Source organism: Burkholderia latens (genome assembly GCF_001718795.1).
GTDB classification, from domain to species: Bacteria; Pseudomonadota; Gammaproteobacteria; order Burkholderiales; family Burkholderiaceae; genus Burkholderia; species Burkholderia latens_A.
Genome location: NZ_CP013438.1, coordinates 230,687 through 461,372, shown reverse-complemented (window position 1 = coordinate 461,372; position 230,686 = coordinate 230,687). Strand labels below are relative to the sequence as shown.

Here is a 230,686-nt window from a genome sequence, read left to right as displayed (position 1 = left end):
CGACGTGGCCCTTCCAGCTCGCCGGATCGTCGCGCGTCAGGATCGCGATGCAGCCGTACACCGGCTGTTCCAGCGGGCGGCCCCAAGCGAGCCACGAGCGCGCGAGCGCGGAACCGGTGCCGCGAATGCCCGCGTGCGTCATGCACCAGTTGACGAACGACGAGCACCACGAAATCTTGTCGTCGTACCCGGCGAGGTTCGTTTGGTTGTTGTATTCGACGATGCGCGGATTGATGCTGCCGGGCGGGAAACGGCGGATGCCCAGTTCGGCCAGCGCGACGGCCATCCACGGCGGGTGGCCGGCTTGCGGGTTGTGGTCGGCGTTCGATCGGGTCATGGCGGCGGCGGGACCGGGCGTCGGAGCGAGGCGTCAATCTTCGCACGAATGATCCGGCATGACACCGCCAGTTTGGCCGGCTGCACGCGCCGCGCGATCGCCGGCCCCCTCTCCCGTCACTCCACCGTCACCGATTTCGCGAGATTTCTTGGCTTGTCGATATCCGCGCCGCGCAGGCACGCGGCGTGATACGCGAGCAGTTGCAGCGGCACGACGTGCAGGATCGGCGACAGCAACCCGTAGTAATCCGGCATCCGCAGCACCGACACGCCTTCGCCATTATCGATTCGCGTATCGGCATCGGCGAAGACGTAAAGCTGCCCGCCGCGCGCCCGCACTTCCTGCATGTTCGACTTCAGCTTTTCGAGCAGCGCGTCGTTCGGCGCGATCGTCGCGACCGGCATCGCGTGCGTGACGAGCGCGAGCGGCCCGTGCTTCAGCTCGCCGGCCGGATACGCTTCCGCGTGGATATACGAAATCTCCTTCAGCTTCAGCGCCCCTTCGAGCGCAATCGGGTAATGCAGACCGCGCCCGAGAAACAGCGCGTTCTCGTGCCGCGAGAATTCCGCCGCCCAGCGCCCGATCTGCGGCTCCAGTGCGAGCACGTCCTCGAGCGCGGCCGGCAGCCGCCGCAACTGCGTCGTGTAGCGCGCGAGCTGCGCGTCGTCGACGTAGCCGCGCAAACGCCCGAGCGTGACCGCCAGTATGAACAACGCGACGAGCTGCGTCGTGAACGCCTTGGTCGACGCGACACCGATTTCCGGGCCGGCGCGCGTGAGAAACCGCAGCCCGGTCTGCCGCATCATCGCGCTGGTCGGCACGTTGCAGATCGCGAGCGTGTCCATGTGGCCGAGCGCCTGTGCGTACTTGAGCGCGGCGAGCGTATCGGCGGTCTCGCCGGATTGCGACACGCTGACCACCAGCGTATTCGGCAGCGCGAGCGCGTCGCTATAGCGGTATTCGCTCGCGATCTCGACCTGCGCGGGCAGCCGCGCGATCGTCTCGAGCCAGCGGCGCGCGGTCAGCCCAGAATAGTGGCTCGTGCCACACGCGAGGATCAGCACGTTGTCGATCTGCCCGAACGCGCGCGCGGCATCCGGGCCGAATGCGGCCGGGTCGAACAGCCCCGCATCGGGAATCGTCGCGGCGACGGCCTGCGGCTGCTCGAAGATTTCCTTCTGCATGAAATGCCGGTACGGTCCGAGCTCGACGACACCTTGCGTCGATGCGACGGTCTGGATCGGGCGCTCGACCGGCGTGCCGTCGCGCGCGAGCACCCGCACGCCGCCCGGCGTCAATTCGACGACGTCCCCTTCCTCGAGAAAGATGAACCGATCGGTAATGCCGGCCAGCGCGAGCGCATCGGACGCGAGAAAGCATTCGTCGTCCTTCAGGCCGACGACCAGCGGCGAGCCGGCGCGCGCGCCGATCAGCCGCTGCGGCTCGCTCTTGCTGAACACCGCGATCGCGTACGCACCGTGCAACTGCGCCGTGGCGTCGCGCACGGCGGCGAGCAGGTCGCCGCGATACTTGCTGTGGATCAGATGCGCGACGACCTCGGTGTCGGTCTGCCCGTCGAACTCGTAGTTCTCTTCCGATAGTTGCCTGCGCAACGTCTCGTGGTTCTCGATGATGCCGTTGTGCACGAGCGCGATCTCGTCGCGCGAGAAGATCGGATGCGCGTTGCAGGTCGCGGGCGCACCATGCGTTGCCCACCGCGTGTGCGCGATGCCGGTGCTCCCCGCGAGGCCGGCGCTGCGTACGTGCGCGTCGAGATCGGCGACGCGCGACACGCTGCGTTCGCGGCGCGCCTGCCCGTCGACGACGGTCGCGACCCCGCATGAGTCGTAGCCGCGATATTCGAGGCGGCGCAAACCTTCGATCAGAACCGGAACGATGTTCCGTTGCGCGACCGCGCCGACGATGCCACACATGACACGTCTCCTTCCCTTTGTCCGTTCATGGACCGTGCGCCGTCGTGTCAGCGCGATCCGGTCACCGTTGCCTCCGCCGTCGTGAACCCGCAGGTGGCGGGTGCGAGCGGATCGGCCATCCGGCTTTCGAATGCCAGGTACAACGCCTCCTCCAGTACGTTCCAGTGCGCGCCGTGACGATAAGGTCCCGAGCGCGCGTACCAGCACGCAACGGTGCTCCAGTCGTTCATCTTGAATGCGACCAGCGCGATCAATCCCCACGGAAAATCGGAGCCGGCGAGCTGCATCCATGTCTTGCCGTACTTGTGCATCCACTGCGCATAGATCGTCTCGTTCGACTGGTCGGGCACACGGATGCCCGACAGGATCGGAAAGATCTGCGCGACCTTCGCCGGATAGAAGCTCGCGTCGCTGATCTTCTGCGTGCTCGCGCGAAAACCGGATTGCGTGCCGCGCCAGAACACTTTCACGATCGCCGCCGCCAGCCGGTCGGCCCGCTGGCTCCAGGGCGCCGCACGTGCGTAGTCGGCGCGGCGCACGTAATACGCGGCGAGCGCCTGAAACGCGCTGTGCACTTCGACGTTGTCCATCAGCAGCGCGACGTGCAGCGTCGACGAAATCTGGTAAACGCCGGTCGCGCTGTCGAGCAGCGTGTCGAGGTGCGCGCCCGCGCGGCTCATGCTCGCTTCCCATGCGGCGGGCATCCCGTCGGGCGGCGCAAAGCGCGCGAGCAGTTCGATCCAGGTCGCCATCATCGCGTCGTCCGCGTCGGCTTCCGCACACGGGCTGACGAGCCCGCTCTTCACGCAATAGCGGTCGAAGCCGCCGTCCGGACGCTGGCGTGGCAATACCCACGCGATCCAGGCGAGCGCGGACTGCCGGGCGTCCATCCGCGTATCGGCCGCAGCCAGCAGCGCCTTCGCCGCGAAGTACGGGTCGATGCCCGCGCCGTTCAGCCGCACGGTGATCGCGCCATCCGGACGTTGGTACAGCCCGTTGAGCTGCAGTTCTGCGGCGTCCGCGTGCGGCATCGAGCAGCACGCGGCGACGCAGCAGGCGATGCGCGCGAAACGCAGCAACCTGGCGATGGCCGCCACGCATGCGCGGGCGGCGGGGAAAAGCGCGGGCCGATTCATGATCTGGGGCTCCTGCGCGGTTATGCTGCGCAATCGGCGCCGGGCGCGGCGTTGGCCGCGCCGCGTCCGGCGCACGCGTCGGCGTTGCGGTTCAGTTCACCTTGGCGCTCGTGAACTTGAGGCTGGTACCGGTGCTCGCGGTGACGAGCCAGTACTTCGAGTCGGTGATGCCGACGGTGCCGATGCCTTGCGTGATGATCGGCGCCGCGAATTTCGCCTTCGGCAGCAGCCACGTCATGTTCGCGAGACTCGTCGGGTGGCTGGCCGAGAATGCCCAGCTGGAGCCCGTATCGGTGGCCGACCACGTGACGTTCAGGCGCGACCGGTCGAACACCGTGATGTCGGTCATCGTGTACCAGCGGAACTGCCCGGTAAGCTTCAGCGAATTGGCTTGCGAGAAGATCGCGGACAGCGTCGACGTATACGACGATGCGCCGAGCGGATGCGCATAGATCAACCGGCTCGTGCGGTTGGCGACGACGAAGTTCATCAGCGCCGCATACCAGTTGTTCACGTCGGTCGTCGGCACCGCATACTGCTGGAACTCCTCGAACGTCGCGTACTTGCCGAACGGCATCACCGGGTAAGCCCACAGGCCGGGGTTCAGCAGCGCGCCGTTGCGATACGCGCGGGTCGGCGCCGAGCCGGTGTGACCGGTGAAGTAGTATCCGTTGAAGCCGTTGCTTTCGAGCCAGTTCACCGACCACGTCGGCGTGTTGCCTTCCGGCGCCGCGTATTCGACATCGGGCAAGCCCGTCGCCGTCTGAATCGCCTGATGGTTCATCACCAGGTACTGCGTGAACGTGCTCGCGTTCGTTTCGCTCGCATTCGCCCCCCAGTAGTCGTGAATCCATCCGCCATGGCTGCCGACGTGTTGGCCCTTGCTGACGAAGTACTTGAGAAGGCTCTGCGCCGTCGGATTGTTGGCGAGATTGATACCGTTGCCGTCACCGAACGTTGCCTCGTCCGGGCCGGCCGTCACCACGATCGAGAACGGCCCGTTGTTCCATACGCCGAGGTTCTTCAGCTGGAGCGCCGGCTGGATCTGGTCGCCCGCGCAGAAGTGCCAGTTGAACACGAGGCCGGCCTGCGCGTTCGGCAGCGGCGACAACGACGGCAGATTCAGCATCTGCGTGCCGAAATAGTGCAGGTAGCCGTGGATCAGCATCCCGTCGGTCTGCCCGTCGAGGTACGCGAGCGGCAGGTTGACGAACAGCACGCCCCCGTTGCCGTACGGGTTGTAGCCGGACACGAGCCCGAAATTCGGCGACGTCAGGATCGTCGTGCCCGAATACGTGCCCTGAGTGACGAAGCTCGGATACGTCAGGAACCCGTACACGTAGCCGGAGATGCCTTCGAGCGTGTCGGTCGTGGTCGCCAGCGTCGACGCGAGCGCGTTGGCGGTCGTACCCGTCGCGGTGCTCAGCAGCGAGCCGGCGCTATACGACGTGGTCTTCTTCAGCTTGCCGGCGACGGCGCCCGTCAATTTCGGCACCGTCTGGTTCAAGAGCCCGCTGCCGGTCGGCGGCGTCGTGTACTGGAACCATGCGCCATGGTTGTAATTGGCGAGGCCGCCCGGGTTCGACGGGCTGGCGGGCAGGAACAGCGCGCTGGTGCCGGATGTCGATGCCGAAGTCTTCGACGTACCGGAGCTGCTCGTCGACGCCAACGACATCGTCGGGCTGGCGGCCGTGGTCGTCGACGTGGTCGTCCATGCCATCGACTTGCCGGGAGGCACCTGCAGCGTGCGCAGCCAGCTGCTCATCCCGGTCACGTTGCCGAGGCCGATCATGTTGCCGCCGTATTGGTCATACAACACGTAATCGACGCCGGCCATGCTGCTGAAGCGCGATTTCGGGCTCACGTAGAAGCCGGCCGAATTCAGCACGCCGAAGTCGTAGACGAGCATCACCTTGCCGCCGTTCAACGCGTAGTTCTGGATCGCGGTCACCAGCGTGTCGGCTGCCGTCGTATGAACCTGGTCCGGCAGGATCAGGCCCGGGTACTGCGACAGCGTCGACCCGGCGGCCAGGAACTGGCTGTCGGTCATCACCTTGATCTGTAGCCCCTCCTCCTGCGCGGTGTCGAGCCAGGCCGATACGCGAGGATCGGGCAGCGTCAGCGTATCGGGCACCAACAGCAGCAGCTGGTTGGTGGCTGCCAGAACGCCGCCCGGACTGAATGCGAATGCGAGCGCGAACAACGCGAACAGAATCCGCAAGAACTTGCCTGACTTTGCCAACATGGTGTGCTCCTCGCTTAAGGAATGGGTTGTGCGCGGCAGCGGTGCGCGTGCCGGGCGATCAACCGACCTTGTCCGGTGGAAGTGTGGGGCTGCCCAATTCGTCGAGCATCGAACGACGCCGGCGCCGGCCGCCGGACTCGCGAACGGGCCCTGGCAAACCGCACCGTCTTCTCCGCTGCAAACGCATCGATGCGACGTGGTGACTCAAGCGAACAACGTGCCATTGGCGCTGGAGGCCCGGTCGTGCTCGCTTCGCGTGCCGCGGTGCCGCACGAACGGGCCGAAAACGCGGCCGAATCGTTTCATCGCTGATACGGCGGTTTTTCCCGGCGATCTCAGCGCGCGTCGCCGGACGGATTCGTCAGCGCGCCTGGCCAGCTCGCGCAGTAGGTGTACAGCGTGACCAGCAGGCCGATCAGCAGCGGGCCGCCTAGCAGGAAGTAGCAGAACGGCAGGAACAGCAGCGAGCCGTGATGGACGACGATCGCATGCAGCAACATCACGAACGGCAGCGCGAACACGAAGTAGCCGACCACGAGCACCGACGCGGCAATTTTCTGCGGCAGCGAGAAATCGAGCGGATAGTAGAGCGCTGCCATCACCAGCGGAATCAGCGTGATCGCCGCGCCGTGCAGCACGAACATGTCGCGCAGGTGCAGCATCGGTACGTACGGAAACGCGCCGGGCGCGAGCCAGAAATACGCGCAAATCAGCAGCTGCGTGAAGCTCGCGATACGTAACAGATATGCAACGGGCAACCAGCTCGCGCGGCGATAGAACGACGCGCCGAAGCCGGCCGCGCAGATCGCCGCGGTGACGGCAAGCTGCGTGCCGCTCGGCATGCGCGCGGCGACGTCGATCGACAGCAGCGGCACGCGCGGCGCATCGGGCGGATAGCCGAGCACGATCACGTGCAGTGCCGGATCGATCTGCCGTGCACCCCAGATCATGACTGCACGCCAGTAGCGCCACGCGAGCGGCAAGCCGGCCCACAGCAACGCGTAAAGGGTCGGCGTCAGCAGCGCGATCGACGTGAGCCAGCGCTGCGGATGCGGGTGGGTCCGCAGCGAACGGTCGACGGCGGAACGGACGGGACGCGTCTGCATGGCCCCCGCCCCCGCTACCAGCGGTAGAACACGCTCAGCTCGCCGCCGATCCGTGAATAGTAGGGGTTGTGGTAGTAGTCGAATTCGAGCTGCGTGCCCCACTTGCGCGTGACCCAGTAGCGCCATTTCGCGATCACTTCGTGGCTGCGGAAGTCGGCGATCTGCGAACCGGAACCGGTCACCTGGTACGCCTCGCGGCCGAACCCGGCGCGCAGCACGATCACGCTCTTGCCGACTTCGCCGTAAGTGACGGCGCCGTAGTATTGCGGCGCCTTCACCGAGCCCGGCGAATCGACCGTATAGTTCGTGCCAGCCTCGAAGATCCACTTCGGCAGCGCATACCAGATCAGGCCGGCGTGATACAGCTGATCCTTGTGACCGCTGCGGTTCCATGCGTAGCCGGCTCCCAGCGACACGATCAGCGACCGGTTGGACAGCAGCTTGCGGTTGATCGACAGGTCGACGCGTGCGCTCGGCAGGATCGTGCCGGACGTCGTGCCGGAAAAGCCGATGCCGCCGAACCAGTCCGGCCCCATGTCCTGCACGTACGTCAATGAGCCGAGCTGCGTGTTTTCGCCGAAGCGGTGCAATTGCGCCAGTTCGCCGAGTATCGTGCGGCCGCCGTCCTGATAGACGCCGCGCACGTGCACGCCGTACCAGTCGCCGTAGCCGTGCGTCAGGTGCGCGCTCGACACGCCGAGCGACATCTCGGCATGCGGTTCGCCCGGCGCCTGCACGTGCGCGATCACCGCATCGGGCAACGGCGGCCGGTTCGTTTCGTCCGGCGAAAACTCCGCAAGCGACGTGCCTTCCGGCACGCCGCCGGGCGACACACGCACGAATGCGGGCCCGTCGAGCGTGCGCGGCACGATCACGGGCGTCGCAGCGTCGGCCGTTTGCGCGGGCGGAGAAGCATCGGTGTCATCCGGTTGCGCCGCGCGCACCGGGAGCGGGCCGGCGGCGACGCCGCACAGCATCGCCAGGGCGGCGACCGGCGCGCGCGAGCGGCGACGGCGGAAACGATCGGACATGGGGCGCTCCTTAACGGGATGCGTGAAACCAGCCGCTGCGGCACGCGACGAGGTCGCCGTGCACGCACGCATGGCCGATCACCGAGACGTCGCGCGCGCACGCGCTGACAGGATGGCCGGCCACGCCGATGCGCGCGCCGGTCACGCGCAGCAGGCCGCCGGCCGACACGACGCCGTCGATGCAGCTGCCGCTCGCGAGCAGCACGTCGTCGCGCGCGAACACGCCGCCATGCAGGAACGCGTGGCGTTCGAGTTCGACGCGATGCGCCTTCACGCTGCCGTGCAGCACGCAACCGTCGCCGAGTACGAGCGTGCCGTCCACCACGAGGTTGCCCTGCACCGCCGTGTGCGCAGGCAGCCGCACGTCGCAAGGCAGCAGGTAACGGCCGTGCACGTAGCGGTGCGGCAGCTTCGCGAAGTGGCGCGTCAGCGACACGGCGCGACGCGGCGGGTCGGGCATGTCGGCCGACGCGGCGTCGGGCGCGGCGCCCGCCGTCTTGCCGAACACGATCGGCTCGCCGTACAGGCATGCGAAGCCGCCGGCGCCGTGCAGGCACACCGTCCCGCCGACCACGGCGCCGCGCAACACTGCGCTGTCGACGTCGATGTGCGGCGCGTGCGCGAGCATGCCGACCGTCGCGCCGGCGTGAATGTCGATGCGCTGCTCTGCGAACGCGTACGCGGCCCGCGCGCCGCCATCGAGCGTGATCGTGCGGCGCGCGTACAGCACGTCGTCGCACTGTTCGTCACGCACGACGCGAATCTCGTCGTCGTCGCACACCAGCAGCCCGAGCGCGTGCCACGGCGGCGCGGCCGGCGAATCGGCCGGGTGCGCGCCGCCGGCGTGCGTGCGCAGCGCATCGCGCCAGCGCGCGGCGAGCAGCGCCTGATCGACGAACGGCCCGTCGCCGATCGGCAGCGCGGCCACGTCGCTGCGCCGGATCAGTTCATGCAGCAACGGCAGGAACGGCAAGGTGAGCACACCGGCCACCGGCACCATCACGTTGAAGGTCGTCATCGTTCATCGTCCCGGTTTCAATTGCCGGCGAAAGCGCTCGGTCTTGTCCCATTTCAGTTCGCGACGGAACGCGGCGTCGAGCGCGAGCCCCCACAAGGCGGACACCACCGCCGCGATCGTCACGCAAAAGCCGACCACGTTGACCGGCACGAGCCGCAGCCGCGTCGCGCGACCGTCGAGGCGTGCGGCGACGACGATCTCGAAGAACACGCCGAAGTTGCCGAAGGTGCTGAACCCGAACAACGCGAGCAGCGACACGAGCAGGCCGAGCGCCGTCGAGTTGACGCCGTTGAGCAGGTACAGCGCGATCGCGGTCGCCCATGCAATCGCGAGCAGCGCCGGCATCAGGAACACGCCGAGCAGCAGCGCGCCATCGAGCCGGCAACGCGGCGAGATCAGCGGATTGCGCAACACCGGGCCCAGATAGCGCAGCAGCGTCTGGTTGTGCCCTTTCGCCCAACGCGTCAATTGCCGCGCGCGCACCGCCCAGCGCTCGGGCACCTCCTCGTAGCATTCGGCGTGATTCAGGTAGACCGTGCGCCAGTCGCTCAGCAACAGGCGGTAGGTCATGTCGGTGTCCTCGGCGAGCGTGTCGTCGCACCAGCCGCCGACCGCATCGAGCGCGCCCTTGCGCACGCCGCCGACGGTTCCGCCGTACTGCGGCACCAGGTTCAGGTTGTTGCGCGCCTGCTGATTGACTTGATAACCGCCCGCGCGCTCGAGATCGAGCAGCCGTGCGAGCAGATTGCTGTCGGCGTTCTGCGGGACGACGCGCCCCATCACCGCGCCCACTTCGGGGTCGAAGAACGGCGCGACGAGTTCCTTCAGCAGGCCGGGACGCGGCAGGTAGTCGGCGTCGAATACCACCATGATGTCGCCGCGGATAAAGCGCAGCGCGTCCTTGAGCGCGGCCGCCTTGCCCGGCTTGCCGCTTTCGCGGTGAAACGGCTTGATCAGGTCGGGGGCCAACGCTTTCACCTCGTCGATCAGCGCGCGCGTGTTGTCGGTCGATCGGTCGTTGACCGGAATGATCGTCAGCCGGTCGTGCGGATAGGTCGTCGCGAGCAGCGCCATCAGGCAATCGACGACAACCGCTTCCTCGTTGTGCGCGGCAACGAACACGGTGAGCCGCGGCCATTCGCCATGGGTAATCGTCTGATAAGGCGCATGCTGCGGCTTGAACAACCGGTCGAGGCTGAACATGTAATGCCGCGCGGCATACACGCACGTCAACAGCGTGAACAGCCACAGATACGCCACGCACGGCATCAGCAATGTTTCCGGATCGAACATGATGCGGGGCGCGTCGGCGAGCGGCGGCTCGAGCAGTGCGGACGTATCGGTCGACGTGAGCACGGCAAGCGGCGCGGGACCGCCGTAGCCGCCGACACGCTCGGCCGCATCGGCGGCCGGCATGCCGACCTGCACCTGCACCGCTGCGGCTGCCGGCCGCGATGCGGTGTCATGCAGCGCCTGTGCACACGCGAGCACGATCAGCAGCAGAATGCCTTCGACACACAGCGACATCGTCCGACGGTTTTTCATGTGCTGCCCCCCGTGCCGGCGACGCCGGCCGATGAACGCTGGGGCACGGCCGTGGATCGCGCGGATGTCAATGGCAAGCGGCACACGTCCGTCGCGCGCGCGGCCATGTTCCGCGCCTGACGAGCGTGCCGTGCCGCTTTCCGGATTCGTTGCTCTGGCGTCCCGGTTCGCCTGCTGCCGGTCGAACGCGTCGGGATGCGCCTTGTCCGGCCAGAACAAGCAAGGGGCGAGCCATCGGCCGCGCGGCCCCGTGCGGCAACGGAGGACACCGTCGCCGCGAGCGCCGGCCGCGCCGCGGCAGCAGCTTTTTGATTCACCGACGAATCAGCGTCGACGCATGCGCAGCGGCCGCGTCTCGCCAGCCGTTTGCATCGGGCGGCGAATCGTCTGCTGATCGGCGCACGCATCGCTTTGCGCGACGCGGCTTCGACGTGAAATCAATCGTGAATCGTCCACGGACGAATCGCGTCCGGCAACCGCGCAGGCGGCCTGCCGCAGCGCGGCGCCGGCGGCCGTCATGCGAATATCGCGTCCGCGCACTGCCCTTACGTTACAGATACGCAACATTTCGCAGCAGTCGGCCCCGGCGACGACGTCGCCACGCACTGCGGCGAAAACCTTCGCGAAAAGGCCGAAGCCGTCAGATCGATGTCGCTCCATTCATTGCGCAGATGAAATTCGCCGGGCAAAGCGATCCAACGCAATTCGTAAATTGCGTGCCCCGCGCGCGGCGGCCGACGCAGCGCACGCACCACCATTCGTCGAACCACGGGACCGGAGCGGCGCTGCGATGCGTCGAACGTTTTTCAGTCACGCGGCATGCGGCCGATACGGTGTCCGTAGCAGTTGTGAAACGTTCCGGAACGAATCGTGCGTGATGCTTGAAGCGGACCCGGCAGCACGAGCGGCTGGTTTGAATATTGCTGTATCGGAATCGGGATCTACGTCGGTCGCGCCGCCGTATGGCAACGCGAACGATATGACGAAGACGTTGCGACCGACATAGCGAGGAACGCTCATGACGTGACGGATCAGGGTCAACGGGACGGCCGTCGTCCGACGATTGCGTGGCACGGACCGCGCGGACAAGAACGGTGCGCCCGCCCCGCCACACCGCAGCATGTCGCGCGGCCCGCATCGGCCGGTGCGATCGCACGCGGGAGCGGTGCGGGTTGCCCGCAACCATGCTTGGCGCCAGGTGCCGGGTCTTCCGGCGCAAAGAAGCTCAACGAGGATAACGATGAAGAAGATCTTGCTTGTGTTCGGGACGCGCCCGGAAGCCATCAAGATGGCGCCGCTCGTCCGCGCGCTGAAGGCGCGCAAGGATGTGGACGCCAGAGTCTGCGTGACCGCGCAGCATCGGGAAATGCTCGACCAGGTGCTCACGCTGTTCGACATCAAGCCCGAGTACGATCTGAACCTGATGCGCCAGAGCCAGACGCTCACCGACGTGACGACCGGCATCCTTCAGGCGATCGGCATCGTCTTCGACGACTTCCATCCGGACGTCGTGCTGGTGCACGGCGATACGACCACGACACTCGCCGTCAGCCTCGCAGCGTTCTACCGCTATCTGCCGGTCGGGCACGTTGAAGCCGGGCTGCGCAGCGGCGACATCTGGTCGCCGTGGCCGGAGGAACTGAACCGCCGCGTAACGGATGCGGTGTCGTCATGGCATTTCGCGCCGACCGGCCAGGCACGCGATAACCTGTTCAGCGAAGGCGTGCCGGTCGGCGCGGTCGTGATGACCGGCAACACCGTGATCGATGCGCTGCATGACGTCAAACGGATGCTCGACCACGATGCCGAGCTCCACGGCAAGGTTGCCGCGCATTTTCCGTTTCTCGAACCGTCACGCCGCGTGGTGCTGATCACGGGCCACCGGCGCGAAAGCTTCGGCGAACCGTTCCGCAATTTTTGCGTGGCGCTGTGCGCGCTCGCGAACCGCTATCCCGATGCGCAGTTCGTGTATCCGCTGCATCTGAATCCGAACGTGCGGGAACCGGCGCGCGCGCTGCTCGGCGGCGTGCCGAACATCTACCTGATCGAGCCGCAGGAATATCTGTCGTTCGTGTTCCTGATGTCGCGCGCGCATTTCATCATCACCGATTCGGGCGGCATCCAGGAGGAAGGGCCGGCGCTCGGCAAGCCCGTGCTCGTCACGCGCGAGACGACCGAGCGGCCCGAAGCGATCCAGGCCGGCACCGCGCGGCTCGTCGGCACGGATCAGGAGCGGATCCTGTGGGAAGCGTCGCGGCTGTTCGACAGCGAGAGCGCCTACGAGGAAATGTCGCGCGCGAGCAATCCGTATGGCGACGGCCATGCGAGCGAGCGGATCGTTCACGCACTGCTGCATATGCCGGGCGCGAGCGCGAATGCGTCGAGCTTCCTGATGGGCGCCGCGGCGATGCCGTTGAACGCGCTCACGCTGGGGCTGATGACATTGCGCTCGCCCTGAAGCCCGGCGTCGGCCCGCGGACGCCTGTGCGGCGGCGCATTGTGCCGCCGCGCGTCAATCGTCCGACTTCGGCATTCGTGCATCGTCATCGATCTTGAACGCCGATACGAGACGTGTCAGCTCGGCCGCCTGCTGCTTCAGGCTCTGCGCGGCCGCCGCGCTCTGCTCGACGAGCGCCGCGTTCTGCTGCGTCATCTGGTCGAGCGACTGCACCGCGCCGCCGATCTGATCGATGCCGGCGCTCTGCTCGATGCTCGCCTCCGCGATCTCGCTCATCATCGCGCTGACGCCCTGAACCTGCGACACGACATCGCGCATGACGTTGCCGGCCTCGCTGACGAGACGCGACCCGGTGTTCACCGTGCCCGCGCTGTGCTCGATCAGCACCTTGATTTCCTTTGCCGCGTGCGCGCTGCGCTGCGCGAGATTGCGCACCTCCGACGCGACGACCGCGAACCCGCGGCCCTGCTCGCCGGCGCGCGCGGCTTCCACCGCCGCATTCAGCGCGAGAATGTTCGTCTGGAACGAAATGCTGTCGATCATCACGATGATCTCCGAGATCCGTCTCGACGCGTCGCTGATCTGCTCCATCGTGGTCACGACTTCGCCGACCACCCGCCCACCGCGCGTCGCGGTATCCGCTGCGCCGGTGATCAGCTGCGCGGCCGTCGTCGCGGTTTCGGTGTTGTTGCGCACGACCGCCGTGATTTCCTCCATCGACGACGCCGTGCGCTCCAGATTGCCGGACTGCGCTTCGGTGCGCTCGCTCAGGTCCGCATTGCCCGACGCGATCTGCGCGGAGCCGGTCGCAATCGACGCGGACGCCGCGCGGATCCGGTGCACAAGCGTCGACAGCGACGACACGAAACGGTTGAACGCATCGGACAGCTGGCCGATCTCGTCGCCGCTCTCGACCGTCATCCGGCGTGTCAGGTCGCCCTGGCCGCTGGCAATCTCCGACAGCAGCGTCGCCGCGCGCCGAATCGGCGCGGCGATCGCGCGTCCCACCAGCCAGATCACGACGAGCGCGACGCCGAGGCCGGCGATTGCGGCAACCAGCGCCGCGCTGCGAATCGCGCGCGTCACCGGGCCAAGCAATTCCGCCTGCGGCACTTCGACGACCACGTACGCATTCAGCTCCGGGATGAACGACGTCGCGATGAATCGCGCGCCGTCTTCGCCGTCGACGCTCAAGTACGCATACGGCTTGCCGGCCAGCAGCGTCGACGATGCGTCGCGCGGCAGGCCCGGTGCGTCCTTCAGGAAATGCTTGCCGTCGATCAGCGACGTATCGCGATGCATCATGATCGCGCCGTCCGGCCGCACGAGATACGCGAACCCGGTGTCGCCGATCCGGTACGCGGCGATGCCCTTCGCGAGCGCATCGACGGACAAGCTCATGCTGGCGACGCCGACCGCCGCGCCGTCCAGCTCCACGCGGCTGTTGATGAACATCATGTAGCCGCCGAGCGTGACTTCGCGATCCATGTTCACGTCGTAGGCGTTGCCCGACGCGAGAAAGCTGGTCAGCCACTGATCCTTGTCGGTGACCTTGCGCTGCAGGCCGGCCTCGTTGTAGTAATTGCCGCTCTTGAGCGACGCCCACTGCACCGACGCGGCCTTCTGCTCGTCCTTCACGTTCTTCGCAAGCTGGATCCAGTTGCGCGTGCCTGCATCGGGCTCGCCGTCGGCTTCCCATTGCAGCAGGAACGCATCGCGCGCGAGGAGGCGCGACGCGGCGATCGGGCCGGCCATCTGCCGCTGCACGTCGGCGCGGATGCCGTTCACGGCAGTCGGCAGTTCCTCGCGGACAACGCGCTCGCGCACCGCGTCGCCGATCAGCCGTATGCTCAGCCCGCTCGAGATTGCAACGAACACGAGCAGGCAGCTCGTCATGCTGAAAATCAGCTTGTTCTGAATGGACAGCTTGCGCCAGAAGTGCATGGAATATCCCCGATAACCGCTCGATTCGAGCCAGCTCGGGTTATCGGCACGCGGCGCGCGAAATCGCATCGCCGCCGTCACATGGTCGACATTCGGGATTCGTTATGCCGGCGGGCCGACCACGCGTCGCGCGACGAACCGCCGCCGCGCGATGCACATCTCAATACGCGACGAAGATGGTCACGCGCCGGTTGCGCGCGCGCGCAGCCGCATCGTCGCCGGCGACGAGCGGCTGCGTATCGGCCCGGCCGATCGCCGCGAGCCGATGCGGCGCGACGCCGCGCTCGGCCAGATAGCGCACGACGCTGCCCGCCCGCGCGGACGACAGCTCCCAGTTCGATTCGTATTTCGCGTTCGCGATCGGCACGCTGTCGGTATGCCCTTCGACGAGGATGTCGCCGCTCGCGTGCTCGCTCAGCGCGCGCGCGATCTGGCTCAGTACCGGTGCGGCGTCCGGCAACAGGTGCGCATCGCCGACGTTGAACAGCACCTTCGCGTCGATGCCGATCTCGATCCCGTGCGGTGCGCGCACGAGCGAAATGCGGCCGTTCTTCTTCAGCGCGTCGAGCGAAGCGAGCCATGCGGGCGCGCGATCCGGCATCGCGGGCGCGGCGGCCGTTGCACTGGCTGCGCCGCTCTCGTGGCGCGCGAGCGTCTGATACCGCGCATCGAGTGCGTTGTATTTCGCGAGCTGCAGCACGTACAGCGCGAGAAACAGCACCATCAGCGTCGTGATGAGGTCCGCATACGAGATCAGCCAGCGCCCCGATTGCGTGCCTTCGGCTTCATCGTCGTCGCGCGCGCGCTCAGGCGCACGCACGCGCGCCGCGTCAGTTCGAGCGGTCATGTCGAAGCTCCTCGCGCATCATGCGAGCGACTCGGCCGCACGTCCGCGCACGTCGCCGGTCAGACGCGTTTCGATCGTGTGCGGTGATTCCTTGCGCGAGATGGCGAGCAGGCCGTCCAGATACAGCTTGCGAAACCGCAGCTCGCTGTCGATCTGCGCACGCAGCTTCCCGTAGAGCGGCAGAAACACCAGGTTCGCGAACGCGAGGCCGTACAGCGTCGCGATGAACGCGACCGCGATGCCCGGCCCGAGCTGCGCCGGTTCGAGGATGTGGCTCGTCACCTGCACGAGCCCGAGCACCGAGCCGAGAATGCCGAACGTCGGCGCATAGCCGCCGGCCTGCTGCCACACGCGGGCGGCGGCGAGCCGGCTGCGCTCGTATGCATCCAGGTCGCGATGCAGCGCGTCCTCGAGCACGGCGGTCGGCACGCCGTTCGCGAGCAGTTCGAGCCCGCGCCGCGCGAACGGATGAATGCCGGTCACGTCCATCGATTCAAATGCAAGCAACCCGTCGAGCTTCGCGCGATCGCCCCATTCCAGCACGTCGGTCAGGTGCTTGCGATCGACTTCCTGCGCGCGCACGAACGCGAGCCGCAGCTGCTTCACCGCGTCGAAGAAGCGCGCCCACGTGTTCTGGATCATCACCGCGCCGAGCGTTCCGCCGAGCACGATCACGAGCGCTTCGAACTGGAACAGCATCGAAAAATGCCCGCCTTCCAGCGCGAAGCCGAACACGATCGCCGCGCCGCCGACTACCACGCCAACCAGGGTCAACAGGTCCATATGCGTCTCCGTCGTGCGTGCGTCATGCGTCGGACGAAGCCAGCGGCGCGACGGCCGCCGGCGCCTTGGCCGCGCGCACGGCGTCCAGCACGCGGCGTTCGATCTCCTCGACCTCGATCGGATCGAGCTTCAACTCGCGGCGCATCACCCACGACACCTCGTTGCGCCGCGCTTCCGTCATCACGGAGAACAGCTTGTCCGCCACCGCGCGGTCGTCGAGGCTCGCGATCAGCTTCGCGAGATCGTACGTGTCGAATGCGCTGATCACGTCGAACAGCGTGCGCTGGTCGACCCACACGATGTCCTCGAGCGAGCGCACGTCGCCGCCGGCGCGCGGGCTGCGCCGCGAGAAATACGCAACGCCCTTCTGCTCGACATAGCCGAGCACTTTCGACTTGCGGAACGCGAACACTTCGTCCGCGATCTCGCCGTGCGACAGCTTGTTGAGCAGCAGCTTCCGGTCGACGCCGATCAGCGCTTCGAGATCGACGAGTTCGATCAGCTCGAGTTCGCAGTTGATCGATACGTCGAGTTCGTGATCGGCGACCTGCTGCGCGCGATCGACCACGCGCGCGGCATCGAACGTGACGACCTGGCGCGCATCCGCCGACGCGCCATGTTCGACCGCACCGCCGGCGTGATCGGCGTGCGCGGCGCCGATCGTGACGAGATTGAGCTTTTCCATGCGGCGCAGCATCGCGAGCACGTGCGGACGCGAATGACCGGCAATCGCGCGGCAGCGGCGAATCACGTCAGCGAGCGGCACCGACGTCTCGGCCGCATGCGCCTGCATCGGCCGCCGCGACCACGCGTCGTCCGAGCCGCGCGTTTCGGCGCCCGCCATCAGCGACAGCACGTGCGCATACGACACCACGCCCGGCATGAAGTCCGCGTGCGTATAGGTCGCGAGCTGGTCGTCCTTGCGCTTCACGCGCCGGATCATCGTGCGCACGATATGACGCAGCAGCGCCGACACGTGCTCGATTTCGTCGTCGAGCGTCGCGGCCGGCACGACCGTGAGCTGGCAGAACGACAGCGCCTTCGCGGTATGCGCGCGCGGTTCGGATCCGAGCAGTGCCGCTTCGCCGAAGAATTCGCCGCGCCCGAGCGTCGCGACGACGACGCGCTTGTCGTCGCAGCGCGTGGACAACTCGACCTTGCCGTCGGCGATCAGAAAGATGACGGGCTCGCCGGCGAAGCCCTCCGAGTAAATGATCTCTCCGGGCGCGGCCGTACGCGTCCACGATTGCTGACGATTCAAGTTGGTTCCCCTGCTGCGCTGGTTGTTGCGGACTGCGCGTCGCATGTCGGATGCGTGCGATCGCGAGTCGTCCCCGTGACCCGTTTACGTCATCGCGCGCAACATCCTTTAGGGAATTCGCACTCGCCAGCGTGCGCAATCGAAGCCAAACGTTTGCGGACTGATGGACCGCCGAGTGGATTCGTTTCGAACCGCGCGCCTGTCGTCAAATTGAAAGCCGGGGTAGCGGCGCAGCGGATCAGAACTCCATGTCGAGTTCGTCGATATCCTCGTGCTCCGCCTGCGCCGCGTCGATCCATTCGGCGACGAACGGATGCGCGAGTATGCGCATGCAGTAGTCGGCGATATCGGGCGGGAGTTTCACGTCGTAGGTCAGGAAGCGCGTGACGACCGGCGCGTACATCGCATCGGCGATACCGATCTGCGCGCCGAACAGCCAGGGGCCGCCGTACGCGGACAGGCATTCGCGCCAAATCGTCATGATGCGTTCGATGTCGTGCTGCGCACGCGACCAGATCCGGAAACCGGGAAAATGCGCACGCAGGTTCATCGGCAGCGCGGAGCGCAATGCGCTGAAACCGGAGTGCATCTCGCCGCAGATCGACCGGCAATGCGCACGCGCATGGCGATCGTCGGGCAGCAGCCGCGCATCGGGCCGGATTTCGTTCAGGTATTCGGCAATCGCCAGCGTGTCCCACACCGTGCTGCCGTCGTGCGTCAGGCATGGCACGAGTATCGACGGCGACAGCAGCAGCAGTTCCGCGCGCGAGGTCGCATCGATCGGCACGCTGACCGTCTCGAACTCGAGCCCGCTCAGCTTCGCGAGCAGCCATCCCCGCATCGACCACGACGAATAATTGCGGCTGCTGATGGTCAATGTCGTTTGTCGGGTCGATTCCATGTCGTTCCCCTGCTGATTGCCGTTCGCGCCCCTGCACCGAAAGCGCCCGCCGCGCCGCACGCGCCGCACCACGCTCGTGCGGCGCATTCGCCGAACTGGCGCAGCGTCGCACCGCGCCGCGGCCGGATCCGCATGCACAACCCGCGCTCGAGGTGCAGCGCGGTCGCGCGTCCGCGCGCACGTGCCGCCTGAACCGCCGCGGATCCCGCGACGCGCAGGAAGCGCTGCAACCCGCGTGCCAGGGCGATACTGGCACACCGCTTGCCTCGCACAATGCAACGTGACGCACCGAGCGACGGACATGAACCTGCTTGCCTATCCGCTTTACCAATGGTCTGCGGAATGCCTGCGTCCCGCGCGCGCATGGGCCGCCGCCACACGCGCGGCGATGTCGCTGTGGCCGCCCGCCACGTCGACCCCGACGGGCCGCATGATCGACGCGCTGTGCGAACTGCTCGAATGCTGCGCGTTCTCGCACCGGCGTCCGCCGTTCGGCATCGCATCGGCCGTCGTCGACGGCCACACGGTGCCCATCGTCGAGGAAGCCGCCGCGGCGTCGCCGTTCGGCACGCTGCTGCATTTCCGAAAGGCGGGAACAGTCGCACGGCAGCCGCGCGTGCTGATCGTCGCGCCGATGTCCGGACATTTCGCGACGCTGTTGCGCGGCACGGTCAGCACGATGCTCGCCGATCACGATGTCTACATCACCGACTGGCATAACCCGCGCGACATCCCGCTGTCGGCCGGGCGCTTCGGTTTCGACGAATACGTCGAACACGTGATCGATTTCATTCGGCAGATCGGGCCGGACGCGCACGTGCTCGCGATCTGCCAGCCGACCGTCGCCGCGCTGTCGGCGGTCGCACTGATGGCCGCCGCCGGCGATCCGGCACAGCCCGCGAGCCTGACGCTGATGGCGGGGCCGATCGACTGCCGCGTGAATCCGACGAAAGTCAACGCGCTCGCGACGAGCCGGCCGATCGAGTGGTTTGCGCGCAATCTGATCAGCGTCGTGCCGCCCGGCTTCGTCGGCGCGCAGCGTCGCGTGTATCCGGGCTTCGTGCAGGTCGGCGCATTCATGTCGATGAATCCGGACCGGCATGCGGCGTCGTTTGCCGATCTGTACTTCGAGCGTGCGAAAGGCGACCCGGCGAAAGCCGACACGCTGCGCAGCTTCTATGACGAATACTTCGCGACCGCCGATCTCACCGCGGAGTTCTATCTGGAGACCGTCGAGAAGGTGTTTCAGCAATACGCGCTCGCGCGCGGCGAACTGATGGTGGGCGACCGGCTGGTCGAGCCCGCCGCGATCCACCGCACCGCTCTGCTGACGATCGAGGGCGAGAAGGACGACATCTGCGCAGTCGGCCAGACCGTGGCCGCGCAGGAGCTGTGTTCGGGGTTGCCGTCGTACCTGAAAACGCATCACGTGCAGACGGGCGCGGGCCACTACGGGGTGTTCAACGGCAGTCGCTGGGAAACGCAGATCTATCCGATCGTGCGGGCGACGATCCACGACAACGAGCCGTACGACCGGACCGCCGATCCCGCTGGCGACGCGAGCGGCGCGCACTACGTGACGCTGCGCGCGTTGCTCGATGCGCGCACGCGCGTCGACGACGCGGCGACATCCGTCGCGCAATGCGCTCAGGCGCGCTGAACGCGCGCCGTCGCGACGAGCGGCGTGGCTACCCCGGCCCTCGCGCGAACTGCCCCGCCGAGTCGGCGGCGGGGCGCGCTACCGTGCGGTGTGCGGGCCGCGCTGGCCCGCGCGTGCCGCCGGCGTTACGAACAGGCCTTCCCGTGCGACGCGTGATAACCCTTCGCTTTCGCATCGGCTTCCGACATGTAACTGCCGTGCTTGGTCTTGCCATAGTATTTGTCGGTCGAGCAGTGGTAGACCTTCGTGCTGTCGTTGACCCATACCTTGCCCGCGCCGCCGCCGGGCGCCGCAGCGGGTGCGCTCTTCGCGGGCGCGGCGCCGGACGCCGCGGAAGCCGAAGCAGCAACCGCAGGCGCTGCAGCCGGCGCGCTGGCCGCGACTGCGGCCGACGCGCCGTACCATGTCTTCACGCCCTTGTGGCCCGCGCACGCGCCCTTCTTCGACGCACCCGAGTAGAACGAGCCGTCCTTGCACAGGCCCGTCGTGCCGGCCGGCGCGCTCGCCGGAACCTGCGCGAACGCACCGATCGACATACCCATGCCGGCGGCGAGCGCGGCGATCAACATCGTCTTTTTCATGATCCTCTCCTGATTTGCCTGGATGCTCGCAGCATCCCCGACGCGGTGCCGGGCATGCGCGTCGCGGGTCAACGTACCCAGCGGCACGTACGGTGATGGTGGTGATCGAAATGGCACACGCGGTGCGAATGGGCTTCGGCAAGCGCCGGCATGAGGACGGCGCCCGCGACAGCCGCCGCGGCCAGAATCTTCGCGATGCGGGTCATGACTTTCTCCTGGGTTGATCAGCCGGTGGCCCGGCTGTTCTCCCTTAACGCCCGTCGCGCAGCTGCCGTGCACCGCACGGCGTCGAATTGACCATCTTTGACACGGTGTAACGGAACGTCACACGAACCCGGCGAGGACTTACGCGCCCGCGTCGCCCCACGGCGTCGGCGCGGGAACGTCGCACGGCCCTTCGACGTCGATCGACTTGAAATCGGCGGGCCCGACGATTTCCAGATACTCCATGTCCGGCGAGTAGTCGAACAGGTAATGGACGATGCCCGGCGCCTGGTGCACGCAGTCGCCGGCATTCACGAGTGTCTCGCGTTCGCCGTACATGAAGCGCGCCCAGCCCTTGAGCATGATCACGATGTGGAAATCCGCCTCGTGACGGTGCCAGCCGGTGCCCGCCGCCGGTGCATGATTCGCCCTGACGAGTTGCGCGACGACCCGGCCGTTCGTCGCGCCCGCGATGCCGAGATCGCGATACAGGAAGAAGTCGCGCAGGCCCTCGCCTCGATACGGCGTGTCCTGCGGCCTCACATGGGAAAACGCGGTAGGTGTCGGCGTGCTCATCGCGGCGCTCCTCGATCGAAAGAGTCGTCCGGGACAAGCATTTAGCGTTCCAGTTTCAGCAGCGCCTGCCTACTTCAGTCGCCCCGACAAAAACTGTCCGAGCCGCTCGCTCTTCGGGTTGACGAGAATCTGTTGCGGGTCGCCCTCTTCCTCGATCTTTCCCTGATGCAGGAAGATCACGTGGTTCGACACGTTGCGCGCGAAACCCATCTCGTGGGTGACGACGACCATCGTGCGGCCTTCCTCGGCGAGCTGCTGCATCACCTTCAGCACTTCGCCGACGAGTTCCGGATCGAGCGCCGACGTCGGCTCGTCGAACAGCATCACCTCCGGCTCCATCGCGAGCGCACGCGCGATCGCGACGCGCTGCTGCTGGCCGCCCGACAAGTGCGACGGATACATCCCTTCGACGCGCGGCGCGAGCCCGACCTTCTCCAGATACTTGCGTGCGCGCGCAACCGCCTCGTCTTTCCCGATTCCGAGCACGGCCATCGGCGCCTCGATCACGTTCTCCAGCACGGTCATGTGCGCCCACAGATTGAAGTGCTGGAACACCATCGACAGCTTCGTGCGCATTCGCTGCAACTGCTTCTGGTCGGCCACGCGCAGCGCCCCGTTGCGGTCGCGCGTGGTCTGGATCGGCTCGGCGCCGATCGTGATCTGCCCCGAGCACGGTTGCTCGAGGAAGTTGATGCAGCGCAGGAAGGTGCTCTTGCCGGAGCCGCTCGAGCCGATGATGCTGATCACGTCGCCGGCCTTCGCCTTCATCGACACACCCTTCAACACCTCGTTGTCGCCGAACTTCTTGTGCAGGTTTTCAACGGTGAGCTTGTACATGCTTGGTCTTTCCTTGCGAATCGTGCGAATGCATTAGTGGCCGCGCGGCGACAGGTACGCGAGCCAGCGCGTCTCGAGCTTGCGGAACGCCCAGATGAGCGTGAATACGACGACGGCGTACAGCACGGCCGCGATGCCGTATGCCTGGAACGACATGTACGTCGCCGAGTTCACGTCGCGCGTGACCTTCAGGATGTCGGGCACGGTCGCGGTAAACGCGAGCGTCGTCGCATGCAGCATCAGGATCACTTCGTTGCTGTAGCTCGGCAGCGAGCGGCGCAGCGCGGACGGCAGGATGATGCGCGTGTAGAGCTTGAAGCGCGACATCCCGTATGCCATTCCGGCCTCAATCTCGCCTGCCGACGTTGCCTTGATCGCGCCCGCGAAGATCTCGGTCGCGTACGCGCACTCGTTCAGCACGAACGCGAGCAGCGTGCAGTTCATCGCGTTGCGGAAGAACGTGTCGAGCAGCACGTGGTTGTGCACGACCTGCAGGCTGTAGATGCCGGTGTAGCACATCAGCAGCTGCACGTAGAGCGGCGTGCCGCGGAACACGTACGTGTAGAGCCACACCGGGCCGGAGATCCAGCGGTTCGACGATGCGCGTGCGATCGCGAGCGGCACGGCCAGTGCGAAGCCGAGCGCGATCGACACGACCAGCAGCCACAGCGTGATCGCGAGGCCGCTGAAGCGGTAGCCGTCGGTGTACAGATAGTTCTGCCAGTACTGACTGATGAGTTCGATCACAGTGCAAGCCTCCGGACGCCGACGGAATAACGCTTCTCGAGGTGGTGCAGCACGACGTTCGACACCGTCGTGATCGCGAGGTAGATCGCGCCGGCCGCAAGCGTGAAGAAGAAGAAATCGAGCGTGCTCTTGCCGGCGTCCTGCGACGCCTTCACCACATCCGCGAGGCCGATGATCGACACGAGCGCGGTCGCCTTCACGAGCACCTGCCAGTTGTTGCCGATCCCGGGCAGCGCGAAGCGCATCATCTGCGGAAACAGGATCCGGTGAAACACGCGCCAGCCGCTCATCCCGTATGCGAAACCGGCTTCGAGCTGGCCGCGCGGCACCGCGAGGAACGCACCGCGAAACGTCTCGGTGAAGTATGCGCCGTAGATGAAGCCGAGCGTCACCACACCGGCGACGAACGGGTCGATGTCGATCTGATCCCAGCCGAGCAGGTCCGTCGCGTTGTTCAGCAGGATTTGTATCCCGTAGAACAGCAGCAGCATCAGCACGAGGTCGGGCACCGCGCGGATCAGCGTCGTATAGAACGTGCCGACCGACTTGAGCACGCGATTGGTCGACAGTTTCGCGGCCGCGCCAGCGAGGCCCAGTACGAGCGACGCGGCGAGCGACAGCACCGCGAGCTTCACGGTCTCGACCGTGCCGGCCCACAGCAGCGGGCCAAATCCTTGGAAAATCATATTAGGGATCCAGAACGATGTGGCTGGATTGTCAATAGCCATTAACCGCGCAGCAAACGAGTTCTGCGCACGACATGATGCGGCGTGCTCATCAAGCCGTGCGCATCAGGCGACGCGAGCGGCATCCGGCAACGGATGCTGTGCGCGCCGTCAGCGACGCACATCGTGGCGGCAGTCAGCCGCCGAGGACGCCGAATCGCCGAGCCCGATCGTCGATCGATCGTTGGCATGGGCACCGGCCGTGATGCAGGCGGCGATACTGAGCGCGAGTTTCTTCATGGCGTTCCTGTCATAGGCGAACTGGGCTCGGGTCCCGTCCGGCGGCGCGGCCACCCGAGCCCTGCCAACCCGGATGCCACTCATCGAGCGGCACTCAAAGTTGTACATACAACTTTGCCTTTTCAGGACCATCACCGGCAATCCGTGTTTCTCTCTAATTGTCTGATTATTTCGCGGATGCGCAGCTCACCCTTATATTTCAGGCATCTTCCCGTTATGTACTGCTGTAACGCGCCTTTCGAGGCGGAGTCCGGACAGCCGTCGACGTGCACGTATTTGTCTATACTTTTATTTTTGACGCGTGCGCTCGACAGGCCGGCCGCGATTCGCGCCCATGCGCCGGGCGAGCGGCATCGGGACGGACCGATGCCGGGATAACCCGGATCACCGCTCACGGGCGGGCCGTCGCGGCGTCGAACCCGGTACACTCCGCCCGGACACCGATACGATGGCCGCGCTGCGGCACGCGGGCCCGTCTCTTGACCAGCAATGCAATGACCACACCGATCTATCAGGAAATCAAGGATTTCATCCTCGCGCGCATTCATGCAGGCGAGTGGGCGGAAGGCGACCAGGTGCCGTCGGAGAACGAACTCGCGCGCGAATTCAACGTCGCGCGGATGACGGTCAACCGCGCGCTGCGCGAGCTTACCGCCGAGCAGGTGCTCACGCGCACGCGCGGCTCCGGCACGTATGTCGCGTCGCCGAAGTACGAATCGACACTCGTCGCGATCCGCAGCATCTCCGACGAAGTGGCCGCGCGCGGCCATGCCTATCGTGCGCAGGTGCTGGAGGTGGGCGCGGCGGTCGCCGACGCGAAGCTCGCCGACGAACTGCAGCTCGATGCAGGCAATCCGATCTTTCATTCGCGCGTGCTGCACTTCGAGAACGACACGCCCGTGCAACTCGAGGAGCGCTGGGTCAATCCGGCCTGCGCGCCCGAATACGCACTGCAGGATTTCACGACGACGACACCGAACCAGTACCTGACGCGCGTCGCGCCGCTGCAGCGCGTCGAATACCGGATCGAGGCTGCGATGCCCGACGCGGGAACGCGCCGCCATCTTGCGATGGACGAACGCGAGCCGTGCCTGCTGCTGCACCGGCGCACGTGGTCGCAGGGGATGGTCGCGTCGGTGGCGAACCTGTGGCACCCGGGCAGCCGCTACCGGTTCACCGGACATTTCTGACGCACGGGCCGCGCGCTCGGCGCGGTCAGCGCGAGCGGCCGCGCACCCAGCGCTCGAGCGCGTCGACTGCCAGCCGCACGCCGTCTTCCCGCGCGATGCGCGCACCCAGTTCGGCGGCACGCGCCCGGGTGTCCGCACGGGCTGCGAACGCGATCGCACGGCCGAGCGCGGCACTGTCCACGCGACGTCCGGCCACCGGCGCGTCCGCGACACCGAGCCGCCGAAGCCGGTCGGCCCAGAAAAACTGATCGCCCACGAACGGCACGACGACCGACGGTATCCCCGCCCGCGCGGCCGAATGCGTGGTGCCCGAGCCGCCGTGATGGATCGCCATCGCGATATGCGGAAACAACTCGTCGTGCGGCGTATCGCCGATCACGTGCACGTGCGCGGGCAGCATCGACGCATCGATTCCGCTCCAGCCCGGATAAAACAGTGCGCGCCGGCCGTCGAGCGCGCGCACCAGCGCGTCGGTCATCGCGGCCCGATCGAATCCGGCCATGCTGCCGAAACCGATATACACGGGCGGCTCGCCCGCTTCGAGAAAGGCCGACAACGCGGGCGGCGGCATCCACGCCGGCGCGTCGACGCGCCACTGACCGCATGCCAGCGCGTTCGGCGGCCAGTCGGCCGCATCGGACAGCAACGCGGGCGACACGCCGTACAACATCGGATGGCCGGTCCACACGCGCCCGCGCGGCGGCAGTCCGCACACGCTTGCGCGCGCAGCATTGGTCGCGCTGCGGAACGCCTGCCACAGCAGCGCATTCACGAACCGGTGGCTCGTGCGATTCAGCCAGCGCGGCACCCTGCCGGGCGGCAGGAACGGCGACGCGAATGCCGCGGTCGGCGTGATCGGAATCATACCGGCGCCGATCGCCGGCACGCCCCGATATTCGGCAACCGACAGACCGACGAACGACGCGAGCCCCGACACGAGGATCGCATCGCAACCGGCCGACGCGTCGGCGACCTCGCGCATCCATGCGGCCGTATTCCCGTTCGCAATCGCGACGAGCGCCTTCGACGTGTCGTTGAAACCGCCGCGCCGGTTCAGCGCGCGGGACAGCGCGCCGTTCGGCGCGATCACCGCGCGGATATCGCCGGACAACGGTGCGCACGGCACGCCGAGTGCGGTAGCGGAGCCGAGCGTCGCGGCATCGGCCAGCAACCGGACTTCATGGCCCGCGTTCATCAATGCGCGGCCGAGCGCCGCGAGCGGACGCGTGTCACCTTCGGTGCCGTAAGTGGCGATGACGAAATTCATGTGGGACTCCTCGTTCCGCGATGCATGCGGGTGGATTCTCAAAAGTGCACGTCGTATACTAATGCAATTCGTACACTTTTCGTAAGACCCGCGCCATGGAGCCACGCCTATGACGACCGACGAACCGGGCCGCCGCGCGCGCAAGCGCAGCCAGATGCTCGCGCACCTCGCCGATACCGGCGCCCGCCTGTTCGACGAACACGGTTACGACGCCGTCACGATGGAGCAGATCGCCGCGCACGCGGATGTCGCGAAGCGGACGCTGTACAACCACTTCGCGACGAAAGAGGCCGTGCTCGCGCACTGGCTGGAAGGTGAACTCGCGCGCGATCTCGCGCATCTGCAGCGCGACGTCGCGCGGCGCAAGACGTTCGCATCACGGCTCGCGTGCGTGCTCGATGCGTCGGCTGCGTGGTGCGAACAGCATCCGGCGTACCTGCTCGCGTATTTGCGGCACCGCTTCCTGAGCATCGGCGCGGAACACGCGGACGGCGGCAAGACGAACGGCGCCGACATCGCGCTCCTGTGGCAGCAACTGATCGGCGCGGGGCAGCAGGCGGGCGAACTGAATGCGGCGCTCGCAGCCGACCAGCTCGCCGCGTGGTTCCATCACCTGTATCTTGCGGCGATGCTGCGCTGGCTGACGGTGCCGGGATTGTCGCTGAAGCGGGAGTTCCGGTCGGTCGCGAAGCTGTTCATCGAAGGCGCGCAAGCGAAGGCGTGAACGACGACCGTCGGCCGGCGTAGCCGCGCGCCACCGGAAATGCCGTGCGATCCTCGGTGATTCAGGGTTTTTGCGACGAACGCGCGTGCGGGATGCGAAATTTCCCGCGCAGCAGTATGCTGATGTCGTACGGCTGCGCACGATGGATCGGGCAATCCGTTGGTCCGCACGTCGCCGCGCCGCCGTCGCGACCGCAATCATGCGTTGCAAGGAGGGCTTCGTGATGGCTACCACGCATCAGCACTTCCACCTCGAACTACGGCACGCGACCGCGCCGACTTACTTCATCAGCTACCTGTTTCCCGCCCTGCTGTTCGTGTACGAACTGCTGCGCGTCGGTCAGTGGATCCGCGATCACGGGATGCAATTCGCCGCGTTCAAGCAGATGGGTTACGAGTATCTGCTGATGCTGCTGTTCGTCGGCTTGCAGATCGTCGTCGAAGCGATCTTCCTGCTCGGCGCGGCGATGCGCCGCGACCATCGCGATTTCGAGCACCGCCTGCCGAACGTGGTGCTCGGCATCGGCTGCTCGATCGCGCTGCTCGCGATCGACCTCGCGATCCAGCTGGCGTTCTGAATTCCGGCGGGCCCGGCCCCGCCGATCGCATCGCGCACGGGCGTTCGCGCGCTCAAGCAGGCGCGTCGCGCAGCAAGGCCGCGACCGCGGCCAGGACGTCGTCGGTACGCTCGCGATGCGGCATGTGTCCGCATCCGTCGAGCATCAGGTACGACGACGGCCCCGCGACGCGCGCGGCGATCCGCTTCGGATGCGCGTCCGATCCGTATTCGTCCTGCGCGCCGTGAATCGCAAGCGTCGCACAGCGGACACGCGGCAGCGCGTCGTCGAGCGTCCAGCCGCGAAACGCAGGCGACAACCACGTGTCGACCCATGCGCGCAGCACCCATTCGGCCTTGTCGCCGTGATAGCGTGCGAGCCGGTCGAGCTGGCCGGGCGCGGCGAACTGCTGCGCTGCTTCGCGAATGCCGTCGCGCGTGCGATCCTCGACGAACGCCTGCGCGGCGACCGTCACCAGCGCGCGGCAGCGTTCGGGATGCGCAGCCGCACAGCAAACCGCCATGCCGCCGCCGACGCTGTGCCCGAACGCGACGAACGACTCGATGCCGCACCATTCGAGCAACGCCGGAAATCCGTCATCGGCCTCGTCGCGCACGAACGTCGTCGCGAGTTGCCCCGGATGGCGATCGGAGCGGCCGAAGCCGAGCCGGTCGTACGCGATCACGTCGCGCCGCGTGGCCTGCGCAAGTTGCGCCGGGAAGTCGCGCCATAGTTCGACGCAGCCAAGCGAATCATGCAGCAGCACGATGGGCGCGGCCGGCATAGGCGCGGCCTGCATAGGCGCGGCCGCCCCAGGCGCGCGCTGCCCGAATGCGGTCGCGTGCGGCGCACGTGCCACGCCCCAGCGTTTCGCGAAGAGACGCCCTTGCGGCGTCTCTACCCAGATCTCCTCGGTCACGATGTCGGTCATGTGTATGTCGTGTGCGTAAAGGCGGTCGCGCGCGCGTGCCGCATCGAATACCGGTGATCGCGGCTCCACGGCGCGCGCCGCGCGGAGCGAGCCGCCATCCGCCGCACGCTCATTCCGGCTGCGGCGGCAGATACTCCATCTGCGCCTCGTCGTAGAGCCGGTAAATCAGCGCCTGCATCGCGCGGATGTCCCCCGATTCGTCGAGCATACGCATGCTCATGATGATCGGCGATACGAGATTCGGGTCGTCGAGCGGCTTGTAGCTGATGTCGTCGCGCTTCAGCCCGTACACGCTGTGCGGCACGACGGACACGCCCTCGCCCATCGCGACGAGGCCGAGCGCGATCTGCAGCTCGCGCGTCTCATAGATGCGCCGCGGCTGCAACGCGCGATCGTGAAACGCCGCGAGCACCTGGTCCGCATAGCTCGGCCGCGGCGCCTTCGGAAAGATGATCAGCGTGTCGTTGACGAGATCGTGCAGCGACAGCACGGGCTTCGCGCCGTCGAGCGGATGGCCGACCGGCAGCGCGACGATCATCCGCTCCTCGCGCAGCACGACGCGCCGCACGCTCGGATCCTCGTGACGGATGCGGCCGAAGCCGACGTCGATGCGCCCTTCCTTCAGCGCCTTGATCTGATCCATCGTCGACATCTCGTGCAGGCTCAGCTCGACGGCCGGATACTCGCTGCGAAAACGGCGGATGATCTTCGGCAGCATCCCGTACAGCGTCGAGCCGACGAACCCGACCGACATGCTGCGCTCGATCTTGCCGACGCGCTTCGTCATCGATTCGAGCTCGGTCGTCTGCGCGAGCAGCTGCACCGCATGCGAATAGAAGAACCGTCCCGCGTCGGTCAGCTTCAGCGGCCGCGCATTGCGCTCGAACAGCGGAACGCCGAGCGACTCCTCGAGCTGCTGGATCTGACGGCTGAGCGGCGGCTGCGCGATGTGCAGGCGCTCGGCCGCACGCGTGAAATTCCGCTCCTCGGCGACGGCGACGAAGTAGCGGAGGTGTCTCAACTCCATGTTCGAATCCTCCCGGACAGGCAACGGGCGCTCATTGGGCACCGCGCCGGCAACGCCAGCGCCGGTCGCTGCCGCCGGCTATCCTCAGCGGCTTCCTCGATCGCCTGCTTCCCGATTCCGTCACGATACCTCAGCCGGCGCCGATCCCTGCGCGAGCCGCACTGCATTCGCGGCGACGCCCGAAGCCGCGCAAAGCAAAACGGGAAGCCGCGAGGGCTTCCCGTTCGTTCGCCGGCGCCACGCCGCGGCATCGTGCCGGCCGCGCGTCACGCCTCGGTCGCGTACAGCGCGTCGCGCTGCGCGTCGCTCAGCGAATCGAGCGGCACGTCCGGCAGCCGATAGCAGATCATCGCGCCGTACAGCTCGGCCAGGCAATTGCTGCCGGCGTCGAGCGCGTAGCCGTCCTCGCCGTCCGGCGCCGGCGGATACACTTCGCGCCACGCATTGATCGCGGCTTCGATTCGCACGATGGAAACGGGTCCGGCCTTCCGCTCGGCGGGTGATGCGCTCATGAATTCCTCTGGGTTGCGCGCTCCGCCGGCCGTGCACGCGCCGCCGGAACGATGAAAACGCCGGGCGCCGCCGGCCGCCGCTCGACGCGCGCGCCGGATGCCCGATCCGCGCCGCGCTCGTCGCGCCGGCCGGGCCGTCGCCCGGTAGGGTCGGGAAATATAACCGGCTTTGACCCCGTGCAGCGGAAAACCGACAAAAAAATGGGGTTGCGCGGTATCCGCGCACACGCCGATGCGGTTCCCCCGGCACGCGGTGCGCGCGCCGCCGCCATGCGCGCCCACGCGCCCGAAAACAAACGGGAAGCCCGCGGGCTTCCCGTCTTCACTGCGTGCTCGCTCCGCGTCGCGCGGCGGCTTGCCGCGTCGGCCTCAGGCCGCCGTTTCGCGGTTCGTCACGCGCTGCGCGTGCGCACCGCGATTCGCGGCGACCCACGGCGCGATCTCCATGTCCTCGTAGCGCACGAAGCGGCTCTTGTTCAGCAGCCGGTAGCCGAGCCACACGACAACGAACAGCGGAATGCCGACGTACGTCGCCGCAACACCGGCCCAGTCGATCCGGTTCGCGAGGAACGCCTGGTAGTCCTGCCCCAGCGCGATCACGAGACACAGCACGAACGCGAACAACGGGCCGAACGGGAACCACTTCGACTGATACGGCAGCTGATCGAGCGCGTAGCCCTGCTTCACGTAGCCCTTGCGGAACCGGTAATGGCTGATCGCGATGCCGAGCCATGCGATGAAGCCGGTCATCCCCGACGTGTTCAGCAGCCACAGGTACACCGTCTTGTCGCCGTACAGCGACGTGAAGAAGCACAGCGCGCCAACCGCAGTCGTCGCATAGAGCGCATTGCGCGGCACGCCGCCGGGCGACAGCTTCGCGAACAGTTTCGGCGCGCGGCCTTCGGTCGCGAGGTTGTACAGCATCCGCGTGGACGCATACATGCCCGAGTTGCCGGCCGACAGCACGGCCGTCAGGATCACCGCGTTCATCACGCCGGCCGCGAACGCCAGCCCCGCGTGTCGGAACACGAGCGTGAACGGGCTCACGCCGATATCGGTCACGTCGCTCTTCAGCAGGTTCGGGTCGGTGTACGGAATCAGCACGCCGATCACGAAGATCGCGAGCACGTAGAACAGCAGGATCCGCCAGAACACCTGACGCACCGCGCGCGGAATCGTGGTGCGCGGGTGCTCCGATTCGCCGGCCGCAACGCCGATCAGCTCGGTGCCCTGAAACGAGAAGCCGGCGATCATCGCGACGCCCATCAGCGCCGGCAGGCCGCCCGCGAACGGCGCGTCGCCGATCGTCAGGTTGCCCCAGCCGTTGCCCGGCGCGCCTTTCAGAATGCCGAAGATCATCAAAAGCCCGACGCCGATGAACGCGACGACGGTGACCACCTTGATCAGCGCGAACCAGTATTCGGCCTCGCCAAAACCGCGCACCGTCAACGCATTGAGCAGGAACATCACGGCGAGGAACGCCGCGCTCCACCACACGCCCGGCACGTCCGGGAACCAGTAGTGCATCACGAGCTGCGCGGCGACGAGCTCGACTGCGATCGTCACCGCCCAGTTGTACCAGTAGTTCCAGCCGAGCGCGAAGCCGAAGCCTTCGTCGACGTATTTCGCGCCGTAGGTCGCGAACGAGCCCGACACCGGCATGAACGCGGCCATTTCACCGAGGCTCGTCATCAGGAAGTAGACCATCAGGCCGATCAGCATGTACGCGACCATCGCGCCACCGGGGCCTGCCTGCGAGATCGACGCGCCGGACGCGACGAACAGGCCCGTGCCGATCGAGCCGCCGATCGCGATCATCGTCAGGTGGCGCGCCTTCAGCGCGCGATGAAGCTTGGGTGGGTTCGCGGACGAACCGGGTTGGTCGGAATTCGGAAGTGCGGACATAAACGAGACGAACGTTGAGCGGGCCGGCATCCGGGGCCGGCACATGCGGGAGCGGGGCGCCGTGCGCCGCCTGCGATGCATTCGATGCGGCCCCGATACGCGTTGCGCGCCGGGCGCCGGCGGCGAAGCGCGGATTCTACCTGATTCGTCATGGGGGCCGCTCGCGCCCGGATGCCCGAGCGTCGCGCGCAGGCGCCGCGGAATCAACAGCCTGGAGGTGCATTCACGTGACCGCCGGCCGCGACGCGCCGTCCGTCCTGCGAATACGCAAATGTCCGATGAATCGGTTACGAACAACGGCCGGCGCAGGTTTTAAAACGCCAATTTGTTTCGCCCACCATGAAATAATCAGACAAAATAGTGCCAGTCGAAATTGATTGAAATCAAATCGCGGCCGAGAATCGCCGTAATGATGCGTAACCGTTTCCAATGATGGTTTCCCATGCATGTTTTGCATCGCACGGCGAGATACGCGAATTCGCGAGATAATGCGGTTTAAATCGAAATAATCAGCGTGCGGAAGCGTCGAAGACGCAAAATGCCCGCCGCTCCGCCCCCGCCGAGGATGAAGTCACCCCCGTTGATCGCCGCGCTGCGCCGCCACACCGCCTTGGCCGTGGCGCGCATTCTGTCGCCCCGCGGCGTCCTCGCGGCCGGTGTCGTTCTGCTGCTGTTCAGTTGGGGACTCTCCGCGTCGCTGTTGATCGAAGCGCGTCACGACGCATACGACCATGCGGTTGAAAACGCGCGCAATCTGATGCTGCTGATCGAGCGCGATATTTCCCGCAATATCGAGCTGTATGATCTGTCGCTGCAAAACGTGGTCGATGGTCTCGCCGATCCGGAATTGGCCACGCTGCCGCCGCATCAGCGGCACCGGCTGCTGTTCGACCGCGCGGCGACCGGCGCGTTTCTCGGCGCCATTTTCGTGATGGATGCACACGGCAATATCGTGATCGATTCTGCGGAGTCGCCGCCGCGGCAAGGCAATTTTGCCGACCGCGAATATTTCGCCGTCCACCGCGACGGGCTCGCAACGGGCCTCTACATCAGCCGGCCCTACCCGTCGCGGCTGCGCGGCGGCGCACTGACGATCGCGCTCAGCCGGCGCATCACGCGCGCCGACGGCACGTTCGGCGGAATCGTCGTCGGCACGCTCAGCATCGACTACTTCCGCGCGCTCCTCGACGGGCTCGCGGTCGGCCGGCACGGCAGCGCGGCGATCGTCGAGGACAACGGCACGCTCGTATCGCGGCTGCCGTACGATGCGCGCGCGGTTGGCGTCGACCTGCACGACTCGCAGCTGTTCATCGACGCGCAGCGCAGCCGCGAAGGCGCACTCGTCGGCACCGGCCCGATCGACGGCGTGCGGCGCATCTATGTTTACAAGCATCTCGCGCATCTGCCGCTGACCGTCGACGTCGCGCCCGCCGAGGTCGACGTCTATGCATCGTGGAACCATCGAGCGATCTGGACCGCCGTGCTGATGGCGCTCTTTACCGCGTTCATCGCGTGGGGCTCGCTCGCGCTGTCGCGTGAACTCAGCCGCCGGCAGATCGCCGAATCGAAGCTGTACCGGCTCGCGCACACCGATTCGCTGACCGGGCTCGACAACCGCGGCACATTCGACGCGGTGCTCGCGAACGAAGCGCAGCGCGCATCGCGCAGCGGCCGCCCGCTGTCCGTGCTGTTCGTCGACGTCGATCATTTCAAGGCATTCAACGACTATTACGGCCACCTCGCCGGCGACGACGTGCTGCGCGACGTCGCGCAAGCGGCGTCGCGCTGCCTGCGCCGCGACAGCGACCACGTCGCGCGCTACGGCGGCGAGGAATTCGTCGTCACGCTGCCCGATACCGATGCGCACGGCGCGGCGACCGTCGCCGAAGCGATCCGGCGCGCGATCGCGGGCCTCGACATCGAGCATCGCCGCAGCCCGTACGGGCACGTGACCGCGAGCATCGGCATCGCGACCGCCGCCGGCCGTGTGAATGCCGCAACGCTGCTGCGCCAGGCCGACGACGCGCTGTACCGCGCAAAGTCCGGCGGCCGCAACCGCGTGTCGGACGCCGAGCACGCGAGTGCGGCCGACGCGTGACACCGGCTCATATCGGCTGATATCGGCTGATATCGGCTGATATCGGCTGATATCGGCTGACGCCTGGCGACGCTGGCTGACGCCACGTGATGCCGCGGCGCGACGACCGGCGCCGCACCGGCGTGGACAGTCCGCGTGCGTTCGGCTAGCGTTACGTCAGCTGCGCGAGCGGCGCGGCGCCGGCCCGCGCAGGCCGCCCGCGCGTGTTCCGGCCATCCCCACTCCGTCATGACCGCCCAGCTCCCTGCCCGACTGCCTCCGTTCCTGCGCCACGCGCTCCGTCCGCTCCTCGATCCGTACCGCCGCTACCGGCACGCAAAGCTGATCCACGCGGCGCGCGTCGCGCTCGCGATCCTCGTGTCGATCGCGCTGTCCACGGGGCTGAACGTGCCGCATGGCGAGTGGTCGACGATCACCGTGCTCATCGTCGTCGGCGGGCTGCAGCACCACGGCAACATCCGCAAGAAGGCGGCCGAGCGAGCGCTCGGCACGTCGATCGGCGCGCTGGCCGGGCTTGCGCTGATCCTGCTGTATTCCTTTTTGCATGCGCCGCTCGCGATCTATCTGCTGATGGCGATCGCGTGCGGCGTGTGCGCGTATCACGCGATCGGCAAGGCCGGCTACATCGCGCTGTTGTCCGCGATCACGATGGTGATCGTCGCCGGACACGGCGACAACGAGATCGTCGACGGCCTCTGGCGCGCAGTGAACGTGCTGACCGGGATCGCGATCGCGCTGGCGTTCTCGTTCGCGCTGCCGCTCTATGCGACCTATTCGTGGCGCTACAAGCTCGCCGACGCGCTGCGCGCGTGCGCGGCCGTGCATGCGCGACTCGCCGGCGACCGCCCCGTGACCGACGACGCGCACCTGAAGGAAATGGCCGCGCTGAGCGCGCTGCTGGTGCAGTTGCGCTCGCTGATGCCGTCGGTGTCGAAGGAATGCGACATCCCGGTCGCGCACCTCGAGGCGATCCAGCGCAGCCTGCGTCTGTGCATTGGCTATCTGGAGATCCTGTCGAGCGCGGTGCCCGCCCGCGACGACCTCGCCGCCCGCGACTACATGCGCACCGCGATGAAAGCCGTGAACCGGCGCATCCGCGACACGCTGGTCGGCGCGAGCCGCGCGCTCAAGTTCGGCACGCCGAGCCGGCTCGCACCGCGCCGCCGGCCGGCCGCGGACGCGCCGCACGACGTGCTGCATGGCGTGCCGCCGCTGCAGTTGTCCGGGTACGTGTCGATTACGGCCAAGCTGGCCGGTGAAGTGGATCAGTTGCGCGAGAAGCTGCTCGAAACCGCGCGCGCGTGGAATATCTGAACGTCGATCCGAACGCCGGGCGTTCCGAGGGCGGGATCGCACAATATTTCATTTTGCTTTCATATGCGGCGCCGGCGGGCGTTGACCACGGCATTCGTACTGGATGCTCTGATCCGTCCCCGGAAAAGGAGCGCGCATACCGCGCGCAGGTCTGCCGGATTCGCCGGATTTTCCGCCGGCCGTCACGCCGCTTCGCGACGGATTCTCGGGCCGGTTCACGGCCCGGCGGGCCCGCCGCGACGGCCGCGGCGACGGATTGCCGCGAAAATCAGGTCTTGCCCCAACTTCCCGGACAGCCGATACTCGCATATTCCGCGAAATACGATCCCACCGGCTTCAATCCACGGTAATTCCTATGAGCACGATTCTCGAAAGCCTCCCGACCGGCCAGAAGGTCGGTATCGCCTTCTCCGGCGGCCTGGACACCAGCGCCGCGCTGCACTGGATGAAACTGAAGGGCGCCGTCCCGTACGCATACACGGCGAACCTCGGCCAGCCCGACGAAGACGATTACGACGCGATCCCGAAACGCGCGATCGAATACGGCGCAGCCGGCGCCCGCCTGATCGACTGCCGCGCGCAGCTGGTCGCCGAAGGCATCGCGGCGCTGCAAAGCGGTGCGTTCCACATCACGACGGCCGGCGTCACGTACTTCAACACGACGCCGATCGGCCGCGCCGTGACGGGCACGATGCTCGTCGCCGCGATGAAGGAAGACGGCGTCAACATCTGGGGCGACGGCAGCACGTACAAGGGCAACGACATCGAGCGCTTCTATCGCTACGGTCTGCTCGTGAATCCGGATCTGAAGATCTACAAGCCGTGGCTCGACCAGACGTTCATCGACGAGCTCGGCGGCCGTGCCGAAATGTCGGCGTTCATGAACCAGGCCGGCTTCGCGTACAAGATGTCGGCGGAGAAGGCGTATTCGACCGACTCGAACCTGCTCGGCGCGACGCATGAAGCGAAGGATCTCGAAAGCCTCGAAAGCGGCATCAAGATCGTGAACCCGATCATGGGCGTCGCGTTCTGGCGCGACGACGTGAAGATCGCCGCCGAAGAAGTGACTGTGCGCTTCGAAGCGGGCCAGCCGGTCGCGCTGAACGGCGTCGAGTTCAAGGACCCGGTCGAGCTGCTGCTCGAGGCGAACCGCATCGGCGGCCGCCACGGCCTCGGCATGAGCGACCAGATCGAGAACCGCATCATCGAGGCGAAGAGCCGCGGCATCTACGAAGCCCCGGGCCTTGCGCTGCTGTACATCGCATACGAGCGTCTCGTCACCGGCATCCACAACGAAGACACGATCGAACAGTACCGCGAGAACGGCCGCCGCCTCGGCCGCCTGCTGTATCAGGGCCGCTGGTTCGATCCGCAGGCGATCATGCTGCGCGAAACGGCCCAGCGCTGGGTCGCGCGCGCGATTACCGGCGAAGTGAAGATCGAGCTGCGCCGCGGCAACGACTATTCGATCCTGAGCACGAAGTCGCCGAACCTCACGTATCAGCCGGAGCGTCTGTCGATGGAGAAGGTTGCGTCGACGTTCTCGCCGCGCGATCGTATCGGCCAGCTGACGATGCGCAACCTCGACATCACCGATACGCGCGACAAGCTGCGCGTGTATTCGCAAGTCGGCCTGCTGACGCCGGGTGAATCGTCGGCGCTGCCGCAGATCAAGGGCGACAGCGGCGAGTAAGCCAGTCGCTTTCACACGCGGCCGGGCGGCATGAAAACCGCCCGGCTGCACGCAGTACTTCCCTCCTCCGCTTTTTCTTCAAGCGCTGCCGGATTCGAAACGCGCGTCGTGACGGTTCTGCACGCGCGTCGCGATCATTTCGATGCGGTGGCCGGCGCAGTGGCCGTCGCGGTCGCGGTGGCCGCAGTCGTCAACGCCGTGGAAGCAGTGGCATTGGCATTGGCCGATGCCGATGTAGGCGCAGATGCCGGCGTGCGCGCCAGATCCTGCCCGATCATGTCCGCGACCGACTTCTCGCACGACTTGATCCCTTCCACCGACTTGTCGAAATTCTTCTCGAGATCGCTGAAGCTGCCATACGTGTAAGCGAAATCGCTGTCGATGTGCACGCTGTTCGCCTTGATGTCGTAGCCGCACGCGAACGTCTTGTAATAGATGTCCTGCTTCGTCTTCGCGTCGAGAATGCGCGCGCGTATGACCACCCACGGAATGTAGTCAGGCTGGTTGGCCGGCGAGATATAGCCGAACGACGTGAACCACAGGTTCATGATCGCGTCCGCGTCGGTCTGGATCGCCGAGTAGTCGTCCGACTTGCCGTCGTCGGCGAGCTTCGCCTTCTGGCCGGCCAGCTTCACGACCTGATAGCCGTTGCCGGTGAGCCGGCCTGCGACGCCGTCTGCGATGTCGGGGGCGAACACGATCTTGTTGGCCGTCACGTGGTCGGTGTAAGTGCTCGTATGGCTCGCGTTGACGGCCACTTGCGCGAGACCGCCGAGCAGGCCGAAGCCGGCTGCCGCGCCGCCGAGATTGATGACCGCGATACGCTTCGGCTCGGTGACGTCGAGCATCGCGATCGAATGCAGCTTCTCGCGCGCTTCGGGCTTCATGTCGGTGTTCGGCAACGTGACGCAGCCGGACAGCAGCGTCACGAGCAGGCCGCAAGCGGACAGGGTGGCTTTGGTGGAGTTCTTCATTGGGTCAGTGGCTTCTTGTTGTTGACGGAAAGTATTCATCGGGCCGTCGCACGCGGCGCGTGAAGACGCGGAGCCGCGTATGACGGTAGTGCGTTTATTGCTTGATGACCTGACCGTATGCGACGAAGCTGTAATCAGCTGCGCGCAGCACGTACAGGATCGACCGCTGGAAGCCGTTGCTGCCGCGGATCGGCACGAACGTGATCGCGGCGCTGCCCGCCAGCGGCACGCCGTCCGGCAGCTTGCAGCCGGACGATGCCGACGCCGTCAGCGTCATGTCGTACATGTTCTGGTTGGAGTTCGGCGTCGACAGCAGCAGCGTGCCGGTCATGTTGCAGCCGCTCAACGTGCCGGTGACCGAGCCGCCCGATGCGATCGTGAACGATGCGTTCGTCGTCGCCCATGCGCCGGTGACGCTGTCTTGCGTGACGCTGAGCGCGTTTTCCGCGTTGTACGTCCACGTGAAGTTCGATGCGGTACCGCCGCGGCTGATCGTGCCGGACAACGTCTGTTTCGCGCTGTACGCGCCGGAGCCCGAGTCGATTTTCGTGACGACGCCCGTCATGCCCGCGAAGTTGAAGCCCGAGCTGAGCGACCACGTCGCGCCGTTGACCGTCAGGGACGTGAAATCGTTGGACATCACGAACGAGCTGAGCAGATTCAGCGTGCTCACGTTGTTGTTCGGGTCGATCAGTGCAATGGTCGAGTAGCCGAGGTTTCCCGACTGCGTCCAGATCCCGGTCGGGCCGCTTGCCGTCGCGGCGGTCGAACCGGCTTGCGGGCTCGTCAGGCTCGGCAGCGCCTCGCCGACCATCACGGGCTGCAGCGATGCGATCGGCGCGCTTGCGGGCACGGCCGCGAGCGGCGTCGATGCGACGGCCGGTGCGCTCGCCGCGTTATTGGCGCCGCCGGTGTTGGCCGGTGCGCCGCTGCTTGCATTCGACGAGCCGTCGCCACCGCCGCATCCTGCGACGACGAATACCGAGATTCCGGCAGCTGCCAGCAAACAAAGAGACTGCTTCTTCAATTCAACCCCCCGATTTTTTGATGCGTTTTTTGGTAGTCAAGATTGGAATCTGCTTGTGTTGCGTTGAGTTGGAATCGCTTGCTGTTTGGGTTTTGGGGCGGCCCCCCTTTAGTGGGCATGGATGGGCTTTTTGATATTTCGGCGATGGGTGATGCGCAGCTCCGCAGGTGGTCGATACGCGGCGCGCAGTGTGGCGGAGATAGGCGTGGATGCGCGGTCGCGCGAGGTGGCGCTCGCGGCCATGACGGCGCAAGGCGACAGAAAAGCCGCTGCGCTGGAGCAAAAGGAAGCGACGCGCTGGCCCCCGCCCGCTCGCCGAGTGGAATCGGTGCGTCTCATGTTCTGATCAAGTACACGGCTTCGCCGGCCGTGCGCCCCTCGTCGGTTGGTCGTGTGGTTGAGTCGTTTTGGTCTTGTTTTTTTGCGGTATTGAGGAAGAGTAACGGCAGGGATTTCGTATTCTTTAGGGCGGAATTGACCTGACCCTGAACCAGAATTAGTCTCGGTCGGAAGTGGAGATTTCCGGCTTGGTTGAGTTGTCAGGCGAGGCGGATTCCCTTGCCCGACGGGCGAATTCTGCGGGTGTCATCCACTGCAATGCGGAGCAGGGGTGTCAGGATTTCCGTGTTCAAGGTAGTTGAGTAATTACACGGAAGGGGGACGGCCGCATCAGTTCAATGACGGACTGGCGCCGGCTGTCGCGGACGAAAAACTTAACGCAGTGTCCGGAATCAGTTGACCACTATAGTTCATCGCGGACGACACCATAGCCCCCACGATCGGCATACCCATCGTGGACAACGCCACGGCAGCTGCCATCGAAAGAAGCTGCTCCGGCCCGAAGCCCCCTTGCTTCACGAACTCCGAATGCAGATGGTCGGTCGGCGTCTCTTGCGTAAGCTCACCGCCGAGCTGCTGCTGCAGCGATGCAAGCATCGCCTGCGTCGACGCCGCGCCAACCGTCCTATCCGCCGCCAGCTTCTGCAACGCCCCACCGATCTGGTTCGGCGTCTGCACGTTCAGGCCCATGTTCGCCGCGCTAATGAACCCGCCCGGATGCACCATCGTGCTCGCCGTCTCAGATACGGCACAAGCAGATTGCCATGTTCACGACTGTCTCGGCGATTTCGGCGCCCGGCCGTGCTTCTGACGTAGTTATCGCAACAAGTCCCACCCTCAATGTAGAAGAATTCTCTTTACTGCTCTTGTATCAAGCTCTATCGCGATGGACGCTTGTCAAATCGCTTGTCCCTTTCCGATTCAGACTTGAACTCCACAAGCAGTCCCACCTCCAGAAGTTTTACCGCTGCCGCGCCGGTCACTCTGAACGGAATGCTCTCCAATGCTCCCACAATGTACTCGTATGCGAGCCCATACTCTCCAGCATGATCAATAAACTCGCCGATCTGAGCCAAATGCTCCGCATAGGTGAGCCCATCCGGCGGGTAGTATTGGGAAACTTCGGGTTGAGCCCTCATCTCATTAAGAATAAAATTTAAATTACCTTCAATCAACGCATCGTCAGAAATTTCATTCATTTCGGATTTCTCGGCAAGTTTGTAGGATAGCCAGTAACAATTCGACCTTTCGCGGGGTCGATAACAACTTTAACGTCAACGCCTTTGATCGTACCAGTGCCAGTTATGTAGCCATTTTTTGGTGCCGGTTTCGACCAAATTGTATTGGGATTCGTCGCGATATCAGAAATAGCGTTAGCTATATCTTGTGCGCTCCAGGTCGCTGGAAATTCAGACTTCCCTGGTTTTCCAATCCCAAACAAATGCCCTCCGGAAGTAGGTCCATCACCATAGAGAACATGGGTCTCCGCTTTAGGATCCAGCAAAGAATAGTTGCCGGCTTCTGGGGTGGATGACGTTCCTTCCTTGTCGCTCGCCGTGCTACCCGATTCGTTGCCGTCATTCCCGCCACTGCCGATAGTCAATATTGGACCAAACTTCGGCAGAGTAAAAGCGGCCGGAGCCGGCATCACGATCGGGATACAGGGCCCTGCTGCCATCGGCATACAGGTCTGTAGTAGAGTCACCCCCGCAACCGTAGAGTTCCCGGCCCGCCGCGCCTGCGATCCGCCACTCAAGTCGTCATCGTTGCCGCCGCCCGACGTATCTGGTAACTGCGGTTGATTATCATGCGAGTCGTTTGATGCCGTGGCCCTAGTCGCCGCTCCGGATCCTGCTATAGCAGACGCCATGAGCGGAGAGGTCAGTAACAGCGCACGACAAAAAGCATTCTGCCCGCAAGCCTGAACGATCTTCTCTACATGGTTTTCGGCGTTATTAGTTGCCTCGTTGCCCGCCCACGTTGCCGCGGCTTGCGCATTAACGCCCGCCAGCCCGGCTGCCAAACCACCACTAAGCATGGACAGCGTCGTCACTTCCGCTAGCTGTGTGGTCGTCAGCGGCGCTCCAGCCGGGTCGAACGCCACGATCGCCAACGGAGCCGCGACGGCGCTGGTCGCTCCGCCGATCGCACCGGCAGCACAGCCAGTTCCCGTTGCAGCGCTCGCTGCGCATCCAAGAAGTCCATTGGCCGCGACGTTCTCTATCGTAAGCGGATCAGTTCCCTGCCCAATCGCATACGCACCAGCCGCGGCCGCATCCCGAATGAAACTATCTCGCAAACTATCGAGGAAACTTCCCCCGCCAATGAGCGTCTGCGTACCGGCCTGAATCGCGGCATTGGCAGACAACGCCAACGCTGCGGTCGGAAGCGACCCCGATACTGCCCCCGCTTGCGGCACCAGCGCATTACCCGTCGTCTGCACACCGGCCAGCGCCGAAAGGGACGGCGCACTTCCTTCGAATGCGGCATTTGCATTGAAGCCGAACGAACCGGTGCTGCTGTCAAACGTGATGCCGTTCGTCAGACCGGCCGTCACCGCTCCGATCAGACCGTTCTTCAAGCTCGCGCCGAAATCGATCTGACCGGTAGCAACGACCTGGCCTAGCGCGCTCGACGCAAAAGAGCTCAACCCGACCGCGATCATCGTGTTGGCCAAGCCGCCAACGGCCAGCGAACCCCCTGCTGCGCTTGCTGCAGCAGTGATGGCAGCCCCCGTCAACCCTTGCTGAGCTGCCATAAACGCTGCCGTGGTCGCCGCTTCAGCGGCCCCCGACATCGACGCAATCGCAGCAGATATCTCCGGTTGCATCATGATCGCTGCAGCAACGGCGACGACCATCGAGAAGATCTGCGTCATCCCGAACGAGCCGCCTTCCTTCACGAAATCCTGATGAAGGTTGTCGCTCAGCGCCGTCTGCGTGAAATTGCCGCCAAGCTGTTGTTGAAGCGCGGCGAGCGCCTGCTGCGTGCCGGCTTGGTCAACCGTCCCATCTGCCGCCAGCTTCTGCAACGCCCCACCGATCTGGTTGAGCGTCTGCACGTTCAGGTCCATGTTCGCCGCGCTCATGAACCCGCCCGGCTGCACGACGGTGCCCGTCGTCTTCAGATACCCGCCATCGACCTTCTGCCAGATCTCGCCGACGTCAACCTGATTCGCCTGATTCGTCAGCGTGTGCGTATCGACGCTCAGCGTCCCCGACGCCGTGATGCTCCCCGTATTCAGAATGCTGCCGCTGCCGTCCTGATTGAACTTCAGCGTGACGTCGTGCCCCGAGATGTTCCCGCCCCCCGACATCGCCTGCGTGTCCACCGGCAGATACACCTGCGGCATCAGCGCGGTGATCGTCGGGCACGTCGCGGTGCCCGTCGCGTGACACGTCGGGTCCGGCACGGTCTGTTCGACGTACCACAGCATCGGCTTGTCGAGCGCGTTGATCTGCTCCTGCGTCAGGGCGGCGCCGAGTTGCAGGTCGTGCGCCTTCGAGTAGTCGATCGCGTTCTGGTACAGGTACATCTTTTCCTGCGCCGTCACCGACAGGTTTTTCTCATTGTCGTACGTCAGCCCATCGACGAAGCTCGACTTGCCGGTCTGCTTCAACGCCGCCTGCTGCAACAGCAGATCCTCTTCCTGCGGGTTGTAGTAGAACAGCGTCGACGACGGCTGCAGCGCAGATGGCAGATTGTTCAGCAAGTCTTGCGGCCCGAGCGAGCCAAGCACGGAACCGCCGAGCGACGCATCGACGTACGACGCGGCGCCCGCTACCGGCGTCGGCAGCTTGCCCGTACCGACTGCACGAGGCACTGACAGGTTCAGCCCCGGCAAGTCCACCGGGCTCAGCGAAATGACCTGCGACGGCGCATTGACACGCGGCGTGTAGGTGTTCGCGGTCGTGATCCCGTTGATCAGCTTCTGGCCCGTCAGCGATACGTACGTGCCGAGCACGTTGCCGACGTTCTGGATCTGTCCGCTCGACGAGATCGACAAGTTCGGCGCCTGGATCGTCGCCGCGATGTTGCCGACCGGCGTCGGCGGATCGATGGTGCCGCCCGTGCTCGTGTATGCGCTTCCGTACAACGCCTTGCACTGTTCGGGCGTGCCGCACGCCCAGATGTCGTGACGCTTGTCGCTGCTGAACATGCCCGTTTCCTGCACCCAATGTGAGTGCCAGTAGGCGTTCAGCACCTGCGCCTCGTTTACCACGGGCCCGGCGACCGCGATCGTCGCGTTGTTGCCGGCCGCGATGAGGCTGCCGATATTCGTCAGGCTGCCTGCGTTGATCTGCAGGTTGTTCCCTGCGCTGATCGCCGACGAGCTGCCCGACTGCTTGTCGACGTAGCCTTCGCAGTAGCTTTCCTTGTAGCCGCCGGCAGTCATGCAGCCCGAGTACTGCTCCTGCTTGCCGTAGTTCTCGTGTACCGGAACGGGCGGGGGCAGGTTGTTCGTGATCGCGCCCGACACGTTCAGCTTGATGTCGTTGCCCGCCACGATGTTGCCCGACGTGTTGTTCAGACTTTGCGCAGGCGTGGTCGAGCTTGCGGTCGAACCGACACCGCCAATGACTATGTCGTGCCCGGCGAGCAAGTTGCCGTATGTGTTGTTGATCTGCCCGGCGGCGATGACGAGATCGTGACCTGCGTAGATCGTCGCGTCGTTCTGGCTGTAGCCGAACGTCGTCGTGGTCGGGTTGTTGCCGCGAGGTTGGCCTGCGTTGCCGCATGCCGAGTTCGGCACGCCGGATGCGCAGCCGACCTGGCTCGAGTAGTTTTGCTGGTTGCCGCCTTGGTTGGTCAACGAGCCGGACGTGATAGCAACGTCGTTGCCGGCGTACAGCAAACCCTCGTTGGTCAGATTGCCGCCACCGATCGTCAGATTGCTGCCCGCCGCGATCATGCCCGTCGGCGTCGTGAAGGTCACCGTGCCAGTGGACGCAGGCGCGCCTGCGCCCTTGTTGATCTGGAACGTGGTCGGCAGGTAAGGCGACCCTACCTGGCAATAGTTACCCCCGTCGCAATTGAACGCGCCGGTCGGGTTGCCTGTGCCCTGAACCCCGATCGTTCCGAGTGCCGCTAGTTGCGCCAGAAAATTCGCGTACTGTGTCTGATCGACATAAGTCGCATTGTTGACCGTCATGGTCGGTGCAACCGCACCGTTGCTCAGCGACTGGACGTTGAGCGCGATGTTGCCTTGCGCCGAGATCTGTCCACCTTTATTCGACAGGGTTCCGGCCGTCAACGTGATCGAACCGCCGGCGGAGATCACGCCTGATGTTCCGGCTTGCTGATTCGTCGTCGTTTGATAGACCGTCGGCAGCGTGAATGTCGCCGATTGGAGCGCGCCGGCAGCAGGCCCCGTTCCGACGAACCAGTAGTTCGAATACTGCGAAACACCGTGGTCATTGACCCCGGTCAAGACACGATACTGATTGAATGTCACCGTGCCCGAGGTCGCGACCGGATCGGAAGCCGTCAACAAGCCGCTGTTTGTAGTCGATCCGGTCGGCGCCAGCAGGCCACCGAGCGTCGCGGACGACGTCACGTAAGCTGCCGATACAGTTTGCTCATGGCCTGAGATCTTTTCGTAGCCGGCCGTCACCGTGCCGATCGACCCTGACATCAGCAGCGCCGGGTCGCTGACCTGTGTGGTCGTCGTGACGGCTCCCTGCGGAGCAGTCTGATCGTTGATCACCTGCGCAGCAGAGATACCAATGTTCCGGCCGGCGAATATCGAGCCGCCCGTATTGACCAGCGAACCACTCAGATTGAAATTCGCGTCGCCGCGCGACTGCGTCGTCGCACCCTGGTTGTCGTAGTTGCCGCCATTGACGGTCAGAACACTACCCGCCTCGACCGTGCCGCGATTCGTGGTATCGCCATTCAGCGTCAGCGCATTGTCCGCATGCATCACCGCGCCGGCCGCATTGTTCAACGTGCCGTTGAACGTCACATCGGCCCCGGTGACCTGCCCGTGATTCTCGAAGCTCCCACCGGCCGTCAGCGTCAACGGCGACGTCCCGGTGATCGTGCCGCTATTCGTGATCCCGTTCAGCCCCGTCAACGAAACGCTCTGCCCGCCGTAATTCCACGTGCCGCCGACATTCACGTACCCGGCGGTGATGGAAAGATTGCCGCCCTGGCTAATCGTCCCCTGCGACGGATCGAACGCCATGTTGACCGCGCTGATCCCCATGTTCCGTTGCGCGAGCAACTGTCCGCCCGCGTTATAGAACGCGCCATTGCCGCCGTTGATCGTCAGCGACACGTCGCCGATCGCGCCGGTCGCGGCCTGCGGGTTCCCTGCAAAAATGATCCCGTTCTGGTTGTTCAGCGTCCCGGTGTTGATGTTGAGCGCATTCACGGCCATCAGCGAGCCGCCGACGTTCGTCAGCCCGCCACCGACCGTGACGTTGGTCGTCGTGCCGTTCACGAGCCCCGCGTTCGCGAAGTTCGACGCGTTGATCGTCGTCGTGCCGATCGATGCGAGCGACGCGCCGGCCGCGTTCGTCAGACTCGACGCCGACACGCCGAGCGATCCGGCCAGCACGTTCGCCGCGTTGTACAACCCGTTCTGCGACGTAAGCGTCGCGGTGCCGACGACGTTCACCGCTTTCCCGCCGGCCAGCGTGAGCTGGTTCGACGCCTGCGCGACCTGCGAACCGCCGACCGTCGCATTGCCGAGCGTCACGTTCGCGCCGTTCACCTGCAGGTTCTGCGATGCGACGAGCGACGCATTGCCGGCATCGACCGTTCCCTGCGCGGAAACGGTCACGCTCTTCGAGCCGGTCGCCGAACCGCTCAGCGTCACGTTGCCGCCGGACACGCCCAACTGCCCCGCGACAACGCTGTTGCCGCTCAACGTAACGGTTTGTCCCGCGTGCAACGCCGTGTCGCCGTTCGACGACACGCCCGCGACGCTCACATTGCCGCTCACGCCGTTGACGTTGACGGAGCCCATCGAAGCCACGCCGCCTGCGAGCGAAACGTTGTTCGCCGCTTGAACGGCGACATTGCCGCCCGACTGCAACGCGCCACCGAACGTCACACTGCCCGCATTCGACCTCGCCGATACATCGCCGACCGCGGTCGTGGCACCGAACGACATGTCGCCGCCCGACACCGCCGTGAACTTGCCGGCGCCCTGAACCGCGCCGAGTACAACGCCGCCGCCGGCATTGACGACGATGTCCTTGCCGTACGTCAGCGCGCCGCCACCGGCGATCGCGCCGCCTGCGTTGATGTCCGCCGCGCCGAGGCCGAACAGTGCGCCGCCGAGCGTCATCGCGCCGCCCGACGTCAGCGTCGTATCGCCGTTCACGAGCCCGCCGGACAGCAGCGCCAATCCGCCGCCTGCACCCGCACGCAAATTCCCCGTCGACACCACCGCCCCACCGACGCCGAGATTGCCCGACGTGGCCGTCAGCGTCGCGTCGCCATTCGAATTGATCGCGCCTGCGATACCGAGGTCGCGTCCGGCGGTCACGCTTAACGCACCGCCGCTCGACGCCCCGCCGCCGACGCCCGCATCGCGCGCCGCCGTGATCGTCGTCGCCTTGCCCGACGCAAGCGTGCCGTTCACCATCGCGTCGCCGGCGCCGTTGCGGCCCTGCGCTTGCAGACCGATCGCGCCGCCCGCCTGCACCGATCCGGCCGAAAGATCGTTGCCTGCCGTCATCGCGAGATCGCCGTTGGTCGCAACGCTGCCCGCAACCGCGATACTGCCGCCCGCATTGACCGTTGCCTGTTGCGCGAACGCGATCGAGCCCGCGCTCACCGAGCCGCCCGCCGTCAACGTGCCGCTTTGCTGCGCACCGATGCCGCCCGCCAGCGTGACGTCGCCGCCGGCATTCATCGACGCGTTGCCGCCCGCCACCGTCTGTCCGGCGACGGCAATGCCTTGCGCCGCGCCGACGTTCAGGTTGCCCTGCGTCGTCAGGCTCGCCGCGCTCGCGCTGCCGCCCGATGCGGTGATGCCGAGATCGCCGGCCGAATTGACGGCCGCAAGTGCGACACCGCGCGTCGCATCGATCGTCGTCGTGCTGCCGGTATTGATTGCGCCCGCAACGGTTACGTCGCGCGCCGCCTGCAGTTGCATTGCGCCGAATGCGGTCGCCGCACCGCCGAACGTCACGTCGCCGCCGCCGGCAGCGCCCTTCGCGGTCACGGCGAGATTGCCGCTGACGGCCTGCACGCTGCCGAGCCCCGCATTGTTCGCGCCGGTCACGTTCACCGTCGCACCTTGCAGCGTGCCGGTCAGCGCCACGTCGTGCGCGGCGTCCACTGTCGCCGCCTGTGCGAATGCGGCCGAGCCCGTCCCGGTGATGTCGCGTCCCGCACTCAGCGTGCCGTCGAGTTGTCCGGCCAGCGCGCCGGTCAACGCGATATCGCGGCCGGCCTGCACGCTGGTTTGTTTCGCTACCGCGATCTGGCCGCCGAGCTGCGTATCGACGCCGGACACGCTGTTGAACGAACCCGCGGTCGTCGTCGTGCCGGTCAGCAGGACGCTCCCGTTCGTTGCGCTCGCGCTCAGATCGCCCTTCGATTCCACGCCGCCGCTAACGGACACGTTGCGCTGCGCAGTCAGCGTCAGCACATCGCCGCTGCCGAGCGTGCCGCCGACCGACACGTCGCGCGCGCCGGTCACGCTCACCGCGCGCTGCGCCGATGCCGCGCCCGTAATGCCCGCGTCGCCTTCGCCGGCGTTGCCGTTCGCGGCCAGCGTCAGCGTGGTCGCCGACGCCGCATCGTGCAGCGACGCATTGTTCCCGCCCGTCACCGTGATCGCGGCCGCCTGCACGCCGCCCGTCAGCGCAACATCGTGCTGCGCCGTGTAGTCCGCGTTCGCCGCAAACGCCTGCTTGCCGCCGCCGTTGATATCGCGACCAGCCGTCACCATGCCGTTCGCCTGACCGACCATCGTGCCGTTCAGCGTGGCGTCGCGGCCGGCCGTCAGCGTCGCATCGCCGATCGCGCTGGTGCTCGCGCCGAGCGACAGGTCGAGACCGGTTGCGATATCGAGCTTGCCGCCGCTATTGATCCCGCCGGTCGCATTCAGGCTGCCTTGTTGCGCGACGAGCGCAGCGTCGCCGACCGACTCGATCGCGCCGCCCACCGCAACGTTCCGCTGCGCGGTGATGCCAACCGTCGAGCCGCTCGCGACCTTGCCGCCGACCGAGACATCGTTCTGCGCGAGCGCGGTGATGGCGCCCGCAGCGGCGACCGAGCCGTCGATGCGCAGGTCGCCCGCGCCGGTCGCGGTATTCGTGCCGTTCGCGCGCAGCGCGATCGTACCGGTCGCTTCGACGTTGTTCACGGCCGCATTGCCGGCCGCCGTCACATTGACCGACTGCCCTTGGATCAGCCCCTGCTGCGCGACATCGCGCGCAGCGTCGAGCGTCGCTTGCTGCGCGAACGTCAACGTCCCTGCGCCGACGATGTCGCGCGCAGCCGTGACGCTGCCTTGCCCTTGCCCGGCCACCGTGCCGCTCACGTTCACGTCGCGACCGGCGATGAGCGTCGTGTCGCGCGATACGGTCGTGCTGCCGCCGAGACGGACGTCGTTGCCGGCCTGCGCGTCGAACGCGCCATTGCTTGCGATTGCGCCCGTCGATTCGATGCTGCCGCCTATCGCCAGCAACGATGTTTTGCCGGCAGACTGCAGCGAACCGCTGACGTCGATATTGCGCGCCGCGGTCAACGCAACGTCTGCGCCGCCCGTCGCCGCACCCGTCACGCTCAGGTCGTTCCCCGCACCGAGCACGAGCGCCGACGCGGCCTGCACGTCATGCAGCGTCGCCGATCCGCCGGCCGCCGTCTGCACGTTGCCGCCGCGCAGCGAACCGGTGAGGTTCGTATCGCCGCCCGAGGTAACGCTGGCCGCGAGCCCGAAAGCAATGGCCGCCGCGCCGCTTATCGCGCCGCCGGCGTTCAGCGTGCCGTTGCCTTGCGCGACGACGGATCCGTTCATCGTCAGGTCGCGCCCTGCGTCCACGCTCAGATTGCCGAGCGACGACGTCGATTGCGCACCGAGATCGACCGATTGCGCGGCGCTCACCGAAAGATTTCCGCCCGACTGGATCGTGCCGGTGCTCGTGAGCGATCCGGCCGCATTCGTCAGTGTGACGTCACCGTTCGACTGAACCGTGCCGCCGATAGACGTATTGCGGCCGCCGCCGATCACGAGGCCGCTCGCGGTTCTCAACGTGCCGTTGACGGTCACGTCGCGCGCCGCGCCGATCGTCCCGCCCGCGAGCGAATTGACGTTGCCGCCGATCGAGATGTCGCCGCCGCGCGTGGCCAGCTGCAGCGCCGCGTTCGCCTGCACGTCGTTCAGCGCGATCGAATCGGCCGCGGCCATCGATACGACTCGTCCTTGAAACGCGCCGGTCACATCGATGTCGCGGCCCGCGTTCAGTGTCGTGTCGCGCACGAAGCCGCTGTTGCCACCGGCAACGATGTCGCGCGCAGCCGTGAGCGTCGCAGCGCCCTGCCCGGCGAATGCGCCGCCGATCGTCAGATCCTGCCCGGCCGTCGCCGCAACGTCGCCCGTCACGGTCGTCGCGCCGGTCAGCGCGACATCCTGCGCGCCCTGCACCGTCAACGCGCCCGCGCCGTTCAACGTGCCGGCTGACGTGACGCTACCGGTCGCCGCCGTCAACGCGAGATCGCCGACGGCCTGCACGGTGCCGCTGCCGTTCACGGTCACGTTGCGTTGCGCTGCAAGGGCGACCTGCGCGCCGCCGGCCAGCGTGCCGTTCACGACGACGTCGCGCGCCGCATGCACGTCGGCCGCGCCGAGCGCCGCCGCGTTGCCGTTGAACGTCACGTCGCCGCCGCCGGCGACGCCATTTGCCGTCACGCCGAACGCGCCGCCCACCTGAACCGTCGCGAGATTTACGCTGTTGCCGGCGTCGACCTGCAAGCCGTTCGCAAGCAGCTTGCCTGCGAGCGCGACGTCGTGCGCGGCGTTCAATGCGCCGGTCTGGCCGAACGCGATCGAACCGCTGCCGGTGATGTCGTTGCGTGCGCTCAACGTTCCGTTGCGCTGAACGATCACGACGCCCGATGCATCGACGTTGCGTCCCGCGTCGAGCCGCGCGTCGGTACCGATCATCAGCGAGCCGCCGACCGCCGCATCGCGTGCGACATCGGCCGTAAACGTCGTGCCGCTCGCGAGCGAGCCGCCGACGCTCAGATCGCGCCCGGTATGCACGCTGACCGCGTTGTGGGCCGTCGCCTGCGATTCGATTGACGTGTCGAGTCCGGACATCAATGCAAGATCACCGCCGCTCTTCACCGCTGCGCGGGTCGTGAGATTGCCCTGCACGGCCGCGAGCGAGAGATCGCCGGACGTTTGCAGCGCCGCGCTGACGGTCGCATTGCGCTGCGCGCTCGCTTGCAGCGTGTCGCTGTTCGTCTGGCCGTTCACGTTGACGTCCCGCGCCGCCTGCACGGTCGTTGCGCCGGTCACGACCGACGTGCCGTTCAGGCTTACGTCGCCCGCGCCGTCCGTGCCGCGCGCGGTGACGGTCAGTGCACCACCGCCCTGCACGTCGCCGAGCGCGACGTTCGTGCCGGCGGCGATTGCCATGTCGCCCTTGGCCTGCGCATTCGCAATGTTCGCGTTGCCGCCGGCCGAAACGGCAAGCTTGCCGCCCGACTGGATCGAGCCCGTCGACGTCACGTCGCCGTTCGCATCGATCGCATAGCCACCGACGCCGATGTGCGCACCGGTCATCGACACGTTGCCCGTGCTGCGGAGCGTCGCCTGCTGCTGTGCGGCGGAGCCGGCCACCGATACGTCGCCGTTCGCCGACATCAGCAGGTCGCCGGCATTCGCGGCAAGCTGCGCATCGGCCCGCACGCCCATCCCGGCCGCGGTGCTGATCACCTGGATCTGGCCGGCCGTCATCGCGCCGAACGCGGTCGCGTCGATCGCGAGTGAACGATTTGCGCCGCCGTTCGCCGCATTGATTGCCGCGGCGGAGTTGTCGGAGCCGTTCGACGCCGTGCCGTACGTGGTGCCGTAGGCGTCCACTGCCGCCGGCGTCACGAACTGGCGGCCGGCGATCGCGTTGATGCGCGTGCCGGCATACAACGGCGCGTTGATGCCGATCGTCTCGCCGATCAGATCGATCGTGCCGACGGTCCCCTCGATCCCCGCACCCGGCCCGTTGACGCCTGCATTGCCCTCGATCTGCAGATGGCCGCCGGTTACGTTGTAGCCGATGGCCTTCGCATTCGCGAAGTCCGTCGCCGTGCCGCCAACGCCGCTCACGAACTGCGGCACGCCGGTCGACAGCGTGACGCCGATCGTGTTGGTGAAGCCGGTGCCGCGCGTCGTGATCCCGTTCGGATTCGCAATGACGACGGCCGCGGGCGCACCGAACACTTCGAGGGGGCCGTTCAGCAGGCTTGCATATGCGTTGCCCGTCGACGTGACCTGGTTGACGATCACGCTTGCGGTGCGGCCGCCCAGGTTCGGGTTCGCCTGCACGTTGCCGCCGGTCAGCGATGTGCCCGACATCAGGCTGTTGTTGAGAATCAGCCCGACCGGATCGATATTGAATTGCTGATACTGGTTCAGCGAAATGCCGGCCGCATTCGGCGCGGTGATATTGACGACCGGCACACCGCCGCCCGCGCCGGTCGATTGCGTGATCGCCGGCTGGAACGAGATCGGCGCCGTCGGGTCGGTGATCGGCGCGGCGGCCGCGACCTGCATCGAGAAGTGCACGCGCAGCGACGCGAGATCGTGCAGCCGCTGCCATCCGTCGTCGTCGATCCGGCGGTCGCCTGCGCCGAGCACGCCGGCCGCGGCACGGCACTGCTCGACCGTCACCGTGATCGGTCCGATGAACATCGTCAGCGCAACGAGCGCGCTGGTCGCGCGTTGCCACCAGCGATACGAGCGCAGGGTTGGCGCAGCCGCGAACAAACGCGGCGCACATGCCGCCAGCCGCGCGCGCGCGCCGATTCGCGCCGCGCCGGCGGCGGCAAGCTGCTGCAGGATCTTACGCTTGGACGTGTTCATCTTCTGTTATTCGCTTCGTTTTTTGTGGCTTGCTCCGTACGCCATCGGCCGGCCGACCGTGGCGCCGTGCGATGCCGGATTTCCCCGCCCGGCACCGCATGCGTGTTCGCCGGTCGTTACCCGGCGCGACTGCCTGCTCTCTGCGATTTACTGCTATCCGCGGCTTACGCTTACCGCTTACCGCTTACCGCTTGCCGCTTGCCGCTTACTGCTGAATGCGCGCGCCGCGAATCAGATCCGCGACCACCTGTGCGGTTGCCTTCTCCATCGCGACCTGCTCGAGCTGCTGTCGCAGCGTGTCTTTTGCCTGATCGAACGTCGGCACCTGCGTCGGGCGCTTGTCGTCGGCGCGCACGATCCAGTACACGTCGCCGACCTGCACCGGCTCGCGCGTCAGGCCGCCCTGCGGCAGCTTCACGAGAGCTTCGGCAAGCGGCTGCGGCCAGTTCTGCGTGTGGCCGGCTTCGATCGGCGTCTTGAACGAGATCCAGTTCAACGCGCCGCCTTGTGCGGCGGCCGGACCCTTGCTGAACTGCTGCGCGAGCTTGCCGAAGTCCTCGCCCTTCCTGAGCCGCGCAATGATTTGCTTCGCGGTGTCCGCGTCGTTCACGGCGATCACGCTCGGCTTGTATTCGTTGTCGCCGAGCGTCGCGACGATCGCGTCGTAACGCGCCTTCACGTCTGCGTCCGTAACCGGCGCCGGCTTCACCTGATCGCGCAGGTATGCCTGCGTCATCGCCAACGCCTTCGCTTGCTCGACCGCGGCCACGACCTGCGGCTTCGTGTCGTAGTGCTGCTTCAGCGCCGCCTGGCGAAACAGCTCGCGCGCAATCAGCTGATTCTTCAGCGCCGCCCGCAGCGCGGGCGTATCGGGCGCTTTCGACGCGCGCACCGCTTCGTCGATCTGCGCTTGCGCGATCGGCACGCCGTTGACGCTCGCGACCGCATCGGCGGGCATGGCGGCGGTTGCGTCCACGGGTTTCTTCGCCGCCTTGTTCAGCGCGTATGCGTGCGTCGCCACGGTGCAGCACAGCGCCGCGGCGAAAAGCGCGGCGCCGAGCTTGCGCAAGCGCGCCGACAGATTCGATTGCATCGCGACCGTGCGGCCGTTCGACAGGCGATTCATGAGGTTCTCCATCAGTCCGACCAGTTGAGAGTTGCCAGCAGCACGGTGGCCTTCTTGCCGAGTGCTGCCGGTTGCGCGAGCGCCTGTCCGACCAGCACTTCGGCCGACACGGTCCCGCTTTTCAGGCGCCATTGCGCGCGCGTGCCGACCCCGGTGCCGACGAGTGTCGGCCAGCCGCCCTGCGCATTCAGATGCGTCTTGCCGCCGTCGAGGAACACGTACGGTTCGATGCGCGCGTCGTGCCATGCGGGCACGTTCTGCCACGCGAATTCGTTGCGAACAAACACGCCGCTGTCGCCCGCGATGCCGCCTTCCGTGAATCCGCGGACCGAGCTCATCCCGCCGAGAAAGATCTGCTCGTTGCCGAACAGCGCGACGCGGCTGTACTGCGCGCGCAGCGTGCCGCGATACGCCCACGCGGATCCGGCGAGCGTGCCGAGCGCGAACTGCAGCGTGCCGGTCGCGTCGAGCTTCGTGAACTGGCTGTGCGCGTCGTCGATGCCGATGTCCGGTGCGTCGTGGCTGGCGGCCAGCCACGGCAGCCCCTGCGATACGCCGACATCCCACGTCGCGGCCGCGCCCTGATCGCGCATCACGAACCGAGACAGCCCGTTCAGCGCGACGCGCAACACCGTCAGGTTCTGCGGAGACAGCGGAATGCCGTTCACGTCGCGCTCGGTGCGCAGTTTGTTGAGCGTCACGTCGACGCTCATGCGCCCGCGCGACGAGCGCACCAGCACGTCGTTCCAGCCGAGCATCTGGCTGAACGTGCGGCCCGCGAGCAGTGCGACGTCGCCGATCGCCTGCTGGTACTCGGACATCGACGCCGTATAGCTGAAGGTCTGATACCCATACGGCACCGCCGCCGAGAACACGATCGCGTTCGTGTCCTTCGTCCCGACGTAGCTGAACGACAACGATTCCTGCAGTCCGATCGCGTTGTCGGCTTCGACGCCGGCGCGATAGCGCGTCGTGCCCGTCTGCGAGCTGCCGTAGTTGTCGATGCCGAAGTCGTAGTGCAGCCGGTCGCCGTAGCGGTTCGAAATCGCGACGATGGAGTCCCCCGGCGCCTCGCCGGGCAGGATCCGGATTTCGGCCTGATTGCGCCGCAGCCGATTGATCTGGTCGACCCCTTGTTCGAGGTCGGGCAGCCGCAGCGGGTCGCCGGGCGCGCTCGCGAATGCCCATGCGGTGCCGGCTTCGGTCAGCAGGCCGCCGCCGCGCGCCTCGTACCACTTTTCGTCTGGATCGCGCGGCCGCAGCGGCTTGCCGTTCAGCGTCAACGCGGCCACGCGGCCCGGCACGACGTTGATCTTCAGCGTGCCGGACGCGAGATTCTGCGGCCCGAGGTATGCACGCGTCGTGATGTAGCCGCGTGCGATGAACGCTTCGGTCAACCGGCGCAGCAGCAGGTTGATCCGGTTGCGCCCGAGCTGTCTGCCGACGAACGGCGCCGCGATGCGGTCCCGTTCCGATTGCGCGAGTATCGTGTCGCCGCTGAATTCGATACGGTCGATCAGGAACGTCGGCGCCGCGTCGGGGAGCGTTTCGATGTCGGCGCCGGGCGGCAGGTCGGGCATCGCCGGTTGCTCGGGCAACGCGATCTGCGCAGGCGGCTGCGCGATTTCATCGCGGCGCTGCCGGTCGCGCTGCTCCTGCAGCAAACGCTGCGCGGGATCCTGTTCCGCACGCGGCACCGCGAGATTGGGCGGCAGCGCGCCGACGCCCGGCACCGGCCCGGCAGGCAGCGCGCCCGCGAGCTGCGCGTACGCGCAACGCGACGTCGCGCCGATCGTCAGCACGAGCGCCGCGGCAATGCGGGGCGGCATACGCAACATCACAGACCGAACCACGAAACGAGACCCATGTGATTGCCGTTGCCGATCGTCACGAGATCGCGATGCGGCGGCCGGATCGTCACGATGCCGCCTGCTGCCAGCACGCCTTCGGGCGCACTGTATGCGCCGCCTTCGATGTCGGCCTCGCCGGTCAAACGCACCTTGCCGGTTCCGCCAGTGAAGAGCCCGCCGGTGTCGGCCGCATAGATGGCTGCCCAGCGATTGCCGAACCATGCCTTCAGGTCGTGATTGCGGTTGATCACCGTGTAGCCGGGCAGGCCCTGCGCGAGCGTCTTCGGCGCGTCGAGCGTCAATGCGCCGAGCGCCAGCACCGTTCCACCGGTGTTCGTGATCTGCTGGCCCGCCTTCAGCGCGATGTCGGCCTTGGCTTCGATCACGCCGCCGAATGCCTGCACGCTCGACGATGCACTCGCGCGGCAGAAGATGAAGCACGATCGCCGGTACGATGCCTGCCCGGTGAAAATGGCTTGCGTGACGATGTTGTTGCGCGCGGCGATGTCGATCGCGCCGCCGTTCGACAGGATCGATCCGCCGATATTCGTCACGTTCGCGGCACGCATGGTCACATTGCCCGCATCGGCCGTGATGTACGCGAGTTTCGATGCGTCGGCCAGTTCGCCATAGTCGACGGTAAAGCCGTCGCTACGATGCTTGAAGAACAGGAAGCGGCCACCCTGCTCGGAGAAGCCGACCACCGCACCGTTCTGCACGCCGGTGCTGTGGTCGACGATGTTCTGCAGATCTCCGCCCGTGTGGATCGATACGCTCCGGTTCGACAGGATGCGTGCATTCCGGTTGACGACATCGGCGCCCGCAGTCAACGACACGTCGCCCTGAACGCCAAACAGGATGCCGATCCGCGTCTGCGGCTGCGACTGGTTCAGGATGCGGCCCGCCGCATTCAGCGTCACCGCGCCCGCCGAATCGGGGTCCGCATCGATTGCGGTCTGCCCTTGCACCAGCGATCCGACATTCACGATGTCCGCCGCACTCTTGAGGACTACGCCGCTCTGCGACGATGCCACGGTCGAACCCTTCATCGCATCGTCTGGATTTAGCGCGATGCCCGCGCCGTTCAGCTTCACACTGCCCGACGCCATCAGGCTGCTGCCTGTCAATGCAATCGCATCGGCGCCTGACACGTTCGCGTGGCCGCCGTTCGCCTTCACTTCGGTGTCGGTCAGCGTAATGCCGCCCTGCACGGCAACGTCGAGGTCTCGCGCGACGTTGACCTTCGCATTGGACATCTCGACGTTGCCGCTCGACGTCAGCGTGAAATCTCCCAGCGACGCATTCATTGCGCCAGCGCTGCGCACACCGGGGCCACGGTCCGTGACGATCAGCTGCACGCGTCCGCTCGTGACGCTGCCTGCGGCCGTGATATCGATCGCATAGGTCGATGCGGTGTCCGGGTCGTTCGTCGCGGTACGCGAGAGCCAGTCGTTGGCGTTATCGTTCGGCGACAGTCCCGTGTTCAGTTCGACGCGGCTGCGTCCGGCCAGCAGGCGCACGCCGGCCGTCGCGGACGAAAACGTATTGTCGATCGCGCCGTCGACGACGATGTTCTTTGCGATCAGATCCAGCCCGATCAGCGCGCCGGCCAGTCCGCCCGGGCCGACGACGATCGTGCCGGTCGACGTGTCGAGCACGATGTTGCGCTGTATCACGCCGGGCGCGATCTGCAAGTCATTGAAGCTCACGTTGCCGGTGGATAGCGCGACATGCCCCGTATTGACGAACGATCCGCCGTTGATCGTGATGCCGTTCGGGTTCGCGAGCACGACATTCGCGCGGGGTCCGGCTACCTCGATTTCGCCCTCGATCAGGCTGCGGTTCGTGCTCGTCACCTGGTTGACGATCGTGCGCGCGTTGATGCCGGCGTTGTTCAGCGTCGCGCCGGCGGCCGTCACGTTGAACGACGAATACGTGTTGCTCGATACCCCGGCGACCGCCGGTGCGAGGTTGACGAGTTGCCGGCCATTCGGGCCGACCGACACGCTCGTGGGCGTGCCGCCGTCCGGGACAATCCCCGAGGCGGCGGCGCAATGTGGCAGCAATCCGGCTACGGCAACGCAAAGGCACAGCGCGCGCCAGCCCCCGGTGCCTGCGCGCCCCATTGAATCGGTGCATCCCATTCTGATCTCGCGCACGGCTTCGCCGGCCGTGCGCCCTCGGTTTTTAGGTCGTGTGGTTGTACTGCTTTCGTCGTACTTTTATGCGATACCGAGGAAGGGTAACGGCGCAGGCGCGAGTTTCTTTAGGGCGCTTTATCGAATAATTTGCCTAATGGATTCGGGGTCCATATTACAAATTCATTTCACACGGGACACAACGCACCGCCCACCGGCTGCGCCAAGCGCTCACATCCAGCCGATAGATGCACAGCAGCACCGGGCGTCGCCGCAAATCATTGCGTACGTCGATTTTCCGGCCGAAAAGCCCGACCGGTGATGCTGAGCACCGCCGGCAGCCGTTCGCCGAAGCGAATACAATGCGTCGATCCTCGCCGCTGCGCCCATTCTCCCGGAGCCGCCATGTTCGACCTGACCACGCTGACCACCTTCACGGCTGTCGTCCTGGGCCTGTTCCTGATCCCCGGCCCCGCGGTGCTGCTCGTGCTGAGCCGCACCGTGCAGGGCGGCCGCAAGACCGGCATCCTCACCGGTCTCGGCGTGGCAAGTGGCGACTTCGTGCATACGCTGTTCGCGGCCGTCGGGCTGTCGGCGCTGCTGATGACGTCGGCACTCGCGTTCAACGTCGTGAAGCTGGTCGGCGCGGCCTACCTCATCTACCTCGGCGTGCGCGCGCTGCTCGACCGGCCGTCCGATCCGTCGCTGCCGAAGGTGTCGTCCGTCACGCCGCTGAAGGCGTACCTGCAGGCGATTCCCGCCGAAGTGCTGAATCCGAAGACCGCACTGTTCTTCCTCGCGTTCATGCCGCAGTTCGTGCATCCGGAACGCGGTTCGACGTTCGTGCAGTTTGCGGTGCTCGGGCTGATCTTCGTCGTGCTCAGCTCGCTCTACACGACGCTGATCGCGTGCTCGATCCGCCCGCTCGGCCGCGTGGTGAAGCGGCTCGCGTGGCTCACGCGCTGGCAGGGGAAGATCATCGGCTCGATCTTCATTGCGCTCGGCCTGCGCGTCGCGGTGCAGCAGCGCTAATGCGCGTGTCGCATGACGTCCGGCCCGGCATCCTCCGGCGATCTCCTTTATAGCGACCCGCGACTCGTCGCAGTCTACGACCTGTTCAATGCCGGCGATCGCGACTTCGCGTTCTACGCATCGCACATCGGCCCCGCGCGGCAACGGGTTCTCGACCTCGGCTGCGGCACCGGCACGTTCGCACGCCGGCTCGCGGCGGCCGGGCATGACGTCGTCGCGATCGATCCGGCACCGGCGATGATCGACCATGCGCGACGTCAGCCGGGCGCCAGCGCGGTCCGCTGGCTCGCGTGCGATCTCGGCGGCCTGCCGCCCGGCGCGCCGTTCGACGCCGTCGTGATGACCGGGCACGCCTTCCAGTGCCTCCTGACCGACGCCGACATCGAAGCAACGCTGCACGGCGCGCGGCGCGTGCTGGCCGACGGTGGCCGCTTCTTGTTCGAAACGCGCAACCCGCGCATCGAGCCGTGGCGAACATGGACGCCGCACGCGTCGGCATCCCGTGTCGAATCGCCCGAATTCGGCAGCGTGGAACTGCATCATGAAGTGACCGCGGTCGACGGCTCTATCGTGACGTTCGACACGTATTACCGCTTCCGCCGCGACGACACGGAGCTGAAAAGCACGAGCCGGCTGCGCTTCATCGCGCAGCGCGACCTGCAGGCACGCGTGGCGGCGGCCGGATTCTCGTCGACGGACTGGTATGGCGACTGGCAATGCGCGCCGTTCGACGACGCGACGAGTGCGGAGATCATCGCGATCTGCCACGCATAAGCGCAGAGCACCGCTCATGCGCGGCCACCGTGCTTCAAATGCCCGGCGTGTGCCGCGGACGATCGAGATCGGGAATCCATCGTGCACTTTCGCCGGCGACAAACGGCACTCCACACGCCGCGCCGCCATAAGCAACGCACCATTCGTTCTAAAGGAAGCACTGCACGTGCTCCTATAATCGCCCGACGATCACAACAACGAACGGAGCACCCATGACCGAACAGGCCTCTTCGAACTGGCGCCTCGAAACCATCGCCGTGCACGGCGGCTATCGCCCCGACCCGACCACGCGCGCGGTCGCGGTGCCGATCTACCAGACCGTTGCGTACGCATTCGACGACACGCAGCACGGCGCGGACCTGTTCGACCTGAAGGTGCAGGGCAACATCTACACGCGGATCATGAACCCGACAACGGACGTGCTCGAGCAGCGGCTCGCGGCGCTCGAGGGCGGCATCGGCGCGCTCGCGCTGGCGTCGGGACAGGCGGCGGTCACGTACGCGATCCAGACGATCGCGGAAGCCGGCGACAACATCCTATCCGCGAGTTCGCTGTACGGCGGCACTTACAACCTGTTCGCGCATACGTTGCCGCAATACGGGATCGCGACGCGCTTCGCCGACCCGCGCGACCCGGTGTCGTTCGAACCGCTGATCGACGCGCGCACGAAGGCGATCTTCGCGGAATCGGTCGGCAACCCGCTCGGCAACGTGACCGACATCGCCGCGCTCGCGGACATCGCGCATCGCCACGGCATCCCGCTGATCGTCGACAACACGGTGCCGTCGCCGTACCTGCTGCGCCCGTTCGAACACGGCGCCGACATCGTCGTGCACTCGCTGACGAAGTATCTTGGCGGCCACGGCACGAGTCTCGGCGGCGCAATCGTCGATTCCGGCAAGTTCCCGTGGGCCCAGCATGCGGATCGCTTCAAGCGGCTCAACGAACCCGACGTCAGTTATCACGGCGTCGTCTATACGGAAGCGTTCGGGCCGGCCGCGTATATCGGCCGCGCGCGCGTCGTGCCGCTGCGCAACATGGGTGCGGCGATCTCGCCGTTCAACGCGTTCCAGATCCTGCAGGGCATCGAGACGCTCGCGCTGCGCGTCGAGCGCATCAGCGACAACGCGCTGAAGATCGCGCAGCATCTCGCGCGCCACGAGCACGTCGAGTGGGTGAATTATGCAGGGCTACCCGATCACCCCGATCATCCGCTCGTTGCGCGCTATCTGTCGGGCCGTGCGCCCGGCATCCTGACGTTCGGCGTGAGAGGCGGCCGCGACGGCGGTGCGAAGTTCCAGGACGCGCTGAAGCTGTTCACGCGGCTCGTCAACATCGGCGACACGAAATCGCTCGCGACGCATCCGGCGTCGACGACGCACCGCCAGCTGTCGCCGGCCGAGCTCGCGAAGGCAGGCGTGAAGGAGGAAACGATACGGCTGTCGATCGGCATCGAGCATATCGACGACCTGCTCGCCGACCTCGATCAGGCGCTCGCACAGGTGTGAATCGACGCAGGCGCGCCGGGATTGGCCCGAACGCCTGCGCCCTCTGTCGCGACTTCGACAGCTCCAAGGTGCTCGGCACGACAACGTACCGTCGTGCGAGATCCCGCCTCGGTGGTCAAGCAATCAGACGGTTTCAGCCAGCGCGCGGCGTGATCGCCGCACCGCAGGAAGATGAGGTTCAGACACGCCCGCACTTCGTGCGCCGGCGCTGCGCGAGCCAGTCCAGCAGTTGCCGCCCGTCGCGCCCGCCGAACCATCGCGCATGCCCGATCAGATAGCCGTCGTACGCGACATCGACGATGTCCGGCGCATCGACGATGCAACCGAAATACGCGACCTCGGACAACGCGAATTCCGTATGCACGATCGGCAGCATCTCGACCAGCGCCGCATATGCGTGGTCGCCGAGCGGTTCGATCGATTCGTAGCCGTCGAGCAAAGCGTCGATCTGCTCGTATTCGACACGGCGCGCATCAGCCGGCGCCAACCAGTCGATCGTATTGCGTTCGATCGCGAGCGCGACATCCATCACCGCGCACGTGCGATCCGACAACCCGAAATCGAGCACGGTCCGCACCTGCGCGCCGGGCCCGGCGTCGGTCCACAGCAGGTTCGACGCATGCCAGTCGCCGTGTGTCCACAGCGGCGGCAGCGCGGGCAGCAGCGGCACGAGACGCGCGTGATACGGGCCGATCGCCTCCGCGACATCGCCGCGCCAGTCGCGCGCGCCGAGCGCGCGAATCAGCAATGGCTGCACATCGACCCAGCGTTCGAGCGCGCCCGCGAGATCGGCCGACGACAGCACGCGGAAACTCGACAACAGCGTACGCACGGGTCGCGCCGGCGCGTCGTAACCGGCCGACGCACGATGCAGTGCGGCCAATGCGCGGCCGGCCGCGTACGCATGTGACGGATGCGCGAACGGCTTCCACGACATCACGCCGCGATACGCGTCCACGCCCGGCGCGACCACGTGCACCTCATAGGTCCAGTCGCCGAACGCGAATGCAGTCGCGCCGTCGCGCGCAGAGAGCACGTCCGCCACCGGCACGCCGCGTTCGCGCAGATGCGCGATGAAGCGATGCTCCTCCTCGAGCGCGGCAACGTCGCGCAGGCTCGCGTGATGACGCTTGACGAACAATGCGCGCTCATCGTCGGTGCGCACCAGCACGGCCGCGGAAAATGGCCGCGGGCTGTGCCACGTGAGCCGTGCCGGCGCACCGACGCCATCGATCCGCGCGAGCACGCCGGCGACTTCGTCGCGCGTCATCAGCGGCCAGTCTCGTTCGGTCTGCTCGCCGTCGACGCCGAACTGCGGCGGCGCGACGTCCCGCGTGTCGGCGGCGTCGCGCGCTGTACGCGCATCCGGCTCCAGTGGAAATGACATGACCGACGTTGCTCCGTAGTGATTCGATCCGTGGCGCGGGCCGCCGATCAGCCGGCGGCGCTCGCCGTTGCGCGCAGCGCATTGGCCGTGCGGCTCCAGTCGCGCCAGCCGATGACGGCCAGTGCGATGAACAGCGCATAGAGCCCGGCCGTCAGATACAGCGCCTTGAACACGAACATCCCCACGTACACGACGTTCACGACGATCCACAACCCCCACGATGCGATGTAGCGCCGCGCGGTCCAGTATTGCGCGACGAGGCTGAACGCGGTCAGCGACGCATCGACGAACGGCAGCGCCGCGTCGGTCCAGCGCGCCATCATCCCGCCGAGCAGCGCGCTGCCGATCACGGCCGCGACCAGGTCCGGCAGCATCTGCCGCGGCCGCACGCCGGTAACGGGCGCGACGTCGCCCTGCGGCGCTGCGCCGCCGTTCGCTTCGAGCGTGCGCTGCGCGATCCAGCGCCGCCAGCCGTACACCTGCAGCACCGCGAATGCGCCCTGCAGCAGCGTGTCCGAATACAGCTTCGCGTCGAAGAAGATCCAGCCGTACAGCGCGACCGACGCGAGCCCGACCGGCCAGCACAGCATGCGCCGCTTGGCGGTCAGCCAGATCGCGAATGCGCTGACGATCACGCCGGCGATTTCGAGTGGGGACATCGTCAGGGCTCTCCTGGTTGGCTGCCGTAGCCGCGCGTCACGCGGCAAGATCCGGACGGTCAGAAATCATAGGTCAACGATACGCGCGCGGTGCGCGGCGCGCCCGGAAACAGGTATGCGTCGCCCTGCTGCTCGCCCGCATCGCGCCAGTAAAACTTGTTGAACAGGTTGTCCACCGACACGCGCAGCACCGTGCGGTGGCCGCCGATCTTCGTCGTATAGCGCGCGCCGAGATTGAACACGAACCACGACGGCACGCGCGCCGTGCCTTCTTCGTTCGCGTTGCGCGCCCCGCTGTACTCGACGCCGCCGAGCACGTTCAGACCGGCGACGCCCGGCACCGCGTAATCCGCGTACAACGACGCGCGCAGCGCCGGCACATTGATGATCTGGTGCCCTTCGTACGCCGGCGAACCCGAATCGTAGGCGCGCGCGCGAATCGCCGCGACGCTGGCCGTCAGCCCGAGCCGCTCGGTCACGCGCCCGGCCGCGCCGAGCTCGATCCCCTGGTGGCGCTGCGTGCCGCGCTGCACGAACGTATAGCTCGCGCCCGACGCATCGGGATCGGCGAACTGGAACGGCTTGCTGATCGAGAACACGGCGGCCGTCAGACTCAAGCGGTCGAGCCAGTCGTATTTCGCGCCAAGCTCGAACTGGCGGGATTCGACCGGCGGCAGGAACGCATACGCGTTGGTCGCGCGCACCGGCGCCTGGTCGCCGAGCGACAGCGACTTGCTGTACGACGCATACAGTGACAGCGCGTTCACCGGCTTGTAGACGAGCGCGACTTGCGGCAGGAACACCGAGCGGTCGGTGTGCGTCGCGTCGCCGTCGAGGCTGCTCCAGCTGCGCTGGCGCAGCAGCACCTCCTTGCCGCCCGCGAGCACCTGCCAGTGCTCGCCGATGCTGATGCGGTCGAGCCCGAACACGCCGTACTGCCACGCGTCGAGCCGCGGATACGACGGCCCCGGCGTATTCGGCGACGGCGCGAACGCGACGTCGGGACCGTAAATGTTCTCGCTGCCGACGTAGTCGTACACGGCGTCGGCCATGTGCACGACGCGGCGCTGCACGCTCACGCCCAGCGTCAGCTCGTGGCGCAGCGGGCCCGTTGCGAACCTGCCGGTCGTCACGGCACGCAGATCGTCGTTGCGGCGGTATTCGCCGGGGCTGCGGAAGTCGTACACGTCGTAGTCGCCGTTCGCACCGAAGAAAAACGGCGACGTCGCGCCGGCCGCGCAGCTCGCCGCGTAATAGCAGCCATACGCGAACGCGCTGTTGTCGTCGATCATCGTCCGGCTGCGGCCGGCGGCGACATAGGCCTTCCAGTCGTCGTTGAACTGATAGTCGAAGCGCGCGTTCAGGTTCAGCGCGTCGGTCGTCACCGGTTTCGCCCACGGCTGCGTGCCGAGCGCCTTCGACGTCGTTTTCACCGACGGCACGACCGTGCCGCCGAGCAGTTGGTAGCCGGGCGCGGAGCGCTGGATCCACTGCTGGAATTCCGCGTTGAGCTGCAGGCTCGCGCGCGGGCTGATGTCCCAATCGGCGGCGATCGACCCGAACGTGCGCCGCCCGTTCGTGCCATCGATATACGAGTGCATGTTCTCCTTCGCCGCATTGATCCGGAACCCGAACTGATGATCGGGCCCGAAGCGGCGGCCGAGATCGACGGCCGCCGACGTGGAACCGCGGCTGTCGACGCCGGTCGTCACGCTCGCAACGTTCGCCGAGCGCTTGGTCACGAAGTTGACCACGCCGCCCGGCGCGACCACGCCGCTGTCGATACCCGCGAGCCCCTTCAGGATCTCGACCCGCTCCTTGTTTTCCAGCGGCACGTTTTGCTCGCCGGACACGGTCAACCCGTCGATCCGGATCGCGCTCGCGAGATCGACCGGGAAGCCGCGGATCGCGAACCCTTCGAAATAGCCAACCGGAGCATACGCGTTGACGACCGATGCATCGTTGCGCACCACGTCGCTCAAGCGCTTCGCCTGCTGATCGTCGAGCTGCGCGCGCGTAACCACGCTGACGGATGCCGGCGTGTCGCGCAGCGGCGCGTCGTCGAGCCCCGCGACCGACGCTTCACGCACGCGAAACGTGCTGCCGCGTGCGCCGCTGACCGTGATCGTCGGCAACGTCGCGCTGCCGGCCGCACCGGCGGCCGGCGCGGCCGGCGCGTCGCCCGGTGCTGCGGCCGCGTGCGCCGCGAAAAGCGTGATGCCGAGACCGACACCAAGCCGGGCCTTCGTGCGCCGCCGCCGTGCGCGCGCCGCTGTTGTTCTGTTCACCGTCATCGTTCTGGATGGAAAACTCGCCACTCGTCCCTGTCGAAACACTCGAAATACGTGATGCGCACCCGTTACGCCGACGCACGGGCGGTCCCCGCACACACGCGTCAGCACGACGTTCATCGGACGAATCGAGCGACCGGCCGCATGCGTGCCGATCGTTCGGAAAAGCGCGGAATGGAACCTCGAATCAACGCGATGCGTCGGGTGCCGACGCGGCCGTCGATCCATCGTGAGCCGGATGCCTGTCGGGTCGCGGCGGCGTCGCCGTGCTGTCGTGCGGGGGGCGCATCAGACGCCCCGCTTCGGTCGGCGGGCAGCTGCGTGCGCCGTTCACCGAGATGGCCGCATGCTCGTTGCGCGCGACATTTGGGGCGTGGCGCGCATTTTACCCCGGGCGGGGTCCGGGTCTGGAGAATCGGATGGCGCGCGCCACGACCAAGAAAAGCAGCACGTCGTGCGCCCGCGTGCCGCACCGTGCTCGCGCGTCGGCCGCTCGCCCGTCACCGGTCGAGCACGAGCGGCTCTACGGCCCCTTCGGCGGGCCGCGCGACGCACAGCAGCGCGCAGCCGGGCGCGACGTCGGCGTCGTGAGGCTGCACGTAATCGACCGCACCGGCGAGCACGCGCGTCGCACACGCACCGCACGACCCCGACCGGCATTCGGACGGCACCGCAACGCCCTGGCCTTCCGCGAATTCGAGCAGCGTGCCGTCCGCGGGCGTCCACGCGGCGTCGCGCGCGGTGCGGCGGAACACGACGGGCACGCTCGCCGGCGGCCGCGCATCTGCCGCATGGTTCCCGCTGCGGACAACGCTCGACGGGCCGAACGACTCGAAGCGGATCCGTTCGTCCGGCACGTTCAGCGCGCGCAATCCGCCGTACAGGTCGCGCATGAACGCAGCCGGCCCGCACAGGTAGAAGTCGTAGTCGTCGAACGGCAGAATGCGCTTCAGTTGCGCGATGTCGACGCGGCCGGCTCGCGCGGTGCCGTCGCGCTGCGGCCGGCTGTCGAACCAGTGCAGCGACACGCGCGCGTCGGCGTCCGCGACGCGCGTCAATTCCGTCGCGAACGCCCGGTCGGCCGGCTCGCGCGCGCCGTGCACGAACACGACGCGGCGCGAAGGCGTGTCGTCGGCGAGCGCGCGGCGCAGCATCGCGATCATCGGCGTGATGCCGATGCCGGCCGACACCAGCACGGCAGGGCGCGGGCTCGCAACGTCGAACGTGAAGCGGCCGCGCGGCATCTGCGCATCGAGCGTCATCCCGGCTCGCGCATGGTCGTGCAGCCAGCGCGACACGCGCCCTTCGCGCTTCACGGTGATCCGGTAATGCGACGCGCCGGGCGCATCGGACAGCGTGTAGCTGCGAATCGTCGGCGCATCGCTGTCCGGCAGCGCGACGCGCAGCGTCAAATGCTGTCCGGCTTCGTACGACGGCAACACGCCGCCATCTGCCGGTTCGAAATGAAACGAGCGAATCGCACGCGCTTCGTCGACAATCTTCGCGATGCGCAGCGGGCGCCATGTGGCAGGCGAGCCCGACGCCGGCGCCGGTTCCGGTGCGGATGCCGATCCGGATGCAGGCTCCGCTGCAGACTGGGAAACCGGTGCGGATACGAGCGGCGGTGACGCCGATACTCCGCCCCCGCCCGCGCTCGCCGCGCCCGTCCTCCCCGCGAACTGCGGCGCCCGCTCGACCGCCGACCACCGAAACGGCAGCACGCCGCGCGCACGCCGTACTTCACGCACATGAAACCGCACGACCCGCTGCGCGCCGTCGAACGACGCGACGAGCGGGCCGTCCCAAACGATCTCCGCCCGCGCGGCGACATACAGCAGGTCGCCGCTGTCGAAATCGACGAACAGCAACCCGGCGCGCGGATCGTGCTGCAGGTTGCCGAGCGTATTGAAAAAGCGGTTGCCGCTGAAATCCGGCGTCGTCAGCGTGTGTGCGTCTTCGACGCGCACGAAGCCCGGCATTCCGCCGCGATGCGACACGTCCGCACCGCGGGCGGCGCCAGCAGCGTCCGACGTGTTCGCGCTCGCGACGAAGAACGTGTCGGCATGCGCAAGCAGCACGCGATCCGCGTCGTTCAGCCGATCCGACACGTCGACGTCGACGTGGACCGCGGCGGCGCCGTCGCGCGGGACGAACGCCGGCTTGCGCGCCTGGATGTACTTCGCGCAGTTGCCGAAGCTCTGCTCGACCGCGATCGTCAGCGCGCGGCCATCGACCGCGCGCACGACGCCGTTCACCCGGTTGCGCCGGCGCGTATCGAACTCGATGCCCAGCCCGCCGAGCGGCGCGCCGGGCTGCCATGCGCCGGCAAGCGGATCGCCGGGCAGCGGGTCGCCGTCGATGCGCAGCGTGCGCGCGTCCGGCGTCGTCACGAAGCCGGGCGTCCCGACCCGCAGCGTCGCCCACGGCTGGCCGCCTGCATCGACGCCGCCGAGCACGAAAAACGGCAGCTGCGCGAAAAACGTCCGGTGCTGCTCCGGCATGAAGCGCCGAATCCCGCGCCGGCCGGCCGCGCTCGCGGCTTCGGTCACGCCCGCGCGCTGCTGCACGGCGAGCTCGCCCGCATGAAACGGCGCGTCGTCGAGCTCCCAGCCCGGTACGGCAACGGTCGGCGCGGTCACGATGTTCTCCCGGTAAAGACGCGGCGTCAGGCCGCGAGCAAGCCGGCGCGCGTCGACGGCATCGCGACGAAGCCCGGCAGCGCCTCGACGCGTGCGAGCCACGCGCGCACGTGCGGATACGGTTCGAGCGACACGCCGCCTTCCGGCGCATGCGCGATGTACGTGTATGCGGCGATGTCGGCGACCGTCGGTCGCGCGCCCGCCGCGAACGGCTTGCCCGCGAGCTCGCCGTCGATCACGCCGAGCACCTTCGCGGCCGTGCGCTTGGCCGCGTCGTGATCGAGCGATGCGTGAAACACGGTGACGAGCCGCGCGGCCGCGGGCCCCGACGCGATCGGCCCCGCCGCGTACGACAGCCAGCGCTGCACGGTCGCGGCGCCGACGGCATCGTCGGGCAGCCAGTGCGCGTCGCCGTAGCGCTTCGCGAGATACACGAGGATCGCATTGGAATCGGCGAGCACGGTGCCGTCGTCGTCGATCACCGGCACCTGGCCGAGCGGGTTGAGCGCAAGAAACGCCGGATCGCGCTGCGCGCCGGCCGCGAGGTCGACGTCGACGATCTCGAACGGCAACCCGAGCAGCGACAGGAACAGCCGGACACGATGCGCGTGCCCCGACAGCGGAAACGAATAGACGCGAACCGGACGGGCGGGCTTGCTGGCTGCGGACATGGAAATGGCTCCTGAATCTCGCGGCGCCGGGAATCGGCGACGAACGGCCCCAGCGTAGCGCTCGCCGTTCGCATCCAGAAGACGGATAATGACTGAAACATTATCCGCTTTCATAGGACAATCACGATGGCCGATCTGCGCGACGTGAACCTGAACCGGCTGGCGATCTTCGTCGCCGTGGTCGATGCCGGCTCGTTGACGGCGGCCGCCGAACGGCTCGGTCTCGCGAAAACGGTGGTCAGCACGCACATGCAGCGTCTCGAATCCGAAGTCGGCGCGAACCTGCTGGTGCGCACCACCCGGCGACTGAGCGTGACCGATGCGGGCCGCGTGTTCTACGATGCGTGCCGCGACATCGTGCGGGCGACCGAATCGGCGCTGGACGCCGTCTCATCCGATGCGGGGCCGCTGCGGGGCACGCTGCGCGTGAGCGTGCCGATCGACTACGGCGCGCTGGTCGTCGCGCCGGCCATCGTCGCGCTGCGCGAAGCGCATCCGGGGCTCGACGTCGAGCTGATCGCGAACGATCGTATCGCCGATCTCGTCGCGGACAATCTCGACGTCGCGATCCGCATCGGCCGGCTCGCGGATTCGAACTATCGCGCGGCGCAGCTCGGCGAATACGAGAAGTGGGTCGTCGCGAGTCCCGCGTTCGTCGCGCGGCACGGGCTGCCGCGCGATCCCGATGCGCTCGCCGCGCTGCCGTTCGTGATGCTGTCGACGCTGTCGCGCCCGCATACGCTCGAACTTGATCACGCGAGCGGCGCGCATGCGTCGGTGCGCTGCGTCGCGCCGATCGTGTCCAACACCGCGACCGCCTGCCGTGCGATCGCGCTCGCGGGCGGCGGCTTCGGGCTGCTGACGGATTTCTCGATCGCCGACGATCTCGCAACCGGCCGGCTCGTGCGGCTGCTGCCCGCGTGGCGGTCGGCGCGCGCCGGGATTCACGCGGTGTATCCGCCGACACGGCTGCCGTCGCCGAAGGTGCGCGCGTTCATCGACGCGATGAAGGCAACGATCGTCGCAACCCGGCCGGCCGCCCCGTCGCCGACGACGCGGCCGAAGCGCTCGGCACGGTAGGCAGCCGGCGGCCGGATCGATCCAGCCGTGGCTCGCCTGCCGGGTCGCCATCGCGACGTTGGCGCGACGATGCATTCTCCGCCGGCGCTTGCCGCTCAACGAGGCCGTTCCTCGTGCGAACCCGGTCTCATGCCGCGCCGGCCGCACACCGCACATGGCCGCGCACCTAGCGCGCTTCGCGCAACGTCCCGAGCAGCACTTTCCTGCAACTCGCGATCATCTGCGCCTCCGGATCGCGATACCCGGTCAGCAACCAAGCGGCGCCGACGTTCGTCATCGCGCCGACGAGCGCGAGCCCGACGAGCCGCTGCTCGGTCCGCTCCGCGGGCGTTACGGCCTCACGCGTCGCGCCGATCGCCATGATCAGCTTGCCGAAGTCGATCAGCATCCGCTGGTACGTCGTGTCGGTATCCGCACTCACGCCCATTACCTCGAGCAGCAGCACACGCGCCGCGCACGGATCGCGCAGGAATGCGAAGAACGCCGCGAGCCCCGCGTCGACGCTTTCGCTCAGATCGCCGCCGCGCTCGGCCACCGCGCGTGCGACCGCGTCGTGCAGGCGCTGCGCATGATGCAGGTACGTGCAGCGCAGCAGATCCTCGGTGCTGTCGAACGCCGCATAGAAATAGCGGTCGTTGAGCTTCGCTTCGTGGCAAATCGACCGCACGGTCGCCTTGCGGAAGCCGACCGTGCCGAACACCTGCGTCGCCGCGCGGATCAGCGCGTCGCGCCGCTCCGCCGCCCGCACTTCGGGCGCGACACCGCCGTATGCGCGGCCCCGTTTTTCCGTTTCGAGTGCTTTCTCCATTTCGCTATTTGACATCAGGACATGCGAAAACTAAAGTGGTGACGAACAACACCACAATAGAAGCGCTGCCGGTATGGCGCAAGCGGAACGGGAGGGACAACCGATGAAGGGTTTTTCCGGCAAGGTCGCCGCGATCACGGGCGCCGGTTCGGGCATGGGCCGCAGCCTCGCGGTCGAACTCGCACGGCGCGGCTGCGAAGTCGCGCTCGCCGACGTCAACGATGTCGGGCTCGCCGGCACGGCGGCCGCTTGCGCGGCGTACGGCGTGCGCACGAGCACGCGCCGGCTCGATGTCGCCGATCGCGACGCGGTGTTCGCGTGGGCCGACTTCGTGCGTGCCGAACATCGCAAGGTCAACCTGATCTTCAACAACGCGGGCGTGTCGCTGGCCGCGAGCGCGGAGACCGCGAGCCTCGCCGATCTCGAATGGATCGTCGGCATCAATTTCTGGGGTGTCGTGCACGGCACGCAGGCGTTCCTGCCGCATCTGCGTGCGTCCGGCGACGGGCACGTGATCAACACGTCGAGCCTGTTCGGGCTCATCGCGATGCCGACGCAGAGCGCGTACAACGCGACCAAGTTCGCGGTGCGCGGCTTCACCGAGGCGTTGCGGATGGAACTCGAGCTCGACGGCGCACCCGTCAGCGCGACGTGTGTGCATCCGGGCGGTGTGGCCACCAACATCGTCGACGCCAGCCGCGTCGACACCAGCATCCATGCGCTGACTGGCCAGGACGAAGCGACCCACCGCCGCCAGGCGAACCGGATGATCGATGCGACCACCGCCGACGACGCCGCGCGGCAGATCCTCGCGGGCGTCGAGCGCAATGCGCGGCGGGTGCTGGTCGGCGCCGATGCGCGCCGTCTCGACAAGCTCGCGCGCCTGCTCGGCGCCGGCTACCAGCGGCTGGTGCTACGCCACGTGCGCCGCGCCCGTGCACGCAACCTCCGCCGGAACGAAGCGCCGCCGGCAGGACGCGCGCCCGCGCCGTCGGCGCTCTCGACCCACTCCGGCAAGGATTGCGCATGACATCGACGACGACCGACCGGCGCGACGCGCCGCCCGCCTGCGGCGACGACCGCGACCTCGACGTGCTGATCGTCGGCGCCGGCTTGTCCGGCATCGGCGCCGCGTATCACCTGCAAAAGCGTTGCCCGTACGCGAGCGTCGCGATCGTCGAGGCGCGCGATGCGATCGGCGGCACCTGGGACCTGTTCCGCTACCCGGGCGTCCGTTCGGATTCCGACATGTTCACGCTCGGCTACAGCTTCCGCCCGTGGCACAGTGACAACGCGATCTCGGACGGCCAGACGATCCTCGACTACATCCGGGACACCGCGCGCGCGTACGGCATCGACAAGACCATCCGCTACGGGCAGAAAGTGGTTGCCGCCGACTGGGATTCGCATCGCGCGCGCTGGACGGTGCGCGTCGAACGCACGCGCGACGGCGCGGTCGACACGCTCGTCTACACGTGCCGCTTCCTGTACATGTGCAGCGGCTATTACGACTACGACGGCGGCTATCTGCCCGACTGGGCCGGGATGGAAACGTTCGAAGGCCGGATCGTGCATCCGCAACAATGGCCGAAGGACCTGTCGTACGCGAACAAGCGCGTCGTCGTGATCGGCAGCGGCGCGACGGCCGTCACGCTCGTGCCGTCGATGGCGGCCGATGCGAAGCACGTGACGATGCTGCAGCGCTCGCCGACCTACATCGTGTCGCTGCCCGCGCGCGACAGGATCGCGAACGCGCTGCGCCGCGTGCTGCCGTCGCGGCTCGCGCACCGGGTCGTGCGCGTGAAGAACGTGCTGCTGACGATGTACCTGTACAACGTGTCGCGCCGCAAGCCCGAGCGCACGAAGCGGTTCATCATTCGCGCGGCCGGCAAGCAGCTCGGGCCCGACTTCGACGTCGCGAAGCACCTGACGCCGCGCTACATGCCATGGGACCAGCGCGTATGTCTGGTGCCGAACGGCGACCTGTTCAAGTCGATTCGGGCGGGCCGCGCATCGATCGTCACCGACGAGATCGAACGCTTCACGCCGACCGGCCTGAAGCTGAAGAGCGGCGAGCAACTCGATGCGGACGTGATCGTCACCGCGACAGGGCTGAAGGTGAAGATGCTCGGCGGCGCGCGCGTCACGGTGGACGGCCGCGCGGTCGACCTGCCGCAGACGGTGTCCTATAAAGGCATGATGTACAGCGACGTGCCGAACCTCGCATCGTCGTTCGGCTACACGAACGCGTCGTGGACGCTCAAGGCCGAGCTGATCGCGCGCTACGTGTGCCGGCTGCTGAACCACATGCGCGCGCACGGTTACGACACGTGCGTGCCGCGGCTCGGCGCCGGCGATCTCGGCGACGTGCCGGCAGTGAACCTGAGCTCTGGCTACATCCAGCGCGCGGCCGGCATTCTGCCGAAGCAGGGGCACCGCAAGCCATGGAAGTTCCACCAGAACTACGTGCTGGATCTGGCGTCGCTGAAGTTCAGCGGGCTCCAGGATTCCGCGATGCAGTTCGAACGCCGCGCGAAAGCCGGCCCGGCCGCCGCGCCGGTTGCCGAACCCGTACTCGAAACCCGTTGAGGCCGACATGAGCCATACGCTTCATCTGATCCAGAACGTGCTGCTCGGCGCGGTCGCGCTGCTCGCTGCGCTCGCGCTGTTTTCCGGTTACGTCGCGCACCGCGTGACGCGCGCGTTTCCGCCGGAAGGCCGCTTCGTCGACGTCGGCGGCGATCGCATCCACTACGTAGAGTACGGCAGCGGATCGCCGATCGTGTTCGTGCACGGGCTCGCCGGCCAGTGGCGCAATTTCGCGTACCTGCCGCTCACGCGGCTCGCGCAGCACCATCGCGTGATCTTCGTCGACCGCCCCGGCGCAGGCCGTTCGCTGCGCGGCGCCGATTCGCAGGCCAACGTGTTCGCGCAGGCCCGCACGATCGCCGCGTTCATCGATGCGCTGAAGCTCGATCGCCCGGTGCTCGTCGGCCACTCGCTGGGCGGCGCGATCGCGCTCGCGGTCGGTCTGAACCATCCGGAGCACGTAAGCCGGCTCGCGCTGATTGCGCCGCTGTCGCACGAGCAAACCGAACCGCCCGCGCCGTTCAAGCCGCTGATGCTGCCGTCGCCGCTCGTGCGCCGCTTCGTGTCGTGGACCTTCGCGATCCCGCTGACGATCCTGACCGGCCGCGGCGCCGTGCGGCAGGTGTTCGCGCCGGAAGCCGTGCCGCGCGACTTCCCGGTGAAGGGCGGCGGGCTGCTCGGGTTGCGCCCGCAGGTGTTCTACGCGACCGCGACGGACTTGCTGTCGGCGCCCGTCGACCTGCCCGCGATGGAACGGCGCTACGCGGAACTCGCGCTGCCGGTCGACGTGCTGTACGGACGCGCCGATCCGATCCTGAACTGGCGCACGCACGGCGACGCGCTCGCGCAGAAATCGGCGCGCGTGCGGCTGAAGGTCGTCGAAGGCGGCCACATGCTGCCGGTCACGATGCCGGACGCGACCGCAGAGTGGCTGCTCGAAGTCGCCGCCGCGCCGGTTGACGGCGCCCCGCAGCCGGTGCGCCTCGCGTAGGTCGCGGCAGCAACGCGAAGGCTGATTCCGCGCCGGACAACGACCGCGGCGACGACATCAGGCCTCGTCGTCGGGCGCGGACAGCCCAAGCTCCGAGATCACGTCGCGGGCGCTGCGGAATGCTTCGACCGCGGCCGGCGCGCCCGCATACAGCGCGCTGTGCAGCAATACCTCGCGGATCTCGACGAGGGTCGCGCCGTTGTTGAGCGCGCCGCGAATATGCCCCTTCAGCTCCGTGCCGCGGCCGAGCGCGGCCAGCATCGCGCACGTGCAGAGGCTGCGCGTCTTCAGGTCGATCCCGCCGCGCTGCCAGGTGCTGCCCCATGCATGCTCGTTCAGCCAGTTCTGCAGCGGACGTGAGAAACCGTCGAGATCGCGCATCGCGCGCTCGACGAATGCATCGCCCATGACCTCGGCGCGTCGCGCCTTCCCGCGTTCCCTGTCCTGTTCGCTCATGTCGATGTCCTGTTCGATCGTGTGATGGAAGTCGTGACCGCTTCGGTACGGCCTCGATAACCGGTTGGGGTTCGCGTCATGTTCGCGGCGCGCGGGCGTTTCGTCAAAGACGGCGCGCTCGGATCGCCGGCGCCAGCGCGAACGCTACGTAACATCCCGCCGTGCGTTACGGCGCCTTGCGGGAACATCGCGGCATCCGCCGGCGGCGCGACTGCCGCACCACCCGCGTCAAACCGCCATTCCTCCGTTTAAATCGCGCGGATCTTCCCGATTCCCGCAACAAAGCGCCGTCGCGTCACGCGAAAAATGCCATGGCGCGAAATTTGCAGTAATCGCCCCGGACACAACTTTCAATGTCGAGGGCACCATGCACCATTACTTCAAGAAAACAACGGTATCGCTGGCCGTCATGTCGCTCGTCACACTGTATGGCTGCGGCTCGGTCGACGGTCCGGTGACGCCGATCAAGCCGAGTACATCGGGGACTTCGGGTACGTCAGGGACGTCGGGCACTTCCGGCGGCTCGGGGAACGTTTCGACATCCGGCGGCGGCAGTTCGGGGACGTCCGGCGGCGGCTCGTCGGGGACGTCGGGGGGTGGATCTTCGGGGACTTCCGGTACTTCGGGTACTTCGGGCACCTCCGGTACTTCCGGCACCTCGGGCACCTCGGGTACTTCGGGCACTTCGGGCACTTCGGGCACTTCGGGCACCTCCGGTACTTCCGGCACCTCGGGCACCTCGGGCACCTCGGGTACTTCGGGTACTTCGGGTACTTCGGGTACTTCGGGTACTTCGGGTACTTCGGGTACTTCGGGTACTTCGGGTACTTCGGGCACTTCGGGCACTTCGGGCACTTCGGGCACTTCGGGCACTTCGGGCACTTCGGGCACTTCGGGCACTTCGGGCACTTCGGGCACTTCGGGCACTTCGGGCACTTCGGGCACTTCGGGTACTTCGGGCACTTCGGGCACTTCGGGCACTTCGGGCACTTCGGGCACTTCGGGCACTTCGGGCACTTCGGGTACTTCGGGCACTTCGGGCACCTCCGGTACTTCCGGCACCTCGGGCACCTCGGGCACCTCGGGCACGTCGGGCACCTCCGGTACTTCCGGCACCTCGGGCACCTCCGGCACCGGCGTCACCCCGCTGGGCAACGTCCTTCAGCAAACCGGCACGCTCGTCACCAGCCTCGGCACGGTAGTCGCGAACGGCGGCTCGCAGATCGGCGGCGTGCAGATTCCCGGCACGAACCCGACGACGGCCACGAGCGTCGGCAACGCGGTCACGAGCCTCGGCAACGGCGTGCAGTCGCTCGGCAACGGCGTCGCGGCCGGCCTCGGCTCGATCGGCGTATCGCCGAACCCGCTCGGCCCGACGCTCACGTCGACCACCGGCCTGCTGACCGGCGCCGGCGGCGCCGTCAACAACCTCGGCAATGCGGTGACGAGCCTCGGCACCGGTCCGCTCGCACCGCTCGCGCCGGCGACGACGCTGGTCGGCAGCCTCGTCAACACGGTCGGCACCGCGGTCAACTCGACGGCATCGGCGCTGAACACCGCGCTGAACAGCGCGCCGGTGCAGCAGCTCGAAACGCAGCTCGGCAGCGTGATCAACCCGATCACGAACACGCTGACCGGCGGTGTCACGACGCCGGGCGCCACGCAAACGCTCGGCAACGCCACGCTGCTCGGCGCGCCGCTGAGCGGCCTGCTGGGCACGCTCGGCAGCGGCCTCGGCCTCGCCGGTACGCAGGTTGGCGGCGCCACCGGCAACCCGGTCGGCGCGAGCCTCGGCAGCACCGTATCGCAGCTCGGCAACACCGTCTCATCGACCGGCGGCCTGCTGTCCAGCGGCAGCTCCAGCAGCGGCACCAACCCGCTCGCACCGATCACCGGCCTGCTCGGCACGCTCACGGGCGGGCTCGGCGGCGGCAGCAGCTCGAGCGGCTCGGGCGGCACCAGCGGCACCAGCGGAACGAGCGGTACGAGCGGCACCAGCGGCGGTCCGCTCGCGCCGATCACCGGCCTGCTCGGCACGGTGACCGGTGCGCTCGGCGGCCTCGGTTCGAGCGGTACGGGCGGCACCAGCGGGACCAGCGGTACGAGTGGCACCAGCGGCTCGGGCGTCGGCGGCCTGCTCGCGCCGGTTACCGGCCTCGTCAACGCGTTGACGCCGCTTGGCGCAAGCCTGACCGGCACGGTCACGACGCCGGGCGGCAGCCTGACCGGCAATCTCGGCGGTGCGCTGACGAGCGGTCCGGTCGGCACGCTGACGGGTTCGCTGACCTCTGCGGCCGGCTCGCTCGGCGCTGTCGGCACGGCCAGCCCGGGCGGTGCGGCCGGCACGGTGACGACGCCGTCCGGCAGCGGCACCGTGGCCGCGGGCCTGACCGGCAGCTCGACCGGTGCCGCGGGCAGCACGACCAACCTGCTCGCGCCGGTGACGAATCTGCTCGGCGGCCTGCTCGGCGGCACGATCCCCAAGAAGTAACGCTTCACGTATCACAACCACAGGCCAATGGCCGGGCACATACCAAATCGAAGCCTGGCCGACGGCCGGCGCCACCCGCCAAGCGGGGGCGCCGGCCATCATCCCGACGAGGATCTGATCATGAACTCCGCCATCGACGGCATCGCCGCGGTCCAGCACCGCCCGCCCCCTTCCGCCACGCCATTCCGCGCCGGTCTGCTCGGCATCGCGGCCGGCCTGTTCGCACTGTGGATCACGCGCGACCAGCCGGGCGTCGACGCCGCCGCGCGCGCGGTCATCGCCAGCCTCGCGATCATCGGCACGATCGCGCTGCACGAAATCTTCATCTCGCGCGTCTACCTGCGGCCGAGCGCGGGCCTGTCACGGCAGGCCGTGCGCCCGCTCGGGCTCGCCCGCGTCGCGACGCGGCTGGGCGCACTGACGTCGATCTACGCCGGCATCGGCGCGATCTACTGGCTGCTGCCCGAATATCACGGCGCGTTCTACCTGCCGTTCTGGTCGCTGCTGCGCTCGCTCGCGCCGTATGTGATCGTCGCCGCGCCGTTCTACTTTGCGTGGATGGATCGTCACCAGCGCGAAACCGACGACGCGTACCTGTTATGGGGGCGCTACCTGTTCCGCCGCGAAAAGCCGGCGAGCTGGCAGCCCGTGCGCGAGATGCTCGCCGGCTGGGGCGTGAAGGCGTTCTTCCTGCCGCTGATGACCGTGTACCTGTCGAAGGACGCAGACCATCTGAGCGCGTCGCTGGCCAACGCGATGCATGCGCCGATGACGCTCGCGACCTTCGTGTTCCTGTACGACCTGTCGTTCACGATGGACCTGATGTTCGGCACCGTCGGCTATCTGTGCACGTTCCGGATTCTCGACAGCCACGTGCGCACCGTCGAGCCGACCACGCTCGGCTGGGTCGCCGCGCTGATGTGCTATCAGCCGTTCTGGTCGCTGATCTCGAACAACTACATCCGCTACGAAGGCTCGCTGTTCTGGGACAACTGGCTGCTGTCCGCGCCGACGCTGCGCGTCATCTGGGGTGCGGCGATCATCGTGCTGCTGATGACGTACGCGCTGTCGACGATCTCGTTCGGGTTGCGTTTCTCGAACCTGACGAATCGCGGCATCATCACGTCCGGCCCGTATCGCTTCACGAAGCATCCCGCATACATCACGAAGAACCTGTCGTACTGGATGGTGTCGGTGCCGTTCGTCGAGCCGCTCGGCTGGCAGGTCGGGCTGATGCACTGCGCGGGGCTCGTCGCGGTCAACCTGATCTACTACATACGCGCGAAGACCGAAGAACGCCATTTGATGCGCGATCCCGACTATCGCGCATACGCGGAGTGGATCGCGCAGCACGGGGTGTTCGCGCGGATCAGGCATGCGTTCGGAGGGCGACAGGCGGTGTGACGCAGCCGGCGGCCAGTCGGCCGCTCGCTCGCGTCGCGGGCGACGCCGGCCCGGCATGCACGGCCGCCGCGCTTTGAGCGGCGGCGACGCGCATACGATGACGCGCCGCCCGGTTCTGCGCCGAACGATGCGCAGTGTCGCCCATCCGCCATTGCAACAAGCCGCCTCGTGCGGCCTATTGTCGCGAAACACGCCGATTCCTCGCGTTTCGTCGCTTTTCTCCCGCAGCCCGGTTGCCTGGCCGGAACCCCTCGCGTATGGTGCTGACCGTCCGCGAGCGCGCGTCGCCCGGACCTTCGACCGTCGTTCCGTGCGACGGCCGCGCGGGCCGTGCCCGCCATCACCGTCTCTGCGGCGCAACTCGTGCGGCGCCGCGCGTTCTTGAGGAGAGAGGCGTGATCCACAAAGTCGTGATCCTGTTCGCACTCTGCATCGCGGACCTCGCCGCGATCGCCGCCGGTTTCCAGCACATCCCCGGCTGATTCGCGGCCCCGGCTCGTTCGCCGAGCCCGGCGGCCGCTTCCATTTCTTTCCCCTGTTGCGATGAACTCCTTTCTCGATGCGCCCGGGACGGGCGCCTTTTGCCATGCGTATCGACGTACAGCATTGCCAGCACGACATCGACGATGAACTCGACACGCTCTACGCGCGTCTGCACGAGCCAGGCCACCGCCTGCACCGCCTGCCGGCGATCGCGCTCGGCGGCGCCGGCCTGTTCGTCCGCCACCGCGAAGCGGACGGCGAATTCTTTCTTTACGTCGAAGACCGGGCCGCGCGCCAGCTCGCCGGCTACATGGTCTTCAACCGGCTGCCCGAACTGCCGCGCCGCGCGGACCGCTACCTGCGCGCACCGCATACGCGGCTGCGCGGATCCGCGCAACGCAGGGGCCTCGCGACGACGCTGTATCGATGGGGGCTCGACGCGGGCCTGTGCCTGATCAGCGGCGCGCGGCAGTCGGTCGGCGCGGCGCGGCTGTGGACGGCGCTCGCAGGCGATTACCGGCATGGCTTCGTCGACGTCGAAGACCGCGCGCTGCGCTATCTCGGCGAAACCGTTGCCGACGACGTGCACGGTGCGCTGCATACGCGCCGGCTCTTGCTCGGCAATGGATGGACGTTTGGCGAGCTGGCACGCGCCACCGGGATGACCGGCGTCGATGAAGCGGGATGTGAGCACGCGCAGCGTCCACCGGACGGTCGCGCAGCGCATCGCCCGCGCGACGCGGCCAACGCGCGCCACGCACCGCGCATACCGGTGCGATAATCGCCCGGTTCCGCGCGCCGCCGCGCCAGCCAACCGCCGCCCCACCCCTCGATGGCCACCGAACCCAGAACCGATTGCACGCACCGCATCGAGATCGTCGCGTTGTGCGGCAGCCTGCGTGCGCAGTCGTACAACGCCGCGCTGCTGGATGCGGCCGCGCGCGTCGCACCGCGCGGCATGCGCATCACGCGCTTCGATCGCCTGGGCGAACTTCCGCTGTTCAACCCCGATACCGAATATCCGTCGCCGGACGCGGTGCGCGACCTGATCGATCGGCTGAACGCCGCCGATGGCGTGCTGATCGCGAGCCCGGAATACGCGCACGGCGTGACGGGCGTGATGAAGAACGCGCTGGACTGGGTGGTGGGATCGGAAGCGGTCGTGCACAAACCGGTCGCGGTGTTGAACGCATCGCCGCGCGCAACGCATGCGGACGCCGCGCTGCGGGAGACGCTGTCGGTGATGTCCGCGTGCATCGTCGAGCCCGCGTCGATCCCGCTGCCGATCCTCGGCAGCGGGATCGACGCTGCCGGCATTGCCGCACATCCGCCGTTCGCGTCGGCGCTGCGCGACGCGTTGCACGCATTGCGCGCGGCGATCGGCGAACGGCCGGCCAGCCGCTAGACGAAGGACGCCGCGCGCGAACGCGTGCGTCATCGTGCGTCACGCAGCTATCGCGCGTTGGCGCGCGTGGCCTTCTTCGCCGGCTTCGACGCCTTCGCGGCTTTCGCGCGCGGCGCCTCCTTCTCCGGCTGCGCGGCGCCGCCGGCGAGATCCTCGAGCCACGCCAGCGCATCGACATACGACAGGAACTGCTGAAGGTATTCCGGCGACAACTCGCGCATCGTCGCGAGCGACCGGTGCACGAGGCTGTTCGAATTGAGCGGCCCCGCGTTGCGCGGCACCTGGTCGAGCGATTGCCGGTACTGCTGTTCGGTTCGCACCTTCGACCACGTCGTGCGGAAGTAGTCGATGAGTTCGGGATCGATCCCGCGCCGGTCGGCCTGCGCGTCGCGTGCGATTTGCGCGACGAGCTCGCCAAGGCGGCTGCGCGCCGGCCGCACCGCCTGCGCCGCGTCCGTCGCTTCGGCAGCGCGCGCGACGATGTCCGCATACGCGTCAAGCAGCATCGCGAGCCGCGCATCGAGCAGCGCGCGCGCATCGCCATCGAGCGCGGCCGTGCGCTTCTCGAGCGCGTCGAGCCGATGGAAGCGCACGGGATCAAGCCGGTCGGCGCCCTGCGCGCGCCACGCGTCGAGCGTCGCGCGCACGTGCGTCGCGTCGTCGGTCACTTCGCTTTCCCCCCGTTCGACGCGGCCTTGCGCGGCACCGGCGCGATCTCGACGCGACGGTTCTTCGCGCGGCCTTCATCGTCGGCATTCGAGCTGACCGGCTGCTCGGAGCCGAACGCGGCCGCGAACACCGAGTGCGCGGGCACGCCCGCATCGATCAGCGTGCGCGTGACCGTCAGCGCGCGCTTGGCCGACAGTTCCCAGTTGTCCGCGAACAGGCGGTTGCCGGCGCGCACCTGCTGGTCGTCGGCGAAGCCGCTGATCATCAGGATCTCGTCGCGCGTGTTCAGGTATGCGGCAAGCGGGCCGGCAAGCGTCTTCAGCAGATCGCGGCCATCGGGCTGCAGCTGATCGGAGTTCAACGCGAACAGCACGTTGCCGCTGATGCCGATGCGACCGTTCACGAGCGTCACGCGGCCGGCGGCGAGCGGGCCCGCGAGCGCCTTCTCCAGCGACTCGCGCTGTTGCGCCTCCAGTTGCCGGGCGCGCACGGCTTCCTCGAGCTTCGACGTGAGCTGCAACTGCATGCCGATCACGCCGACGAGAATCAGCACGAATGCGCCGAGCAGCACCGACATCAGGTCGGCAAACGCGGGCCATACCGGCGCGGCGGGCGCGCCGTCGTCGATTTCGTCGTGCATGCGTTACGCTCCGACCGATGCGCGCCGACCGGCGAGATGCTGCAGGTCTTCGACGATCTGCTTCTGCGACATCATGCTGAGGTCGATGACCTCGCGCGCCTGCGCGACGTAATACTCCAGTTGCTCGTCGCTGCGTGCGAGCGACTTCTCGAGCGCGGCCTCGATGCGCTGCAGGTGGGTGAGCAGCTTGTCGTTCGATTCGCCGAACACCTGCACGGCCGCGCCGAATGCGTCGCCAAGGCTGGCGACCTCGACCGCGCCCGCAGCGACCTGCGCGGCAACCGAATCGAGCTTGCGCGTTTCGGCATCGACGGTGTCGTTGAAGCGTGCACCGACGCGATCGAGCAGGTCGGCCGACGTGCTCACCAGCGCGTCGATTGCGGCGCGCTGTTCGGTCGACGCGTGGTTGACCGCGCCGAGCAGCGTTTCGAGCGTCGCGAGCAGGCGGCTGCGCTCGTCGAGCATCGCGGTGTCGCGCACCATGCTGTCGGACAGGCGCTGACGCAGTTCGGCGACGACGTCGGCCGCGGCCTTCGGCGCTTCCGATGCAGCCTGCACGAGGCGCGAGATCTCGTTGATCGTGTCGCTTGCGTGCACTTGCGCCTGCGCGGTGATCGCGTTCGCGGTGCGCGTGAGCGTGTCGCAGATGTCCTGCTGGCGCGCGGCGGCCTGCGCGCTCGTCTGCGCCCACTCGTCGCGCAGCGCGGCGGCCATCGCCGCAAGCGATTCGTTCCAAGCGGACAAGCGTGCTTCGTCGCGCGCGGCGAGTTGCGTTTGCAGCCCCGTGTGCGAATCGCGGATCGTCGACAGCAGCTCGTTCGAGCGTTGTTCGAACGTGGACGCTTGTGCAGCGAGATCGCGCGTCGTTTGTGCAAGCGCGTCGCAGATCTGCTGCTGACGGCCGGCGCTGTGCGCGCCTGCGCGCTGCCATTCGTCCCCGAGCTTCGCCGCCATCGCCGCAAGCGATTCGTTCCACGCGGACAAGCGTGCTTCGTCGCGCGCGGCGAGTTGCGTTTGCAGCCCCGTGTGCGAATCGCGGATCGTCGACAGCAGCTCGTTCGAGCGTTGTTCGAACGCGGACGCTTGTGCAGCGAGATCGCGCGTCGTTTGTGCAAGCGCGTCGCAGATCTGCTGCTGACGGCCGGCGCTGTGCGCGCCTGCGCGCTGCCATTCGTCCCCGAGCTTCGCCGCCATCGCCGCAAGCGATTCGTTCCACGCGGACAGGCGTGCTTCGTCGCGTGCGGCGAGTTGCGTTTGCAGCCCCGCGTGCGAATCGCGGATCGTCGACAGCAGCTCGTTCGAGCGTTGTTCGAACGCCGACGCTTGTGCAGCGAGATCGCGCGTCGTTTGTGCAAGCGCGTCGCAGATCGCCTGCTGACGGTCCGCGTTGTGTGCGCCCGCACGCTGCCATTCGTCGCCGAGCTTCGCGGCGATCGCGGCCAGCGACGCATGCCACGCGGCCAGACGTTCGTCGTCGCGCGCGGCCAGTTGCGTCTGCAACTGCGCGTGCGACTCGCGCATCTCGGCAAGCGCCGCGCCCGAATGCCGCTCGAAGGTCGCGGCGGCTTCGCCCAGCGCCTTCGCATGCTGGCCGGCCAGCGTCTCGCCGACCTGCTCCTGGCGCGCCAGCGCGTCGCGCCACGTATCGGACAGGCGGCTTTCGGTCGATTCGAGGCGTGTCGCGACGCCGTCGAGCAGGTCCGTCGAACGCTGCGCGAACGTGTCGGTGAACTGGCCAAGCGTCGTCTTCAGCTGCTGCGCGGCGGCTTCGTTCGCGTGGCGCTGCTCATCGAGCGCACGGTGCCAGACGGTCGTCACGTTCGCGGTCGTTTTCTCGAAGCCGTCGGTCAGGCCGTCGAGCTGACGCTGAACGGCGCCCGTCACGGTGTCGCGCAGCGCGGCCATTTCCTGCGTCAGCCCGGCCATCGTCGCCGCGACGACCGGCTGCAGCGCGGCGCCGGCGACGCGCGCGCTTTCGGCCGCGCTCTCCCTCAGCGCGTCGCCGACGTTCGACGCGAGCCCCGCATAAGCGCGCTCCGTGCGATCGAAGAACGCCTGCTGGCTCTCGATCTGGCGCTCGTGCAGCGCGATGCTGCGCGCCTCGAGCGTCGTCATCATCGTCTGCAGCCGATCGACCAGTGCGGGCATCACGTCGGCCTGGCGCTGCAGCAGCCGGAACGATTCGTCGCGCTGATGCGCGGACGAATGCACGCGCAGCGTCGTCGCGAGCTTCGCGTCGAGCTGCTGGCCCGCGTCGAGCCGCTCGCGGCGCACGAGCGCGGACAGCAGGCCAAGCATCGCGGACGTCGCGACACCCGCGATCGACGTGCCAAACGCGAAGCCGAGCCCCTTCACCGGTGCGATCAACGAAGCGCGGATCGCATCGAGATCGGTCGCACTTTCGAGCGCGGCGCCGGTGCCCTTCAGCGTCACGACCATCCCGAGCAGCGTGCCGAGCATCCCGAGCAGGACGAGCAGGCCGACGAGGTATGGCGTCAGCGACGGGCCCGGCAGCGCGACGCGCGCGCCGTCGATGCGCGCACGCACGGCGCCGCGCAGCCCCGGGTGCAGCGTATCGAGCCACGCGTCGAGCTTCGCCGGCGGCTCGGTCAGGCCAGCCACCGCGCGCGACAGCGTGGCGGTGGCCTGCCGGTAGCGCAGCAGCTCCCATGCACCGGCGACGTAGCACGCGCCGATCAGCAGCGTGACGGCCGTCGCGAGCGGGTTCGTCGCGACATAACCGGCGCCGATCCAGCCCACTGCGAGCAAACCGGCGATGAAGACAACGAGATCAAGACGAATTCTGGACATAGCGTATCGATTAACAGGTGCGAAGGGCCGCGAGCAGCCCGTCTACCGTTTGGAACCGGACTTCGAGTTCGGCGAGCAGGATGCTTTGCATCTCGTCGCGAAACGTGTCGAGCCACGTGCCGGGCACGATCGCCGCGGCCGGCGGTGCGGCGGCGTCGCCATCGGCGCCAGCCGCCGCTTGCGCAGCGGCGAGCGCCTGCCGCTCCGCGTCGCGCAGCCGCTCGAAACGCGCGCCGAGCAGTGCGGGCACCGCGGACAGCAGGCTGCGCTCGCGCGCGCCGAGCACGCGCTCCATGATCGCGTCGAGCGTCGCGAGCCGAGCCATCCCGGACGAACGCGCGGCGAGCGCGACCCGCAGACGGCCGCGCAACTGGCCGATCGCGGTCTCCATCTCCTGCTGCAGGGACAGACAGCTCTGCCGGAACTCCGCGAAGTCGGCCATATCGGCAGGCGGCGGCGGCAACTCGCCGGGACGCCGCCGCGTGCGCGGCCGGTGGGCGGCCGTGATCGCCTGGGCGAGATCGTGGCGCACGCGTGCGCAATCGCGCTCGGCATCGTAACCGCGCACGCCGGCCGCGACGCCGGGCGGGCTAGCGCTCAGCGCAGACGACAGCGTGATCGCGTCGGTCCAGCCAAGCCACTGGCTCAGGCGGTCCGACAGCGTTTGCGGGGATTCGGCGACGTCGGCGTCGGTCAGGCGCGCGAGCAGCCGGACGAGCGTCGGCCCGCTCAGCGCAGGGCGCGGAGGTGCTTGCACCATGCTGCAAACCGTCAAAAAAGGCAGCAGTTTACACGTCGCCGGGCGGTCGGCCTCAGAATCGGCGAAGCGGCTGGGCGTCGCCCGCCGCGCAACCGGCGCGAACGCCCGCCGCACAAGGCTTGCACGGCCGCGTGCCGAGGCCGCGGCACAGCCGGCGGCGGCTCGAACGCCCGCAGCACCGCCGGCTGCACCGAAGCGGCCGCGTCGCGCTTCGGCACGCAGCCATCCGGCCATGCTCGATAAACCGCGATTCCGTCGCGGACCTGCGGTACCATCGCGACACCCGCCGCGCGATCGCGCCCCCGATGCGGGCCCGCGCCGCCCGGCTGCCGGCGGACGGGCCGCCGGACGCATCGCGGATATCCGGCCGATATCCGCGGGTAGCAGGCAGCGTCCCGCGAACGGGTGCCGCCGCCCATGACAACGAAAGACCAACAAGAGACGGGCCTGCCCGAACGCACACGATGCTCTCCGACTTCGTCGCGCGCCTGCGCGAGCGCTTCAGCAAACCGCCGACCCAGCAGGACTTCGCCGAGCGCCTGATCGCCGCATTGCGGGCGACCGGCGACACGCGGGAGTGGCTTCACGACGACGACAAGGGCCGTCTCGTACAGGCCGACGCGCCATCGAACATCATCAACCTGCACAACCTGTTCCGCGACTACGCGGGCGCGACGCCGGCCGAACGCGAAGCGACGCTCAAGCGCCAGGCGAGCGCGATGATGCAGCACGAGATTCCGTCGGACTTCGCCGAGGTCCGTACGCGTCTGCGCCCGGTGATACGCAGCGCGACCGAGCGAGGCGTCGTCGCGTTGCAGCTCGCCGGGCAGCCCGCCGCGTCCGAAGTCGCGTTCCGGCCGCTGTGCGAGAACCTGGAGATCGGCATCGCGTACGACGGCGAATTCAGCGTCGCGCGGCTAACCACTGCCCGGCTCGCCGAATGGGGCGTGAGCTTCGACGAAGCGTGCGACATCGCGATCGACAACCTGCGCGGCGTGTCGTCTGCGCCATGGGCGGCGCTGCGCGACGGCGTGTTCCTGTCGCAGTTCGGCGATTACTACGACGCCGCGCGGCTGCTGCTGACCGATCTGCTGCACCGCCAGCCGATTTCCGGCGCGCCGGTCGTGATGGCGCCGAACCGCGCGGTGCTGCTGCTCACCGGCGACCGCAACGCAGCCGGCCTCGCGACGATGGCAGAACTGGCCGAACAGGCACGCGCGCAGCCGCGCCCGCTGCCGCCGCTGATGCTGCGCTGGGACGGTGCCGCGTGGCGCAACTTCGTGCCGGCGGGGCTCGAAGCGAAGCTGCACGCGCTGCGCGTGGACGAACTCGCCGGCGACTACCAGGATCAACGAACGCTGCTGGACGATCTGAACAAGCGCAACGGCGTCGACATCTTCGTCGCGAGCTACACCGTGTACCGGCGGCAGAACGGCGAGCTGTTCAGCGTCGGCGTGTGGAGCGAAGGGGTGCCGACGCTACTGCCCGATACGGACATCGTCGTGCTTTACCGGGAAGCGACGCGGCAGTCGGCCCACGTGCCGATGGCGGAACTGCGGCACGCGTGCGGCGACCTGATGACGGCCACCGCGCATCAGCCGGTGCGGTATGAAGTGACGGCATTTCCGGACGAAGCGCGGTTCGCGGCACTGCTCGCGCGGTTTCCGGCAACCTGACGCGACGCAAGCTTGCGCGGCGCGCGCACCGGGTGGAGCGGCCGCAGACGCGCGCGGCCGCCATCGGCCAGACCGATCGGCCGTGGCGGCATGCCGTTGACGAATGAAACCGAGTATCGGGTTCGCGGCGCCCCGCCCGCCGTCAGATGCCAGCTTTCGGCGCGTTCAGGATCAGCCGCAACCCGAGCAGCGCGATCGCGCCCGCCGCGACGCGGTCGACCCACTTCTTCGCACGCAGGTAGAGCTCGCGCGGCCGGCGGGTGGAGAAACACAGCGCGACGATCGTGTACCAGCCGAATTCGACGCCGAACACGAGCGGCGGCAGCGCCAGGTAGCACCACAGCGGCGGATGCTGCGGCAACAGCGCCGCGAAGATGCTGCCGTACCAGATCGCCGTCTTCGGGTTGCTCAGCTGCGTCGTGAGGCCGGTCCAGAACGACTTGCGTGCGCTGCCGCCGACGGCCGCCTGCGGATCGTCCATCGCGATCGGCCGGTCGGCGCCGCGCCAGATCTTCGACGCCATGTAGATCAGGTACGCGCCGCCCGCGAGCTTGAGCGCGACGTACAGCCATTCGACCGCCTGCAACAGCGTGTACAGCCCGGCCAGCGCGACGCCGCCGAACGCGATTCCGCCGACGCCCATGCCGAGCGCGGTCGCGAGCCCGTCGCGGCGCGACAACCCGATCGCGTTGCGGGCAACCAGCACGAAGCTCGGGCCCGGAATCATCGCGCCGAGCCACAGCGCAGCCAGGATGGCGAGTACGGCAGCCGATGCAGTCATCGAAGTCTCCTTGATCAGCGACGCCGAAGCGCCGGCGCCTGCGGGGCGGATCGCAACATTGTCGCGTCGCGTTGCGTCGATTTCCGACGATGAAGCCGTTGATTCTGGCACGCTTCGCGGGCGGCCGAAAGCAGCCGGGTTCTGCCATGCCGGCCGCCGCCCCGCCCGTTCGCCCCGCCAGCCGCGATCGATATCCGAGCCGCCCGCTATCCGGGGCCGCCGCCGCGGTCGAAGCGATCTTCCGCGAGTACTTCGCGAGCCCGGGCGTCAGCCACGCAGCATCGCGCGAAGCCGCGCCGTCCGGCACTCGCACGCACCGGCCAACGGGTCTACCATAGTCGCTCGTCGCCGTTCCGGCGCGCGCCGCTGCGGCACGCGGCTTGCGCGTTCCCGTTCCCACGTTGAACCAGCGCAGGAGGACGTCATGACGCAACACTTCGACGCGATCGTCATCGGCACCGGCCAAGCCGGGCCGCCGCTTGCGGCGCGGCTCGCGGGCGCCGGCATGAAAGTCGCGATCATCGAGCGCGGCCGCTTCGGCGGCACCTGCGTGAACACCGGATGCATCCCGACCAAGACGCTGATCGCGAGCGCCTACGCGGCGCAGCTCGCTCGGCGCGCGCAAGAGTACGGCGTGTCGGTCGGCCCGGTCAGCGTCGACATGAAAGCGGTGAAGGCGCGCAAGGACCGGGTGTCCGGCCGCTCGAACCACGGAGTCGAGCAATGGGTGCGCGGCCTCGACAACACGTCCGTGTTTCAGGGTCATGCCCGCTTCGAGCGCCCGAATGCCGTGCGCGTCGGCGATGAACTGCTCGAGGCCGAGCGCGTCTTCATCAACGTCGGCGGACGCGCGCAGATTCCGAAGATGCCGGGCCTCGACTCGGTGCCGTACCTGACCAACTCGACGATGATGGACGTCGACTTTCTGCCCGGGCATCTCGTGATCGTCGGCGGCAGCTACGTCGGTCTCGAATTCGGTCAGATGTACCGGCGCTTCGGCTCCAAGGTCACGATCGTCGAGAAAGGCTCGCGCCTGATCCATCGCGAAGACGAGGACGTGTCGCAAGCCGTGCGCGACATTCTCGCGAACGAAGGCATCGACGTGCAGCTCGACGCGAACTGCCTGAACGCGCGGCGCGACGGCGACGGTGTCGTGGTCGGCCTCGACTGCACCGGCGGCGGCCGCGAAGTCGCGGGCTCGCATTTGCTGCTCGCGGTCGGCCGCGTGCCGAACACCGACGATCTGGGCCTGGAACTCGCCGGCGTCGCGACCGACGCGCGCGGCTACATCACGGTCGACGATCAACTGCGCACCAACGTGCCGGGCATCTGGGCGCTGGGCGACTGCAACGGGCGCGGCGCGTTCACGCACACCGCGTACAACGACTACGAGATCGTCGCGGCGAACCTGCTCGACGGCGATCCGCGCAAGGTGTCCGACCGCATTCCCGCGTATGCGATGTACATCGATCCGCCGCTCGGACGGGTCGGCATGACGCTCGCCGAAGCGAAGCAGACCGGCCGCCGGCTGCTGGTCGGCACGCGCCCGATGACGCGCGTCGGCCGCGCGGTCGAGAAAGGCGAGAGCCAGGGCTTCATGAAGGTGATCGTCGACGCAGACACCCATGCGATTCTGGGCGCGTCGATCCTCGGCGTGACGGGCGACGAAGTGGTGCACGGGCTGCTCGACGTGATGGCCGCCGGCGCGCCGTACACGACGATCAGCCGCGCGATGCACATTCATCCGACCGTGTCGGAACTGCTGCCCACGCTGTTGCAGGATCTGCATCCGGTGCAATGACCGATCGCGGGCCGGCGACGTCCTGCTCGCTGGCCGCACGCACGCGTTCGTCACGCTTCGAAGTATCGCGGCCGGTCGATATCGGCCAGCAATCCGGGCTGCGTCGGCGCCCAGCCGAGCAGTGCACGCGTACGCTCGCTCGTTGCGGGCGCATCCATTCCGGCGAACCTCGCGAACCAGCCGAAGTGTTCGCCGGCCTGCTCGGCCGATTTCGACACGACCGGCACGTTCAAGCGGCGGCCGATCACCGCCGCGATCTCGCGAAACGGCACGCCGGTATCGTCGACCGCGTGATAGCGCTCGCCTGCGACACCGCGCTCGACCGCGAGCCGGTATACGCGCGCCGCATCGAGCCGGTGCACGGCCGGCCAGCGATTGCCGCCGTCGCCGAGATAAGCCGACTCGCGCTTTTCTCGCGCGAACGCGATCAGCCGCGGCACGAACGCGTGGTCGCCGTCGCCGTGCACGGACGGCGGCAGGCGCACGACGGACGCGCACACGCCGCGCGCTTCCAGCGCGACGGCGGCCGCTTCGGACGCGCGCGGATAGGCAGGCGACACCGGCACGTGCGGATCGTCCTCGGTCGCCGCACGACCGGGCGCGACGAGCGCGAGGCCCGACGTGACCAGCAGCGGCCGCGCCGACCCGGCGAGTACCGCGCCGATCGTGTCGATCGCGCGGCGATCGAGTTCGCAATTTTCCGCGAAGCGCGAGAAGTCGTGGTTGAATCCCGTGTGGATGACCGCGTCGGCGGCCTCGGCGCCCCGCGCAAGACTCTGCAAATCCTCGAGCGACCCGCGATGGACGTCGGCGCCCGCTGCCGCAACTGCCGCCGCGGCCACGTCGGAACGCGCGAGGCCCAGCACCGAATGCCCGGCCGCGACGAGTTCGGCGACCACCGCGGAGCCGACGAAACCCGACGCTCCCGTAACGAAGACACGCATGTTCGATACCTCCGGATGAATTGGAGGCTTACTATCTGTCGACCGTCGTGCGCCGTGAAGACGTGACGGTTTACCGGTAAACGAACTAACAGGCTATGGCAGACGCATCCGACAACCTGCTCGGCGCATACCTGCGGGATCGCCGCGAGAAACTCGACCCGGCCGCGCTGGGGCTGCCCGTCGCGCGCCGCCGCACGCCGGGCCTGCGGCGCGAGGAAGTCGCGCAGCGCGCGAACGTGAGCGCGGCTTGGTACACGTGGCTCGAACAGGGGCGCGGCGGCGCACCGTCGGCCGACGTGCTCGACCGGCTCGCTCGCGCGCTGCTGCTCAACGACGCCGAACGCGAGCACCTGTTCCTGATCGGCGTCGGCCATCCGCCGGAAGTCCGGTATCGCGCGAGCAACGGCGTGACGCCCGGTTTGCAGCACGTGCTCGATTCGCTCGAGTCGAGCCCCGCGATCGTGCGCACGGCGACGTGGGACGTCGTCGCGTGGAACGACGCGGCCGCCGCGACGCTCACCGACTACGCGACGCTGCCGCCGCCCGCGCGCAATATCCTGCGGCTGATCTTCGGCGATGCCGGCGTGCGCCATGCGCAACCGAACTGGGAACGCGTCGCGCGATTCGCGGTAGGCGCGTTTCGCGCCGACGTCGCGCGCTGCGGTGCGACGCAGGCAGTGCAGGCATTCGTCGACGAGATGCGTACGACGAGCGCCGAATTCGACGCGATGTGGCGCAGCCACGACATCCATTCCCAGCACGAAGGAACGAAGGAAATCCGCCATGCGCAGGCCGGCCGGATCGCGCTCGAATACTCGGCGTTCTCGGCGATCAGCCATCCCGATCTGACGCTCGTGGTGTTCACGCCTGCGACGCCGGCCGATCGTGCACGGATCCGGATGCTGGTCGCAACACGTGACGCGGCACGGCAACCGCACGCGCCGGCTGCCTAGGCGCGCGCGGCGCCATCGCAATCCGCACTGATCACCAGTCGAATATTTAATTTTCCTCTGGACGGGCGCGCCTTTACCCTTTCGGCATCGCATCACAGGGCCACGGCCCGTCCTCTGGAGCATTCCGATGACCGAATCCGGCACCGCGCAAGCCGTTCCCCGCACGCGCGCGGCTTCCGCGTCCCGCAGCGCGCTCTTACTGCTGGTGCTGGCCGGTCTCAACCTGCGCCCGTTCCTGACCGCGTTCGGCCCGGTGCTCGATGTCGTGCGCGCCGACACCGGCCTCGGCTTTCGCGCGGCCGCGCTGCTGACTACGCTGCCGTTCGTGCTGATGGGCGTCGTCGCCGGCATCGGCGTGCGGCTCGCGCGGCGCGTCGGCGAACCGCGCGCGATGCTCGCCGCGCTCGCACTGATTGCTGCCGGCTGCAGCGCACGCCTGTGGGCCGGCAGCAGCACGGGCCTCGTCGTGACGGCGATCGTCGCGGGCGCGGGCGTCGCGGTAATCCAGTCGCTCGCGCCGGGCCTCGCGAAACGCTGGTTCGTCGACCGGCTGCCGCTCGCGATGGGCCTCTATTCGGCGGCGCTCGTCGGCGGCGGCGCATTCGGCGCGGTCGCGAGCCCGTGGCTCGCCACGCACGGCGGCTGGCACCTGTCGCTCGCCGTATGGGCGCTGCCCGCGCTCGTCACGCTCGCACTGTGGCGCGCGAAGGCGCCGTCCGATGCGGTGAATGCGCTGCCGGCAGCGGCGCGCGTGAGCGCGTTCGTCCGCATTCCGCGTGCGTGGCAGCTCGCGCTGTTCTTCGGCTTGAGCAATAGCGGTTACGCGAGTCTCGTCGCGTGGCTGCCCGCGTTCTATCAGAGCGTCGGCATGAGCGCGCAGGCAAGCGGCAATCTGCTCGCAGGAATGGCGCTGCTCCAGGCGGCTGGCGCGCTCGCGATGCCGCTGCTCGCGAAACGTTCGTCCGATCGCCGCCCCATGCTGTGGCTCACGCTCGCATTGCAGGCCGCAGGCTTCGCCGGGTTCGCAACGATGCCCGCGTTCGCGCCGTGGCTCTGGGTCGCGAGCGTCGGCCTGGGACTGGGCGGTTTCTTCTCGATGAGCCTGATCGTCACGCTCGACCATTTGCCCGATGCGCGGTTCGCGGGCGCGCTCGCCGCCTTCGTGCAGGGCGTCGGCTTTCTGACGGTCGCGGCGAGCCCCTGGCTGATCGGCTGGCTGCGCGACGCGGGCGGCGGCTTCGCGATCGCATGGTGGATGCATGTCGGCGTGGTCGCGGCGATGGCCGCGCTCAACGCTGCGTTCTCGCCGGCCGGCTACCGGCGCAGTATGGCGCGCATGGGGGCCGCCGCGCACCGGCACTGACTCACCGCATTTCCCGGTCTTCGCGAGCGCCTGCACCACCGGGCGCACGTCCAGCGGCCCGCGCATGGCCGGGCGCGGGCCGTCACGCCAGCACATATCAGCGCATCGCGAAGAAATACTTCTCATTCGACATTTACAACTGAACCGGCAGCGCAACCGGCGGCAGCCGGCCGCACGTACCAGCTGGCGTCGCACGAGTGCGGCGCCCGTTTGCATTGGCGAGCCACCGATTCCTTTTTGCTCGACGTGCCGCGCAATGGCGTCGAACAAACGTATGACGATGGCATTGTCGGCGGCGTGCGCGCGAACGGCGCGACGATACTCGCACGCTGCATGACCGGTGCGGCCGGGCTGCGAGCGAGGTCCCGCACCGCGGCGCATGGGCGAAGAAGCATGAACGGGCGTCGACGGGAACGCGGTTTGCGCGTTTCCGCCGCTCGCATTCCTTGGGACCGCGAGTGCGCATCGCTCCGCGGCTGCGATGCGTGCCGGGCTCGCCTGCGCCGCATCCAATAATGAAGGAGACGCAGTCATGGACGATACGAATGGATATCGGCGCTACGATCGCCGCCGTTTTCTCGCCGGAGTTGCCGCGGTGGCCGGCAGCGTCGCGCTGCCGGGTTGCGGGGGCGGCGGCGACGGCGACATATCGAGCCCGGACGGCAACGCGGCCGCACCGTCGATCGGCGACACGCCCTCGCCTAACGCGGGCAACCGCTACAGCCTGCCGCGGCCGGCGCTGCCCGACCCCGCAAGTTCCGGCATCGACCATATCGTGCTGGTCACGATGGAGAATCGTTCGTTCGATCACTACCTGAGCTGGGTTCCGGGCGCCGAGGGCATGCCCGCCAACCGGCAGTTCAAGGATGCGTTCGGCGCGACGCACGCGCCCTTCGCGCTCTCGGCCGATCCCGCGTACGGCTATCAGGCGTGCGCGTACCACGATCCGAACCACACGTACCAGGGCGGCCGCACACAATTGGCTTCGGGCGAGATGAACGGCTGGCTCCTCACGCCGGGCACGAGCCTGACGCAGGGCGATCTGCTGCCGATCGGCTACTACACGCAGGCGGACCTGCCGTTCTTCAGCGCGGTCGCGAGCAGCTACACGATCGGCGACTTTTACTTCACCGGCATCCTGGCCAACACGTTTCCGAATCGCATTTACCTGCACAGCGGCGCCACGGATCGTCTCACCGACTCCGTGGACACCTCGTCGCTCCGCACGATCTGGGACAACCTGAGCGACGCCAAAGTCGATTGCAACTACTACTATCACGACGTGCCGTTCACCGCGCTGTACGGTACGCGCCATGTTGGCATCTCGCACCCGTTCTCGTCATTCCTGTCGGACGCGGCAGCGGGAACGCTGCCGTCGTTCTGCATGGTCGACCCGGCATTCGCGGGCGAGCAGGAAGGGACGTCCGCCGACGACCATCCGCATGCGGACATCCGCAACGGCCAGGCATTTCTGAACCAGGTGTATGACGCGCTGCGCACGAGTCCCGCGTGGAGCCGCACGTTGATGATCGTCGTGTACGACGAATGGGGCGGCTTTCTCGAGCACGTCGTACCGCCGACCCGGCCGATCAGCAACAACGAGCTGGCACTCGGCAACGACGGCAAGCTCGGCTGTCGCGTGCCGCTTGCACTGCTCGGTCCGCGTGTCCGCGCGGGCACGGTAACGCGCTATCCGTTCGATCCGAGTTCGATTCACGCGCTGCTGCAGTGGCGCTTCGGACTGAAGCCGCTCGGCGTGCGCGGCAGCGATCCGGCAACCTTCAATCTCGCGTACGCACTCGATCTGGGCGGCGCACCGCGCACGGACGCGCCGGCGTTCACGGTCGCGCAGGGGCCGTTCGCCGGAGCGTGCGCAGGCGCCACCGCACCTTCGCCGTCCAGCTCGGTATCCGGCGTCGATCCGGCGAAAATGGCGGCCAATCCGACCGCCGAACGTTTCTCGGAATTGCGCGCGAAGGCGGCGGCGCTGGGGTTCCAGACCGGCAGCTGATTTCGCGCGTGCGCGGCAGCTGCGATCGTATCCGGTGCGGCCGTCCGCGCACCGCCGCGCGAATGCGCCGCGCGCACTGCGTCTCTTCGTCTTTCCTTCAGGCAGGCGCTTTCACGCACGGCGCGCGTTCCGTCCGGCGCTGCGACTGCGCGCAAATCGCCGGCCGATAACCGGGCGCACCAAGCGGTTCCGGTGCATGCCGGGCGGCGATGCGCACCCGACGCCCCGCGCGTTGCCGTTTCCCGGAACGACGCGTTCATTCCCCCGTTTCCGGATCCCGAACATCCTCGTGTCGCGCACGCTCAGATCGACGTCGCGTGCAGACAAAACCGTTCGCCCGCGCGTGCCGTTATCCCGTACGCAATCCCAGCGCCCCGCATTGCGATGCGGCGCCGCTCGTCGTTCGTGATCCGGAATTCATATCCGCCGTCGGTCGCCCTTCGGGCCGCCGGCAAGGGAACGTCATGCGAAAACTCACCATCCGCGGCGGACTCGTCGCGACTATCGCCGGCTATACGACGCTGCTCGTGCTGGTCGTCGGCGCGTGCATTGCCGCGCTCTACGCCGGCAACAACTCGCTCGAGGCGATGTACCGCGACGACACCGCGTCGCTGCTGCACCTGAAAACCAGCTCCGAGCGCATGCTCGTGCTGCGCGAGCGCGTGAGCGACGTCGCGCAGATCATCAGCGCCGGACAGCCCGCGAAGACGGAAATCGCGCAGCTGCACACGCTTCTCAAGCAAAGCAACGACGAACTGGATGCGTACGCGCGGCTGCATGCACGCGACGCCGACGAGCAAACGCTGTTCGATACGCTGGAGAGCCGGCGCCGCACGCTGCTCGACCAGGTATTCCTGAAGGCGATGTCGCAGCTGGACCAGGACAATTCGTTCGACTTCCTCGACACGCACCGCAACACGCCGCCCGCGCTCTTCACCGCGTACCAGGATGCGATCGACGCGCTCGAAGCGTTCCAGGTCGCGCGCCAGAAGGCGCGCTACGACGCGGCCGGCGAGCGTTTCCACCGGATCGTGTGGGCGATGGCGGCCGTCGCCGCGTTCGCACTGGTGATCGGCTTCATTGCGCAGCGCGTGCTCGCGAAGGCGATCATCGCGCCGATCCATCTGGCCGTCGCGCAGTTCGACAGGATCTCGAAAGGCGACCTGACCGGCACGGTCGCCATTCGTGGCGAAAACGAAATGGCGTATCTGCTGGGCGCGTTGAAGCGGATGCAGGACGGCCTCGTCGAAACCGTCACGCAGGTGCGCGCGAGCACGGAGACGATCGTCGGCGACGTGCGCACGATCGCGAGCGGCAACGTCGATCTGTCCACGCGCACGGAGCAGCAGGCCGTGTCGCTGCAGCAGGCAGCGGCAAGTGTCGAGCAGCTGACCGCGACCGTACGCCAGAACGCGGACAACGCACGCGACGCCCGCACTTACGCCGAAGGCGCCGCCGGGATCGCGACGCGTGGCGGAGATGCGATGCAGCGCGTCGTCGAAACGATGTCGTCGATATCGAACAGCTCGGCGCGCATTTCCGGCATCGTCGGCGTAATCGAAAGCATCGCGTTCCAGACGAACATCCTCGCGCTGAACGCCGCCGTCGAAGCGGCGCGCGCCGGCGAACAGGGGCGTGGTTTCGCGGTGGTCGCCACGGAGGTGCGCGGGCTCGCGCAGCGTTGCGCGTCGGCCGCGAAGGAAATTCGCGAACTCATCGGCGATTCGACGCAACGCGTCGAAGACGGCAGCAGTCTCGTCGCGCTCGCCGGCGCAGCGATGACGGAACTCGTCGCGGCGGTCGAGCGCGTGAACGCGATCATGGGCGAAACGAGCATCGCGTTCGACGAGCAAACGTCCGGCATCGAACAGGTGAATGCGGCCGTGATCCAGATGGAGCAGACGATGCAGCGCAACGCCGCGTTGGTCGAAGAGGCCGCTGCCGCGGCGCTGTCGCTGGAAGATCAGGGCGCGCGGCTCAGCGACGCAGTCGCGCAGTTCAGGCTGCGCGAAAGCGCGGCGGCATGACGCGCGCGGCAGCCCGACGTGTCCGCGCGCCGGCGCGACCGCACGTCGCGACATCGGGCCGCAGCGCGGTGCCGTGACGGCGGCATGCGGGTCGGCAGGCGGGCGGCTTGCGGCTACGCGGCCCGTGCCAACAGGTCCGTCGCGAACGACTTCGCGTGCGCGACCGCTTCCTGTGCATCGGCGAATACGCCGAGCTCATCCCAGCGCTCTTCGGCCGCGTAGGTGCCTTTCACGGGGAGCGCACGCTGAACGCGCAGTTGCGCCGCGAAGCGGCCGTCCTCCAGCACGCGGGCCGTCGCAATGATGCGGTGCGGCGGACCGGCTCGCTCCGGCTGAATCAACTCGACGGGACCGCCTGGCACGCCGACCTCCATCAACTCGTTCCGGGCCTTGCAGTCCGGGCAGTAAAAGCACCACCCGGCGTCTTCGTGACTGGCCTTGACTTGCCCGCGAGCCAGCACGGCACGGCATTCAACGTTTTCACAGATGAACGGCATAGCAGTCTCCGGAGTTGTTTGACGGAAATCCTAGCACGCCCCGTCAACGGAGATAGCAAAAAAACCGCCCCTATTGGGGCCGGCCGCGCCGATCGGGCGCCGTGCGAAGCACCGCGACCGCGACAGCGCTCAGTAGCGGCTACGCCGCCACAGCGTCTTCGGCGCGTCGAGCAGAGGATGCAGGCCGCTGCGCTCGATCATCGTGTCCGCTACCGTCATCACGCGTTCGAGAATCTCGCCTTCGTCGACCGACAGAACACGGCGATCCTCCATCAGCACGCGCCCGCCGACCATCGTCATGCACACGTCGGCCGCATTCGCGAAACACGTGACGCGGTGCACGGGCATGTTCATCGGCATCATGTGCGGGCGGAACAGGTCGACGAGGATGACGTCGGCGAGCTTGCCGGCTTCGAGCGAGCCGATCTCGCGATCGAGCGACAGGGCCTTCGCCGCATCGATCGTCACCATCTCGAGCACCTTGCCGTGCGGCAGCACGTCGGGGTCGCGGAAATGGCGGCGATGGTAGTGCATGCACTGCCACATGTGACGGAACATGTCGTAGCCGCGATCGGGCGCCGCGCCATCCGATGCAATCGCGACCGTCACGCCCGCATCGATCAGCTCGGGCACCGGGCAGCGGCCGATGATCGACATGATCGCACTCGGATTGTGAACGATCGCTGTACCCGTCTCCACGCACGCGGCGACGTCGTCGTCGGTCAGATCGATGCTGTGCGACATGAACGACGTCGGGCCGAGCAGCCCGAGCTCGCGATGTGCGAACGCGAGCGTGCCGGCGCGATGGCCGTCCTGCGTGAACGTCAGCCCGCGCTCGCGCGCGAGCGCGCGATAGCGCGCCGCCTGGTCGCGAAACTCGCGCTCGTACTGTGCGAGTTCCGGATCGTGCTGCGGCCCGTACACCGGCAGCGTGAGCGCGATCCTGATCCGGCCGCCGGCATCGCCGTGGCACGCGTCGACGATGTCCTCGCACACGTCGTACATCGTGTCGAAATCGATGTCTTGCGTATCGGCGCCGTGCGGCGTGTAGCGCGTATAAGCGCGCGGCGCGGGCGGGCGCGACGGGCCGACGGCGACGATCGAGCGCGTGCCGGTGCGCACCACCGCATCGCAATGACGCCTCGCATAGACCGGATCGTCGACGCGCATGATCGAATTGCCGCCGCCGAGCAGCGACACACCCGTCGTCACGCCGGCCTTCAGCCGCTCGAGCGCCGCAAGATGCGATTCGGTTTCCCAAAACGCCTCGTCCGATGCGCGCGTGTAGATCGTTTCGGCCGCGGCCGACCATGCATCGCCGTCCGCGCCGCCGATCGTGCGCAGCATCGCGTGCCCCGCGTGCGCGTGCGAATCGATCAGCCCCGGCAGCACGGCCTTGCGGCGCGCATCGATCGTGCGCGCGGCGCGGTAGCGCGCCTGCAGCTCCGCGGTGTCGCCGACCGCGACGATACGATCGCCGCTTACCGCAACCGCGCCGTTCCCGATCACGCGGCGCTGCGGGTCCATCGTGATTACGCAGCCGTTCGCGATCAGCGTATCGATTGCTTCGCGCCGGTCGGCGTGCCTGTCGTCGGTGGTCATCGTCTGGAGTCCTGTTTCGGTTCGAAATGATGCGAATGCCGCCGAGCGGAACAACCGCCCGGCGGCCGGCCGCAGCGGTCGTTACGCGGAGCGGGCCGGCGCGGACACCCGCGCCTTCAGCTTGCGCTGCACCGCGCTGATCGCGATGAACACTACTGCGTTCGCGACAAGCGCGACGAGCCCCGGATTGATCGACGTCAGCGTGCTCGACGCGCCGGGGAACAGCGACGCGAGCGTCACGCCGTAGTAGTTCGTCATTGCGATCACGATCGCGCCGGCCACGATCCCGGCGAACGCGCCTTCGCGCGTACCGAACGGCCGCTTCAGAAAGCTCGACGCGAGCATCGGCACGAGCTGCGTGAGCAGGCTCGACGAGAAGATCGCGAGCGTGACGAACGTCGCGCCCCCGCGCAGCACGAAATACACGACCACCAGCGTGAAGATCGGCAGCGCGATCCGCGCGACGCGCGTTACCTGGCGATCGGTCGCATGAGGTGCGAAGCCTTCCCGATAGATGTTGCGTGCGATCGTCGTCGATGCGTTCAGCATGATCAGCGAGCCCGGCACCAGCGCGGTCAGAAGTCCCGTGCCGCCGACGATGCCGACGAACCATGCCGGGAACGTCTGCTTCACCAGCCGCAGCAGCGCGAGGTCGGTCTGTGCGCCTTCGAGCCCTTGCACGGTCATCACGGCCGCGAAGCCGACGAGAAACAGGAACGCGATCAGCACCTGGTACAGCGGCATCAGGATCACGTTGCGGCGCAACGCGCGTTCGTCCTTCGCGACGTAGATCGCGGTGAAGCCGTGCGGGTACAGGTAGTAGCCGAGCGACGTGAGCAGGATCGTCGAGTTGTACCAGCTGAGGTTGAAACCGTGCTCGGGCATGCGCAGCAGTTCGGGATGCGCGGCGTCGATCTTCGCAAACATCTCGCCCAGGCCGCCGTAGTAGTGGATCGGCAGATACAGGCCGAGGAAGATCGCGATCGCCAGAATCAGCACGTCCTTGAAGATCGCGATGCTCGCCGAGCCGTGAATGCCAGACACGACCATGTACACGGCCATCAGCGTCGCGGCAATCCAGATCGCGGCCGCCTGCGGAATCAGCCCGTACGACATCTCCGACACGATCACGCCGAGGCCGCGAAGCTGGATCATCAACAGCGACACCATCGCGAACACGGCGACCACCGACACGAGCACGCCGATCGCGCGGCTGTCGTATTTCGACGCGAAGTAGTCGGCGAACGACACGAGCCCGCGCGCCTTCGCGTAGCGCCACACCGCAGGCAGCATCCAGTAACCGATCACAAATGCGAGGCAGCCGTACGACAGGATGTAGAACGCGGGCACGCCCTTGCTGTAGGTCCAGCCGCTCGCACCGAGGAACGAGAACGTCGAGAACGCCTCGCCGGCCATCAGCAGGAACGTGAGCAGCGAACCGAAACCGCGCCCTCCCACTGCCCACTGTTCAAGCGTGAGCTTGCGGCCGCGCCGCGCCATCACGCCGATCGCGAGCGCGAACACGGCGAACGCCGCGATGATGATGATCGATGCATTCATCGCGCGTCTCCCGTGCGGCCGTCGCGGGCCAAGTCGCGTTCGCGTTGCCCGTCGCGCGCATCGCGTTCGTCGAGGTGGAACAGGATCGCGAGAATCGCGGCGGTGGCCGCCATCCAGAGCAGGTTCCACACGAGCAGGAACGGCAGGCCGAACAGCAGCGGCCGCACTTCGGCGAGCGCGCCGCCGGTGTACATCCCGACGAACGGCAGCGCCGCCAGCAACAGTTTGAATTTCATCGTTGACTCCTTCGGGGCACGCGCGAACGCGTCAGGACCTCAGAACTTCTGGCGAATGCCGACCACCACCGCGACCTGCGATTGCGTCGACGACGGCCCGTCGGTGCCGTCGATCCACGCGTGACCGACACCGGACGACGCCTTCTGGAAGAAGCCGTTCACGTACACGTCGGTGCGCTTCGACAGCAGGTACTGCAAGCCCGCCGACACCTGCTGATAGTGGCCGCCGTCGTCGCCGCGCGCGACCTTCGTATAGGTGTAGCCGGCTGCGGCCATCAGCGCGGGCGTGATCAGGTATCGCACGCTGCCTTCGTAGTTGCCAAAGCGCAGCGCGCCGCCCGTCGCCTGGCCGAAATTCGAACCGGTGTACAGCAGCCCGAGCGTCGCCGGCCCGATCGTGTAGCTCGCGCCGGCGCCCCAGATCTGCTGGCGCACCGCGCCCGACAAGCCGGCGCCGAACACCGACGCCGCGCCCGGGTAGTAGTTGTCGGACGCGACCGCGCCCGTCGCGCTGGCCGCCGGATGGTTCACGCGCGCGTACGCGGCGCCGGCATTGAGCGGCCCGTGTACGTACGTGAGCCCGGCGCTCCAGCTGTTGTCGTTCGCGAAGCCCGTCGCGTTCGAGAACCCGTACATCAGATTCGCCTGCAGCCCGGCGATCGTCGGCGATACGTACTTGATCGCGTTGTTGGTGCGGAACGTGTTGTTGATGTCGTCGTTGTCGAACGGGTGCGTCGAGTACTGCGCGAGAAAGCTGCTCATCTGCAGCGAGCCGAGGATGTCCTGCGTCGAGTTGTACTGGCGGCCGAGCGTCACCGCGCCCCAGTTCGCGCCGCTCAGGCCGACCCACGCGGAGCGTCCGAACATCCGTCCGCCCTGCCCGAGCGCGCCGTTCGCGACGTTGAAGCCGTTCTCGAGCCGGAAGTTCGCCTTCAGCCCGCCGCCGAGATCCTCGCTGCCGATCAGGCCCCAGCGCGGCCCCGATTCGTTGCCGCCCGTGAATTGCCACAGCGCATGGCCCTTCACGTTGTTCGCGTAGGTCACGCCGGCGTCGACGATCCCGTACAGCGTGACCGTCGACTGCGCGTGCGCGGCGCCGGCAAACGCGATCGCGATGGCGACGGCCGCGCCTCTGCGCGCGCTACGCCCGCTCCCGTCCATCGTTCGCATCATCTCCGTCATGTCGTCTCCAAACTTTCTTGTCGATGTTGTGTTGTGTTTCGTTGATGCTGGCCATACGCGCCGGTCGGCTTGTATAGACAGTGGCTGGATGGTATCCAGCCGCAATCACATCAAGAAATGAAATGTTCAACTGGCCTGCAGTTGAAAATCGAATGGAGGCGAGTGAGGCGGAGACTGCGGTGCAAGGTGTACGTCGGCAAGCCAATGGAAAGCATGCAGGCTCGCGGGACGCGGCGCATGTGGATCGGACGTGAATGGCTTGCGTAAGCAAGCCGACGAAACGGCGACGTACGATGCGCTCACGCGCGTCTATGCGGTTTTCCCGGAGAGCCCGTGCATCGGCCGACGCAGCGCGGCGTCGAACGGATTCGTACGCGGGCCAATCGCATCGGCCTGGCGGCGCAACAATTCGACGACCATCGGCATCCGGTCGTCGCCGAGCCGCGACGCGAGCGTGCCGACGCTCAGCGCACCGACCGGGTAGCCGGTGCGATCGAGGATCGGCACCGCAACGCCGGCCATCCCGTCGAGCACGCCGCTGTTGCGGCCTGCGTAGCCGAGTTGCCGCACGCGTTCGATCTCGGTGCGCAGGTACACCTCGTCGAGCACGCCGTAGCCGCGAATGCGCGGCACGTTGAAGCGGATCACTTCCTCGCGCTCCGCTTCGGGCAGGAACGCGAGGATCGCGAGGCTGCCCTGCCCGACGCCGAGCGCGATGCGCCCGCCGATGTCGCCGGTAAACGAGCGGATCGGAAACGGGCCTTCGCACAGATCGAGGCACACTGCGTCGAAGCCGCTCTTCACGAGCAGGAAGATCGTCTCGCCGAGGCTCGCGCACAGCCGCAGCAGCGCAGGCCGGCACAACGTGCGCATGCTGCTCGGATTACCGGCCAGCGCGGCAAGCGCGAAGAAATCGACACTCAGTCGATACAGTTTCGATTGCTCGTCCTGCTCAACCATTCCCTCGGCGATCAGCGACTGCAGGATCCGGTGCGCGGTGCCCTGCGTCAGGCCGACCGCCTTCGCGAGGTGCGTGACGCGCACGCCGTCCTGCTGCATGCCGGCCAGTGCGCGCAGAATCGCGAACGCGCGCTGCAGCATGCCGCTGCCCGGCGCGCCGGCTGCGTTCGCTGCTGCGTCGTCGTCCGGATGCGGCATGCGCGCGCCACGCGACGTTCCGCGCAAAGGGGATTCCTGCATGCCGGTTCTCCTCGATGATTTCGTTCAATGGAATACGTGAAACGTCATTGTCGTCCCGCCGAAAAACGCCGGGCATCCGGGTGTGCACCGGATTGACGTGCGATTTCACGGCCCGGCCGCGCTTCATTGAACGGAACGATTTTTTGCGGGCGCGCGTATCCGTTCCACTCATCGGAATTTTTCCGAAATTCCTCTCGTTGAACAGAATTCCAAATTGACGCGCCGAAATATGGCTGGCTAGAGTCCGCGTCAATGACGCACCGGCCATCCGGTGCGCACACCCGGAGCATCCCATGTCGTTTCTCACGCTTACGGATCTGACGAAATCGTTCGGCAACCTCACCGCCGTCGCGGACGTCAACCTGTCGGTCGAGCAAGGCGAGTTCGTGTCGCTGCTCGGGCCGTCAGGCTGCGGCAAGACCACGACGCTGCAGATGATCGCCGGCTTCGTCGACGTCACGCGCGGCCGCGTCACGCTCGACGGGCGGGACATCACGCACATGAAGCCGAACCGCCGCGGGCTCGGCATCGTGTTCCAGAGCTATGCGCTGTTTCCGCACATGAGCGTGGCCGAGAACGTCGGCTTCGGGCTCGACATGCGCGGCATCGACAAGGCCGAGCGCGCGGATCGCATCCGCGCCGCGCTTGCGCTCGTGCGTCTCGACGCGCTCGCGCACCGTTACCCGCGCGAGCTGTCCGGCGGCCAGCGGCAGCGCGTCGCGATCGCGCGCGCGGTCGTGATCGAACCGCCGGTGCTGCTGCTCGACGAGCCGATGTCGAACCTCGACGCGAAGCTGCGCGAGGACATGCAGTTCGAACTGCGTGCGATCCAGCGCAAGATCGGCACGACGACGATCATGGTCACGCACGATCAATCGGAAGCGCTGTCGATCAGCGATCGCGTGGTCGTGATGGAGGCCGGGCGCATCACGCAGACGGATACGCCATACCGCGCGTACGAACGCCCGGAGAACCCTTTCGTGTCGCAGTTCATCGGCAAGGCCAACCTGCTGCCCGGCACGATCGTCGCGCACGACGGCGATGCGATCCGGATCGACCTCGGCCACGATCTCGCGGAAACGGGGCGCACCGCGCATTTGCCCGCGCGCGAGCGCGACGTGCGCATCGGCGATGCCGTGTCGGTTTGCATCCGTCCCGAGAAATTGCGGCTGTGCGCGCCCGGCGCCGGCCGCTTCGCCGCGACCGTCACGAGCCGCTTCTTCCTCGGCAGCCAGTGGCTGTACCGCGTCGACAGCGCGCTCGGCGAAGTGCTCGTGTGCTGCCAGAACGAAGGCGCCGAGCCGCTCGCGGAGGGTGCACCGGTCGGCGTCGACTGGCACAGCGACGCGGTGCGCGTGATGCGCCGGGAGGCCTGAATGGCACAGCCGACCCGCCCGCTGCCGAGCGCAGCCGCAGCCGCGCCGTCCGATACCGCACCGCGCGGTGCGGCCGGCGGCCGCGCGCTGCGCGCGACATGGCGCGCGCATGCGCCGCTGTGGCTGATGTGCGCACCCGCGTTCGCGCTGTTCGCCGCGCTCGTGCTCGTGCCGCTCGCAATGACGTTCGTGCTGACGTTCTACCGTTACGATCCGGCCACCGGCCCGATCGCCGCGTTCCACTTCGGCAACTACGCGGAAGTGCTCGGCGCATCGTACTTCCATACGATCTTCGCGCGCACGTTCGGCATCGCCGCGCTCACGACCGCGATCTGCGTCGCGATCGGCACGCCGGAAGCATACGTGCTGTCGAAAATGCGCGATCCGTGGCGTTCGCTGTTCCTGCTCGTCATCCTCGCGCCGCTGCTCGTGTCGGTCGTCGTGCGCGCGTTTGGCTGGAGCATGCTGCTGAACACGAGCGGCCTCGTGAACCAGACGCTCGCGCTCGTCGGCCTCGGCCCGTACAAGCTCGAATACACGACGTTCGCGATCGTGATCGCGCTCGTGCACGTGATGCTGCCGTTCATGGTGATCCCGGTGTGGACCGCATTGCAGCGGCTCGATCCGCAGACCGAGCATGCGGCGCTGTCGCTCGGCGCGTCGCCCTTCACCACACTGCGCCGCATCGTCGTGCCGCAACTGATGCCCGGCGTGCTGTCCGGCAGCCTGATGGTGTTCGGGCTATCGGCAAGCGCGTTCGCGATTCCCGGCCTGCTCGGCGGCCGGCGCCTCAAGGTCGCGGCAACCACCGTCTACGACGAGTTCCTCGGTTCGCTGAACTGGCCGCTCGGCGCGACGATCGCGGTGCTGCTGCTCGTCGCGAACCTGGTCGTGATGCTCACCTACTACCGCGTGCTCGAACGCCGCTACGCGCGCACCCTCGGAGGCGCTTCCCGATGAGAAAGAACGGCCCCTTCGCGCTCGCGTTCCACACGCTCGTGATCCTGTTCGTGCTCGCGCCGCTCGCGATCGTCGTACTGGTCGCGTTCACGCCGGACGAGACGCTGACGCTGCCCACGCACGGTCTGTCGCTGCGCTGGTTCCGCGCGATTCTCGACTATCCGGACTTCGTCACCGCGTTCGCGAACAGCGTGAAGCTCGCGTTCGCATCGGCCACGCTGTCGCTCGCGATCGCATTGCCGGCAGGGCTCGCAATCGGCCGCGCGACGTTTCCAGGCCGTGCGTTCCTGAACGGGCTGCTGCTGTCGCCGCTCGTGATCCCCGGTCTCGTGCTCGGCATCGCGCTGCTTCGCTTCTTCGCGCTGATCGGCGCGACCGGCTCGTTCGCGTGGCTGGTGGCCGCGCACGTGATCGTCGTCACGCCGTTCGTGATGCGGCTCGTGCTCGCATCCGTCGCGGGGCTCGACCGCAGCGTCGAGCACGCTGCGTGCTCGCTCGGCGCCGATCCGTGGACGACGTTCCGCCGCATCACGCTGCCGATGATCGTGCCCGGCATTACCGGGGGCTGGCTGCTCGCGTTCATCAACAGCTTCGACGAACTGACGATGTCGATCTTCGTCACGTCGCCGCAAACGGTCGCGCTGCCGGTGCGCATGTACATGTACGCGACCGAATCGATCGATCCGATGATGGCGTCGGTATCGACGCTCGTCATCTTCATCACGGCCGGCGCGATGCTGCTGCTTGATCGCGTGTACGGCCTGAACCGCATTCTGATCGGCCAACATTGACGATGACTTCCGTATCCCGTTCAACCGATGCCGCCGACGACGGCGCGCAGTTCGTGCGCGTTGCCGAGCGCGAGCGCGACGCCGTCGCATTCACGCTCGACGGCCGGCCTGCACACGCACTCGCCGGCGACACCGTGCTTACCGCGATCCTCGTCGCGCAACGCCGTGTGCGCGTGAGCGAATTCAGCGGCAAGCCGCGCGCGGGCTTCTGCCTGATCGGCGCGTGCCAGGACTGCTGGGTGCGCACCGAAGCCGGTGCGCGCGTGCGCGCATGCTCGACCCCGATCGCCGCGGGCATGCGGATTCTCACGAATGCGCAGCCCGCCGCAGCCGGAGACGCATCATGAGCGATGCACTGCGACCGGTGATCGTCGGCGCGGGGCCGGCCGGCGTGCGCGCGGCCGAGGCGCTCGTCGACGCGGGGCTGCGCCCGGTCGTGATCGACGAAAACGCGCGCTGGGGCGGGCAGATCTATCGCCAGCCGCCGGCCGCCGGCGCATTCTCGCGCGGCAAGCGCGCGCTGTACGGCTTCGACGCAGCGAAAGCTGATGCCGTACACCGGACGATGGCCGCGCTGCTGCCGTACGTCGACTATCGACCGAACACGCTCGCATGGGCGTGCGGTGCAGGCCGCGTCGACACGTTGCAGGACGGCCGCGAGACGACCGTGCCGTTCTCGCATCTGATCGTCGCGAGCGGCGCGACCGACCGCATGCTGCCGGTGCCGGGGTGGACGCTCGCCGGTGTCTACACGCTCGGCGGCGCGCAGGTCGCGCTGAAGTCGCAGGGCTGCGCAATCGGCAGCCGCATCGTGTTCGCCGGCACCGGGCCGCTGCTGTATCTCGTCGCGTATCAGTACGCGAAGGCCGGCGCACACGTCGCGGCCGTGCTCGATACGAGTCCGCTGCGCCGGCAGGCCGCGGCCGCACCGGCACTGTTGCGGATGCCGTCGTCCTTCGCAAAGGGGCTGTATTACATCGGCTGGCTGCGCGCACACGGCGTCGCGATCGAAACCGGCGTCACGCTCGAGCGTGTGCTCGGCGAGCGGCACGTCACCGCGCTTGCATGGCGCGCAGCGGCCAACGACGCGCCGCCGCGGCTGATCGAATGCGACGCGCTCGGCCTCGGCTTCGGGCTGCGCGCCGAAACGCAGCTCGCCGATCTCGCCGGGTGCCGGTTCCGTTTCGATCCGCTCGACGGCGCATGGCTGCCGGAACGCGATTCGGCCGGCCGCACGTCGGTGCGCGGCATCTATGTCGCGGGCGACGGCGCCGGAATCGCCGGCGCGGACGCGGCCGAGGCATCCGGGCGCCGCGCAGCACTCGCGCTGCTCGACGACGCGGGGATCGCGAAGCCGCGACCATCGCCGGAGCTGTCGGCCAAGCCCGATGCCGCTGCACTGGAGCGCACGCTTGCGCGGCATCGCGCATTCCGCGTCGGCCTCGAGGCGGCGTTCGCGCCGCCGGCCACGCTCGCCGCAGGCTGTCCGGACGACACGATCGTGTGCCGTTGCGAGGAAATCGACGCCGGCGCGCTGCGGCGCTGCATTCGCGGCGGCGAAGCAACCGAACTGAACCGGCTGAAAGCGCTCACGCGTGCCGGCATGGGGCGCTGCCAGGGCCGCATGTGCGGCGACGCAACCGCGCTCGTGCTCGCGGCCGAAACCGGTCGGCCGCTCGCCGAGGTCGGCCGGTTGCGCGCACAACCGCCGGTGAAGCCGTTCCCGATCTCGGCTGCGCTCGCGGGCGACGACGTCGCGGCGATTCCCGACGAGGCGCGCGATGAATGAGCGCCGCCACTACGATGTCGCGATCGTCGGCGGCGGGCTTGTCGGCGCATCCGCCGCGCTCGCGCTCGCGCAACGCGGGCTGCGCGTCGCGCTGTTCGAGCGCCGCGATTGCGGCGCGCAGGCAAGCGGCGTGAACTACGGTGGCGTGCGCTGCCAGGGCCGTCCCGTCGAACAGCTGCCGCTCGCGCTGCGCGCGCGGCGCATCTGGAGCCGCCTGCCCGAGCTGATCGGCATCGACGGCGAGTTCGTCGTGTCCGGTCATTTGCGTCTCGCGCGCAGCGACGCCGACCTCGACGCGCTCGACGCGTACGCGACGCTCGCCGGCGAGCACGGCCTGCCGCTGCAGGTGATGCGCGGCGACGCGTTCCGCCGCCGCTATCCGTGGCTGGGCCGTGCGGCGCTCGGCGGCTCGCTGTGCGCGACCGACGGACACGCGAACCCGCGCATCGTGTCGCCCGCATTCGCGCGTGCGGCCCGCGCGGCCGGCGCCGACGTGTTCGAGCACACGCCGGTCGACGACGTCCGGCACGACGGCACGCGTTTCCATGTGGATGCCGGCGGCCGTGCATGCACCGCGACGTGGCTGATCAACTCGGCCGGCGCGTGGGCGAACACGATCGCCGGGCGCTTCGGCGAGGCCGTGCCGATGGAGCCGATCTACCCGAACATGTGGGTGACCGAACCGCTGCCGCCGTTCATCACGCACAACCTCGGCGTGTATGGCGGCGGCGTGTATGCGCGGCAGGTCGCGCGCGGCAACTGCGTGATCGGCGGCGGCCGCGGCCGCGGCGACGGCGAATTCGGCCAGCCGTCGGTCGACACGACGCGCGCGGCGATGCGCGACGCGTGCGCGCTGTTGCCCGCGCTGCGCGACGCATTGCTGATCCGCACGTGGAGCGGCGTCGAAGGCTGCACGCCCGACCACAACCCGGTCATCGGCGCGAGCGGCACCACGCCGAACCTGCTGCATGCGTTCGGATTTTCCGGCGGCGGCTTCCTGCTCGCACCGGGCGTCGGCGACGTGCTCGCCGATCTCGTCACGACCGGCGAAACCGCCACCCCGCTCGATGCTTTCTCGATCGGCCGCTTCGCACCGCGAGCGACGCCGACCGGCCCTTTCCGTCAAGAGGAGACCCAAAGATGAAACTGCTCGGAACGATCGCGGCGGCTGCCGCACTGTGCGTGGCGGGCGTCGGCGCACCGGCGCCCGCGTTCGCGCAAGCGAAGACGATCTACATCGGCATGAACGGCGGCCCGATGGAAAAGGCCTATACGAGCCAGGTGCTGCCCGACTTCGAGAAGGCGAACAACGTGAAGGTCGTCGTCGTGCCCGGCACGTCGTCGGACGTGCTCGCGAAGCTGCTCGCGAACCGCAACAAGCCGCAGATCCACGTCGCGTTCCTCGACGACGGCGTGATGGCGCGCGCAGTCAGCCTCGGCGTGTGCCAGAAGCTCGACGATTCGCCGGTGCTGAAGGAGTTGTACCCGTTCGCGCGGATGAAGGACGACGTCGGCGCAGGCGTGCAGCTCGGAATGACCGGCATCGCGTACAACAAGAAGCTGTTCGCGGACAAGGGCTGGGCGCCGCCGACGTCGTGGATGGATTTCGCCGATCCGAAATACAAGGGCAAGGTCGTGTTCCAGTCCGCGTCGAGCAGCACGTTCGGGCTGCATGGCTTCCTCGCGATCAACCGGCTGCTCGGCGGCAACGAACAGAACGTCGAGCCGGGCTTCAGCAAGTGGGCGAGCACGGTCGGGCCGAACGTCGTCGAATACATTCCGAACTCGGCGAAGATCTCCGAGATGGTGCAGACGGGCGAAGCCGGCCTGTTCCCGCTGACGCCGACCGGCGTCGGCGATCTGCAGGACAAGGGCATTCCGGTCGCGTATGCGAATCCGAAGGAAGGCCCGGTGCTGCTGCTCGTCGATCTGTGCGTGGTCGCGAACAATCCGGATCCGCAGCTCGCGCAGAGGCTCGCGCAGTTCCTGCTGTCCGCGCCCGCGCAGACGAAGGCGGCCGACGCCGGCAAGCAGATCCCGACCAACCGTCTCGCGAAGATGCCGGCGGCGATGCAGCAAAGCCTCGGCAGCGTCGACGATCTGGTGCGCAAGGTGACGGTGGTCGACTGGACTGCGATCAATGCACGCCGCGCGCAATGGGATACGCGCTGGAACCGGCAGATCGAGCGGTAATCGGCGCCACGCGCGCGGGACCGGCCGCGCGCGCCGCGATCGTCGTTTGCGGGCGACGACGGCGCCGTTTCCGGCGGATTCGCCAGGGCGGCGGTTTCGGCAATACCCGGTCACAGCGCGCGCATGCATCGCGGGCGCACGCGCCTGCTCGCGTGACGCGCGCCCGCGCCGGCGCCCGTGCTACGCCGGTGCGCGCAACGCACGCTGTCCGGCTGCAAGAGCGGCGCCCGCGAACAGCGTCAGCGCCGAATACACAAGCCCGCGTGCAAGCCCCGCGCTGTCCGACACCCAGCCGATCGCGACCGGCCCGGCGATCTGTCCGAACGCGAAGATCGTCGTGAACGCGCTGATTCCCTTCGCCCAACCCTGCGGCGGCAGGTTGTGGCGCACGAATGCCGTCGTCGCCGCGACTGCCGAAAGAAACGTCGCACCGAACAGCACGCCCGACGCGAACGCGGCCGCCGGATGCACGAACAGCGCCGGCATCAGTGTCGCGACGCCGAGCAGCGCGTTCAGCACAGCGAGCGCCTGGCCGCCGCGCATCCGGTCGAGCAACCCCGACCACAAGCGCGCCGATACGACGGTCGCGACGCCCAGCATCACGTAGAAAGCGGCCACGACCGTTGCGCTCATCCCCGCGCCGCGCAGCAGCGCGACGATGAACGTCATGTAGCCGATATAGCCGACGCCGAACAGGCCATAACCGCCGAGCGCGAGCGCGAAGCGAGCGGGACTCGCGCTCGCCGCCGGCGCGGCGCCGTCGCGCGGTGCGGCCGGCGCCGCATGTGCGCGCTCGATCCTGCGCGCGGCCGACACGGCCACCGCCGAAAACAGCACGCATGCGAACGCGAGCGCGAACCACGCTGGCTGCCAGCCGTGCGCGCGATGCGCGAGCGTTGCCGGCACGAGCAGCGACGACGCGACGATGCCCCAGCCCGTGCCGCCGTAATAGAGCCCGAGCAGCAGCCCCGCATCGCGCGGCGACGCGGACGCGAGCCGCGCGGCCAGCACGCCGCCACTGATGAAGATCAGCGCGCTGCCGACACCGGTCGCGAGCCGCTCGACCAGCAGCGCGTTCATCGCGGACGTGAACCCGCATGCGCCCATCAGCAGCGCTGTCAGCACGCAGCCGCACGCGAGCAGCGTGCCGCTGCGCCAGCGGCGCGACAGGAGCGGGAAAACGACCGCGCCGATCAGGTAGCCGGCCGCGTTGGCCGTGTTCAGCGCGCCGGCCTGCGCGAACGTCCAGCCGAGATCGGCCTTCATCGGCGGCAAGAGCAGCGCATACGCGAAGCGCGCGAGGCCGAGCGCGATCGCGCTGCCGAGCGACAGGCAGATCGCGAGCCGCCACGCGGCCATGCGGTCGGGTTCGGTGGCGCCGGTGTGCGGCCGTGCTCGGCCGGCGTGCTCCGGTTGCGGCGCTGCGCGCATCGCGGTGTCTCCATCGTGGTTCTCGGCCGGTGCGGCCTCGGGCCGGCGGCGGCGGCGCGGCGCGACAGCGCGCGGCGGCGTCGATACGCAGGCCGATTGTTGGCGGGCGCCGATCGCGTTTGCGGGGCCGGCGCGCCGATCGGCCGATGATACTTTCAAATGCCGCCGCGCGCCGCCGGCCACGCGGTCGCCAGCAATCGGTCGCGCGTGCCGCGTGGTGCAACCGCGCGTCCATCGTCCGGCGCATCACGTAAACCGAAACGATCGGCGCAATTGGATTCGGATTTAAAAAATCCAAGCATCGATTAAGTCGACATGTCCCCTATATTCGATAAAAAACAGCGCCGATATCGCTTCGCTTATCCATTGTCGTCGCAAAATTGCCCCCAAAATCCGCGTGTTTAGCACGCATCGGCTAAAAATCTTGCGGTCCATTGCATTCGCAAATTCATCAGACTAATATCGATGCCACTCGTCCGGTATTCAAAAAATACCGAATGAGCGGCGATAAATTTTTTATCGCGCTTTCATGTTGAATCGCTGTTCATCACAGGAGAATTGACATGCAGGAAACCCAGCAGATCGAATTGCTTGACTGGATGAAGGAAGACACGCACCCCGAGGCCGTCGACATGATGGTCGAGGATGCCGTGGTGCCGTTCGGCACCGCGCTCTGGCCGGTCTGAGCGGCCAGCCCGTTCCCGCGGAAGGGCTGCGGCCCTTCCGCCGCTTCCGGAGACACGCATGCTGAACCTGCACCGCGCGCTGGGCTTCCATCCGGCGCTGCGCGACAAGCTCGCACGCGGCGAGACGGGCAAGCTGCTGGTCGGCTACGACACCCGCAACCGCGACACCGCACTGCGCGCGTTTTCCGCGCTGCCCGACTCGCTCGACGCGATCACCCTCTGCCTGGAAAGCACGCCGCCCGCCGACATCGCCGCCGCGCTCGCGCACGCGGATCTCTTCGTGCTGCTGTACGACTCGTCTTGCCTGCCGACGCCGTCGCCGAGCGGGCCGCCGTTCCTTGCCGCAATCCGGCCGGCGATTGTCGAGCACTGGAACAAATCCGTGCTGTTCAAGGATTACGGCCCGCATCTCGACGAGGCGTTCGCCGAATCGCTCGACGACATCGCCGCGCGCAACGGCCGCCTGATCGAAGCCGCGGCGCGAGCGTCGCAGCTTCACTTCATCGACGAAGCCGGCAACACGCTGACCGGCTCGCTCGCGCCGGACCAGAAATGGACGAGCGTCGACGGGATGGGCAATCTGGACGTTGTGCCCGGCGAGATTGCGACGCACGTCACCGATTTGCGCGGCTCGATCGTGTTCAGCGGCACGTTTCTCGGCACCGTGCCGTTCGCGATCAAGTACCGTGTCGCAGAGCGGCTCGCGACGCTGCATGTCGAGGACAGCCTGATCGTCGATTTCGACAGCGACGACCCCGGCTTCCGGCGCGACTTCGCGACCTATCTCGACCGGCATGAAAACCACCGGCGCATAGAGGAATTCGGCATCGGCACGAACGTCGGGATCCGCAGGCTGTACGGCCGCAACGCCGGCTTCGAGGAACGCCACCCGGGCCTGCACCTCGGTCTCGGCGGCGGCGCGAACGGCAGCCACCACCTCGATTTGATCTTCGCGCGCGGCACGCTCGCGTTCGACGAGCGGATCGTGTTCGACGGCGCGTTCGCCGTCTGACCCGGGAATCAGGCGTCGGCAGCTGCCGCGTCGCCGAGCCACTTGTACATCACGAGGCAATCGACGAAGCCGAGCCGCGCGTGACGATACGCGCGCGGCAAACGGCCGACGACGTCGAAGCCGAGCTTCCGCCACAGCGCAACCGCCACCTCGTTCGTCGCGACCACCGAGTTGAACTGCATCGCGAGGAAGCCGCGCTCGCGCGCGACCTGCTGCGAGTGCTCGCACATCAACCGGGCGACGCCCTTGCCGCGCGCGGCTGCGTCGACCATATAGCCGCAATTGCACACGTGATTGCCGGGCCCGGCCGCGTTCGCCTTCAGAAAGTACGAACCGAGCAGCACGCCGTCCTCTTCCGCCACCCACGTGCAGAGCGGCGCGTCGAGCCAGATCGCGCGCGCCGCTTCGCGCGTCGGCGCGGGATCGAATGCGTAGGTCTCCTGCGCGGCGACGATCGCGCGGTACGTGGGCCAGAAGCGGAGGAAGTCGTCTTCGGTCATCGGGCGAAGCGTGATCATGCGAGTCCTTGCGAGTCGAGGAATTGAAGCGGGATTGAAGCGGCGTCGGAGCGCTGGCGCCGCGTGCCGCGCATAGCGCGCGATGGTGCCAGAAACGCCCTTGTCGGTCGATCCGGCGACTGCCGCCACGATTGCCGCACGTACGGCTGCCCGCGCGATCGACAAACGTGCCGTACACGCCAATGAGATCGGCCGTTCGGCCGAACCGCCATCGTGCGCGCCGGGCACATTCCCGTGCACCGCCTGCATTGCGCTTCGTCTCGACCAGCCGGTTGTCCCGTCGTGCCCGTTCGCTTCATCGGCGCCATCCGTCACCTGAGCCGGCCACGTCGCTATCTCGCGGCCGAAGCCGGCATCGGCCGCGAATCGCTGTAGCGCACGCTGTCGCCGAACGGCAACCCACGCTCAAAACGCTGCTCGCGGTGCTCAAGACGGTCGGGCTGCGCCTGCCCGTCGTCCCTGCGCAACCGTCCCGGCCGTCGCACGCATCACGCCCCACGGATCAAGGCTGCACCATCCAGACGAGCACCATCGCACGCGGCGCCGCGCTCATCCCCGCTGGCGGCTGCTCGATCTTCGGCTCGACGTTCAACGCGTGCGCGATCGTCGCCGCATCGTCGAGGGTCGCAGAGCGCACGAACGTCATCAGTCGCGCGGGCCGATGCAGCGTCTCGCGATAGAGCGCGCCATACCACAGCGGCCGCGTCCCGAGCGCATCCTGCAGCACGTACGGATACCGCCATAACCGCAGCACGAGCCGACTGTCCGGGTGCGCCGGATCGGTGCGCACGAACACGCGGCGCGTGCTCTCGCCGTGCGTGTAGCGCGGCAGCACCGGCAATGCGTCGGCCGGCGCCTGCGGCAACAGCCAGCGCAGCGCAGTCGCGGGCGACCACGGCGTCGCGCGTTGCCAGCCGGCGAGCGCGAGATGACGATCGAGCGTGTCCGACGTCGCGCACCATTGCAGCGGCAGATATTCCTCGCGATCGCCGCCGATCTCGCTGCGCCACGCCGGCACGCGCTGCCAGCCATCGCGCAGCCACTGATCGACGGTCATCGCGACGACGTCGCCCACGTGCGGACGCGCCGCGCGATCGAGCTGCCATTGTGCAGGCACCGTCCACACGCCGGCCGTCGCGAGCACGACGAGCACGGCGACGAGTGCGCCGCGCGGCTGGACGTGCTCGCGCACGTGCCAGTACGCATAGGCACCCGCCAGCACCGCGAACCATGCGAGGCCGAGGCTCCATCCGCCGAGCAGTCCCGACAGCCACGTGTCGCCGACGTACAGCCGCGCGAAGCCGCCGAGCACGATCCACAGCACCACCGCCGTCACGACCGGAATGCGCCACAGCGCGGGCCGGTCGCGCGTCAGCACCCAGCCGATGCCGCTGCTCGCGAGTATCGCGAACGCCGCATCGGCGTCGGGCAGCGGCACGTGCGGCGCGCCGGGCGGCAGGCTCGCGGGCGTCGTGCCGGGCATGCCGGCGAACGCGGGCACGAGCACGACCGCTATGCCGATCGTGCCGAGCCACCAGGCGGACGTCCACCAGCAACGATGGATCATCAGCCACACGAGAAACGCGGCCGCGACGATCAGCCCCGTATCGTGACCGTGCAGCACCGCGAGCGCACGCATCGTCGCATCGACGGGCGGCGTGCGCAGGCTCTGCAGAAACGCATAGAGCGCGATGTCGGCATGCATCAGCGGATCGTTCGCGACGACGTCCTGCACGATGCCGGCGAACAGCCACACGCAGCCGACGAACAGCAGCGCGAACGCCGGCACCGCGCCTGGCAGGCGGCGCACCTTCACGATGGCGTCGTGCAGCCGCGCACCGAAGCGCGGCCAGCGGCGCACGCACGCATGCACAGCCGCGCCGGCCGCGCGGCACAGCAACGGCCAGCCGCGGCGCAGTGCGACCCGCACGCCGATCCACACTAGCGCAACCAGCGCGGCCACGACCAGCAGGATCGCGGCGACCCGCACGCTGATCGCCGCGGCAAGTGCGGCCGACGCACCGAACAGGACGCCGGGCGCGACGTGCACGGGCGCCCAGATCAGCGCCGACACGACGTTGACCGGATAGAACGACCGGCGCGGCAGCGTCGCGCAGCCGACCACGACCGGCACGACCGCGCGCACCGGGGCCAGAAAGCGCGCGAGCACGATGCTCTTCATCCCGTGGCGCAGCACGAACTGCTCGCCGCGCGCATAGGCGTCCGCGTAACCGAACCTGACCCAGCCGTTGCGGATCGCGCCGCGGTAGCGCCGTCCGAGCTCGTAGCTGATCCCGTCGCCGGCGATTGCGCCGGCGGCCGCGACCCCGATCGTCGTCCACGCGTCGAGCGCCCCCGCGCCGATCAGCGTGCCGGCCGCGAACATCACGGCCCCCGCCGGCACGACCGTGCCGATCAGCGCGATCGCCTCCGCGCAGGCAGTGGCGAACACGATCGCCAACACGAGCGCCGGATGCGCACCGATCGCCCCGAGCCACGCGTGAATCGTCTCGCTCATCGCGGGCCGCGCGGCGTGACCGCGCCGGGCGCGTGCCCCGGCCCGGCAGTGGCGTCGGAAGCGTTCACCGGAACGAGCACGTGTTCGCGGCAGCCGGCGGCGTCAGTCGAACTCGTGCTGCCGCGCGTCGGCTTCGAGCGGCGCGTCGTGATAGCCGACCGTTGCAATCTCGTGCAAATAGCGCGCGAGAAATGCACGGATCGACCCGGCTGCCTCGTACTGGTGAACATGGCGGAATTCATGGGTAAGCAAGCGTCGCGTGCCGTGACCGCGAAGCACGAACACGGCGTGGCCGAGCGTGAGGCCGATCGTTCCGGGCGCCAGCAGCCCCGTGTCGCGCGCGATCGCGCCCAGCGCCGGCGTGTCCGGAAACGGGAGCCGGTCGGCGATCACGACGCGGATCCGCTCCGGCTGCGCGACGCCCACGGTGCGCGCGTCGTCTGCCTGCGCGGGCGTCAGCGGCACGCCGCTTGCGATCCCGTGCGCCGCCTGCGCGCCGGCCCACGCGACGACGTCTGGCAGCACGGAAGGCAGTATCTCGGCGAGGTCGATCATCGTGCAGGCTCCTGCGTTCGGAAACGGTGCAATCGAGCACCAGTTTATCTCCGAATCGGCGCCGACCGCGAGGCGCCGCCTCCGGCCAGGGAAGGCCCGCCGGCACTGAGGGCCGCCCGGTCTGGCGCTTCGGGCGGGACGGTTTTCGGGCGGACTATTTCCTTTGACGACACATTCACCGCCGATATATCTCAAAAATTTCCTTCAGATCCACCATTTCCCGCTTCGGCGGAATATATTGATCAGAAGAACGGTCGCGGCGGCAACCGGCAGGACAGCCCGCGACGCCATCCCGAAGAGGAACGCTAGATGATCAGGGTAATTCTGGCTGACGATCACGCAGTCATGCGGGACGGACTGCGTCACATCCTGGAAACGGCCGGCGGCTTCGAAGTCGTCGGCGAGGCGAGCGATGGCGCTGCCACGCTCGCGCTGGCCGAAAGCCGCGCCGCCGACGTGCTGCTGCTCGACTTGTCGATGCCCGGGCCGACCGGCATCGAGCTGATCCGGCTGATCAAGACGCACGTCCCGGCGCTGCGGATGCTCGTGCTGACCATGCACGCGGAGACGCAGTACGCGGCGCGCGCGTTCAAGGCCGGCGCGACCGGCTACCTGACGAAGGACAGCGCGACCGCCGGGCTGGTCGAGGCCGTCATCAAGGTCGCGGCCGGCGGCGTCTACGTGAGCGCGTCGGCGGCCGAAAGCCTCGCTCGCACGTTGCGCACACCGGCCGACATGCTGCCGCACGAACGGCTGTCGGCGCGCGAGCTCGACGTGATGCGCCGCATCGTCGCCGGCCAGACGATCACGCGGATCGCATCGGATCTCACACTGAGCGCGAAGACGGTCAGTACCTACAAAACCCGCATCCTCGAGAAGATGGACCTGCCGCACGAAGCTGCGCTGGTCCGCTATGCGGCGCGTCACGATCTCGACCTCGGCGTCGACGACGCATGATGGCCGCATTCCGCTTCCCGCCCGCCCCGACCGGCGACGACGATGACGATGCGCAGGACCCGTCGCTGCTGTTCATGTCGTCGCTGCCGCCCGGGCGGCGCGAGCGGCGGCTCGCGCTCGCGACGGTGATCGTTTCGGCGCTGATCTTCGTCGCCGTCGCGCCATTCGCCGGCATGCCGCTTGCTCGCGTGTGGGGCTTCATTCCCGTGTATCAGTCGGCGATCGTCGTCAACGACATGGTGACGGCCGGCCTGCTGCTCGGCCAGTACGCGATCCTGCGCGAGAAATCGCTGCTCGCGCTCGCGGGCGGCTACCTGTTCACCGGTTTCATGGCCGGCACGCACATGCTGACCTTTCCGGGGCTGTTCACGCCAACGGGCCTGCTCGGCGCGGGCGAACAGACCACCGCGTGGCTCTATCTGTTCTGGCACGGCGGCTTTCCGCTGGCGGTCGCCGCATACGTGCTGCTGCGCACGGCGCCGCGCGCGCGGCCGCCGTCGCGCGAGCAGCGCCGCGCCGCGATTCCGATCGTGCTGTGCATCGTGCTGACGGGCGGCGCGACCGCCGCGCTCGCGCTACTGGCCACCGCCGGTCACGATTTGCTGCCGCGGATCATGCAAGGCAACCGGATGACGCCGACGATGACCGACGCGATCGTCGTCGTATGGACGCTGAACCTCGGCGCGCTCGTGCTGATGTGGCGACAGCGGCGACGCCATTCGGTGCTCGACCTGTGGGTGATGATCGTGCTGGTCGCATGGCTGTTCGACATTGCGCTGGCGTCGATGCTGAACCACGGGCGCTTCGATCTCGGCTTCTACGCTGGCCGCACCTACGGTCTCGTCGCGTCGGGCATCGTGCTGTTCGCGCTGCTGTTCGAGAACGGCCGCTTGCATGCGCAGACGGTGCGTGCGCTCGCCGGCGCGCGCTACCAGCATCTGCTCGTCGTGCAGAAGAGCGCGCAGCTGAACGACGCGAACGAACGGCTCGAACAGCGCGTCGCCGCGCGCACCGCGCAGTTGAGCGCGTCGAACCGCGACCTGCGGCGCGAAGTCGAGGAACGCGTACGTGCCGAACGCGCGCTGAAGGCGTCGCGCGAGGAGCTGCGCGAGATCGCGGCGATCAGCGCGAGCGCGCGCGAGGCCGAACAACGCCGCATCGCGCGCGAACTGCACGACGAACTCGCGCAGACGCTCGCGACGCTGAAGAACGATCTCGAATGGCTGCTCGATCACGTGCCGCAGGACGACGCGCCGCTTGCACGCAAGATCGCCGCGATGCACGCGCTCGCGCGCGGCGCGGTGACGGCCACGCGGCGCATCGCATCCGATCTGCGCCCGCTGATGCTCGACGATCTCGGGTTCGCGGCTGCGATGCAATGGCTCGTGGAAAATTTCCGGCACCGTCACGGAATGGCGTGCACGCTGCACGTCGAGCCGGGCGAGCTGCACCTCGACGAACCGTATGCGACGGCCGTGTTCCGCATCGCGCAGGAAGCGCTCGCGAACGTCGCGCGGCACGCGGCGGCGTCATGCGCGACCGTCGAACTCCTTTATCGGGACGAGACGATCGCGCTGACGATTCGCGACGACGGCGCGGGTTTCGATCCGGGCGCGCCGCGCAAGTCGGGATCGTTCGGGCTGGTCGGGCTGCGCGAGCGCGCATATCTCGTCGGCGGCACGCTGCGCATCGACACGACGCTCGGCGAAGGAACGACGGTGGAGGTGGATATTCCGGTGGGGTCCGCGCATGTGGCGATTGCGCATGAAGGAACGAGGGCGTCGCGAACGAACGCGTGATGCGCTCGACGCCGCAATGGCGGCGGTCGCCGGGAGCGGTCGGTGCTCTCTCCGTGCATGACACCTGTCATGCACGGTGAAACCCGGGCCGGTCCACGACGGTCGGCCGTTCGGTCGCGTGGGGCGGCCGGCGGGCTTACGCCCGCGCCGCCACCATCCCGCGCTCGGACCGCGTCCATGCAACCAGTGCGCCGATCCCGAGCAACGCGAGGCACACGATCGGCACGATCATCGGCCCGAACGCGGTGCCCGTGACCTTGCCCGCGAACGGCATCAGGTTCTGGCTGAAGAAACCGCCGAGGTTGCCGATCGAATTGATCGCGGCAACGCTCGCCGCCGCGCGCGCGCCGGTGAAGTAACGCGGCGGCATCGACCAGAAGCACGGATACAGCAGCGGAATGCAGGCGCCGCCCAGCACGAGCGCGATGAAGCGCAGCGGCGTCGACGGCAGCACGAGGCTCAGCAGGAAGCCGAGCGCACCCAGCGCCGCGACGATCGCGATCGTGCGCAGGATGCTCTTCGCGCGGCGCAGCTTCGACGGCAGCCACACCAGCAGCACCACCGCGAGCGCCCACGGCAGCATACTCAGGAAACCGTTCGTCGTGCTCGACACGCCGAACGATTTCACGAGGGTCGGCAGCCAGTACGTGACGCCGTACAGCGACGTCGACATCAGCATGTACGTCGCGGCGAACAGCATCACGCGCGGATCGAGCAGCGCCTTCCACGGCTGCGCATGCTCGGCGTGCGCCGGTTTCTCGCGCTCCAGCGCGGCTGCAACGATCTGCTTCTCGCGGTCGTCGAGGAACGGCGCGTCGCGGAACGACGCCGGCAGCACGCGAAACACGACGATCGCGACGATCACGGCCGGCAGCCCCGTCGCCACGAACACCCACTGCCAGCCCGCGAGCCCCCACACGCCGTTCAGGCTCAGCAATACGCCGCCGACCAGCGAGCCGAGCATGTTCGCGAGCGCGCTGCCGAGCGTGAAGATCCCGAGCACCTTCGCGCGGTAGCTCTGCGGGAACCACAGCGTCAGGTAATAGATCACGCCCGGATAGAAGCCGGCTTCGGCGATCCCGAGCACAAAGCGCAGCGAGCAGAACGCGGGCATCGACGTCGTGAAGCCCATCAGCACCGTGATGAGCCCCCACGTCAGCATGATCCGCGCGAGCCATACGCGCGCGCCGTAACGATGCAGCGCGAGCGTGCTCGGCACCTCGAACAGCAGGTAGCCGATGAAGAACAGCGAGGACGCGAGACCGAACGCGGCCTCGGTCATCCCGAGGCTGTGCACCATCTGCAGTTTCGCGAAGCCGACGTTCTGCCGGTCGATGAACGCGATCAGGAACATCACGACGAGAATGGGCAGCAGGCGCCGCGCCATCTTCGACATGATGCGCTGCTCTTCGACGGACGCGGCGTCCTGGGTTTCGGTGGTGACATTCACTGCGGGCTCCTCCGTGAATCGGTTGCTTGTCGGTTGAATCGGCGCACCGCGCGACATATGCGCGGGCGCCGAGGTGTTCGTGAAAATCGTGGTCGAGTGCAGAACGTCCGTCGTCAGCCGGTCCGGTAGTCGTCGAGCATCGGCGCGAACATGTCGCGCCACGCGCGCGGCTTCGCCTTGATCGTCCCGGCGAGATACAGAAACTCGACGTAGTCCATCAGCTGGTTGGGCTGCACAGAGAACCGCGTGTCCGGCGCGGCGAGCATCCGCATTACATCGTCGTGCGACACGCCGACGCCCGATGACGCCGCATACAGCGCGGCGGCCGCGCGCCGATCCTGCGCGATCAGCCGGTTCGCTTCGTCGAGCGCGCCGAGAAACGCGCTGGCCAGCGCCGGCTCCGCATCGATGAGACGCTTCGGCGCGAACACGACGTCGAGCGTCATCGGGCCGAGCACGTCAATCGAGTTCACGACGCGATGAATGCCCGGCTGCCGCAATTCGAGCGTCGAGAACGGCGGCGACGTGAAGTGCGCGGTGACGCCGCTGTCGCGGCGAATCAGCGCCTGCATCGCCTGCGGATGCGGCAGGTTCACCGTGATCGAATCGAGCTGCGCGAAATGCGCGGCGCCGAGCTGCCGGCTCGCGACCATCTGCAGCACGACCGCCGACAACGACGTGCGGATGCCCGGCACCGCGATCCGGTCGGACCGCGTGAAGTCGCGCAGCGACGCGAGGCCCGGACGATTGGCGTTGAGCGACAGCGACGTCGTCGACAATCCGCTGATACCGATCACCTCGACGTTCGGAATGCCGCGCGCGCGCGCCCACAGCTCGATGAAGCCCGGTGCGCCGGCGCCGGCGAAGTCCAGCGTGCCGGCCATCATCGCGTCGTTGACGGAATTGCCGCCGTCGAGCAGCACCCAGTCGACCGCGACATCGCGCAGGCCGTGCCGCGCCGCGTGCCGCTCGAACAGCCGCTGCTTCTCCATCACGAGCAGCGGCAGGTAAAGCACGCCATAGCCTTTCGAGATCCGCACCGTGCGCGGCGTCGCGCGCACCAGCGACGGCGCGCCGAGCGCGCCCAGCATCCCGAGGCCGGCGGCAAGCAACGTGCGGCGGCGGGCCGACGTCAACATTCGCGCGCCTCCGCGCGGCACGCTGCATGTGCCGACGCGGCAGCCGGCGTCACGCGTTGCCGCCGATCCGGCTGCGCGTTCGTCGTGCGCGTCCCATGCTGCATGTTGTCGTCTCCTCTGGTATTAATGCCGTCGTCGATCGTTCCGGCTGAACACAGGTTATCGGCCGAGTCTGAGAAAATGCTGACATCCCGCCCCGGGGAAAACCCCTAACCCTCTACCTGCAAACGGCACCATGCGCATTCTCGTCGTGGAGGACGATGCCGAAATCGGCGCGGCGATCCGCAGCCGCCTCGCGCGGCTCGGCCACGCCGTCGATCTCGAAACCGACGGCTCGACCGCGAACGGCCTGCTGCGCGTCGAGCGCTTCGATCTCGTCGTGCTCGATGCGAACCTGCCCGGCCTCGACGGCTTCGCGGTGCTGCGCAATCTGCGCGCATCGGGCAGCACGACGCCGGTGCTGCTCGTCACCGCGCGCTCGGCGATCGACGATCGCGTGAGCGGCCTCGGGCTCGGCGCCGACGACTATCTCGTGAAGCCGTTCGACTATCGCGAGCTCGATGCGCGTGTGCAGGCGCTGCTGCGCCGCAACAGCGGGCATGCGAACGACGTGCTGACGCTCGGCGGCCTCGTGATCGACCGCAGCAGCCGCCTCGCCGAACTCGACGGCCGGCCGCTGTCGTTGTCGCGGCAGGAATTCGCGCTGCTCGAGATTCTCGCGAGCCGCCCGCAGCGGATCTTTTCGAAGGACGAACTGCTGAACCAGCTGTTCAGCTTCGGCAACGAGCCGACCGCGAACGCGGTCGAGCAATACGTGACGCGCGTGCGCAAGAAGCTGCAGGGCAGCTCGGTCGAGATCCGCACCGCCCGCGGGATGGGGTATCAGATTGCCGCGCATTGACTGGTTCCCGAAGACGCTGTTCGGGCGCACGCTGCTGTTCATCGCGCTCGTCGTCGCGAGCGGCGCGTTTGCGCTGGCCGCGATCGCGCGCTATTACGCCGGCGTCGCGGCCGAACGTGCGTACGATCAGTTGCTCGCGGGCGCGTCGATCCAGGTCGCGGAGAACCTGTACGTGCAAGGCGGCGTGCTCGCACTGAATCCGCCCGTGGCCGCGTTGTCGACGCTGTCGCGCTACGACCTCGTCTATTACAAGGTCGTCGATTCGCGCGGCGTCGTCGTGGCCGGTTACAACGATCTCGCGAGCCCCGCGACGCTCGCCGCCGCGAAGCAGGGCCCTGCGTTCGCGAATGGCGTCTACCAGGGGCACCGGATCCGCACGGCGACCATCGCGCGCTACATGCCGGAGGAAAGCACGCCGGGCTGGGCGCTCGTAACCGTTGCGCAGACAACCAATGCGCGGCAGCAGCTGACGAACGACATGAGCATCAAGGTATGGACGCTGATCCTGCTGATGAGCGTGCTCGCGATCGGTGCGAGCGGACTCGCGATCCGGCGCGGGCTGCGTCCGCTCGCGCAGATCGACGCGATCATTGCCGCGCGCGATCCGGCCGACCTGCGGCCGGTCGCCGTCGATACGCCGAGCGAGATCGACGCGATCATCGGGTCGATCAACGGACTGATACGCCGGCTGGCCGAGCGGATCAACGCGATGCAGCGCTTCATCGCCGATGCCGCACACCAGATGCGTACGCCGCTCGCGCGGCTCGATGCGCAGATCGAGCTGCTCGACGGGGAAGACGATCCGGCTCGTCATGCGGCACGGCTCGATGCATTGCGCGCGACGTGCTCGGATGTCGGGCGTCTCACCGGGCAGCTGCTCAATCATGCGATGGTGATCCATCGCACCGAGGCCGTGCCGCTGCAGCCGGTCGAGCTCGTCGCGCTGGCGAAGGACGTGCTCGGCCGCGCAATTCCACTCGCGGACGAACGCGACGTCGCCGTCGCGTTCGCGAGCGATGCGTCGCAGGCGTGGATCGACGGCGATGCGATCAGCTTGCAGGAAGCGTTGTCGAACGTGGTGCACAACGCATTGCTGCATGGGCATGCGGACGACATCGTCGTGTCGGTCGCGACCGCGGGGAGCGTTGACGGTACGGTCACGCTGACCGTCACCGACAACGGCCGCGGCATTCCGCGTGCGCATTGGGACGCGGCATTGCAGCCGTTCGTGAGGATCGCACCGGACGGCAGCGAGCGCCGCACCGGGTCGGGACTCGGCCTCGCGATCGTGCAGGAAGTGATGAAAGCGCACGGCGGCCGTGTGGGGTTCGCGTTCCCCGAGCGAGGCGGGTTTGCCGTGGTGTTGACGTTTCCGCGGCGTACCGGGCCGGAGTCTCGATGATTCCGTGAACGCGTCCGGGCAGATGTCGCAGTGCGGCCACGCAGTGCTTCGGTCTGCGAGCCTGAACATGGCGCCCCAGACCGAACCATCCCGCCTTCGATCACGCCGCCAGCAGTTTCAACCCGGCCGGTAGCGTTTCACCGAACACACGCACCGTATCGGCTTCATCGAAGGCAATCGCCTCGCGCACCATCTCGATCCATGCGGTCGATGCGTTCGCGGCCGACAGCCGTTTGATCACCGCTTCGCGCGTGTCGTCCGGCAGATCGCGCTCGCGATCGCCAGTCATTCGCGCGATTTGCGCGGCCGCGAATGCCGCCGGCTCGACCTGCTTCCAGTCGAGTGCGAACAGCGCGTCGAGCCAATGCTGCGCGACGTCAGGCGGCACGACGCTGTGCGCGCTGCCGTAAAACGGCCGCCGCGCGCCGATCCGCCCGAGCGCCCAAGCGCAGAGCGTACGATCGGCCGGCTTCTGCAACTGCGCGATCAGCCGCTCGCCGAGTTCCACCTTGCGCGCCACGGGCAACCGTTCGAGCGATGCGGACAAGCGCGTCATGTCGGCCGGGCCGACCTTGGCCGGATCGAACGGCAGCTTGCGGCGCTTGTCGTCGGACGGTTCGAGGAATGCGATCGCATCGCGCACCTGCGCCTGCGCATCGTCGTCGAGTCCGCCAGCCACGCGCCGCCACAGCGTCCACCACTCGGACCACACCTGGGAGTCGTTCACATACTGGATACCGTCGTCGAACAGCGGCCACAGTTGCTCGATTCGCCACGCATCGAGCGGATGGCCGAAGCCCGGACGCAGGCAATAGCCGGCGAGATTCAGCCACGCACGCTCGTGATCGGCCGAACGCCGCCGGCGGCGCGCGCGCGCGAGCAATGCATCGAACAGTTCGCGCGCGAGCGCGACATCCCACTCGTCGCGCGGGCCGAGCACTTGTTCAAGTTGCGCGCGCAACCGTCGCGTGTCCTTCGGCGTCACGTTCGCCGACTTGCTGCCGAACGAGCGATCGATCAGCTCGAGCGCTTGATCGATACGCGGATGGCGCGCGCGCGCGGGATCGCCGCCGTGCGCGGGCGCGTCGCCGCGCAGCTGGAACTCGAGTCGCCAGCGCCGCGACGGGTCGTCGGTCGCGATGCAGTGCATTTCGAGCGTACCGACTTCGGTCAGCGACGCGGTCAGTTTCACCGGCGTTTCGTGTGCAGCGCCGCTGGCTTGCCGGTCGACCACCGTCGCGATCGGGGGCAGCCGCACGAAGTCGCCGCCGTCCAGTTCGACGAGGTCGCCGGGCTGGTACCTGGTGTCGGCCACGGTCGACACGAGGTGGAAGCGCACCGGCTGCCCGAGCTGCAGCGCGAACGTGCGCTCCTCGAGCCGGATCTCGCGCCCCTCCTCCGAACCGCGCGGCAGCAGGCAGACGCCGCGCGGTGCCGAGCCGGCATCGCCGTCGTCGAGCACGAGGAAATAGCTGCGCGCCGAGCCGCCGCCGATACGCGGCGCATGGCCGGCGCGTGCGAGCCCGTAGGCCACCGCGCCGCGCGCGACGGCCACGTCCGGATGCGCGTTGTGCAGCACGTCGAGCGGCGCGCCGCGCCACGCGCCGAGCGTGTGCGCGAGGCGACCGGCGAGCGCACGCGCGCGGAATACGCCGCCGTTGAGCAGCAGCGTGTCAGGCAGCGGGCCTTGCGCATGACGCTCAAGGAACGCGGCGACGTGCCGTGTGACGGCCGCGTCGCTTGCATACGGCAACCCGAATTCGACGATCGCGGCGCGCGCACGACGCGGCAACTCGCCGGCATCGACCTGCGGAAAGAAACCGTCGACGACGATCCGTTCGACTTCGTCGCGCGTCAGCTCGGCCGAGCGCGCGCCGCCGACGAGCTTGCTGCCCGCGCCGAGCAGCGTCACGGTGACGGACGCGGGCGCGTCGTCGCCGAGCAACCGCTCCTTCGCCGCGCGGCAGCGTTCGACGAGCTGCGACAGGCTCGCGGCGGACAGCCGCGTGCCCGGCTCGGTCAGCCGGCTTTCGACCAGACGCGCGAGCGCGAGGTCCATGTTGTCGCCGCCAAGCATCAGGTGGTCGCCGACACCGACGCGCGTGAAGGCCGGCTCGCCGTCGTCGCCGGGCGCGACGTCGACCAGCGTCAGATCGGTCGTGCCGCCGCCGACGTCGCAGATCAACACGCGGCGGGGCACGGCGAACGTGTCGCGCAACGTCGCGCGCTGACCGTACAGCCAGTCGTAGAACGCGGCTTGCGGCTCTTCCAGCAGCCGCAGCGCCGGCAGTTTCGCGCGCCGGGCGGCTTCGACCGTCAACGCGCGCGCGCCGTCGTCGAACGACGCCGGCACAGTGAGGATCACGTCCTGCTTCGCGAGCGGCGCATCGGGAAAGCGTGCGTCCCAGGCGGCACGCACGTGCGCGAGATAACTCGCGCTCGCGTCGACCGGCGACACCTTGTCGACGCCGTCGGCCGCCCCCCACGGCAGGATCGCCGCGAGCCGGTCGACCGACGCGTGCGACAGCCAGCTCTTCGCGCTGGTCACGAGCCGCCCCGGCACCTGCGCACCGAGCGTGCGCGCATAGCGTCCGATCACGGCCGGCAGCGCATCGGCGTTCGCACCTGCGTTCGCGTCGGCGTTCACATCGGCCGTCGCGCCTGTTTTCACATCGGCCTTTGCACCGGCCGTGGCATGAGCGTTCGAGCCGGAAGTCCACGGCAACCGCAGCGCATCCGGCGGCAGCTCCCCCGCTGCCGGGTGATAGCGCACCGACGGCAACAGCGGCTGCGCGGCCACCGCGCCGGGGCCGACCAGTTGGTCGACGTCGAACACGCGGATCGTGTCCGACCCGGCCTCGACGTATGCGACGACCGTGTTGCTCGTGCCAAGGTCGATGCCGACCGTATAGCGTTTCATCGCGCTCAGGCGGCGCCGCGCACGTCGAACTCGACCTTCCAGCGCTCGTCCGTGCCGCTCGGGATTGCCTCGAGTTCGAGCGTGCCGGCTTCGGTCACGCGCGCGTGCAGCTTCACCGGCACGACCTCGCCGACCGAACGGCCTTCGGCAGGCAGCGTCGCCTGGATTGCGTCGAGTTCCTGCAGTTCGTCCGGCGACCAGTAGTCGAGCAGCGTGCCGACCTGGTCCTGACGCCGCACCGACGATCCGAAGAAGCGGAACTGCACCGGTTCGCCGACGACGAGGCCGAACTCCTGCGGCGGCAGCGCCGCGTCGGTGCCTTCCTCCATCCCGAACGGCGCGACGCACAGCGCCTGCACCGGCGGCTCGAGCCCAGGCACTGCCGGCATCGCCGACTCGATCGCGACGTAGTACGCGCGCGCCGTGCCGCCGCGAATGCGCACGCCGCGACCGCGCTTCACGTAACCGTAATAGGCCGCGCCGCGTGCCACCGCCAAATCGAGGTCCGCGCCTTCGAGCAGGCGCGCGGCCGGCGCGCCTTGGGCGGTAAGCCAGCTGTTGAGCGTATCGAGCACGCGCTGGGTGAGCAGCGTCGACTTGAACACGCCGCCGTTGAACAACACCGCGGTCGGATGCAGGAACGTCGCGCCTTGCGGCAGCGTGCGCTGCACGCCTTCGAGCGTGTCGAGCGCCGCGACCTGGCGGCCGAGAAACGCCGCGAGATGGCGCGTAATGCCCGCGTCCTGCGCATACGGCAGGCCCAGCTGCGTCAGGCCGACGCGCGCGCGGCTGACCGGGCGCGCGGCCGCATCGACTTGCGGGAAGAAGCCTTCGAGGATCGTCTGCGTGAGTTCGGCGCGCGTCAGTTCGGTGCGGATCGAGCCGCCGATCAGCTTCGAGCCGCGGCTCGGCACGACGAGCGGCACCGCGTCGATCGCCGGGTCCGACAGCAGCGTTTCCTTCGCGGAACGGCACGCGTAGGTCAGCGCGCGCAGTTGCCATGGATCGGCCTGCGTGCCCTGCTGCGCGAGCTTGCGGGCGACGACGTGCGCGAGCGCGAGGTCCATGTTGTCGCCGCCGAGCAGAATGTGCTCGCCGACCGCGACGCGATGCAGCTCCAGATTGCCGTCACGCTCGACCACCGCGATCAGCGACAGGTCGGTCGTGCCGCCGCCGACGTCCACGCACAGGATCAGGTCGCCCACCTGCACCTGCTTGCGCCAGCCGCCTTCGCTCTTCTGGATCCAGCTGTAGAGCGCCGCCTGCGGCTCCTCGAGCAGCGTCATCCGCGAATAGCCGGCGGCACGCGCGGCTTCCGCCGTCAACTCGCGCGCGGCCGGGTCGAACGACGCGGGGATCGTGACCGTCACGTCCTGGTCGGCGAACGGCGCATCGGGATGCGCGTGGTCCCACGCTTCGCGCAGGTGCGTGAGATAGCGGATCGAGCTTTCCAGCGGCGACACGCGGGACACTTCGGGCGGCGCATCGCTCGGCAGGATCGCCGCGCGGCGGTCGACGCCCGGGTGACACAGCCAGCTCTTCGCGCTCGACACGAGGCGGATCGGCGTGCCTGCGCCGCGCGTGCGCGCCATCTCGCCGACCGCGAAACCGCGCGAGGCCGTCCACGGCAGCGTCAGGTCGCCCTGCGTGAGCTCGCTTTCATGCGGAAGGTAGAGGAACGACGGCAGCAGGTCGCGCGACTCCAGCGCGCCAGGCGCGGTCAGTTGCGGGATCGGGAGTACCTGCTGCGCGATCTTTTCGCCGTCGCTCGCGCCGCCGTCGACGTACGACAGCGCGCAGTGGGTCGTCCCGAGGTCGATACCGATCGAATAGCGCGGATCGCTCACAGTTCCACCTCCGCCGGCGCGATCACCGATGCGTCGTGGCTGCCCGTCAGCTTCGGCAGGCGCACGTCGGCCACGCGCCAGCCACGGTGGCTGACGGTGCCCGTGAACGGCGCGGAACCGACCACGTTGCCGGTCACGCGCACGGCTGTCGCGTCGAAGCCGGCCGGCAGCGTCACGCGCGCGCCTTCCGCTTCGTCGCGCACCGGCACGATCGTGAAGTGCTCGCGCAGCGCGGCGCGGCAGCCGTCGTGCACGAGACGCGCGGCGGCGCCGATGTCGGCATCCGCGTAGCCGGCGATGTCCTCCTCGACGAAGTCGATGAAGCGCGCATCGCGCTGCAGCAGGCCGAGCAGCTGCAGCGCCGCTTGCGGGCTCGCTTCGCGCAGTTCCGGCGCCGGAGCCTTCACGGGCGCGGCGGCGGCGGCCGGCGCTGCGGCGGGAGCCGGGGCTGCCGGAGCCGGCGCGACCGCCGGGACGCCGTCGCGCACGCGCAGCACTTCGGCCGCGAACTCGCGGTTGCCGAGCACGGAGAAAAACGTGCCGACGGCCAGCGACAGCCGGCCGAAGAAGGACAGGTTGGATTCGGGCATGGGGTCTGGACTCCTTTGGGCTCGCGACATGGCGAGCAGCTTGCCTGGGCGCCCGGCGACGACGTGCGGTTGCGCATCGCCGTGCCCGGCGCATGATTCGGACGCACCCGTGCGGGTGCGGAAAACCCGTATTTTGCCCTGTGGCGGGCGAACCGGGCAGAAGTTGGGGGACAGAACGCGGTCGCGCGCGAGTTTTGCGCCGTACCGGGTGCGGGCGGAATGACGTCGGACTGCCGGCTGTCGGTGGGGCCTCGATATTGTGCGGCGCGTCAGCGCGACTTGCGGCGGCGTGCGGCTTTCGTTTCGAAATCCCGCGACAACATCCCGAGCTTGACCTCGCCGAAGCGGGCGAGCAGCACCGCTTCGGCCTCTTTCAGCGTGGCGGACAGATGCGCGTTGACGGCCTGTTCGATCAGGCAGTCGGGCGCGTCCTGGGTCACCAGATCGGAAAACACCGGCGGCTCGCCGACCGCACGATAAACGTCGAGCAGCGTGATGTCGTCGAGTGCGACGCGGAGCGCCCAGCCGCCGCCGTGGCCCTTTTCCGACTGCACGTAGCCGCAGTCGCGCAGCCCGCCGAGCAAGCGCCGCACGACGACCGGACTTGTGCACAGCATCGCTGCGATCGCCTCCGACGTCAGCGGGCCGTCGGCCTGGTCCATGTGGATCAGCGCATGCAGGATGCGCGACAAACGGCTATCGGTTCTCACGGGCTCGCTCACTCTCGAAACTTCTGAAGTTGCATGAATGATACCATCGACCTATCATGCAACTCCTCGTGTTTCATGAGTTGACCGCCATCGGAGCACGCTCTCGCTTGAACGGAGTCATGAAAGGAGTGAACGGATGCAGAGCCATCATGAAGTGATCGTGATCGGCGGCAGCTTTGCCGGGCTGTCCGCCGCGACGCAACTGGCGCGTGCACGACGACGCGTGCTCGTGATCGACGCGGGTCGGCCGCGTAACCGCTTCGCCGAACATGCGCACGTTTTTTTCGGGCAGGACGGCAAGCCGCCGGCGCAGATCGTCGCCGGCGCCGCCGCGCAACTCGCGGCCTATCCGACCGTACAGCGGATCGCCGGCGAAGCGCACACCGCCGCGCGCGATGCGGCCGGCCGCTTTCACGTGACGCTGGCGGACGGCAGCCGCGCGAGCGCCGAGCGCCTGATCCTCGCGACCGGCATCCGCGACCAATTGCCCGCGCTGCCGGGACTCGCGGAACGCTGGGGGATCAGCGTGCTGCACTGTCCGTATTGCCATGGCTACGAGGTCGCGGGCCGGCAACTCGGCGTGCTCGCCACGCATCCGCTTTCCGTGCATCAGGCAATCCTGATTCCGGACTGGGGGCCGACGACGTGGTTCACGCAACGCATGGTCGAAGCAAACGAAGCAGAAGCCGCATTGCTCGCCGCACGCGGCGTGCGCATCGAGCACTCGCCCGTCGTCGAAATCCTTGGCGAAGCACCGCGAATCGACGCGCTGCGGCTCGCGGACGGCAAGATGGTGCCGATCGATGCGCTGTTCGTCGGCGCACGCACCGAGATGGCCAGCGATCTCGCGCAACAGCTCGGCTGCGCGTTCGACGAAGGGCCGCTGGGTGCGGCGATCCGCGTCGACATGTGGAAGCAGACGAGCGTGCCCGGCGTGTTCGCGGCCGGCGACGCGTCGAGCCTGATGACCAATGCGACGTTCGCGTCGGCCTCGGGTGTCGCGGCCGGGGTGGGTGCGCATCGGTCGTTGATTTTCGGGCTCGATGCGTGAAGTGAACGACTTCGCACGCGAGGTAACGCGGCGTCGTCTTCGTTTCGCCGCGCGATCGGATGCGGTACGGGCGACGCGCGAGGAGCGCTCATTCTCCCGAGCCTGAAGCGCGTTCGCCGACGTCGATTCTCGCGGATGCTTGGCTGCGCGGCCGCATGGATGGATTCGATGCTCGATGTGATGTCTAATTAATGCCTGCCCACGCCGTCATTCATGGACACGAAATGCTCGATCTCGACGACCTTCGACTCGTGCGCGCGATCGGCGCGTCGCGATCACTGGCATCCGCCGCGCGCCTGCTCGATCTCACGCCGCCCGCGGTCACGGTCCGCCTGCAGCGGATGGAGTCCCGGCTCGGCGTGAGGCTCGCCGTACGGCAGCCGAAAGGCATCGAATTGACCGACGAAGGGCAGCGGCTCCATCAGGAGGCCGTCGACATTCTCGAGCGCGTGGACGCACTGCCGGGCAATATCGCGGGCGATCACGGCGACGTGCAGGGCACGCTGCGCGTCGTCGCGCCGTTCGGCTTCGGACGCAAGTACGTCGCGCGGATCGTGCGCGACGTGCAGCGCGCGCATCGCAAGCTCGACATCTCGCTGCATCTATCCGAGAGCCCGCTGACCAGCGCGTCCGGTGCCGACGTCGTGATTCACGTCGGCAGCCTGAAATCGTCGTCGTGGATCGGCTATCCGCTTGCGCCGAACGAGCGCTTCCTGTGCGCGAGCCCCGGTTACGCGCGTCGCATCACTGCACTGAACCACCCTTCCGACCTCGCCCGCTACGACTGCCTGTGCCTGCGCGAGAACGACGAGGACATTCCGCGCTGGCGCTTCTCGCAAAGGGCCGATGGCAAAGGCGAATCCCGGCGCTCGGCGGTGATCCGCGTAACGGGCGCACTGTCGTCGAACGACGGCACCGTCATCACCGACTGGGCGCTGGCCGGGCTCGGCATCGTCGAACGGTCCGAATGGGACGTCGCGCCGCTGCTCGCGAGCGGCAAGCTGGTCAGGCTGCTACCCGACTGGCATCTGCCTCCCGCGCCGGTGACCGCGCTGCTGCCGTCGCGCACCGGCCGCTCCGCGCGGCAACGCATTTTCGTCGACGCCGCAAAGCAGTTTCTCGATCCGCCGCCGTGGCGCGGGAAGGCGTGACGCGCAGCCGGCCATTAACGCTTGCTTAATGGATCATTTGCTGCACGTTAAACCGGCGACGCATCAACCGTCCTACGATGCTTGCATCGGCCACTCTCGAGGCAACGCACCATGGGCGTCCCAACCGTCAATACCCCCGCCGCACTGATCGACATCGAACGCATGCGTGACAACATTGCGCGCATGCAGACGCGTCTGGACGCGCTCGGCGTCCGATTCCGGCCGCACGTGAAGACGACGAAGTGCCAGCACGTCGTCGACGCGCAGATCGCGGCCGGCGCGCGGGGCATCACGGTATCCACGCTGAAGGAAGCAGAGCAGTTCTTCGCGGGCGGCGTGCGCGACATTGTCTATGCGGTCGGGATGATTCCCGCGAAGCTCGGCCAGGCGCTCGCGCTGCGCCGGCAGGGCTGCGATCTGAAGATCGTCGCGGACAGCGTACCGGCCGCCCGAGCGATTGCCGAATTCGGGCGCGAGCACGGCGAACGTTTCGAGGTCTGGATCGAGGTCGACGTCGACGGGCACCGGTCGGGCATTCCGCCCGACGACGATCGGCTGATCGACGTCGGCCGCGCGCTGGTTGACGGCGGCATGACGCTCGGCGGCGTGTTGGCGCACGCCGGCTCCAGCTACGACTACGACACCCGCGACGCGCTCGTCGCGATCGCGGAACAGGAGCGCAGCCGGACCGTACGCGCCGCCGAGCGCCTCAGGGCCGCCGGCTTGCCGTGCCCGGTCGTGAGCATCGGGTCGACGCCGACCGCGCTGTCCGCCGAGCATCTGGCCGGCGCAACCGAAGTCCGCGCGGGCGTGTACGTGCTGTTCGACCTCGTGATGCACAACGTCGGCGTGTGCGCGCTGTCCGATATCGCGCTATCGGTGCTGACCACCGTCATCGGACATCAGGAAGAGAAAGGCTGGGCAATCGTCGATGCGGGCTGGATGGCGATGAGCCGCGATCGCGGCACGCAGCGGCAGGCGCGCGATTTCGGCTACGGGCAGGTGTGCACCGAGGACGGCGACGTGCTCGGCGACTACGTGATCAGCGCGGCCAATCAGGAACACGGAATCGTGTCGCGCGCCGGCACGATCGATGCGGATATCGCAAAGCGGTTTCCGATCGGCACCCGCCTGCGAATCCTGCCGAACCATGCATGCGCGACCGGCGCGCAGCATCCGGAATACCACGCGCTGAGCGGCGACGGCGCCATACAGACGTGGCCGCGCTTCTACGGCTGGTAATCGGAAGGCGTGCTGAAACGGTGGTGTGGCGTGATCGTCCGTTTCATCTGACGACATCGATCGCGCCATCGTCGTTCAACAATCGGTGACCGTTTGCCCATATCTGGACAAACCATAAAATCCGCACATCGTTCCACACTCGACAGGCTCCCGACCATGCCGACAGACGCCCAACTCCTCCTTCTCGATCGCGATGCGGTCGAACCGGCTCTGCAAGCCGAGCCGGTGATGGCGGCGGTCCGCGAAGCGTTCGTGCTGCACAGTCGGCGCGCCGGGCGCGTGTTTCCGGTCGTGCGCGAGAAGCTGCATACCGGCGGCGTATTCGGCATCAAAGCCGGTGACGTCGCGAGCCAGGATCTGCTCGGTTTCAAGGCCGCGGGGTTCTGGCCAGGCAATCGCCGCCGCGGCGGCGAGCCGCATCAGGCGACGATCGCGCTATTCGATCCGGCCAGCGGCCGCCCGCTCTGCATCATGGACGGCAATGCGATCACCACCGCGCGAACGGGTGCGGCGGGCGGCCTCGGGCTCCAGGCGCTCGCGCGGCGCGACAGTTCACGGATCTGCGTATTCGGCACCGGCGTGCAGGCGCACGTCCAGCTCGACTACGCGATACGGCTGCTGCCGCAACGGTGCACGGTGCAGTACGTGAACGTCGGCGGCGAGCCGGATCCGGTATTCGAAGCGGCATTCCGCGGACGCTGCGACATTCGCGTCGCGCGAAGCCGGAACGATGCTGTGGCCGACAGCGACGTCGTGATTACCGCGACGCCGGGCGGCGGCCCGTTGTTCGACGCCGATGCTGTCCGGCCGGGCACGCATCTGACCTGCGTGGGCGCGGACACCGCGGGCAAGCGCGAACTGCCCGAAGGTGTTTTGGCGCGCGCGCGGATTTTCGTCGACGATCACGAGCAGGCGCGCACCATCGGCGAGTGCCAGTGGGCGCCCGATCTGCCGCGCACCGAAATCGGCGACGTACTCGCCGGCACCGTGTCGATCGGTCGCTCCGCGAACGAGATCACCGTCTTCGACATGACGGGGCTTGCGCTGCAGGACCTGACCGTCGCGCGTCTCCTGTACCGGCAGGCTGTCGACAACGGCGCGGGCCGTTCGATCCCGTGGGCGTGGTGAACGGCAACTGCGTGATATCTTCCGTCACCATGCCGCTTGCCAAAGTTTCCGCCATCTCGTTCGACCTCGACGACACACTGTGGCCGTTCGGCGCGGCCGTCGTTCGTGCCGAGGCGTCGCTGCACGCGTGGCTGCTCGCGCGCGCGCCGAATATCGCGAATGTGCTGCCGACGCCGCACGCGTTAAGCCGATTGCGCGACGAATACGAACGTTCGCGGCCCGATCTCGTCGGCGACTATCGCGCGCTGCGCATCGGATCGATCCGGCTCGCGCTGGCGCGCGCAAACGAAGACGTCGAACTGACCGACCACGCATACGATGCGTTCTATGCGGCGCGGAATCAGGTCGAGTTCTTCGACGATGCACTGCCGGCGCTCGCGTGGTTGAGCGCACGGTTTCCGCTGATCGCGGTGACGAACGGCAATGCGGATCTTCGCTTGACCGGCGGCGCCGAGTTCTTCCGCGAAACGATCAGCGCGCGCGCGTTCGGATTTGCAAAACCCGAGCCGGAGATTTTTCATGCGGCTGCGACGACGCTCGGGGTGCGGGCGGCGGAACTGCTGCACGTCGGCGACGATTTTCATCTCGACGTCGTCGGCGCGTTGAAGGCGGGGCTTCAGGCCGCGTGGGTCGTACGCGACGAACACACGGAAACGGAGCGCGCTGCGCATCGCGCCCCATCCCCGCATCTGACCGTTCGCGACTTGTCGGTGCTGTGCCACGCGCTGGGCGGCCCGGCCGCCGTGCAGTAGCCCCGCACGGCGCGCCATCGCGACAGCGCGCCATCGCGCCCGCTCGCGGCCGTCGGCGCGCTCCACGGCCACTCACGCGGCCTTGCGCGCGTCCGCGATCCGTTGCGGCGCCTTCGGCCGCGCGTAAAGGCGCGCGAGGTACGCCCGCAACTGCGGGAACCCATCGAGCAGCTGACACTCGCTCGCCCAGTCGATCAGATACGCAGTCACGCAATCGGCGACCGTCAGCGTGTCGCCGACGATGAATTCACGCCCCTCGAGATGCCGGTCGAGAATTCCGGCCATTGCGTTGAAATCCTCGCGCGCGAGTTCGATATCGGCCGGCAGCCGCTTCTCCGGCGGGTAGAGGAACGTATGCCGCGTGATGCGCCACAGCGGCTGCTCGAGTTCCGTCACCGCGAACATCACCCAGCGGTAAGCGTGCGCACGCAGCGCCGGATCGGTCGGCAGCAGCGCCTTCTCCGGATACTTGTCCGCGAGGTACAGCACGATCGCGGCCGACTCCGGGATCACGAGATCGCCGTCCACCAGCACGGGCACCTTGCCGGCCGGATTGATTTGCAGGAATTCGGGCCGCTTGTGCTCGCCCGCCAGCAGATTGACGGACACGAATTCGAAATCCGCGTCCAGTTCCCTGAGCCCCCAGAGCGCGCGTTGCGAGCGCGTTCCGGCGAATCCGTATAGCTTCATCGCAATGTCTCCATCAAGATGTCGCGGAACACGCGGTGCGCAGGCGACTCCGGCCCGTTCGGCCGCTTCGGCCGCTTCGGCCGCTTCGGCCGCTTCGGCCACGTCGGCCGCACGCGCAGCGCGCCCGCTGCCGATCACATGCCGGGCACGGCGAGCACCGGCATCACGTCGATCGCGTCGCCCGGGAACAGCGTGAAATGCGGATGACCTTCGAACAGCGCGGCCGCCGCGTCGTGCGATGCGGCGCGCACGACGGTGAAGCCGCTCATCGCATTGGCGGTATCCGCGACACCGCCCTTGCCGATCGTCTTGGTCTTGCCGAGCGGACCGCCGAGTTCGACGATCGCATCGCGATGCCGGTCGACCCACGCATGCCACGCGGCGATTCCGTCCCGCTCGCGCGCGCGCCGTTCGTCCTCCGGCAGCGCCATCCACGCCTTCATGCCGGGACTTTCCTTGCTGCCGAGGAATACCGCGAGATACAACTGCTGTTGGGCACTCATGCTTCCTCCGTCCGGTGACGGGAGCGGCGGGCTGCCGCTCCTCGCCCTTGACACGATAGGTTGATATCAACACAATTGCAACATGGCACGCAAAGAAAAGCTTCCGTTCGAGACGACGCTGATGGTGCGCGATTGCTGCCTGTGCCTGCACATGCAGCGCGCGGCCCGCAATCTCGCGCGCATCTTCGACGATGTGCTGCGTCCGCTGGATCTCACCAACGGCCAGTTTTCGCTGTTGATGTCGCTGAACCGGCCGCAGCCGGCCGCGATGAAGTCGGTCGCGTCGCTGCTCGCGATGGACCGCACGACGCTCACCGCCGCGCTGAAACCGCTCGAGCGGCGCGGGCTCGTCACCATCACGCAGGATCCGGACGACAAGCGCAGCCGCCTGCTCGAACTCACGCCGGCCGGCCATCGGCTGCTCGCCGACGCGTTTCCGCTGTGGCAGCAGACGCACGCCGAGATCGAACGGCCGTTCGCCGACGGCGAGGTCGACGTGTTGCGCGACCAGTTGCGCGCGCTGTCGGAGGATCCGGCCACGCGCGGCTGACACCGCGCGGCCCCGCGCGCTACTTCCGGCCCTTCTTCGGCATCAGCAGTTGCGCGAATTCCTGCAGGAAGCGCACCGGCCCATGCGCATGCAGCGCCTGTCCGCTGCTCAGTGCGCCGTCGATGACGGTCGCGAGCCGCAGCGCGTAAGTTTCAGGTGCGTCGATCCGCATCGCGCTCGCCAGCTCGGTCAGCCTGCGCCGCAATTCCTGCTTGTGCGCGACGGCGACCTTGCGGGCCGGATGATTACTATCCGCGTATTCGGCGGCGATGTTGATCTGCGGGCAGCCGCGATAGCCGGGGCGCTCGATGCGCTCGCCGATCCACTGCAGTTGCGCATCGAGTTCGTCGCGCGGCGAGCGGCGGTGCTGCGCGGCCACCGCATCCCAGTGCGCCCAGAAATCGGCATCCTCGCGCAGCAGAAACGCTTCGATCAGGTCGTCCTTCGTTGCGAAGTAGCGGTACAGGCTCGTCTTCGCGACGCCCGCCTGCGCGACGATCAGATCGACGCCGACCGCCCGCGTGCCTTCCCGATAGAACAGCTCGCTCGCCGTCTGCAGAATGCGCTCGCGCGTATCGGACGCGCTCCCGTTCGTGTCGTTTCCCTGTTTCATCCCAGCCCGGCCGCGATGGCCGCCCGTGCCGCCAATTAGTGCGCCCGATGATAGCACCCGGCGATTGACGACGATACAGGTCTGTACTATAAAACAAACCGGTCTGTATCGGAGTGGATCATGAACGATCGAATGACGGTTGCCGTGTATGGCGCCAGCGGGCACACCGGGCGGTTTGTCGTCGCGGAGCTGGAGCGGCGCGGCGCGGCGTCGGCACGCTCCGCATCGGGCGCGACGCCGCACGGCTCGCGCAAAGCGGCAACCACGGGGCGCCGTGGCGCGTCGCTCCGATCGACGATGCGCATGCGCTCGCCGCCGCATTGCGCGGCGCGCACGCGGTGATCAACTGCGCGGGACCGTACCTCGACACCGCACTGCTGGTCGCGGATGCGGCGCTGCGGGCGGGCATTCCGTATTTCGACCTGACGGCCGAGCAACCGGCGGTCCAGGCGCTGACCGACAAGTGCGACAGCCGGGCGCGCGCCGCCGGCGTGACGCTCGTGCCGGCCGCCGCGTTCTACGGCGGGCTCGCCGATCTGCTCGTGACGGCGCTCGTGGATCCGGGCCGCCCGGTCGACCGCGTCGACGTCGCCACCGGCCTCGACAGCTGGCATCCGACGCGCGGCACGCGCGTGACCAGCGAACGCAATCACGCGATCCGGCTGATCCAGCGCAACGGCAAGCCGACCGCGGTGCCGTCGACCGCCCGCACACGCACGTGGCCGTTCCCGCCGCCGTTCGGCAACGCCGACGTGACGCTGCTGCCATTCACCGAAGTGATGACGCTCGCGCGGCATCTGCGCATCGATACCATCGAATCGTGGCTCGCGACGCTCGCGCTGCGCGACGTGCGCGATGCCGGCACGCCGCCGCCGCAACCGGTCGACGCACTCGGCCGTTCGGCGCAGCGCTTCGCGATGGACGCCATCGTCGTGCAGAACGGCGTCACGCATCGCGCGACCGCGTCGGGACGCGACATCTATGCGACCAGCGCGCCGATCATCGTCGAGGCGACGCTGCGCGTGCTGACCGGCAGGACGCTCGCGTCAGGCGGCGTGCGCAGCGTCGGCGAACTGTTCGACGCACGCGATTTTCTCGCGGCGCTCGACACGATCGATGTATCGTTCAGCAACACGAACAATCCGAATTTCCACTGGAGGGACGAGCATGAGCCGCAATAACACCGAAAAAGCCGCGTATTTCCGTTCGCTTCACCGGGCGGGCCAGCCGCTCGTGCTGTTCAACGTGTGGGACGCCGGCAGCGCGCGCACGGTGGCCGACGCAGGCGGTGTCGCGCTTGCGACCGGCAGCTGGTCGGTCGCGGCCGCGAACGGTTTCGTCGATGGGGAGCAGATGCCGAAAGCGCTCGTGATGGAAGTGCTCGCGAGGATCGCACAGGCGACGGACTTGCCCGTCACCGTCGATCTGGAAAGCGGGTACGGCGAGCGGCTGGAAGATGTCGCCGACACGATCGCGCGCAGCATCGACGCCGGCGCGATCGGCTGCAATCTCGAAGACAGCTTTCCCGCGACGGGCGAACTGCGCACCGTCGACGACGCGGCAGCGCGTCTCGCCGCGGCCCGGCAGGCGGCCGATCGCGCGGGAAGCGGCTACTTCATCAACGCGCGCACCGACGTGTTCTTCACGGTCGCGGCCGATGCGCACGACGAACGGCTGCTCGACGACGCGCTGACGCGCGCACGCGCTTATGCGGCGGCAGGCGCCGACGGCCTGTTCGTGCCGGGCCTTCGCTCGCCGGCGCTGATTCGCGCGCTCACCGCTGCGTCGCCGCTGCCGGTGAACATCATGCGCGTCGACGAAACGCCGACGCTCGCCGAACTCGCCGAATACGGCGTCGCCCGCATCAGCCACGGGCCATACCCGTACCTTCAGGCGATGAAGGCGCTTGCGGCGGTGGTGAAGCAACGCGGCTGATCGCCCCCGACCAAGCCGGATCAAGCATGCAAAACGCGGGCACGATGCGTGATGCAACGTGCCCGCGCGACAGGGAACCGCGGATTCACACCGCTGTTTGCCAGATCGCCCGGGGCAGCCGGTCGACGCCCATGCCGATCGGCTTTCCCCGCATCATTCGGCCAGCGCCGTCGCTCCGACCCGCTTCGGCACGCCGGTGACGATCGTCGCAACCGCGACGGCCAGCACCGCGGCCGCACCGAGGAACACGCCGCCCGCGCCGTTCGCGTCGAACACGACGCCGCCCGCCGCCGCACCCGTGGCAATCGCGAGCTGGATCGCCGCGACGATCAGCCCGCCCGCGCTCTCCGCCTCATCGGGCACGGTGCGCGTGACCCACGTCGACCACGCAACCGGCACGCCGCCGAACGCCATCCCCCACAACGCGACGAGCACCGCGTCGAACATCGGCGCGCGTCCAAGCGCGACGAGCGCGACGCCGAGCACGACCATCAACGCCGGCATCCCGATCAGCATCGGCCGCAGCCGGTGTTCGAGCACGCGGCCCGCGAGCGACGTGCCGACGAAGTTGGCGATTCCGTAGCCGAGCAGGATCGCCGACAACCCGTTCACGCCGACGCCCGCCACCTGTTCGAGGAACGGCCGCAGATACGTGAAGAATGCGAAATGTCCGGTGAACACGAGGATCGTCGCGAACATCCCGAGGCCGACGGTCGGCCGGCGCAGCACGTCGACGAGCGTACGCAGCCGCGTGGTGCCACTCGGCGGCATCGACGGCAGCGTGACAACCTGCGACAGGAATGCGACGCCGCCGAGTCCGGCGGCGATCAGGAACACGTTGCGCCAGCCGATCAGGTGACCGAAGTAGCTGCCCATCGGCGCGGATGCGATCGTCGCGACCGCGACGCCGCTGAAGATGATCGACAGCGCGCGCGGCACCAGCGCGGTCGGCACGAGCCGCATCGCGGTGGCGGTCGCCATCGTCCAGAAGCCGCCGAGCGCGATGCCGAGCACGACGCGGCCGATCAGCAGCATCGCCAGGTTCGGCGCGAACGCAACGGCGAGATTCGACGCGACGAGCAGCACCGAGAACGCGAGCAGCACGCGGCGGCGATCGATCGTGCGCGTCAGCGCGGAAATCAGCAGGCTCGTGACGAGCGCGACCGTCGCGGTGGCCGTGACGGCCTGGCCGGCAACGCCCTCGGTCACGCCGAGGCTGTCGGCCATCGGCGTGAGCAGGCTCGCAGGCAAGAATTCGGCGGTGACGAGACCGAACACGCCAAGCGTCATCGCGAAAACGGCGCCCCAGGCCGGCTCGCGGGGCGCCGCCGTGGTGGCGGCAGAAGAGATTCCGGGATTCATGCGTCGTTCCGTGTCGTATAGGGAAAGTACTGATGTCGACGTATCGTAAGGAGCGGCGTCAGGACGGTCTATGACATACAATCCGTTATTGTTGATCGATCGTCCGAATCTCATATGTCCGAACCGCTGCTTCCTCCCGCGCCCGACGTGCACGATCTCGTCAGCGAACTACTGCTGGGCATGCGCCTGAGCGGCGTCCAATACCGCCGGATCCACGTGCCGCGGCCGTTCGGGCTGAGCTTCGGTCATGCGCCGGGCCGTGCGCAGTTCCATTTCGTCGGGCGCGGCCCCGTGCTGCTGCGCGACTCGGACGGCACGACGGTGCGGCTCGAGGCCGGCGATGCGATCCTGCTGCCGCACGGCCGCAAGCATGCGCTGTTGTCCGATCCGGACGCCCCGTGCCGCGAGATCGGCGGGTTCGAGGCTGCGAAGATCTGCGATACGGTCGCGTCGGTCGGCGCCGCGTCGTGCGCGGCAGCGGAGCCCGCCGCCGGCGATGCGCTGATCTTCAGCGCGTGCATGGAGCTCGATCTCGGCGGCATGCAACCGCTCGTCGGCACAATGCCGGCGTTCATGCACGTCGGCACGCTGCTCGCGCGCTACCCGGAAATCCGGCCGATACTCGACGCGATGGAACGCGAATCGTGCTCGGAGCGCGCGGGTTTCGCAGGCATCCTCGCGCGGCTCGCGGACGTGGTCGCCGCGTTCATCGTGCGCGGCTGGGTCGAGTGCGGCTGCGGCGATGCGACCGGCTGGGTGCAGGCGCTGCGCGAACCGAAGCTCGGCCGCGCGATCGTCGCGCTGCATCGCGATCCGGGCCGCAACTGGAGTGTCGCCGAACTGGCCGCCGAAGCCGGCGTGTCGCGCTCGGTGTTCGCCGAGCGTTTTCTCGCGGCCACCGGGATGACGCCGGTGCGCTACCTGACCGAGCTGAGAATGCGCCTCGCCGCACAGTGGATCGCGCGCGACCGCGAGACGATCGAGGCGGTCGCGTACCGGCTCGGCTACGGGTCGCTCGCCGCGTTCAGCCGCGCGTTCAAGCGCGTGGTCGGACGGCCGCCGGGCGCGGTGCGTGCGGAAGGCGACGCGCACGCCGACGCCCCCGCCGACGCATAAAGTCCGGCGCTTCGCGCGCAACGCGCAGCAACGCGAATGCCCGTCGCGTCACGCAGGCTTCGCGCGATACTTCACCAAGCGCGCAACGATCGCACTCAGCCGCTGCGCGCGTCCAGCTGGTCGATCAGCGCCGTCGCGCACTGCACGGCCAGCGCCGCGCACTGTTGCGCATCCACCGGCGCGCCGCTCGTTTCCGTGCCCTGTACGATCGCGCCCAGCAGTTCTTTCGACAGCGCTGCGGTCTCGTGTTCCCGTTCCGTCATGTTCGTCTCCTGAGCGTCGGCCGGCTTCGGCCGGGCGCGTCTGCCCGTGCACGGCGCCCGCTCGCCGCGCCCGCCTTCAACGTTGCTTCGCCCTCACGACGATCTGCGCCTGCGCGTCGCGCTCGATGCGCTCGAGCGACGCACGCAGCGCGGTGAACTCGTCGGCCGTGCAGACCTGCCGGCCGAATTCGGCCGTCATCCGCCGCGTGACCTGCACGACGTGCGCGGCCGGATCGAACACGTAATGCGACGTGAAATCGATGAAGCGGTCGCGCACGGCGGTGTCGGCCGGCAGGTCAGTCACCGCGACGTCGGCCGGCAGCGCGATCTGCCCGGTCTCGTCGAACGTGCCGCCGACACACGTCCAGGGCTGCGTGCGCACCGGTTCGGCAAGCCAGCTTTCGACCTGCGTCGCGATCCCGCCGGTCACGCTCGACAGCGCGGGCACCGCGGTCGTGCCGTCCGGCCAGACGAAGTGATCGAGCGTGCCGGTGAACGTCACGTCGAACGGGCCGCCGGTCGCGCGGCGGTCGCTCGTCGCGATCTGCGTGCGGCCGCGCAACCCGCTTTGTCGCAGCCGTTCGTTCGCGAGCTGCCGCAGGCGCTCGGGCGGCGCCCGGCGAAACACGTTGCGCTCGAGCTCGGCCGTCCAGCCTTCGTCGTTGACGAGCGCGTGAAATCGCGCCGCGCCCGGTTGCGACGCATCGATGTCCACGCGGGCGGTGCGGCGCTTCGTCTGCGTGGCCGGAGTACGCGACAGCACGCCGCTATCGACCAGCAGCGCCGGCCGGTCCATCACGATCGGCGGCAGGTAGCCGAATGCGATGCCGGCTGTCGTGGTGTCCGCGTAGAGGCCGAGATCCGGCAGCCACGTGATCGCATGATTGATCGCGCCGCCGCCGTAACCGGGCACCGACGGCAGCGTGTACACCGCGCCGAGATTGATCAGCACCGGTTCGCTCCGGATGCCGACCGCCGCGAGCAGCGCGCCGAACAGCGCGACGTGGTCCTTGCAGTCGCCGTAGCGATTGCGCAGGATGTCCGTCACGCGATGCGGCGCGGCGGCCGTCTCGCCGAGGAAGATCGCGACGTACCGCACGTTCGCCTGCACCCAGTCGTACAGGATGCGCGCCTTGTCGTGCGGATCGTCGGCGCCGGCGGTGAGCGCGCGCGCCAGCTGCACCACGGCCGGATCGTTCGCACCCGGATCCACGGCCGCGTCGCGGTAGCGCGCGGCGAACGCTGCATAGTCGGGCAGCGTGGACACGACGAGCCGGTCGCCGTAGGTCGGATAGCCGACCGAGCCGCTCTCGATCCGGTCGTACGGGCCATGCCGGTAGTCAAATTCGTAGCGCGTGCGGCCGTTCGCGGTGACGGGCGGCAGCGCGACGTAGCCGCGCGCATCCGCATGCAGCGGCAGGTCGGCCGGCACGTCGAAGATCAGCCTCTGGCTCTCCACCGGCTCGCGCGACGGTTCGACCGTATAGCCGAAATAACCGGCGTTGACGGGCTTCGTGCGCGACTTGCGGAACGCGATGCGCGTGCTCGACCCGGCTTCGACGCCGGGAAATACGACGGTGCGCAACAGCCCGTCCTGAAACGTCGGCGCGCCGGCCGAACGCGGCTCTTGGACGTCGCGGATGCCGTCCGGGCCGACCGGATGCGCGACGCCGTCGCGATCGATCGTCTCGGCCGCGATCAGCTCGACCTTTTCGAGGTTCTTGTCGAACCACACGTAGCGTTGCGCGATTGCGTCGATCCCGTTCGCATCGTTCGCACGCAGCGTCGAATCGTCTTGCTCGTCGAGCGAGCCGTCGTGCTGCAGCACGAACACATGCACATCGCTGACGATCGTGACCGGCGGCACGTCGTCGGCGGCGGCACCAGCAAACGCCGGGCACGCGAGCGCGGCACAGGCGGCGGCGAGCGCGAGCGCAAAGGCGCTGCGCGGCCGGATGCCGTTCGATGGAAATGGAAAGCGCACCACGTCGAAATTCTCCGCGCGGTCGGGTTCATGTCGGCACGCGACGGCGCGCGTTTACGGACGCCGCGCGCCGTCGTTCAGTCGAGTGTGGGCGACGCGCCCGCGACCGTCAAGGCGTCGCGCGCGGGCTTCTGCCTCCACGCTCGCAGGCAGACCGGAATGCGTCGCGCACCGTACACCCGGATTGCCGCACATTCACGATCTGTCGGCTGAACGACCGATTTTTATGTCACGTCGCGATACAAAATCCCTGGCAGGCGGGCAACGTAGTCCGGCCCCGGAATGGCGATGGCCGGGTTGCTGGAATGCGGGGCGCGCCGCGGACGTCGTCTATCGTTGGCCGGCTCGTGCGTCGTTGCGTGAGCGGCAATCGACTCGCCTGCCGCGCCGCATCCGCGCCAGCATGTATTCACCTGCTTGAACCGGCACCGTGCAGTCGCAATTCCCGTGGCAATGAGGATGGTCACGATTCGATGATCGCGTGAAAAACGCATGCGCCAGGCCAGGTCCGCGCGCTTGCCGCACGAGGTCCAGGCGACGGTTCCGCGCATGGCCCGCGTGCCGACGTCGTCGATGCAACGGGCGACGGCCACACGACGCCGTTCGCCGCCAACCGCGCCGGCGTGATCTTGTCGAGCGTCGCTGACGCCTCGCCAACGTTTGCGCGCACAGGAATCGCATCGAAACACCGAACTGCAAGCGCGCGCATCGTCATCGCGCCGCATCGATCCACGCCGCGCAGCGCCGCTACCGTCATTTCACTCGCGCTTCTTCCGTCGAGCGTTCACCCCGATCGCGTCATTCGCATCGATCTCGCAGCGCACGTCGCCCGCGATGTGCGCGATGTCCGCGACATGCGTTTTTCCCCGCAATTCGACCTTTGTGTGCGCGCAACAATGGCGATGCCTCGCGGCCGGCGCCGTGCGGGGGCTGGTTTTCCACGACGCCGGCCGCGGTGCTTCTGGAAAACCACATCTCACGAGGACATACCATGCAACTCCAATCCCATCCGGCGTGCCGTCCGTTTTATGAAGCAGGAGAACTCTCACAACTGACCGCGTTCTATGAGGAAGGGCGCAATGTCATGTGGATGATGCTGAGATCCGAGCCGCGGCCGTGCTTCAACCAGCAGCTCGTCACGGACATCATCCATCTCGCGCGCGTCGCACGCGAGTCGGGTCTACGCTTCGACTTCTGGGTGACGGGCTCGCTCGTGCCCGAGCTGTTCAACGTCGGCGGCGACCTGAGCTTCTTCGTCGACGCGATCCGCAGCGGCCGGCGCGATCAGCTGATGGCCTACGCGCGCTCGTGCATCGACGGCGTGTACGAGATCTACACGGGCTTCGGCACCGGTGCGATCTCGATCGCAATGGTCGAGGGCAGCGCGCTGGGCGGCGGCTTCGAGGCCGCGCTCGCCCACCACTACGTACTCGCGCAGAAAGGCGTGAAGCTCGGCTTTCCCGAGATCGCGTTCAACCTGTTTCCGGGGATGGGCGGGTATTCGCTGGTCGCCCGCAAGGCGGACCGCGGGCTCGCGGAATCGCTGATCTCGAGCGGCGAAGCTCATGCGGCCGAGTGGTACGAGGATCGCGGGCTGATCGACCAGACCTTCGACGCGGGCGATGCTTACCTCGCCACACGCACCTTCATCGACGTGATGACCCCGAAGCTGAACGGCATCCGCGCGATGCTGCGCGCGCGCGAGCGCGTGTTCCAGCTCACGCGTTCGGAGCTGATGGACATCACCGAGGAATGGGTGCGCGCGGCGTTCACGATCGAGCCGAAGGACCTCGCGTACATGGAACGTCTGGTGATGCTGCAGAACCGGCGCGTGTCGAAGCTGCGCACGGTGTGACGTGATGACGGCGCCGCCGTCCAGCCGGCGGCGCACTCGGTCATCTGAGGACGCTCAGGCGATCAGCCTGAGCTTTCTCGTTTCCGCGAGCCACGCTTCGAACGCCTGGGCCGGCATCGGCCGCGCGAAGTAGAAGCCCTGTGCGTGGTCGACGTCGATCTGCTTCAGGAAGTCGGCTTCGGCGCGCGTTTCGACGCCTTCGGCGACCACCGAAAAACTCAGCGCCTTCGCGAGCGACACGACCGAGCGTACCAGCGCCTGCGAGCGCGGGTTGCGGTCGATGCCGGTGATGAAGCTGCGATCGAGCTTGATCGAATCGAGCGGCAACCGCGACAGTTGCGACAGCGACGAATAGCCGGTGCCGAAATCGTCGAGATGGATCTCTGCGCCGAGTTGGCGGAACTGCTTCATCAGCTCGTGCGCCGCTTCTTCGTCTTCGATGAAGCTGCTTTCGGTAAGCTCGATATCGACGAGGCTGGGCTTGAGCGCCGCGCCGTCGAGAATCGATGCGAACTGCAGCACGATGTTCGTGTCCTGCAACTGCCGTGCGGACACGTTCACGGCAATCCGTACGCCGAGCCCCTTCGCCTTCCACGCGGCGGCCTGCGCGGCCGCGGTGCGCATCACCCAGCGGCCGAGCGGCGCGATCAGCCCCGACTCCTCGGCGAAACGGATGAACTCGATCGGCGCGACCAGCCCGCGATCGGGCGACTGCCAGCGGATCAGCGCCTCGACGCTGTGCACGTCGCCGGTCGCAATGTCGATGACCGGCTGGTAGTGCAGCACGAACTGCTCTTCCTCGAGCGCCTTGCGCAGGTTCGTGTCGAGCCACATGTACTTCGCGACCTTCTGGTTCATCTCCATCGAGAACACGCGGTACGTATGCTTGCCTTCTTCCTTCGCGACGTACATCGCGGTATCGGCGCTGCGGATCAGCGTTTCGAGCGAATCGCCGTGGTGCGGATACATCGCGATGCCGATCGAGCAGCTCGTGTAGACCTCGACCAGCCCGAGATGAATCGGCGTGCGCATCCGCTCGAGGATGATCTGCGCGGTCGCCTCGAGCAGCGCGCGCGTGCCGTTCTCGAACAACACCAGGAACTCGTCGCCGCCGAGCCGCGCAAGCGTCGCACCGGACGGCAGGCAGCCGCCGATGACCGCGGACACGTCCTGCAGCAGCCGGTCGCCGGTGATGTGGCCGTAGTGATCGTTGACGCGCTTGAAGTTGTCGAGATCGAGGAACAGGATCCCCACCTGGCCGCGCATGTCGGCGCGCTCCGCGCCCAGCGCGATGCGGATGCGCTCGCTGATCGCGTGACGGTTCGGCAAGCCGGTCAGCCCGTCGGTGTTCGCGAGCTCGGTGAGCCGCTGCTGCGCGTTGCGCTCCTCCGTGATGTCGATGCCCGAGCAGATCAGGAACTGCTCGTCGGCGCCGCTGCCGCTCTGCACGAACTTGTTGCGGAACTGAAACAGGCGCGGCCCGTTGACCGTGTTGATGTAGCGCTCGACCGCGAACGACTTGTTGCTCGCGAAAAAGCCGGTGATGTTGCTGCGCGACTGTGCGCCCTGCTCGGGGCTCATGAACAGCTCGAACGCGCTGCGGCCGATCACGTCGACCTCGCGCTTGCCGGTCACTTCCTCGCACAGCCGGTTGAAGCGCTGCACCATCCCGTTGCGGTCCAGGATCACGACCAGCGAGTTCACCTCGGACACGACCTGCTCGGCGAACGCGAGCCCGTGCGCGAGGTCGCTCGCAACGGACGCCGTATCGGAATAAGCGGACGCCGTGCCGGCCCAGTTCGCGGTATCGACCTTCTTGCCGACCAGATGGAGGCTGACCGCATCGCCGAACAGCGCGAGCTCGAGCACCAGGTGGGACGTGACGCCGGTGAGCGCGCGAATCCGCGCGGCCTGCTCGCCGGTCAGCGCCACCGCGATATTGGTGAGGCCTCGAACGGCGGCCAGCTCGAGTGCATTGCTGTCGCTGCCGAGGCGCCAGCATGGGCTGCGCGTACCGAGATGCGCCTCCAGCACCGCGCTATCGTTTTCGTCGTCCATGGATTCGCCCCGATCCAGAAAAAACGCACAGTGTAGACGGAGGCGAGCTGGCCGCCGCCCTCCGGGGGTGCGACGCGCGCACCCGGAACGGCAACCGCGATGGCGTTGACAGCTGCCCTCGTTCCGTCCTTGTTCCCAGCCAATGCGACCCGGCGTATGCGCGCGACGCGCGCTGATTTCCAAACGAATGATGGATCCCATCTTATCAAATGACGATGGAGATTGGCACTCACATTTAGAACGGGGTGTCAAGGAATCGCCGCTCAATTGGCACAGCGATCTGTTCGTGACCGGCGCCGCTTGCGCAGCGGGCGCCGGCGCGCCGCACCGCACCCCAAAACGCCGGAAACGCTTGTCCGACGGGCGTTTGCCGACTTTCCCGCGGGGGGGCTTCATCGCGCCGCGGCGCGTGCTCCCATGTGGGGTCAAAGCGTGTCGCAGCACGCTGCGACATCGTGAACATTCGTTTCCGTTCAGGTCGGAATATGCTTTTTTATTCTCTCCGCCGGCGCAATATCGGCGCGAACGACGCTGGCCGGGCGGTCTCGCCCAGCCGCCCGACCGTCGCGCCAACGCGCATGGAACCGGTGCGATCCGCGCGGCCGGCGCGCGCGCCGGCATTCCGGGGCGAGCCCCGGCGCCGCTGCGCTTGCGCGCGCATCACGTGCCGAAGGCGGGTCAGCCCGCCGCGCCGTAACCGCCGCCGCCCGGGGTCTCGACGACGAATACGTCGCCCGGCGCCATCTGCGCGCGGCCGATATGCCGCAGGGTTTCGACCGTGCCGTCCGCCCGCTCGATCGTGTTGCGGCCAAGCGCGCCGGCCTCGCCGCCCGCCGCGCCGAACGGCGCGTGGATCCGGTTGTTCGACAGGATCGACGCGGTCATCGCCTCGAGGAACCGAATCCGCCGCACGGCGCCGTCGCCGCCGCGCCAGCGGCCGGCGCCACCCGACCCGTCGCGCAGCCGGTGCGACTCGAGCCGCACCGGGTAACGCCATTCGAGCACCTCCGGATCGGTCAGCCGCGAGTTGGTCATGTGCGTCTGCACCGCGGCCACGCCCGCGAAGCCGTTGCCCGCGCCGCTGCCGCCGGCGATCGTCTCGTAGTACTGGTATTGATCGTTACCGAATGTGAAGTTATTCATCGTTCCCTGGCTCGATGCGACGCAGCCGAGTGCGCCATACAGCGCGTTGGTGATCGCCGACGACGTTTCGACGTTGCCCGACACGACCGCCGCCGGATACTCGGGATTCAGCATCGAGCGCGCGGGCACGATCACGTCGAGCGGCTTCAGACAGCCGGCGTTGAGCGGAATGTCGTCGCCGACGAGCGTGCGGAACACATACAGCACCGCGGCCATGCAAACGGCCTTCGGCGCGTTGAAGTTGTTGTCGAGCTGCGCGGACGTGCCGGTGAAGTCGATCTGCGCGCGCCGTGCCGCACGGTCGACGCGGATCGCGACGCGAATCTCGGCGCCGTTGTCGAGCGCATAGCGATACGCGCCGTCCTGCAGCGCGCCGATCACCCGCCGCACTGCTTCTTCGGCGTTGTCCTGCACGTGCCCCATGAATGCGAGCACGACGTCGCGGCCGAACTGTGCAACCATCCGCCGCAACTCGTCGACGCCCTTCTGGTTCGCGGCGATCTGCGCGCGCAAGTCGGCCATGTTCTGCTCGACGTTGCGCGCCGGGTAGCGGCCCGACGCGAGCAGCGCGCGCGTGTCCGCATCGCGCAGCACGCCCGCCGACACGAGCTGCCAGTTGTCGATCAGCACGCCCTCTTCGTCGATGTGCGTCGAATCGGGCGGCATCGAGCCCGGCGTCGTGCCGCCAATGTCCGCATGGTGGCCGCGCGAGCCGACGTAGAACAGCGGCGCGTCCGAGCCGTCCGCGAACACCGGCGTGATCACCGTGACGTCGGGCAGATGCGTGCCGCCGTGATACGGATCGTTCAGCATGAACACGTCGCCGTCGCGCATCCGGCCGCGGTTGCGCTCGATCACCGTCCGGATGCTCTCGCCCATCGAGCCGAGATGCACGGGCATGTGCGGCGCGTTCGCGATCAGGTTGCCGTCGCCGTCGAAGATCGCGCACGAGAAGTCGAGCCGTTCCTTGATGTTCACCGAGTACGCGGTGTTCTGCAGCCGCAGTCCCATTTGCTCGGCGATCGACATGAACAGGTTGTTGAAGATCTCGAGCCGCACCGGATCGGCGTCGGTGCCGAGCGAGCGGCGCGTCGGCAACGGCGTCGTGCGCGTCAGGACCAGGTTGCCCTGCGCGGTCATGTCGGCGCGCCAGCCGGGTTCGACGACGGTCGTGCCGTTCCGCTCCGCGACGATCGCCGGGCCGTCGATCGTATCGCCGGCGAGCAGCGTATCGCGCACGTACAACGCCGCGTCGTGCCACTGGCCGCCCGAGTAGAACCGCACCGCACTGTGTGCGTGCGGCGCCGCGTCCGCGTCGCGCGGCGCGAGCGGCGCGACCTCGACCGGCGCGTCGGAGCAGCCGATCGCCTCGACCGACGCGAGTTCGGCGACCAGCGGCGTGCCGGGCATCAGGAACGCATAGCGCTGCCGGTACGCGGCCTCGAACGCCTGCTGCATCGCGGCGACGCTTCCGGCCGGCACGTCGAGCGCGGAATCGGTGCCCTGGTAGCGCAGGTGCACGCGCCGCTCGGTCGCGATGCGCTCCGCCGGCACGCCCTGTTCGAGCAGCGCGCCGATCGCGTCGTCGGCGAGCCGGTCGAGCGTCGCATTCAGCGCGGGCAGCGACGCGTCGGACAACACCGCTTCCACAGCGCGTTCGCGCATCGCGGTCTGGTCGGCCAGACCCATCCCGTATGCGGACAGCACGCCCGCGAGCGGATGCGCGAACACCTGCGTCATCCCCAGCGCATCTGCGACGCCGCACGCGTGCTGGCCGCCCGCGCCGCCGAACGTCGTCAGCACGTAGCGCGACACGTCGTGGCCGCGCTGCACGGAGATCTTCTTGATCGCGTTCGCCATGCTGCCGATCGCGATTTCAAGGAACCCTTCCGCGAGCGCCTCGGGCGTGTCGCGCCGGCCGGTCGCCGCGTGGATCTGGTCCGCGAGCGCTTCGAACTTCGCGACCACGCCGGCACGATCGAGCGGCTCGTCCGCGTGCGGGCCGAACACGCGCGGAAAATGGTCGGGCTGGATCTTGCCGAGCATCACGTTGCAGTCGGTCACCGTCAGCGGGCCGCCGCGACGATACGCGGCCGGGCCCGGATTCGCGCCGGCCGATTCGGGGCCGACGCGCAGCCGCGCACCGTCGAAGCCGAGCACCGAGCCGCCGCCCGCGGCGACCGTATGGATGCTCATCATCGGCGCACGCATCCGTACGCCGGCCACCTGCGTCTCGAACACGCGCTCGAATTCGCCGTTGTAGTGCGACACGTCGGTCGACGTGCCGCCCATGTCGAAGCCGATCACGCGCCCGAAGCCGGCCGCGCGCGCGGCGCGCACCATCCCGACGATTCCGCCGGCCGGCCCGGACAGGATCGCGTCCTTGCCCTGGAATGCGTCCGCGCGGGTGAGACCGCCGCTGCTTTGCATGAACTGCAGGTTCACGCCGGGCATCTCGTGCGCGACCTGCTCGACGTAGCGGCGCAGGATCGGCGACAGATACGCGTCGACGACGGTCGTGTCGCCGCGCGACACCATCTTCATCAGCGGCGACACCTCGTGCGACACCGACACCTGCGTGAAGCCGATCCGGCGGGCCAGCCCGGCCAGCGCGCGTTCGTGCGCGGTGTAGCGATAGCCGTGGATCAGCACGATCGCGAGTGCCTGCACGCCCGAGTCGAACACGCTGCGCAGCGCCGCTTCGGCGCTCTGCAGATCGAGCGGCACAACGACGTCGCCGTGCGCGCCGATCCGCTCGTCGATTTCGACGACGGTCTCGTACAGCGCATCGGGCAGCACGATGTCGAGATCGAACAGGCGCGGCCGGTTCTGGTACGCGATGCGCAGCACGTCGCGAAAGCCGCGGGTCGTCGCAAGCGCGGTGCGCTCGCCCTTGCGTTCGAGCAGCGCGTTGGTCGCGACCGTCGTGCCCATCTTCACCATGTCGACGCGCTCCGGCGTGATCGGCTCGCCGTCGGCGAGGCCGAGCAGATGGCGAATGCCGGCGACTGCGGCGTCGCGATATTGCTCGGGATTCTCGGACAGCAGCTTGTGCGTGACGAGCGTGCCGTCGGGCCGGCGCGCGACGATGTCGGTGAACGTGCCGCCGCGGTCGATCCAGAATTGCCAGCGTGCGGCGTCGGAGGAAACGGGGAAACTGTGTCGGTCAGTCATGGCGATGAACTCGATGCGTCGTTGATTCGAAGGACGAGCGCCGTCGCACGGCGCGCGTCGCGCGCCGCGTGAGGGCTTCGATGAACAGGGGTAGGTAACGCGGCAGGAGGAACTGCCGCCCGCTTGCGCGGCGCGCTTATGCGGCGTCGAGCTCGCGGCCGCGCGTTTCGGGCAGCGTCAGCGCGGCGACGATCATCACGCCGTACGCGGCAACCGCGAAGATGCCGATGCTCGCGCCGAGCCCGTAGTGTTTCGCCAGCGCACCGATCAGGAACGGGAACAGCGCGCCGACCGCACGGCCGACGTTGTAGCAGAAGCCTTGCCCCGACCCGCGCACGCGCGTCGGGAACAGCTCGGTCAGGAACGCGCCCATCCCGGAGAAGATGCCCGATGCGAAGAAGCCGAGCGGGAACCCGAGCCACAGCATCGACGAATCGGTGAGATGCAGCGCCGGCGACGTGTAGGCGAACGCGATCACCATCGAGCCGAGCGCGAACAGGATGAAGTTCGGCTTGCGGCCGACGCGGTCGGTCAGATAGGCGCTCGTCAGATAGCCGATCCACGAACCGATGATGATCGTCGCGAGATAGCCGCCGGTGCCCATCACGGTCAGGTGCCGCTCGGTCTTCAGGAACGTCGGCAGCCACGTCGTGATCGCGTAGTAGCCGCCCTGCGCGCCGGTCGTCAGCAGTGCCGCGCGCAATGTCGTCGACAGCAGCTTCGGCGCAAAGATTTCCGTGAAGCGCGGCGCGTCGGCGCCTTTCGCCTGCGCGGCCTTCTCTTTTTCGTAGACGTCCGGCTCCTTCACGTAGCGGCGGATCACGACCACCAGCAGCGCCGGCGCGAGGCCGACGAGGAACAGCGCACGCCACGCCTGCTCGGCCGGCAGCACCGAGAACAGCAGCGCATACAGCAGCGCCGACAGCCCCCAGCCGATCGCCCAGCCCGACTGCACGAGCCCGACCGCCTTGCCGCGATCGCGTGCACGGATCACCTCGCCGATCAGCACGGCGCCCGCTGTCCACTCGCCGCCGAAGCCGAAGCCCATCAGCGCGCGCGCGGCGAGCAGCTGGTGGTAGTTCTGCGCAAGCCCGCACAGCGCGGTGAACACCGCGAACCACAGCACCGTCAGTTGCAGCGTGCGCACGCGGCCGATCCGGTCGGACAGGATGCCCGCGATCCAGCCGCCGAGCGCCGACGCGAGCAGCGTCATCGTGCCGATGAAGCCGGCATCCGCGAGCGAGATGCCCCACGTCGCGACGAGCGTCGGGATCACGAACGACAGCATCTGCGTGTCCATCCCGTCGAGCATGTAGCCGACCTTGCAGCTCCAGAACGCGCGCCGCTCGCGCGGCTGCGCGTGCGCATACCATCCGAACAGGCCGTTGCGCGCGGGGCCCGCGGGCTCGGCGGCGGGCGCCGCGAGGGTCTTGCTTTCCATGGTGAGGCTCCTGTCGAAATGTGCGGTCGAGACCTGCACGTCTTGCGTGTGGTACGTAGGCTTCATGCGTGTGCCGCGGCGTGCTCCGGCCGCGAGCGGATCGTCGGCGCCCGGCGCCCCGCTGCCGCGTAATGCCGCGTAATGCCGCGACGGGCGGCGTGGCGGCCGCGCGGGCCACCGGCATCGACCGGATCAGAACACGGCCAGCGACGCGTTCGTGATGTCGGTCATCAGCATGTAGCCGGGCGTATGCGCGATCGCGAGCGGCAGCTTCGCTTCCATCAGCGCGGTTTGCGGCGTCACGCCGCACGCCCAGAACACCGGCAGCTCGCCGTCGCGCACCGTTACCGCGTCGCCGAAATCGGGCGCGCCGAGATCGGCGATGCCCAGCGCTTCAGGGTGGCCGATATGGACCGGCGCGCCATGCACGCCGGGAAACCGGCTCGTGATCTGCACCGCGCGTATCGCGTCGGCGCCGCGCAGCGGCCGCATCGACACGACCAGCTGGCCGCCGAAGATTCCCGCGCGGCGGTTCGGGATCGACGTGCGGTACATCGGCACGTTGCGCCCTTCCTCGATATGCCGCAGTCCGATCCCTTCGCGCGCCAGCATGTCCTCGAACGAAAACGAGCAACCGATCGCGAACACGACGAAGTCGTCGCGCCACAACGCCTCGAGCGAATCGACGCGCTCCGTCAACACGCCATTCCTGTACACGTTGTAGCTCGGCACGTCGGTGCGGATGTCCAGATCCTCGCCGAGCACGGCGACGCGGAACGCACCCGGTTCGCCGACGCCGAGCAGCGGACACGCCTTCGGATTCGCCTGACAGAAGCGCAGGAAATCGTGCGCATGCGCGTTCGGCAGGATTGCGAGATTCGCTTGCGCGAACGGGCCGCACTGGCCGGCTGTCGGATTGCGGAACGCGCCGCTGCGTACGGACTGGCGGAATTCGGAAGGCGTCATGATGTCGGTAGCGGATCGGGGTGTGATTGGGCCGACGATGTCGCTGCGTCAGCGGATACGGCGAAGAATAGAAAAGAAAAAATTTTGTCGCCAACGAGTTTTTTTGTGCCCGGTGTATAGAATTGCTTAACAGATGTCCGGGTTTTCCCCGGTCCCGTTCAGTTTTTTTCACCGGCAAGCTGCGCGTCCACCGTCCGCGGGATCGCCATGAACACGCGTTTTCTCGAAACCTTCGTCACGCTCGCGAAGCTGCGCAATTTCCGCACGACGGCCGCCGCGCTGCACGCGACGCCGGCCGCGATCTCGCAGCGCCTGAAGGCGCTCGAGGACGAATTGCAGACCGTGCTCGTCGACCGCGACAGCCGCGCGTTCCGGCTCACGCCGAACGGCGAATATCTGCTCGGCTATGCGAAGGCCGTCGTCGAGGCCACGCACGAGCTTCAGGCCGCCGCGGCAGGCGAAAGCGCGCTGCGCGGCAAGCTGCGGCTCGGCGTGATCGAGACGGTCGTGCATAGCTGGTTGCCGCATTACCTGCGCCGCCTCGCCGCCGACTATCCGCAGCTCGAGATCGACCTGACCGTCGACGTCAGCGTCGTGCTGCAGCGGCGGCTGATGGCGGGCGAGCTCGATCTGATCATTCGCGTGGAAGGCAGCGACGAGGCGTCGGTGATCTGCGACGCGCTGGCGAACTATCCGGTGCGCTGGATCGCGCGCGCGGGGCTGCTGCCGAACGCGCGCACGGGCCTCGCGCGGCAGGTGCTGCGCCAGCCGATCCTCACCTACGGGCGCGGCACCGCGCCGCATCGCGCGCTCGAGGACATCGTGCGCACGCTCGCGCACGCGCACGGCGTGCCGCTGTCGGAAACGCGGATCACCGGTTCGCCGTCGATCTCGGTGATCGTGCAGCTCGTGCGCGACGGGTTCGGCGTCGCCGCGATTCCGGTGCTGTTCGTGGATGCATTGATCGCGAGCGGCGAGGTCGTCGAGCTGCCGCTGCAGCCGTCGCCGCCGTCGATCGTCGTGTCGATGTCACGGCGGGCCGATGCGCCGAAGTTCGTGCACGGCGCGTCGATCGCGGCGCGCGCCGCGTGTCACGAGTATTGCGGGAAGAGCAACCGGTTGCTGGTCGAGGCGCTTTGAAGCGATGTGCGGATACCGCGCGGCGTACGCCGCGCGCGACGCATGAGGCGCCGCGTCGGCAAGCCGCTCACGCCGGCTGCCCGGGGTGAGGCTGCGCGCACGCGTCGGCGTCGATGCCGTTTCGATCATCGAGCCATGCTTCGATGCGACGCGCATCGAGGCTCGCACGCGACGCGGCAGTTTCCGGCACCGCAGCGAGCACATGCCGCGCACGTTCGAGGGCCGCTGCGAAGCCGCGCAGTTCGCGCGACACCGGACGATCGTCGAGACGCCGGCGTGCGAGCGCGGCTTCGAGCCGCTGTTCGATCAGCGCGCGCTGGGCGTCGACGAAGTCGATGCACAACGCACGACAATGCGTGGACACCGATGCGGCTGCCAGCAGCACCGGCACGATCGACATCGTCAGATAACCGCCGGGTGCGAGCCGCGCTAACGCCTGACGGACCTGCGGCCCGCCGTCGCTCAGCGACGCGAACACCGCGTCACGCCACACCGCGCGCTCGAACACGAGCGAATGGCGGAACGTGTCGAGTGCGGCGCGATCGACGAGCATCCCGTCCTTCAACAGCGGAATCGTCTGCGATGCATCGATGGAAGCCGTGCCGCCGTCTTCCGTGCCGACGATACAGTGCGCGCCCAGCCATGCCGTTTCGTCCCGCCGCCGGGCGAGGACGCGCGACTGCAAGCGATCGGGCAGCATCGGATCGAGCGGCACCGCGCCGCAAATCGACGGCTTGCCGGCATGCACACGGCAGCGGCCATCGTCGGCCAGTGCCGGGCACCGCGCGAGCGACGGATAATCGTAGCCTTGCAGCGTCAGCGCGATCCATTCGCCGCCGGCGCCCGTCGCGCGATGGAACAACGTGTCGGCAAGCGCGTGCGAAGCGGCGACATCCTCCGGATCGAGCACGTCGCCATGCCGCTGCGCGTGCAACCGCTCGCCGACGCGCAGCTTCGGCACGCGACCGATCGTCAGCGCACCGACGAACGTATGCCGATGCCTGAACAGTTCGCGCAACGACAACGTCGGCGCGCTGTTGCAGCAGCGCCCGCACGCATGGCACGCGAGACGGTAATCGCTTACCACGGCCGCCGCACCGAATCCTGATAGCGCGCGAGGATGAAATGCGCGACGTCGTCCGAGTGATACGCGGCCACCAACTGCGCGACCCAGGGTTTCGCACGATCCGCGTCGCGCACGGTCAACACGTTCGCGTACGGCGAGCGCGCGTCTTCGAGATTGATGCTGTCCCGGGCCGGTTGCAGGCCCAGGCGCGCGGCATCGTCGCTGTCGATCGCGACGAACGCAGCCGAATCCAGCGCCGCATTAACGCGATCTCGGCGCAGCGCGACGAATTTCAGCGCGAGCCGGTTGCCGGTTACGTCGCGCAGTGTCGCATGCAGGCCCGCGTTTTCGCGCAGCGTGACCAGCGTATCGTTCTGCAGCAGCACAAGCGCCCGCGCCATCCCGCGCGGGTCGGCGGGAAGGCCGACCGTCGCGCCGGGCTGCAGTTCGTTCAGACTCTTCAGCTTGCGCGAATACAGCGCCATCGGCAGCGTGACGGTCGGTGCGACGGCGGTCAATGCATAGCCCTTTGCCGCGCGCGCCGCAGCGAGGCGCTGCGCGTCCTCGAAGCTCGCCGCATCGATCCGGCCGTCGGCGAGCGCAGTATCGATGCGCGACGCGTCGTCAAACTGCACCACGTCGATGCCGACGCCGCGCGCGGCGGCGACGCGCTTAACCTGGTCCATGATCTCGGCATGCACGCCGCGTGTGACGCCGACGCGTATCGCCGGCGTCGCCGCGTCCGCGGCGCAGGCTCGGCCGGGACCGCCGAAGCCGCACGCGACGGCCACCAACGCGGCGATGCAACGCCTCATCGCCCGCGTCATGATGGATCCCTCAGAATCGTGCGAAACCCGATGTGCGACGCGCCGAGATCGGCTTCCTGCTGCTCGCGCGACGACGCGCGGTAACGCACGCAGTAATCGCGCGAGCACAGGAACGAGCCGCCCTTGATCACCATCGGCGTATCGTGCCGGCGCGTCGGCGGTGCGACGGCCGCCGTGTCGCCGTTCGTGTGCGATTGATGCGGGCCGGTGTACGCGTCTTTCGTCCACTCCCACGCATTGCCGATCATGTCGTACAGATGGAAGCCGTTTGCCGCATAGCAGCCGACCGGCGCGAGGCCCGCATGACCGTCCTCGGCCGTATCGAGCACGGGGAACGCTCCCTGCCAGTAGTTCGCGGCCGGCTTGCCGTTCGCGTCGCGCGGCGCCGCATCGAGCGATGCGTCGTCGCGGCCGGCCTTGCCCGCGTATTCCCATTCGGCTTCGGTCGGCAGATCGCGGCCGAGCCACTTCGCATATGCGAGTGCGTCGCGCTGCGTGACGAGCGTAACGGGCAGGTTGCCGAGCCCGTGAACGTTGCTGCCGGGGCCGTGCGGCTGGCGCCACGACGCGCCCTTCACCCACGTCCACCACGCGAGATCGCGCGCATTCAGCTCGTCGCGCGTCGGCACATGAAACACCGCCGCGCCGCCCTGCTGTTCGGCCTCCGTCACGTAGCCGGTCGCGTTCACGAACGCGGCGAACTGCGCGATCGTCACGTCGGTCTGATCGATCCAGAAGCCACCGACGCGCGCGCTGCCGTCGCCGGCCGGACGCTCGTCCGCATAGCCGCGCGCGCTGCCGAACACGAATGCGCCGCCGCGCAGGTGCACCATCCCCGCCTTCGGATCGTCGCCCCATTTGGCAGGCAGGCCCGAATAGCGCTCGCACTGCTGCTCGGAGCCGAGCGGCGCGAGCGGACGCCCGCGATTCGCATCGTCGAACGCGCCACCGGCCGACGCCGGCGGGCTCGCATATCCGGCCGCGAACGCGGCCGCGAACAGCGTGGCCGCGAGCGCCGCGCCGAGCGTCAGGAAGCGAAACCGCATCGCGCTACCTCAGTAATAGCCGCGAGGACGCAGCGGCTCCACACCGCCGACGTTGCTCATGTAGGTCTTCCACTGGTCGACCAGCGTGCCGATTACCGACGGGTTCTGCGCTGACACGTCCGTCGTCTCGCCGCGGTCTGCCGTCAGGTCGTACAGTTGCCAGTGGCCGTCGAGCGGCCCGAGCGGCGGCTCCGTCCACAACGCCTTCCAGCGACCGTCGGCGCTGCGCAGGTAGGCGCGGCCATACGCTTCGTCGCCGAACGGCGTCGTATGCACTTCTCCCGACGCGGAACCGGTCAGCACCGGCAGCAGCGACTGGCCGGTGACCGGATACACGTAGCGGTTGTTGTAGACGACCTTGCCCTTGTTCCGATCGACGCCCGTCAGCGTGTTCACGAGCGGCGGCGCCGGCTGCGACGGCGGCGTGACGCCTGCGACCGCGAGGAACGTCGCCGTGTTGTCGGTCACGTGCGTGAACGCGCGCAGCGTCGGCAACTGCCGCGTCTGGCCCGGCAGGCGCACGATCGTCGGCGTCGACACGCCGCCCTCCGCCGAATAGCCCTTCGTGAGCCGGAACGGCGTCGCGCTCACTTCGGCCCAGCGCAGCCCGTACTGCAACCGCTGCGCGTTCTGTTTGCCGTTGTCGGTGCCGAGCGCCGAATAAGTCGGCTCCTGCGCGTTCGCGGTGTCGGTCGCCGTCGGGTCCGCGCCGGAATCGATCGGCCAGCCTTCCGCGCCGTTGTCCGACTGGAACATGATGAACGTGTTGTCGTATTCGCCGATGTCCTTCAGGTGCTGGATCAGCAGGCCGATGTTGTAGTCGAGGTTCTCGACCATCCCGGCGTAAATCTCCATGTAGCGCGCTTGCGCCTTGCGCTCGGCGGGGCTCAGGCTGGCCCACAGCTTGTCGACCTTGCCGGCGCCGTAGTCGCTGTAGCCATCGGCAGCCGAATGCACGGCGCTGATGTACTTCGCGTTCGCGGCGCCGTTGTTCGCCGTCGCGGGCGACGCCGATGTCGTTTCCGGCAAACCGTCGAACGGCTTGAAGTCGGCGGGAATCAGGCCGAGCGCCTTCTGCCGCGCGATGCGCGCATTGCGGATCGCGTCATAGCCGGCGTCATACACGCCCGCGTATTTGTGCAGCCATGGGTCCGGCACCTGCAGCGGCCAGTGCGGCGACGTGTACGCCGCGTACGCGAAGAACGGTTTGCCATCCTGCCTGTTCGCATCGATGTACGAAATCAGCTTCTGCGTATAGAAGTCCGTCGAATAGAACACGGCCGGGCTGCCACCCGTTCCGCCCGGCTGCCCGGGCTGACCCGGCTGCACGTAGCGACCGTCTTCCGTGTAGTTCGTCGAGCCGGCCGGCTCGTGCGCGAAGTGGTTCGTCGCCGCGCCGCCGAGCAGCACGTAGCTGCGCTCGAAACCCCACTGGTCCGGCGTCTGCCCGCTGCCCGTCGCACTGCCGACGATCCCCGAGCCGATGTGCCACTTGCCCGCGATGTACGTGTGATAGCCCGCATCCTTCAGCAGTTGTGCGAACGACAGCGCGCGATCGTTCAGATAGCCTTCGTAGCCGGGCAGGCCGCGACGTTCGTCGGTCGGGACGCCCATCGTGCCTTCGCCGACGAGATGGTGGTCGGTTCCGGAAATCAGCATCGCGCGCGTGATCGCGCACACGGTGCCGGTGTGATGATTCGACAGGATGCGGCCCGACGCGACGAGCGCGTCGAGGTTCGGCGTGTTGATCTCGCCGCCGAATGCATGGATGTCGGAATAGCCGAGATCGTCGGCCATGATGTACAGGATGTTCGGGCGTTTGGGCGCCGGCGCCGCGCTGGCTTGCGGAGGCGGATTGCTGTCGACGCCGCCGCACGACGCGAGCGACAGCGCGCCGGCGATCGCGGCGCAGACCACACGGAAACGAAAGGCAAACAACGGCGAAGCGGATTTTTTCATTGTTGTGGCGCACACGATCTACGGGATCGGCGATCTTAGCGTCGCGCGCGCGGCGCCCAAAGTCGGATTCGTCACATGCTAACGGGACGGGGGAATATGCGATTCGCGACGACGCGGCCAGGCGGCCACTCGTCGAAATCGATTACGGTCCGACGTTTTCGACAACCTGCGTACGCAACGCCAAATCAGGATTGCTTGTCAACCGGCATTCAGGACATGAACCGCCGCATCGACCATTCGCGACGCGTCGTCGCAGCAGCCGTGCACGCCGCCGGCCCATAGCGCATCCGCGCAAATGCTTTTCCGAATCCGTTATTGGATCGCGCCGCCGCGCATTTTTATACTCGTCAGCACTCTCTGTTGAAGAGTGCCAACCCATCCTTCCGGACAGAACAGCACAGGACGAAAAAATGAGCCTACGCCCGTTGCACGACCGCGTCATCGTGAAGCGACTCGACCAGGAAACCACCACCGCGTCGGGCATCGTGATCCCCGACAGCGCCGCAGAAAAACCCGACCAGGGCGAAGTGATCGCCGTCGGCCCCGGCCGCAAGGACGCGGACGGCCAGCGCGTCGTGCCCGACCTGCAGATCGGCGAACGCGTGCTGTTCGGCAAGTACGCAGGCCAGGCCGTCAAGGTGGACGGCACCGAGTTTCTCGTGCTGCGCGAGGAAGATATCGTCGCGGTCGTCAATCAATAACGGAGCGCAATCATGGCAGCGAAGGAAATCATTTTCAGCGACGTCGCGCGTGCGAAGCTGACCGAAGGCGTCAACATTCTCGCGAACGCGGTGAAGGTCACGCTCGGGCCCAAGGGCCGCAACGTCGTGCTCGAACGCAGCTTCGGCGCGCCCGTCGTCACGAAGGACGGCGTGTCGGTCGCGAAGGAAATCGAGCTCGCGGACAAGCTGCAGAACATCGGCGCGCAGCTCGTGAAGGAAGTGGCGTCGCGCACCAGCGATGCAGCCGGCGACGGCACGACAACCGCGACCGTGCTCGCGCAGGCGATCGTGCGTGAAGGCCAGAAATATGTCGCGGCCGGGCTCAATCCGCTCGACCTGAAGCGCGGGATCGACAAGGCCGTCGCAGCCGCTGTCGACGAGCTGAAGAAGATCAGCAAGCCGACCACCACCAGCAAGGAGATTGCGCAGGTCGCGACGATCTCCGCGAACGGCGAGGAGTCGATCGGCCAGCGCATCGCGGAAGCGATCGACCGTGTCGGCAAGGAAGGCGTGATCACCGTCGAGGACGGCAAGTCGCTCGCCGACGAGCTCGACGTCGTCGAAGGGCTGCAATTCGATCGCGGCTACCTGTCGCCGTACTTCATCAACAACCCCGACAAGCAGATCGCCGAGATCGAAAACCCGTACATCCTGCTGCACGACAAGAAGATCTCGAACATTCGCGATCTGCTGCCGGTGCTCGAACAGGTTGCGAAGTCGGGCCGCCCGCTGCTGATCATCGCGGAGGACGTCGAAGGCGAAGCGCTCGCGACGCTGGTCGTGAACAACATCCGCGGGATCCTGAAGACGGTCGCGGTGAAGGCGCCAGGCTTCGGCGATCGCCGCAAGGCGCTGCTGGAAGACATCGCGATCCTGACCGGCGGCCAGGTCATCGCGGAAGAAACCGGGCTGACGCTCGACAAGGCGACGCTTGCCGAGCTTGGCCAGGCGAAGCGCATCGAAGTCGGCAAGGAAAACACGACGGTGATCGACGGCGCCGGCGACGCGAAGAACATCGAAGCGCGCGTGAAGCAGATTCGCGTGCAGATCGACGAGGCGACGTCCGACTACGATCGCGAGAAGCTGCAGGAACGCGTGGCGAAGCTCGCGGGCGGCGTCGCGGTGATCAAGGTCGGCGGCGCGACCGAGATCGAAGTGAAGGAGAAGAAGGACCGCGTCGACGATGCGCTGCACGCGACGCGCGCGGCGGTCGAAGAAGGCATCGTACCGGGCGGCGGCGTCGCGCTGATTCGCGTGCGTCAGGCGATCCGCGAGCTCCACGGCGCCAACGCCGACCAGAACGCAGGCATCAAGATCGTGCTGCGCGCACTCGAGGAACCGCTGCGCCAGATCGTCACGAATGCGGGCGAGGAAGCGAGCGTGGTCGTCGCGAAAGTCGCGGAGGGCACGGGCAATTTCGGCTACAACGCGCAGACCGGCGAATACGGCGACCTCGTCGAATCGGGCGTGCTCGATCCGACCAAGGTCACGCGCACCGCGCTGCAGAACGCGGCGTCGGTCGCGGGCCTGCTGCTGACGACCGATGCGACCGTATTCGAAGCGCCGAAGGATGCGGCGCCGGCCGCTGCGCCGGGCGGGCCCGGTGCGGGCGGGCCCGGGTTCGATTTCTGACGACGGTGCGTGCGGGCTCCGAACCGGCCCCGCACGCGTTATCTCCCGGCGGCGCGCGGCGACACCTTTCGCCGCGCGTTTTTTTTCACGCCCCGCGAGCCGCGGTCAGAACATCTGGCGCAGGCCGATCGCGACGCCGACGTTGTTGGTCCGGCCGATCTGGTCGACCCTCCCCGTCTGCCGGTTGGTGACGCCGGGATAATCGGCGGCGAACGCGCCGTTGCCGCGTGCGAAGTCGGCCGTCCCGTATATCTCCGTGTGCTTCGACAATGCATACTCGGCGAGCACGGTCGCCGAATAATTGATCCCGGAACCGAGCGTGCCGTCGAGCCGCTCCGCGTTGCGCGCGTGGCCGTAGTAGCCGGCGACCGTGATCAGCAACGGCGCGGTGGCCTGCCAGTTCGCGCCCACATAGAACGTATCGTCGATCCGGTTGGGGCTGCCGCCGCGCAACGCGGGTGCGCCGCCTTGCTGCATGTTGAAGTCGGTCGTCCCCGTCTTGTCCTGCCCATGCAGCCAGCCGGCCAGCACGCGCACCGTCTGCGTAACCTGGTACGCGCCGCTCACGTGCACGAAATTCACCTTCGCACCGTTGACCGCGCTGCCGTTCACCGACGACACCGACGTTTGCTGAAAGCCGGCGTTGATCGATGCGGGACCTCGCGCGTAGGTGAGTTCGACACCGTACGTGCTGTCCAGGCCCATTGCACCGGCATGATTGCCGAAACCGTAGATCGCATCGACGTCGAAGCCGTTGTACGAGAACTTGTACTTCACCGAATTCGGCACCGTCAGGTAGTTGCCGATGCCGTTGTACGCCCAGCTGTCCTGCCAGTAGTCGCCGACGGTCATCGGATCGAATACGTCGCCCATCGTGTCGTACAGCGGCGCGTACTGGTTACCGAAGGTCAGCGCCCCGTACCGGTTGCTCGACAGGCCGACGTACGCTTGTCGGCTGAACAACGTGTTCGCGACGTGGAGCTTGCCGTCGCCGAGCTCGAAGCCGTTCTCGAGACGGAAGATCGCCGACAGCCCGCCGCCGAGATCCTCGCTGCCGCGCAAGCCCCAGCGGCTGTGCGTTTCCGGACCGACGGTCATGCCGACCAGATCCTTGCCGTCAGGGCCGGCGTTGGTCTGATAACGAATCGCCGTATCGACGAGGCCATACAACGTGACGGAACTCTGCGCGAACGCAGACGATGCTGCGGCGACGAAAACCGCGCCGATACCACCGGCAACGACGATGCGGGTCATGGAAGGCCTCCCTGAGCAATTGATTTTGTAAGCAGTCCGACAGCAATTGCGCTCGCCGCCCGGTACCGCGATCGGGAGAATAATCGGTCATATTCGCCGCACCTATTGCTGCTTCTGGAGCGGACCTTTCCAATACCGTCAACAATTGCGGCCGCAGCCGGGAAGACGCCGGGGCGTCGCGCTCGGGTAACATGAAAGCCCATTCCGCTTCGCTGCCCACGGCCATGTCGACTCCCGTCCACTCCCTGCTGCCGCTCGCCGGCGTCCTGCTGCTCAGCGTTGCCAGCCCGGGCCCGAACTTCGTGATCGTGACATCGACCGCGGTCGCGCAGCGCCGTGCCGGCGTGATCACCGCTCTGGGGCTCGCCGCCGCATCGGGCACCTGGGCCGCGATTGCGATTGCCGGCCTGAGCGTGCTGGTAACGCACGTCGGCTGGGTGCACACCGCGCTGCGGCTGGCAGGCGCCGCCTATCTGATCTGGCTCGGCCTGAAGATGGTGCTGAACGCGCGCAAGCCGTTGGCCGTGTCGGCGCGCACGGTGTCCGCGGGCTGGCACGCGGCGAAGAAAGGCTTTGTCGCCAGCATGACGAACCCGAAGGCCGTCGCGTTCTACGGCAGCATCTTCGCGTTGATGGTCCCCGCCCATGCGCCGGCGTGGTTCAATGTCACAGTCGTCGCATTGTCGATCGCGATTTCGGGCGCGTGGTACTGCACGATGGCGCTGCTCGCGTCGCACCCGTCGGTGCGCGGGCTGCTGGTCCGACGCAAGGCCGCGATCGATACGACGGCCGGGGTGCTGCTGATGGGGCTTGGCGGACGGATGCTGGCGGGGCGTTGAGCGTCCTGGAACGCGTTGCTGCGTCGACGAAAAAAAGCCGCTTGCGGCATCCCGTCATCGGGACACGCAAGCGGCCTTGTCGCTCGCAACATCGACGATCGTCGCGTCGCGAGCCTGCTCATCGATGCGGCACGCCTGTCATCGAGTCACGCAGCCGGATCGACCACATCGATCGACGCGCCGCGCGCCTCGATATCGCGCCCGGCGAGCAGACACAGATCCTCGCGATGATGCGCGGCGACCACCTGCACGCCGACCGGCACGTCGCCGACGCTTCCCGTCGTCACCGCCAGCCCCGGCAGTCCCATCGCCGGCAGAGCACGCAGCGTCAATTGTGCTTCCCATACCCGCGCGAAACCTTCCGGCCCTTGCCGATCGAGATCGTCGGCGAATGGCAGTTCCGACGACACGGGCAACAGCAACACCGCGTATTCGTCGAGGAATAGCCGCCACTGCCGCGTCAGCGTCGTGCGCTGCACGAGCGCGCGGCTGATCACGTCGGCCGGCAGATCGCGCACCTTGCCGCGCACACCGGCGATCACCGCGGCCGCGCCTGGATCGCCGTCGCTCGCGACCGCGTTCGCCAGCGCGTCGAATCCGTCGCCGAGCCAGAGTTGCTCCTGCAACAGCGCGGCCTCGCGCATCGGCGGCGTGTCGTCGATTTCATCGACGGTCCACCCGGCATCGACGAGCCGGCGTGCGGCATCGCGCAACGCAGCCTCGACTTCGGGCGCGACCTGCAGGCCGCCCGGCCGCACGCACAGCGCCGCACGCCTCGCCACGTCGCGTCCGTCGATCGGCACCGGCACGTACCACGGATCGCGCAGGTCCGGCGCGGCGAGCGCGCGCAGCGCGAGCGCGAGATCGTCGATCGTGCGCGCGATCGGCCCCGTCGTCGACATCAGTTGCGCGCCGATCGCGCGCTCCGGCGACGATGCATTGAACGCCGGCACACGCCCGAGCGACGGGCGGATGCCGTGCACGCCGCACGCATAGGCCGGGTAGCGCACCGAGCCGCCGATGTCCGTGCCGAGCGCGAGCGCACCGATCCCGGCCGCCACCGCGGCCGCCGCGCCGCCGCTCGACCCGCCCGGCGTCAGCGAGCGGTTGCGCGGATTGTACGTATGACCGTGCACGAGATTCGACGTGAACCAGCGCAGCGCGAACGTCGGCGAATTGCTGCGGCCGAGCAGCACCGCACCGGCTTTTCTGAGGTTCGAGACGGACGGGCTGTCGGCGTTCGCGATCAGGTGTTCCTGCAACCGCGTGCCGTTGGTCGTCGCGAATGCCGCGACGTCGACGTTGATCTTCACGGTCACCGGCACACCGGCCAGGGGGCCTGGATCGTCGCCGCGCGCGATCGCGCGATCGACTTCATCGGCCTGCCGGCGCACGTCGTCGGGGCGATGCTCGACCACCGCGTTGATCGCCGGATTCACCGCGTCGAGACGGGCCAGCGCCGCATCCGCCACTTCCCGCGCCGACACTTCACGTTGCCGCACCCGCTTCGCGATCTCGGTCGCCGACAATTTCCACAGCTGCTGCGTCATGACTTCTCCTCGTGCAAGGACATCACCATCACTCGCGGCGCCACGCTTCGTCGCGGCGTGGCGCCGCCTTCACTCACTGCGCATCGTGCTTCGCACGTTCCGCTGCCGCGATGATCGCGTCGGCCACGGCCTTCGGCTGGCTCAGCATCGCGACGTGGCTGCCGTTCACGCGCGTGACCGTCGCACCGATCCGCTTCGCCATCGCATCCTGCAGTTTAGGATCGATCATCCGATCCTGCGTCGCGACGACGAACGACGACGGCTTCACGTGCCATGCGGCCTGCGTCACCTTCTCCGAAATGCAGCCGCCGTACCACGGTCCTTGCGTCGCCGCGACGACGCGCTGCTGCGCGGGCGGCAAGTCAGGTGCGAAATCGTGCGCGATCGCGTTGTCCGACAGCGTCGTGAAGCCGCCGGCGTCCTTGCGCAGCTCGCCGGCCCATGCAGGCGCCGGCAACCCCTGCGTCACGTCGGCAATCGACTGGCCGTTGTCCGGCGCGAACGCGGCGACGTAGACGAGCGACTTCACCTTGTCGTCATTGCCCGCGTCGCTGATCACGACGCCGGCCCACGAGTGGCCGACCAGCACGACAGGGCCCGTCTGCGCGTCGATCGCACGTTTCGTCGCGGCCGCATCGTCGGCGAGCGAGCTCAGCGGATTCTGCACCGCGACCACATGCAGCCCACGCGCCTCGAGCAGCGGAATGACGCGATTCCAGCTCGACCCGTCCGCGAACGCGCCGTGCACGAGTACGACGTTCGTGCCTTTCAGATCGTCCTTCGGCGCCGCCTGCGCCGTCATCGCACCGAACAGCCCGCCGAGCACCGCCGCGGACACCAGAACCCGTTTCGTCAAACCGACCATCGTCATGCTCCTGTCTGTCGTGTTGTTGATCATCTGGAATGTTGCAGATCGCGCCGCGCTGCGTAACGCATGCGCGGCCGCGGATTACGAATGCGCGTACAGATCGTCGGCATCCGTGCGTGTGCTGCGTACGTTGTGCGCGGCGCGCGGTCCCGCCGCGGCGAAGCGGGCGGCCGGCGCGACGGCGGCGACGTTGTCGCCCTGCGACTTCGACGGGCCGTTCTGGTCGGAACGGGCGACCTGCTCGGCGGCCGCGACAGCGCTCTCCGCAGCGGCGATGTCGTCCGGGTAATGCGCTTCGCTGCCGGCCGGGCTGTAGCCGGCCTTCTCGAGCCGGACGAGATCGGCGCGCACGTCGGCACGCGTGAGACCATGGCCGGTATCGGCAAACGACAAAGCGGGGATCGCGGCGAGTACGGCAACTGCGAGGATTCGAGCGGCTTTCATGACAGTTCTCCTTGGCGGAAGTGGGGGATATCGATCATTCGGCGTCCGGTGCGAACGTATGGCACCGAACGTTTGCTGCATGTCGACAGTAGAACCCGCTCACGTATCCGGCATGTTTCCGGAACCGGGGTGCTGTGCAAGCCGATGTTTCCGCAACGGCTCCCGATACAGTGCGATACACACGCGCCGATCGCCGCACCTGCCGCTCAACGCAAAAAAGGCGTGCCGCCGTCGGCACGCCTGTCCGTCGAACCGCTTCGTCAGGTCACGTCAAGGCGCGAGCCGCGTGAACACATAATCGTGATTCTTCACGCGCGCCTGATGACAGGCGAAGCACGTCTGGTGCTGGCCGATATCGGCCGGCACGCCGTTGATGAAGCGCCCGAAACCCCAGCCGCCCGTCGACGCATAGCGCCGCGAATCCTTCACCATCACCTGCACGGTCGTCGCCTGGCCCGGCACCGTCGCCGGCGGGAATTCGTCCGACTGCTTGCGCTTGTACGCGAGCTTCACGAGGATCGTGCCGTCCGGAAACGGCAGCGTCGACTGTTCGAGCGCTCGAATCGCGACGGGATTGCCGAGCACCACGCGCAACTCGTCGAGCGGCGCCGCCTCCTCGGCCGGCGCGACCATTTCCCACTTCCGGTAACCGGGCGGAATCGTCACGCCGTAGATCGGCGACGCGGCCGGCTTCGGCTGCTCGGCCAGCGCGGCCGGGCCGCTTGCCGCCAGCGCGCCGGCGAGCAGCACGCCCGCGATCAGCACACGGCGCGCGCCGCCGGCGCGCAAAACGTGAGTATCCGCGCGCATCACAGATGCTCCACTTGCAGGATCGCGTCGGCGAACGCCTGCGGCGCTTCCTGCGGCAGGTTGTGGCCGATGCCGCCGGTGATCGTCCGGTGCTGGTACTTGCCCGTGAACTTCTTCGCATACGCGGCTGGTTGCGGGTGCGGCGCGCCGTTCGCGTCGCCTTCCATCGTGATCGTCGGCACGGTGATTACCGGACCGGCCGCAAGACGCCGCTCGATGTCGTCGTATTGCGCTTCGCCCTTCGCGAGGCCGAGGCGCCAGCGGTAGTTGTGAATCACGACCGCAACGTGATCGGGATTCTGGAACGATGCGGCGCTGCGCGCGAACGTTTCGTCGGAGAACTGCCACTTCGGCGACGCGAGCTGCCAGATCAGCTTGTTGAATGCATCGCGATTCTCCGCGTAACCGATTGCGCCGCGCTCCGTCGCGAAGTAGAACTGATACCACCACTGCAATTCGGCCTGCGGCGGCAACGGCTTGGCGTTCGCCGCCTGGCTGCCGATCAGGTAGCCGCTCACCGACACCAGCGCCTTGACGCGCTGCGGCCACAGCGCCGCGATGACGTCGGCCGTGCGCGCGCCCCAGTCGTAGCCGCCGAACACCGCGCTGTCGATCTTCAGCGCATCCATCAGCGCGACGATGTCGACGGCCGTCACGGCCTGCTGGCCGTTGCGCACCGTGTCGGCGGAGCGGAACGTCGTCGAACCGTAACCGCGCAGGTACGGGACGATCACGCGATAGCCGGCCGCCGTCAGCAGCGGCGCGACGTCGGCGTAGCTGTAGATGTCGTACGGCCAGCCGTGCAGCAGGAACACGACCGGGCCGTTCTTCGGGCCGAGATCCGCATACCCGACGTTCAGCACACCCGCGTCGATCTGGTGGATCTTGCCGAGCGACGCGGCGCCGGCCGCGCCCTTCGATGTCGATGCGGCGGGCGCCGGCTGCGCATTCGCGAGCGCGCTGAAGCCTAGATCGGCCAGGCTCAGGCTCGCGAGTGTCGAGCCCAGGATCAGGCGGCGGCGGGTGTTCACGGTATCGGGCATGACTCGTTCTCCATTGTCGAAGCGCAAAGAAAGGAATTCCGGTATCGCCGTTCACGCCGGCGGCGCCTGGCATTGCGCCGCCGTGTGATACGCGTCACCGGTTTTATATCCGAACCGCCCGGACGCTTTGTATCTCAACGTATCTGTGTTCGAGTCCGACAAACAACGATTCAAAATCGCGTGCGAACCGACGGTTCGCGGCCGGCGCAGGCGCGCGGGGCAGTCGCCCGCGCCGGCTCGTCGAGCGTCGCCCGATCCGGCCACGCTCACGCGCGCCGCAGCGGCCGGAACCCCGCACGCACTTCGCGCGCGAACAGTTCCGGCTCTTCCCACGCCGCGAAATGCCCGCCCTTGTCGACTTCGTTGAAATAGATCAGGTTGTGATAGCTGCGCTCGGCCCAGCTGCGCGGCGCCTGGTAGATTTCGCCGGGGAACACCGTGATCGCCGCCGGCAGCGAGATGTCCACCGCGTTGAAGTTGTTCGAGTGATCCTCCCAGTAGATCTGCGCGGACGACGTGGCCGTGTTGGTCAGCCAGTACAGCGAAATGTCGTCGAGAATCTCGTCGCGCGGAATCGAGCGTTCGGGCACGCCGCCGCTGTAGGTCCACTGCGAGATCTTGTCGTACATCCATGCGGCCTGACCCGACGGCGAATCGGCGAGCGCGTAGCCGACCGTCTGCGGACGCGTGACCATCATCGCCGAGTAGCCGCAATTGTCGCGATAGAACGTCGCGAGCTTCTCGTACGCGGCCTTCTCCTTCGGCGACAGCGATGCCGGCGCAGGCGCGTCCGTCTGCAGCAGCGTTGCGATGTCCGGCGGCACCGTCGCCGGCATGTTCACGTGAATGCCGGCCAGGCCCTGTACGCGCTGCATCGCCATCCGGTGCGAGATCACCGAGCCGCAGTCGCCGCCCTGCGACACGAAGCGCGTATAGCCGAGACGAGCCATCAGCTCGCCCCACGCGCGTGCGATGTGGTCGGAGCCCCAGCCCGTCTTCGTCGGACGGCCCGAGAAGCCGAAGCCGGGCAGCGACGGCACGACGACGTGGAACGCATCGTAGGCGCTTGCACCGTGCGCGGTCGGATCCGTGAGCGGGCCGATCGCCTTCAGCAACTCGAAGATCGAGCCGGGCCAGCCATGCGTCATGATCATCGGCATCGCGTTCGCGTGCCGCGAGCGCACGTGGATGAAATGAATGTCGAGCCCGTCGATTTCGGTGATGAACATCGGGAAACCGTTCAGGCGCGCCTCGCCCTTGCGCCAGTCGTAGTCGGTGCCCCAGTAGCGCAGCAGCGCCTGCATGCGCGCGAGCCGTACGCCCTGGGATTCGTCGGCGACGGTCTCGCGGCCCGGCCAGCGCGTCGCGGCAATGCGCCGGCGCAGGTCGGCCAGTGCTTCATCGGGAATATGGGCGGTGAACGGGCGTATGCCGTCGCCGCCGGTCGCCGCATGCAGCGCGGTGGGCAGCATCGCGGTGACGCCGGCGGCAACGGAACTGGCCAGCAGGTGGCGACGCATTGGGGAAAACGGTGTGGAAGACATCGTTCGGCATCTCCTTTCGTAAAGTGGAAAGTGAACATGCCGCGCACCTATCGCGCCGACTTTCGAACGGGCGCGCGCTGGTCATGCGGCGTCGCCCATTTGAAAGGTCTGATGTATCCCGGATGTGTCTGGTTTGTACGCGTTTGTAGCAGCGATGCGGAAACCGCGGTCAGGGTGCAACCCAGCGTCCTTCGCAACCGCCGTCGCTCACGTCGAAGATCGCGCGCCGATGGCCGCTGCGCCCGAGTTCGAGCCAGTCGATGCGCGTGACGTCCACGTGGATCAGGCAGAAGTTTCGATAGCCGTCGTCGTCTGCCGTTGCGCCGGTGCTTCGACTCGCCGCGATGCGCGCGTCGTCAGGCGACTCGATCGGCGTGCCCGGGCGCAATGGCGCGCGATACAGGAGCAGCGTATGCGGGCGGCTCGATTGCCAGATCGCACGACGTTGCGCTTCGTCGTCGCAGATCGATGAAACACCTTCCGCGCGAATCTGCACGAGCGAGCCGAGATCGTTCGCGACGATCGCGATGCGCGGATCGCGGCGCAGCTCCGCCACTTTCTCCGAACGCACGTCGGTATGGAACGCCAGCACGCGGCGCGCACGATCGACTTGCCGCAGTACGACCATGCGCACCTTCGGCGCGCCGTCGACGCCGAGCGTCGCGGCCAGCAGCATCGTGAACGGCGAGCGCTGTGCGCCGACGCCGGATTCGAGGCACGACCATAGACGGTCGTATGTTTGCGCAAGCGATTCGGCAGCGGGATCGGACATGTGGGCGCGGCGGTGTCGGGGAGTCGATCGCGCTAGCTTAACCGTCTCGGCGGCCGCGCGCTGCCGGCAGCGCGAGCGGGCGGCCGCCCGGTTCAGTTGTAGCCGAGGACGGCAGGCGCCGCGTCGCCTGCGTCGTTCGGCTCCGCGCCGAAGCGGCCCAGCACGTCGGCCACGTATTGCGGCCCCGCGCTGATCTGCGACGATCTGTGCTCGACGGGCCGGACGCCGGCCATGCCCGGCGCTTCATCCGCCCATCCGGCGGTGCTGACGACGATGTTCATCTATCTGTCTCCTCACGCGGCCAGCGCCGCACCATATGCGCGCACCAGGCGCGCGACGCCTTCCCGGATCGGATCGATGTCCGGCGCGGCGAACGACAGGCGCAGCGACGCGGCGTCGACGTTGTCGGCGAAGAATGCGTTGCCAGGCACGAACACGACCTTGTTCGCGATCGCCCGTTGCAGCAGCACGTCGGACGACACCGCGCCGATCCGCGCCCACACGAACATCCCGCCTTCGGGACGATGAAACGTAATCGCGTCGCCGAAGCCATCGCGCAGTGCGTCGCACATCGCATCGCATTTGCGCTTGTAGGCCGCCGTGATGTGCGGCAAATGGCGTTCGAGCGCACCGTCGGCAAGATACTCAGCGGCGATCGCTTGCGTCCACGGCGCGCTGCACAGGTCGACCGTCTGCTTCGCGATCACGCAGCGGCGTGCGATCTCGGCCGGCGCGATCGTCCAGCCCACGCGCAGCCCCGGCGCGACGATTTTCGACAGGCTCGCGAAGTGCACGATCCAGTCGCGCGCACCTTCGACTTCGCTCGCCAGCGCGAGCATCGAGGGCACCGGCTCGCCCGCGAAGCGCAGATCGCCGTACGGGTCGTCCTCGACGATCAGGAAACGGTATTGCACCGCGAGCCGCAACAGCTTCAGCCGACGTTCGCGCGCAAGCGTCGCGCCGGTCGGGTTCGCGAAGGTCGGCACCGTGTACAGCAGCTTCGGCTGCGCGATCGCGCCCGACGCGAGCAGCGAAGCGAGACGGTCGACGTCGAGGCCGTCGCCATCGACGGGGATCGTCACGATCCGCGCCTGTTGCAGACGCATCGCCGACAGCGTCGCCGGATAAGCGGGTTGTTCGGTCAGCACGACGTCGCCCGGCGCGACCATCACGCGCAGCAGCAGGTCGAGCCCCTGCTGCGAACCGGTGGTGACGAGCAATTCGGCCGGCGTGCACGCGACGCCGCGGCGCGCCATCAATGCGATCAGTTGCTGCTTCAGTTCCGCCAGGCCGTCGGTCGGGCCGTATTGCAGGCAGCGGACCGGCTGCGCATATGCGCGTTCGGCAGCCGTGTTCAGGCCGTCGACGTCGAACAGGTCGCTCGCCGGGTAGCCGCCCGCGAAGGAGATCATCCCCGGTTCGGAAAGGTACTTGAACAGCTCGCGGATCGGCGAACCGGCTGGATTCTGGAATGAGGGCGTGAACGCGTACATGTCGTCGTGAGCTGGATGGCAGCGACGGCCGGGATAGCCGCCACGTGCCGGCCGCCCCTGCGCTTCTGGCGCAAGCGGCGGGGATTCGAGCCACGATTGTCGATAGTCATTAACGGCGCGGCAAACGATATCTACGCACTAGGTCTTGCGGTTTGGTCATTAATGTTCCAGATCCGCCGGTCAGGTTCGCCTCCTCCGATTACCTAGGTAATTGACACCTATCGACCTAGGTAATTGGCCTCCCTACCATGGTTTTCGACGCGAACCGAGCGCCCACACGTAGAGAGGACACGACCATGACCACCCAGGACGTCGACACCAAAACACTCCGGCGCGTGATCGCCGCAGCGTCCATCGGCAATTTTGTCGAATGGTTCGATTTCGCCGCATACGGCTTTCTCGCCACCATCCTGACGCGCGAATTCTTCCCGAGCGGCGACCCGACGGTCGGCCTCCTCAAAACCTTCGCCGTGTTCGCGGTGGCCTTTGCATTCCGTCCGCTGGGCGGGCTGATCTTCGGCGTCGTCGGCGACCGGATCGGCCGCAAGCGCACGCTCGCGTTGACGATCCTGATGATGGCCGGCTCGACGACGCTGATCGGCCTGCTGCCGACCTACGCGAGCATCGGCTACTGGGCGCCGCTGCTGCTGACGATCATCCGCTGCGTGCAAGGCTTTTCGGCCGGCGGCGAATACGCCGGCGCGTGCGCGTACGTGATGGAACACGCGCCGCGCCGCCGCCGCGCATTCTTCGGCAGCTTCGTGCCGGTATCGACGTTCTCGTCGTTCGCGTGCGCGGCCGTGGTCGCGTATCTGCTCGAATCGTCGCTGTCGTCGCAGGCGATGATCGACTGGGGCTGGCGCGTGCCGTTCCTGATCGCGGCGCCGGTCGGCCTCATCGGCGTCTACCTGCGCGTGAACCTCAATGAAACGCCCGCGTTCCAGGCGCTCGAAGGCAAGCACGACATCGCGCATGCGCCGCTGATGGAAACGCTGCATTCGCAATCGTGGAACATCCTGAAGCTCGGCGCGTTCGTGTCGGTGACGGCGCTGTCGTTCTACACGTTCACCACCTATTTCGCGACGTACCTGCAAGTCGCCGGCCACCTGTCGCGTGGCACGTCGCTGCTCGTGACGGTGCTCGCGCTGTTTTTCGCGGCAGCGTTGTGCCCGGTCGCCGGTTTCTACTCGGACCTCGTCGGCCGCCGCGCGACGATCGCCACGACCGGCATCTTCATCATCGTGTCGGTGTATCCGGCGTTTTCGCTGGGCGGTTCGGGCGTGTTGTCGCACTCGCTGCTCGGCGTCGCGCTGCTCGCCATCGGCGCGGTGTTCTCCGGTGTGGTGACGGCGCCGCTGATGTCGGAAGTGTTCGCGACGAAAACGCGCTATACCGCATCGGCGATCACGTACAACCTCGCGTACACGATCTTCGGCGGCACGGCGCCGCTCGTCGCCACGTGGCTGATTTCGGCGACCGGCACCAATCTGTCGCCCGCGTACTACCTGATCGCCGTGTCGATCTTCGCGATGATCGGCGGCCTCGCTCTGCCGGAAACGTCGAAGACTGCACTCGAGGATGCAGGCCCGGCTACCGCGGGAACCGGCCAGTCCGCGAAGCGCGGCATCGAACGCGCGGTTTGAGATCGCGCCGGCTTCTCGAGCCGGCGCCCGGCACGCCCCTCGCACAGGGGCGAGCCTTCACGATTCCAGCATCGTCATCGACGGCCTGAACGTTTCGAAGTTCGAGCGCTCGGTGTTCTCACGCTGGTGCGCACGACCGACGACGTCCTGCGCGTGAAGCGGAAACACAAGACCGGCATCATCCGCGGCTTCCACAACGCGTATGCATTCGATAACAATCTCGGCGACATCGTTCACGTCGGCTGATGCTCCGCGCGCCTGCGCCGCCGCTACAATCGGACAGCAGACAACCCCACCCGATAGCGCTGGTCCGGACACGGTTCGGACCGTCGACGAGATGCCGAACATGACCGACACGATGCCAGCCCTCGACTACGAAGATCTCTTCAGGCACCTGCCTGTCGCGGCAATCGTGGCGAAGGAGCGAATCATGATCGACTGCAACGAGAAGGCGTTGCAACTGTTCAGGGCGACGCGCGACGACATCATCGATCAGTCGTTCGCGAAGCTCTATCCGCAACAGAAGGACTTCGCGACGACGGGCCGGCGCCTCGCGCCGCTACTTGCCAAACACGCCGGGTTCAGCGACGACCGCATCATGCGGCGCGTTGACGGCAGTCACTTCTGGGTCACCGTCTGCGGTTTCGGATACAACCCGAAGCGGCCGTTCGAGCTGGCGATCTGGACGTTCACCGATCTGTCGGAGAACGTCAAGCATACCGACGTCACGAGCACGCTGACCGATCGCGAGCGGGACGTCGCGGCGCTGCTGGTGCATGGCCTCACCAGCAAGGAAATCGGCAAGGAACTGGGCATCAGCCCGCGCACCGTCGATATTCATCGTGCGAGTTTGCTGCGGAAGTATGAGGTGCGGACGACGCATGACTTGATAGCGTGTCTGCTGGCGTGAGGGCACGCGTATCGACAACGCGTCGTGCGCGCGGCAACAAACACGTGACGCACGCCTTTCCGCGGACGTCGCTTGCCTGCCCGAAGCGCACACGCGCCCCGCGCCCCGCGCCCCGCGCCCCACCGAGTCTATTCAGACCGTACGCGACACAAGCTCGCTCAGGACGCTGTCCAGTGCGACGCGACCGCGCAAAATTTCATCAGGCCTGCTTTCGAAATCGATCCAGCCTTCGTTGAAGCCGTCCAGCATGCGCATGCGGGGCGCCGGATGCTTCATCCCCTGCGCGCGGAACAGCGTTTCCCACGTTCGCCTGTCGACGACTTCCGCGCGCACGTGCCGGCCCAGAACGCGACTGAAGGCCCGTGCGAGTTCATCGGGGCTCACGCGGCGCGGGCCCTCGAGCTCGACGACACGCACGCCGTGCCACGTCTGCTGAAGCAGTTCCGCCGCCACGCGGCCGACGTCCGCGGTGGCGACCATCGGCACGGGCTTGTCGAGCGGCTGCAGGTAGCTGGCGATGGCGCCATCGTCGCGCGCGGACGCGACATCCCACGCGGCGTTCTCCATGAACCAGCCGGGCCGCAGGAACGTCACGGGCATCGGCATCTCGCGCAGCGCCTGCTCCATCAGCGTCAGTTGCGTGAGCAAATTGGACTCGTCGGCTTGCGCGCCGATCGTCGACAGGCAAACGACCCGTTCGGGGCGCGCCTTCAGAAGCGCGGCGGACACAGCCTCGATCACTTTCCGCGCTTCGGGAAACCCGGGCTCCGGATCGAACACCGGCGGGAGCAGGATGAAAACGCCCGCCGCACCTGTGAATGCATCGGCGAGCGACGCAGCGTCGTCCATGAACGCGGTCGCGATCTCGCACCCGCGCTCCGCCCACACCGCTGCCCGCGTCGTGTCGCGCACGACTGCGCGCACCGGTTGCCCCGCGGCCAGCAATTCGCGGGCCAATGCGCCGCCGACCTTGCCGGTGATTCCCGTGATTGCATACATTGCTCGTTCCCCATGTGTGAATACGTCGGTCGCATTCTGGACAAACGCTGACCGAAACAAAACGACATGGATGGCATCAGATAAGTGACAACGCGTCATGAATTCGGCATCATCGCTGCGAACGTCAGGCATTGCGAGCCTGCGCGGCGTTGGCGTGTCGGCCTAGAGTTGGCCGCTCGCGATTCGCAACCCGTATTTAGTCGACAACCATGAGATCCAGTAGCGAGAAGCTGTCCGGCAGCATTAGCGTGTTCGCGGCCGTGGTCGATGCCGGAACGTTTGCGGCTGCGTCTGAAGTAATAGGGATGACGCCGCCGGGCGTCAGTCGGGCGATCGCGCGGCTGGAGAGAAAGCTGGGCATCCGGCTTTTCAACCGGACGACGCGATCGGTTTCGCTGACCGAAGAGGGCCGCCGCTTTTACGAGCAGGTCATGCCCCATCTCGCCGGGCTCGAGGAAGCCGCCGCGGCGGCCGCGGGCAGCGCGTCCGCCGTGCGCGGAAAGCTGAGAATCAATCTGGATCCCGTCGTCTACCGGGCCATTCTCGGGCCACGGCTCGATGCATTCATGGACGCGCATCCCGAACTCGATATCGAGCTCATCGCGCGAGACAGCCTGGGCGACCTCGTCATGGACGGCTTCGACCTCGCCGTGCGATTCGGCGAACCGCGCGCATCCAGCCTGATCGCGAGAAAGTTGCTCGATACCGCCGTCGTGACGGTGGCGACGCCCTCGTATATCGCTCGCCGGGGACGGCCGGCAAAACCCGAGGACCTTGAGCGCCACAGCCATCGATGCCTGGAGTTTCGCAATCCGGAGACAGGCAAGCCGTTCGCATGGGAATTCCATCGCGGGCGCAAACGCATCGTGGTCGATACCCGCGGGCGTCTCACGGTCAACGATCCCGGCGCGCTGCTCAACGCATGCCTCGCCGGGTCCGGAATCGCGCAGATGCTGCTGCTCGGCGCGGAGCCGTTGATCGCCGACGGCCGGTTGATCGATCTCTTTCCCGAATGGGCCGACGAGCGTTATCCGTTATACGTGTACTACCCGTCCCGCCACCACGTGCCGGCAAAGACTCGCGCATTCGTGGATTTCGTCGTCGAACTGACGGGCACTCACGGGCGCAGCCGCATGCGCTAGTGCCGTTCCGGTGTGCCCGGCCCGCGCAATATTGCTTCGCCGTTCGCAGCGTACGAAGTCGCCGCTGTCGGCGCCGCAATGGCCGACGAGGCCACGGTTCTCACGGTTGGCCGAGCAACGCCGGCTCGCACCGTGGACGCTGCCGATTATCGGCACGCAGTTCTCTCACCCCACGGCCGCTCCTTAGCGTTTCCTGGAATCGCCGGACGTTGCAATCGCTCGCCCAACACGTCCGACCGATTGCCCAAGTGCGAGGTTAATGCCGCGAATTACCGCTACCAGCAATTGACCATCTCCCCCGATCACCACTACCGCATCGCCAATCGCGAGATGACGGAATAGGAGATTCAGGACCGCATCCGCGACGACCAACGACTCGCCGCTGAACGACGGCCTCGCCGTCGGCGGCCTGTAACGTCAGCATAAACACCGAGCCCGGCATACGCCGGACTCTGTCGTTCAGCTAAAAAGATGTTCTTCAACACCACATACACAATGAAGCCCATCAGCGCGGTGAAGGCAGTAATCCCAAGGCATCGGATTTTCATCATGATTTTTATTTTCGAACTACAAATATATCCAAATAATCACTTCGCTCAAAACAACTAAATCTATTATCACCTTGACTTGTCCGGCTTGTCGGCCTTCACTTCATAGCTCTTGCGCGCCTTTTTGTAGCTGTTATAGAAGGGCTTGATCTTCAGCATATGTGCTCGACTGGAAATGCCGCCAAGGGCCATCATCGCAAAGCCAAAGAGGAACGCCCCAGCTCTGATCCATCGGGGCATTTGGTCAAGTCCAAGCCCCCCCGCAGCCAGGGCCAAGCCAACTATAAAAAGGACAACTCTAAGCCAGCCTGAGAAATTACCGTCTTCGATGAATCTCTTTTTTCCCTTGTCCGCACTCGGACCGAAAATCGAATTCAACTGCTGGCCTACCCAGTTGCCGATCGTTGTTGAGAATGGCTGCTTTTTATGGCTTCGGATGCGCCATTGATGATCAGCGACGCGATAGAAATCTTATCTCCAACCACTTGACCACCCCGTGCCAAAGCACCTTCGTAAGTGTATTGACTGCATTAAGACTTACCAATTAAGACACGGCGTCGGCGCCAATACCTACGACCGTCGCTCCGTAGGCAATTGTTCCAAACGCTGGAGCAAAGGGTGATGGCACGGCGGCCCCGGTTGCCGCAGTCGACGAGATCCACCCTGCGGTATTCGACACCATCGAGGCCGTATCCGCAGTCGCACCCTTCACATAGTTCGTATCCGACTGGTCGAATTTCGTAAACGGTCCCGTCAGATTGAATCCCGACCCGCCGCCCCTCGGCGTAATGATCGCCCCCGCCTTCGCGCTCGGATCAAGGTCCGTCGCATTATCAACGATGACCCCATCACCGTTCTGGCGCTGCTCCCCGAAGTATCCACCCATACCCTGCGGTACTGCTGCCCAGCGCCGCCAGCCATCGCCGACCCAGCTCCAGGTACAACAATGGCACCCCAGTTGTTTTCCCCCTCGATCTTCGCTGTATTCCCCGCCGTCGCAGCATCCAGCCCGCGCACCGCCGCAACTCCCGCTACGACGCTCGTCACCAGATCGACCCACGCTTGCCGCTCCTGCTCCGTCAATCCTTCTGCCGATCCAAGCGCGGAACCAATCAGCGAACTCGCCGCCGCACCCATCGCATCCGAACCGCATCCCTGACCTCCCGCCGCAGCTCCTGCACATCCCACGATCGTATGCAACGCCGCTCGGGCCGATTCAGCTTGTGGCGTCCCCTGACCGAATGAATCTGCCAGTTCCTTGACCTTGTTCGCCCCGAGACTCTGCACGTAGCCAATCGCGGCATTCGCCGCAAACTGACCAGCACCACCGGTCACATTCCCACCGGCTGCCACTGTCAACGCAGTCAATATCTGACGCCCCGGCTTGCCCGGCCCCCAAGTCCGTTCGATATCGTTCGCCTGCGCCAGCATTTGTTGACGCTGCATATCCGTCAGCGGATTACCGTTCGCGTCCTTCGCGTTTGGGTCATTCGCCGCTTGTTTGAGCCGATCAATCTCGCTGGTCTTATTCGCTACGAACGTCCCCACCTGATTGATGAACTGGCTCGTAATGTCGAACCCGGCCTGAATCTTCTCCTTGTCGAAGATCGGCGCAAGTGCACCGCCGGTGTTCGACGTATCGCGATTGATGTTTGCGACCGCTTCAGCGGCAGTCTCGCCCGTCAACTGCTGCTGCTTCGCGTCGTCGGTGATCGCGATCGCACCGCCGCTGATACCGCTAGCGATCCCGAAAATACCTACATGGTCTTAAAACGATCCTCTACGGCAAGGTACTCCACGGCCACTCATCTCATCTATTATCCTATTCACCCTCATCAAAAGGATTTTCCTCTACGTACCTTTTAATATCAATTTCTGAAATTCCAGGCGCACCCGCGCTTAACCACTTATCAAATTCCTCAGGATATGATCTATACACCCGCCCACCAGAAGTTTGAACCAACACATCGCCCCCAAATTCCGCCAAAAAACGCAGGTGATGCACCACCATAATCCAAATTCGCTTGAGTTCAGGATCTTGTGGAACGCCGCCAGACGCCGCCGAAAGATAACGCGATTCGCCCTCAACGAAATCCAACATATCCTTCGCCCTTCCGGCACGTAGCATTGACCTTATAATTTCAACCTTGCCCATGATTGTCTACCTATAGAATTTAACGTTATACCCATTGACCTCAACACCTCTAAATCCGAGATAGCTCATCGACTTTCCTAGTGGAGTAGCCCAAACTGCTTGAATCGACGAAAGCCCAGAAGAGGCTGCGGAATTGTAGACATCCCGGTTTACATTACCCAGCTGAGCAGACACAGTTTTCACATTTTCTACCCCGACGGATTCTATCGCCTTGGAAATCATATCTGTTCCCACACCTCGCCCAGACACCGTAGTCCCGTACCAGTCTATGTGAAAATTCCCATCTGGAGAGTAACGACCAATCAGATCGCTTTGCGCAAACTTGCTATCAACAACAAAACCATTTTTATCAAACTTCTGTCTGGCGGATAACTCGACATCTACATACCCCCCATCCTTGGCGTCAACTTTCGTGTCGAAATTCAGTCCTTCCTTATTCGATGATGATGGTCCATTCGAATGAAGGATATAGTCAACCAGCCCCTTCGCCTGATCCGGAATAATCGCCGTAATCCAGTCACCGACTGTCTTCGCGTCCGGTATCGGATAGATCAACGATCCGGTCGGCTTGATCGTTGAATCGAGCTCCGTGGCGGGATCGGCGATCACACCATCGCCCTTGCCCGCTGTCTCGCCCTTATACCCTGGCAGCTTGAATCCAGCGAGCCAGCCCGGAACCGGCGCCATCGGCGAGACCTGATTATTCTCGACCTCAATCTTGCCCGCTCCAGCCGCGGTCGCCACATTCTGACCCGACACCGCTGCAACGCCAGCAACCAGGCTGCTTACCAGATTGTCGCGCGCCCCGCGCTCCGACGCCGACAGATTCGTCGACGGCGCGAGCAGACTACCGAGCACGGAGCTGGTCGCCGCGCCCATCGCGCCCGCACCGCAACTCTGGCTGCTCGCAGCCGCACCCGCACATCCGACAATCGCGTGAAGTGCCGCGCGCGCTTCTTCGCTACCGAGGCTATTGGCGATTTGCTTGACCTGATTCGCGCCAAGCTGTTGCACGTATGCCACCGTTGCATTCTGCGCAAATTGGCCGACACCGCCCGTCACGTTGCCACCCGCTGCCACCGACAAGGCTGTCAGCACCTGACGATATGTGCCGTTCGGCCCCCAGTTCGCGTTCAGTTGATCGGCGCGTTGCTGGGCGGCCGCGCGCTCCGCCGACGTCAGTTTCGAGTTGTTCGCCGCAGCCTTCGCAGCATCCGCTTCGGCCGCGCGATTCGCTACGAACGTCCCCACCTGATTGATGAACTGGCTCGTAATGTCGAACCCGGCCTGAATCTTCTCCTTGTCGAAGATCGGCGCAAGTGCACCGCCGGTGTTCGACGTATCGCGATTGATGTTCGCGGCCGCTTCAGTGGCACTCTCGCCCGTCAACTGCTGCTGCTTCGCGCCATCGGTGATCGCGATCGCGCCGCCGCTGATACCGCTCTTCGTAGTCGAATTCGCATCGCCCGACGCGCTGAGCGCCACCGGCGGCGCTACCTGCAGTCCGCCATCACCCTTCGGCACACTGGTCCCCGGCACCGGATTGACGTTATTCGCAGTGCCTTTCTGATCCTTGCCGATCGTGCCGCCGTAACCGCCCGACAACCCGATCGACGACGCGTCGTACGATGCGTGGTTCTCGATGTCGCTATGGGTGAGCGTGGCAGTCGTCAAACTGTTGACGCCGGCCTGCACCCCCTTGTCGCTGCTCGCGATCACGCCGCCCTTGAGATCGGTGTTGCCCTTCACGTCGATCTGGAAGCCGCCGTCACCCGCCTTGATTCCCGATTGCTCGATCACGCTCGCGTAATCGCTGTTCATCTTCGTCTGGCCGATGCTGCCCGCCACGCTAGACACGCATGGCGGCGGACAAGCGCTGACCGACACGCCCGCATTCTGTTGCTTCGAATCGTAGCGGTCCTTGTCCTGCAGGCTTTCGATATTCAGATTGCCGCCCACGTCGGCGATCACCTGCTTGCCTGATGCGACCGCACCCTTCAGGTTCGTGTCTCCGCTGGATTGAATCGCGAGTTGATTGCCAGCCGTGACGTGCGTGTTCATCCACGTCGACGAATCGCCATCCGCGCGACCGCGATCTCCCGCGACGCCTGCGGTCAATGCCACACCCGTCTTCGCACCGACGGTGAGCGACACGCCCACCGACGCACTCGATCCGCTGTTCGTACTGCGCTGGCTACTCGTGTTTTCCGCAGCCTGCAGGTTCAGATTGCCGTCGGCGGCCAGCTTCGCGTTGTTGCCTGCCGAAATCGTGCTGCCGATCACGTCGATATTGCTGTCCTTGCCGGCACCAGCGGCAACGATCGTCACGTTGTGTCCGGCCGATACGGTGCTACCCACTGCAGTGCTCGACTTCGCATGCATCTGGCTGTCGCTCTTACTCGCGCCAACCGATACGTTGATGCCGACGCTCTTCGCCGCCGTCAGCGGATCGCCGCCCATCTGCTTCAGCGAGTCATACGTGTTCTTCGCCGCAAGGCCCGTCGTGGCCGCAGCCAGCGCGATCAGGCGCGGATCCCCACCGACGCTTTGCGCCGCATTCGCCATCTGCCGTCCCGTCTGCACTGCCGCCAGGACCGGATTGGTCACACCTACAGTCACACCCGCCTGACGGAACTGCTGCTGCTCTGCGAAGCTGGATGTATCCGTCGCGGCGTCGATCTTCACGGCCTTGCCGGAAAGATCGACGTCGTTGCCGGCATGCAGGATGCTGCCGGTCGCATGCAGATCGTTGCCCGCGCTCACGCTAAGGTTGCCGTTCAGCGCGCCAATTGCACTGCCGTTGTTCGTGACCGACGAAGACTGCTGCTTGTCCGAGTTCGAACGAGAGCCGACGGATATCGACAGTCCGCCGTTCGACATGAGGCCGGTTTCCTTCTTGTCGTAATAGGTCGACGATTGAATCGTGTCCTGCGAGGTCTTGATGTTCACGTCCCGTGCGGCCGACAGCGAGACATCGTTTGTCCCGACGACATTACTGCCCGTCACGTTGACGTCGCGACCGCTCTTGATCGTCACGCCATCTGCCGAAATCGTGCTGCTCTGGCTGTAGGCCGCGGTCTGATCGATCCCGCTCGCGACCTTCGCCCCGCTCACGACATTGCTATGGCTATGCGTTTCGTGCGAGTTGAGCTCGTGCGTCTCCGTTGCCGCGCCGACATTCACGTCACCGGCCGCCACCAGGTTCGCATTGCCCTTGTCGAGGCTGATCGCACTGCCGGAGAGCGTTATATCCTTGCCCGACACGATATTGACGGTGTCGCCGCCCTTGAGTGCCGTCCCGGTCAACGCCTGATCCAACCTGTGCTGCGTATCCGCGGAACTGCCGCGACTGTCGCTGCCCGAACTGTTGCTGTTCACCGTCGACGTCGTGATCACCGCGCCGAGCGTCACATTGCCCTTCGCGGCGATCGTACCGCCCTGGCCGAGGTCGATCTGCGCGCCCTTGGCCGTCAGGTCTCCGCCGACGCCGATGCTCGACTGTCCACCGACCGTCACCGAGCTGCCGGTGGCCTTGTTGATGTCGGTATTCGACACGCCGTTCGCGCGCTGCACGATCTTGTGCTCGCCCGTCTGGGCCGCACCGAGATCCCAGTTACCGCTGACGTTCATCCCGAGATTGCCGCCGACCGACAGGTTCCCGCCGTTCTGCCGGAAGTTGCCGCCTGTCGTGATCGAAGCATCGCCCGCGACGTCGAGTTTGGCAGTCGGCCCGAGCGTCGTCACCACACTCGTCGCACCATCGCGGCTCACGCGCGTGTTCGTCTTCGTCGCCGTATCGAGAATCAAGTCTTTCCCGGCATCCAGTTGCAGACTGCCGGCCTTCACATTCGCCGACGTCAGGTCGATGTTGTTCTCGGTCTTCAGCGACATCAGCCCGCCGCTTTGCAGCGCGCCGAACGCGTTGTCGATCTGCTTGCCCTGAATGGCCAGCGTGTTGTCCGCCTTAATCGTGCCGCTGTTCGTGAACGACTGCGCGTTCTGGAAATCGATATTCGTCGCGGTGATCAGCGGTCCGTTGATATTCTGCTGGTTCGCCTGCGCGAGATACACGACCGGCACGAGCACCGACTGGCCGTCGACCACGCGCGTTTCCATCATGATCACGTTGCCGGTCAGCTTCGACACCTGGTCGGCCGACAGGCTCGCGCCCATCGGCAGATCGAGCGACTTCGACAGCTCCGCCCCCGCCGTCATCAGCGATTGATACATCGACTGCAAGTCTGCATACGGCCCGAGCACCGCCTTGCCGGTCAGTGACGTGATTTCGTTGCGCACCAGCTGCTGCTCGTAGAAGCCGTCGCCGAGGCGCTTCGGAATGTGCGTGAGGTCGACGCCGAGCTGCCCGAAGAAGTAGTCGCTCGAAATGAAATTCTTCTGGTTCGTGAACGCCGGGTTCGTCTCGATCACGTAGTTCGCATTCGGCGCGGTAGTCGGCCGGTACAGCCCGCCCTGCGCAATCGTGAGGTTGTTCAGTACATTCAGTGCTGTCGCACTGGCGATGATCGGATCGACCGGCACCGGCGGACCGCCGTGCACCGACGACGCGCCCGAGCTCACGCCGCTCGCATTACCGCTCAAATTGGTCGGTGTGAGACCCGGCACGGACTGCCCCGGCAGCAAGCCGAGCGACGGAATCGATGCATTGCCCGCCGTGTTGCTGACGCTCATGCCCGTGCCGGAAATCGTGCCGTTCGAACTTATCGTCGAGAAGTAGCCGGGCAGCTTATAGTCCTTGATCGATGCCGGCGCCGCCTGCGTAAAGCCGCCCGGACGCCCCGTCACGAACGGCGCATTGCCGAACGGCAGCTGCCAGTCGTGTTCGGAGTTGTCGTAGTTGTTGTAGTGGTACTGCCCCGAGTAAGAGACCGACACACCCGGCAATTTCTGGCCGGACGCCGCCCAGCCGTCGGCGTCGTAGTTCCTCGGTATCTCGATATCGCCGACCGCCGCGAGGTTGCTCCAGTAGTTTTTCAGCGTGCCGACGGACGAAGCATCAATCTTGCCCCCCGACACGATCTGCGCGGCTGGGCTGATGTCCGTCACGGTCGTCGCCGTCGCGCTGTCGGCATAGTAGGTCGTGAACTGATAGCTGCTGTTCCATTGACCGCTATGAGGCGGCGAAATGAACATGCCGCCCGGCTGTTTGATCAGTTCGGTCGCTTGGTCCGGTGTAGGGTCTTTGATGCCGTAACTCGTCTGGCCCGTGCAATTCCCCGCGAAATACGCCGCGCACCCGGACATGCTGATGCCGAACTGCGCGAGCGATGCCGGATCGATCTGACTGGTGGACGTCTTCATCACGCGGCGCGTGCTCGTGATCTTGTCGGCGTGCAGTTCCATGTCGCCGCCGGACTGGATCAGCGCGGACACGTTGTTGACCAGCGCGGCGTTCGTGTAATTGCCGCTCGCTTCCTTGCCGCCCGCCAGTACAACCTTGCCCATGCCGAAGATGGCCGTCGTCGCCATCGAATCGGTCACGGTCGTGTCGTCGCGGTTCTCGATGTCGTGCGCGAGGATTTCGAGCGTGCCGTTGCTGTCCGATGCGCCAATCAACGCGGCGGGTCCAAGGTTCGAAATCGTGTTCGTCGCGTTGAGCGAGGCGCTGGCGCCCACGAGCGCGCCCGTGTTCGTCAGATTGGTCGATCGCGTGTGCAGCAGGCCGCCGGCAGTCAACGCGCCCACGTTGACGATATTGCCCGCGTTGACGCTCAGGTTGTTGACCGATTGCAGATTCGCGTTGTTCGTGAAGGTGCCGGGCAACGTGAAGCCGAGGTCGTGGCCTACATTGAACTGCGTGTCGGCCGTAGCCGTATAGTCGCCTTGGAGGCTCACGTTGGCGTCGTGCGTCGCGCTATATGTGCCGCCGCCTTGCAGCGTGGCCGCCGCGATCGACAGGTCGTGAGTCGAGCTGATCTGCCCGTTGGTGTTCGTGATCGCACCGGTCGTCGTCACGTTCACGTCGCCGTTCGAATTCGTGACGTTGCCGATGCTGCCGCCGCTGTTGTCGACGGTGTTTGCATTAACGTTCAGCGAGGCGCCGCTGAGCTGGCCGCCTTGCGTGTTGCTGATCAATGCGGCGCCGATCGTCACGCCGCCGTTGCCGGTAATCACGCCCATGCCCGCGACGCCGCCGGCGTGGCTGTTGGCGATCTGGCTACCGCCTTGCACCGTCATCTTGCCCGTGCCAAGGTCGACAATGGCGCCGTCCGCGTTGTCGATCGACGCCGATTGAATGTCGAGCGTGCTGGCGTCGCCTGCAACCGGTTGCCCCGCCTGGATGTGGCCGCTTCGGTTCGACAGCGCGCCGCCATTCTTCAACGACAGCGACGCATCCGATCGCAGCAAACCCTGCGCGTTGTTGACGTCGCCGGCGATGATCGCATTGATGCCGCGTTGTGCGGCGAGAATGCCGCTGGCGTTGTTCCAGGAAGCCGCGTCGACGATGGCTTGTCCCTTCGTCACGATGGTGCCCGACGCGTTATTCAGCGCGCTCGCGCCATTGCCCGGTGCGATCGTCAGCGTGCCGGTGCCGGCATGCGTGATGGTACCGCCCACGTTATTCAACTCGGCCGGCTTCAGCGTCAGGTCAGTGGCGTTGGTCTGGATCACGCCGGCGGCCGAGTTGTCGAGGGTGCCGCTGACGTTGATACCCATCGACGACGCGCCGTACTGCGTAATCGTGCCGCCATGGTTGACGAGATTGGCGGCCGCGAGCGCCAGCTGATTGGCTTCGAGCTTGCCGCCACTGTTGTCGAGCGTCGCGTCGGCCGTGACCGACAGATTCGGCGCGACGATCGAGCCGCCCTGGTTCGTCATCGAGCCCGTATGGATTGTCGCGTCCGTACTCGCATCGATCTGGCCGCCATCGTTCGCCAGCACACCACTGGTCACGCTCAGATCCGTGTTCGACAACAGCTTGCCGCTCGCGTTGTTCAGTGTGCCCGCGACGGTCGCCGTCAGTCCGTTCGGCGCGTTGATCGAGCCCAATGTGTTGTTCAGCGCGCCGGGTTGCGCGACGACGCGCCCGTTGCTGGCGATCGAACCGCCTACATTCGACACCGAGCCGGAACCGTTGCCGAGCGTCAGCGTGCCGTTGCCTGCGTGCGTGATCGTGCCGCCATCGTTGACGAGTGCGGCAGGCGCAAGCGTCAGGTTGGTACTGTTGGTTTGTAGCGTGCCGCCATTCGAGTTGTCGAGCGTGCGCGACACATTGACGGCCATCGGACCGGCACCGTTCTGCGTGATCGCTCCGCCACGATTCACGAGATCGGCTACATTCAACGACACTTGGTCGGCCTGCATAGCGCCAGCGCTGTTATCGACGGTGGTCGCGCTAACCGTAGTCGTACGGCCGACGATCGAGCCGCCATTGTTCGTCACGCGCGCACCGGCATCTATGGCGAGGTTCTGCGCGGCCCGCAGCGCACCGCCGCTGTTGTCGACCGACTGGCCCGACACCCGCAGATTCGTGTTGGAGGTGATCGCGCCGCGATTGACAACGTTTGCGCCCTGGACCGACACATCGCCGTTGCCGCCGATGACACCGCCTTGCGCACCATTCGCCGTCGTGCCCGTGACGTTGGTCAGTTGGCCGCTGGCGGTCACCGACAAGCCATCGCCGTTGAGCGACGCAATCCGCCCCGCCGTGTTGTCCAGCAACGAACCGGCCACCGTCATGCCAGCCGCGCTTTGAATGGTGCCCTCGTTGTTGGCGATGGCCCCGCCACGCAGATCAGTCGTGCTTTCGGAGATCAGTTCGCCGGACTGGTTGGCGATCTGGCCGGCGACATTCACCGACAACGGACCCTGCGACGAGACCTTGCCACTCTGGTTCGACAGATTGCCACCGGTCAGCGTCGTGCTGCCGCCGCTCGACAGTTTGCCGTGGTCGTTGATCACGGTGCCCGATGCATTCGCCTGAATGGCGCCGTGCGCGCTCGTCGTCGCGTTCGACAGGTTCACGTCGCCGGCCGTCGCGCTTAATGACAGATTGCCGTTCGCTGCCGTCTGGCTGCCAGCGAGATTCACACTGGCGCCCGTCAGTGTTGCGTTACCGCCCACGACGGTGTGGCCAGTCGCGATCAGCGCGCCCGACGTCGTGACCTTCAGCTCGCCGCTGTGCGTCACTGAACTGTCGTTGTTCACGCCCGCGCCGAACGTGCCGGTCGAATTGATGCTGCCCGCGCTGACGGTCGTGTTCCGCTGCGCCGCGAGTGTCCCGGTGTTCGCGAGATCGGCGGTGGTGTTAGCCGAGAGCGATTGCTGCGCGTAGGTCGTGCCGTTGTTCTCGATGCCGCCCGCGGCAGACATCGCGAGATTGCCGCTCGCCGTGGTCTTGCCCGTGAGCACAAGTCGGCCGTTCGACTGCAACGTGAGATCACCCGCCTGCGCCGCGATCGTACCTGCGTTGCCCACGCCCACGCCGAATTCGTTCGATGCGAGAAAGATCCGATCGCTATACATGCCGCCCAACTGGCTGACGTCGATCGCAACCGACGGCGCGGAACCGTCGCCGGCGATTGGCGTCGTGGCTAGCGTGTCGTGGTTGACCTGAGCCGCGCCGGCAATCACGTTCAGGTTCTTCGCATAGACCGCCGCATTCACCTGCACCGCGCGTGCGATCAGATCGACCTGATCGATATTGGCCGCATTCAGGCCTGCGCCGGCAACGGTTACGAGCCCGCGGTTGACCTTGTAGCCAGCCAGCGAGCCATCGGCGCCGTAGTACGGCACACCGGTTGTCAGCGTCGCGCGGCTGGTGTTGAGAAAACCGCCGCCGTCGACAAAAATCCCTGACGGGTTAGCGATAACAAGCTCGGCCCGGGCGCCTGCTATCTCCAAAGCGCCGCGAATTTGAGAGGGGTTCGGGCTGTTGACCTGGTTGACGATGATCCGTGCAGCCTGCCCAGGTCCGTAGTTCGGGTTGCCGTTGATCCAGCCCGCCTGCTGCGTCTGAACCATCGTGGCCGAGTTGTTAAGGATTGCGCCGGGGCGTTGTACGTCGAATTGATTGTAGGTATTGATCGATACGCCGGCGCTCGACGGACGCGCCACGTTCACTTGCGGCAGGCCGTTCGGCGTCCGGATCACCTGCGTGCTGGTTCCTGGCGTCGGGACAATCTGCGCACCGGACAAAGTGGGCAGCATGCCGAGCGCGGCGACGCCGGCCATCACAACGCGAGCGCCGGACGTCGACGAACGCCGCCGTGCGCGTGCCTCGCCCGTTGCGGATTTGCCCTCAGCCGTCGCGGTCTCTTCGACAGCCACCACCATTCCCCGAAGCCCGGAAAACAACAGGCGATACGTATTCCTGTTCATTCTCGCCGGCGCGGCCTGCGCCCAATCGTTCGTTATCGAACGCGAGATTACCGAATCACCGGGAAATTACCGCTAAAAATTGCCAAGTCGTCGAGTGGAAACCACAAATCTTTAATTTCGGATTCGTCTGATTGATGCGACCCCAGACTTTCGGATTTTCGGTACTTAGTCTCTAGGTTCCAATGCAACACCTTGAAACGGGTAAGGCGTTGCGATGAGGAAGTACAAGCATCTGAGCGCGGAAGAACGCTCGGTCATCGTGATTGAACATAGAAACGGCAGCAGCACGAGAGCGATCGCACTACGGCTCGGGCGAAGTGCCTCGACGGTTTCCCGCGAACTCGCACGCAACGGCGATACGGCGACGCACTACGATGCGACGCGGCGGCATCGACGTACCGTGCTCGTCGTCAAGGATGCCGCCGGCGGCGCAAGCTGTTCGCTGGCAGCGCACTGTATCGACATGTGCATCACCGGCTGGTCTATTGGCGCTGGTCGCCGCAGCAGATTGCTGCCAGACTTCGCCGTATGCATCCCGACGATCCTGACCAGCGCGCCAGCCACGAAACGATTTACGCTGCGATATACGCTCATCCGCGAGGCGGACTCAAGCAGGCGATGATCGAAGCATTGCGCCAGCGATACATCATCTTTCAGCCATTTATGATTAATTCCAGTATCTCGCATTCCTCCACATACACACGCGCAAAATCCAGCCCATGGACTTTCCAATCGCAATGAGCACGCATAATTCGCTTTGCTATGGTCTGAGTATTCCCGGTCGGTGCTTTCACTCCAGCTGACCCGCCCCCTTCCAAAACACCAGACAGCCGCGACTTCAACGGCAGTTGCCGACCATGAACCGCAGCCGCACCGAGAAGCCTCTTTCCCCAGGCCGAGCAAGCTTAAAAGTCAGCGACCACGCTACCCAAAAACCCGAGTCCACACCGCGCGAAGGCGTCGTGCGCGGTCTTCGAGGAGATAGGAGGCGGCCAGCGTCAAGAGACCCGAAATCGCGCCCGTCACGATGTGTTCGACATATGGGATACGGTAATGACTCGCGTGCGAGTACGCGTCGCCCACCGTTGTCAGGATGCCGACGATCAGCGCATTGCCGTATCGGTGCGTGTAGAGTTTCGCCGCGGGTGTGAAAGTCAGAAGCACAGCCAGGAGGCCGGTGAACAAGCCTGTTTGAAATGCAATGGCCCAGTGGGCGGCGCTCATGATGTTTCCCCAGCTACCCGGCATGCAGGTCATGCACGCACTGGTCGGCTGCCAGAAACGCTGGACAAACAGTCTGGCGCGGTGCTTCCACTCGGTTGACATGATGCGTTCCCGTCAATGCCGGCCATGCCGCCGTCCCGGCCGGCGCCACGCGGATCGTTGAATCGGCATCCGGATCATCTGACGAACCGACCGTCATCGCGGATCGACCAATTGTGCGCCATGGCGGCCGGGCCGTCACCCGGACATAGGGGAATACTACTCCACGACAACACGGCCGCTGAAACGACGGAGACCGGTACGCGTCGCGCCGAAATGACGGCGATCATGCGGCTCATCTTCACACACCCGGCAGACAGAAAGACGGTTCTTCGTGGATTTCCCCGGGCGTCGCTTGCGGACCCGTTTGAGCCAATCGACGTGGCTGCATCGGAGTCTACGTTCAAGCGAGCTTCGGTCGTTCACGACCTGTATAGGCGTGATGTACGATTGCGATGAATAGTGCGCGCGATAGATGTCGCCGCCCTCACAATTTTCTACGGGAATCTGAGAGTGACCTACTGTGTAGGCCTATGGACGGACCGGGGCGTCTTTATCGCCGCGGACAGCGGTTTTAGCTCTGCATCGCCGTCAATCGACTCTGCCGACAGCGAAACCACAACGGTGTTTGGGGAGCGGCAGGGTGATGTTGGGAAAAAGCCTTGGAGATTCGTATTCGAAAAAGGTATGAAAGTGGCTGTCGGGGCCGATACAGTAACGGGCTTCGCCGGCGATGTCCGCACCGCGCGTGCGCTAATCGACGCGTATGGAGAAGCTCGTGCATTGAAGCTCGATGCACGAAAAGCCGTGAGCGAGGCGTTGATTAGCGTCACCCCTTGCGAGACCGATGCAGATGTGCTTTTCGCCTTCTACGAGTCCGAGAGACCTTGCCTTCTGCATGTCAACGTCGCTACGTCAACGATTGAGGAGGTGAGCGGGTTAATCCAGCTTGGAAGCACATTGCCCTCTGGGCAGCATGAATGGACCACCGGGCTCGTTTCAAGCCTGCAAAACGTGTTGAACCGACTCGGCTCGCATCCGCTGCATGTAGAGCGAATCTTCTCTCAATTGGTCGCTGCATTGCAGAGCTACGGTGTGCACGACTATTTACCTCAACACGGCGTAGGAGGCGCCTTCATTGCAGCTTGGGTAACTCCAGATGGAGTGCGCTGGCAAGGCGATCACCTGTACGTCATTCATGGCGAGATCCCAAGCTTCGACGACATAATGTGTGCCACGATGATTCGCGAGGAGGCCCTTTGCCTTGTGAACAATCAGATTAGTGGGACCAAAGTCATAACCAGTCGGCGTCCGCTAGAAAGTGACGTTGACGCGAGGGCGCGGGCGAAACTTGCAGCAAGCAACGCGGAGGGCTCTTGGGATAATGCCCAATTCGACTACTTCGTCTCGATCAACAAGAGCAGGCATATAGTCACCGTGTTGGAGATGCGTCGCGAACAGCATCATGGACTGTTATCGCTTCATGCGCCAAACATGGAAAACAGTATCGGTATCGTCTGGTCAGAGGCGTTTGTCAACCTTGCGAACAAAATAGAGGGCGTGGAGGAACCAAGCCCGGAATACATGACGGTGAAGTTTCTGCCGTTCAGGGAAGCCAGCGAAGAACTGCGAGCCGCGAGAGAACAGTTTGCGTGGGAACAGTTCGTTGATTGGCGTCGTGACAAGGGCTAGAGCCGAGGCGAACGTGAATTTCTATTGTCTGGAGTGTTGTCTTAACTAAGACAACACTCCATTGAGGTAGCTATGACGTCTCCGCAATACGGTCGGCTACCAGTTCGTGACGGATGTTGCTACGGAAGCCGACATCCGCAAGCGAGATTGACTGGCAGCTAGTGGCCGAACGCGGCCGGCCACCGCCCTACAACACGCGACCGGCACAGATCGACCCTGAAGAGACGGTCCGGTTTGCCGGAAGCGGCCATTCAACACTACACTTGGCCTATGACTTACCTTCCCCTATCGAGCTTTCTTTCGATCCCGCTTTGTCATGGATGGCTCCGCTCAAATCGAAAAAATCGTGGAAGATTCGTTTGGCCTTTGGATTACGGGTCTTTTCAGCGCGATCAGCGGCAATTCGCCGGGGATGGCCTTCCATAGCCATAGAGAAGCATTCTTTCGAGTCGTCGAGCATCTGCTGCAGACCGGAAGGATCAAGTTCATTGCCCCGGGCGCGGATTGCTATGTCTCACCCGAGCATCCGAATCCTCGGTTTACGATCAACGATCACGAAGCGCAGTGGCACGCTTCGCCTGACGAAATCGTCTCCTACCTCCGAGACAGGTGGCCGAAGGCTGCATGCCATGAGCACGATCTGTTACTGCTCGATTACTTCTACAGCATCCCCGCAGTGATATGGGTTGGCGCCGATGGCACCTTGGTGGCATCTTGATCGGAGCGATCGCGGCAATTATTCGAGAAGCTGACCTAAGCCGGATTGATGACGATCTAGGCGGGGATGCCGTATGTCAGAAACTGGCCGACCACCGACATTCCTCCCGCACATCCACCCCGAAGAACCAAAAAAAAAACCGGCAAAGCCGGGCGAATCAGATTGAGAACACAAGGAGAATCCCGCCCACCCCACACCGGGCGGTCACGCCGCGCTACACGACGTTCTTTTCGACGATCGGCCGGTTTTCCAGCACACGCTCCCAGCCGAGCGACGACAGGTCGAGCGATTGATACCGCCCGCCGAGAATGAGTTCACTGACCCCGCGCCCGGTCGCGGGCCCTTGCTGCAACCCGTGCCCGCTATACCCGTTTGCGAACACGACATTGTCGAGCTCGGGGTGATATCCGATGATCGCGTTGTGATCGAACACGTTGTACTCGTAGTACCCGGACCAGCAGTTCTCCACGCGCAGCGCCTCGAACTCCGGCACGCGATTCGCGAGCGTCGGCCAGATCACTTCATCGAACAGATCATGATCGACCTCGTCGAGCGGCAGATCGTCGGGATCGCGATCCGGGCTCGGCGACGTCCCGCAGATATACGTGCGCCCTTCCGGCCGGAAATACACGCCGGTCGGATCGATCAGCAGCGGACAATCGGTGAGCTTCGCCGGCGACGACACGTTGAAGATGCTGCGACGCCGCGCATACACCGGAATGTCGATACCCATCATCGACGACAACGTGCGCGTCCACGCGCCCGCCGCATTGACGAGCGTGTCGCACGCATAACGCTCGCCGTCGCTCGTCACAACATGCGTGACCTTGCGGCCGTCGCGCACGACGCCGGTCACGTCGGCCGCCACATAGCGCGCACCGAGCGCCTGCGCCTTCTTGCGCAACGCCTGCACGAGCCCATACCCGTCGAACCACCCTTCGCCGCTCGCGCCATACGCGCCCGACACGAGATCGTCGACGTTCAGCCACGGAAACTTCGCACGCAGCGCGTCGCGATCCATCAGCCGGATATCGGCGCCGAGCTTCGTCTGCAGCGCATGGTTCTCGCGCAGCGTCGCATCGCCTGCCGGCGTCGCGAGGAACAGGTAACCGCCTTCATGCAGATCGATCGACGGCCGCGTGCCGTCGACCTCGAGCCGCTCGCCGATGTTGCGCAGGAACTCGATACCGAACAGCGACATCTGGATCGACAGCGGTGTCGAGAACTGCTGGCGGATCGACGCGGCCGACAACGCCGACGACGACTTCGCGTAGGTCGGATCGCGTTCGATGACGGTCACGGAAACCGTCGGATCGGTGGCACGCAGAAAATAAGCGATCGAGCTGCCGATCACACCACCGCCGACGATGACGACTTGAGAACTCACGACTGACTCCAGTTGCTCGTAAAAAGACGCGGCCCGCTCGGCCGCGCGTGAAGATTGTTCGTGCCGCGTCGCGCGGCGCACCTCGGCGGCCGGGGGATTCGCCGCGAGGTGCGCCGCGATCGCGCTCGATCGCTTCGGCTATTTCAGCACGTCCGGCATTGCAGCGAAAGTCCGCGCGCGTCGGCCATTTCAGGTATTCAGTCCGCCGTCTGCGTCGTGACTGGCTGCCACGCGGCGTTCTTCACTTCATACAGCGTCGAGCTCGGATTCTTCAGGTCGCCCGTGTTCGTGAACGCGATCGTGCCGGTGATGCCATCGTAGCGCGTGCTCTTCAGCGCACCGTTGAAATCGGCCGGCCTCGTCGAATTCGCCTTCTGCATCGCATTGATCGCGATCCACGTCGCGTCGTACGCGAACGGCGCATATGCGAGCATGTCCACGCCGTACTTCTGCCTGAATTTCGTCTCGAACTGCTTGCCCTTCGCCAGGCGCGCGAGCGGCTGCCCGTATTCCCACACGGCCGCACCTTCGGCGGCGCTGCCGGCGAGCTTGATGAAATTCGCGTTCATCACGCCGCCGCCGGCGAGGAACTGCGCGCGAATGCCGAGCTGGCGCATGCGCTTGACCAGCATCGCCGATTGCGCATCGAGGCCGCCGAAGAACACGAGGTCCGCGTTCGTGCTCTTGATCTTCGTGAGCTGCGCGCTGAAGTCGACGGCCTTGTCGTTCGTGAATTCGCGCGCGACGATCGTACCGCCGCTCGCTTTCGCCGCCTTCTCGAATTCGTCGGCCTCGCCCTGGCCGAACGCGGTGCGGTCGTCGATGATCGCAATGCGCTTTGCCTTGGTCACGCTCGCCGCATACGCGCCTGCATTGCCGGCGTTCTGCGCGTCGGTGGCGATCACGCGATAAACGGTGCCGAGCCCCGCGCGCGTGATGTCGGGATTGGTGGCCGACGGCGTGATCATCGGAATGCCGGCCTTCGCATAGATCTTCGATGCGGGCAGCGTCGTGCCCGAGTTGAAGTGGCCGATCACGACGGCCACCTGCGCGTCGGCCAGTTGCTGCGCAGCCTGCACGCCGATGCGCGGATCGCTCTGGTCGTCCTGCGACGCGACGACGAATTTCACCGGCTTGCCGCCGATCGTCGTACGCGCGGCGTTTGCCTCGTCGACGGCCATTCGCACGCCGTTCTCGATGTCCTTGCCGTACGCGGCGCCGCCGCCCGTGAGCGGCACGGCCACGCCGACCTTCACGACCGTCTCCTGCGCGTAGGCGGCGCCCGTCTGGAACGCGAAGATCGCGGCGGTCAGGGCCATGCCGGAAAGCGAACGAATGCGGAACGTCATCGGCCAATCCTTCTTCTGTGGGTCGATATGCGACGCGCGACCATCGCGCGCCGGCGACCTCCCGCGTGCCGGTGTCGATCACGGCGGCTCCGTCTCCGGGGAACCTGTCAGCGCGAAAGAGGTGCACCGATTGTGGGTAGCCAATACGCGTGCAGCAAACGAATTATCGGAACTACGTTGTGAGGAATTGTCATCAACTGGCGACGCAATCGACGGTGCGCGGCCCGCGCGACGGCGGGCCGGCACGCAAAGCGTCATGCGGGATGCGCGCAAACGCCGTTGCAGCAAGGGCGCGCGGGGTAATGCCGATGCAGAATCATCGCTGTATCAGGCGGCGCAACGGCGCCACGCGGTCCGGCCGCACGCATCGCGCGCTACGGTCAATGGCGGTCGCGCCCGATGTGGGTATCGGTGCCCGTATGGTGGCGCACCGCGTCTGCCGCCTCGCCCGCCTTCTCCTGCAACTTGCCGGCCTGCTGTTCGGCCACGCCTTCGGCCTCCGTCGCGCGGTCGCCCGTCACCTTGCCGAGCGCTTCCTTGACCGAACCCTTCACTTGTTTGAGCTTCCCTTCGATGCGATTCCTGTCCATGGTCGTCTCCTGCGATGAGTTGGGGAGAGAGCCGGCGGCACGGCAGCGTGCGCCGCACCGCCGAGCGGACAGGATCGCAGCCGCGCGCCGGGCGCGGCAGATGCGGATGCACCACCCGGGATGGTGCATTCGCCCCGGTAGCACGATGTGGCAGTGTCGCAGCGTCAGTCGCCGGCGTTTTTGTCGGTGCCTTTTTCGCCGCGCGCGACGTTCGGCTCGGCCGCTCCGACAATCCCGCGCTCGCGCGCCCACACGATCGCCTCGCCGCGACTGTGCACGTCGAGCTTCGCGTAGATCGTCGCGACGTGATTGCGCACGGTATTCGGCGCGAGCCCGAGCCGGCCGGCGATCTCCTTGTCGGCGAGGCCGTGACACAGCAGGTCGAACACGTCGCGCTCGCGCGCGGTGAGGTCCGACAGTTGCGCACCCGCATCGGGCGCATTCGCGCGGCGCACGTTCGCGAGTTTTTCGATCAGCGTGCGGCTGAACCACGACGCGTCCTGCATCGCCGTCTCGATCGCATAGACGAGCTCCATCTCGGTACGCTTGCGATCGCTGATGTCGAGCAGCGCGATCAGCAGGCAATCCTGGCCGTGGATCGCGACCGGCTCGGCCGACACGACGCAATCGCGCACGTCGCCTTCGCGCGTGCGGATCTGCACGTCGGCGCTGCGCACGTTGCCGTCGCGCGCGATCTGGTTGTCGATCTGCTGTCGCGCGCCGCGCTCGGCCCACAGTCCGATCTCGTCGGCGGACTTGCCGAGCAGGTCGTCGCGCGAATGGCCGGTCATCCCGACGAACGCATCGTTTACGTCGAGCAGCGCGAAGCCGTCCGCCGTGACGATCGCGGTCGCGACCGGCGCCATCCGGAACGCCTTGGCAAAGCGCTCCTCGCTCTGCCGCAGCGCAAGCTCGGCCTGCTTCCGCGGTTCGAGATCGGTGAACGTGAACAGCATGCACGCCTCGCCGTTCATGTCGATCGGCTGCCCCGCAACGACAACCGCATTCGGGCTGCCGTCCGCGCGCTTAAGCACGGCCTCCATCTGCGGGATCGTCGCGCCGTCGCCGAGGCGCTCGATCGCGAGTTCGCGTCGCTCCGCCTGTTCGAGCACGTCGATCTCGTACACGGAGCGGCCGAGCACGTCGTCGCGCGTGTGGCCGGTCATGTCGAGAAACCCTTGGTTGACCTTCACGTAACGCAAGTCGTCGAGCCGGCAGATCACAGCCGGCGCCGGGTTCGCGTTGAACGTGCGCTCGAACCGGTCTTCGGCGCTCGCCCATTCCGTCGCGTCGTGCAGCACGAGCGCGAGGCAGTCGGGCTCGCCGGCCGCGTTCGTCAGCACGAGGCTGCGAATCCGGTGAACCCAGCTCACGTTCTCGTCGGCGGCCGACTCGACTTCGACCGTCACGTCGCTGAACTCCTCGCCCGCGATCACGCGGTCCATCGGATAGTGGCCGTCGCGCACAGGATGGTTGTTCCGGTAGCGTAGCCGGAAGCGCTCGCGATACTCGGTGACGTCCGCGCCGAGCGCTTCGAGTTCGGTCACGCCGTGCATCGCTAGCGCGGCCTCGTTCGCCCAGACGATGCGCTGGTCCGGTTCGATCAGGATCACGCCTTCGGTGAGCCCCGCGATGATCTGGTGCAGCTGGCGCCGGTCGGTATGCGACTTCAGCACCTGTTCGTTTACTCGTTCGTCCATTGTTGGGTGGTCCACGTCGTCTGCATGGTTGCCGATTCGGTTGCATTCGCGCGGCGGCACGCCTGGCGCGATCGATCGGGCGCCGCCGCGCACGCGCACGCGCGAATGCACTATGCGCAATAGTACATTCGCGTGTAGTTCAGCTTCGGTGCGATACCCCGCCGAGCCGCGCACGGCACCGCCCGCCCCGCTCTCGCGTGCGCCACGCGGGATGCTGTCGCATTTCCCGTTCCCGCGCCGCCGTTCCGTCCCCGTGCAAACGCACTAGCTCATCCGGTGAATTTGCGCGATGTGCGCGTGCATTCGTGCCGGTACGCTGGTACTGCATCGGCGCTCATGCGCTGCCCATCCATACCGCAGAGGAGGATCACCTGATGAAGCTGCATCAGACACCCGATCCGACGCGGCCCGAGCCGGCCCCGGACAATCCGCCCGAGCCTTCGCCGGGCACGGATCCCCCGGTGCCGCTGCCGCCCGACGTGCCGCGCCCGGACATGCCGCCGCGCGAGCCCGGCTACGACACGCCGATCGCACGGTAGCGTGCGCCGCGCTTCGCATTCGTCGATTCATCCACCCATCAAGCCAATCGAAGGAGAACATCAATGAACAAGACCTCGCACCTTTCGACGCTACTCGCCGCGAGCGCGGCTTTCCTGCTCGCGGCCGCACCGCTCACGAACGTGCACGCGCAGACACAGGCATCGTCGACCGATACCACGATGAAGTCGGATTCGGATCAGCCGGTGACCGACACGTGGATCACGACCAAAGTGAAGAGCGAACTCGCGACCACCAAGGGCGTGAAGAGCACCGACATCAGCGTGAAGACGGTGGACGGCGTCGTCACGCTGACGGGCGTGCTGCCGTCGAAGACCGCCGTAAAGAAGGCCGTTGCCGTCACGCGCTCGATCAAGGGCGTGAAGCATGTCGATTCGTCCGGCCTGAAAGCCAAGGCATGAGCTGTCACGCGGCCCAGCGCCGCGCTTTTCTCCCCTAACTCCAGGAGCACACCATGAACGAGGACAAGATCAAGGGTCAATGGAAGCAGCTGACCGGCAAGCTGAAGGCCAAGTGGGGCAAGCTCACCGACGACGACCTGACCGTCGCCGAAGGCAACCGCGACTACCTGGTCGGCAAGATCCAGGAGCGTTACGGGATCGCCCGCGACGAAGCCGAGCGCCAACTGAGGGACTTCGATCGCGAGCTGTAACGCACCGGTCGTCTCATCCCGCCGCGACGCATCCCGCGTCGCGGCCACGCGGAGGACAACGGCATGGGCAAGTATCTGATCGCATGGCTGCTCGGCGTACCGATCGGCGTGCTGGTGCTGTTCTATCTGGTCACGCACCTGTTCTGACGACGTGGCGCCCATCCAGCGCAAACGGGCCGATGGCTGTTTTCAGCCATCGGCCCGTTTCTATTCGCTCACGCGCCGCGCGTTACTTCGCCGCGTTCGCCGTCATCTTGAAGATGCCCTGCGCATTGCCCGCATCGAAACGCAGGTCCGTCACCCAGCGGCGCGTCGCCTGATCGAACGTGCGGCGGCGCGTGATGAACTCGTAGAACGAGCCCGGCACGTTGCGCTTGACCGTGCCGCCGTCGCGCGTGCGGAACTCGCGCTCGACGATGTCCGCGCGGTACGCGGTCTGGAACACGCGGCCCGAACGCGAGCGCTCGACTTCCGGCTTCATCGGCCGGCCTTTCGCCTTCTCGTCATCGGACAATTTGAACACGTCGGCCACACGATCGGTCGCATGATTGAATGCGTTGCCTTCGGTCGCGATCCACGCCATCTCCGCCGATTCGAGCAGCAGCGTCTCGTAGTCGAGCTCGTTCGGCACGTCGTGCTGCCGCGCGAACGCGCCGACGATCTCCGGCAGCAGCGCATGCGCGGCGTCGAGCGGCAGCCAGCCTTCGCGCTCGATCTCCCACAACAGCGCGACCGCCGCCGGCGACAGCGGATCGCGCGACGCACTGACGACGTTCGTCACGGCCTGCTGGAATTCCTTCGAGAAGCGCTCCGGATGCAGTTCGCTGACGAAGAACTGCGCGATCTCGTCCGGCGCATCCTCGTGCGCGTATGCGCGGCCCGTCATGCCGAGCTTGTCGAGCGGATAGCGGCCGTTCAGGCGAAACCCGAGCGGACGCAGGATCCGCGTGAACGCGGCTTCGCCGGGCGGCAGCGCACCCGTGTGCGGCCAGCGCACCGTGCGCAGCGCGCCGTGGTCGAAGTACACCGAGCCGCCGTTTGCGATCGCGTCGGCCGTGTACGCGCGGCCGTTCGCCGAGCGCTCGAGCAACCCTTCGAACAGCGCCATGTTCATCGCCTGCGCGATCTCCGCGCGCGTGACGACGCCGGTTTCCCACTCGTCGAGGATGGACGGCATGTTCAGGGTCGCGAACAGGGCGTCGGTCTTCGCCCGTCCCAGCAGCTTCGTCAGCAAGCTCTCGATATTCGGATTGCGCATCAGGATTCTCGTGTTCGGGGACTGCCGGAAAAAGGCGCCGGCAATTCGGATGGCCGGCCGCCAAGCGGGCGCGTGGCCTTGCGTGGGATGCATTATTCAAAGGGTTGCAGCGACGCGTAAAGCGAGATTAAATTGACACGTGATGAGTTTTTGGAATTATTGACGTACTTCGCACCCGCCCGCCCGTCCGTTTCGCGCGGGCCCGTTCGTCAGACGATACGAGCACCATGCGCAAATTCAAGATTCCCAACATGGGTGCGCTCGTGGCTTTCGAAGCCGCGGCGCGCCACGAGAGCTTTACGCACGCGGCGAAAGAGCTGTTCCTGACCGAAAGCGCGGTGTCGCGGCAGATCGCGACACTCGAAGCGAGCCTCGGCGTGCGGCTGTTCGCGCGCGTGAAGCAGCGCGTCGTGCTGACGCGCGCCGGCAAGCTGTACGGCACGCAGGTGCGGCGCGCGCTGGAGGCGCTCGACCGCGACACGCTGTCGATCATCGCGCACGGCAGCGGCGGCGGCTATCTGGAACTCGCGGTGTTGCCGACCTTCGCATCGCACTGGCTGATCCCGCGCATCAAGAGTTTCTACGACCGCACGCCGGACGTGCGCGTCAACATGGGCAGCCGCACCGACCTGTTCTCGTTCGAAGATACGCACTTCGAGGCCGCGATCCACTACGGCAAGCCGACGTGGCCGGGCACGTCGTCCGACTATCTGTTCGGCGAGGAAGTGGTGCCGATCTGCTCGCCCGCGTTGCTGAACGGGCCCGTCGAGCGCGTCGAGGACTTGCTCGCGTATCCGCTGCTGCACTCGACCACGCGCCCGGGCGCGTGGGCGCAATGGTTCGAGACGCACGGCGTCGACGACATCCGCACGATGCAGGGCGTGCGCTACGAACTGCACACGATGCTGATCAGCGCGGCCGCGGCCGGGCTCGGCATCGCGCTCGTGCCGAAGTTTTTCGTCGAGGAACAGTTGCAGCAACTCGGCCTCGTCGTGCCGTGCGACGCGGCAACCGTCGGCGATTCGGCGTACTACCTCGTGTATCCGACGGAGTTCAGCCACAGCAAGCCGCTGGAGCTGTTTCGCGGCTGGCTGCTCGAGCAGGCGAGCGCGTATGCGGCGCCTGCTCCCGATGCGCACGAACGCGACGACGAAGACGACGAAGACATCGAGTGACCGCACCGTGGTGGGGCCGTCAACGCGCGGCGGCCCGCATCCGCGCCACGCCGCTGCGTGACGGCTCGTCGGCAGTCACGCGCGGGCCATCGTGAAGACGACCCAAGCCGCGTGTTTACATGTGCCACTTCACCGTGGCGGTCAGCGTGCGCGGATCGCCGGGCATGTTGTACAGATCGGCGTTGCCGTGCGCGGCAATGAAGTACTTGCGATTGAACAGGTTGTCGAGCGTGAGCGTCACGTCGACCTTCTTGCTGCGATAGCCGGCGCCGAGATTGAACACCGTGAACGACGGCAGCGTGACCAGATCGCTGGCCGACGTGTAGCGGGCCGACTGGAACTGCATGCCCGCTGCCGCATAGAAGCCATACGGGAGCTCGCGCTTGAGCCACAGGCTGGCACTGTGCCGCGGCATCAGCCCGGGCGTGTTGCTCGACAGCGCAAGGCCGGCCGCCGTCGACTGGGGCGAGCCGTCGACCGTGCCGTTCAGGTACGCATAGCCCGCATATACCGACCATTTCGGCGCGATCTGCCCGGTGAATCCGAGTTCGGCCCCGCGCACGTGCTGCGTGCCGATCGGCAACGCATAGCCGGGATTCGCCGGGTCGCCGATCTGCTGGTTCGTCTGCCGCATGTCGAACAACGCAACGCTGGCCGTCGCCTTGCCGCCGATGTCGAAGCGCGAACCGATTTCGTAAGCGGTCGTCTTCTGCGGTGCGAGTGCGGCGCCGTTGGAAAACGCGCCGGAGCTGATCAGCGTGTCGGCCAGCGGCGAGAACGACTGGCTGAACGAACCGTACAGCGTCAGCCAGTCGAGCGGTTCGTACATCAGGCCGACGCGCGGGCTCCACGCGTGATCGGTGCGGTCGAGATTGACGTTCGACGACGTGTAGTCGTGGCGAATCTGGTTCAGGTAGTCGAAGCGCAGGCCGGCGAGCACCTTCCAGTGTTCGCTCAGCGAGATGAGGTCTTGGGCGTAGACGCCCGCGAGCCCGACCACGGTCGATGCGTTCGTCTTCGCACGCGTGCCGATCGGCACGCCGGGCAGCACGATCGGCTGCGGATTCAGCAGATCGTAGGTCGCGACTTTCGATACGCTGTAGATCGTGTCGAACTTCTGCTGCTGCGACAGCTCGAGCCCATACAGCAGCTCGTGACGCATGCCGAACAGCGACGTCTTCTGCGTGAGTTCGAACAGCCCGTCGATACCGTGATCGGTGCGCTGGCGCGTCGACTGATCGAGCGTGACGACCGGGTGCGCGGCGGTCTTGATCGGCTCGTACGTCACGTAATTCTTTCGTTCGAGCGAGAAGTCGTACGCGCGAATCGCGCCATGGAACGACAGCGAATCGTTGAAGCGGTGATCGAGCGACACGGTCGCGCTTTTCGCCGAGACGTCGTTGTACGAACTGTTCACCCCGTCGGCCGACCCGTAATACGTGTTGATCGGCACGTCGACCGGCCGGCCGAGATACGCGGGCAGCCCCTGGTCGGACGTGCGGCGGTCGTGCAGGTAGTCGAATTCGACGTTCAGCACCGTGTCGCTGTCGAGCTTGAACTGCGCGGACGGCGCGATCGCCTGGCGGTTGAGCTGGAACTGGTCGCGAAAGCTGTTCGAATTCTCGGCCGCACCGGTTACGCGAAAGCGCGCCGCGTCGTTGGCGTTCCAGCCCAGGTCGAATTCGCCGCGCCGCTCGCCGCGCGTGCCGAGCGTCACGCCCACGTCGTTCACCGGGTTCGCCTGCGGCCGCTTCAGCACGCGATTCACGATGCCCCCTGCCGAGCCGCGCCCGTACAGCACGGCCGCCGGCCCCTTCAGCACCTCGACCCGCTCCACGTTCGACAAGTCGCGGTAGTACAGCGCGTCGTCGCGAATGCCGTCAACGTACTGGTCCGTGATGCTGTTGAAGCCGCGGATCGTGATCTGGTCGCGCTGGCCGTCGCCGACCGAAAAGCCGACGCCCGGCACGTTACGCAGCGCGTCCTGCAGCGACGTCGCATTCTGATCCTCGATCACCGCGTGCGGCACGACGTTCACGGTCTGCGGCACGTCCATCAGCGACATGTCGGTCTTGGTCGCCGCGCGTGAACGGCCGCCGTCATACGACGCACGCTCTGCAGCCGCATTGACGGAAATCGCGGGCAAGGTCGCCGCGGTGTCGCTTGCCTGCGCGCAGGCGGCGCGTGTGCCGGCAAGCGACGAGGCAATCAGAAGTACGTGGCACGCGCTCTTGTTGAGTTTCATCGTTGAAGTAAAGGCAGAGGGAAATCGGTGAGCGCAAACGCGGCCGGCCGACGCCGATTCATCCACCGGCGCATCGACGATGCGGACTCTTTTTCAGCGCACCACGAACGGCGTGCCGGGAATCGCGCCGTTGCGCGGGCCGGCGCGCGGGCGGCCGTTACGCCGCGTCATGGCTCGTAACGGAGCGAAATATTAAACGAGAATGATTCGCGTTATTAGTTAATTTCCAGCATGTCGCCTTCGTGCAACGTCCATCCTGCTGACGGAGGGGATTTCCGACGAATTGCTTTCAGTTTTGCGCGCGAATGCGCGTGCGTCGTAATTAAAACGAAAGAATGAGAACAAGCGCAGTGCGTGATGACCGCGCGTGTGCTGTGCGGGGGATACGTCGGAAAGAGGAAACGGAATCGCGGGACGGCGTGGACGGCCCAATCGCTCGAGGTCCGGTGCGCGCCGGGCCGGGCAACCCCGACCCGGCGCTCCGGGCAGCCGACCTCGTACCGGCAGCGCGGCGGACCTTCTCTTGTTTCTTCACTGCGTGTGTCTCTCAGGTTCGGGGCGTTTTTTACTTCACCGCGCGAGGACATTATCCGCGCAATTCGGGCGGACTGAAACGTTTGCGCGCGCACCAAACCGCTTATATTGAGGATTCCGACACAGTCATACAAAAGCCTTACACCAAGTCACACCGCGTTCGGCAATTCTTGCAATCGGTGCCGGGTTCCTTTTTAATGGAACTGGTTCCAGTCATCCTTGCGGCAGGCAACGCCAGCGCGTGACGCAGCGTCGTGCGCGCGTCATCATGCCGATTCAGGATCGACGAACATACCGCTCAGGATTCGCATCGCCCGTCCTTCCCGGACACCCGTCAAACGAGACCGTCATGCCCGATTCCGCCTCCCTGCAGCAGCTGTTTCCCGCGTATCAAGACATCCCCGCCGAGTTCCGGCTCGCCGCGCCGATCCACCAGCGCGTGTCGCTGGTCGACGGCGAACTGCGTCCGTGGGACGGCGCGACCAAGACCGTGCTCTCGCCGGTGTGCGTGCGCCAGCCGGACGGCAGCGTCGAACAGATGGAGATCGGCAGCTATCCGGTGATGGGGGAGACGGAAAGCGACGCGGCGCTCGACGCCGCGGTGCGCGCGTACGATTCGGGCCGCGGCGAGTGGCCGACGATGAAGGTCGAGCAGCGCATCGCGTGCATGCAGGACTTCATCAAGCGGATGGTCGCGCAGCGCGAGCTCGTCGTGAACCTGATCATGTGGGAGATCGGCAAGAGCCTCGCCGATTCGCAGAAGGAGTTCGATCGCACCGTCACGTACATGACGCAAACGATCGACGCGCTGAAGGAGCTCGACAATGCGAACTCGCGCTTCGTGATCGCGGAAGGCACGATCGGCCAGATCCGCCGCACGCCGCTCGGCGTCGTGCTGTGCATGGGGCCGTACAACTATCCGCTGAACGAAACGTTCGCGACGCTGATTCCCGCGCTGTTGATGGGCAACACCGTCGTGTTCAAGCCGCCGCAGTACGGCACGCTGCTGTTCGAGCCGCTGCTTGAAGCGTTCCGCGATGCGTTCCCGAAAGGCGTGATCAACACGATCTACGCACCCGGCGCGGTGGTCGTGCCGCACATGCTCGCATCGGGCAAGATCAACGTGCTCGCGCTGATCGGTTCGAGCAAGGTCGCCGATCATCTGAAGAAGCAGCATCCGAAGTCGCACCGGCTGCGCGCGATCCTCGGCCTCGACGCAAAGAACGCGGCGATCGTGCTGCCCGACGCCGATCTCGACCTCACGGTGAAGGAGTGTCTGCTCGGCGCGCTGTCGTTCAACGGCCAGCGCTGTACCGCGCTGAAGATGCTGCTCGTGCACCGCTCGATCGTCGACGAGTTTCTGAAGCGCTTCACCGCCGCGCTCGAACAGCTGAAGATCGGCATGCCATGGGAGAAAGGCGTCAGCATCACGCCGCTGCCGGGCATGCATCGCACCGCGTACATGACCGACGCGATCGACGACGCGAAAGCGCATGGCGCGCAGGTCGTCAATCATCAGGGCGGCGAGTTCAGCAAGACGCTGTTCTATCCGGCCGTCGTGTATCCGGTGACCGAAGGGATGAAGCTGTATCGCGAGGAACAGTTCGGGCCGATCATTCCGGTTGCGGCGTTCGACGACGTCGAAACCGCGCTCGACTACGTGACGACGTCCGAGCACGGCCAGCAGGTCAGCATCTTCGGTTCGGATCCGGCGCAGATCGGCGCGCTCGTCGATCCGCTCGTCAATCAGGTGTGCCGGGTCAACATCAACTGCCAGTGTCAGCGCGGGCCCGACGTGTTCCCGTTTGCCGGGCGCAAGGACTCGGCGGAAGGCACGCTGTCGGTGACCGATGCGCTGCGCGCGTTCTCGATCCGGTCGATGGTCGCCGCGAAGCAAACCGAAGGCAGCAAGCATCTGCTCGATTCGATCGTGTCGGACCACCACTCGAAGTTCATCAATACGGGCTTCATTTTCTGAAGCGCTGACGCACGAACGATGCTGTTCGGCGATGCGCCGCGGGTCCGTCGCGGCGCATCGTTCATTCATACGTTCGCTCATGTCGAGCCTCGCGGGATGATGCCGCGATCGTTCGCACCGGTTGCTCGGCTCCCCATCGTCAATCGTCCGCCCATTCGCCCGGCCCGTTGAACGGCGCAACGGCGTGCGCGTCCGTTGCGTACGCATCGGGATCGCGCCGGCGACAACGTCTCGGTTATGAAACATCCGGCGCACGGGTTGCGGGCTTGCGTCGTGCTGCAAACGTCGGCACTCGTCGCCATGCACGACCGACGCGGCGCCCTGCGGCCGCGGGTGCGCGATCGCCGGCGCACACGCCGTGACGGTCCGGCCGTTCCGCAACGGAAACACGCATGCGGTTTCGACGCGGCGTTACGTTACATCGCTGAAGCATTTCCTCGGTCCGCGATCGGGCCCGCGGCGGAGCAAAGCCGCACACACCGTATGGAAGCGCACTTCAATTTTCGGTGCGAGCCAGTACCGGCGGGACGCGCCGGCCGATGCGGCAGCCCGCGTCAACATTGCTCAACAATCTGTTCGCGACGCTGGTACGGAATCTGCATTCGTACGCAGCAACCGCCGCGCCAATGCCGGCGCGGCCACGAACCCGGTTCGGGATCCGTCTGCCGGAATCGCCCGAACGCCCCACGCAAGCAACGAGGCTCGTCATGGATGCGCTGCCCAATTCGTCCGATACGTCGTTCCAGCTCTTTCTCGCGAAACTGCTCGAACAGCCGCAACCCGAATGGACCGAAAAACAGCAGATGGAACTCGAGATGGCGCGCTCGCTGTCGACCCAGATGGTTCAATACGCGGAAAGCATGCGCGGCGGCAACGCGGATCTCGCGCGCTGCCTCGTGCTGCTGCGCTATGCGAAGGTCCTCGACTTCATGCTGACGTCGCTCGCCGCGCGCCGCGACATTCATCCGCAAACGCTGCGCACGCTGTTCCGGCTCGCGAACCTGAAGGTCGACGACGCGTATCCGGTGTGAGCCGGCATCCGGCCGCGCAACGGGCCGCGTTGACCTTCACCGCGACGCCGCCGCTCTCCCCGCCATCCACTTTCGGTAACGCCGCGTCTGGCACGTCGCGGCCAGTTGCTGCGACACCAGCGCGCGCAGCGGCGACACGCGCGGATGCGTGCGCCGCCCGGCGCTCAGCCGCGCGAGCTGAAACTTCACGACGGCCATGTTCGCGAGCGAGCCCAGCGTCTTGTTCTTCCACCGGATCGGCTGCAGCGCCGGCGCGCTGTCCTTGCCGGCCCGCCAGTCGCGCGGCAGATTCGGATCGATCGACAACGCGGTCGCGATGCCGACCATCGCGACGCCGCTCGCGACGACCTGCTCGGCCACCGCGCGGCGCCGGATCCCGCCCGTGACCATGAGCGGCATCGCAGCCACGCCGGCGATGTCCCGCGCGAACTCGAGGAAGTACGCTTCACGCGCCAGCGTGCGCCCGTCGCGCGCGTCGCCCTGCATCGCCGGCGCTTCGTAGCTGCCGCCCGACAGCTCGACGAGATCGACGCCGAGCGGATTCAGCAGCTCGACGACGCGCTTTGCATCGTCCGCGCTGAAGCCGCCGCGCTGAAAATCGGCCGAATTCAGCTTCACCGCGACGACGAACCCGGGCGATACCGTCGCGCGTAAGTCGCGCACGATGTCGAGCAGCAGGCGCGCGCGGTGCTCGATGCTGCCGCCCCATGCATCCTGTCGGCGATTGGTCAGCGGCGACAGGAACTGGCTCAGCAGATAACCATGCGCCGCGTGGATCTGCACGCCGGTAAAGCCGCTTTGTTCGGCGAGCTGCGCGGCAAGCACGAAGCGGTCGCGCACGTCGGCGATGTCGGCCTCGGTCATCTCCTTCGGCACTGGAAACTGCTTCGACAGCGCGCCAAGCGCGAGCGGCACCGCCGACGGCGCGAGTGTCGGCTGGCCGAGCGCCGCCTGCATTTGCCGCCCCGGATGATTGATCTGCATCCACACATGCGCGCCGCCGGAGCGCGCGACCTGCGCCCAGCGCCGGAAGCGGCCGAGATGTGCGGCGCCGTCGAGCACGACGCCGTTCGGCCCCGTCATCGCGCGGCCGTCGACCATCACGTTGCCGGTCAGGATCAGCCCGGCCCCGCCGTCGGCCCACGCCTGGTACAGGCGCAGCAGCGCGTCGGACGGCGCGTGATCCGCATCGGCCATGTTCTCTTCCATCGCGGCCTTGGCGAGCCGGTTCGGGATCACCGCGCCGTTGGGCAGCGTAAGTGGCGCAAACAGGTTCATGGTGGACATCCTCGATTGACGATGCCCAACCATAACTTTAAAGTCAGCTTCAAGGTCAAGCCCCCTTGGAGCACGAAATGAAAATCGGCGAACTGGCACGCGCCAGCGGCATCGCGGCGTCGCGCATCCGGTTCTACGAAGCTAGCGGCCTGCTCGAGCCGGCGCGTCGCCAGGCGAACGGCTATAGGGAATATGGACCGGAAGCGCTGATGCGGCTCGCGATCATCGACCGCGCGCAACGCGCGGGCTTCGCGCTCGATGAAATCCGCGCGGTGCTGCCCCCTGACCTCGGCGCGTGGCCGCGGGACGAACTGCTGGCCGCGCTGCGGCACAAGGTCGACGAAATCGCGCTGCTCGAACAGCGGCTCGCGCAGAACCGGCGGCGCCTGGAGGTGCTGATCGACGAGATCGCGAACAAGCCCGCCGGCGAGGATTGCGCGGGCGCTGCGCAACGCATGCTCGGCAAGCTGTGCGACGAGGCCGGCGATACGGTGCCGACGCCTGCGCCACGTTCGCGGCCGCGGCCGGTTCGCAAGCGCGCGTGAGCGCTTCGCGTGCTCGGCGTGCGTCGCGCATGCGCGTCATCGCCGCCGCAAGGTAGCGGCCGGCATTGCGCCCGGCCACATGAATTTGCTTACGTCGCAGGTAATCGACGCGCGCCGGCCGCGCACCGATCATGGCTTCACCGATCAACACATTGCATCGATACCCGGAGCCCGCCATGACCGCCTACGCCATCGCCCACCTGCACGACGTTGAAATGTGCGACGACATCGTCGAATACCTCGAACGCATCGACGGCACGCTCGCGCCGTTCGGCGGCCGCTTCGTCATTCACGGCGCGCGGCCCGACGTACGCGAAGGCGTGTGGCGCGGCGACCTGATCGCGATCGCGTTTCCCGATCTCGCTCGCGCACGGGCGTGGTACGAGTCGGATGCATACCGGCAAATCCAGCCGCTGCGCGCACGGCACGCGAGCGGCCCGCTGATCCTGATCGACGGCGTGGACGAACGGCACAAGGCGACGGACATCCTGCGCTGATCGCCGGCGCCGCGGGGCCGCCGCCGCGCTTATTTCGCGTCGCGCTCCATCGGCTCGCCGACGACGAAACCGCCGCCCTGGTAGCGCTGCGCCGGATCGTCGTAGTCGGCGGTCGGCGCCGTCACCGGGAACAGCCCGGCGAACTGCTCGGAGCTGTCCTGCGGCCGGAAGCCAAGGAACGCGACTTTCGTGTTGTCCCACCACTTCACCGGGTTATCCGACGCGCCGTAGACAATCGCGTGCCCGACGCGGTTCGTCAGCAACGAGCAGCGCACGAGCTCGATGAAGTCGCGATAGCTGAGGTAGGTCACGAGCATTCGCGGATTCTTCGGGACTTCGAACGATGAGCCGATCCGCAGGCACACCGTCTCGATCCCGAAGCGGTCGAAGTAATAGCGCGACAGCGACTCGCCGAAGCACTTCGTCACGCCATAGAGACTGTCCGGACGCAACGGCGAATCCGCATCGAGCACTTCCGTCACCGGGTGGAAACCGATCGCATGGTTCGAGCTCGCGAACACGATCCGTTTCACGCCGTGCTTGCGCGCGGCTTCGTACAGGTTGTACGTGCCGGTGATGTTCGCGTCGACGAGATCGTCGAACGGCGCATCGACCGAAATCCCGCCCAGATGGACGATCGCGTCGACGCCGTCGACGAGGTCCATCACCGCAGGCCGGTCCGCCAGGTCCACGACCCGGGCTTCTTCATGCGCGGCCGCTGCGTCGAGCGCGGCGATGTCGCTCACGCGCACGATGTCGGCCCAGTTCGCCAGCGCGCCGCGCAACTGCCGGCCGAGGTTGCCGGCCGCGCCGGTCAGCAGCACGCGCCGGAACGGCTTGCGTGCGCCGGTGGAGGTGGCGTTCATCGAATCTGTCTCCTTGAATCCATGCCGGATATACCGAAAAGTGGAAAACGTTTTCCAACTATACGCGGGACGAAACCCGGACGTCAATGGCGGGAGCCGTTCGCGATCATCCGCATTTTCCCGATGCCAGAGTGACGGCCGGAGGCCGGCTTTTTCTGCCACAATCGCGGGCAATTGAACGAAAACGTTACCCTTCCGATGAAAAGAGTTTCCCCGACGATCCGCGACGTGGCCGCGGAAGCCGGCGTGTCGGTTGCGACGGTATCCAAGTACGTGAACGGCACGCAGCGCTTCTCGCCGAGCGTGGAAGCGCGGCTCAAGGAAGCGATCGAGCGGCTCGGCTACCGTTCGAACCCGCTCGCGCGCTCGATGATTACGGGGCGCACGCGGACCATCGGCGTCGTGATTCTCGACATCAGCAACCCGCATTTCACGAACGTCGTCAAAGGCGCGAACCGCGTCGCGCTCCAGCACGACTACACGCTGCTGCTCGTCGACACCGAAGAGAGCCAGGCGCGCGAACGTTCGCTGATCGAGGCGCTCGCGCAGCGCGTCGACGGGCTGATCGTCAGCACGCGGATGCCCGACGACGAGGCCGGCTGGATGCTCGACCTGCACAAGCCGCTCGTGCTGCTGCGGCGCAGCCCCGGTCTGCCGATTCCGAGCGTCGGCATCGACAACCGGCTCGCCACCTACATGCTCGCGCGGCACATGCTCAATCTCGGCCACACGCGCATCGCGTACCTCGGCTTCGGAACCGCGCGCGTGAACGACGAACGGATCCAGGGCGCGCGCGACTGCCTCGCCGAAGCGGGGCTCACGCTCGACGTGCACGACGCGCACGCGCCGACCGCCGAAGCCGGCGAGCGCGCATGCTCGCGCGTGATGCTCGGGCCGCAGCGTCCGCAGGCCGTGATCTGCTACAACGACCTGATCGCGCTCGGCTTCATGAAGGAAGCCGCGTCGCTCGGATTCCGGCTGCCGCAGGACGTATCCGTTGCCGGCATCGACAACGTGCCGTACGGCCAATATGCGGCGCCTGCGCTGACCACCATCGACATCCAGAGCGAAAACATGGGCGAACTCGCGATGCAGAAGCTGATCGACGCGCTCGCCGGGCGCACCGACGCGAGCTACTCGACGTTCGAGCCGCGGCTGATCATGCGTGCATCGACGGCCGCGGCCGGTTGAACCGGTCGGCGCGCGCGCTCGGCTCTTCCAGCCGGCGGGCACCGCTTCGCCGCACTTCAAATGAAAACGCGCCGCCTGCAGGCGGCGCGGTCGTTTGCCGCGACGCGATCACGCGTCGAGCTTCGCCGGCTTCATCTTCGGCGTGAGCACGTGCATGACGGCCAGCGCAATCAGGTACGCCAGCGCGCCGATCGCGAACAGCACCCAGTAGTGGCCCGTGCGTTGCAGCACCTGGCCAATCACTTCCGAGAACAGCACGCCGCCGATCGAGCCGGCCATCCCGCCGATGCCGACCACCGACGCCACCGCACGGCGCGGGAACAGGTCGGATGCCGTCGTGAACAGGTTCGCCGACCAGCCCTGGTGCGCGGCGGCGGCAACGCCGACGATCAGCACCGCGATCCAGAGGCTCTGCACCTGCGATACGAACGCGATCGGCAGCACACAACACGCGCAGATCAGCATCGCCGTCTTGCGCGCACCGTTCACGCTCCAGCCGGCGCGCAGCAGCACCGACGACAGCCAGCCGCCGCCGATGCTGCCGACCGTCGTCAGCGCATAGATGCACACGAGCGGCAGCCCGATATGCTGCATGTCCATCCCGCGCGACTCGTTCAGCCACTTCGGCAACCAGAACAGATAGAACCACCACACCGGATCGGTCAGGAACTTGCCGATCAGGAATGCCCACGTCTCGCGCTTGCGGATCAGTTCGCCCCAGCGCGGCGCGCCGGCATCCGCGTTCGCCGCGTCGAGCGCTTCGGCTTCGTCGCGTGGCTCGTCGTACTCGGCTGCGAGCGCGCGCGTGTCGGCCGTCCGGTACATCACCAGCCACACCGCGAGCCACACGATGCCGATCGCGCCGACGATCACGAACGCCGCGCGCCAGCCGTACGCCACCGCGATCGCGGGAATGATCGCCGGTGCGAACACCGCGCCGATGTTCGCACCCGAGTTGAAGATGCCGGTTGCGAGTGCGCGTTCGCGGCGCGGAAACCATTCCGCCGTCGTCTTGATCGCCGCCGGGAAGTTGCCGCCCTCGCCGATCCCGAGCAGCGCGCGCACGGCCGCGAAGCCCGCCACCGAGCCGACTGCCGCGTGCAGCATCGCCGCGATGCTCCATACGAGCATCGCGACCGCATACGAGATGCGCGTGCCGAGCCAGTCGACAATGCGCCCGAAGCCGAGCAGGCCGATCGCGTAGAACGCGGAGAACGCCATCACGATGCGGCCGTACTGCACCTGGCTCCAGCCGATGTCGTGCTGGAGCATCGGCGCGAGCAGGCCGAGGATCTGGCGATCCATGTAATTGATGACGGTCGCGAAGAACAGCAGCGCACAGACGGTCCAGCGATAGCGGCTCGCGGCCGCGCGGACCGCGCCGACGACGGCAGATTGCATGAATGTCTCCGATGCGCGGCCGCGCCCGTCGCGCCGCATGTCGATGCGTATCCATGACCGGCGACGGGCGCCGGCGCGGGCAGCGGCCCGCCGTTGCGTGGCGCAGCCGCCTCCCCAGCGAATGCTGGAAAACGTTTTTCAAAGCATAGGATGCCGGGCGGTGCGTTGTCAGTCCGGGATTTCGATGAGTCATCTCAAATTCAGTCGCGCGAAAAGAGACGACTGTTTCGCAGAATGGCATTAACCGTTTTTCCCCGATTTTCCGGCAGCGAAACCACGGGATGACTCGCCGGCGATTCCGGCCAGAATCGGTCGCGCCGATGGTTTACAGTCGTCCCGTACGCGTCGATCCCGAGACCTGCTGCGGCTCTGCTGTCGCGAGACAGGCGTTTCGGCGGCGCGCGTACACCGCGCCGCCGCCTTCATGGAGAAGCTTTGCGATGACACCCGCTCATCTGATTTCGAGCCCGCTTGGCGACATCGCCATCCGCATTGAAGAGGATGCGTTGACGGGCCTGTTTTTCGTTGGCCAGAAATACTATCCGTCGCTTGCGATCGCACCGGATGCGAACGCGCGCAACGCGTCGCCGCTCGTACGCGAGGTGGCCGAAGAAGTTGCCGAATATTTCACCGGCACGCGCGAAAGGTTCAGCGTGCCGATTCAACTGCGCGGCACCGCGTTTCAACGCAGCGTGTGGGCGCAACTGCTCGCGATTCCATTCGGCGAGCTCGTGTCGTATGGCGATATCACCGCACGCGTCGGGCTGCCTATGAGCGCCGCGCGTGCCGTCGGCGGCGCGGTCGGCCGCAATCCCGTGTCGATCATGGTGCCGTGCCATCGTGTAATCGGCGCGTCGGGCAGCCTGACCGGGTATGCGGGCGGGATCGAACGGAAACGCGCGTTGCTGTCGCTCGAAGGCGCCGGATTCGCGCGTGACGCGCTTCATCCGGTTCAGCAAACGCTCGCGTTCTGATGCGGGAAACGCTTGCCCGCTCGATGCGCGTCGTCCGGCCTAGCCGCCATCGCGCTTGCGCGTCGCATGCGCCACCCGTGCGTTCGCCTCGAATTTCGCGCGATGCGTCGAGAAGAACGTCCGCACGTTGCGCACGTTCGACGCGCCGGTGAACAGCCGCCGCGCGAATACGTCGTATTCGGCGACGTCGGCCAGATCGGCCACCACCACGAAATCCGGCCCAGGCGACACGCGATAGCACTGCGTGACCGCGGGCTCCGCGCACACGTACGCTTCGAAGGCATCGTAGTCTTCGGCCGTCTGCCGGTCGAGGCTGATTTCGATCAGCGCTGTGACGCCCGTGCCGATCGCGCGCGGATCGAGCACCGCGATCTGACGGCGGATCACGCCCGCCTCCGTCAGCCGTCGAACGCGGCGCATGCAGGTCGGCGGCGACGACAGCGCGCGTTCGGCGAGTTGCAGATTCGAAATCGATGCGTCGTCCTGCAGGATCGCGAGAATGCGCAGGTCGAGTTCGTCGAGGGTGATGCCGGCCATCCACGGCTCCTTTCGATCAAGGCTTGAAATTTAATTTCAACATGATAACCGCCCGCTGCCTTTTTTCACTATCTCGCTTATTTTGAAATTTAATTCCATTCGCTCGCTTCTACCATCGCTGTCACGGATTCAGACACGACGTTTACGGAGCGCGATATGTGTGGAATTGTCGGAGCGGTTGCCCAGCGGGACATCCTGCCGAACCTCGTCGACGGGCTGAAGCGGCTCGAATACCGCGGTTACGATTCGTGCGGCGTCGTGGTGTACCGCGACCGTGCGCTGGCACGCGCGCGCAGCGTCGACCGCGTCGCCAGGCTACAGCGCGAGATCGCCGAGCACGCGTTGTCGGGGTACACCGGCATCGCGCATACGCGCTGGGCGACGCACGGCGCACCCGTCACACTGAATGCGCACCCGCACTTCTCGCCGAGCGACGACAACGCACGCATCGCGCTGTCGCACAACGGAATCATCGAGAACTGCGACCAGCTGCGTGCGGAACTCCAGGCACACGGCTACGTGTTCGCGAGCCAGACCGACAGCGAGGCGATCGCGCATCTGATCGATCATATGTACGACGGCGACCTGTTCGACGCGGTGCGCCGCGCGGTTGCGCGCCTGCGCGGCAGCTTCGCGATCGCGGTGATGTGCCGCGACGAGCCGCACCGGATCGTCGGCGCGCGCGACGGGATGCCGCTTGTCGTCGGTGTCGGCGACGGCGAAAACTTCCTGGCATCGGATGCGATCGCGTTGTCGGGCATCACCGATCGCGTCGCGTACCTCGAAAACGGCGACGTCGCCGACATCCAGCTGCATCGCTACTGGATCGTCGATGCGGCCGGCCAGCGCGTCGAGCGCGCGGTGCAGCGCGTGGCCGCGCATAGCGGCTCGGCCGATCTCGGTTCGTATCGCTACTACATGCAGAAGGAGATTTTCGAGCAGCCGCAGGCGGTGGCCGACACGCTGCTCGACGTCGCGTCGATCATGCCCGAGCTGTTCGGCGACGGTGCGTGGCGCGTGTTCAACGACGTCGATTCGGTATTGCTGCTCGCGTGCGGCGGCAGTTATCACGCGGCGCTGACCGCGAAGTACTGGATCGAGAGCCTCGCGAAACTGCCTGCAAGCGTCGAGATCGCGAGCGAGTTCCGGTATCGCGACAGCGTGCCGAACCCGCGCACGCTCGTCGTCGCGGTGTCGCAGAGCGGAGAGACGGCCGACGTGCTCGGTGCGGTGCACGTGGCGAAGCAGCGCGGGATGATGCATACGCTCGCGATCTGCAACGTCGCGACGAGTGCGCTGATGCGCGAATGCACGCTGCAATTCGTGACGCGCGCCGGGATCGAGATCGGAGTTGCGTCGACGAAGGCGTTTACGACGCAGCTCGTTGCGCTGTTCTTGCTGACGCTGTCACTGGCGCAGGTGCGCGGGCGGTTGAGCGATGCCGACGAGCACGAGCATTTGCGCGCGCTGCGCCATTTGCCGGATGCGATGGCGAAGGTGCTTGCGCTGGAACCGCAGATCATGGGCTGGTCGGAGCTGCTCGCGCGACGCGACAACATGCTGTTTCTCGGGCGCGGGATGCATTATCCGATCGCGCTCGAGGGCGCGCTGAAGATGAAGGAGATTTCCTATATCCATGCGGAGGCTTACCCCGCCGGGGAACTGAAGCATGGGCCGCTCGCACTGGTCAGCAATGAAATGCCGGTGATTGCGGTGGCGCCGAACGATGTGCTGCTGGAGAAGCTGAAATCGAACATGCATGAGGTCAGTGCGCGGAACGGCAGGCTTTTCGTGTTCGCGGACGTGGATTGCGGGCTGGTGCCGGGCGACGGGATCGACGTGATTCGGCTCAACGAGTACTACGGGCCGCTGTCGCCGATTCTGCATACGGTGCCGATGCAGTTGCTGGCCTATCACGCTGCGTTGGCGCGAGGAACGGATATCGATAAGCCGAGAAATCTGGCTAAGTCGGTGACGGTGGAGTGAGGGGGCTCACGGGTTCGTGTTCTTTGTGTTCGCCAAAAATGAAAGCGTCCCGTGGCCACCCGCAAAAGCGTTCCAAGAAGGGGGTCAATATTCCCTCAAGCGCCTTCTACACGTGGCACGGGACGCTTTTACTGTGCCATGTGTATTTCGTGAAAAATACCGGCTAGGGACCTCCTGCTTTTGGCGCAATCACAGGAGGTAGGCTGCCACGGAGCGCATCTTCCCCGGTATAGCTACACCGCAGCAGCATGCCGCTGGATGTGATTTGCGGTGCGGCTCGGGACTCGCCCGCCAACTGGAACAGCCATTCACCCGAACTCGGAGCCAATGGATTGTCGCCAGCGTAAACCAGCCGGCATCACCAGAATTGATTCAGGGTCGCTTCGTTCGCAGCTTCTTCGGCAGCATGCGGTCGAGTTCATCGTCGGTAAAGAAAAGCTCCTCCGACTGCTTCAGCGCCCTCTGCGCATCACCGTAAGAAATTCGCCTATTCGCCTGAGCGTACATTTGTCCGCGCATCAAGACGACCACGCGATGAAGGTTTTTCACGGTTTCGGTCTGCTCGACCGAGAGGGGCGTTGTTCGGCGTCCATATCTATCGACAACTTGTGCGAGGCCGCTTTTTCCATGGCCGCCAACCGTTTCTTGACCCCAATTTTCGAATCTAAGCCAAGGGCGGCACGGTAAGCTTCTATTGCCTCGGTTGGCTTGTTCATCTTCTCTAGCAACTCGCCCTTAAGGCGATAGCCGCCCGCGAGCCACCTGCCGTCCTGTCCGGACTGGAAAGCAGAAATCGTTGCACCAACAACACCGAACGCGCGCTCGAGTGCCTTATCGGAGCCGTCCATCTCGACCAGTTCCCCAGCGGCCCGGATGCGCGTCCACGGGTCGCCTTTGGTGAGGCGAGCGGCCATAAATTTCTTTGCGTCGAGAAATTCGCCGGTCGGTGAATATGCGAACCACCCAAGGTGGTTGATTTTCGCAAAAACGCGTTTGAGCTCCCCGCCCTCAATTTCAAACGTGTATTCCGAGCTCCAGCCTGCGACCGGCGTGCATGAGGCCAGTACCCTCTGCTGCGCGACGTCATGTATCTCGAGGATGAAGCTGTCTTCGTTGGCAGAATTACAGGTTTGGCTCGCGACGTACCGCCCACACGGTGAAATGCTGAAGCCAGCCAGGTTCGCGTTATACACACGCCTATACACTGGCTTGCCTGTTCGGTCGAAAATCATGAGCTTCGCGGAAAGCGCTGAAGTCTGGCCAGCGTCGTTCACCCCAAAAACCCCCGTGTCCGAGACGTCAACCGAGAATGGGCGTTCCAGGTTGTTGACCCTGGTCACAATGCCGCCGGTCATATTATCGCGAAGACTCACGGTTCGTTGTCGCTTCTGCGATGCGTCGGGGCCTGGGTCCCAATAGCCGACAGACCAGTGCTTGTTGGGCGAGTGACGCGCGAGGCCGAAATCCATCAGGTCATTAATTTTTGATGGAAGCCGGATACGCTCACGAGCTGGCTCAGCAACGACCGTGTCTGCAACTTTAGTGGTCGTTGGCGCGGTAGCCGTCGGCCTAGGTGCTGCCGCAGGTGCAGTCCGGGGTTTTAGCCCCAAAAAGCCGAGGAGACCTTTTAAGAGCGTCATCCACTCCCTCCCGTATAAGATGGCCCCGATAGTCGTACACATTGTGAGACTCTCTCGGTTTTCGCCTTCCGGCGCGTGCCACGGTTCTGTTTCACGGCCGTTTGAACGAAACAGAATACTGCAGTGACCGAGGCCATTCTCCAAGATTGAAATGCCCCGAAGATATCAGGCAGGCCACCTGCTTCGCGGCACTAAGGTCGGCATGCACTGCGTCACGTATCCATCCGTCGGCAATGCGCATCACCAGCTCACTAAACCCAATTCTTCGGAATCAGGCCATCGCCTTCTTCCTTCCAGACTGCGACTTCGTGCATGTAGCGGCCCCACTTTCCTCCGCCCCAAATCGATTTGTCGGCATGCTCTACCACGATTGTCTGGTACTTGAACTCGGAACGTTGTAGACCTCGGGCCAATGCCACAAAGATGAGGCGAGTCTGCTCGATGTCAACGTCGCGCTGTCCGCGGAGTTCGGTCGCTTGCTCGCGATACTGGTCCAGAAGGTTTGTTCCCGAGAACGTGCTTGGGAAATAAACCTGACTGGGCTGGTCGATTGCGAGGAAGCTGAACACTGGCCCGTTGATTCGCTCCTGCTTGGTGAAGAACTCATGGAGCGCGAGAAACGTCGCGAGGTGATAGGCCATCCAATTGGCACCACTGCCAATTTCCCACAGATAGTCCTTCCTGTTCGTAACCGCCCGCGTAAAGCTCAGCGTCAACTCCCCCTCGTCAAGAGCAATCTTGCCCTTCTCTTCGAGCTTCAGGTTGCTCGCGTAACCTTCGATTAGGCTCGTCAGCTCCCGACCAACAGCTTTCTCTCGCTCCTCGCGGCCCGATGCATTGATGAAGTCATCGAGAAGCTTGATGCGGCGCTCAGTCTCGCGAATTCGGTCCGGCAGGTCGCCGCGGCCCTCCAGCGTGGCAAGTGCCATCAAAAGCGACTGCAGGCGACCGAGGAGCACGAATATGCGACCAAAGGAACCCAAAGGTGAAAATTCGTCCGGCTTCAGTTCAATTCGCCTCAAGCGTGCCGCATGGAGCCTAGCTTCCGCATCAGTCAAGTCGCGCTTAAGATGCTCCAGTTGACGGTCTACGATTGGCCCCTCGCGGAGTGCCTTGGAAAGCCGCGCGACATCGTTCAGCTTACCCGCAAGCTTATCCAGGACAAAGTGGCTATGGTCCGTTTTCGAGCCGCACACCACGCAAGCTGAATCATGAACCAGACTGCGCTGCAGCCAATCCAGACTCACGACCTGTGCCTGTTCTGTATCAACTGCTTTCGCGAGTTCCTTCGCTCTGCCAGACAGCCGCTCATAGTCCTGGAGTTCACGGGCCAAATCATCTAGGTTCCGTTGCGCCGCATCTTCTTCCAACGTCGCTAGCCGAAGCTGCTCGTTCGCATATCCGTACTGCGGCGCCCTCAGGCGTTCGATGAGGTCGCCACGCAAGTATCCGTCGTTGAGCTCCTTAAGAGCGCCAACTCTCAATTCAAGGCTTTCGCCATCGGCGGCCTCCGACAAACCAAGCTTGACCGCCTCTTCCCAGATTACCCGCACATCGGCTTCCCAAGAGGCATACGCTCGGTGCCGAGAGAGCTCTTCCTTTTGCAGACCATCGAGCTGCTTTTGCAGTCGATTACGCTCACGGGTGGCCGTCAGGTAGTCTGCGTCTACTATCCCGAGTGCATACGGAAAGACCCGCTTCAGCTTCTCTTTGTGTTTGTACGAGTCCGACTTATAGAAGAGGACATTCGGATTCGCGACAATGTGCTGCGGCAGGAGGTTGAACGACGCGAGGTCGCGATAGGACGGCGGGTTCTCGGAATTGATGCTTCCGTCTTCATCGGCGACCAGCGAAATGTTCGTGATACGCGCGATTTTGTTGAACGCCTCTTTAAACTGGGCCAGTGTATGGGTCCCGGCAAGCTCGTCAGGAAGAGGCACCTCACGCGAGGCCAGCCTGGAAATGTGACATTCCTTGCTGCCAACGGCACGCTCCGGCGTACGGCGGGCAATGAGCACCCATGTGTCCCGAATGCGAACTTTCAACCCAAACCAAGCGGTCTTGTCCCGAATCTGACCAACCGGAATCGTGCAACGACTTGCACCCAGGCAGTAGTCGATGATGGCGATGATGGACGACTTGCCTGTTCGGCTGCGCCCATGAATGATGTTCACCTTGTCGTCAACAAACGTGAGCGTCTGGATACTGTTCTCGGGATGCTCAGGCCAGAGAATGAGCTGGGAGATAAAGAATTGCATAGTCAAATGAGGCCCAACATCGCAAACAATTCCGCGGCAGTGTAGTCCTTAAACCAGTTTGCTAAGCGCAAGACCGTTCCAGCCATGTCGCCTGGGATGCCCGTCGGACTGCTCCCTCGAGGCCAATGGCCACGTTCGAATACAAACTCTACGCCCTCTTCATTCGACCGCTTTACAAGTAGACCAGTCCCACACGCTATGTTGAGACCCTGACAGGTTACCGGCGCATGTGCGGAAACTCTGGCAGCCAGACCTTCCAAAATTCTTGGCTCATCCGACAGCACGCCATGAAGAGCAGTATCGAAATTTCTCCGAGCGATACTACGACGACTCGGTCCATGCCACACAAGGGGAAGAACAAGCAACAGCTTCTCGAACCCCGGGTGCCGAGTGTTGGCTGTACGGGTTTGATACCCTTTCGTAAAGCTTGCCAGCAGGAAGCATGCTATAGCGCTGTTATGCATCAGACTACGGTCTTTGTAGCCAGTCATCATTCTCCACCGCCATCTTTAGCATCATCCTTGTTCGCGAAGGCCGGGTGCCAATATACGAAAAATGACTCATCCGGGGCGTTCGCCAGATGGTGATAGTGTCCATGGGTGAAGTACAGATTCTCAGACTTGTATCGACCTATCGGCGCCTTGTATTCACCGTCGAGCGTCAATCGGAGCGTACGCTTTCCGAGCGCCTCTGGCGTCGCATCCTCCAAATCCAGCTCAGCATTATTTCGGCACGTTCGCCATCTCTGATGAAGCTGGTCCTCGCGTGCAAGCCAATCGGCTTGGTGCACGCCTTCACCCTCAAGCCTGACCCTCTCGATATAGAAGGCCCAGTAGTTGTCTAGCTGCTCGTCGACGTATCGAGTCGGCAACCCGAGATGGGTCAACTGCTTCAGGAAAAAGTGGTCTCGCCCACCGGCTTGAACATATTCCTTGAAGCCTACTGACATCATGGGTCGCTCAAGGTAATCCTTCAGTGAGCGACGACCGACCTCCTTATGAAGCAGGTCTTTAAACATCTGCGGAGAGAACCATGCTGCCTCATCCTTTTCCCATGCCGTACGACATTTGTCGACTGCCACACCAAGTATATGCTGGTAGATTTCGTCACCTTGCGCCACCAGACCCGAAGGCAGGAGGAAACGCTGAATGGTGTCTTCCCGTGGCGGATTCCCGGTAGCAGTTCCCCCGTTGTCCGATAGCTTCAGGCGCCCAATCAAATATGCCAAATCATCGTCGGCATACTTGACTACGAAGCTCGCCTCCTTGCTCGCCGTCGACTTTTTATTCGCGAGCACTACATTGGCTTGCTCACGTAACGCTGCGACCGCAGCCTCGATATCCTTCGCAGATACCGCATCGGAGAGACGGCGTACTAAGGTTCCCGATGGGACGCTGACATTCGTTACCAAGCGAAACTCTGTCTCGGCATACTGCTTCAAGTCAGCGAGGTGGCTGAGCCAAACGCGCAATGTATGCCACAGCTTCCGGCTGCTATCCCGATACGGATGCCCCGAAGCCTGGACCGTGTTCGCGTCTTGCTCGAGCTTGGCAACGACAGTCCCGTCGGCTTTCGTTACCAGTTCGGCAACGTCGTCGAGAGTTTCGATACCAACTTGCCTGTCAGGTGTTCCGCTCGAAAACAGCTCATTCAGTGCGCGGTCAAACTGGAACGTGAACGCGACGATTGTTGGCGCAGCACCAGTATTGATTGGCTTTTCGACTTGTGGTTTTTGGTCTTCCTCGTCCATATTGTTCCCCGATGGGAACTCGTAGTCTCGCCGAAATCAGTGTTTCATTAAATACTGTATGGATGAACAGGCAACCACCTCAGAACACCGGAGCCTACCTACGGGCGAATCACGCAACAATGACGAGTCGACCACTATCCGCGCGCGTCGAATAGATACCCTTCCGGTGCACAATCGGCCCATTGTTCTCCACTTGAGCCGCCTATCCATTTTGCTATGCACCAAGCTTAGATTGCGGCGCACGTGTCGAAATTGCGACGACTGAAGTCCAGATTCTTGTACACTTCCTTAGAGAAGAAAGCATATATATCGCAGGAAAAGACTTCATCAGCCACGCAACGGGGGCACTATGGGCAGTTCAGGCTCGGGTTCTTTTTCGGACTATCCTGGCACGAAAGCCAAGGCGGTCGAGGGAGATGGAATTGGTGTCGCGGGTGGCACGAGCGGCGTCGACAGGTGCAAGCAGGCATTCTCCTGTGTGCTCGAGGATGTCGGCCAGTGCGACTTCTATTCGCAATTTAGGAAAGTACCGGCGCCCGGCACCCAGCTGGGAATCTTCTTTGATAAAAAGCGCATCTTCGCAGTGTATGCGGTCCACGAACGACGCCCCACAGAGTGAGGTGGCGAAGCGCGTGATGTGTGGTAGCGCTGCCGATCAGCGGAGGTGGGTGGGCATCTTCCAGGGAAGCAGCGCGTCGTAATCATCGGCGGTCTTCGCCAGGGGCAGACGCTGGAACAGCCAGGTGAGGTATCGGTACGGATCGATGCCATTGGCCTTGCAGGTCTCGACGAGCGTATAGAGATTGGCGCTCGCGTTCGCACCGTCGACGGTGTCGGAGAACAACCAGCCGCGGCGCCCGACGCAGAACGGGCGAATCGCGTTTTCGCAGGGATTGTTGCTGATCGGCAGGCTGCCGTTCTCGACGTAGCGGATCAGCTTCGGCCACTGCTCGCGCAGATAGGTCAACCCCTTGCCAAGCAAGCTTTTCGGTACGACGCCGGGAGACTGTTCGAGCATCAGCGCGTGGATGATGTCGAGTACGCGTGCGCTGTATCGTCGTCGCAACCGCTGCCGTCGTTCCGCCGTCCACGCCTCACTCCGGGATTCCGCCGCGAACAGCTTGCCGATCAATTTGATGAAGCGCGTCGCGAGCAGCTCGGGCGAGCGTGCAGCCTTCGGCACGTTCTCTTCCGCCTTGACGAAGTACCGTCTCACGTGAACCCAGCATCCAAGGTGCACGAGTTGGTGACGTTGTGCGATGTCGTTGTAGGGCTCGTAGCCGTCGGTCATCATGACCGCGCCTTCGCGGATCCCGGTGAACAGCTTGTCGGCCAGCTTGGTACCGCGCCCCGGCGTATAGGTGAAGCAGCGGATGGGGACGCCCGAACCGGTCATTTGCGCCCAGAGGTAACTCTTCGTTTGAGGTCGTCGGCCTTCCTCCTTCAGCACCTGGAGCGTCGTCTCGTCGCAGTAGATCAGCGCGGCATCGAGCAACGCATCGCGCATCAGGTTGATCACGGGCTGCGTTGCGAGGCCGACGCGCACCATGCTGGCGGCGATCGTGTTCGAGGAGATGTCGCCGCCGAAGCGCCGCAGCAGACCTGCCTGGCGATACAGCGGCATACCGAACTGATACTTGCCGGTGGCAATCCACGCGAGCGCCGATTCGCTCAACAGTCCGCGCGGGATGATGCGCGGCGGCGCTGGCGTGACCTTGATGCCGAGATCGCAGCACGGACACGCATATTTGACGCGCTGGTGCTGGATCACACGAAGCTGTTCCGGAATCACGTCGAGCTGCTCGCTGATCTCCACGCCAAACTCGACGAGTGCGTGCCCGTCGTGCGCGCAGAAGCGTTCGGCTTCGGGCAGTTCGTGTCGCACAACGTCGCGCGGCAGATTCGGATCGAGCGGCTTGCGATGGCCGCGCTTCTTGCGCGCGTGAGCGGCAACCGTCGTTTCCGGAGTCTCTTCCTGCGCGGGCGTCGCGTTCGTACCGAGCGCCTCGGCTTCGTTGAACAGGCCGAACTGTTCCGAGTCTCGCGCTTCGCTCTTTGCGCCGAACAGCTCGCGACGGTAGGCTCGGAGTCGTTCCTCGGCGAGATCGCGTTCCGCCGTCACGAGACGCAGCACGCCGCGTAGTTCATCTCGCTCTTGCCGAAGTGCTGCGTGCTGCTCGCGTATTGCGAGCAGTTCCTTCAGTTCGTCGGCGGAGAGGGTGACCTGGATCGGCATGCCGGTTAGACTAGCATGCCGATGGCGTGTTCAGCTCACGCGCAGATATTCCTGCTTCGGATGCCGTCGAATCGCAGTGATGTCATCGCCGTCGAGCAACGCGTGTAATACGTCGGTCGTCATCGTCACGACCTCGGCCTTGTTGTCGGGCCAGATGAAGCGGCTCGTCTCCAATCGTTTCATCAGAAGCCAGAAACCACTACCATCCCAGCCAAGGATCTTGATCCGGTCACGACGCCGGTTTCCGAAGATGTAAAGCGACGAGTCCATCGGATTCAGGCGCATCGACTGTTCGACGAGAATCGACAGGCTGTTCATGCCGTAGCGGAAGTCGACAGGATCGCGATGCAGATACACCTTCAGTTTGTCGTCGAACCGGAACACGGCATCCTCCCCAGGATCTGAACCAGGGTCGTCAGTTCGTCGATGGTCGCGATGGCCTTGCCCAGCTCGAGTTCGACACCGTTCGACAAACGCACCTGGAGCGCGAGCGTCATCGACAACCGTGGCGAAGTCGATGCCGGCGGTGACAGGGGCACGGGTGCGGCAGAGGAAACGACCGGCAAGAACGCCGGTGGGGGACTCATATCCACTGGACTTCTGACTCTCGGCCCGGGGGCGTCGATCGAGACGCCATCGATTACCATCAGGTCCGGATCTCTTGACGCCTGCAGCATCTGCTGCTGATAGCGCGAGATCCAGCGACGCAACTGGTTCGGATTGACGTCGTGATCCATGGCCGCTCGGGCAATCGATACGCCAGGCTTCAGGCAAAGCTCGACCAGCTCTTGTACGGCCGCCTCATCAAATTCACGTCGGCCATCCCGTCTGCGGCCAATTACCAGTCTGCTTCGAAGGTCTTGTTTCTCGGTCATCACGGTCTGAGTGCATGTGTCCACGCGGACACTTAGCTTCTGACCTTCTGCCCTTCATTGGAAGGGCGTCGTTCGTGGACCGCATACTTCGCAGTCGATGTGGACGGCGTGAAGGTGGGGGCGCTTCCCACATCGTTCAACTATCTTGCGGCCTGCCTGGCGGGCGGCGTGACTTATGTCGGCGTCGTGAAGAGTTCGGCGGACAAGCCTGTTCCCACCGTCGAAGCTGACTTCGTACCGCAATAATCATGGCCCCCACAGACGGAGTGCTGATTGTTGGGGAGTTGGTTGTCGACTACACACTCGCGCGCCAAGGTACGATATGCAAGCTGCGCTTGGGTGGCGTCGCGCACGCGGCGCGAGGACTTTGGGCTGCAGGCCTCGATTACTCTGTGGCGGCAGTCTGTCCGCGGTATCTGATAGACGAAGCGGAGCGCTATCTGAAGGAGTGCGGTTGTAAGGAATTCATTTGGCTTGGTGATGTCGTCGGCGCACCAAACGTCATTTTGATTAGAGACACGACAGAGGTCGCGCATCAAGGCTACGAAGACTTGATGCGCGACACCAAGGTGGTGAAATTCCGCGCCCCACTCCCGCAGCTTGATGCTTACCAGAAGGTCGTTATCTTCCCCGGTCGGTTCGATATCAACGAACTCACTAGTGCTTTCTCACCCGACGCACGCTTCTCATTCGACATCGCGTATGACCTGGACGACCTGTCGGCACTCGAGGCATACAGCGGGCGGGCGCAGGCGCTCATCATCTCGACGTCGTCTTCGTTGTTCGAGCGGCTCGGCAAGGACGATGTTGGCGGGTTGATAGCGGCGGTCAAGAAGCTGTCGCCGGACGTATTCTTGCTGAAGGAGAATCGTGGCGGCAGCCGGCTCTTCGATTTACGCGACGGCGGCGTCGAAGAAATTCCCGCGACCCTCGGTATAACAGTCAACTCCGTTGGCGTGGGCGACGTCTACAGCGCTGTGATGGTCGGTCTCGCTCACAAGGGATGGATTGAAGCCGCGTGGCGCGGCTGTCAGGCTGCGACGGTGTACTCGCAGTCCACGTTCCCTGACGACATTCAGCGTGACGTGCAAAGAGGTTTCCTGCTGTCTCTCGATGCGCTGCAGTCGCTCGGCGGGACCGTGCTTCCCTGGCACGACCGACCGCGCTATTCCATCTACCTTGCTGGACCGGACCTTTCCTATGTTGAGAAGCCGGAACTCGACCGAGCTGCGGATAGCTTGAAGTATCACAACTTCAAAGTGCGTCGTCCTATCCAGGAGAACGGCGAGTTGAAGCGACCCGCGAGCGAAGCTGACCTGCGTCGCACGTATTACATGGACTGTCAGCTGCTAAATGAGTGCGACGCCGTCTTCGCAGTTCCACTCGACCGTGACCCTGGCACGCTCGTCGAAATCGGCATGGCAATCGAGATGGGTAAGCCGGTCATCACCTACGACCCACGGCAGGAAAATAAGAACACGATGGTCGTCGTCGGAAGTTCGGTATACTCCGCCGACCTTGATGTGTGTCTCAACGGTACTTTCGACGCTCTTGCCAAATTGAGGGCCGAATCGCAATGAAAAGTGCGCTTCTTCTGGCCTCTGGCGGCCTGGACTCAACGACTGTCGGGTACCAGCTCGCGGCAACGGGCGTTGAGGTCGTCCCAATCTTTTTTGACTACGGGCAACATTGCGTAGACGTTGAGTGGAGCCGGGTCACCGAGGTCCTGCCTGCCGATATGAGGCGACCTGAACGCTTTGACATCTCGGATATCTTCAGAGGTTCGCAGTCGCGGCTGATTCGCGAAGCTGACCTCTGGACTGAAGAGGTCAAGGACGACGACTTGTACATCCCGTACCGAACGATGCTGTTCTTCGCTGCTGCTGCGGCGCGTGCACAAACGGTCGCTATCCTGGATGTCTATACTGGCTTTATCAATAGCAACCACGCCAAAGAAATTGACTGTACTGCCGCGTTTATGAACAGCCTCGACGGACTCACATCGAGCATTGGTCCCGTTCGCTTCCACTCCCCGTTCCGCTACTCGTCCAAGGCCGACGTGGCCCGAGTGGCTGCGAAACTTGGCGTGCCTATCGGACGAACCTACTCTTGCCAGGCGTCTGCACAGTTTCCGTGCGGCGCATGTCCGAACTGTGTCGAGCGCCTGAACGCACTGAAAGAGGCTAAGTTGGTATGAGTAGGACCGGAGCCAAAGGGGCCGCTATCGAGGTGTTGCTCGCAGCGCGTCGCATCGCCGACCATGCGAAGGACGAGGGCGCACTTTTCGAGGAGAAGCATCCGCGTGCTACATGCGAGCACTTGGGAGCCGTTCTCGCGGATTCCGTGCTCCAGGCAGGGCTCAATTACACGACGGTTGTGCGTCCGCGGGTAGTGGCCATCCTGCGGGCACATCCGAATCGCCTCACAATTTCCTCATTGGTCGCACTGATTCAAGACGGCAAGGCAGGTGCCTTCCTGAACTGGCGCCACCATGAGAAGGTCACTCGCTTCGAAGCGCTGGTTGTTTTCCTCAAGAAGTGGGGAATCGAGGATGTGAATGACTTGCGCTTTAGCCTTGCGTCCGACGAGTTCTGCGATGCACTTCAGACCGTCAATGGCATCGGTCCGAAGACCGTGGATTACATGGCGTGCCTCGTTGGTATCGACTCTATAGCAGTTGACCGCCATGTGCGCACGTTCGCGAAAACTGTCGGTGTCGAAAACGACGACTATCACTTCCTCCGCAAATCATTCTGTTGCGCGGCGGACCTTCTATCACTACCGCGACGCGAATTCGATGCTTGGCTGTGGCGCCGCGCTGCGGCGCCATCCCAAGCGCAGTTGACCTTGGCGGTCTGAATGGGTCGAGCGGCGAGCACTTCTTGCGAGGACCGTCCATCTGGATGCAGTATGCCGCGGACGACATGCCGTTATCCGAGCAGCGCGACGAATATCGACGAGCGAAAATCTGTAAATGAGCGCCTGAGCTGACGATGAATATGCTACCAGATGGGCTCAACTCAAGATGGCGGCACTTTCG

At 66.4% G+C, this 230,686-nt stretch carries 185 protein-coding genes and 5 pseudogenes (2 of these 190 cut by a window edge); 77 read left to right on the top strand and 113 right to left on the bottom strand.

The window, feature by feature from the left end; all coding sequences use genetic code 11:
- The 9 genes from WK25_RS21400 to WK25_RS21360 form a co-directional block, all read right to left on the bottom strand.
- On the bottom strand, positions 1-286 hold the 5' portion of the coding sequence (locus tag WK25_RS21400) for a TIGR02594 family protein (protein ID WP_083253108.1). 125 nt of this gene lie to the left of the window's left edge; 286 of the gene's 411 nt are visible here — the first part of the coding sequence; the start codon lies at positions 284-286; its stop codon lies off the left edge, out of view.
- Between the two features lie 167 nt (positions 287-453).
- Entirely contained in the window at positions 454-2,271 is a 1,818-nt protein-coding gene (gene glmS / locus WK25_RS21395) for a glutamine--fructose-6-phosphate transaminase (isomerizing) (protein ID WP_040139258.1), read from the bottom strand.
- A gap of 47 nt (positions 2,272-2,318) precedes the next feature.
- Entirely contained in the window at positions 2,319-3,407 is a 1,089-nt protein-coding gene (locus WK25_RS21390) for a hypothetical protein (protein ID WP_040139257.1), read from the bottom strand.
- Positions 3,408-3,498: 91 nt separating this feature from the next.
- Positions 3,499-5,652: a polysaccharide deacetylase family protein gene (locus WK25_RS21385; protein WP_069242678.1), complete on the bottom strand. Its 2,154-nt coding sequence runs from the start codon at positions 5,650-5,652 to the stop codon at positions 3,499-3,501.
- 335 nt (positions 5,653-5,987) lie between these two features.
- Positions 5,988-6,758, bottom strand: a complete 771-nt coding sequence (locus tag WK25_RS21380; protein ID WP_069242677.1) for a hypothetical protein — start codon at positions 6,756-6,758, stop codon at positions 5,988-5,990.
- A 14-nt stretch (positions 6,759-6,772) separates the two neighbouring features.
- Positions 6,773-7,789 (bottom strand): YaiO family outer membrane beta-barrel protein, encoded by a 1,017-nt coding sequence (locus WK25_RS21375; RefSeq protein WP_069242676.1) that lies wholly within the window; start codon positions 7,787-7,789, stop codon positions 6,773-6,775.
- 10 nt (positions 7,790-7,799) lie between these two features.
- The gene (locus WK25_RS21370) at positions 7,800-8,807 is read right to left on the bottom strand and encodes a polymer-forming cytoskeletal protein (RefSeq protein WP_069242675.1); all 1,008 of its coding nucleotides are present in this window, start codon (positions 8,805-8,807) and stop codon (positions 7,800-7,802) included.
- A 3-nt stretch (positions 8,808-8,810) separates the two neighbouring features.
- Complete coding sequence (locus WK25_RS21365) at positions 8,811-10,352, bottom strand: glycosyltransferase family 2 protein (RefSeq protein ID WP_040139252.1); 1,542 nt, start codon at positions 10,350-10,352, stop codon at positions 8,811-8,813.
- A 324-nt stretch (positions 10,353-10,676) separates the two neighbouring features.
- Entirely contained in the window at positions 10,677-10,958 is a 282-nt protein-coding gene (locus WK25_RS21360) for a hypothetical protein (protein WP_156789082.1), read from the bottom strand.
- Positions 10,959-11,592: 634 nt separating this feature from the next.
- Here WK25_RS21360 and wecB point away from each other — a divergent pair.
- Positions 11,593-12,810 carry a non-hydrolyzing UDP-N-acetylglucosamine 2-epimerase gene (gene wecB, locus WK25_RS21350; protein WP_040139249.1) on the top strand — a complete coding sequence of 406 codons (1,218 nt, stop codon included), beginning with the start codon at positions 11,593-11,595 and terminating at the stop codon, positions 12,808-12,810.
- A gap of 54 nt (positions 12,811-12,864) precedes the next feature.
- On the opposite strand, the gene WK25_RS21345 is transcribed toward wecB, so the two are convergent.
- From WK25_RS21345 to WK25_RS21325, 5 genes are all read right to left on the bottom strand, one after another.
- Positions 12,865-14,754: a methyl-accepting chemotaxis protein gene (locus WK25_RS21345; RefSeq protein ID WP_069242673.1), complete on the bottom strand. Its 1,890-nt coding sequence runs from the start codon at positions 14,752-14,754 to the stop codon at positions 12,865-12,867.
- A 160-nt stretch (positions 14,755-14,914) separates the two neighbouring features.
- Positions 14,915-15,601 carry an OmpA/MotB family protein gene (locus WK25_RS21340; RefSeq protein ID WP_040139248.1) on the bottom strand — a complete coding sequence of 229 codons (687 nt, stop codon included), beginning with the start codon at positions 15,599-15,601 and terminating at the stop codon, positions 14,915-14,917.
- Between the two features lie 18 nt (positions 15,602-15,619).
- Positions 15,620-16,384 (bottom strand): flagellar motor protein, encoded by a 765-nt coding sequence (locus tag WK25_RS21335; RefSeq protein ID WP_040139247.1) that lies wholly within the window; start codon positions 16,382-16,384, stop codon positions 15,620-15,622.
- A 22-nt stretch (positions 16,385-16,406) separates the two neighbouring features.
- The gene (locus WK25_RS21330) at positions 16,407-17,645 is read right to left on the bottom strand and encodes a Crp/Fnr family transcriptional regulator (protein WP_040140966.1); all 1,239 of its coding nucleotides are present in this window, start codon (positions 17,643-17,645) and stop codon (positions 16,407-16,409) included.
- 238 nt (positions 17,646-17,883) lie between these two features.
- A complete protein-coding gene (locus tag WK25_RS21325) occupies positions 17,884-18,546 on the bottom strand; it encodes a glutathione S-transferase family protein (RefSeq protein WP_059545332.1) in 663 nt (220 codons plus the stop codon).
- A 301-nt stretch (positions 18,547-18,847) separates the two neighbouring features.
- Here WK25_RS21325 and WK25_RS21320 point away from each other — a divergent pair, with 301 nt between their 5' ends.
- A complete protein-coding gene (locus tag WK25_RS21320; RefSeq protein ID WP_069242672.1) occupies positions 18,848-20,206 on the top strand; it encodes a polyhydroxyalkanoate depolymerase in 1,359 nt (452 codons plus the stop codon).
- A 125-nt stretch (positions 20,207-20,331) separates the two neighbouring features.
- Here WK25_RS21320 and WK25_RS21315 read toward each other — a convergent pair whose 3' ends face one another.
- The 7 genes from WK25_RS21315 to WK25_RS31810 form a co-directional block, all read right to left on the bottom strand.
- On the bottom strand, positions 20,332-20,787 hold the full coding sequence (locus tag WK25_RS21315) for a DUF3761 domain-containing protein (RefSeq protein WP_040139245.1): 456 nt from the start codon (positions 20,785-20,787) through the stop codon (positions 20,332-20,334).
- 68 nt (positions 20,788-20,855) lie between these two features.
- Positions 20,856-20,993: an HHHH-motif protein gene (locus tag WK25_RS31815; protein ID WP_167432664.1), complete on the bottom strand. Its 138-nt coding sequence runs from the start codon at positions 20,991-20,993 to the stop codon at positions 20,856-20,858.
- Between the two features lie 139 nt (positions 20,994-21,132).
- Positions 21,133-21,567: a cupin domain-containing protein gene (locus WK25_RS21310; RefSeq protein WP_040139244.1), complete on the bottom strand. Its 435-nt coding sequence runs from the start codon at positions 21,565-21,567 to the stop codon at positions 21,133-21,135.
- 69 nt (positions 21,568-21,636) lie between these two features.
- On the bottom strand, positions 21,637-22,404 hold the full coding sequence (locus tag WK25_RS21305; protein ID WP_040139243.1) for an ABC transporter ATP-binding protein: 768 nt from the start codon (positions 22,402-22,404) through the stop codon (positions 21,637-21,639).
- Between the two features lie 33 nt (positions 22,405-22,437).
- The gene (locus WK25_RS21300) at positions 22,438-23,151 is read right to left on the bottom strand and encodes an ABC transporter permease (RefSeq protein ID WP_040139242.1); all 714 of its coding nucleotides are present in this window, start codon (positions 23,149-23,151) and stop codon (positions 22,438-22,440) included.
- A complete protein-coding gene (locus WK25_RS21295; protein ID WP_040139241.1) occupies positions 23,148-23,837 on the bottom strand; it encodes an ABC transporter permease in 690 nt (229 codons plus the stop codon). Before WK25_RS21295 ends, WK25_RS21300 begins: the two co-directional genes overlap by 4 nt.
- Before the next feature lie 150 nt (positions 23,838-23,987).
- Positions 23,988-24,224, bottom strand: a complete 237-nt coding sequence (locus WK25_RS31810; protein ID WP_069242671.1) for a hypothetical protein — start codon at positions 24,222-24,224, stop codon at positions 23,988-23,990.
- Between the two features lie 386 nt (positions 24,225-24,610).
- Between WK25_RS31810 and hutC the strand changes: the two genes are divergently transcribed.
- Positions 24,611-25,306, top strand: coding sequence for a histidine utilization repressor (gene hutC / locus WK25_RS21285; protein ID WP_040139240.1), 696 nt, complete (start codon positions 24,611-24,613; stop codon positions 25,304-25,306).
- 25 nt (positions 25,307-25,331) lie between these two features.
- On the opposite strand, the gene WK25_RS21280 is transcribed toward hutC, so the two are convergent.
- Positions 25,332-26,573 carry a glycosyltransferase gene (locus WK25_RS21280; RefSeq protein WP_069242670.1) on the bottom strand — a complete coding sequence of 414 codons (1,242 nt, stop codon included), beginning with the start codon at positions 26,571-26,573 and terminating at the stop codon, positions 25,332-25,334.
- Positions 26,574-26,682: 109 nt separating this feature from the next.
- On the opposite strand from WK25_RS21280, the gene WK25_RS21275 reads away from it, so the two are divergent.
- Together WK25_RS21275 and WK25_RS21270 are read left to right on the top strand one after the other, a co-directional pair.
- The gene (locus WK25_RS21275; protein WP_069242669.1) at positions 26,683-27,297 is read left to right on the top strand and encodes a TetR/AcrR family transcriptional regulator; all 615 of its coding nucleotides are present in this window, start codon (positions 26,683-26,685) and stop codon (positions 27,295-27,297) included.
- A 223-nt stretch (positions 27,298-27,520) separates the two neighbouring features.
- On the top strand, positions 27,521-27,874 hold the full coding sequence (locus tag WK25_RS21270; protein WP_012365480.1) for a hypothetical protein: 354 nt from the start codon (positions 27,521-27,523) through the stop codon (positions 27,872-27,874).
- 52 nt (positions 27,875-27,926) lie between these two features.
- On the opposite strand, the gene WK25_RS21265 is transcribed toward WK25_RS21270, so the two are convergent.
- The 4 genes from WK25_RS21265 to WK25_RS21250 all read right to left on the bottom strand — a co-directional run bounded on the left by WK25_RS21265 (position 27,927) and on the right by WK25_RS21250 (position 32,228).
- Positions 27,927-28,784 (bottom strand): alpha/beta fold hydrolase, encoded by an 858-nt coding sequence (locus tag WK25_RS21265; RefSeq protein WP_069242668.1) that lies wholly within the window; start codon positions 28,782-28,784, stop codon positions 27,927-27,929.
- A gap of 109 nt (positions 28,785-28,893) precedes the next feature.
- The gene (locus WK25_RS21260; RefSeq protein WP_040139236.1) at positions 28,894-29,811 is read right to left on the bottom strand and encodes a LysR family transcriptional regulator; all 918 of its coding nucleotides are present in this window, start codon (positions 29,809-29,811) and stop codon (positions 28,894-28,896) included.
- Positions 29,812-30,077: 266 nt separating this feature from the next.
- Positions 30,078-30,323: a DUF3717 domain-containing protein gene (locus WK25_RS21255; RefSeq protein ID WP_006761486.1), complete on the bottom strand. Its 246-nt coding sequence runs from the start codon at positions 30,321-30,323 to the stop codon at positions 30,078-30,080.
- A 369-nt stretch (positions 30,324-30,692) separates the two neighbouring features.
- On the bottom strand, positions 30,693-32,228 hold the full coding sequence (locus tag WK25_RS21250) for an amino acid permease (protein WP_069242667.1): 1,536 nt from the start codon (positions 32,226-32,228) through the stop codon (positions 30,693-30,695).
- 565 nt (positions 32,229-32,793) lie between these two features.
- Here WK25_RS21250 and WK25_RS21245 point away from each other — a divergent pair.
- The 4 genes from WK25_RS21245 to argG all read left to right on the top strand — a co-directional run bounded on the left by WK25_RS21245 (position 32,794) and on the right by argG (position 37,333).
- Complete coding sequence (locus WK25_RS21245; RefSeq protein WP_069242666.1) at positions 32,794-34,326, top strand: sensor domain-containing diguanylate cyclase; 1,533 nt, start codon at positions 32,794-32,796, stop codon at positions 34,324-34,326.
- Between the two features lie 228 nt (positions 34,327-34,554).
- Entirely contained in the window at positions 34,555-35,640 is a 1,086-nt protein-coding gene (locus WK25_RS21240) for an FUSC family protein (RefSeq protein ID WP_040139233.1), read from the top strand.
- Positions 35,628-35,990, top strand: coding sequence for a hypothetical protein (locus WK25_RS31805; RefSeq protein ID WP_167432660.1), 363 nt, complete (start codon positions 35,628-35,630; stop codon positions 35,988-35,990). Before WK25_RS21240 ends, WK25_RS31805 begins: the two co-directional genes overlap by 13 nt.
- 5 nt (positions 35,991-35,995) lie before the next feature.
- Complete coding sequence (argG, locus tag WK25_RS21235) at positions 35,996-37,333, top strand: argininosuccinate synthase (protein ID WP_040139232.1); 1,338 nt, start codon at positions 35,996-35,998, stop codon at positions 37,331-37,333.
- 134 nt (positions 37,334-37,467) lie between these two features.
- Here argG and WK25_RS21230 read toward each other — a convergent pair whose 3' ends face one another.
- From WK25_RS21230 to WK25_RS21190, 8 genes are all read right to left on the bottom strand, one after another.
- The gene (locus WK25_RS21230) at positions 37,468-38,307 is read right to left on the bottom strand and encodes a hypothetical protein (protein WP_069242665.1); all 840 of its coding nucleotides are present in this window, start codon (positions 38,305-38,307) and stop codon (positions 37,468-37,470) included.
- A gap of 94 nt (positions 38,308-38,401) precedes the next feature.
- Positions 38,402-39,313: a hypothetical protein gene (locus WK25_RS21225; RefSeq protein ID WP_069242664.1), complete on the bottom strand. Its 912-nt coding sequence runs from the start codon at positions 39,311-39,313 to the stop codon at positions 38,402-38,404.
- A 690-nt stretch (positions 39,314-40,003) separates the two neighbouring features.
- On the bottom strand, positions 40,004-40,399 hold the full coding sequence (locus WK25_RS21215; protein WP_069242662.1) for a hypothetical protein: 396 nt from the start codon (positions 40,397-40,399) through the stop codon (positions 40,004-40,006).
- A 152-nt stretch (positions 40,400-40,551) separates the two neighbouring features.
- Positions 40,552-40,872 carry a hypothetical protein gene (locus WK25_RS21210; RefSeq protein WP_069242661.1) on the bottom strand — a complete coding sequence of 107 codons (321 nt, stop codon included), beginning with the start codon at positions 40,870-40,872 and terminating at the stop codon, positions 40,552-40,554.
- Complete coding sequence (locus WK25_RS21205) at positions 40,869-52,721, bottom strand: EndoU domain-containing protein (RefSeq protein WP_083253062.1); 11,853 nt, start codon at positions 52,719-52,721, stop codon at positions 40,869-40,871. The genes WK25_RS21210 and WK25_RS21205 overlap by 4 nt, the downstream gene beginning before the upstream one ends.
- Positions 52,722-52,926: 205 nt before the next feature.
- Positions 52,927-53,847: a peptidylprolyl isomerase gene (locus WK25_RS21200; RefSeq protein WP_040140961.1), complete on the bottom strand. Its 921-nt coding sequence runs from the start codon at positions 53,845-53,847 to the stop codon at positions 52,927-52,929.
- Between the two features lie 11 nt (positions 53,848-53,858).
- On the bottom strand, positions 53,859-55,685 hold the full coding sequence (locus tag WK25_RS21195; protein ID WP_413464103.1) for a ShlB/FhaC/HecB family hemolysin secretion/activation protein: 1,827 nt from the start codon (positions 55,683-55,685) through the stop codon (positions 53,859-53,861).
- A complete protein-coding gene (locus WK25_RS21190) occupies positions 55,685-57,823 on the bottom strand; it encodes a filamentous hemagglutinin N-terminal domain-containing protein (RefSeq protein WP_156789081.1) in 2,139 nt (712 codons plus the stop codon). Before WK25_RS21190 ends, WK25_RS21195 begins: the two co-directional genes overlap by 1 nt.
- Positions 57,824-58,240: 417 nt before the next feature.
- Between WK25_RS21190 and WK25_RS21185 the strand changes: the two genes are divergently transcribed.
- The 3 genes from WK25_RS21185 to WK25_RS21175 all read left to right on the top strand — a co-directional run bounded on the left by WK25_RS21185 (position 58,241) and on the right by WK25_RS21175 (position 61,149).
- Positions 58,241-58,867 carry a LysE family translocator gene (locus WK25_RS21185; protein ID WP_040139225.1) on the top strand — a complete coding sequence of 209 codons (627 nt, stop codon included), beginning with the start codon at positions 58,241-58,243 and terminating at the stop codon, positions 58,865-58,867.
- Positions 58,868-58,879: 12 nt separating this feature from the next.
- A complete protein-coding gene (locus WK25_RS21180; RefSeq protein WP_069242659.1) occupies positions 58,880-59,641 on the top strand; it encodes a class I SAM-dependent methyltransferase in 762 nt (253 codons plus the stop codon).
- 212 nt (positions 59,642-59,853) lie between these two features.
- Positions 59,854-61,149: an O-acetylhomoserine aminocarboxypropyltransferase/cysteine synthase family protein gene (locus tag WK25_RS21175; RefSeq protein WP_069242658.1), complete on the top strand. Its 1,296-nt coding sequence runs from the start codon at positions 59,854-59,856 to the stop codon at positions 61,147-61,149.
- Between the two features lie 178 nt (positions 61,150-61,327).
- Here the strand turns inward: WK25_RS21175 and WK25_RS21170 are convergent, their stop codons facing one another.
- The 5 genes from WK25_RS21170 to WK25_RS21150 form a co-directional block, all read right to left on the bottom strand.
- Positions 61,328-62,536: a phosphotransferase enzyme family protein gene (locus WK25_RS21170; RefSeq protein WP_069242657.1), complete on the bottom strand. Its 1,209-nt coding sequence runs from the start codon at positions 62,534-62,536 to the stop codon at positions 61,328-61,330.
- A gap of 47 nt (positions 62,537-62,583) precedes the next feature.
- On the bottom strand, positions 62,584-63,195 hold the full coding sequence (gene pnuC, locus WK25_RS21165) for a nicotinamide riboside transporter PnuC (protein WP_069242656.1): 612 nt from the start codon (positions 63,193-63,195) through the stop codon (positions 62,584-62,586).
- Positions 63,196-63,254: 59 nt separating this feature from the next.
- Complete coding sequence (locus WK25_RS21160; protein WP_069242655.1) at positions 63,255-65,489, bottom strand: TonB-dependent siderophore receptor; 2,235 nt, start codon at positions 65,487-65,489, stop codon at positions 63,255-63,257.
- 497 nt (positions 65,490-65,986) lie between these two features.
- Positions 65,987-68,125, bottom strand: a complete 2,139-nt coding sequence (locus tag WK25_RS21155) for a pyridoxamine 5'-phosphate oxidase family protein (RefSeq protein ID WP_069243489.1) — start codon at positions 68,123-68,125, stop codon at positions 65,987-65,989.
- A 26-nt stretch (positions 68,126-68,151) separates the two neighbouring features.
- Positions 68,152-68,796 carry a glutathione S-transferase family protein gene (locus WK25_RS21150; RefSeq protein ID WP_069242654.1) on the bottom strand — a complete coding sequence of 215 codons (645 nt, stop codon included), beginning with the start codon at positions 68,794-68,796 and terminating at the stop codon, positions 68,152-68,154.
- A 126-nt stretch (positions 68,797-68,922) separates the two neighbouring features.
- Between WK25_RS21150 and WK25_RS21145 the strand changes: the two genes are divergently transcribed.
- Positions 68,923-69,876: a LysR family transcriptional regulator gene (locus WK25_RS21145; RefSeq protein ID WP_069242653.1), complete on the top strand. Its 954-nt coding sequence runs from the start codon at positions 68,923-68,925 to the stop codon at positions 69,874-69,876.
- A gap of 166 nt (positions 69,877-70,042) precedes the next feature.
- Here the strand turns inward: WK25_RS21145 and WK25_RS21140 are convergent, their stop codons facing one another.
- Positions 70,043-70,699 carry a TetR/AcrR family transcriptional regulator gene (locus tag WK25_RS21140; protein ID WP_040139212.1) on the bottom strand — a complete coding sequence of 219 codons (657 nt, stop codon included), beginning with the start codon at positions 70,697-70,699 and terminating at the stop codon, positions 70,043-70,045.
- An 88-nt stretch (positions 70,700-70,787) separates the two neighbouring features.
- Between WK25_RS21140 and WK25_RS21135 the strand changes: the two genes are divergently transcribed.
- The 3 genes from WK25_RS21135 to WK25_RS21125 are packed head-to-tail and all read left to right on the top strand — an operon-like array spanning position 70,788 to position 74,264.
- A complete protein-coding gene (locus tag WK25_RS21135) occupies positions 70,788-71,714 on the top strand; it encodes an SDR family NAD(P)-dependent oxidoreductase (RefSeq protein WP_069242652.1) in 927 nt (308 codons plus the stop codon).
- Positions 71,711-73,273 (top strand): flavin-containing monooxygenase, encoded by a 1,563-nt coding sequence (locus tag WK25_RS21130; protein WP_069242651.1) that lies wholly within the window; start codon positions 71,711-71,713, stop codon positions 73,271-73,273. The genes WK25_RS21135 and WK25_RS21130 overlap by 4 nt, the downstream gene beginning before the upstream one ends.
- A 7-nt stretch (positions 73,274-73,280) precedes the next feature.
- Positions 73,281-74,264, top strand: a complete 984-nt coding sequence (locus tag WK25_RS21125; RefSeq protein WP_069242650.1) for an alpha/beta fold hydrolase — start codon at positions 73,281-73,283, stop codon at positions 74,262-74,264.
- Positions 74,265-74,321: 57 nt separating this feature from the next.
- Here the strand turns inward: WK25_RS21125 and WK25_RS21120 are convergent, their stop codons facing one another.
- The gene (locus WK25_RS21120) at positions 74,322-74,720 is read right to left on the bottom strand and encodes a carboxymuconolactone decarboxylase family protein (RefSeq protein ID WP_040140957.1); all 399 of its coding nucleotides are present in this window, start codon (positions 74,718-74,720) and stop codon (positions 74,322-74,324) included.
- A gap of 367 nt (positions 74,721-75,087) precedes the next feature.
- Here WK25_RS21120 and WK25_RS30710 point away from each other — a divergent pair, with 367 nt between their 5' ends.
- From WK25_RS30710 to WK25_RS21090, 5 genes are all read left to right on the top strand, one after another.
- The gene (locus tag WK25_RS30710) at positions 75,088-77,211 is read left to right on the top strand and encodes a collagen-like triple helix repeat-containing protein (protein WP_083253061.1); all 2,124 of its coding nucleotides are present in this window, start codon (positions 75,088-75,090) and stop codon (positions 77,209-77,211) included.
- Between the two features lie 120 nt (positions 77,212-77,331).
- Positions 77,332-78,615, top strand: coding sequence for an isoprenylcysteine carboxylmethyltransferase family protein (locus WK25_RS21105; RefSeq protein WP_069242648.1), 1,284 nt, complete (start codon positions 77,332-77,334; stop codon positions 78,613-78,615).
- Between the two features lie 257 nt (positions 78,616-78,872).
- On the top strand, positions 78,873-79,097 hold the full coding sequence (locus WK25_RS21100; protein WP_069242647.1) for a hypothetical protein: 225 nt from the start codon (positions 78,873-78,875) through the stop codon (positions 79,095-79,097).
- 104 nt (positions 79,098-79,201) lie between these two features.
- Complete coding sequence (locus WK25_RS21095; protein ID WP_069242646.1) at positions 79,202-79,879, top strand: histone acetyltransferase; 678 nt, start codon at positions 79,202-79,204, stop codon at positions 79,877-79,879.
- 51 nt (positions 79,880-79,930) lie between these two features.
- Positions 79,931-80,503 carry an NADPH-dependent FMN reductase gene (locus WK25_RS21090; RefSeq protein ID WP_069242645.1) on the top strand — a complete coding sequence of 191 codons (573 nt, stop codon included), beginning with the start codon at positions 79,931-79,933 and terminating at the stop codon, positions 80,501-80,503.
- Between the two features lie 47 nt (positions 80,504-80,550).
- Here WK25_RS21090 and WK25_RS21085 read toward each other — a convergent pair whose 3' ends face one another.
- The 4 genes from WK25_RS21085 to WK25_RS21070 are packed head-to-tail and all read right to left on the bottom strand — an operon-like array spanning position 80,551 to position 85,383.
- Positions 80,551-81,171 (bottom strand): DUF2894 domain-containing protein, encoded by a 621-nt coding sequence (locus WK25_RS21085; protein WP_069242644.1) that lies wholly within the window; start codon positions 81,169-81,171, stop codon positions 80,551-80,553.
- A complete protein-coding gene (locus WK25_RS21080) occupies positions 81,168-81,812 on the bottom strand; it encodes an OmpA family protein (protein ID WP_040139204.1) in 645 nt (214 codons plus the stop codon). The genes WK25_RS21085 and WK25_RS21080 overlap by 4 nt, the downstream gene beginning before the upstream one ends.
- Positions 81,813-81,815: 3 nt before the next feature.
- Positions 81,816-84,623, bottom strand: coding sequence for a DUF802 domain-containing protein (locus WK25_RS21075; protein ID WP_069242643.1), 2,808 nt, complete (start codon positions 84,621-84,623; stop codon positions 81,816-81,818).
- A gap of 10 nt (positions 84,624-84,633) precedes the next feature.
- On the bottom strand, positions 84,634-85,383 hold the full coding sequence (locus tag WK25_RS21070; RefSeq protein WP_040140952.1) for a DUF3348 domain-containing protein: 750 nt from the start codon (positions 85,381-85,383) through the stop codon (positions 84,634-84,636).
- 464 nt (positions 85,384-85,847) lie between these two features.
- Here WK25_RS21070 and WK25_RS21065 point away from each other — a divergent pair, with 464 nt between their 5' ends.
- On the top strand, positions 85,848-87,059 hold the full coding sequence (locus WK25_RS21065) for a hypothetical protein (protein WP_059546281.1): 1,212 nt from the start codon (positions 85,848-85,850) through the stop codon (positions 87,057-87,059).
- 142 nt (positions 87,060-87,201) lie between these two features.
- Here the strand turns inward: WK25_RS21065 and WK25_RS21060 are convergent, their stop codons facing one another.
- The gene (locus WK25_RS21060) at positions 87,202-87,840 is read right to left on the bottom strand and encodes a LysE family translocator (protein WP_040140950.1); all 639 of its coding nucleotides are present in this window, start codon (positions 87,838-87,840) and stop codon (positions 87,202-87,204) included.
- Positions 87,841-88,264: 424 nt separating this feature from the next.
- Here WK25_RS21060 and WK25_RS21055 point away from each other — a divergent pair, with 424 nt between their 5' ends.
- The gene (locus tag WK25_RS21055) at positions 88,265-89,641 is read left to right on the top strand and encodes an FAD-containing oxidoreductase (RefSeq protein ID WP_059546278.1); all 1,377 of its coding nucleotides are present in this window, start codon (positions 88,265-88,267) and stop codon (positions 89,639-89,641) included.
- A 50-nt stretch (positions 89,642-89,691) separates the two neighbouring features.
- Here WK25_RS21055 and WK25_RS21050 read toward each other — a convergent pair whose 3' ends face one another.
- On the bottom strand, positions 89,692-90,585 hold the full coding sequence (locus tag WK25_RS21050; protein WP_059546276.1) for an SDR family oxidoreductase: 894 nt from the start codon (positions 90,583-90,585) through the stop codon (positions 89,692-89,694).
- Between the two features lie 95 nt (positions 90,586-90,680).
- Here WK25_RS21050 and WK25_RS21045 point away from each other — a divergent pair, with 95 nt between their 5' ends.
- The 4 genes from WK25_RS21045 (at position 90,681) to WK25_RS21030 (ending at position 96,939) form a co-directional block, all read left to right on the top strand.
- On the top strand, positions 90,681-91,538 hold the full coding sequence (locus WK25_RS21045; RefSeq protein ID WP_040139199.1) for a helix-turn-helix transcriptional regulator: 858 nt from the start codon (positions 90,681-90,683) through the stop codon (positions 91,536-91,538).
- Positions 91,539-91,665: 127 nt separating this feature from the next.
- The gene (locus WK25_RS21040; protein WP_069242642.1) at positions 91,666-92,901 is read left to right on the top strand and encodes a cyanate transporter; all 1,236 of its coding nucleotides are present in this window, start codon (positions 91,666-91,668) and stop codon (positions 92,899-92,901) included.
- Positions 92,902-93,433: 532 nt separating this feature from the next.
- Entirely contained in the window at positions 93,434-94,912 is a 1,479-nt protein-coding gene (locus WK25_RS21035; protein ID WP_069242641.1) for an alkaline phosphatase family protein, read from the top strand.
- Positions 94,913-95,376: 464 nt separating this feature from the next.
- Positions 95,377-96,939 carry a methyl-accepting chemotaxis protein gene (locus WK25_RS21030; protein ID WP_069242640.1) on the top strand — a complete coding sequence of 521 codons (1,563 nt, stop codon included), beginning with the start codon at positions 95,377-95,379 and terminating at the stop codon, positions 96,937-96,939.
- 113 nt (positions 96,940-97,052) lie between these two features.
- On the opposite strand, the gene WK25_RS21025 is transcribed toward WK25_RS21030, so the two are convergent.
- The 6 genes and pseudogenes from WK25_RS21025 to WK25_RS21000 form a co-directional block, all read right to left on the bottom strand.
- Positions 97,053-97,436: a hypothetical protein gene (locus WK25_RS21025; protein ID WP_069242639.1), complete on the bottom strand. Its 384-nt coding sequence runs from the start codon at positions 97,434-97,436 to the stop codon at positions 97,053-97,055.
- A 129-nt stretch (positions 97,437-97,565) separates the two neighbouring features.
- On the bottom strand, positions 97,566-99,038 hold the full coding sequence (locus WK25_RS21020) for an amidohydrolase family protein (RefSeq protein WP_069242638.1): 1,473 nt from the start codon (positions 99,036-99,038) through the stop codon (positions 97,566-97,568).
- An 81-nt stretch (positions 99,039-99,119) separates the two neighbouring features.
- On the bottom strand, positions 99,120-100,598 hold the full coding sequence (locus WK25_RS21015) for a sodium:solute symporter family protein (protein ID WP_069242637.1): 1,479 nt from the start codon (positions 100,596-100,598) through the stop codon (positions 99,120-99,122).
- Between the two features lie 107 nt (positions 100,599-100,705).
- Positions 100,706-100,792, bottom strand: a pseudogene (locus tag WK25_RS32440) (hypothetical protein); the annotation flags it as partial.
- A gap of 81 nt (positions 100,793-100,873) precedes the next feature.
- Positions 100,874-102,016: a porin gene (locus WK25_RS21005; RefSeq protein WP_083253060.1), complete on the bottom strand. Its 1,143-nt coding sequence runs from the start codon at positions 102,014-102,016 to the stop codon at positions 100,874-100,876.
- A 309-nt stretch (positions 102,017-102,325) separates the two neighbouring features.
- Positions 102,326-103,216 carry an IclR family transcriptional regulator gene (locus WK25_RS21000; protein ID WP_040139191.1) on the bottom strand — a complete coding sequence of 297 codons (891 nt, stop codon included), beginning with the start codon at positions 103,214-103,216 and terminating at the stop codon, positions 102,326-102,328.
- Positions 103,217-103,509: 293 nt separating this feature from the next.
- Here WK25_RS21000 and WK25_RS20995 point away from each other — a divergent pair, with 293 nt between their 5' ends.
- Genes WK25_RS20995 through WK25_RS20965 form a run of 7 tightly spaced genes read left to right on the top strand, consistent with a single transcriptional unit; the run spans position 103,510 to position 110,325 of the window.
- Positions 103,510-104,592: an ABC transporter ATP-binding protein gene (locus WK25_RS20995; protein WP_069242636.1), complete on the top strand. Its 1,083-nt coding sequence runs from the start codon at positions 103,510-103,512 to the stop codon at positions 104,590-104,592.
- Positions 104,593-105,552, top strand: a complete 960-nt coding sequence (locus WK25_RS20990) for an ABC transporter permease (RefSeq protein WP_069242635.1) — start codon at positions 104,593-104,595, stop codon at positions 105,550-105,552.
- A complete protein-coding gene (locus WK25_RS20985; protein ID WP_069242634.1) occupies positions 105,549-106,343 on the top strand; it encodes an ABC transporter permease in 795 nt (264 codons plus the stop codon). The genes WK25_RS20990 and WK25_RS20985 overlap by 4 nt, the downstream gene beginning before the upstream one ends.
- Positions 106,344-106,345: 2 nt before the next feature.
- Positions 106,346-106,690 carry a (2Fe-2S)-binding protein gene (locus tag WK25_RS20980; protein ID WP_040139187.1) on the top strand — a complete coding sequence of 115 codons (345 nt, stop codon included), beginning with the start codon at positions 106,346-106,348 and terminating at the stop codon, positions 106,688-106,690.
- Positions 106,687-108,132 carry an NAD(P)/FAD-dependent oxidoreductase gene (locus WK25_RS20975; RefSeq protein ID WP_069242633.1) on the top strand — a complete coding sequence of 482 codons (1,446 nt, stop codon included), beginning with the start codon at positions 106,687-106,689 and terminating at the stop codon, positions 108,130-108,132. The genes WK25_RS20980 and WK25_RS20975 overlap by 4 nt, the downstream gene beginning before the upstream one ends.
- On the top strand, positions 108,125-109,276 hold the full coding sequence (locus tag WK25_RS20970; RefSeq protein ID WP_069242632.1) for an NAD(P)/FAD-dependent oxidoreductase: 1,152 nt from the start codon (positions 108,125-108,127) through the stop codon (positions 109,274-109,276). The genes WK25_RS20975 and WK25_RS20970 overlap by 8 nt, the downstream gene beginning before the upstream one ends.
- Positions 109,273-110,325, top strand: a complete 1,053-nt coding sequence (locus WK25_RS20965; protein ID WP_069242631.1) for an ABC transporter substrate-binding protein — start codon at positions 109,273-109,275, stop codon at positions 110,323-110,325. Before WK25_RS20970 ends, WK25_RS20965 begins: the two co-directional genes overlap by 4 nt.
- Positions 110,326-110,505: 180 nt before the next feature.
- On the opposite strand, the gene WK25_RS20960 is transcribed toward WK25_RS20965, so the two are convergent.
- Positions 110,506-111,756: a YbfB/YjiJ family MFS transporter gene (locus WK25_RS20960; protein WP_069243487.1), complete on the bottom strand. Its 1,251-nt coding sequence runs from the start codon at positions 111,754-111,756 to the stop codon at positions 110,506-110,508.
- A gap of 563 nt (positions 111,757-112,319) precedes the next feature.
- On the opposite strand from WK25_RS20960, the gene WK25_RS32285 reads away from it, so the two are divergent.
- Both WK25_RS32285 and WK25_RS20955 read left to right on the top strand, forming a co-directional pair.
- Positions 112,320-112,442, top strand: coding sequence for a hypothetical protein (locus tag WK25_RS32285; RefSeq protein WP_040139183.1), 123 nt, complete (start codon positions 112,320-112,322; stop codon positions 112,440-112,442).
- A gap of 58 nt (positions 112,443-112,500) precedes the next feature.
- On the top strand, positions 112,501-113,454 hold the full coding sequence (locus WK25_RS20955) for a leucyl aminopeptidase (RefSeq protein ID WP_069242630.1): 954 nt from the start codon (positions 112,501-112,503) through the stop codon (positions 113,452-113,454).
- A gap of 8 nt (positions 113,455-113,462) precedes the next feature.
- On the opposite strand, the gene WK25_RS20950 is transcribed toward WK25_RS20955, so the two are convergent.
- The gene (locus WK25_RS20950; RefSeq protein ID WP_040139181.1) at positions 113,463-113,972 is read right to left on the bottom strand and encodes a GNAT family N-acetyltransferase; all 510 of its coding nucleotides are present in this window, start codon (positions 113,970-113,972) and stop codon (positions 113,463-113,465) included.
- A gap of 336 nt (positions 113,973-114,308) precedes the next feature.
- Here WK25_RS20950 and WK25_RS32360 point away from each other — a divergent pair.
- A pseudogene (locus tag WK25_RS32360) lies at positions 114,309-114,445 on the top strand (DNA-binding protein); the annotation flags it as partial.
- Positions 114,446-114,474: 29 nt separating this feature from the next.
- On the opposite strand, the gene WK25_RS20945 reads toward WK25_RS32360, so the two are convergent.
- Together WK25_RS20945 and WK25_RS20940 are read right to left on the bottom strand one after the other, a co-directional pair.
- Positions 114,475-116,490, bottom strand: coding sequence for an LssY C-terminal domain-containing protein (locus WK25_RS20945; protein WP_069242629.1), 2,016 nt, complete (start codon positions 116,488-116,490; stop codon positions 114,475-114,477).
- A 102-nt stretch (positions 116,491-116,592) separates the two neighbouring features.
- A complete protein-coding gene (locus WK25_RS20940; protein WP_040139179.1) occupies positions 116,593-117,045 on the bottom strand; it encodes a hypothetical protein in 453 nt (150 codons plus the stop codon).
- Positions 117,046-117,354: 309 nt separating this feature from the next.
- Between WK25_RS20940 and WK25_RS20935 the strand changes: the two genes are divergently transcribed.
- Both WK25_RS20935 and WK25_RS20930 read left to right on the top strand, forming a co-directional pair.
- Positions 117,355-118,002: a response regulator transcription factor gene (locus tag WK25_RS20935; RefSeq protein ID WP_059546254.1), complete on the top strand. Its 648-nt coding sequence runs from the start codon at positions 117,355-117,357 to the stop codon at positions 118,000-118,002.
- A complete protein-coding gene (locus tag WK25_RS20930; RefSeq protein ID WP_069242628.1) occupies positions 117,999-119,801 on the top strand; it encodes a sensor histidine kinase in 1,803 nt (600 codons plus the stop codon). The genes WK25_RS20935 and WK25_RS20930 overlap by 4 nt, the downstream gene beginning before the upstream one ends.
- 136 nt (positions 119,802-119,937) lie before the next feature.
- On the opposite strand, the gene WK25_RS20925 is transcribed toward WK25_RS20930, so the two are convergent.
- Together WK25_RS20925 and WK25_RS20920 are read right to left on the bottom strand one after the other, a co-directional pair.
- Positions 119,938-121,197: an MFS transporter gene (locus WK25_RS20925; RefSeq protein ID WP_249173919.1), complete on the bottom strand. Its 1,260-nt coding sequence runs from the start codon at positions 121,195-121,197 to the stop codon at positions 119,938-119,940.
- A gap of 167 nt (positions 121,198-121,364) precedes the next feature.
- Positions 121,365-122,390, bottom strand: coding sequence for an ABC transporter substrate-binding protein (locus WK25_RS20920; RefSeq protein ID WP_040139176.1), 1,026 nt, complete (start codon positions 122,388-122,390; stop codon positions 121,365-121,367).
- Positions 122,391-122,625: 235 nt separating this feature from the next.
- Here WK25_RS20920 and WK25_RS20915 point away from each other — a divergent pair, with 235 nt between their 5' ends.
- The gene (locus WK25_RS20915; RefSeq protein WP_040139175.1) at positions 122,626-123,291 is read left to right on the top strand and encodes a response regulator transcription factor; all 666 of its coding nucleotides are present in this window, start codon (positions 122,626-122,628) and stop codon (positions 123,289-123,291) included.
- Positions 123,278-124,693 (top strand): sensor histidine kinase, encoded by a 1,416-nt coding sequence (locus WK25_RS20910; protein ID WP_069242627.1) that lies wholly within the window; start codon positions 123,278-123,280, stop codon positions 124,691-124,693. Before WK25_RS20915 ends, WK25_RS20910 begins: the two co-directional genes overlap by 14 nt.
- Before the next feature lie 100 nt (positions 124,694-124,793).
- On the opposite strand, the gene WK25_RS20905 is transcribed toward WK25_RS20910, so the two are convergent.
- The 4 genes from WK25_RS20905 to WK25_RS20890 form a co-directional block, all read right to left on the bottom strand.
- Positions 124,794-127,613 (bottom strand): Hsp70 family protein, encoded by a 2,820-nt coding sequence (locus WK25_RS20905; RefSeq protein ID WP_069242626.1) that lies wholly within the window; start codon positions 127,611-127,613, stop codon positions 124,794-124,796.
- A 5-nt stretch (positions 127,614-127,618) separates the two neighbouring features.
- The gene (locus WK25_RS20900; protein WP_069242625.1) at positions 127,619-129,460 is read right to left on the bottom strand and encodes an Hsp70 family protein; all 1,842 of its coding nucleotides are present in this window, start codon (positions 129,458-129,460) and stop codon (positions 127,619-127,621) included.
- Positions 129,457-130,050 carry a DUF2760 domain-containing protein gene (locus WK25_RS20895; protein WP_059546245.1) on the bottom strand — a complete coding sequence of 198 codons (594 nt, stop codon included), beginning with the start codon at positions 130,048-130,050 and terminating at the stop codon, positions 129,457-129,459. Before WK25_RS20895 ends, WK25_RS20900 begins: the two co-directional genes overlap by 4 nt.
- A 269-nt stretch (positions 130,051-130,319) precedes the next feature.
- The gene (locus WK25_RS20890; protein ID WP_040140942.1) at positions 130,320-130,760 is read right to left on the bottom strand and encodes an RrF2 family transcriptional regulator; all 441 of its coding nucleotides are present in this window, start codon (positions 130,758-130,760) and stop codon (positions 130,320-130,322) included.
- 136 nt (positions 130,761-130,896) lie between these two features.
- On the opposite strand from WK25_RS20890, the gene WK25_RS20885 reads away from it, so the two are divergent.
- From WK25_RS20885 to WK25_RS20865, 5 genes are all read left to right on the top strand, one after another.
- The gene (locus tag WK25_RS20885) at positions 130,897-131,811 is read left to right on the top strand and encodes an NAD(P)/FAD-dependent oxidoreductase (protein ID WP_069242624.1); all 915 of its coding nucleotides are present in this window, start codon (positions 130,897-130,899) and stop codon (positions 131,809-131,811) included.
- 224 nt (positions 131,812-132,035) lie between these two features.
- On the top strand, positions 132,036-132,962 hold the full coding sequence (locus tag WK25_RS20880; RefSeq protein WP_144245349.1) for a LysR family transcriptional regulator: 927 nt from the start codon (positions 132,036-132,038) through the stop codon (positions 132,960-132,962).
- Between the two features lie 111 nt (positions 132,963-133,073).
- On the top strand, positions 133,074-134,204 hold the full coding sequence (locus WK25_RS20875) for a DSD1 family PLP-dependent enzyme (RefSeq protein WP_040139168.1): 1,131 nt from the start codon (positions 133,074-133,076) through the stop codon (positions 134,202-134,204).
- A gap of 156 nt (positions 134,205-134,360) precedes the next feature.
- Positions 134,361-135,332: an ornithine cyclodeaminase family protein gene (locus WK25_RS20870; protein ID WP_040139167.1), complete on the top strand. Its 972-nt coding sequence runs from the start codon at positions 134,361-134,363 to the stop codon at positions 135,330-135,332.
- A 29-nt stretch (positions 135,333-135,361) separates the two neighbouring features.
- Complete coding sequence (locus WK25_RS20865) at positions 135,362-136,084, top strand: HAD family hydrolase (protein ID WP_069243485.1); 723 nt, start codon at positions 135,362-135,364, stop codon at positions 136,082-136,084.
- A gap of 72 nt (positions 136,085-136,156) precedes the next feature.
- Here the strand turns inward: WK25_RS20865 and WK25_RS20860 are convergent, their stop codons facing one another.
- Together WK25_RS20860 and WK25_RS20855 are read right to left on the bottom strand one after the other, a co-directional pair.
- A complete protein-coding gene (locus tag WK25_RS20860) occupies positions 136,157-136,774 on the bottom strand; it encodes a glutathione S-transferase family protein (protein ID WP_059546242.1) in 618 nt (205 codons plus the stop codon).
- Between the two features lie 134 nt (positions 136,775-136,908).
- Positions 136,909-137,277: a YciI family protein gene (locus WK25_RS20855; RefSeq protein WP_040139166.1), complete on the bottom strand. Its 369-nt coding sequence runs from the start codon at positions 137,275-137,277 to the stop codon at positions 136,909-136,911.
- 82 nt (positions 137,278-137,359) lie between these two features.
- Here WK25_RS20855 and WK25_RS20850 point away from each other — a divergent pair, with 82 nt between their 5' ends.
- Positions 137,360-137,827 (top strand): MarR family winged helix-turn-helix transcriptional regulator, encoded by a 468-nt coding sequence (locus WK25_RS20850; RefSeq protein WP_040139165.1) that lies wholly within the window; start codon positions 137,360-137,362, stop codon positions 137,825-137,827.
- Between the two features lie 19 nt (positions 137,828-137,846).
- On the opposite strand, the gene WK25_RS20845 is transcribed toward WK25_RS20850, so the two are convergent.
- Positions 137,847-138,440, bottom strand: coding sequence for a TetR/AcrR family transcriptional regulator (locus WK25_RS20845; protein WP_040139164.1), 594 nt, complete (start codon positions 138,438-138,440; stop codon positions 137,847-137,849).
- A 113-nt stretch (positions 138,441-138,553) separates the two neighbouring features.
- Between WK25_RS20845 and WK25_RS20840 the strand changes: the two genes are divergently transcribed.
- Both WK25_RS20840 and WK25_RS20835 read left to right on the top strand, forming a co-directional pair.
- Positions 138,554-139,621: a saccharopine dehydrogenase NADP-binding domain-containing protein gene (locus WK25_RS20840; protein ID WP_226209267.1), complete on the top strand. Its 1,068-nt coding sequence runs from the start codon at positions 138,554-138,556 to the stop codon at positions 139,619-139,621.
- Positions 139,608-140,375 (top strand): isocitrate lyase/PEP mutase family protein, encoded by a 768-nt coding sequence (locus WK25_RS20835; RefSeq protein ID WP_069242623.1) that lies wholly within the window; start codon positions 139,608-139,610, stop codon positions 140,373-140,375. Before WK25_RS20840 ends, WK25_RS20835 begins: the two co-directional genes overlap by 14 nt.
- 153 nt (positions 140,376-140,528) lie before the next feature.
- Here WK25_RS20835 and WK25_RS20830 read toward each other — a convergent pair whose 3' ends face one another.
- The gene (locus WK25_RS20830; RefSeq protein ID WP_059546236.1) at positions 140,529-141,737 is read right to left on the bottom strand and encodes an MFS transporter; all 1,209 of its coding nucleotides are present in this window, start codon (positions 141,735-141,737) and stop codon (positions 140,529-140,531) included.
- Between the two features lie 114 nt (positions 141,738-141,851).
- On the opposite strand from WK25_RS20830, the gene WK25_RS20825 reads away from it, so the two are divergent.
- Positions 141,852-142,853: an AraC family transcriptional regulator gene (locus WK25_RS20825; RefSeq protein WP_059546235.1), complete on the top strand. Its 1,002-nt coding sequence runs from the start codon at positions 141,852-141,854 to the stop codon at positions 142,851-142,853.
- A 95-nt stretch (positions 142,854-142,948) separates the two neighbouring features.
- On the opposite strand, the gene WK25_RS31800 is transcribed toward WK25_RS20825, so the two are convergent.
- The 3 genes from WK25_RS31800 to WK25_RS31395 all read right to left on the bottom strand — a co-directional run bounded on the left by WK25_RS31800 (position 142,949) and on the right by WK25_RS31395 (position 145,825).
- Complete coding sequence (locus WK25_RS31800) at positions 142,949-143,116, bottom strand: hypothetical protein (RefSeq protein WP_167432663.1); 168 nt, start codon at positions 143,114-143,116, stop codon at positions 142,949-142,951.
- 76 nt (positions 143,117-143,192) lie between these two features.
- The gene (locus WK25_RS20820; protein WP_069242622.1) at positions 143,193-145,103 is read right to left on the bottom strand and encodes a DUF3857 domain-containing transglutaminase family protein; all 1,911 of its coding nucleotides are present in this window, start codon (positions 145,101-145,103) and stop codon (positions 143,193-143,195) included.
- A 221-nt stretch (positions 145,104-145,324) separates the two neighbouring features.
- Complete coding sequence (locus WK25_RS31395) at positions 145,325-145,825, bottom strand: hypothetical protein (protein ID WP_156789080.1); 501 nt, start codon at positions 145,823-145,825, stop codon at positions 145,325-145,327.
- 266 nt (positions 145,826-146,091) lie between these two features.
- Here WK25_RS31395 and WK25_RS20810 point away from each other — a divergent pair, with 266 nt between their 5' ends.
- Entirely contained in the window at positions 146,092-146,955 is an 864-nt protein-coding gene (locus tag WK25_RS20810; protein WP_069242620.1) for a crotonase/enoyl-CoA hydratase family protein, read from the top strand.
- 54 nt (positions 146,956-147,009) lie between these two features.
- Here WK25_RS20810 and pdeR read toward each other — a convergent pair whose 3' ends face one another.
- The 4 genes from pdeR to WK25_RS20790 all read right to left on the bottom strand — a co-directional run bounded on the left by pdeR (position 147,010) and on the right by WK25_RS20790 (position 155,737).
- Positions 147,010-149,013 carry a cyclic di-GMP phosphodiesterase gene (gene pdeR / locus WK25_RS20805; RefSeq protein WP_069242619.1) on the bottom strand — a complete coding sequence of 668 codons (2,004 nt, stop codon included), beginning with the start codon at positions 149,011-149,013 and terminating at the stop codon, positions 147,010-147,012.
- Positions 149,014-149,691: 678 nt separating this feature from the next.
- On the bottom strand, positions 149,692-153,330 hold the full coding sequence (locus WK25_RS20800) for a hydantoinase B/oxoprolinase family protein (protein ID WP_069242618.1): 3,639 nt from the start codon (positions 153,328-153,330) through the stop codon (positions 149,692-149,694).
- A gap of 136 nt (positions 153,331-153,466) precedes the next feature.
- Positions 153,467-154,771, bottom strand: coding sequence for an MFS transporter (locus WK25_RS20795; protein WP_040139153.1), 1,305 nt, complete (start codon positions 154,769-154,771; stop codon positions 153,467-153,469).
- A 192-nt stretch (positions 154,772-154,963) separates the two neighbouring features.
- Positions 154,964-155,737 carry a putative hydro-lyase gene (locus tag WK25_RS20790; protein ID WP_069242617.1) on the bottom strand — a complete coding sequence of 258 codons (774 nt, stop codon included), beginning with the start codon at positions 155,735-155,737 and terminating at the stop codon, positions 154,964-154,966.
- Positions 155,738-155,944: 207 nt separating this feature from the next.
- Here WK25_RS20790 and WK25_RS20785 point away from each other — a divergent pair, with 207 nt between their 5' ends.
- On the top strand, positions 155,945-156,877 hold the full coding sequence (locus WK25_RS20785; RefSeq protein ID WP_059546223.1) for a LysR family transcriptional regulator: 933 nt from the start codon (positions 155,945-155,947) through the stop codon (positions 156,875-156,877).
- A gap of 67 nt (positions 156,878-156,944) precedes the next feature.
- Here WK25_RS20785 and WK25_RS20780 read toward each other — a convergent pair whose 3' ends face one another.
- Genes WK25_RS20780 through WK25_RS20765 form a run of 4 tightly spaced genes read right to left on the bottom strand, consistent with a single transcriptional unit; the run spans position 156,945 to position 161,775 of the window.
- The gene (locus tag WK25_RS20780) at positions 156,945-157,964 is read right to left on the bottom strand and encodes a flagellin N-methylase (protein ID WP_069242616.1); all 1,020 of its coding nucleotides are present in this window, start codon (positions 157,962-157,964) and stop codon (positions 156,945-156,947) included.
- Positions 157,958-158,770, bottom strand: coding sequence for a MetQ/NlpA family lipoprotein (locus tag WK25_RS20775; RefSeq protein WP_069242615.1), 813 nt, complete (start codon positions 158,768-158,770; stop codon positions 157,958-157,960). Before WK25_RS20775 ends, WK25_RS20780 begins: the two co-directional genes overlap by 7 nt.
- Positions 158,767-159,816 (bottom strand): formylglycine-generating enzyme family protein, encoded by a 1,050-nt coding sequence (locus WK25_RS20770; RefSeq protein WP_069242614.1) that lies wholly within the window; start codon positions 159,814-159,816, stop codon positions 158,767-158,769. The genes WK25_RS20775 and WK25_RS20770 overlap by 4 nt, the downstream gene beginning before the upstream one ends.
- Before the next feature lie 9 nt (positions 159,817-159,825).
- Positions 159,826-161,775: an arylsulfatase gene (locus WK25_RS20765; protein WP_069242613.1), complete on the bottom strand. Its 1,950-nt coding sequence runs from the start codon at positions 161,773-161,775 to the stop codon at positions 159,826-159,828.
- Positions 161,776-162,185: 410 nt separating this feature from the next.
- Here WK25_RS20765 and WK25_RS20760 point away from each other — a divergent pair, with 410 nt between their 5' ends.
- Together WK25_RS20760 and groL are read left to right on the top strand one after the other, a co-directional pair.
- Entirely contained in the window at positions 162,186-162,476 is a 291-nt protein-coding gene (locus WK25_RS20760; RefSeq protein ID WP_040139146.1) for a co-chaperone GroES, read from the top strand.
- A 12-nt stretch (positions 162,477-162,488) separates the two neighbouring features.
- Positions 162,489-164,129: a chaperonin GroEL gene (groL, locus tag WK25_RS20755; RefSeq protein ID WP_040139145.1), complete on the top strand. Its 1,641-nt coding sequence runs from the start codon at positions 162,489-162,491 to the stop codon at positions 164,127-164,129.
- A gap of 105 nt (positions 164,130-164,234) precedes the next feature.
- Here the strand turns inward: groL and WK25_RS20750 are convergent, their stop codons facing one another.
- Positions 164,235-165,383, bottom strand: coding sequence for a porin (locus WK25_RS20750; RefSeq protein ID WP_040139144.1), 1,149 nt, complete (start codon positions 165,381-165,383; stop codon positions 164,235-164,237).
- A gap of 224 nt (positions 165,384-165,607) precedes the next feature.
- Here WK25_RS20750 and WK25_RS20745 point away from each other — a divergent pair, with 224 nt between their 5' ends.
- Complete coding sequence (locus WK25_RS20745; protein ID WP_059546211.1) at positions 165,608-166,222, top strand: LysE family translocator; 615 nt, start codon at positions 165,608-165,610, stop codon at positions 166,220-166,222.
- A 146-nt stretch (positions 166,223-166,368) separates the two neighbouring features.
- Here the strand turns inward: WK25_RS20745 and WK25_RS20740 are convergent, their stop codons facing one another.
- The 9 genes from WK25_RS20740 to WK25_RS20700 form a co-directional block, all read right to left on the bottom strand.
- Entirely contained in the window at positions 166,369-167,772 is a 1,404-nt protein-coding gene (locus tag WK25_RS20740) for an amidase family protein (RefSeq protein WP_069242612.1), read from the bottom strand.
- 73 nt (positions 167,773-167,845) lie between these two features.
- A complete protein-coding gene (locus WK25_RS20735; RefSeq protein ID WP_040140936.1) occupies positions 167,846-168,637 on the bottom strand; it encodes an alpha/beta fold hydrolase in 792 nt (263 codons plus the stop codon).
- An 84-nt stretch (positions 168,638-168,721) separates the two neighbouring features.
- The gene (locus WK25_RS20730) at positions 168,722-169,084 is read right to left on the bottom strand and encodes a DUF4148 domain-containing protein (protein ID WP_040139141.1); all 363 of its coding nucleotides are present in this window, start codon (positions 169,082-169,084) and stop codon (positions 168,722-168,724) included.
- 270 nt (positions 169,085-169,354) lie between these two features.
- Positions 169,355-169,894 carry a cytochrome P460 family protein gene (locus WK25_RS20725; RefSeq protein ID WP_040139140.1) on the bottom strand — a complete coding sequence of 180 codons (540 nt, stop codon included), beginning with the start codon at positions 169,892-169,894 and terminating at the stop codon, positions 169,355-169,357.
- The gene (locus WK25_RS20720) at positions 169,894-170,937 is read right to left on the bottom strand and encodes an alpha/beta fold hydrolase (RefSeq protein ID WP_059546208.1); all 1,044 of its coding nucleotides are present in this window, start codon (positions 170,935-170,937) and stop codon (positions 169,894-169,896) included. Before WK25_RS20720 ends, WK25_RS20725 begins: the two co-directional genes overlap by 1 nt.
- Before the next feature lie 266 nt (positions 170,938-171,203).
- Complete coding sequence (locus tag WK25_RS20715) at positions 171,204-172,481, bottom strand: epoxide hydrolase family protein (protein WP_069242611.1); 1,278 nt, start codon at positions 172,479-172,481, stop codon at positions 171,204-171,206.
- Between the two features lie 169 nt (positions 172,482-172,650).
- Positions 172,651-173,253, bottom strand: a complete 603-nt coding sequence (locus tag WK25_RS20710) for a pyridoxamine 5'-phosphate oxidase family protein (RefSeq protein WP_069242610.1) — start codon at positions 173,251-173,253, stop codon at positions 172,651-172,653.
- Positions 173,254-173,345: 92 nt separating this feature from the next.
- Positions 173,346-173,534, bottom strand: a complete 189-nt coding sequence (locus WK25_RS20705; protein WP_040139136.1) for a hypothetical protein — start codon at positions 173,532-173,534, stop codon at positions 173,346-173,348.
- A 12-nt stretch (positions 173,535-173,546) separates the two neighbouring features.
- Positions 173,547-174,746 (bottom strand): PLP-dependent aminotransferase family protein, encoded by a 1,200-nt coding sequence (locus WK25_RS20700; protein ID WP_069242609.1) that lies wholly within the window; start codon positions 174,744-174,746, stop codon positions 173,547-173,549.
- A gap of 296 nt (positions 174,747-175,042) precedes the next feature.
- On the opposite strand from WK25_RS20700, the gene WK25_RS20695 reads away from it, so the two are divergent.
- From WK25_RS20695 to WK25_RS20690, 3 genes and pseudogenes are all read left to right on the top strand, one after another.
- Positions 175,043-176,389, top strand: a complete 1,347-nt coding sequence (locus WK25_RS20695; protein ID WP_040139134.1) for an MFS transporter — start codon at positions 175,043-175,045, stop codon at positions 176,387-176,389.
- Between the two features lies 1 nt (position 176,390).
- A pseudogene (locus WK25_RS32135) lies at positions 176,391-176,620 on the top strand (hypothetical protein); the annotation flags it as partial.
- A gap of 115 nt (positions 176,621-176,735) precedes the next feature.
- Positions 176,736-177,299 carry a PAS and helix-turn-helix domain-containing protein gene (locus WK25_RS20690; RefSeq protein ID WP_226209271.1) on the top strand — a complete coding sequence of 188 codons (564 nt, stop codon included), beginning with the start codon at positions 176,736-176,738 and terminating at the stop codon, positions 177,297-177,299.
- 132 nt (positions 177,300-177,431) lie between these two features.
- Here the strand turns inward: WK25_RS20690 and WK25_RS20685 are convergent, their stop codons facing one another.
- Positions 177,432-178,298, bottom strand: a complete 867-nt coding sequence (locus tag WK25_RS20685; protein WP_069242608.1) for an NmrA family NAD(P)-binding protein — start codon at positions 178,296-178,298, stop codon at positions 177,432-177,434.
- A gap of 209 nt (positions 178,299-178,507) precedes the next feature.
- Between WK25_RS20685 and WK25_RS20680 the strand changes: the two genes are divergently transcribed.
- Positions 178,508-179,440, top strand: a complete 933-nt coding sequence (locus WK25_RS20680; RefSeq protein WP_059546198.1) for a LysR family transcriptional regulator — start codon at positions 178,508-178,510, stop codon at positions 179,438-179,440.
- A 617-nt stretch (positions 179,441-180,057) separates the two neighbouring features.
- Here the strand turns inward: WK25_RS20680 and WK25_RS20675 are convergent.
- The 4 genes from WK25_RS20675 to WK25_RS20665 all read right to left on the bottom strand — a co-directional run bounded on the left by WK25_RS20675 (position 180,058) and on the right by WK25_RS20665 (position 191,482).
- Complete coding sequence (locus tag WK25_RS20675; RefSeq protein ID WP_236857848.1) at positions 180,058-180,366, bottom strand: hypothetical protein; 309 nt, start codon at positions 180,364-180,366, stop codon at positions 180,058-180,060.
- A gap of 375 nt (positions 180,367-180,741) precedes the next feature.
- On the bottom strand, positions 180,742-181,674 hold the full coding sequence (locus tag WK25_RS20670; RefSeq protein ID WP_069242607.1) for a VENN motif pre-toxin domain-containing protein: 933 nt from the start codon (positions 181,672-181,674) through the stop codon (positions 180,742-180,744).
- A gap of 136 nt (positions 181,675-181,810) precedes the next feature.
- Positions 181,811-182,143, bottom strand: a complete 333-nt coding sequence (locus tag WK25_RS31385; protein WP_144245343.1) for a hypothetical protein — start codon at positions 182,141-182,143, stop codon at positions 181,811-181,813.
- 6 nt (positions 182,144-182,149) lie between these two features.
- The gene (locus tag WK25_RS20665) at positions 182,150-191,482 is read right to left on the bottom strand and encodes a hemagglutinin repeat-containing protein (RefSeq protein WP_236857847.1); all 9,333 of its coding nucleotides are present in this window, start codon (positions 191,480-191,482) and stop codon (positions 182,150-182,152) included.
- A 214-nt stretch (positions 191,483-191,696) separates the two neighbouring features.
- Between WK25_RS20665 and WK25_RS30690 the strand changes: the two are divergent.
- A pseudogene (locus WK25_RS30690) lies at positions 191,697-192,121 on the top strand (transposase); the annotation flags it as partial.
- A 285-nt stretch (positions 192,122-192,406) separates the two neighbouring features.
- On the opposite strand, the gene WK25_RS20660 reads toward WK25_RS30690, so the two are convergent.
- On the bottom strand, positions 192,407-192,808 hold the full coding sequence (locus WK25_RS20660) for a hypothetical protein (protein WP_040139128.1): 402 nt from the start codon (positions 192,806-192,808) through the stop codon (positions 192,407-192,409).
- A 624-nt stretch (positions 192,809-193,432) separates the two neighbouring features.
- Between WK25_RS20660 and WK25_RS20655 the strand changes: the two genes are divergently transcribed.
- The gene (locus WK25_RS20655) at positions 193,433-194,437 is read left to right on the top strand and encodes a hypothetical protein (RefSeq protein WP_059546192.1); all 1,005 of its coding nucleotides are present in this window, start codon (positions 193,433-193,435) and stop codon (positions 194,435-194,437) included.
- A gap of 316 nt (positions 194,438-194,753) precedes the next feature.
- Positions 194,754-195,155: a hypothetical protein gene (locus WK25_RS20650; RefSeq protein ID WP_059546190.1), complete on the top strand. Its 402-nt coding sequence runs from the start codon at positions 194,754-194,756 to the stop codon at positions 195,153-195,155.
- Positions 195,156-195,369: 214 nt separating this feature from the next.
- On the opposite strand, the gene WK25_RS20645 is transcribed toward WK25_RS20650, so the two are convergent.
- From WK25_RS20645 to WK25_RS20630, 4 genes are all read right to left on the bottom strand, one after another.
- Positions 195,370-196,542, bottom strand: a complete 1,173-nt coding sequence (locus tag WK25_RS20645) for an NAD(P)/FAD-dependent oxidoreductase (RefSeq protein ID WP_040139125.1) — start codon at positions 196,540-196,542, stop codon at positions 195,370-195,372.
- Between the two features lie 197 nt (positions 196,543-196,739).
- Entirely contained in the window at positions 196,740-197,891 is a 1,152-nt protein-coding gene (locus WK25_RS20640; protein WP_059546186.1) for a branched-chain amino acid ABC transporter substrate-binding protein, read from the bottom strand.
- Positions 197,892-198,271: 380 nt separating this feature from the next.
- Positions 198,272-198,481 carry a CsbD family protein gene (locus WK25_RS20635; RefSeq protein WP_040139123.1) on the bottom strand — a complete coding sequence of 70 codons (210 nt, stop codon included), beginning with the start codon at positions 198,479-198,481 and terminating at the stop codon, positions 198,272-198,274.
- Between the two features lie 164 nt (positions 198,482-198,645).
- Positions 198,646-200,181, bottom strand: a complete 1,536-nt coding sequence (locus WK25_RS20630; protein WP_059546184.1) for a helix-turn-helix transcriptional regulator — start codon at positions 200,179-200,181, stop codon at positions 198,646-198,648.
- Positions 200,182-200,555: 374 nt separating this feature from the next.
- Here WK25_RS20630 and WK25_RS31790 point away from each other — a divergent pair, with 374 nt between their 5' ends.
- From WK25_RS31790 to WK25_RS20615, 3 genes are all read left to right on the top strand, one after another.
- Positions 200,556-200,720, top strand: coding sequence for a hypothetical protein (locus WK25_RS31790; protein WP_167357956.1), 165 nt, complete (start codon positions 200,556-200,558; stop codon positions 200,718-200,720).
- A gap of 63 nt (positions 200,721-200,783) precedes the next feature.
- Complete coding sequence (locus tag WK25_RS20620) at positions 200,784-201,140, top strand: BON domain-containing protein (RefSeq protein ID WP_040139120.1); 357 nt, start codon at positions 200,784-200,786, stop codon at positions 201,138-201,140.
- Positions 201,141-201,193: 53 nt separating this feature from the next.
- Positions 201,194-201,391, top strand: a complete 198-nt coding sequence (locus WK25_RS20615) for a CsbD family protein (protein ID WP_040139119.1) — start codon at positions 201,194-201,196, stop codon at positions 201,389-201,391.
- 229 nt (positions 201,392-201,620) lie between these two features.
- On the opposite strand, the gene WK25_RS20610 is transcribed toward WK25_RS20615, so the two are convergent.
- Positions 201,621-202,649, bottom strand: a complete 1,029-nt coding sequence (locus WK25_RS20610) for a DUF1338 domain-containing protein (RefSeq protein ID WP_069242605.1) — start codon at positions 202,647-202,649, stop codon at positions 201,621-201,623.
- Positions 202,650-202,876: 227 nt separating this feature from the next.
- Between WK25_RS20610 and WK25_RS20605 the strand changes: the two genes are divergently transcribed.
- The gene (locus WK25_RS20605; RefSeq protein ID WP_040139117.1) at positions 202,877-203,824 is read left to right on the top strand and encodes a LysR family transcriptional regulator; all 948 of its coding nucleotides are present in this window, start codon (positions 202,877-202,879) and stop codon (positions 203,822-203,824) included.
- A gap of 115 nt (positions 203,825-203,939) precedes the next feature.
- Here the strand turns inward: WK25_RS20605 and WK25_RS20600 are convergent, their stop codons facing one another.
- The gene (locus WK25_RS20600) at positions 203,940-206,069 is read right to left on the bottom strand and encodes a TonB-dependent receptor (protein WP_069242604.1); all 2,130 of its coding nucleotides are present in this window, start codon (positions 206,067-206,069) and stop codon (positions 203,940-203,942) included.
- An 883-nt stretch (positions 206,070-206,952) separates the two neighbouring features.
- On the opposite strand from WK25_RS20600, the gene WK25_RS20595 reads away from it, so the two are divergent.
- The gene (locus WK25_RS20595; protein ID WP_069242603.1) at positions 206,953-208,581 is read left to right on the top strand and encodes an NADP-dependent glyceraldehyde-3-phosphate dehydrogenase; all 1,629 of its coding nucleotides are present in this window, start codon (positions 206,953-206,955) and stop codon (positions 208,579-208,581) included.
- Positions 208,582-209,288: 707 nt separating this feature from the next.
- Positions 209,289-209,612 carry a hypothetical protein gene (locus tag WK25_RS20590; RefSeq protein WP_040140930.1) on the top strand — a complete coding sequence of 108 codons (324 nt, stop codon included), beginning with the start codon at positions 209,289-209,291 and terminating at the stop codon, positions 209,610-209,612.
- A gap of 36 nt (positions 209,613-209,648) precedes the next feature.
- On the opposite strand, the gene WK25_RS20585 is transcribed toward WK25_RS20590, so the two are convergent.
- Entirely contained in the window at positions 209,649-210,890 is a 1,242-nt protein-coding gene (locus tag WK25_RS20585; RefSeq protein WP_069242602.1) for an NADH:flavin oxidoreductase/NADH oxidase family protein, read from the bottom strand.
- Positions 210,891-210,967: 77 nt separating this feature from the next.
- On the opposite strand from WK25_RS20585, the gene WK25_RS20580 reads away from it, so the two are divergent.
- Both WK25_RS20580 and WK25_RS20575 read left to right on the top strand, forming a co-directional pair.
- Positions 210,968-211,435 carry a MerR family transcriptional regulator gene (locus tag WK25_RS20580; RefSeq protein ID WP_069243483.1) on the top strand — a complete coding sequence of 156 codons (468 nt, stop codon included), beginning with the start codon at positions 210,968-210,970 and terminating at the stop codon, positions 211,433-211,435.
- A gap of 176 nt (positions 211,436-211,611) precedes the next feature.
- On the top strand, positions 211,612-211,932 hold the full coding sequence (locus tag WK25_RS20575) for a DUF1330 domain-containing protein (protein WP_040139113.1): 321 nt from the start codon (positions 211,612-211,614) through the stop codon (positions 211,930-211,932).
- 29 nt (positions 211,933-211,961) lie between these two features.
- Here the strand turns inward: WK25_RS20575 and WK25_RS20570 are convergent, their stop codons facing one another.
- Positions 211,962-212,798: an NAD-dependent epimerase/dehydratase family protein gene (locus WK25_RS20570; protein ID WP_069242601.1), complete on the bottom strand. Its 837-nt coding sequence runs from the start codon at positions 212,796-212,798 to the stop codon at positions 211,962-211,964.
- An 86-nt stretch (positions 212,799-212,884) separates the two neighbouring features.
- Here WK25_RS20570 and WK25_RS20565 point away from each other — a divergent pair.
- A pseudogene (locus WK25_RS20565) lies at positions 212,885-213,989 on the top strand (LacI family DNA-binding transcriptional regulator).
- Between the two features lie 108 nt (positions 213,990-214,097).
- On the opposite strand, the gene WK25_RS20560 reads toward WK25_RS20565, so the two are convergent.
- Positions 214,098-215,390, bottom strand: a complete 1,293-nt coding sequence (locus tag WK25_RS20560) for an MFS transporter (protein WP_040140926.1) — start codon at positions 215,388-215,390, stop codon at positions 214,098-214,100.
- Between the two features lie 440 nt (positions 215,391-215,830).
- Between WK25_RS20560 and WK25_RS20555 the strand changes: the two genes are divergently transcribed.
- Entirely contained in the window at positions 215,831-216,364 is a 534-nt protein-coding gene (locus WK25_RS20555) for a methylated-DNA--[protein]-cysteine S-methyltransferase (protein ID WP_069242600.1), read from the top strand.
- Positions 216,365-216,403: 39 nt separating this feature from the next.
- Here WK25_RS20555 and WK25_RS20550 read toward each other — a convergent pair whose 3' ends face one another.
- Positions 216,404-216,901, bottom strand: coding sequence for an Lrp/AsnC family transcriptional regulator (locus WK25_RS20550; protein ID WP_069242599.1), 498 nt, complete (start codon positions 216,899-216,901; stop codon positions 216,404-216,406).
- 156 nt (positions 216,902-217,057) lie between these two features.
- On the opposite strand from WK25_RS20550, the gene glmS (WK25_RS20545) reads away from it, so the two are divergent.
- On the top strand, positions 217,058-218,887 hold the full coding sequence (gene glmS / locus WK25_RS20545) for a glutamine--fructose-6-phosphate transaminase (isomerizing) (RefSeq protein ID WP_069242598.1): 1,830 nt from the start codon (positions 217,058-217,060) through the stop codon (positions 218,885-218,887).
- Positions 218,888-219,259: 372 nt separating this feature from the next.
- Here the strand turns inward: glmS (WK25_RS20545) and WK25_RS31380 are convergent, their stop codons facing one another.
- The 5 genes from WK25_RS31380 to WK25_RS20530 form a co-directional block, all read right to left on the bottom strand.
- Positions 219,260-219,436, bottom strand: coding sequence for a hypothetical protein (locus tag WK25_RS31380; protein WP_156789078.1), 177 nt, complete (start codon positions 219,434-219,436; stop codon positions 219,260-219,262).
- On the bottom strand, positions 219,433-220,527 hold the full coding sequence (locus WK25_RS20540; protein ID WP_156789077.1) for a hypothetical protein: 1,095 nt from the start codon (positions 220,525-220,527) through the stop codon (positions 219,433-219,435). The genes WK25_RS31380 and WK25_RS20540 overlap by 4 nt, the downstream gene beginning before the upstream one ends.
- Positions 220,528-220,778: 251 nt before the next feature.
- Positions 220,779-222,785 (bottom strand): DUF3732 domain-containing protein, encoded by a 2,007-nt coding sequence (locus tag WK25_RS20535; RefSeq protein ID WP_069242596.1) that lies wholly within the window; start codon positions 222,783-222,785, stop codon positions 220,779-220,781.
- 2 nt (positions 222,786-222,787) lie between these two features.
- Complete coding sequence (locus tag WK25_RS32435; RefSeq protein ID WP_420480845.1) at positions 222,788-223,249, bottom strand: three component ABC system middle component; 462 nt, start codon at positions 223,247-223,249, stop codon at positions 222,788-222,790.
- A gap of 26 nt (positions 223,250-223,275) precedes the next feature.
- Positions 223,276-224,535: an ABC-three component system protein gene (locus WK25_RS20530; RefSeq protein ID WP_069242595.1), complete on the bottom strand. Its 1,260-nt coding sequence runs from the start codon at positions 224,533-224,535 to the stop codon at positions 223,276-223,278.
- A 349-nt stretch (positions 224,536-224,884) separates the two neighbouring features.
- Here WK25_RS20530 and WK25_RS20525 point away from each other — a divergent pair, with 349 nt between their 5' ends.
- The gene (locus WK25_RS20525) at positions 224,885-225,154 is read left to right on the top strand and encodes a hypothetical protein (protein WP_069242594.1); all 270 of its coding nucleotides are present in this window, start codon (positions 224,885-224,887) and stop codon (positions 225,152-225,154) included.
- Between the two features lie 36 nt (positions 225,155-225,190).
- On the opposite strand, the gene tnpC is transcribed toward WK25_RS20525, so the two are convergent.
- Genes tnpC through WK25_RS30685 form a run of 3 tightly spaced genes read right to left on the bottom strand, consistent with a single transcriptional unit; the run spans position 225,191 to position 227,646 of the window.
- Entirely contained in the window at positions 225,191-226,771 is a 1,581-nt protein-coding gene (gene tnpC / locus WK25_RS20520; protein WP_069240766.1) for an IS66 family transposase, read from the bottom strand.
- A gap of 30 nt (positions 226,772-226,801) precedes the next feature.
- Entirely contained in the window at positions 226,802-227,155 is a 354-nt protein-coding gene (gene tnpB / locus WK25_RS20515; RefSeq protein ID WP_059760883.1) for an IS66 family insertion sequence element accessory protein TnpB, read from the bottom strand.
- Positions 227,131-227,646, bottom strand: coding sequence for a transposase (locus tag WK25_RS30685; protein ID WP_083252996.1), 516 nt, complete (start codon positions 227,644-227,646; stop codon positions 227,131-227,133). The genes tnpB and WK25_RS30685 overlap by 25 nt, the downstream gene beginning before the upstream one ends.
- A 248-nt stretch (positions 227,647-227,894) precedes the next feature.
- Here WK25_RS30685 and WK25_RS20500 point away from each other — a divergent pair, with 248 nt between their 5' ends.
- The 3 genes from WK25_RS20500 to WK25_RS20490 are packed head-to-tail and all read left to right on the top strand — an operon-like array spanning position 227,895 to position 230,505.
- Positions 227,895-229,226: a nucleoside 2-deoxyribosyltransferase gene (locus WK25_RS20500; RefSeq protein ID WP_226209493.1), complete on the top strand. Its 1,332-nt coding sequence runs from the start codon at positions 227,895-227,897 to the stop codon at positions 229,224-229,226.
- A complete protein-coding gene (locus WK25_RS20495) occupies positions 229,223-229,843 on the top strand; it encodes a 7-cyano-7-deazaguanine synthase (protein WP_069242592.1) in 621 nt (206 codons plus the stop codon). Before WK25_RS20500 ends, WK25_RS20495 begins: the two co-directional genes overlap by 4 nt.
- Entirely contained in the window at positions 229,840-230,505 is a 666-nt protein-coding gene (locus tag WK25_RS20490; protein WP_069242591.1) for a hypothetical protein, read from the top strand. The genes WK25_RS20495 and WK25_RS20490 overlap by 4 nt, the downstream gene beginning before the upstream one ends.
- A gap of 161 nt (positions 230,506-230,666) precedes the next feature.
- On the opposite strand, the gene WK25_RS20485 is transcribed toward WK25_RS20490, so the two are convergent.
- Positions 230,667-230,686: the end of a hypothetical protein gene (locus tag WK25_RS20485; RefSeq protein WP_069242590.1), read on the bottom strand. It continues 550 nt past the right edge of the window; the window shows 20 of its 570 coding nt (coding positions 551-570); its start codon lies beyond the right edge, outside the window; the stop codon is at positions 230,667-230,669.

What these genes read in the sequence shown, in the direction of transcription:
- WK25_RS21100 (WP_069242647.1), top strand. Translation starts at nt 78,873, where the DNA reads ATGGTGCTGACCGTCCGCGAGCGCGCGTCGCCCGGACCTTCGACCGTC.
- WK25_RS31810 (WP_069242671.1), bottom strand. Translation starts at nt 24,224, where the DNA reads ATGTACAACTTTGAGTGCCGCTCGATGAGTGGCATCCGGGTTGGCAGG.
- WK25_RS21340 (WP_040139248.1), bottom strand. Translation starts at nt 15,601, where the DNA reads ATGACCGCTCGAACTGACGCGGCGCGCGTGCGTGCGCCTGAGCGCGCG.
- WK25_RS20500 (WP_226209493.1), top strand. Translation starts at nt 227,895, where the DNA reads ATGGCCCCCACAGACGGAGTGCTGATTGTTGGGGAGTTGGTTGTCGAC.
- WK25_RS32285 (WP_040139183.1), top strand. Translation starts at nt 112,320, where the DNA reads ATGCAGGAAACCCAGCAGATCGAATTGCTTGACTGGATGAAGGAAGAC.
- WK25_RS20775 (WP_069242615.1), bottom strand. Translation starts at nt 158,770, where the DNA reads ATGACGCGGGCGATGAGGCGTTGCATCGCCGCGTTGGTGGCCGTCGCG.
- WK25_RS20700 (WP_069242609.1), bottom strand. Translation starts at nt 174,746, where the DNA reads ATGTACGCGTTCACGCCCTCATTCCAGAATCCAGCCGGTTCGCCGATC.
- WK25_RS20750 (WP_040139144.1), bottom strand. Translation starts at nt 165,383, where the DNA reads ATGACCCGCATCGTCGTTGCCGGTGGTATCGGCGCGGTTTTCGTCGCC.
- glmS (WP_069242598.1), top strand. Translation starts at nt 217,058, where the DNA reads ATGTGTGGAATTGTCGGAGCGGTTGCCCAGCGGGACATCCTGCCGAAC.
- WK25_RS21315 (WP_040139245.1), bottom strand. Translation starts at nt 20,787, where the DNA reads ATGAAAAAGACGATGTTGATCGCCGCGCTCGCCGCCGGCATGGGTATG.
- WK25_RS21020 (WP_069242638.1), bottom strand. Translation starts at nt 99,038, where the DNA reads ATGACCACCGACGACAGGCACGCCGACCGGCGCGAAGCAATCGATACG.
- WK25_RS21185 (WP_040139225.1), top strand. Translation starts at nt 58,241, where the DNA reads ATGTTCGACCTGACCACGCTGACCACCTTCACGGCTGTCGTCCTGGGC.
- WK25_RS20965 (WP_069242631.1), top strand. Translation starts at nt 109,273, where the DNA reads ATGAAACTGCTCGGAACGATCGCGGCGGCTGCCGCACTGTGCGTGGCG.
- WK25_RS20495 (WP_069242592.1), top strand. Translation starts at nt 229,223, where the DNA reads ATGAAAAGTGCGCTTCTTCTGGCCTCTGGCGGCCTGGACTCAACGACT.
- WK25_RS20795 (WP_040139153.1), bottom strand. Translation starts at nt 154,771, where the DNA reads ATGGAAAGCAAGACCCTCGCGGCGCCCGCCGCCGAGCCCGCGGGCCCC.
- WK25_RS21015 (WP_069242637.1), bottom strand. Translation starts at nt 100,598, where the DNA reads ATGAATGCATCGATCATCATCATCGCGGCGTTCGCCGTGTTCGCGCTC.
- WK25_RS21050 (WP_059546276.1), bottom strand. Translation starts at nt 90,585, where the DNA reads ATGCGTGTCTTCGTTACGGGAGCGTCGGGTTTCGTCGGCTCCGCGGTG.
- WK25_RS21105 (WP_069242648.1), top strand. Translation starts at nt 77,332, where the DNA reads ATGAACTCCGCCATCGACGGCATCGCCGCGGTCCAGCACCGCCCGCCC.
- WK25_RS20920 (WP_040139176.1), bottom strand. Translation starts at nt 122,390, where the DNA reads ATGTTGACGTCGGCCCGCCGCCGCACGTTGCTTGCCGCCGGCCTCGGG.
- WK25_RS20925 (WP_249173919.1), bottom strand. Translation starts at nt 121,197, where the DNA reads ATGTCGAAGATGGCGCGGCGCCTGCTGCCCATTCTCGTCGTGATGTTC.
- WK25_RS20845 (WP_040139164.1), bottom strand. Translation starts at nt 138,440, where the DNA reads ATGAAACAGGGAAACGACACGAACGGGAGCGCGTCCGATACGCGCGAG.
- WK25_RS20975 (WP_069242633.1), top strand. Translation starts at nt 106,687, where the DNA reads ATGAGCGATGCACTGCGACCGGTGATCGTCGGCGCGGGGCCGGCCGGC.
- WK25_RS21125 (WP_069242650.1), top strand. Translation starts at nt 73,281, where the DNA reads ATGAGCCATACGCTTCATCTGATCCAGAACGTGCTGCTCGGCGCGGTC.
- tnpC (WP_069240766.1), bottom strand. Translation starts at nt 226,771, where the DNA reads ATGCCGATCCAGGTCACCCTCTCCGCCGACGAACTGAAGGAACTGCTC.
- WK25_RS20980 (WP_040139187.1), top strand. Translation starts at nt 106,346, where the DNA reads ATGACTTCCGTATCCCGTTCAACCGATGCCGCCGACGACGGCGCGCAG.
- WK25_RS21260 (WP_040139236.1), bottom strand. Translation starts at nt 29,811, where the DNA reads ATGGAGTTGAGACACCTCCGCTACTTCGTCGCCGTCGCCGAGGAGCGG.
- WK25_RS20615 (WP_040139119.1), top strand. Translation starts at nt 201,194, where the DNA reads ATGAACGAGGACAAGATCAAGGGTCAATGGAAGCAGCTGACCGGCAAG.
- WK25_RS21205 (WP_083253062.1), bottom strand. Translation starts at nt 52,721, where the DNA reads ATGAACACGTCCAAGCGTAAGATCCTGCAGCAGCTTGCCGCCGCCGGC.
- WK25_RS21120 (WP_040140957.1), bottom strand. Translation starts at nt 74,720, where the DNA reads ATGAGCGAACAGGACAGGGAACGCGGGAAGGCGCGACGCGCCGAGGTC.
- WK25_RS20635 (WP_040139123.1), bottom strand. Translation starts at nt 198,481, where the DNA reads ATGGACAGGAATCGCATCGAAGGGAAGCTCAAACAAGTGAAGGGTTCG.
- WK25_RS21255 (WP_006761486.1), bottom strand. Translation starts at nt 30,323, where the DNA reads ATGAGCGCATCACCCGCCGAGCGGAAGGCCGGACCCGTTTCCATCGTG.
- WK25_RS21090 (WP_069242645.1), top strand. Translation starts at nt 79,931, where the DNA reads ATGGCCACCGAACCCAGAACCGATTGCACGCACCGCATCGAGATCGTC.
- WK25_RS20640 (WP_059546186.1), bottom strand. Translation starts at nt 197,891, where the DNA reads ATGACGTTCCGCATTCGTTCGCTTTCCGGCATGGCCCTGACCGCCGCG.
- WK25_RS20895 (WP_059546245.1), bottom strand. Translation starts at nt 130,050, where the DNA reads ATGCCCGAATCCAACCTGTCCTTCTTCGGCCGGCTGTCGCTGGCCGTC.
- WK25_RS21375 (WP_069242676.1), bottom strand. Translation starts at nt 7,789, where the DNA reads ATGTCCGATCGTTTCCGCCGTCGCCGCTCGCGCGCGCCGGTCGCCGCC.
- WK25_RS20985 (WP_069242634.1), top strand. Translation starts at nt 105,549, where the DNA reads ATGAGAAAGAACGGCCCCTTCGCGCTCGCGTTCCACACGCTCGTGATC.
- WK25_RS21200 (WP_040140961.1), bottom strand. Translation starts at nt 53,847, where the DNA reads ATGAATCGCCTGTCGAACGGCCGCACGGTCGCGATGCAATCGAATCTG.
- WK25_RS21265 (WP_069242668.1), bottom strand. Translation starts at nt 28,784, where the DNA reads ATGACCGACATCGTGACCGAGGAGATCTGGGTAGAGACGCCGCAAGGG.
- WK25_RS20915 (WP_040139175.1), top strand. Translation starts at nt 122,626, where the DNA reads ATGCGCATTCTCGTCGTGGAGGACGATGCCGAAATCGGCGCGGCGATC.
- WK25_RS21370 (WP_069242675.1), bottom strand. Translation starts at nt 8,807, where the DNA reads ATGACGACCTTCAACGTGATGGTGCCGGTGGCCGGTGTGCTCACCTTG.
- WK25_RS20685 (WP_069242608.1), bottom strand. Translation starts at nt 178,298, where the DNA reads ATGTATGCAATCACGGGAATCACCGGCAAGGTCGGCGGCGCATTGGCC.
- WK25_RS21070 (WP_040140952.1), bottom strand. Translation starts at nt 85,383, where the DNA reads ATGGTGCAAGCACCTCCGCGCCCTGCGCTGAGCGGGCCGACGCTCGTC.
- WK25_RS20800 (WP_069242618.1), bottom strand. Translation starts at nt 153,330, where the DNA reads ATGACTGACCGACACAGTTTCCCCGTTTCCTCCGACGCCGCACGCTGG.
- WK25_RS21130 (WP_069242651.1), top strand. Translation starts at nt 71,711, where the DNA reads ATGACATCGACGACGACCGACCGGCGCGACGCGCCGCCCGCCTGCGGC.
- WK25_RS20955 (WP_069242630.1), top strand. Translation starts at nt 112,501, where the DNA reads ATGCTGAACCTGCACCGCGCGCTGGGCTTCCATCCGGCGCTGCGCGAC.
- WK25_RS21140 (WP_040139212.1), bottom strand. Translation starts at nt 70,699, where the DNA reads ATGTCAAATAGCGAAATGGAGAAAGCACTCGAAACGGAAAAACGGGGC.
- WK25_RS20695 (WP_040139134.1), top strand. Translation starts at nt 175,043, where the DNA reads ATGACCACCCAGGACGTCGACACCAAAACACTCCGGCGCGTGATCGCC.
- WK25_RS21160 (WP_069242655.1), bottom strand. Translation starts at nt 65,489, where the DNA reads ATGACGGTGAACAGAACAACAGCGGCGCGCGCACGGCGGCGGCGCACG.
- WK25_RS21065 (WP_059546281.1), top strand. Translation starts at nt 85,848, where the DNA reads ATGCTCTCCGACTTCGTCGCGCGCCTGCGCGAGCGCTTCAGCAAACCG.
- WK25_RS20935 (WP_059546254.1), top strand. Translation starts at nt 117,355, where the DNA reads ATGATCAGGGTAATTCTGGCTGACGATCACGCAGTCATGCGGGACGGA.
- WK25_RS20735 (WP_040140936.1), bottom strand. Translation starts at nt 168,637, where the DNA reads ATGGTCGGTTTGACGAAACGGGTTCTGGTGTCCGCGGCGGTGCTCGGC.
- WK25_RS20960 (WP_069243487.1), bottom strand. Translation starts at nt 111,756, where the DNA reads ATGCGCGCAGCGCCGCAACCGGAGCACGCCGGCCGAGCACGGCCGCAC.
- WK25_RS20865 (WP_069243485.1), top strand. Translation starts at nt 135,362, where the DNA reads ATGCCGCTTGCCAAAGTTTCCGCCATCTCGTTCGACCTCGACGACACA.
- WK25_RS21325 (WP_059545332.1), bottom strand. Translation starts at nt 18,546, where the DNA reads ATGGAATCGACCCGACAAACGACATTGACCATCAGCAGCCGCAATTAT.
- WK25_RS20540 (WP_156789077.1), bottom strand. Translation starts at nt 220,527, where the DNA reads ATGACGCTCTTAAAAGGTCTCCTCGGCTTTTTGGGGCTAAAACCCCGG.
- WK25_RS20790 (WP_069242617.1), bottom strand. Translation starts at nt 155,737, where the DNA reads ATGACGCCTTCCGAATTCCGCCAGTCCGTACGCAGCGGCGCGTTCCGC.
- WK25_RS20725 (WP_040139140.1), bottom strand. Translation starts at nt 169,894, where the DNA reads ATGCGCGCGGATACTCACGTTTTGCGCGCCGGCGGCGCGCGCCGTGTG.
- WK25_RS21335 (WP_040139247.1), bottom strand. Translation starts at nt 16,384, where the DNA reads ATGGACCTGTTGACCCTGGTTGGCGTGGTAGTCGGCGGCGCGGCGATC.
- WK25_RS21180 (WP_069242659.1), top strand. Translation starts at nt 58,880, where the DNA reads ATGACGTCCGGCCCGGCATCCTCCGGCGATCTCCTTTATAGCGACCCG.
- WK25_RS20605 (WP_040139117.1), top strand. Translation starts at nt 202,877, where the DNA reads ATGCGCAAATTCAAGATTCCCAACATGGGTGCGCTCGTGGCTTTCGAA.
- WK25_RS31800 (WP_167432663.1), bottom strand. Translation starts at nt 143,116, where the DNA reads ATGACGGAACGGGAACACGAGACCGCAGCGCTGTCGAAAGAACTGCTG.
- WK25_RS20940 (WP_040139179.1), bottom strand. Translation starts at nt 117,045, where the DNA reads ATGATCGACCTCGCCGAGATACTGCCTTCCGTGCTGCCAGACGTCGTC.
- WK25_RS20970 (WP_069242632.1), top strand. Translation starts at nt 108,125, where the DNA reads ATGAATGAGCGCCGCCACTACGATGTCGCGATCGTCGGCGGCGGGCTT.
- WK25_RS20535 (WP_069242596.1), bottom strand. Translation starts at nt 222,785, where the DNA reads ATGCAATTCTTTATCTCCCAGCTCATTCTCTGGCCTGAGCATCCCGAG.
- WK25_RS20575 (WP_040139113.1), top strand. Translation starts at nt 211,612, where the DNA reads ATGACCGCCTACGCCATCGCCCACCTGCACGACGTTGAAATGTGCGAC.
- WK25_RS21380 (WP_069242677.1), bottom strand. Translation starts at nt 6,758, where the DNA reads ATGCAGACGCGTCCCGTCCGTTCCGCCGTCGACCGTTCGCTGCGGACC.
- WK25_RS20835 (WP_069242623.1), top strand. Translation starts at nt 139,608, where the DNA reads ATGAGCCGCAATAACACCGAAAAAGCCGCGTATTTCCGTTCGCTTCAC.
- WK25_RS20870 (WP_040139167.1), top strand. Translation starts at nt 134,361, where the DNA reads ATGCCGACAGACGCCCAACTCCTCCTTCTCGATCGCGATGCGGTCGAA.
- WK25_RS21005 (WP_083253060.1), bottom strand. Translation starts at nt 102,016, where the DNA reads ATGACGGAGATGATGCGAACGATGGACGGGAGCGGGCGTAGCGCGCGC.
- hutC (WP_040139240.1), top strand. Translation starts at nt 24,611, where the DNA reads ATGACCACACCGATCTATCAGGAAATCAAGGATTTCATCCTCGCGCGC.
- WK25_RS20825 (WP_059546235.1), top strand. Translation starts at nt 141,852, where the DNA reads ATGTCCGAACCGCTGCTTCCTCCCGCGCCCGACGTGCACGATCTCGTC.
- WK25_RS20570 (WP_069242601.1), bottom strand. Translation starts at nt 212,798, where the DNA reads ATGAACGCCACCTCCACCGGCGCACGCAAGCCGTTCCGGCGCGTGCTG.
- WK25_RS21195 (WP_413464103.1), bottom strand. Translation starts at nt 55,685, where the DNA reads ATGTTGCGTATGCCGCCCCGCATTGCCGCGGCGCTCGTGCTGACGATC.
- WK25_RS21295 (WP_040139241.1), bottom strand. Translation starts at nt 23,837, where the DNA reads ATGATTTTCCAAGGATTTGGCCCGCTGCTGTGGGCCGGCACGGTCGAG.
- WK25_RS20490 (WP_069242591.1), top strand. Translation starts at nt 229,840, where the DNA reads ATGAGTAGGACCGGAGCCAAAGGGGCCGCTATCGAGGTGTTGCTCGCA.
- WK25_RS20690 (WP_226209271.1), top strand. Translation starts at nt 176,736, where the DNA reads ATGACCGACACGATGCCAGCCCTCGACTACGAAGATCTCTTCAGGCAC.
- WK25_RS21230 (WP_069242665.1), bottom strand. Translation starts at nt 38,307, where the DNA reads ATGAAGAACTCCACCAAAGCCACCCTGTCCGCTTGCGGCCTGCTCGTG.
- WK25_RS21240 (WP_040139233.1), top strand. Translation starts at nt 34,555, where the DNA reads ATGACCGCCCAGCTCCCTGCCCGACTGCCTCCGTTCCTGCGCCACGCG.
- WK25_RS21305 (WP_040139243.1), bottom strand. Translation starts at nt 22,404, where the DNA reads ATGTACAAGCTCACCGTTGAAAACCTGCACAAGAAGTTCGGCGACAAC.
- WK25_RS21040 (WP_069242642.1), top strand. Translation starts at nt 91,666, where the DNA reads ATGACCGAATCCGGCACCGCGCAAGCCGTTCCCCGCACGCGCGCGGCT.
- WK25_RS20650 (WP_059546190.1), top strand. Translation starts at nt 194,754, where the DNA reads ATGGATGGCTCCGCTCAAATCGAAAAAATCGTGGAAGATTCGTTTGGC.
- WK25_RS21170 (WP_069242657.1), bottom strand. Translation starts at nt 62,536, where the DNA reads ATGTCATTTCCACTGGAGCCGGATGCGCGTACAGCGCGCGACGCCGCC.
- pdeR (WP_069242619.1), bottom strand. Translation starts at nt 149,013, where the DNA reads ATGGACGACGAAAACGATAGCGCGGTGCTGGAGGCGCATCTCGGTACG.
- glmS (WP_040139258.1), bottom strand. Translation starts at nt 2,271, where the DNA reads ATGTGTGGCATCGTCGGCGCGGTCGCGCAACGGAACATCGTTCCGGTT.
- WK25_RS20705 (WP_040139136.1), bottom strand. Translation starts at nt 173,534, where the DNA reads ATGAACATCGTCGTCAGCACCGCCGGATGGGCGGATGAAGCGCCGGGC.
- WK25_RS21145 (WP_069242653.1), top strand. Translation starts at nt 68,923, where the DNA reads ATGGCCGATCTGCGCGACGTGAACCTGAACCGGCTGGCGATCTTCGTC.
- WK25_RS20880 (WP_144245349.1), top strand. Translation starts at nt 132,036, where the DNA reads ATGCTCGATCTCGACGACCTTCGACTCGTGCGCGCGATCGGCGCGTCG.
- WK25_RS21135 (WP_069242652.1), top strand. Translation starts at nt 70,788, where the DNA reads ATGAAGGGTTTTTCCGGCAAGGTCGCCGCGATCACGGGCGCCGGTTCG.
- WK25_RS21030 (WP_069242640.1), top strand. Translation starts at nt 95,377, where the DNA reads ATGCGAAAACTCACCATCCGCGGCGGACTCGTCGCGACTATCGCCGGC.
- WK25_RS21095 (WP_069242646.1), top strand. Translation starts at nt 79,202, where the DNA reads ATGCGTATCGACGTACAGCATTGCCAGCACGACATCGACGATGAACTC.
- WK25_RS21345 (WP_069242673.1), bottom strand. Translation starts at nt 14,754, where the DNA reads ATGCACTTCTGGCGCAAGCTGTCCATTCAGAACAAGCTGATTTTCAGC.
- WK25_RS30685 (WP_083252996.1), bottom strand. Translation starts at nt 227,646, where the DNA reads ATGACCGAGAAACAAGACCTTCGAAGCAGACTGGTAATTGGCCGCAGA.
- argG (WP_040139232.1), top strand. Translation starts at nt 35,996, where the DNA reads ATGAGCACGATTCTCGAAAGCCTCCCGACCGGCCAGAAGGTCGGTATC.
- WK25_RS20860 (WP_059546242.1), bottom strand. Translation starts at nt 136,774, where the DNA reads ATGAAGCTATACGGATTCGCCGGAACGCGCTCGCAACGCGCGCTCTGG.
- WK25_RS21270 (WP_012365480.1), top strand. Translation starts at nt 27,521, where the DNA reads ATGGCTACCACGCATCAGCACTTCCACCTCGAACTACGGCACGCGACC.
- WK25_RS20720 (WP_059546208.1), bottom strand. Translation starts at nt 170,937, where the DNA reads ATGCCCGATACCGTGAACACCCGCCGCCGCCTGATCCTGGGCTCGACA.
- WK25_RS21320 (WP_069242672.1), top strand. Translation starts at nt 18,848, where the DNA reads ATGAACCTGCTTGCCTATCCGCTTTACCAATGGTCTGCGGAATGCCTG.
- WK25_RS20550 (WP_069242599.1), bottom strand. Translation starts at nt 216,901, where the DNA reads ATGGCCGGCATCACCCTCGACGAACTCGACCTGCGCATTCTCGCGATC.
- WK25_RS20610 (WP_069242605.1), bottom strand. Translation starts at nt 202,649, where the DNA reads ATGCGCAATCCGAATATCGAGAGCTTGCTGACGAAGCTGCTGGGACGG.
- WK25_RS20855 (WP_040139166.1), bottom strand. Translation starts at nt 137,277, where the DNA reads ATGAGTGCCCAACAGCAGTTGTATCTCGCGGTATTCCTCGGCAGCAAG.
- WK25_RS20595 (WP_069242603.1), top strand. Translation starts at nt 206,953, where the DNA reads ATGCCCGATTCCGCCTCCCTGCAGCAGCTGTTTCCCGCGTATCAAGAC.
- WK25_RS20665 (WP_236857847.1), bottom strand. Translation starts at nt 191,482, where the DNA reads ATGAACAGGAATACGTATCGCCTGTTGTTTTCCGGGCTTCGGGGAATG.
- WK25_RS20950 (WP_040139181.1), bottom strand. Translation starts at nt 113,972, where the DNA reads ATGATCACGCTTCGCCCGATGACCGAAGACGACTTCCTCCGCTTCTGG.
- WK25_RS20770 (WP_069242614.1), bottom strand. Translation starts at nt 159,816, where the DNA reads ATGCGGTTTCGCTTCCTGACGCTCGGCGCGGCGCTCGCGGCCACGCTG.
- WK25_RS20745 (WP_059546211.1), top strand. Translation starts at nt 165,608, where the DNA reads ATGTCGACTCCCGTCCACTCCCTGCTGCCGCTCGCCGGCGTCCTGCTG.
- WK25_RS31790 (WP_167357956.1), top strand. Translation starts at nt 200,556, where the DNA reads ATGAAGCTGCATCAGACACCCGATCCGACGCGGCCCGAGCCGGCCCCG.
- WK25_RS21280 (WP_069242670.1), bottom strand. Translation starts at nt 26,573, where the DNA reads ATGAATTTCGTCATCGCCACTTACGGCACCGAAGGTGACACGCGTCCG.
- WK25_RS21365 (WP_040139252.1), bottom strand. Translation starts at nt 10,352, where the DNA reads ATGAAAAACCGTCGGACGATGTCGCTGTGTGTCGAAGGCATTCTGCTG.
- WK25_RS21210 (WP_069242661.1), bottom strand. Translation starts at nt 40,872, where the DNA reads ATGAATGAAATTTCTGACGATGCGTTGATTGAAGGTAATTTAAATTTT.
- WK25_RS20945 (WP_069242629.1), bottom strand. Translation starts at nt 116,490, where the DNA reads ATGAGCGAGACGATTCACGCGTGGCTCGGGGCGATCGGTGCGCATCCG.
- WK25_RS20530 (WP_069242595.1), bottom strand. Translation starts at nt 224,535, where the DNA reads ATGGACGAGGAAGACCAAAAACCACAAGTCGAAAAGCCAATCAATACT.
- WK25_RS21215 (WP_069242662.1), bottom strand. Translation starts at nt 40,399, where the DNA reads ATGGTGCATCCGGGCGGGTTCATTAGCGCGGCGAACATGGGCCTGAAC.
- WK25_RS21250 (WP_069242667.1), bottom strand. Translation starts at nt 32,228, where the DNA reads ATGTCCGCACTTCCGAATTCCGACCAACCCGGTTCGTCCGCGAACCCA.
- WK25_RS20990 (WP_069242635.1), top strand. Translation starts at nt 104,593, where the DNA reads ATGGCACAGCCGACCCGCCCGCTGCCGAGCGCAGCCGCAGCCGCGCCG.
- WK25_RS20850 (WP_040139165.1), top strand. Translation starts at nt 137,360, where the DNA reads ATGGCACGCAAAGAAAAGCTTCCGTTCGAGACGACGCTGATGGTGCGC.
- WK25_RS20620 (WP_040139120.1), top strand. Translation starts at nt 200,784, where the DNA reads ATGAACAAGACCTCGCACCTTTCGACGCTACTCGCCGCGAGCGCGGCT.
- WK25_RS20810 (WP_069242620.1), top strand. Translation starts at nt 146,092, where the DNA reads ATGCAACTCCAATCCCATCCGGCGTGCCGTCCGTTTTATGAAGCAGGA.
- WK25_RS21025 (WP_069242639.1), bottom strand. Translation starts at nt 97,436, where the DNA reads ATGCCGTTCATCTGTGAAAACGTTGAATGCCGTGCCGTGCTGGCTCGC.
- WK25_RS21055 (WP_059546278.1), top strand. Translation starts at nt 88,265, where the DNA reads ATGACGCAACACTTCGACGCGATCGTCATCGGCACCGGCCAAGCCGGG.
- WK25_RS20785 (WP_059546223.1), top strand. Translation starts at nt 155,945, where the DNA reads ATGAACACGCGTTTTCTCGAAACCTTCGTCACGCTCGCGAAGCTGCGC.
- WK25_RS20580 (WP_069243483.1), top strand. Translation starts at nt 210,968, where the DNA reads ATGAAAATCGGCGAACTGGCACGCGCCAGCGGCATCGCGGCGTCGCGC.
- WK25_RS21080 (WP_040139204.1), bottom strand. Translation starts at nt 81,812, where the DNA reads ATGCACGACGAAATCGACGACGGCGCGCCCGCCGCGCCGGTATGGCCC.
- WK25_RS20995 (WP_069242636.1), top strand. Translation starts at nt 103,510, where the DNA reads ATGTCGTTTCTCACGCTTACGGATCTGACGAAATCGTTCGGCAACCTC.
- WK25_RS21390 (WP_040139257.1), bottom strand. Translation starts at nt 3,407, where the DNA reads ATGAATCGGCCCGCGCTTTTCCCCGCCGCCCGCGCATGCGTGGCGGCC.
- WK25_RS30710 (WP_083253061.1), top strand. Translation starts at nt 75,088, where the DNA reads ATGCACCATTACTTCAAGAAAACAACGGTATCGCTGGCCGTCATGTCG.
- WK25_RS21045 (WP_040139199.1), top strand. Translation starts at nt 90,681, where the DNA reads ATGGCAGACGCATCCGACAACCTGCTCGGCGCATACCTGCGGGATCGC.
- WK25_RS32435 (WP_420480845.1), bottom strand. Translation starts at nt 223,249, where the DNA reads ATGCATAACAGCGCTATAGCATGCTTCCTGCTGGCAAGCTTTACGAAA.
- WK25_RS31395 (WP_156789080.1), bottom strand. Translation starts at nt 145,825, where the DNA reads ATGCGGCGCGATGACGATGCGCGCGCTTGCAGTTCGGTGTTTCGATGC.
- WK25_RS20830 (WP_059546236.1), bottom strand. Translation starts at nt 141,737, where the DNA reads ATGAATCCCGGAATCTCTTCTGCCGCCACCACGGCGGCGCCCCGCGAG.
- pnuC (WP_069242656.1), bottom strand. Translation starts at nt 63,195, where the DNA reads ATGTCCCCACTCGAAATCGCCGGCGTGATCGTCAGCGCATTCGCGATC.
- WK25_RS21075 (WP_069242643.1), bottom strand. Translation starts at nt 84,623, where the DNA reads ATGTCCAGAATTCGTCTTGATCTCGTTGTCTTCATCGCCGGTTTGCTC.
- WK25_RS20560 (WP_040140926.1), bottom strand. Translation starts at nt 215,390, where the DNA reads ATGCAATCTGCCGTCGTCGGCGCGGTCCGCGCGGCCGCGAGCCGCTAT.
- WK25_RS31385 (WP_144245343.1), bottom strand. Translation starts at nt 182,143, where the DNA reads ATGGGCAAGGTTGAAATTATAAGGTCAATGCTACGTGCCGGAAGGGCG.
- WK25_RS31815 (WP_167432664.1), bottom strand. Translation starts at nt 20,993, where the DNA reads ATGACCCGCATCGCGAAGATTCTGGCCGCGGCGGCTGTCGCGGGCGCC.
- WK25_RS20555 (WP_069242600.1), top strand. Translation starts at nt 215,831, where the DNA reads ATGACACCCGCTCATCTGATTTCGAGCCCGCTTGGCGACATCGCCATC.
- WK25_RS20600 (WP_069242604.1), bottom strand. Translation starts at nt 206,069, where the DNA reads ATGAAACTCAACAAGAGCGCGTGCCACGTACTTCTGATTGCCTCGTCG.
- WK25_RS20525 (WP_069242594.1), top strand. Translation starts at nt 224,885, where the DNA reads ATGGGCAGTTCAGGCTCGGGTTCTTTTTCGGACTATCCTGGCACGAAA.
- WK25_RS21060 (WP_040140950.1), bottom strand. Translation starts at nt 87,840, where the DNA reads ATGACTGCATCGGCTGCCGTACTCGCCATCCTGGCTGCGCTGTGGCTC.
- WK25_RS20585 (WP_069242602.1), bottom strand. Translation starts at nt 210,890, where the DNA reads ATGAACCTGTTTGCGCCACTTACGCTGCCCAACGGCGCGGTGATCCCG.
- WK25_RS20630 (WP_059546184.1), bottom strand. Translation starts at nt 200,181, where the DNA reads ATGGACGAACGAGTAAACGAACAGGTGCTGAAGTCGCATACCGACCGG.
- WK25_RS21275 (WP_069242669.1), top strand. Translation starts at nt 26,683, where the DNA reads ATGACGACCGACGAACCGGGCCGCCGCGCGCGCAAGCGCAGCCAGATG.
- WK25_RS20710 (WP_069242610.1), bottom strand. Translation starts at nt 173,253, where the DNA reads ATGTCCGATCCCGCTGCCGAATCGCTTGCGCAAACATACGACCGTCTA.
- WK25_RS21190 (WP_156789081.1), bottom strand. Translation starts at nt 57,823, where the DNA reads ATGGGGCGCGCAGGCACCGGGGGCTGGCGCGCGCTGTGCCTTTGCGTT.
- WK25_RS21310 (WP_040139244.1), bottom strand. Translation starts at nt 21,567, where the DNA reads ATGAGCACGCCGACACCTACCGCGTTTTCCCATGTGAGGCCGCAGGAC.
- WK25_RS21150 (WP_069242654.1), bottom strand. Translation starts at nt 68,796, where the DNA reads ATGTCCGCAGCCAGCAAGCCCGCCCGTCCGGTTCGCGTCTATTCGTTT.
- WK25_RS21175 (WP_069242658.1), top strand. Translation starts at nt 59,854, where the DNA reads ATGACCGAACAGGCCTCTTCGAACTGGCGCCTCGAAACCATCGCCGTG.
- WK25_RS20680 (WP_059546198.1), top strand. Translation starts at nt 178,508, where the DNA reads ATGAGATCCAGTAGCGAGAAGCTGTCCGGCAGCATTAGCGTGTTCGCG.
- WK25_RS20730 (WP_040139141.1), bottom strand. Translation starts at nt 169,084, where the DNA reads ATGAAAGCCGCTCGAATCCTCGCAGTTGCCGTACTCGCCGCGATCCCC.
- WK25_RS21000 (WP_040139191.1), bottom strand. Translation starts at nt 103,216, where the DNA reads ATGCAGGAATCCCCTTTGCGCGGAACGTCGCGTGGCGCGCGCATGCCG.
- WK25_RS20765 (WP_069242613.1), bottom strand. Translation starts at nt 161,775, where the DNA reads ATGAAAAAATCCGCTTCGCCGTTGTTTGCCTTTCGTTTCCGTGTGGTC.
- WK25_RS21035 (WP_069242641.1), top strand. Translation starts at nt 93,434, where the DNA reads ATGGACGATACGAATGGATATCGGCGCTACGATCGCCGCCGTTTTCTC.
- WK25_RS20875 (WP_040139168.1), top strand. Translation starts at nt 133,074, where the DNA reads ATGGGCGTCCCAACCGTCAATACCCCCGCCGCACTGATCGACATCGAA.
- WK25_RS21385 (WP_069242678.1), bottom strand. Translation starts at nt 5,652, where the DNA reads ATGTTGGCAAAGTCAGGCAAGTTCTTGCGGATTCTGTTCGCGTTGTTC.
- WK25_RS20760 (WP_040139146.1), top strand. Translation starts at nt 162,186, where the DNA reads ATGAGCCTACGCCCGTTGCACGACCGCGTCATCGTGAAGCGACTCGAC.
- WK25_RS20715 (WP_069242611.1), bottom strand. Translation starts at nt 172,481, where the DNA reads ATGTCTTCCACACCGTTTTCCCCAATGCGTCGCCACCTGCTGGCCAGT.
- wecB (WP_040139249.1), top strand. Translation starts at nt 11,593, where the DNA reads ATGAAGAAGATCTTGCTTGTGTTCGGGACGCGCCCGGAAGCCATCAAG.
- groL (WP_040139145.1), top strand. Translation starts at nt 162,489, where the DNA reads ATGGCAGCGAAGGAAATCATTTTCAGCGACGTCGCGCGTGCGAAGCTG.
- WK25_RS20930 (WP_069242628.1), top strand. Translation starts at nt 117,999, where the DNA reads ATGATGGCCGCATTCCGCTTCCCGCCCGCCCCGACCGGCGACGACGAT.
- WK25_RS20885 (WP_069242624.1), top strand. Translation starts at nt 130,897, where the DNA reads ATGCAGAGCCATCATGAAGTGATCGTGATCGGCGGCAGCTTTGCCGGG.
- WK25_RS20660 (WP_040139128.1), bottom strand. Translation starts at nt 192,808, where the DNA reads ATGTCAACCGAGTGGAAGCACCGCGCCAGACTGTTTGTCCAGCGTTTC.
- WK25_RS20905 (WP_069242626.1), bottom strand. Translation starts at nt 127,613, where the DNA reads ATGAAACGCTATACGGTCGGCATCGACCTTGGCACGAGCAACACGGTC.
- WK25_RS20740 (WP_069242612.1), bottom strand. Translation starts at nt 167,772, where the DNA reads ATGACGCAGCAGCTGTGGAAATTGTCGGCGACCGAGATCGCGAAGCGG.
- WK25_RS21245 (WP_069242666.1), top strand. Translation starts at nt 32,794, where the DNA reads ATGAAGTCACCCCCGTTGATCGCCGCGCTGCGCCGCCACACCGCCTTG.
- WK25_RS20655 (WP_059546192.1), top strand. Translation starts at nt 193,433, where the DNA reads ATGAAAGTGGCTGTCGGGGCCGATACAGTAACGGGCTTCGCCGGCGAT.
- WK25_RS20590 (WP_040140930.1), top strand. Translation starts at nt 209,289, where the DNA reads ATGGATGCGCTGCCCAATTCGTCCGATACGTCGTTCCAGCTCTTTCTC.